Raw genomic sequence first — 224,111 nt, 5'->3', positions numbered from 1 at the left:
GAGGCGTAGGTCGGCTTAGTCTTCTTGCGCGGCGGCGGCGGCGGCTTGGCCGCCTCACGGAGCAACTCCAGGAGCCGCTCGACCGCGTCCTGCCGGTTCAGCTCCTGCGAGCGCCGGTTCTGGGCCACCAGCACCAGCACGCCCTCCTGGGTCAGCCGGCTGCCGGCCAGCCGGTAGAGCCGCGCGCGCACGGGCTCCGGCAACGACGGCGAGCCGCGCACGTCGAACCGCAGCTCCACGGCCGTGGACGTCTTGTTCACGTGCTGCCCGCCGGGACCGGACGCGCGCACCGCCTTCCAGACGACCTCGTCGTCCTGCAGCGCGATGGAAGGCGTGACCTCGATCATGTCCCTGCTTTGCCAAGCTTCGAGGCCTGCGTTAAGCTCCTGCCATGCGCAGCGGCTTCGCCTCGTTCGTAAATCTTACCTCCTGCACCGCCTCCGGCGGCTCGGGACGGGAACGCGCGCGCAGCTGACACCACCTCGCGAAGTCACCCACACCAGCCCCGCCGGAGCCCGGACGGGGCTTTTTCGTGGGCCCTGTCCGTCTCCGGCCTTCAGGAGACCGACCATGACAGAGCCGCCTTCGCCCATCCGGGTCGGCGCCATGGAGAGCACGGACATCCCCGCCATCACCGAGGTCATGAACCAGCCGCGTGCGGTCTGGGGCACCCTGCAGACCCCCTACATGCCCGTGGAGATGCGCCAGAAGCGCTTCGACGCCACGGACCACAACAACCGGGCCCTCGTGGCCGAGGTGGACGGCCGGGTGGTGGGCTCCATCGGCCTGCACCGCGAGCCGTGGCACCGGCGGATCCATACCGCGAGCCTCGGCATGGCGGTGCACGACGACTTCGCCGGGCGCGGCGTCGGCTCGGCCCTGATGACCGCGGTGGTCGAGCTGGCCGACCGCTGGTGGAACATCAAGCGGCTGGAGCTCAGCGTCTATGCCGACAATGGTCGCGCCATCGCCCTCTACGAGCGCTTCGGCTTCGAGCGCGAGGGGCTGATGCGGGCCTACGCCTGGCGCGACGGCGAGTACGTGGACTCCATCGGCATGGCGCGGCTGCGGCTTTGACGCACTGCAATAGCCCGTCCTTCCCTTGACCTCGGCGCAAAAAACCGCTGGAAAGCGCCGGCTTTGCTGCGCCTGCGTTGCGCGCAGGGGCGACTTTCGACTGTCCTAGGAGAACAATCATGCGCGTCTACTATGACCGCGACGCCGACCTTTCCCGCATCCTGGACAAGAAGATCGCCATCGTAGGCTATGGCTCCCAGGGCCGCGCGCACGCGCTCAACCTGTTCGAGTCCGGCGTGAAGAACGTCGCCGTGGCGCTGCGCCCCGGCTCGTCCACCGCCAAGAAGGTGGAAGCCGACGGCCTGAAGGTGATGACCGTCCCCGAGGCCGCGGCCTGGGCCGACGCGATCATGATCCTGGCGCCGGACGAGCTGCAGCGCGACATCTACCGCGAGGAGATCGCGCCCCACATCCGTGACGGCGCGGCCCTGATGTTCGCCCACGGCCTCAACGTGCACTTCGGCCTGATCGAGCCCAAGGGCAGCGTGGACGTGCTGATGGTCGCCCCCAAGGGCCCCGGCCACACCGTGCGCGGCGAGTACCAGAAGGGCGGCGGCGTGCCGTGCCTGATCGCCATCCATCAGGACGCCACCGGCGGCGCCATGGACCTCGGCCTGGCCTATGCCTCGGCGATCGGCGGCGGCCGTTCGGGGATCATCGAGACCAACTTCCGCGAGGAGTGCGAGACCGACCTGTTCGGCGAACAGGCCGTGCTCTGCGGCGGCCTCGTGGAGCTGATCCGCGCCGGCTTCGAGACCCTGGTGGAAGCCGGCTATGCGCCGGAGATGGCCTATTTTGAGTGCCTGCACGAGGTGAAGCTGATCGTCGACCTCATCTACGAGGGCGGCATCGCCAACATGAACTACTCGATCTCCAACACGGCGGAGTACGGCGAGTACGTCACCGGCCCGCGGATCGTGACGCCCGAGACCAAGGCCGAGATGAAGCGCGTGCTGGAAGACATCCAGTCCGGCCGCTTCGTGCGCGACTTCATGGCCGAGAACGCCGTGGGCCAGCCGAGCTTCAAGGCCACGCGTCGCCGCGCCGCCGAGCACCAGATCGAGGAGGTCGGCCAGCGGCTGCGCGCCATGATGCCCTGGATCACCAAGAACAAGCTGGTGGACACCGCGCGGAACTGAGCGAGCGGCGAAGCCGCCCCCTCACCCCGGCGAAGGTCGGGGTCCGGACGCAAGCTCAGGGCCCGGGGATCGCTCCCCGGGCCCTTCTGCTGTCCGCCTACTCCCATCCGTCGCGCTTGGCGCGCGTGCGCGCCCGGCCGGCCTTGTGGATCCCCGCCCAGCGCCTGCGCTCGGCCTCCCGGGCGAGCGGGTCCTCGCGCCGCCGTTCGTGGGCCAGCTCGCGCTGCAGCTTGCGCCAGCTGGCCAGCCGCTGCGCCGGCAGCTCGCCCATCTCCACCGCCGCGCCGACGGCGCAGCCCGGCTCGCCGGCATGGCCGCAGTCGCGGAAACGGCAGCCGGCGGCCAGGGCCTCGAGGTCGGCGAAGGTGGCCGACAGCCCCGCTTCGGCGTCCACCAGCCCCAGCTCCCGCATCCCCGGGGTGTCGAGGATCAGCCCGCCGGAAGGCAGCCGGACCAGCTCGCGGTGGGTGGTGGTGTGCCGTCCCCGCGCGCCCGCCTCGATGATCCCGCGGGTGGCCATCCGCTCGGCGCCGGCCAGGGCGTTCACCAGGGTCGACTTGCCGACGCCGGAGGAGCGCAGCAGGACCGCGGTGCGCCCGGGCGCCAGCCAGCCGGCAAGAGCGTCGAGACCTGTGCCTGTGACGGCGGAGACCGGCAGCACCGGGACGCCGAAGGCGATCGCCTCCACCTCGGCGACGGCGGCCGCCACGTCCGGGCAGGCGTCGGCCTTGGTGAGCACGATCGCCGGTTCGGCTCCGCTCTCGTAGGCCAAGGCCAGGTAGCGCTCCAGGCGCCGCAGGCTGAGGTCGGCGTTGAGCGAAGCGGCGAGGAAGGCGACGTCGGCGTTGGCCGCCACCACCTGCCGCCCGCCGGCCGGGCCGGCGGCCCAGCGTACGAAGGCCGTTCGGCGCGGCAGCACCGCCCGGATCAGGGCCGGTCCCTCGGCCGCCGGCAGCTCGGCCGCCACCCAGTCCCCGGTCACCGGCGGGCAGTCGGGGGCGTCGCGCAGGCGCCCGGCGAGGACGGCGGTGCGCTCCCCCGCCGCGGTCACCAGCCGCCACAGGCCGCGCTGCTGGACGACGACGCGGGCAGGGGAGAGCCCTTCGGCGGCGAAGGGCGCGAAGTCACGCTGGAGCGCATCGCTCCAGCCATATTGTTCGATCAATGGAGGACATCCTGAAGAAGGTCGCAGAGCCGTTCAGGCGCCGACCGCGGAAGTCCCTGGCTGTGTGGAGATCCGGTCCCGCCTTAGGCGGGCTGCACGTCGGCGCGGCGAAGGGCTGTGCGGACAATGGGCGTCGACATCGCTTCCTCCTGCGCTCGTGTGGACGTGACGCTGCAGAGCTTGGCGGACGGCGCGCACGGCGTCAAGAATGGGCGAAAGTTCAGGAGTTCCCATGTCCGAAGCCGCCCCCATCGACGTCGTGATGAACGAGGACACCCGCCGGTTCGAGGCGAAGCTGGAGGACGAGATCGCCTTCGCCGAGTACCGCCTGGTCGATCACGGCGTCATCCTGCCGCACACCGTGGTCCCCGAGGTCTTCGAAGGCCGCGGCGTCGGCTCCGCCCTGGCCAAGGCGGCTCTGGGCTATGCGCGTCAGCAGGGCCTCAAGGTGATCCCGCTCTGCCCGTTCATCGCCGCCTACATCACCAAGCACCCGGAATGGCACGACCTGGTGCACGAGACCTACCGGGAGCGTCTCGGCATCGACTGAGGAGGAGGGCGCGCATGGTCCAGTCCGAGGCGGCGAGCGTAGAGGCCTGGCTCGCCGAGGCCGACCCGAAGCGCGCGCCCTACCTGCAAAAGATCCGGGAAAGCGCGCTCCGGAACCTGCCGGGCTTCGTGGAGGAGATGCGCTACGGCATGCCGACCTATTCGGCGGGCGGCGAGGCGACCTTCGCCTTCAACGCCCAGAAGCAGTACATCTCGCTCTACGTGCCGCCCGAGGTGCACGCCCGCAACGCCGAGGCGCTGAACGGGCTGGACGCCGGCAAGAGCTGCATCCGCTTCCGCAAGCCCGAGGCCATCGACTTCGTCCTGCTGGACAAGCTCCTGCAGGACACCGCCGCCAGCCGCAGCAAGGTGTGCGGCTGACGACCCTCGGACCTGGGGTCACTTCGGCTGCTGCAGCTTCGGACGATCGGGCTGCCACTCCATGAAATCCGAGGAAGACACGTAGCGCGCGTCGAGGCCCAAGTTGGGCGACGCCTCCCCCGTGTCCCAATGGTTGAGAAGCTCTTCGAAGCGCTTCATTGCCCGGCGCACGGTCGTGGAGATCGGCCATAGGCCGCCGAAGCATCCCCCGTACAGCGTGCGCCCCATGAACCTTAGCCGCCACGGCCGAAGGTAGAATCTCGGCATATGGCGCCCCCCAACCAACTTGCTGTCATCCCACCACTCGATCGAGAACCTCGGTGCGGTGTAGTTCGCCCAGACGAGGGCAAGACACTGGCGCTCGTCGCCGACCCAGCGGTACCAGTGATCCACGCGCGGGTACTGATTGGTGTAGCTGTATGCCGTCTTCGGGGGGTGATCGAAGCCATGCGCGCGCATGAACGGCGCCATGGCTTCCCGCACGGCGGCGGCGAGGCGCACGCGCTTGGTCGGCTGTGTGCGCTTCACCTTCCGGGCCACAGCCTCGCCTCCTCGTTCTCCCAGATCCCGCCGAGCGGCGCGCCGACGATCCCGGCCGCCCTTCCAACGTCCCGGAACTGCCAGGCGTCGATGATAAGCTCTTTGCCCTCACGGTTGAGTTTCGCCCTATGGAGTCGCTGGTTCTTGGTCAAGTCGGCGGAAGGCCCCATCTTGGCCTCCAGGAAATCGTCGCCAATCTGCTGATCGGGAATGCTGTACTTGCTATTCCCGACCTTTACTCTGCCTGGCTTCACGTTCGGGACCTTCCCCCGCGCCAGCGTTTTGCCATACGAGAGCGCCTCGCCCACCTTGCCCTTCAGGTGAGCGGGTAACGTCGCTGTCCGGTAGGTTCCCACCACGTCACCCACCTTGCCCAGCATGGCGGCGCCGTGGGCCGAGCCGATAGCCCGGTCTGCAGAGGGGAGGCGTCCCGCCGCAAGATCGCTCGCCGCCGCCTCGCTGGCCCCGCCGATCGCCCCGCCATGCATCGGTCCGTACCGCAGGGTCGCCACCCCGCCGGTCGCACCACCGAGGGCAGAGGCGGCATACTGCCCTGGAGAGCTCAGGCGTCCCGAGACCGAGTCTTCGACGACCTGCGCCCCCACTCCGCCCACGGCGCCGCCGCCGGCCGCAAGTTGCGGAAGACCGCGGGGATCGACGCCCATCCTGAGCTTGGGCGCCTTGGCCACTGCAGCCATAACCTTCGCAGTCTGTGGAAGGCCGGCGAGCGCGCGGGCGCCCACGGTCGCTGCCCCGCCGGTGGCCGCTAGACCTCCCACGAGGCCGACAGCCCGCCCGGCTGTGCGCGCGGCGCCGTAGTGTTGGCTGTCGTAGGCGTCGTCAGCCCGCCTTTGGCGCATCTCCGCTGCGTAACGGTCCCGGAAGCCTTGCACGCCTCCGCCGAGCACCGCCTCACCAGCAGACAGGACGTGGTCGGCGGCCCCGAGCGTGAATTCGTCTACCGCGCCGCTGATCCCCGCGCGGACCTGCTCGCGGACAACATTCTTCCCCGGACGCGGCTTAGCGGGTTGCTGGGCGGTGGAAGTCGACCTTTTCGTTGGCGAAGCAAGCGGCGCGGCCTTCTTTGGAGCTGCGCCGCTCAAGGCTTGTGGAAGTCGGCCCTCAACCGCCGCCAGGCCCAGTTGTCGGACCTGCGTTGGCGTCTTGGCGACAACCTCCTGCCCCGCTCGGATCGCCCGCTTCACGACCTGGTGGCCGAGCGCCTCCAGTTCTCGCGCGTCATGGCTGACCTCCCGCATCCGTTGCCTGATTGCGCGTTCGGCTTCGCGCGTCTTCTCCTGAGCTTTCTCGATGAACCTCACGCTCCGCACCCCCTCTTCTCGTGGTGGGGAGCGGGCCCGGGCACAGCTTCCCCAAGCGTCACATCATCGCCGAAATGCACCGATAAAGCAAGAACAAAACGCGAACGAATTGACCCACAGCTCAGCTCCAGCTGATCGCCGCTTCACCTCGGAGGATCGCCTCCACCGGCGTCAGGTGGCCGGTCTCGCCGCGGGCGTGCAGGACCAGGGGCGGCAGCAGCCTCAGCGGGGCGCGGCCGGTCTTCACCGCCCGGACCAGGACGCGCTTGGCCGGCGCGTCGGCGAAGGGGAGCACGGGCAGGATCTGCACCGAGCCCGCCTTGGGCGCGAGAAGGTCCAGGATGTCGGCCAGCCGGTCGGCGCGGTGGATGAGGGTGATGGTCCCGCGCTCGCGCACCGCCTTCAGCAGGAAGCCGACCCAGGCGGCGAGACCCTCGTCGGCGATCCAGGCGGCCCGACGGGCGGGGGCGGGGGCGCGCAGGCTGTCGGGATCGTCGAAGAACGGCGGGTTGGCCAGGGCCGCGTCGAACGGCGCCAGCTGCAGGCGGGGAAAGGGCTGGCTTACGTCGCCGGCCACCGCCGCGACTCGGCCGTCGAGGCCGTTCAAGGCGATGTTCGCCTGCGCCAGGCCCAGGGCCTGCGCGTCGCGCTCCACGCCGACGAAGCTGGCCTCGGCGCGCCGCACCGCCGCCTGCAGGAGCGCGGCGCCGGGTCCGCAGCCGGCCTCGATGACCCGCGCGCCGGCGGGTGCGTCGCACGCCGCGGCGAGCAGGGCGGCGTCCATCCCCGCACGGTAGCCGCGCGCGGACTGGCGCAGGCGCACGCGGCCGTTGAGCAGCTCGTCCTCGGTGGTGTCGTCCATGGGCGGGGGGCTGGCGTAAGGGTGGGCAAAAGGGCTATGGGCCGCGCTTGACCGTGCCCTAGCGCGTCACCATTGTCCCGGCAAACGGCGGCCGTCCTCCCCCTCATCGGCCGCCGCCGCCTCAGGAGTTCGAACCCGCGTGGAAGCCGCCCGTACGGCCGTCGCCGAAAAGCCGCCGTCCCTGGACGCGCTGCTCGAGCTCGCGCGGCCCGACATGCTGGCGGTGGACGCCCTGATCCGCGAGCACATGGACAGCCCGGTGCCGGTGATCCCGGCGCTCGCCGACCACCTGATCGCCGGCTCCGCCAAGCGCCTGCGCCCGCTGCTGACGGTGGCCGCCGCGCGCCTCGCCGGCGCGCGAGACGACGCCTGCCTGAAGCTGGCCGCCGCCGTGGAGTTCATCCACACCGCCACCCTGCTGCACGACGACGTGGTGGACTCGTCCGAGCTGCGCCGGGGCCGCGTCGCGGCCCACCTGATCTGGGGCGCGCCGTCCTCGGTGCTGGTCGGCGACTTCCTGTTCGCCCGCGCCTTCGAGCTGATGGTCGGCGCAGGCTCCATGCCGGCCCTGGAGATCCTGGCGCGCGCCAGCCGGGTGATCGCCGAGGGCGAGGTGCTGCAGCTGACCCGCGCCCACGACATGGACCTCTCCCAGGAGGTCTACCTGCAGATCATCGGCGCCAAGACCGCCGAGCTGTTCGCCGCCGCCGCCGAGGTGGGCGCGGTCTCCGCCGGCGCCTCGCCCGAGCGCTGCCGCGCCTTGCGCCGCTACGGGCAGGACCTGGGCCTCGCCTTCCAGCTGGTCGACGACGCCCTGGACTACTCCGGCGACGCCGGCGCCATGGGCAAGAACGCGGGCGACGACTTCCGGGAAGGCAAGGCCACCCTGCCGCTGCTGCTGGCCATGGCCCGCACCCCCAACGAGCGGGAGTTCTGGGTTCGCACGGTGGACCGCCGCGACCAGACCGACGCCGATTTCGAGCGCGCGCGCGAGCTGATGCGGCAGACCGGCGCCCTGGACGACACCCTGGCGCTCGCCGCCCAGTACGCCTCCAGCGCCAAGGCCGCGCTCGACGGATTCGGCGGCAACAGCTGGCGTCCCGCCCTGGCCGACCTGGCCGATTTCGCAGTCGCCCGCCGCGCCTAGGGCGGCCCCGGCTCGCGGGCCCGAAAGCTCCGCCCTAGGAACTAAACTACAGGTTAGGCGCTCCCTGCATCCAAAGAGGGAGTGCCCATGTTTCCAGGGACGAGATTGGCGCGCCTGGGGGTTTTCACCCCCGAGTTCCCCGACGCCGAGATGCTGCACGTCGGCCTCGCGAAGTGGAACCGGCAGCGCCTGGCCGTCGCCACGCCGCACGACGACTGGCAGGCCGAACTGGCGGTGAACACCCGCATGCTGCGGCTCGAAGGCGCGTTCGTGGAGGCGTTCCGCGCCCACGTGCAGCCGCTCGTGGCCGACGTGCCGGAAGACCCCGAGGGCTTCATCGCCTGGTTCGAGGCCCTGAAGGATACTGGCCCTGGCCAATGGGACCCGCTGTTCGCCTGGCTCGAGAACGAGGCTGACCTCGAGCAGATGAAGTGGTTCCTGACCCAGGAGGCCGCCGGCGAGGCGGGTTTCGACGACCTCGTCGCCATGACTCAGGTGAAGCTCTCGGCGCGGCCCAAGATGGAGCTGGCGCGCAACTACTGGGATGAGATGGGCCGCGGCCACATGGGCGGCATGCACGGGCCGATGCTGGATCGCACCGTCCAGGGCCTGGGCCTGAAGCCCACCATCGACGGCACCTGCTGGCAGTCGCTGTGCCTGGCCAATACGCTCACCGCCTTCGCGAGCACGCGCCGCTACGCCTACCAGTCGATCGGCGCCCTGGGCGCCGTGGAGCTCACCGCCCCCACTCGGGTGGGCGCCGTGGCCGAGGGCCTGAAGCGCCTGGGCTGCCCGCCCGAGCAGCGGAAGTACTTCGTGCTGCACGCCCAGCTCGACATCGAGCATTCCAAGGCTTGGAACGCCGAGGCCCTGATCCCGCTGGTTGAGGAAAACCCGGCCTGCGCGAAGTACATCGCAGAGGGCGCTGTCATGCGCCTGGTGGCCGGCGAGCAGTGCTTCGAGAGCTATCGCGCCCACCTGTGGGCGCACCACCACCCGCTGGTCTGCGCGGCGGAGTAGTCGGCGCGGAACTCGTGCGTCCAGGGCCGTCCAGCGACGGCCCTGAACCCGAGTTGCGTCCAGAACGAAGGCGCAAGCGTGTCGCGGGCGTTGACCGTCACCAGGGTCACGCTGTCCAGCGCCTCCTGCACCAGCGCATTGACGAGCGTGCGGCCCACGCCGCACCGGCGGGCGTCGGGGTGGACGTACAGGCGGCGGACGCGCATCGCCCGCTCGGGCCCGGGTTCCGGCTCGTGGGTCAGGCCGCCGATCGCCGACAGGCCCTCCGGAGAGGAGGCGGCAAGCAGACAGACGAACATCTCCGGGGTGGCGGCCCACTCCGCCTCCAGCCGGCGCAAGGCGTTGAACCTTTCCGCGTTGGCGGCCGCGCGAAGGGCCGCGAAGCCCTCCGGCAGCTCGCCGGCGACGCGGACCAGCTGCACCATCAGCCGGGGCTGATCATCTTCTCGGGCCGGACCACGGCGTCGAACTCCTCGTTCGTCACATAGCCGCCGCCCACCGCTTCCTCGCGCAGCGTGGTGCCGTTCTTGTGCGCCAGCTTGGCGATCTTCGCCGCGTTGTCGTAGCCGATCTTCGGCGCGAGCGCGGTCACGAGCATCAGGCTCCGCTCGAGGTTGGCCTTGATGTTGTCTTCCCGCGCCTCGATGCCGGCCACCATGTTGTCCGCGAAGCTGATGGCCGCGTCCGACAGCAGGCGGGTGGACTGCAGGAAGTTGTAGGCCATCACCGGATTGAAGACGTTCAGCTCGAAGTGGCCCTGGCTGCCGGCCACGCTCATCGCGGTCTGGTTGCCCATGATGTGGGCGCACACCATGGTCAGCGCCTCGGCCTGGGTGGGGTTCACCTTGCCCGGCATGATGGACGAGCCCGGCTCGTTTTCCGGCAGGGCCAGCTCGCCCAGGCCCGAGCGGGGCCCCGAGCCCAGGAAGCGGATGTCGTTGGCGATCTTGAACAGGGCGGCGGCGGCCGAATTGATCGCGCCATGGCTGAACACCATGGCGTCGTGGGCCGCCAGCGCCTCGAACTTGTTCGGCGCAGTGACGAACGGCAGCTTGGTGATCACCGCGATCCGCTCGGCCACCTTCTCGGCGAAGCCGATGGGTGCGTTGAGGCCGGTGCCGACGGCGGTGCCGCCCTGGGCCAGCTCATAGAGGCCGTACAGGCTCTCCTTGATCCGCCGGACCGACATGGCGACCTGATGGGCGTAGCCGCCGAACTCCTGGCCGAGCGTCAGCGGCGTGGCGTCCTGGGTGTGCGTGCGGCCGATCTTGATGATGTGCTCGAAGGCCTTGGCCTTGGCCTTCAGGGCGGCGTGCAGGTGCTCCAGCGCCGGGTTCAGGTGGCGGGCCACCTCGTCGGCGCAGGCTACGTGCATGGCGGTCGGATAGGTGTCGTTGGACGACTGGCTCATGTTGACGTGGTCGTTCGGGTGGACCGGCGACTTCGAGCCCATGGTCCCGCCCAGCATCTCGATGGCGCGGTTCGAGATCACCTCGTTGGCGTTCATGTTCGACTGGGTGCCCGAGCCGGTCTGCCAGACCACCAGCGGGAAGTGGTCGTCGAGCTTGCCGTCGATCACCTCCTGGGCGGCGGCGACGATCGCCGCGCCGATCGTGGGGTCGAGCCGGCCCAGCTCCATGTTGGCCTCGGCGGCCGCGCGCTTCACCACCCCCAGGGCGCGGACGATCGGGATGGGCTGCCGCTCCCAGCCGATCTTGAAGTTCTGGATGCTGCGCTGGGTCTGGGCGCCCCAGTAGCGGTCGGCGGGAACCTCGATGGGGCCGAAGGTGTCGGTCTCGGTGCGTGTCGCGGTCATCAAGCAGCTCCCAGTCAAACAGCCGGAGCGGTTTAGCGGGACGGCGCAGGATCGCAAGGCTAAGGGAGCCCTATGAGCGACGGCTGGACCTCACACGGCAAGGTGCGCGCCCGCGAAGAGGGGGCGGCCCTGGTCGTGGTGGTGGATGGCCTGACCAGCCAGGCCAAGTACTACAAGCCGCTGATCTACGAGTTTTTCCGCAAGGTCTGGCGTGGCGCGCGGCCGGGCTGGGGCGAGTTCTCGGTGGAGATCCGCATGGAGTACGTGGGCGAGCCGCCCTGGCTCGACCTGGACAATCTCGCCAAGGCCATCCTCGACGCCATCAAGGGCTACTGTTTCCACGACGACGCCCAGGTCGCCCGGCTGCTCGTGGAGCGCGGCGTGGGCGAGCGCGAACGCATCACCATCACGGTCCGCAAGATTTCCGACCTGGCGATGAGCCGGCCCTGACCGCCTGCGCCGCAGCGAGGCTGCCAAAAGAAAACGGCCCCGCGCTGGAGGGAGCGCGGGGCCGATACGTCGCGAACCAATCCGGGGGAGGAGAGTGGCTCAGCGATACTGTTGCAGACGCGTGGTCCGAAGGCCCGCCATGCCGTGGCGGTCGATGGACGCCTGCCACGCGGTGAACTCTTCCGAGGTCAGCCGGTAGCGCTCGAGGGCGTCCTCAAGCGAGATCAGCCCGCCGCGAACGGCGGCGACCACCTCCGCCTTGCGGCGGATCACCCAGCGGCCCGTATTCGGCGGCGGAAGATCCTTCAGCGTCAGCGGAGCCCCCGTGGGCCCGATGACATAGGCTTCGCCGCGGCTGTTCGTGCGCGTCTGCTGCTGTTGCTGCAACATGGCTTTACGCCTTTCCCACCATCACTGTTGAGGGGGACCATAAGCCGCGGCTCCTAACAGCCGCTGAATCGCAAGAGTAAAGAAGGAACTAACCATCTCCTCCCCCATGTACTAAATCGATACAGATCCAGAAGTCTCGGCCGTTAACCTTGATTAACGTTCAAGCAACTAGCGCTTAATGTTGATCAGCTCTTCAAGCATCTGGTCTGCCGTCGTGATGATCCGCGAAGACGCCGAGTATGCTTTCTGTGTCTGGATCAGGCCGGTGAACTCGGCCGACAGGTCGACGGTCGAAGCTTCGAGGCTCTGCGGCGAGATCTGGCCCGCGCCGACGCCGGGCTCCTTCAGGAGGTATCCGCCAGACTTGCCGGACGCGCGGTAGGCGTTGCCGCTCACCGCGGTCAGCCCGTCCGCGTTGGGGAAGGTGGCGATGGCGATCTTGGCGATCTTGCGCACCTGGCTGTTGTCGAACACGGCCGTGACCACGCCCTCGGCGTCCACCTGCACGCCCACCACATTGCCCACGCCCGCTCCATTCGACGTCACCTGGGTGACCGTGGAGGGCATCGACATCTGCTGGAGCTTCGCGAGGTCGAGCTCCACCGTCTGCGCGGCGATGCCCAGTCCATCAGCCCAGCGGACCGGGGTGGCGGTGCCGGAGGCGTCAAGGATGATGCGCGGGTCGGCAGGCGTCCCGAACAGGTCCGTGCCGGTCGCGCTCATGTCCAGCCTGCCGTTGTTGTCGAAGCGGACGTAGCCGTGCTTCAGCAGGCCGGGGGCGCCGACGTTGCTTTCCACGTCGGTGGCCGGGATGGCGTAGATCTCGGCGCGCCACTGGTTGGCGATCGGCGGGGTCGCGCCGCCGTCGTCGCGCAGGAAGGCCATGGCGAGCTTGCGGTTGCCGCCGGTGGAGTCCACCACGTTCAGCTCGATGGTGAAGTCGGGCCGCGTCCCGGTGCCGTCGATGGCGTACTGCGCCATGCTGTTGGTCGTGGTGTCCCAGGTGGCGGCCCCCGCGGAGACCGGCTGGTCCTTGTAGAGGTTGGCGCCGACGCTGATCTCGCTGGTGGGCGCCACGGCGGACGTCAGGCCGCGGACATTGATCGGAGCGAGCTTGCCGATGTCCGAGGGGTTGATGTCGAACGTCCCGTTGGCCTGGATCGGCCAGCCCTGGAGGAACAGGCGCGCGTCGTTCATCAGGTAGCCGTCGGCGTCCACCGTGAACGAGCCGGAGCGGGTGAACAGGCGCGCATCGCCCGAGGTCAGGTTCGTGGCCTTCTGCGTCGTCACGAAGAAGCCGTCGCCGGAGATCGCCAGGTCGGTGGGCGAGGTGGCCGCCTGCACCAGGCCCTGCTGGCTAATGAACTGGCGGGTCGAGCCCTGCACGCCGCCCGCGGAGTAGCGGCCCGCCATCTGGGCGGTGACCACGCTGCCGAAGTTCACCTGGCTGCGCTTGTAGGCCGTGGTGTTGACGTTCGCGATGTTGTCGGAGACTGCCGCCAGCGCCGAGGAGTTGGCGACCAACCCTGACACGCCTGCGAGCATTGCGGAGTTGATGCTCATGGTACGTTCCGTTCTGTTTGACTGGGGTCCGCGTGCTGCGGATGCGGAACGGCGCCTTCCGGCCGTCGCGTCCTCCGGCCTTTAGCCGGCGGGGTTGATGAGGGTGTCCCCGGACTCGTCGTCCGAGGCGGTTTGCGTGGAGCCGCCCGATCCGGTCGGCGGCGGGGTTGCGGGCTTGGGCTCGTAGATGCTGGCCACCTGGCCCCAGGGCACCTTGGCCCCGTTGATGGTGAGCATGGTCTGGCCGTCCGCCTGCTCGACGCCGGCGACGAGGCCCTGGATGTAGATCGAGACCGGCACCGCTGCGCCGGTGGTGTCCTTAGTGGTGACGCGCAGCTTGTACTGGCCGCCGTCGGGCAGGGCCCGGCCGGTGATGTCCTTGCCGTCCCAGGCGAACTTGTGCTCGCCCGCCGCGATGTCGTCGCCTCCGGTGACGGTCTTGCTGGCCACCGTCTTGCCGTTGGCGTCGATGACCTCGAACTTCACCTCGGCCGCCTCGCGGTCGAGCTCGTAGAACCACTCCGACTTGCCGCCCTTCAGGGCGGTCGTGTCGGTGACCGCGCGCACGTCCTTGCCGATCAGGCTGACGGCGGTGGAGATGCCGGAGTTGGAGTTCGCCACCAGCTTGTTGAGCAGGTCGTTGGTCAGCAGCTGCTGCTCAACCCCCGTCATCTGCACCATCTGCTGGGTGAACTGGGTGGAGTCCATCGGCGACAGCGGATCCTGGTTGCGCAGCTGGCTGGTCAGCAGCGTCAGGAAGGTGTCGAAGTTCTCGGCCAGGCGCGTGCGCGTGCCGGCGGTGGCTTCGGTCCCGGTGGCCGGGGTGTTGGCGGCGACGCCTGAAACGGACATTGCGGTTCCCCTCAGATCCGGACGTCGAGGCCGGCGTTCACGCCGCGCCGCAGGGTGAGCGGCCCGTTCGCGAGGGCGGCTACGTCCGCCTCGTTCGCGGTGTCGATCGCGGCGCGGAACGCGCGGCCGCGGAAGGCCCCGCCGTCCTGGCCGCCGTGGTCGCCCAGGAAGCCCTGGCTGGGCCGGCCCTGGTCACCGGCGACGTCGAAGCTCATGCCGCCCGAGAGGTCGAAGCCGGCCTGCTCCAGGGCGCGCTGCAGTTCGCTCGCCCGGGCCTTCAGCTCCTGGGCCGCCTGGGGGTTCTCGAAGGAGAGCGCCGCGGTCATCTTGCCGTGGGCCCCGATCTCCACCCGCACGTCGACCTTGCCGAGGCCCAGCGGGTCGAGCTGCACGTCGAAGCGGGTCGAGCGGGCGTCCAGCTTCTTCAGGATCTGGGCGCTCAGGTTGGCCACGGTCTCGGGCGAGCCGCGGACCTGGGCGGCGGCCTGGGTCGTCGCGGACTCCGCGTTCGAAGCGTGACGGGGCGCCTCGGCGGCCGGTGCGGCCTCCGCGGTCTGGAATTCGGCCGCGGCCGGCTGGGCGGCGGCGGTCTCGGGCAGGAGCGCGTCCTGCGGGCCCTGGGCCCCGGGCTTGGCCACATCGGCCTTGGCGTGAACCGGCGCGGCGCGGCCGGCGGCGGCGACGGCCTGCGCACGTTCCGGACCGCCGTCGGCGAAGGCGTCAACCCGATCGCCGGCCTTGCGCTCGACCTTGGCCTCGCCCTTGTCGCGCGGAGCCGGGCGGGCGGCCTCGGCCTGCGCCGCCCCGCTCGTCGCCTGTGTGGCCGCAGGCGCCTGGGCCTCGGCGGCGGCGTCTGCGGACGCGGCGACCTCCGGGGCGAGCGCGGCCACCGGAGCGGCGGCGTCAAGGCCTTGCAGCGCTTGGGTCGGGGCCTGCGCCGGAGCCTGCGGCGCGGCGGCGGCGATGGCCGCGGGTGAGGGGAGGGTGGAGCCGGCCGACGCCGGGCGGCCCTGCGCCTTGGGGGGCTGCGGCTCCAGCGGCGACGCGGCGTCGGCCTCGGACGGCAGGGCGGCTTCGCCCGCGTCCGCCTCGCCCGCAAGGGCCTCCTGCAGGAAGGCCGCGTTGGGGTTGGCGTGCTGCAGGGCAGGGGCGGCCGGCAGGGCCGCCGCCTTGCCGTGGCCCCATGCCGGAGCCTTCGCCCCGGCGTCCTGAGCGAGCGCCGCATCGGCGACGGCGGCGGCGGTCGGTTGGGCCTGCGGCTGGACGGGGGTCGCTTCGGCCAGGGCGGCGACCACCGCGGCGTTGATCTCCAGCGCCGGCTGGTCGGGGTTGGCGGCCGTCTCGGCCGTCTCGGCCTGTTCGCCTTCCTCGGCCGGAGCGGTCTCCGCCGCCTCCGCCGCCGCGCCCGCCTCCGGCGCCGTGATTTGCCCCAGGAACGCGGCCATCATCGCCTCGAAGGCTGCGCCCGCGTCTTGGACGCCCCCGGCCGGCGCGCCGCCGCCCGGGCCGACGCCCGGAGTCGAGAAGCTGGAGACGTTGAGCAGGGACGCGGTCACTTGAGGCCTCGGAGGGCTTGGCGTTTGAAGGCGCCTGCTGCGCCGCATCGTTCGAAGGAGGTTCAGCAACCTTCGCGCCACTGATTCCCGCCCTTGATTTCGCTGGGCTTTTCGCTCCTCCGGCTCGGCGAGCGACGGCGTCCGCGGCGGAATTTGCCGGGCCGCGGAAGGTCCGCTGGGGCGTTCCCTGCCGGTCGGATTTGGCGACTTACGGACTGGCATCGGACTTGCGCCCGTTAACCACGATCTCGCAGACGCCTGAAGGGCAGATGTTGAAAGATAAGGACTTTTCCCGGCGAGCGCGGTTTGCGTTCCTAAACGTCCCGGCAGAATCCGCCGGGGCGCGCAGCCTTTGCCGGGCGGAGGGCTAGCCCATGTCGATCAACGCCACGCTGCGGACCGCGGGCTCCGGCCTGATGGCGGCGCAGACCGGCCTGCGGGCGGTCTCCGACAACATCTCCAACGTCAACACCCCCGGCTACGTCCGCAAGGAGGTCGAGCAGCGCCCGATCGTCGTCAACGGCGTGGGCATGGGCGTCGAGGTCACCGCCATCAAGCGGGTGACCGACCAGTACCTGCAGCTCGCCAGCTACACGGCCAGCTCCGACTCCGCCCGCTGGACCAGCTATTCCGAGTACCTCGACAACGCCCAGGCGCTGTTCGGCAATCCCTCGGACGAGACCTTCTTCTTCAACCGCCTGGACACCGCCTACGCCGCCTTCGCGGCCGCCGCCGACGACCCGTCGTCCAGCCTGCTGCGCAGCAAGGCGCTGGCCGACGTGGAGGACTTCCTCAGCGAAGCCTCCCGGATCAACGCCCAGCTCAACGAGCAGGCGGCCAGCATCGACGTGCGGATCAGCAACAACGTCGAGCGGGTGAATTCCCTTCTGTTCGAGATCAACCGGCTGAACGCGGACATCAGCCGCGCCTGGCTCATCGAGCAGGATTCCTCCGGCTCCGAGAACATCCAGTCGGGCCTGGTGGACGAGCTCTCCACCCTGCTGAACGTGCAGGTGACGAAGCGCGTGGGTGGCGGGGTGGACATCCGCTCGGCGGAAGGGGTGAAGCTGGCCGGCGACGGCTCGGCGACGCTCTCCTACGAACGCACCGAGTCCACCAAGGGCTACATCAAGGCCTTCCCGGCCGGCGGCATCGGCTCGCCTCAGCCAATCAAGGTGCTCGCCGGCGAGGTGCGCGGCCTTCTAGATCTGCGTAACGACAAGCTGCCGTCCATGTCGGACCAGCTGGGCGAGTTCGTGGCCAAGGCGGTGGACCGGCTGAACGCCGCGCACAACGCCTCGTCCTCCGTTCCGGCCCCGGCGACGTTGAGCGGAAAGACCAGCGGCGTCGACCTAGCCACGGCCCTGGGCGGCTTCACCGGCCGTACGACGGTGGCGATCACCGACGCCGCCGGCGTGATCCAGCACCGGGTGGATATCGACTTCGACACCGGGAACTTCACCGTCAACGGCGCCCCGGGCGGGCCGTTCACCCCGGGCACCTTCATCGCCGATCTCAACATTGCGCTGAGCCCCGCGGGCTCTGCGGCCTTCGTCGGCGGCGCGCTGTCGATCAGCGCCGCGAGCCCGGGTCGGGGCGTGGCCATAGACGAGGGCACCTCGCTCAAGGCCGGCCGGCAGTTCTCGCACTACTTCGGCCTGAACGACCTTGTGCGCTCCAACGGCCTGTCGACCTACGAGACCGGCCTGAGCCCCAGCGACCTGCACGGTTTCACGCCGGGCGAGCAGATCAAGTTCTCGCTCACCGGCCAGGACGGCAAGCCGCTTGAGGACGTCACCGTGACGGTGCCTGCCGGCCTCTTCATGAGCAATCTGCTCGCGGCCCTGAACAATCCGACGACCGGGGTGGGCAGCTACGGTCAGTTCCAGCTCGACGCCAACGGCGCCCTGGCCTTCAAGCCGTCGGGCCCCCTGAACGCCAGCCTCTCGGTGGCCTCCGACACCACCCGCCGCGGCGTGGGCGGGCCGTCCATGAGCGTGCTGTTCGGCATCGGGGTGCTGGCGCGAACCGCCCGCGCCGAGATGTTCGTGGCCAACCCGCAGATCATCTCCGATCCGACGAAGCTGGCGCTGGGCAAGCTCGACCTCACGACGCCGGCGGGGCAACCGGCGCTACGGGCCGGCGACGGCCGCGGCGCCCTGCTGCTCTCCACCTCCGGCGACGTCAACGTGCGCTTCCAGGCCTCCGGATCCCTGGGCGACGTGAACATGACCGTCAGCCGCTACGCCTCGGAGTTCGGCGGCTCCATCGGCCGTGACGCCGCCGGCGCTGAAACCCGCAAGCAGAGCGCCGCCGCGGTGCTTACCGAGGCCACCGCCCGCCGCCAGGCGGTCGAGGGCGTCAACCTGGACGAAGAACTTGTCCGGCTCACCACCTACCAGCAGGCGTTCAACGCGTCGGCTCGGCTGATCCAGGCTGCGAACGAGCTGTTCGACACCCTGGTCCGCATGGTCTGAGGAACCGGCTAGATGGTCACCCGCGTCTCCACCCCCGGCAGCTACGGCTCCGTGCTGCAGAACCTCCTCGCCGCCCAGGCCCGCCAGGCCGAAGCTTCGGACCAGGTCGCGACCCAGAAGGTGGGCAAGAACCTCAAGGACTACGCCAAGAACGCCGAGATGCTCACGGCCATGCGGTCCACTCAGACGCGGCTGGAGCTCTACGTCGATCAGAACGTGATGATCGCCGACAAGCTGACCCTGCAGGACTCGGCGCTGAACCAGATCAAGGACGCGGCGACCAACACCCGCCAGGCGCTCCTCGACACCATCGCGTCGGGGGACGCCGGCACCCTGATGGAGGAGCTCGAGGCGCACCTGCGCAACGCCATCGAGGCGATGAACACCCGCTACGGCGGCAAGTACATCTTCGCCGGCGGCCAGGTGGAGACCCGGCCGGTCACCGCCACCAAGCTGGACGACCTGTTCGGCACGCCGCTGCCCGCCATCGCGAACTTCTTCAAGAACGACAACTACGAGGCCCAGTCGCGGCTGGACGATTCCACCGTGGTCACCACCGGCATGCTGGCCAGCGAGCTCGGCGCCGACCTGCTGGGCGCCTACCAGCAGCTGAAGGCCTTCCACGAAGGTCCCTCCGGCCCGGTGGACGGCAAGCTGACCGACACGCAGCGCCTGTTCCTGGAGAGCCAGCTCGGCACGTGGGACACCGTGCGCCAGGACCTGACGGTGCTCACCGGGCGCAACGGCCTGGTGCAGAAGCGCGTCGACGACGTGAAGGTGAACCTGCAGACCCGCACCGACACCCTGAAGGGCATGATGGGCGACATCACCGACGCCGACATGGCCAAGGCCGCCACCGAGCTGGAGGCCGCGCGCATGTCCGTCCAGGCCGCCTCGCAGGTTTACCTGGTGCTGAAGAGCACCTCCCTGCTGGACCTGCTGCAGTAGCGCCGCGTAGCGATCGTCATCGCCGGGCTTGTCCCGGGGACCCATCAACACCTTGCGTGGGCAGGGCCCGCGGCGTCCCCGCTGCGGCTTCTCGGCGCCGCCATGATCATGGGTGGCCGGCACAAGCCCGGCCATGACGTGTTGGGGGTGAGGTGAGGGGCGACCCCCGTCACTTCAGCAGGAAGGGCCCGCCCAGCCGCGCCACCAGCCGCTCTCCCTCGTACACCTCGGCCGCGTAATGGCCGGCGTAGGCGTCCTCGGCGAGCTCCAGGGCGGCGTTGTCGTTGGCGAAGCGGGCGGCGACCTCGGCGGCCACCCGCTCGTCATGGCTCAGGACATAGATCCGGTACTCGGTCATCGCACGCCGCTCCCTTGACGCCCGACAGCATGGCTCCGGTTTGCGGGATTATTGTGACGTCACCGGGGGCGCATTGTGACGCTTGCTTCGACGCGACCCGTCTTTCGCCGGGCCGCCCCTCGCAAACCCCTGACCGCACAGCTAAATAGGGCGCCATGAACGCGCCCGTCGCCATCGCCCAGGCCGCGCCGGAAGGCCTCCTCGAGGTCGTCCGCGACGCCGTGCGCCTGCCGCAAGGCGCCCGGATTGTGGCGGCCATGTCCGGCGGGGTGGACTCCACCGTCACCGCCGCCCTGCTGGCCCAGGCCGGCTACGACGTGGTGGGGGTGACGCTGCAGCTCTACGACCATGGCGCCGCGATCCAGAAGAAGGGCGCCTGCTGCGCCGGCCAGGACATCCACGACGCCCGCATGGCGGCCGACGCCATCGGCATCCCCCACTACGTCCTCGATTACGAGAGCCGTTTCCGCGAGCAGGTCATCGAGGACTTCGCCGACGCCTACCTCCGCGGCGAGACGCCGATCCCCTGCGTACGCTGCAACCAGACCGTCAAGTTCCGCGACCTGCTGGACGTGGCCCGCGACCTGGGCGCCCAGGCCATGGCCACGGGCCACTACGTGCGACGTGAGGAAGGCCCCGGCGGGCCCGAGCTGCACCGGGCGGCCGACCCGGCCCGCGACCAGAGCTATTTCCTCTTCGCCACCACGGCCGAGCAGCTGGCCTTCCTGCGCTTCCCCCTGGGCGGGCTCCCGAAGCCGGCGGTGCGGGCCGCGGCCCTCGACCTTGGCCTGTCGGTGGCGGACAAGCCGGACAGCCAGGACATCTGCTTCGTCCCGGAGGGCCGCTACACCACGGTGATCGATCGCCTGCGGCCGCACGGCGCCGAGCCCGGCGACATCGTCCACCTCGACGGCCGCGTGCTCGGCCGCCACGAAGGGGTCACCCGCTACACCATCGGCCAGCGCCGGGGGCTGAACGTCGCCGTCGGCGACCCGCTGTTCGTGGTCCGCATCGACGCCGACCGGCGCCAGGTGATCGTCGGTCCGCGCGAGGCCCTGCTGACGGGCGCTCTGACGCTCAAGGAGACCAACTGGCTGGGCGAGGCCGCGACGCTCGAGGCCGCCTGCGACGCCGGCCGGCCGGTGCTGGCCCGCGTCCGCTCCACCCGCGAGCCCGTGCCCGGGCGCCTGGCGATCGTCGACGGGCGGGCCGGCCTGCGCTTCGACGCCGCGGAGGAGGGCGTGGCTCCCGGCCAGGCCTGCGTCCTCTACGCCCCCGAGGCGCCCACCCGCGTCCTCGGCGGCGGCTTCATCGACGGCACGATCCGGGCTCACTAGTTCCGCTCATCCCGGCGCAAGCCGGGACCCAAGCGGCATTCGCGTTTTCACCACCAAGACCACCAAGCGCGCCAAGGGTCCCGCGCTGAACCGCGCCCGTCCTGCGACGCCGTTCCGATGGCGTGCGCCCCGGCGCGCAATAGGCTTTGGCTCTGCTTCTCCTCGGCAGAACCCCTTGGTGTCCTTGGCGCTCTTGGTGGTCCCGAACGACCTCCAAATGCGTCCCCGCTTTCGCCGCGATGAGCGGATGAATATATCGACGGGATGAGCACCAACGTCTCCGATCCCGTCGTCATCGCTGCCTACGCCCGCACGCCCATGGGCGGCTTCCAGGGCGTCTTCTCGGGCGTCAAGGCCACCGACCTTGGGGCCGCCGCCGTTCGCGCCGCCGTCGAGCGCGCCGGCGCTCCGGCCGAGGCCGTCGAGCAGATCTTCATGGGCTGCGTCCTGCCCGCGGGGCTTGGCCAGGCGCCCGCCCGCCAGGCGGCGATCGGGGCGGGCCTGCCCACCTCGGTGGAGGCGACCACCGTCAACAAGATGTGCGGCTCGGGCATGCAGGCGGCCATCATGGCGCACGACGCCCTGGCCGCCGGATCGGCCGACGTGATCGTGGCGGGCGGCATGGAGAGCATGACCGGCGCGCCCTACATCATGGCGCAGCACCGCGGCGGCGCCCGCATCGGCCACGACCGCATGTTCGACCACATGTACCTGGATGGCCTGGAGGACGCCTACGAGCCCGGCCGGCTGATGGGCTCCTTCGCCGAGGAGACGGCCAAGCAGTACCAGTTCACCCGCGAGGCCATGGACGACTACGCCATTACCTCCCTGACCCGCGCCCGCAAGGCGGTGGAGGGCGGCGCCTTCGCCCGCGAGATCGTTCCCTTCGAAGTGGTCACCCGCAAGGGCGCCGTGCTGGTGGAGCAGGACGAGCAGCCGCTGAAGGCTGACCCCGCCAAGATCCCGACCCTGAAGCCGGCCTTCGCCAAGGACGGGGCGATCACCGCCGCCAACGCCAGCTCGATCAGCGACGGCGCCGCGGCCCTGGTGATGACCCGCGAGAGCGTCGCCCGGAAGCTCGGCATGAAGGTGGTGGCCCGCGTGGTCTCCCACGCCGCCCACGCCCACGAGCCCGGCCTCTTCACCACCGCCCCGGTGCCGGCCGTCCAGAAGGCGCTGAAGAAGGCCGGCTGGAGCGTCGACGACGTGGACCTCTTCGAGATCAACGAGGCCTTCGCCGTGGTGGCCATGATCGCCGAGCGCGACCTCGGCCTCGACCGCGAGAAGATGAACGTCAACGGCGGCGCCTGCGCGCTCGGCCACCCGATCGGCGCGTCGGGCGCGCGCATCCTCGCCACCCTGCTCAGCGCCCTGGAAGCCCGCGGCGGCAAGAAGGGCGTCGCCAGCCTTTGCATCGGCGGCGGCGAGGCCACCGCCATGGCCGTGGAGCTCGTCTAGCCGTTTCCTTTCCCACGCAGTGGGAGAGGGGGACCACCCGCCGTAGAGCTGGTGGTGGAGAGGGCAAGCCGTACGCGCGGCGCGCGCCGCTTGCCCTTCCCACCATCGGCTCTCCGCCTGCGGCTCGGCCGACGGTCCCCCCTTCCCACGCTGTGGGAAGGGAAAGGGATCAATCTCCACCGCAGAGCGGTTTGAGAAGGCGAGGAGACCCGACGATGACCGGACTTCGCAACGACACCGAAAACCGCCGCTACGAGCTGGACGAGCAGGGGATGACCTCCTGGGCCGACTACCAGCTGCGCGACGGCCGGCTTTACATCCTGCACGTGGAGAGCCCGCCGGCGCTCCGCGGCACGGGCGCGGCCGGCCGGCTGATGGCCGCCATGAGCGCCGACATCAAGGCCCAGGGCCTGAAGGTCACGCCCATCTGCGGCTACGCCGCCGCCTGGCTGCGCCGCAGCCACGACTATCGCGACCTGCTGAACTGAGCCGGCGCTCACCGCGTCGCTCCCGCACCCATCGTCATCCTCGGGCTTGTCCCGAGGACCCATGATCTCCGACCTTGAAGATCCGGCGCGGCGTCGCCCCGCCACCTCCCGGAACGCGGTGATCATGGGTGGCCGGGACAAGCTCGGCCGTGACGATCAGAGGAAAGGGCAGGGAGGAGCTGCACCCGACAGCTCCACAAACGCAAGCGGCCCGCAGCGTCCCCGCAGCGGGCCGTTAATACTTAGGAAAGCTGGTTAACCCGGCGGCCTGTGCTTGCACGTCCTCGACCGAAGCGGGGGATCAGCGCTTGGTCGGAGCCGTGGCCGCAGGCCGGCCGGTCAGTCCAGGACCCGGAATGGCACGGGCCAAACCGGGAGACCCGCCGAACCCGCGCCGGCCGGACCCCGCCCCATTGAAGTGCTCAGGGCCCGGCCGTTTTCCACGCGGGTATCGGTCGGGGAAAACTCTAAGGGTCGCGCCCGCTCAGGTGCGGGCGACGATCGCTTCCAGGGTCTGGACGCGCATCTCGCAGTCCTCCACGAGACGGCGCGCCATGTCGCGCACGCCCGGCGGGTAGGCGTCGCCGCCTTCGGCGATTTCCGCCGCCAGCTGCTCCACGTCCACCAGCGCCTGGTTCAGCGCCTTGATGTGGTCCTTGGCCAGGGCCTTGGCTTCCTGCTGCAGGCGGCGAACGCGCTGCGCGACGGATTCGGCCTTCGGCGCACTGGTCTTGAGATCGTTGTCAGCAACAACACTGAGAGACGGTGACATTCTATAGTACCTCAAATCCCCAACCCAGGTTCTTGAGAGCCCGCCGTTCCCCTATGGACCGGCTCTGGAAGGCTCCTGCCCTGCTGTCCCGTTAAAGAACGAAGACAGCACAGGTTCCCTGACGCTGGCATGAACGGCGCCAGCACCGGAGAGGTGGGGATTTGGCGCCACGCTGTACAGTTAAGGCGCGGCCCCCGATGCGCCGAGATTTTGCCCGGGTGGGGTTTAGCGCGGCTGATTTGCTGGGCGGGGCGGGCGGTCGACTTCCCGACAACGGACAGCTGGGCGCTGGCGCGGCCTTCGCCCGCAGAAGGTTGCCAAGGTCAAGGTTGTGACCTGGGGCACAGCTGCACGGCGCAGCTTGCTCCATCCTTCTCCTCGCATCTGGGGAGGTGCGTTGAATGTCGGGGCGACTACACGCCGCCGGCCGCCTGGCGGCCGCGAGCGGCGATTTCGGTGATCTTGCGCGCTATCTGCACGCCTGCGAGCAGGCGGGCGAGCCGCCCAACTACTCGCCGCAGGCCATCCTTCAGCTGGTCCAGCTTGTCCAGGTCCGCGCCGCCCAGGTGGGCGGCGGGCGGCCGCGCGGCGGCCGTCCGGCCGAGATCTGGTGGCGCTATCGGGCGCTCCGCGCCGGGCCGCCAGGCGCGCCCGGGCTGAGCCAGGCCCGGGTGCAGAACCGGGCTGACGAACTCGCGTCGCGGGGCTCGCCCACGCGGCTGTGGCTCGCCCGCTTCATCAGCCACGTACGGGCGAACGCGCCCGCCGCTGCGCCGCACCTGTCGGCCCTGCTCAGCCGGACGCGCGAGCCGCCGCCGGGCGCCGCGGCCGCCGTGCTCTGCGCCCTGGGGGCTTTGGGGGCGCCGGAGCGGGCGCCGTTGCGCACAGCGGCGCGGCACCCCTCCCAGCGGCGGCAGGGGGCGCTCGGACGCCTGCTCTCGCCCATGGGGCTCGTGGGGCTCGCCGTGGCGGTGCTGCTGACCGGGCTCGCCTGGCAGCTGGCGCACGCGGGGGCGGCGGACACCTTGTCCCCGCGCCGCGCGCTGCCCCTGACGGGGGCGGCTGAGTAGGGCGGCCTCCTCGCGAACGACGGGATTTGTCGCGCCGCATTGACGCCGGGGCCGGGCCTTGCTCCCTTCCGCCGCCAGTTCGGGGACGAATCCGCATGAGCGATCGGGACGTGGAGCGCGGCGGGCCGCCGCCGCTCAGGGGCGTGCATCTGGCCGCCGGCGCCTGGCGGGCGCTGCAGGCCAACTGGCGCGCGCTCTGGCCGGTGGGCCTCGGCTATGCGGTGTTCACCGTGGCGAGCGAGCAGGTCGCCCGCGCCGCGGAGCTCACCACGCCAGCCCCGACCGCCGCCTTCCTGGCCTATGGCTTCATCACGGGCCTCGTGGGGGCGCTGCTCTCGGGGCTCACCCTGCGCATCGTGCTCACGCCGGGCGGCCGCCGGGGCCGGCTGGACGGGCCGCTGGTCGCCTACGTGCTGCTGGTGACGGTCGTCGGCCTCACGGCGAACCTCGCCATGGGCCTGACGACCCAGGCCATGCCGGGCGACGCGGCCGCCGCGGCCGATCCCGGCGCGGCCGCCGGCCAGACCTTCCTGGTCCTGCTGGCGATGATCGCCGGCCTCTGGATCTGGCTGCGCCTGACGCTTTGGCCGGTGGGCATGGTGCTGGGCGATCGGGCGATGAAGCCCAGCCGATCCTTCCGGCTGATGCGCCGCGGCGTCTGGGGCGTGATCATGGGCTCGCTGATCCTCGGCTTCGGCCCGCTCCTGGTCTACCTGACGCTTGCCATTCAGGCGCGCGAGCACGGGCCCATCGCCCTGGTCATCGCCGCCCCGTTCCTCGCCTTCTTCGCCATGGCCACCGCCGCCGTACAGGCCGAGGCCTACCGCGCGCGGGTGGGCTGAGCCTGCGGCCATATGGCAAGCGGCCGGATTCCGGGGGCGAGGCGCGAGGCCGTGCCTCGCCTCGCCGCCCCGTTCTCGACGTGAATCCCTATCCATAGCCGGCGGGCCGCGCCATCCGCGGCCACCGCCCAATGCCGCGTCCACAGAAGCCGGGTCCATGTTGACGTCGAAAAGCGCCTAGCGCCGCTTCTTGCGGAACCGCTCCTGCGCCTCGGCGCGGGCCTCGGCCCGCACCTGCTTCACGGCCGCCTTGTCGCCCGACTGGCCGTCGCCGGCCAGGGCGTCGGCGGCGAACTCCAGGTCCAGCAGCTTCAGGCGCTTGATCTCGTCGCGCAGGCGCGCGGCGGTCTCGAACTCCAGGTTGGCGGCGGCCTCGCGCATCTTGTTCTCGAGGTCGCGCAGGGTGGTCTTGAAGTTGTCGCCCATGAACGGCTTGCCGTCCTCGGCGACGCCCACAGGCACGGTGACGTGGTCGCGCTCGTAGGCCGAGGCCAGGATGTCCTTGATCTGGCTCTTCACCGTCGCCGGCGTGATGCCATGCTCGAGGTTGTACTGCTCCTGCTTCTCGCGCCGCCGGCGGGTCTCCGCCATCGCCCGCTCCATGGAGCCGGTCACATGATCGGCGTAGAGGATCACCCGGCCCTCCACGTTCCGCGCGGCGCGGCCGATGGTCTGGATGAGCGACGTCTCCGACCGCAGGAAGCCTTCCTTGTCGGCGTCCAGGATGGCCACCAGGCCGCACTCCGGGATGTCGAGCCCTTCGCGCAGCAGGTTGATGCCCACCAGCACGTCGAAGGCGCCGAGCCTGAGGTCGCGGATGATCTCGATCCGCTCCAGGGTGTCCACGTCGGAGTGCATGTAGCGGACCCGGATGCCCTGCTCGTGCATGAACTCCGTGAGGTCCTCGGCCATCTTCTTGGTGAGCACGGTGATCAGGCTGCGGTACCCGCGCGCCGTGGTCTGCCGCACCTGGTCGATGACGTCGTCCACCTGGCTGAAGCCATCCTTGGAGACGGGCTTCACCTCCACCGGCGGGTCGATCAGGCCGGTCGGCCGGATGACCTGCTCCACGAAAACCCCGCCCGAGCGCTCCATCTCCCAGGGACCGGGGGTGGCGGACACGTGCACCGTGTCGGGCCGCATGGCGTCCCACTCCTCGAACTTCAGCGGTCGGTTGTCGATCGCCGAGGGCAGGCGGAAGCCATACTCCGCCAGGGTGAACTTCCGGCGGTAGTCGCCCCGGTACATGCCGCCGATCTGCGGCACGGTCTGGTGGCTCTCGTCGATGAAGAGCAGGGCGTTTTCGGGGATGTACTCGAAGAACGTCGGCGGCGGCTCGCCGGGCCGGCGGCCGGCCAGGTAGCGCGAGTAGTTCTCGATCCCGGCGCAGGAGCCGGTGGCCTCGATCATCTCGATGTCAAAGGTGGTCCGCTGCTCCAGCCGCTGAGCCTCCAGCAGCTTGCCGTTGGCCACCAGCCAGTCGAGACGCTCCTTGAGGTCCACCTTGATCTCGTTGATCGCCTGGCGAAGCGTCGGCCTGGGCGTCACGTAGTGGCTGTTGGCGTAGATCTTCACGCCCTTCAGGTCGGCGGTCTTCTTGCCCGTCAGCGGGTCGAACTCGCTGATCGCCTCGATCTCGTCGCCAAACAGGCTGATCCGCCAGGCCCGGTCCTCATAGTGGGCCGGGAAGATCTCGATGGTGTCGCCCCGGCGCCGGAAGGTCCCGCGTTCGAACGCCTGGTCGTTGCGCTTGTACTGCAGGGCCACGAGGTCGCCCATGAGCTTCTTCTCGTCCACCCGCTGGCCGGGCTCGAGGGTGAAGGTCATGGCCGTGTAGGTCTCGACCGAGCCGATGCCGTAGATGCACGAGACCGAGGCCACGACGATCACGTCGTCCCGCTCCAGGATCGCCCGGGTGGCCGAGTGGCGCATCCGGTCGATCTGCTCGTTGATGGACGAGTCCTTCTCGATATAGGTGTCGGTCCGCGGCACATAGGCCTCGGGCTGGTAGTAGTCGTAGTAGGAGACGAAGAACTCCACCGCGTTCTCGGGGAAGAAGCTCTTGAACTCCGAGTAGAGCTGGGCGGCGAGGGTCTTGTTGGGCGCCAGGATCAGGGCCGGGCGCTGGGTCTCCTCGATGACCTTGGCCATGGTGAAGGTCTTGCCGGAGCCGGTGACCCCGAGCAGCACCTGGTCGTGCTCGGCGGCCTGCACGCCGGCCACCAGCTCCTTGATGGCGTTCGGCTGGTCGCCGGCCGGCTGGTAGTCGGAGACGAGCTTGAAGCTCCGCCCGCCTTCGGACTTCTCCGGGCGGGTCGGCCTGTGGGGCTTCCACAGGAGCGGCATGGTGTTTTCGTCGTAGTCGAACGTCGCGGTCATGTCGGCGACGCCGCCGGCGGAGGCTCTAGGCATCCGCAGAAAATAGGACTCCGGGCCGTGTTCTTCCACCCGCCCTGCTGCCAACATGCTGGCAGCAATCACCAGGAGGCCAGATGTCCGTCCACCCGCACGCGCAAGCCATCGCCGCAGCCCAGAAGGTCCTCGACGACTTCATGGCTGCGTTCAACGCGCGCGACGTCGAGGCCTGGGACCGGACCTTCAACTTCCCGTCCGTCCGCCTCGCATCCGGCAAGCTGGTGATCATTCAGCCCGGCGATCACAAGCCAGGCATGTTCGACCAGGGCGCGCTCGCTGAGTGGGACCACTCGGCCTGGGAGCGCCGGGAGGTGATCCACGCCGGAGCGGACAAGGTGCACATCGACACCCGCTTCACCCGCTACCGCAAGGACGGCTCGGTGATCGGCGGCTTCGACAGCGTCTACGTGGTCTCGCTCGAGGACGGCCACTGGGGCGTGAAGATCCGCTCCAGCTACGCGCCGTAGGCCGGCTCAGGACCAAGCGCGCGCGCGATCAGGGCCGGGCCTTCAGCCAATCGACGATGGTGCGGTTGACCTCAGCCTTGGCGTCCCACTGCACGAAGTGGCCGGCCTGCGGGAACATGACGAGGGTGGTGTCGGCGTCGACGTGGTCCCATGTGCCGGAATGACCCGCCGCGTTCAGGGCGGTGTCCTTCATGCCGTGGATCACCAAGGTCGGCGCCTTGATCCGGCCCTGGGCGGCCATGCCGGCCGGGATCGTGGTCTCCGTCCTCGCGCCGCGGGGGTAGTTGGCGCGGTAGTAGTTGAGCATGGCGCCGAAGTCGGAGCGCTTCAGGGCCGCCAGGTAGGCGGCGTGCTCGGCCGGGTCCTTCTGCCAGGCGGCCAAGCCCTCGGCGGTGAGGTTCTTCTCGAAGCCGGGCTGCTGGAAGTTGCGGGCGTAGGCGCTGTTCTTCTGCTGCTCGGGGTTGGAGGCCATCTCGCGGGCGAAGCCGGCGGGGTGGGGGACGCTCAGGATCACCAGCCGGCGCACCAGATCGGGACGGTCCATGGCCACCCGCCAGGCGATGGCCGCGCCCCAGTCGTGGCCGATCACGACCGCGTCCTTGCGGCCCTCGGCGGCGACGACGGCGGCCACGTCGCCGACGAGGTTCGGCATGGCGTAGGCTTCGACGCCCGCCGGCTTGTCCGAGAGGTTGTAGCCGCGCAGGTCGAGGGCCGCGGTCCGGAAGCCCGCGCGGTTCAGCTCCGCGGTGAGTGGTTTCCAGGTGCCCGAATAGTCCGGGAAGCCGTGCAGCAGCACGACGAGCGGTCCCTTGCCGTCGGCCACATAGTGGATCTTCACGTCGGCGTTGGCGGCGTAGCGGTCCTGCGGCGCAGCGGCGGCGGCGCCCGCCAGGGCCAGCATCGCCAAGGCGGCTATCCAGGCGCGGATCATCGTTCCCTCCCTCGTCTGGCGGGAGTGTAGGCGAAACGACGGCGCCGCTAAGGGTGTGTGTCACACAGTATGTGGTAGACAGTGTGTGCCGCACAGTATATGCCGCGGAGCATGGGTGGTGAGGTCGAGATCTTCGAGGGGCTGAGGCTGGAGCTGCGGCGGGGATCGCTGATCCTGGCGGTGCTCGGCCAGCTGCGCGGCGAGCACTACGGCTACACCCTGCGCAAGGCGCTCGGGGAGGCGGGCGTCGAAATTGACGAGGGCGCCCTCTACCCGATGCTGCGCCGGCTCGAGGCCCAGGGCCTGCTGACCAGCCAATGGCGCGAGGAGGAGAAGCGCAACAAGCGCTTCTACCGGCTCTCGCCGCAGGGGCGGGCCGTGCTCGACCGCCTGATCGGCGAATGGCGGGGGCTGAACGCCGCCGTCGACCACATCCTGAAGGGAGAGGCGTGATGAACCTCGTAGAGCGTTACCTCGCCGCGGTGGGCCGCGAGCTTCCGGAGGACCAGCGGGCCGACATCGTCGCCGAACTCCGCGACGAGCTGATGTCCAAGATCGAGGAGCGGGAGGGCGGCCTGGGCCGGCTGCTCGACCGGCGCGAACAGGAGGCCCTGCTGGTCGAGCACGGCCATCCGCTGGTGGTCGCGCACCGCTACCGGCGCTTCCAGGCCCTGGTCGGCCCCTCGGTCTATCCGTTCTGGTGGGCCGGGCTGAAGGCGGCCCTGGTGGTGGGCGCGGGCGTCTACCTGGTGGTTGTCGCAGTGAACGTCTTCGCGACGGGCGAGGTCCAGCGCGCGGTCGTCCGGGCGGTCCCCGCGCTTTGGGAGGCGTTCCTGATGATCTTCGCGGTCTCGACCCTGATCGCGGTAGCGGTGGAACGCAGCGGCGGCGTGGCGCGCCTCGCCCGCTGGCGGCCCTCGCAGCTGCCGCCAGCTCGCTTCAAGACGCGCTCGCGGTTCGACCTCGTGGTGGAGATCGGCCTGGGCGTGGTGTTCATCCTGTGGTGGATCGGCGCCCTGCGGTTCCGCGACCTCGCGCCCGCCGGCTACGGGGCGCCGATCGCCATGGCCCCGACCTGGGCGGCTTGGCGGACGCCGGTGCTGGCCTATCTGCTGTTCGAACTGGCGACCAACCTGGTGGCTCTGGCGCGGCCGAGCTGGAGCGGGACCAACGCCGCCCTTCGCCTGGCGCGCAACATGGCGGGGGCCGGGCTGCTGTTCGGGATCCTGCAGACCAGCCCGTGGTTCCTGCTGCCCGATCCAGGCCGGCATTCGGTGACCGAGGCCAGCCTGAACCGGGGAGTTGAGATCGGCCTGACTTGCGCGGCGCTGACGATGCTGGCCTTGGGAGTCGTCTCGGCTTGGCGGCTCTATCAGGCGCTCTGTCGCCCGGGCGGCGTGGACGGGTCGCTGAGGGCCGCGTCCTGACACGCTGAAGGCCGCGCGGGAGCCTGGCTCCCGCGCGGCCGAGAGGCGCCCGGCGTCAGTCGATCAGTTCTTCCCGTCTGTGGCCTTGCCCACGGCGGTGCCGGCCGCGCCGCCGACCGCCGCGCCCACAGGACCGCCCACGACCGCACCGGCCACGGCGCCCGTCGCGGCCTTCTGCTCGGTCGTGTGACCGCAGGCGGCGAGGGTGGTGAGCAGGCCGGCGGCGGCGAGCAGGCTGAACGTCTTGCGCATGGGGTCTCTCCAGTTCCGAGATGTTGGCCAGCAAACGAAGGTTGTGCGGCTAAGGTTCCGGGGAGCCGCAAGTTGGCCTGGGTCTTGCGACGTCAGCGGCCGAGTGGATCAGAACGGGATTTAACCAAGCTCTGCCCTAAATCTCATGCTGCATTGCAATATCGACTTGCCAAGCGGTCGATATGCATTCATAAACCCTTCACCATTTGCCGTCGCTTGCCCCACGTGACCCGGGCAGGCCTGCCGGCGGATCGCTGCCAGCATGAGCAGGGGCGTCCGCGGCGACAATTGTCGGGGGGCGCTTTTGCCCTCGCCGTGCAGGACACGAAATCCCTTGAGTATTGGAACGCAGGCAAGCGCCGAATGGCGCGTGCTGTTGAGCGCCGCTTTGATCGGTTCCGGCGTCGGCCTGGCGCTCGGAGCGGGTTATATGGCCGGGGGTATGGCCCAGGCTGCGGCGGACCACGCGCGCGCCGAACGGGTGGCCCAGGCCGCCGCGGGAGACCTGTCGGAGACTGTGCTGCACCGCAACGCCGCCGGCATGGACGCTGGCGTGCTGGCGGTCGCCCGTAACCATGATCCCTTCGCCGCCCGGCTGCAGGACGGCCCGGCCCAGCGTCTGGCGCAGGGTCTCGACGCCAAGCAGGAAGCCAGCCTGGAGCTGCGGGACAGGCTGACGGCCGCGGGCGCCAGGCCGCGTTCTGGCCACGACGCCCAGCGTGAACTCGATTGTCTGACCCAGGCGGTCTATTTCGAAGCCAGGGGCGAGACCGCGCGCGGGCAGGCTGCGGTCGCTCAGGTCGTCATGAACCGGGTGAAGCACCCGGCTTTCCCGAAGACCGTCTGCGGGGTGGTGTTCCAGGGCTCCCATCGCCGCACGGGGTGCCAATTCAGTTTCGCGTGCGACGGCTCGATGCGCGGCCGCCGCGAGTCCAGCGCCTGGGAACGGGCGCGGAAGGTGGCGGCGCGGACGCTCTCCGGCCGGATGCTCGGTGACGTCGGGGCGGCCACCCACTTCCACACCACCGCCGTTGCGCCGGCCTGGGGGCCGCAGATGCGCCGGGTGGCCCAAGTGGGCATGCACGTCTTCTATCGCTTCAACCCGCGCGGCATGCGGCCTGCGGCGCCGCAGGCGGCGCCGGGGCTTTCCGACGGGGTAAGGCTGGCCTCGAACGTCGCCCCCGCAGGCGTCGAACTGCGGCTTGCGGCGGCTGTCGCCGAGAAGGCGGCGGACGCGGCGGCCGCCGCGGCTCCGGCCGCTCCGGCCACGGAGGCGCCGCCGTCGGCGGCGACGCCAAACGTCCCGAGCAAGGCAGTGGACGTGGCCCCGGCGGCCGCGGACGCCTCGGCGACGACCGCGTCCTAGGTGCAGGCTGGGGCTGTCGCCCGCCGGTGGCTGGCGAGCACAAGACCCACGGCCCGGCTGAGCTCCGCCAGCTGGTAAGGCTTGGTGAGGATGGGGAACTCGCCGCCCATGGCCTCCGCCGCCTGGCTGTAGCCGGTGGCTAGGAGGATCGGCAGCTCCGGGCGCTCGGCGCGCAGACGCCGCGCCAGCGCCAGACCGTCCATTTCGCCGGCCATGACGATGTCGCTGAACACGAGGTCGGGCTCCTCGCCGGCGTCCAGGGCGTTCAACGCGGCTTCCGCGCTGCTCACGACGTGCGGCCGGTTGCCGAGCTGCTCCAGCAGGCCGGCGACGACCTCCGCGACCTCGGGGTTATCCTCCACCACGAGGATCCGCGCGCCTTTTGGAGCCTGGTGCGCCACATCGGGCGCTTGGCGGGCAGGCACGCCCTCCGAGCGGGGCAGGTAGAGGGTCACCGTGGTGCCCTCGCCGAGCCGGCTGTCGACGACGACCCGCCCACCCGACTGCTGGGCGAAGCCGTAGACCTGGCTGAGGCCGAGGCCGGTGCCCTTGTTGACGTCCTTGGTGGTGAAGAAGGGCTCGAAGACCCGGGCCAGGATGTCCGGCGGGATACCCACCCCTGTGTCACGGACCATGACCGCCACGAAGTCGCCGGCGAACTCGGTATCGATCTCGCCCCCGGCGAGCGTCTTGTTGCGGGCGATCACCGACAGGGCGCCGCCGTTGGGCATGGCGTCCCGGGCGTTCACGGCCAGGTTCAGCAGGGCGAGCTCCAGCTCGCTCGGGTCGACCTCCACGGCCCAGAGATCGTCAGGCAGGTCGAAGTGCAGGCTCACGGACGAGCCCAGGCTCGTGCCGAGCAGCTCGTGGAGTCCGTCGGCGCGCTCCACAAGCGAAACGGGCATCGGCTGTAGTCGCTGGCGCCGGGCGAAGGTGAGGAGGTGCCGGGTAAGGTCCTGCCCGCGTTTCGAGGCCGCGTCGATGGCGTCCAGCGCGCGCTCCGCCCGCGGATCCTCGCCGATGCGCTTGCGCAGCAACTGGGCCTGGCCGCTCACCACCATCAGCAGGTTGTTGAAGTCGTGCGCCACACCGCCCGTGAGCTGGCCGAGGGCCTCCATCTTCTGGGCCTGGGCGAGCCGCTCATGGGCGCGCTGCAGTTCCAGCTGGGCGTTCCGGCGCTCGGTGATGTCACGGGTGATCTTGGCGAAGCCGATCAACTGGCCGTCTTCGTCGCGGATCGTGTCGATGACGACGCTCGCCCAGAACAGGGTGCCATCCTTGCGGACCCGCCACCCTTCGGCCTCGTAGCGTCCCTGCTCGCGGGCGGTCTCAAGGGCGCGCACCGGCACGCCGGCGGCGCGATCGGGCTCGGTGTAGAAGCGGGAGAAGTGCTGGCCGACGATCTCCTCGGCCTTGTAACCCTTGATGTGCTGGGCGCCGGCGTTCCAGTTGGTGACGATGCCGTTCGGATCGAGCAGGTAGAGGGCGTAATCCACCACCCCGGCCACGAGCAGCCGGAACTCCCGCTCGCTGCGCGCCAGGGCCTCCTGGGCGGCGCGCTTTTCGGAGATGTCGCGGGTGATCTTCGCGAAGCCGATGTGCCGGCCTTCCTCGTCCCGGATCGGGTCGATCACCACGCTTGCCCAGAAACGACCGCCGTCCTTGCGGACCCGCCAGCCCTCGGCCTCGAAACGCCCCTCCTCCAGCGCGGTGCGCAGGGCGCGCACCGGCACGCCGGCGGCGCGGTCTTCGGAAGTGTAGAAGGTGGAAAAGTGCCGGCCGACGATCTCGGAGACCGTGTAGCCCTTGATCCGTTCGGCTCCGGCGTTCCAGTTGGACACCATGCCGTTCACGTCGAGCATGTAGATGGCGTAGTCGGTGATCCCCTCCACGAGGTACCGGAAGCGGCGCTCGCTCTCCAGCAGGGCCTGCTGGGCGACCCGCCGTTCGGTCATGTCGCGGGTGATCTTCGCGTAGCCGATCAGCGCGCCGTCTTCGCCGCGGATGGCGTGCACTGTCGCCAGCGCCCAGAACCGGGTGCCATCCTTGCGGACGCGCCAGCCCTCGCTCTCCACCCGGCCGATATCGCGCGCCTGCGCGAGGATGCGCTCCGGCAGGCCGGCGCCTTGGTCCTCGGAGGTGAAGAAGCGTCGGAAGTGCTGGCCCTCGATCTCCTCGCGACTGTAGCCCTTGATGCGTGTGGCCGCCGGGTTCCAGCTGGCGACCCGCCCCGCCGGGTCGATCATGTAGATGGCGTAGTCGCTGACGGACTCCACCAGGAGCTGGAACCGGGGATCGGCGGGAACCGGAGAAGGCTTGGGTCTCACAGGAGGCACTATCCGCCGGACGGAAGCCGGATCAAGGCCGGGCGCCCGGAATGGGCCGGATGTTCATGCAATGTCGTTCCCCCGGCGCTTGGCTCAACTCAGCTAAACTTCACCGTAGGCGAAAGGTTCCCCGCCGGTCGTCATGTCCGCGCAGCCCGCCGAAGCGCCTGGGGCGGCTGGCCGTAGGCGCGCAGGAAGGCGCGCCGCATCCGCTCCGGATCGCTGAACCCTGAGGCCTCGGCCACGCGCTCGATAGGTTCGCGGCCGCCCTCGACCCGCGCGCGTGCCGCCTCCAGGCGGAGCCGCTCCACGGCCTTGGCCGGGGTCATGCCAGTCTCAGCGCGGAACGCGCGAGCGAAGTTGCGCGGGCTCATGGCGGCCTGACCGGCGAGCCGCTCGACCGTGAGCGGTTCCTCGAGGTGCTCGCGGATCCAGTCCATCAGCTCAGCGAAGCGGCCGTTGACGCCGCCGCTGTCCAGCAGGGCCGAAAACTGCGACTGGCCGCCGGGGCGCCGCTGATGGACGACGAGTTGCTGTGCGGTGCGGCGGGCGGGGCCAGCGCCGAGGTCGTCCTCGATGAGCGCAAGGGCCAGGTCGATCCCGGCGGTGATGCCGGCCGAACTCCAGACCTCGCCGTCACGGACGTAGATGCGGTCGGCGTCGAGCCGGACCTTCGGGTAGCGGCGGGCGAAGTCGTCGGAGCGGCCCCAGTGCGTGGTGGCGCGGCGGCCGTCCAGCAGGCCGGCCTCGGCCAACAGGTAGGCGCCGGAGCAGATGCTGGCCAGGCGGCGCACGCTGGGCGCGCGGCGGCGCAGCCAGGCCACGATGCGGCGCAGCTCCGGCAGCGATCGGGTGCCGTCGCCGCCGGCGATCATGATGGTGTCGTAGGGCCGCTCGTCGAGGGCGTCGGACGCCAAGCTGACGCCGGAGGAGCTCTCCACCTCGCCGCCCTCGGCGCTCAGCACCCACAGCTCGTAGGCGCCCGGCACATAGCGCTCCGCGATCTCGAAGGCGGCGATCGGCCCGGCGGCGTCCAGCAACTGGAAACCAGGGAAGATGACCACGGCGATGCGACGGCTCATGGCAGGATTAGAGGGACCAATGTCGTTTCAGCCAAGCTCCAGTCTTGGCAGGATTTGCGTGAACCCGCAAGGAGAGCCCCCCATGAACACTTTTCACGTTGTCTTCCCGCTGTACCCCGGTGTCACCCACCTGGACTTCACCGGCCCGCATCAGGTGCTGAGCCGGCTGCCCGGCGCGCGGGTGCACGTGGCGTCCATCGGCGGACAGGACATCGAGGCCGAGGGGCTGGTGTTCACGCGCCTGGAGGACCTCGCCAAGGTCGAGCGCTGCGACCTGATCTGCGTGCCCGGGGGGCTGGGGACCACTGAGGTGATGCTTGATGAGGTCTTCGTGGCGCAGATCCGGCGCCTGGCGGCGCAGGCGACCTATGTGACCTCCGTGTGCACGGGGTCGCTGCTGCTGGCGGCGGCGGGGCTGCTGAACGGCCGGCGCGCGGCGACCCATTGGGCCTGGCGCGAGCTGCTGAAGCCGTTCGGGGCGATCGTCGACGAGAGCCGGGTGGTCCGTTGCGGCAACGTCTTCACCGGCGGCGGCGTCACCGCCGGCATCGACCTGGCGCTCACCGTGGCCGCCGAGGTGGCGGGCAAGGACGTCGCCCAGGCGATCCAACTCGGCATCGAGTACGCGCCTGCCCCGCCGTTCGACAGCGGCCGGCCCGAGACCGCGCCCGAGGCGGTGCTCGACCTGATGCTGGAACGGATGGGTCCGCTGGCGAAGGGCCGGATGGCTGCGGCTGAGGAGGCCGCCGCCCGGCTGCAGCCCGCCTAGGGCGTCGCCTGCGGGACGTAGGCGATCATCTGGATCTCCACGACCCCGGTGTCGGAGAGCAGGCCTGTCGTGCCGACGGCGGTCCAGGCCGGGTGGGGCGCGGTCATGAACTCGTCCTTCACCGCGCCGAAGGCGGCGAACTGCTCGTCGCGCGTGCCCTGGAAGCCCGGGCCGTCCCACACGTGGAAGGTGTTGATCATCACCACGTCGGCGAAGCTGGCCCCGCCGGCCTCCAGCGTCCGCCGGAGATGGGCGAAGGCGCGGCGCGCCTGGGCCTTGAACGCCTCGGCGTCGCGCTTCTCGTCGGGGGCGGGGCCGGCGATGACCCCGGAGACGTAGAGGTAGTCGCCCGCCCGCCGGGCGGGGGCGTAGTGCAGCTGGTCGTAGGCGCGCTGCGCGCCGGCGGTGGGAATGACCACCGCGCCGCCGGGCGCAGGGACGGTCTTCGGATAGCCCGTGACCGCCGGCGCGGATGCGGGCTGGGCGGCGGCGGGCGCAGCCAGGGCGAGCAGGACGAGGGCGGCGAGGCGGAGCTTCATGCGACGCGGTTTAGAGCCGCGGGCCCGACGGGCGCACGTGAACTTTCAGACACGAACGGCCAGGGTCGCCAGACCCTGGCCGTCGTCGAGCGTGGTCAGCCGGTAGGCTCCTGCGCCACTTGGGCGGAGCCTAGGGCTTCGCCCGTTGTTCGCTGTTCTCCTGGTGGTCGCGCTTGGCGGCCGGATCGTGGCTGTGGCGCTTGTCACGCTCGCCGCCGCCGCCCGACTGGTGGCTATAGGCGGTATTGGTCGCCTCACCGGGCGCGCGAGGATCGCCCTTGTCCGGCTGTGGCTTGCTGCGGTCCTCGTGGCTGGCGCCGGGGCCGCCCCAGCGTTCGGTGTTGGGGTGCTTGTCCGGCATCTCAGCGGTCCTGCTGGTAACCCTGGTGGTGGGTGTTCTGGTTGATGTTGCCGTGCCGGCCCTGCTCGGACAGGTTGGTGTCGTCGTCGCCCGGCTGGCTGGACTGCAGGTCGGTGACCTCGTCACGCCGACCCTGGGTCGATCCTTCGATGTGCGGCTTCTCGCCGGGGTGCGAGCGCTGTTCCGGCGGGATCGGGGGAGCTTTCGAAGCCATGGGTTCGTCTCCTTTGGTTGCAGGAGTGAACCCGGCGGGCAGGGGAGGGTTCCGAACTCAGACGGCGTCGAGGCCGATGTCGAGCACGCCGACCGAGTGCGTGAGCGCCCCCACGCTGATCACGTCCACCCCGGTCTCGGCGATGGCGCGGACGGTCTGCAAGCTGACCCCACCAGACGCTTCGAGAACCACGTGGCCGTCCACACGACGCACGGCCTCGCGAAGGTCGTCCAGGCTGAAGTTGTCCAGCATGATCACGTCCGGCCGATGCGGGAGGGCCTCGTCCAACTGCTCCAGGGTGTCGACCTCGACCTCGACCTTCATGAGATGGCCGGCGAAGGTCTTCGCCCGGCGGACCGCCTCGCCCACCGATCCGCAGGCCGCCACGTGGTTGTCCTTGATCAGGATGGCGTCATCCAGGCCAAAGCGGTGGTTCACGCCCCCGCCACAGCGGACGGCGTACTTCTCGAGCGCGCGGAGGCCAGGCGTCGTTTTGCGGGTGTCGACGATGCGCGCCTTCGTGCCGGACACCGCGTCCACGTAGGCGCGCGTCAGGGTGGCGATGCCGGACATCCGGCCGAGCAGGTTGAGGCCGGTGCGCTCCGCGGAGAGCAAAGCCCGAGCGTTGGCCGAAACACGGGCCAGGACGGCGCCGGCCGCCACCGACGCGCCGTCCGCCACCAGCGGTTCGAAGCGTGCCTCCGGGTCGAGCTCGGCGATGGCGAGCCGCGCGCAGGCGAGGCCGGAGATCACCCCGGGCTTGCGGACGGCGAACACCGCGGCCATGCGCGCCTCCGCCGGGATGCAAGCCTGGGCGGTGACGTCGCCGGCGCGACCGAGGTCCTCCGTCAGCGCGCCACGGACGACCGGCTGGATCATCAGGTCGGGAAGGGCCTCGATCATTCGGCGGCGAACTTCAGGGCCGGCTGCAGGTCGGCGAGGGTGACGAAGGTCCGCGCGGGCTCGGCGGCGCCCGTCGCGTCGGCCCGGAAGTGGCCGCCACGGCTCTCGCCGCGGGCCAGGGCGCAGGCCGCCACCAGCCGGGCGGCGACCAGGGCCGGCGCCTGGCCGTGCTTGGCCTCGAGCTCCTCGATCAGCTGCAGCAGGCGCGTTAGGCCCGCGGCGTCGCGGATCACGCCGGCGTCGCGGCTCATGGCCTGGCGCAGGACCTGCAGCGCCGGCTTCGGCAGCTGCGGGCCGGTGACGAGGGCGAGCGGCGGCTCACAGAGGCCCTCCGCCTCGCGCGCCGCGGCGCCGGCGCGTGCGCCGAAGACCGCGGCTTCCAGCAGCGAGTTGGAGGCCAGGCGGTTCGCCCCGTGGACGCCGGTCGAGGCGCATTCGCCCGCGGCGAAGAGGCCCGGCAGACTGGTGCGGCCATCGGCGTCCGTGACGATGCCGCCCATGTGGTAGTGGCAGGCGGGCGCGACCGGGATCAGTTGGCGCCGCGGGTCGATGCCGCCCGCCAGGCAGGCTGCGAAGACCGCCGGGAACTCGTCCGGAAAGTGGTCGCCGATCGCGTCGCGGGCGTCGAGGAAGGCGCCGCGGCCGGCTTCCCGCTCAGCATGGATGGCGCGAGCCACCACGTCGCGGGGCGCCAACTCGGCGTCGGGATGGTAGCGTCCCATGAACCGCTCGCCCGCCGCATCGACCAGCACCGCGCCTTCGCCGCGCAGCGCCTCGGTCGCGAGCGGGGCCGGGTCGCGGGCCACGTCGATGGCCGTGGGGTGGAACTGCACGAACTCCGGATCGGCGACGGCGGCGCCCGCCAGGGCGGCGAGGCCGAGGCCGTCGCCGGTCAGCTCGGCCGGGGTGGTGGTGACGGCGTAAAGGCCGCCGATCCCGCCGGTGGCTAGCACAACGGCGCGCGCCAGGATCTGCACCATCCTGCCGTCCTGCTCGGCGAGGACGCCGCGCACGGCGCCTTGGACGTCCTGCAGCAGGCCGCGAAGGGCGGCGCCGGCGCGGACCTCCACGTGAGGCGCGGCGAGCACGGCTGCGGTGACCGCCTCCATGATCGCCCGTCCGGCTTGGTCGCCTTTCACCCGGGCCACCCGGGCGCGGGAGTGGGCGGCCTCCAGGCTCTGGGCGAAGTCGCCGTCGGCCGTGCGGTCGAAGGGCGCGCCGAGATCGGCCAGGGCGCGGACGGCGGCCGGGCCTTCCTCGGCCAGCAGCCGGGCCATGACGGGATCGACCAGGCCCGCGCCGGCCGCCACGGTGTCGGCGGCGTGCAGCGCGGGCGTGTCGTCGGCTGACAGGGCCGCGGCCATGCCGCCCTGGGCCCAGGCGGAGGAGCAGCCCTGGTTCAGCGGCGCCCCGGTGAGGAGCAGAACCTTGGCAGGGGCGGCGGCGAGGGCGGCGGTAAGTCCCGCAAGGCCCGCGCCGACCACCACCACGCCGTCGTGGCGGATGCGCTTCATCAGATCAGCTCCACGTCCACATGGTGGCGCGCCTTGACGAGGTCGTAGCGGGCCGGCGCGGCCGGCGGGGGCAGGTCGACCATCCGCTGCACGGCCAGCCGCGCGCGCTCGGCGATGGCTGGATCGACCGTCACTTCGTAGCGGTCGTGCAACAGGGCCTCGTAGATGTTCTGCAGACTGATCCGCTTCATGTGCGGGCACAGGTTGCAGGGCCGGACGAACTCGGTGCCGACGGCGTCGGCGGCCACATTGTCGGCCATGGAGCACTCGGTGATCAGCACCACCCGCTTCGGACGCTTCTGCAGGACGTAGTCGTTCATCGCGGCGGTGGAGCCGGCGAAGTCCGACACTTCGAGGATCTCGGCCGGGCATTCCGGGTGGGCCAGGACCTCAGCATCGGGATAGGCCTCGCGAAGGTCGAGGATGTCCTGGCGATTGAAGCGGACGTGGACCTCGCAGTGGCCCCGCCACGCGATGATGCCGACCTTGGTCTGCCGGGCGACGTTGCGGGCCAGGAATTCGTCGGGGATCAGGATCACCCGGTCGACGCCCCATTGACGCGCGGCCTCTTCCACCACCTGCACGGCGTTGGCGCTGGTGCAGCAGATGTCGGTCTCTGCCTTCACGTCGGCGGTGGTGTTCACGTAGGTGACCACCGGCAGGCCGGGGTAGCGCTGCTTGATCAGGCGCACGTCGGCGCCGGTGATCGAACTTGCCAGGGAGCAGCCGGCCAGCGGATCGGGGATCAGCACCTTCTTCTCGGGGCTGAGCACCTTCGACGTCTCGGCCATGAAGTGCACCCCGGCCTGGACGATGACCTTGGCGTCCGAGCGCGCGGCTTCCTTGGCCAGGGCCAGGCTGTCACCCACGAAATCGCCCACGCCGTGGAAGATCTCCGGGGTCATATAGTTGTGGGCCAGGATGACGGCGTCCTTCTCCCGCTTCAGCCGGTTTATCTCGGCGATCAGGGGGGCGTGGAGCCGCCACTCCATGGGAGTCACATGACCTTTCACCTTTTCCCAGGCAGGCCGGGTCGCCGCGTCCACGGCGGGGGTGAAGTCGAGGGTGAAACCGTCGGCGGCCATTCCGAACCTCCCTTATGCTCTAACTGAGCATATTCCGGGCCCAAAAATACGCCTCGGGCCCCGGGCCGTCGGCGTCAGTTATGCTCATTGAGAGCAAAACTAATCCCAATATAGCGCGGCCTCGGGCGACCGCAAGGACGTTTCCCGAATCCGGGTGGGGGCGCCCGAGCCCGAGCCAAGGTTCCCACAAACGCAGCGGTTGCCCGGCGGTTGAGCAGCTATATGACAGTTGACATACGTTCGCGCCGCTTTAATATGTCACCTGTCATATAGCTTGGGACGCTCACGATGCCGCTTTGGACGATCTACCACCCGCCCGGTGCTTTCTCGGACGTCGACAAGGCGGAGCTGGCCGAGAAGATCACCGACGTCTACGGCGCCGTGATGCCGCGCTTCTACGTGGGTGTCGTGTTCCAGCCCCTGGAGCCGCGGAACTTCTACGTGGGCGGAAAGCCGGCAGACCGGTTCGTGCGGATCGTGATGGAGCATATCGCCCGCTCGTTCCCCAGCCTGGAGGCGAGCCGGCGCTTCATCGACCGGATCAACGCCGTGCTTGCCCCCTACATCGCCGACCGGGGGTACGACTGGGAGCTCCACGTTGACGAGACGCCGTTCGACTACTGGTCGATCAACGGCCACTACCCGCCGCGGCCGGACACCGACGACGAGAAGCGGTGGCGCGCCGAGAACCGTCCGTCCGCCCGCACGCACGCCTAGGCCGCGCCATGTCCAACAAGGCTGTCGCCGTGGTGACCGGCGCTTCCTCTGGGATCGGCGCTGTCTATGCGGAGCGGCTGGCCGCCAGGGGCTACGACCTATTGCTGGTGGCTCGGCGGGCCGACCGGCTGGCGCAGCTGGGCGAACGGCTGGGGCGGGAACATGGGGTGGCGGTGGAGACCTGGGCGCTGGACCTGGCCGACCCGGACGAGCTTCGGCCGTTGGAGGCGCGGCTGGAGGCGCAGCCCGCCGCGGTGCTGATCAACAACGCCGGCACCGGCGGGCTGGGGCCGACCGCGCGAACCGGCGCCGACGCCCAGGAGGCGCTGATCCGGCTGAACGTGGTGGCGCTGACGCGGCTGTCGCTCGCCGCCCTGACGGGCTTCCGTCAGTCGAACGCCGGCGACCTCGTGAACATCGCCTCGGTCGTGGCCTTCAGCCCCTCGGCCGGCGGCGCTTCCTACAGCGGGTCCAAGGCCTTCGTGCTGAACTTCACCCGGTCGCTGCAGCAGGAGTACGCGGGCAGCGGGATCCGCATCCAGGCGGTCCTGCCGGGGCCGATCCGCACGGAGTTCTTCAGTTCGCAGGGGCTGCCGGACACGGTATTCCCCGACACCGCCTATATCTCGGCCGAGGACCTGGTGGACGCCGCCTTGGCCGGCCTGGGGGCGGGCGAGGCGATCACCGTCCCCACACTGCTGACGCCTGGTCGCTGGGACGAGATGGAGGCGGCGCGGAAGGCCTTCCTGGCGGAAGTGGTCGGCGGGCAGGTCGCTGAGCGTTACAATCCGGCCTAGCGCGCGGGAGAGGAAGCGGCGGCGGAGCGGATGGCGAGGCACAAGGACGACCGGAAGCAGGCTTCGCGCGAGGCGATCCTGAAGCGGGCCGCCGAGCGATTCCGCCGCGAGGGGATCGCCGCGGTGGGGGTGCGCCCGCTCATGGCGGATGCGGGCCTCACGCACGGCGGATTCTACGCCCACTTCGCCTCACGCGACGACCTGGTGGCGGCCACCCTGGAGTACGCGTCCGAGGCCACCCTCGGCTACTTCCGCGAGGCGCTCGCCACCGCGCCCGAGGGGCAGAAGCTGGAGCGGCTGATCTCCACCTACCTGCGCCCGCTTCATCGGGAGCACATGGGGCTCGGTTGCGCCGTGTCGGCGCTCGGGCCCGAGATCGCGCGGCAGGACCCCGAGACGCGTCAGCGCTTCGACGTCCGGCGGCGCGGCCTGGTGGCGCTGCTCGCTGAGCACCTGCCCGAGGGCGGCCAGCCCGAGGCTCGACTGGACCGCGCGAGCATCGTCTTCGCCACCATGATGGGAACGCTGCAACTGATGCGGATCGAGACGGATCCGGCGGTGGTCGAGCGACTGGTGGCGGCAGGCCGGCAGGCGGCGCTGCGGCTCGCCACCCAGCCGTGGCCGGCGGCCTGAGAGGCGACGCGAGAAAGGCTAGTGGCTATGGCCGCGCTGGTGTTTGCCGGTCGGAGACCCTAGATACGCGGGCCGCCCGGATGGACGACCTTTCGCCGAATTAAGGACCCATCTCCCCGCGTTGGTGCGACAAACCCGTCGCCGAAGACCGAGAGAACCTGAGCCCTGACCCGTGTCACCGACATCCTGAGCCGCGCCATTCCGGCGGCGGCGGTCGCGGCCCTCGCCGTCGCAGCCTGCGCCCCACAGCCCGAGCGCGCGCTGAGCCACGAGCAGCGCCGCTGGGCCGCCGCCGGCCTCTCGCCGGACGGCCTGAGGCTGCTGGCCAGCCGGATGGACCCGTCGGCGCGCGCCCTGGCGCTGCGCCACGACCCCTTCGTGCGCCAGGCGGACACCTGGAACCGGCCGGAAGGGTGGCAGAGCCTCGACATTGATCAGGTGCCTGACCTCGGCCTTCCGCAAACGGGCCGGACGGCTCAGGAAGTGAACGCCCTGCAGCCGTTCGCCGACCTTCCGATCCGGCCGATGAAGCCGTTCGTCCTGAAGACCACCGGCAAGGATCGCCAGCGCGCCCTCGAGTGCCTGACCCAGGCTGTCTATTATGAAGCCGCCCGGGAGCCCGGGCTGGGCCAGGAGGCGGTCGCCCAGGTGGTGCTGAACCGGATGCGCCACCCGGCCTATCCAAAGTCGATCTGCGCCGTGGTCTACCAGGGCGCGGCGCGCGCCACAGGGTGCCAGTTCACCTTCACCTGCGACGGGTCGCTGCGCTGGGCGCCGGAGCCGGCGCTGTGGAGCCGCGCACGGCGGGTGGCCGAGCAGGCCCTGAACGGTCATGTGGCCAAGCAGGTGGGATCGGCGACGCACTACCACGCCGAGTATGTGGCGCCTTACTGGGCCCCAAGCCTGGTCAAGATGACCAAGGTCGGTGCGCACATCTTCTACCGCTGGACGGGCCCCTGGGGCGAGCCGCCGGCCTTCACCGGCCGTTACGCCGGGCGCGAGGCCGACCTGACGCGGGCGGTCCTGACGGGGCTGGACGCCCGCACCCAGGGCGTGCTGGCGCCCGAGGCGCAGGGCGTGCCCGCCGCCCGGACGGTGAAGCTCGATGTGGCCGGCGAGGTGCGCACCTATACGGTGGCTGACGCGACCGCGGTGGACGGCGAGCGGACCCGGGTGCGCGGCACGCTGCTGACCACGCGCCGACAGCCCACGGCCGACGAGGTCCGTCGCATCAACGAAAGCCTCGCCGCCGTCGAGCGGGATTTAGACGCTCCGAAGGCGATGGATGCGGCCCAGGCGGCGCGGCCCGTAGTCGATGCAGGCGCCAAGGGCGGCGAGTAGCTCAGCCGGCAAAAGCATCCGGGTAGGCGATGGTCACCGGGGCGTCGAAGGCGCCCGGCTCCAGCGCGAGCGCCATGAAGGCGGGCGAGCCGGCATACGGCGCGCTGATCTGGCGGGCCGCCTCGGCCGAGAAGCCAAAGCGCCGATAGTAGGCCGGATGGCCCAGCACCAGCACCCCGTGGGCGCCGAACTCCTTGGCGCTCTCCAGGCCCGCGCGGACCAAGGCCGAGCCATGGCCTGAATTCTGGAGGCCAGGGGCGACGGCGACCGGCGCCAGGGCGGCGTACATCTCGTAGCGGTCGGCCCAGAGGCGGCTGAACAGGATGTGGCCGACCACCGCCTGGGCTTCCACGGCCACCAATTCGAACAGCACGTCGCCGTCGCTGCGCAGCCGCTCCACCAGGCGGGCCTCGTCGGGCTGGCCGAAGGCGGCCTCCACCACCTGGCCGATGGCGGCGTGGTCGCCGGGCCGGGCGTAGCGGATCATGGAGCGAGTTTAGCGCCTGGGGCGCAGGCCGCCTACTCGCGGGCGTCGTAGCTCCGCGGCTCGCCAGCCAGGTCCACGTCCTGCCGCTCATTCCGGGACGCCTCGGTGGCGAGCTTGCGCCATCCCTCGGCGATGCTCAGGTAGACCTCGCGTTCCGCGGGGCTGTCGGCCCGTGCGGCGAGGCGGGCCACCGCTTCCGCCTGGGCCAGGTATCGGTCACTGTCTCGCATCAACTCAGCACACTCTTACGCGGACCCAACCTTGCAAAAGGTGGGCGAGTTGCGTGCTGGGCGGCCGATCAGGCGAAAATTTGACGTCCGCGCCTGGTGAAGCTCACCAGGCTCCGATCTTTTCGGCCTCGGCGTGGGATATCGGCTTGTGCGCCTTGGCGTGGTCCTCTTCGGCGAGGAAGCGCACCGCCTCGAGGGCCGCCATGCAGCCCATCCCGGCGGCCGTGACCGCCTGGCGATAGACGTCGTCCGTCACGTCGCCGGCCGCGTAGACGCCCGGAATGGCCGTGGAGGCCGAGCCTGGCCTAACCTTGAGATAGCCGCTCGAGTCCATCTCCAGCTGCCCCTGGAACAGCTGCGAGGCCGGTGCGTGGCCGATCGCGATGAACACGCCATCGCAGGGGAGGGTGGTGGTCTCGGCGGTCTTTACGTTCTTCAGCCGCACGCCGGTGACGCCCATCGGATCGGTCTCGCCGATCACCTCGTCGATGGCGTTGTCCCAGACCACCTCGATCTTCTCGTGGGCGAACAGGCGCTCCTGCAGGATGCGCTCGGCGCGCAGCTCGTCGCGTCGGTGAACCAGAGTGACCTTGGCGGCGAAGTTGGTGAGGAACAGCGCCTCCTCCACCGCGGTGTTGCCGCCGCCGACCACGACCACGTTCTTGCCCCGGTAGAAGAAGCCGTCGCAGGTGGCGCAGGCGGAGACGCCGAAGCCCTGGAAGCGCTGCTCGCTCTCGATGCCCAGCCATTTGGCCTGGGCGCCCGTGGCGATGATCAGGGTCTCGGCCAGCCAGACCTGGCCGCTGTCGGTCTCCAGCCGAAATGGCCGCTTGGAGAGGTCCGCCTTGGTGACGATGTCGTTGACGATCTCCGTCCCCACGTGCTCGGCCTGCGCCTGCATCTGCTCCATCAGCCAGGGGCCCTGGATGACGTCGGCGAAGCCTGGGTAGTTCTCGACGTCGGTGGTGATGGTCAGCTGGCCGCCTGGCTGGATGCCCTGGATGAGCACCGGCTTGAGCAGCGCGCGGGCGGCATAGATGGCGGCGGTGTAGCCGGCGGGGCCGGAGCCCACGATCAGGCAGCGGACGGAGCGGGGATCGGACATGGCTGCAATGTAGTGACGATTCCGGGACGGTGCGACCCGCCGGTCGTGCTCAGGGGCCGCGTGCGGCGATCAGCTTCAGGAAGGCCTCGGCCGTGCGGGTGGCGCCCTGGCCGTCGCAAAGTTCGGCGCTCGCCTCGGCAAGCCGGCGGCGGAGATCGGCGTCCTTCTGCAGCCGCAGGATAGCGCGGTCGAATTGAGGCTCGAAGTCGGCGGCGGCGGCGTCCACCACGAGCGCCGCGCCGCGCGCGGCCAGCGCGGCTGCCGCAGGCTTCTGGTTGTCGGCCAGGACGATCATCAGGGAGGGAAGCCCGAGCGTGCAGCGCTCCCAGGTGGCCGAGCCCGCCGCGCCCACCCCCACATCGGCCTCGGCGGTGAGGCGGGCCATGTGCGGCGTGTCCACGTGGAGGGCGAGGCGCGCGTCGCGACGCGCAACCTTGGTCAGCCCAGGCAGGCTGGGGGCGGCGCCGCCCAGCACCACGTCGATCCCGGCGTCGCCCACTCGCAGCCGCAGGCGCTCGACGATGCGGGCCGTGATCCCGTCCACATCGGTGAGGCCCATGGAGACCAGAAAGCGCTGCACAGGCTCGCCCCGCCAGGCGAGCGCCGTCTGCCGCAGGGCCGCAAACTCAGGCCGGACCGGGGCGTAGCTGGGGCCGAGCAGCAGCCGCGCGTGCTCCGGAACCAGGCCTTCGTAGTCCTGGGCGCGGCGCTCGGGGCCGGAGTCGACCACGAGGTCGGCCCCGAGCGTCCGGTTCGCGAGATCGTCGACCACAAGCACAGGCCGGCCCTGGCCCATGGCGCGGTGGTCCCGCTCTGACAGGCCGTAGTGGTCGAAGACGATCGCATCGAAGGCCTCGGCCCCGATGGCCGAGGCAAGGTCGCGGGGCTCGGTGGAGGCGGCGGCGAGCTGGCGGGCATCGGGGGCGAAAGCTTCCAGGACGGCGCTGACGGCCGGCGGTCCCATGAAGGCGCAACTGGCGCCCTGGGCGGCGAGCGCCCGGGCCAAGGTCAGGCAGCGCATGACATGGCCGCCGCCGACCTTCTGGCCGGCGTCCACCACGAAGAGGATCCGGGGACCGCTCATGCCTGCCGATCACCCGCGATTGCGGCGTCAGCGGGGCGGGGGTCAATGGGGCGTGTCATGGCGGCGCAAGAAAGCCTGACCGCGGCCAAAAGCAAAGGGCCGCTCCGAAGAGCGGCCCCCGCGAGGTGTGGATTTGAACTCGGACTAGATGAAGTCCGCGAAGCTGAGGTCGGAGAGCTGCTTACCGACCAGGATGATTGCGCCGTCCGTGTTGGTGATCGTGTCGCTGTTATCCGAGTCGATGAACACGACCACGTCCGAGCCCACCTGGATGGCGGCCAAAACGTCGCCGGGGTTGCCGGAGATCAGACCGTTGGCGACCGACAGCGCCGCATCAAACGTCGCCGCCGTGTCGGTCCTGAGCGCAGTGCCCAGGCCTCCCGCAGGCGTCACATCGAGGAAGTCGTCCGAACCCCAGTCTAGGATCCGGTCGGCCGCGCCGCCGCCAGCGGTGGCGAGCGAGTCGGTGGTGCCAATCTGGTACGTGTCGACCCCGCCGCCGCCGGTCATCCGGTCCGCGCCGGTGCCGCCGTTGATGGTGTCGGCGCCCGCGCCGGACACGATGGTGTCGGCGTCGGCGCCCGCGGTGATCCGATTGGCCCCGCCGCCGGCGTTGATCGAGTCCGCGCCGGCGTTGCTGGTGATGGTGTTGCCGCCAGCCCCCGCGGTGATGGTGTCGGCGCCGGTGCCCGTGGTGATGGTGTTGGCGCCGCCGCTGCCGCCGACGGTGTTGTCACCGTCGCCAGCGTCGATGTCGTCCGCGCCCGCGCCGCCCCAGATGGTGTCAGCGCCGGTCCCCGCAACGAGGCTGTTGGCCCCGTCGCCGCCTTCGATGGAGTTCGCGCCAGCGCCACCGTCGATGGTGTCGTTGCCGTCCCCACCGAAGATGGTGTCCGCGCCGCCCAGCATCGTGATCCGGTCGTCGCCCGCGTTGCCTTCGACCACGGAGCCGATCGACCCGCCGGTGATCACGTCAGCGTCGTCACCGCCCTGCACCGCGCCACGGCCGGTGAAGTTGATGGTGTCGGCGCCCGCGCCCCCGGTGATGATGTCGCCGCTCGAGTCGCCGGCGTAACCGGCGGTGTCGATGGTGTCGGCTCCGGCCCCACCGCTGACCGTGTCGTTGAAGGAACCGGTGGTGGTGATGGTGTCCGCGCCGCCGCCGCCGAAGATCCAGTTCGCGCCGTCGCCGCCCGCGATCACGTCAGCGCCGTCGCCGGTGGTCAGCGTGTCGCTGCCGTTGCCGGCGCTCACGGTGTTGTTGCCGCCGGAGTCCGTCAGGCGATTGGCGCCGCCGTTCAGCACGATGGTGTCCGCGCCCGCGCCCGTGGTGACCACGTCCGCGGCCGAGCCGCCGGTGATGCTGTTGTCGCCCGCGCCGCCGAAGATGGTGGTCGCCAGCGAGCCGCTGGTGATGGTGTCGTTGCCGTCGCCGGCAGTGATGGCGCCGCCGCTGGCGCCGGTGAGATCGATCCGGTTGGCGCCGCTGCCGGCGTCGAGGGTGACGACGGAGGAGAGGCCGGTCACCGTGTCGTCGCCCGTCCCGCCGTAGAAGGTGTCCGTGCCGCCGCCGAGATCCGCGGAGTCGTTGCCGGCGCCTGCATCGATGTAGTCGTTGCCAGCCCCCGACTTGATGGTGTCGTTGCCATCGCCGCCGCTCAGGCTGTCAGCGCCGTTCGTGGTGTTGATGGAGTCGTCGCCCGTGCCGCCGAAGATGGTGTTTGCGCCGTCGTCGCCGTCGACCGCGTCGTTGCCGGCGCCCGCGTCGATGCTGTCGTTGCCATCAAGCGCCGTAATCAGGTCGTCGCCGCCGCCCGCCGAGATGATGTTCGAAGCCGCGCCACCCATGATGACGTCGTTGCCGACGCCCGAGTCGATGGTGTCGGCGCCGATGCCGCCGTCGACGGTATTGTCGCCGTCGCCGCCCGAGAGCACGTCATTGCCCGCGGCGCCGATTATGTTGTCGTTGCCTTCCTGGCCGCCGAGGGTGTCGGCGCCGTTCTCACCCTGCAGGGTGTCGTCGCCGAGGTTGCCCAGCACGTAGTCGTCGCCGTCGCCGGCGAGGATGCTGTCGTTGCCCTGGCCGCCCAGCAGCAGGTCGTACTCGACGCCGCCGACGATGGTGTCGTCGCCCCTGTTGCCTTGGGCGAAGTTGCTGCCGTCCCCGACGGTGATGCTGTCGTTGTCCTGGCCGCCGTAGATCACGTCGTTGCCGGCGTCGCCCACCAGGCTGTCGTGGCCCTGGTTCCCCTGCAGCACGTCGGCGCCCCCGAGGCCGTGGAGGGTGTCGTTGCCTTCCCCGCCATAGAGGCCGTCCGACGCCGCGGTGCCGGCGAAGGTCGGGTCGTTGGTGGCGTCGCCCGCAAACAGCACGGAGGCGTCGGGGAAGAGCAGGTCGGTGGCCGCGCCGTTGACGCCGCGCAGCACGAGGTCGTCGAACACCAGGCTCTTGTTGGGGGCCACCAGGGTGACGGTGGCGGGACCGCCGACGCCGAAGGGCGTGAACACGACGGAGACCTGGGAGGCCGTACCCGAGGTGAAGACGATGCGGTCGCTGGTGGTGAGGGCGCTGGCCTGCGCCTGAGTCATGTCATCCCAGAAGTACGTCGCCACGTGAGGGCCCCCGACTCGAAATCCAAAAAGAGAGCGACACCCTAGGGAAAGGGTGTTGCGATTTTCTTGCCAAGGTTGAACGGCGTTAACCCAGTCGGCAACCTCGCCTCAGGGGCGAAGGCGACGCTTATCGCGCGTCATAACGGCGCAGCAGCTCAGCTGCCGCCCGGTCGGTTTCCCGCAATGGCGGGTAGCTCCATCGCTCCAGTCGGCCGTCGAACCGGCGCGCGATCCCCCGCGCGGCCAGGGCGTCATGGAAGCGGCGGAACTTGGGGCTGCCGCGTCCCGCCATCGGCAGCACGTGCACCGGCCGGCCGGTGGCGGCCGCGTCGGTGGCGAGGTTGGTGGAGTCCTCGGTGACCAGCACGGCGTCGGCCAGGGCCAGGAAGCCGAAGTAGGGGTTGTCTCCCCGATCGTCCCAGATCAGGCCGGGCAGGCCGGAAAGCAGCTGGCGCATGGCCGCGCGCGCGGGGGCCGGCGTGCGGCGCGTGAAGCTCAGCAGCAAGGCGCCCCGTTCGGCCTCCACCGCCTGCCGGATCTGGGCCGCCATGCCACGGGCGTGCGTCTCGGGAAGCTCGAACGCCTTCGAGCGGCCGCCGATGATCGCCGCGACGCGCGGGGAGGGCAGGGGGACAAGCCGCTCGGCCCAGAGGGCGCCCTCCGCCGCCAGCCGTTCCGGCGTCAGCCGGTTGGGCGCGCCGAGGATCGGGAAGACGTTCGGGCCGGCGAGGCCATCATGTTCGGGCGGCACCACAAGGTCGAAGGCGTCGAGCGGCCCGCGCGGATCCTGGGTCTGAACGACGAAGGTCCGGCCGCCTGACCACTGGCGGATGCGGCGCGAGAGCGGCAGGGTGGCGCGGCCGGCGGCGATCCAAATGTCGGGCCACGGCGGCGCGATCCCGCTGTCGGCGGTGAGGGCGCCGGGGCGGGCCGGGTTCAGGGAGGCGGGCAGCCGGCCGAGACCCCAGCGCCAGCCGATCCTCTTGATCGTCACCTCGGCGGGCGTGAGGCGCGCGACCGCCTGCGCCAGACCCTCGGCCTGGGCTTCGATGCCGGCGCGGCCGTCGGAGACGGCCCAGATGTTCAGGGGTGGCCGGTGCGGCGCGCCCATGGGGAGCCGGTCAGACCCACTCCACCTTGAGGATCTCGTAGGCCTTCACGCCGCCCGGGGTGTTCACCTCGACCACGTCGCCGGTCTCCTTGCCGATCATGGCGCGCGCGATCGGCGAGGTGATCGACACCTTGCCGCGCTTCACGTCCGCCTCGTGCTCGCCGACGATCTGGTAGCGGGCCTCTTCCTCGGTGTCCTCGTCCACGACCGAGACCGTGGCGCCGAACTTCACCTGGGTGCCCGAGAGCTTCGAGACGTCGATCACCTGGGCGCGGGCCATCTTGTCCTCGATCTCGGCGATCTGGCCTTCGATCCAGCCCTGGCGCTCCTTGGCGGCATGGTACTCGGCGTTCTCGGAGAGATCGCCATGCGCCCGCGCCTCGGCGATGGCGGCGATCACCGCCGGCCGCTCGATGGTCTTCAAACGCTTCAGTTCATCGTCGAGGGCCTGATAGCCCTCGGCGGTCATCGGGACTTTTTCCATAGAGGTGATGACTCGGGTCCGCCCTAAGTGAGTGTCCGTCCTGGGTCCGGCCGCGGGCGCAGGCGTCCGGGGGGAGAGAAACTAGGATTGTGCGGCGCAAAACTCAAGAGCAGCGGTATCGAGGCCTCAATTGTTAGCCGCAGCACCGCGCTCAGGCGCTCTCGCTGATCACCGCCCCTTCCAGTTCTGCGGGTTCCGGCGTCTCGAAGACGCCTTCCACGAAGTCGAACATGTCCGGGGTGACTTCGATGGCGAAGTTCTCGCCGCGGACCACGTTGCGCTCCGCGACCCGCGCCCGGCGCGTCTCGGCCGAGGCGGTGACGTAGTGGAACTGGAGGGGGAGGCCGGTGGCCTCGGCGATCTCGCGGACCCGGGCGCGGTCGGCGCGGCGCATCAGCCCGATGTCGAGGATCACCGACGTGCCGGCGGCCAGCACCCCGGCGGCCGTGGACCAGATCTGCGCCTCGCAGCGGGCGACCCGCTCCACCATCCAGTCGTATTCGATCTTCTCCGGCATGTCGGGGGCGAAGAGGCGGGCCATCCATTCGTCGAGGATGAAGCTCACCGCGCCCTCGCGGCGGGCGAAGGCCTGGGCGTAGGTCGTCTTGCCGGCCCCCGAGGGGCCGAAGATCACGTGAAGGGTGGCGGGCATGGGGCGGCCGTCTAGCGGACCGAGAGGCCCCCGTCGATCACCAGTTCGGCGCCGGTCACATAGCGGCTCTCGTCGGAGGCCAGCCAGAGCACGCCGTTGGCGATGTCCGCAGGGACGCCCTTCACCCCCAGCGGCACGGCCAGCTCGCTCATGGCGTCGAGGTCGGGCGGGGCGTTCACGCCCGGCTGGCCGCCCATGACGGTCGTCCAGATCGGCGTCTCGATGATGCCCGGGTGGACCGAGTTCACCCGGATCCCGTCCTTCGCCGTGGCGCATTCCATGGCCACGGCCTTGGTGAACAGCCGCACGCCGCCCTTGGTGGCGCAGTAGCCGGCCAGGGTCGGGGCGCCCTTGAGGCCCGCCACCGACGACATGTTGATGATCGAGCCGCCGCCGCCTTCGCGCATGGCCGGGATGGCGTGCTTCACGCCCAGGAACACGCCGTCGAGGTTGACGGCCGTCTGCCTGCGCCAGGTTTCGAGCGTCATCTCCAGGATCGAGCCGCCGAGCCCGATGCCGGCGTTGTTCACCAGAATGTCGAGGCGGCCGAAGCGCTGGCGGGTCTCGGCGATGGCGTCGATCCAGGCCTGCTCGTCGGTGACGTCGTGGTGGATGTAGTGCGCCTGCCCGCCGGCCGCGACGATCCCGGCGACGACCTCCTCGCCCAGGTGGTCCTGCAGGTCGGTGACCACCACCGCCGCGCCCTCCTGCGCCAGCCGCTCGGCGCAGCCGCGACCGATGCCGCTCGCGCCCCCGGTGACCAGGGCCACCTTGCCCGCCACACGTCCCGCCATCGCCGCCTCCCTCGCTTTGAAGGCACGATAGCGCCGGCCGCGGGCTGGGGGCCATAGCGACCCTACGGAAGCTTCCGTGCTAGAGCCTGGCCATGGAGATCCTTATCCGGCCCTGCGTCGCGGACGACGCCGCCGCGCTCGCCCTCGTGGGCCAGGCGACGTTCCTGGAAACCTACGCCGGCATGCTGCCGCTGTCGGACATCCTCCACCACTGCCGCCATGAGCACGGGGAGGTGCGCTACGCCGGCTGGCTGGGCAGGCCGGGGTACCGGTTCTGGATCGCCGAGATGGCCGTGGGCGGCGCGCCCGTGGCCTACGCCATGACCTGCCCGCCCGACTTGCCGGTGCAGACCGGGCCCGGCGACGTGGAGCTCAAGCGCATCTACGCCCTGCACCGCTTCCATGGCTCGGGCCTCGGCCCCCGCCTGATGGCGGCGGCGATCGAAGGCGCGCAGGCGGCCGGCGCGTCAAGGCTGCTGCTCGGCGCCAACCGGGACAACGGTCGTGCGCTGGCCTTCTACGCCCGCCGGGGTTTCGTCCAGGTGGGCGAGCGGCGGTTCAAGGTGGGCGCGAACGAGTACGACGACGTCGTCCTCGCCCGCAGCCTCTAGGGGACGGGCGCCGGGCTACTGCAGGTAGCTCGGGGTGTCGCCGTTCATGAGGCCCCAGATCAGGAAGACGCCGAGGATGGCCGCGGCGATGACCATCAGGATGGGGATCAAGGCTTCGGTCTTCTCGGCGATGTGATGGTTCTTGTGGTGGCGAACGTCGCCGTGCTCAGTCGACATGCCAGTATCCTCACAATCTGTCGGGACGGGTGTCCCGATTGACCAGACTGCGGCAGACGCCAAGGACGCCCGATCCGGCTGTCACGAGTGGGCCGCCGGAGCGCGCCCGAGACGCCTGTCTCAGTCAGGCGATGAACGACTGTGCGCCCGGCCCGAACGTCGGTCAACGAACGCCCTGATCAACACGGGGTTGTGAGGAGAGGGACTTCGGGCGGGCAGCCCCTCTCCCGCCGGCGGGAGAGGGGGCGCGCCGTCAGGCGTAGCTCTGCAGGGGACGCACCTCGAGCGGGGCCTCGGCGGTGGCGACGATGGCCTGGGCCGCGGCGAGCGCCCCGGCGGCGGTGGTGAAGTAGGGGATCTTGCCCATCAGCGCGGTGCGGCGGATCTCGAAGCTGTCCACCAGCGACTGCTTGCCCTCGGTGGTGTTGAAGACGAGCTGGACGTCGCCGTTCTTCATGGCGTCGACGATGTGCGGCCGGCCTTCCAGCACCTTCTTCACGTGCTCGACGGCCAGGCCCTGCTCCTTGAGGAAGGTCTCGGTGCCCCCGGTGGCGAGCACGCGGAAGCCGTGCTCGAGCAGCAGGCGGGTGGGCTCGACGATCCAGGGCTTGTCGCTGTCCTTCACCGAGACGAAGACGCAGCCCTTCTTGGGCAGGATGGTGCCCCCCCCCAGCTGGCTCTTGGCGAAGGCCCGGGCGAAGGCGGGGCCGCGGCCCTCGCCGGGACGCACCCAGTCGAGGCCCATGACCTCGCCGGTGGAGCGCATCTCGGGGCCCAGCACCGTGTCCACCCCGGCGAAGCGGGCGAACGGGAAGACCGCCTCCTTGACCGCGATGTGGTCGTAGGGCCGGTCAACCAGGTCGAACTCGGCCAGTCGCTTGCCCGCCATGACCTTGGCGGCGATCGAGGCCAGCGGCCGGCCGATGGTCTTGGCGACGAAGGGCACGGTGCGGCTGGCGCGCGGATTGACCTCGAGGACGTAGATGCGGGGGCTCTCCGACTGCGGCTCCTCGATGGCGAACTGAACGTTCATCAGGCCGCGCACCTGCAGGGCGCGGGCCATCTCGACGGTCTGGCGCTTCAGCTCGGCGATGGTCTCGTCCTTCAGCGAGAAGGGCGGCAGCGAGCAGGCGCTGTCGCCGGAGTGCACCCCGGCCTCCTCGATGTGCTCCATCACGCCGGCGACGAAGACCTGGCCGGCGTCGTCGCAGAGCGCGTCCACGTCCACCTCGGTGGCGCGCGACAGGTACTGGTCGATGAGGACGGGAGAGTCCCCCGAGACCTGGACGGCGGTGCGGATGTAGCGATCCAGCTGCTCGTCGTCGCGGACGATCTCCATGGCCCGGCCGCCCAGCACGTAGGAGGGGCGGATGACCACCGGGTAGCCGACCTTGTGGGCCGCCTCGAAGGCCTCGTCGCGGGAGCGGGCGATGGCGTTCACCGGCTGGGCGATCTCGAGCTTGTGGAGCAGCTGCTGGAAGCGCTCGCGGTCCTCGGCCAGGTCGATGGCGTCGGGCGAGGTGCCGAGGATCGGGATGCCGGCGTCCTCGAGCGGCTTGGCCAGCTTCAGCGGGGTCTGGCCGCCGAACTGGACGATCACGCCCAGGAGCTCGCCCTTCGAGCGCTCGACCTCGATCAGCTCGAGCACGTCCTCGGCGGTCAGCGGCTCGAAGTAGAGGCGGTCGGAGGTGTCGTAGTCGGTGGAGACCGTCTCGGGGTTGCAGTTGACCATGATCGACTCCACGCCGATCTCGTCGAGGGCGAAGGCCGCGTGGCAGCAGCAGTAGTCGAACTCGATCCCCTGGCCGATGCGGTTGGGGCCCATGCCCAGGATCACCGCCTTCTTGCGGTCGGAGGGGTCGCTCTCGCAGTCGGGGACCTGGCCGAGCGCGCCGGTCTCGTAGGTCGAGTACATGTACGGCGTCTCCGCGCGGAACTCGCCGGCGCAGGTGTCGATGCGCTTGAACACCGGCCGCACGTCCAGCGCGCGCCGGGCCTGGCGGACCTCGGCCTCGGTCTGGCCGGTGAGGGCGGCCAGGCGGGCGTCGGAGAAACCCAGGGCCTTCAGGCGGCGGAAGGCGTGCGCCTCGCGCGGCAGGCCATTGGCGCGAACGCGCGCCTCCTCGGCCACCAGGTCCTGCAGCTGGCGCAGGAACCAGGGCTCGTAGGAGCAGGCGGTGTGGATCTCGTCGCAGGTCAGGCCGTGGCGGAAGGCCTGGGCGATCACCCGCAGCCGGTCGGGCGTGGGCGTGCCGAGCGCCCGCAGCACGGCGGCGTGGCCGGTCTCGGGGTCGTCGGCGCCTTCGATGGCGACCTCGTCCAGGCCGGTGAGACCGGTCTCCAGGCCGCGGAGCGCCTTCTGCAGGCTCTCGGCGAAGGTGCGGCCGATGGCCATCACCTCGCCCACCGACTTCATGGAGGTGGTCAGGTAGGGCTCGGACCCCGGGTACTTCTCGAAGGCGAAGCGCGGGATCTTGGTGACCACGTAGTCGATGCTGGGCTCGAACGAGGCCGGGGTGGCCCCGGTGATGTCGTTCATCAGCTCGTCGAGGGTGTAGCCCACGGCCAGGCGGGCGGCGACCTTGGCGATCGGGAAGCCGGTGGCCTTGGACGCGAGCGCCGAGGAGCGGCTGACCCGCGGGTTCATCTCGATGACCACCATGCGGCCGTCGGCGGGGTTCACCGCGAACTGCACGTTGGAGCCGCCGGTCTCGACGCCGATCTCGCGCAGGACGTCGATCGAGGCCTTGCGCATCCGCTGGTATTCCTTGTCGGTCAGCGTCAGCGCGGGCGCGACGGTGATCGAGTCACCGGTGTGCACGCCCATGGGGTCGATGTTCTCGATGGAGCAGACGATGATGCAGTTGTCCGCCCGGTCGCGGACCACCTCCATCTCGTACTCCTTCCAGCCCAGAACGCTCTCCTCGATGAGGACTTCGGTGGTGGGGGAGAGGTCGAGGCCGCGCTCGACGATCTCGCGGAACTCCTCGACGTTGTAGGCGATGCCGCCGCCGGTGCCGGCGAGGGTGAAGGACGGGCGGATGATCGCCGGCAGGCCCACGAAGTCGAGGCCGGCCATCGCCTCTTCCAGGGTATGCGCCACCTGCGACTTGGGGCTCTCCAGGCCGATGGCGTCCATGGCGTCGCGGAATTTCTGCCGGTCCTCGGCCTTGTCGATGACCTCGGCGCGGGCGCCGATCATCTCGACGCCGTACTTTTCGAGCACGCCCATGCGCTCGAGGGCGAGCGCGGTGTTGAGCGCGGTCTGGCCGCCCATGGTGGGGAGCAGGGCGTCGGGCCGCTCCTTGGCGATGATCTTCTCGACCATCTCGGGGGTGATCGGCTCGATGTAGGTGGCGTCGGCGACGTTCGGATCGGTCATGATCGTCGCCGGGTTCGAGTTCACCAGGATGATCCGGTAGCCCTCGGCGCGCAGGGCCTTGCAGGCCTGGACGCCCGAGTAGTCGAACTCGCACGCCTGGCCGATGACGATGGGGCCGGCGCCGATGATCAGGATCGAGGAGATGTCGGTGCGTTTGGGCATCTTCTTTTCGCGCGCAAGGGCGGCCGCGCTGCGAGGCGCGCCGACACGGGTTCGGACTGCAGGTTAAGCGCGCGATGTAGAGGCGGCAGCCCGGCTTCGCAAGCGGTGAGAGGGCCGCATGGTACGGATCGCGCGTGGAAGCGCGCGGGAGGGGGTCGGAGGGGACCACTAAGGACACCAAGATCACGAAGGGCGCATAGGGGCACCGTTGTCCCCCTGACTGTCATCCCGGTTTCGGCGCAGCCGAAGACCGGGACCTCTCGACGCGGCGGGTGGAGGTAGGGTGCGGCGGGGACGGTGGCGCGAAGGCGGTGGGGGCGGAGCTGGAGGTCCCGGTCTTCGCGTGCCGCGAAACCGGGATGACAGGTGGGGGGAGCGCGCAGGCGTGATGAGGCGCGGCCTGTGAGGGGGCCCGCCATCTGTGTGGGTCTGTGTGGGTCTGTGGTTGTTCGCGCGACAGCGCGGTTGCTGAGTCGGCTTGGGTGACGGCTTTCGCCGGGATGAGCGGAAAGGGGGCTAGCTGGAGTCCGTGGGTTCGGGCTCGGGCTCCGGGTCCGCGGCCTCTGAGCGGGTGCGGATCTCGTAGAGGAGGTTGGGGTCGAGGCCGATGGTTTCGCAGGCCTCGATGACCATGATGTCGAAGTCGCGGGTCAGGAAGTCGGGCTCGGCCTCGGCGGCGTCGATGAACTCCGTGAGCTTCGTCCAGAAGGGATCGCCGGGCCGCGGGCGCGGGGGCGGCTCCGGCGCGTTCTCGGGTCGCACGAACCAGTCGGGGCCCTCGTCCTCGGACCAGAAGGCCTCGTCGATGCGGCTGCGGAGCGCCCGGCGGCGTTCGGCGCGCTCGGCCTCGCGCTTGCGGACCGCCTCCTGGGCTTCCTTGAGCAGCGCGTAGTCGGCGCTGGCGGCTTCCTTGGCCAGCTCGGCCTTGAAGCGGATGACCTTCATCTCGAGCGCCATGAACAAAAGGAGAACATAGGCATGCGCCGGAGTCAAGAAATATCGGCGCTTGCCCGGGTGGGGGGCGACAGCGAGTAATGGCGAAGGTCAGCTGTCGGAGGTGTCGTTTGTACCGGGGCCGGTTCGGGATCATCGCCGCTGTTCGTCGGGCGCTTGCGCCGGCAGGGCCGCGGCCGTCGGCGGCGGCGCGACCGGCGGCCGTGCGAACCGAGGCGCTCCCGGATCCAGCTGAGCCCGAGACCAATCATGCCCCCGAGCCTGAGCCCGCGGCGGCCGCAGCGGCTGCGCCGCCTGCCCCGGTGGTGGACCATCGGCCCTTCGTCCGGAGCCTCTACCGGCGGCTGATGAAGCGCCACCCGGAGGGCTTCGAGGTGGAGCACTGGGCGGAGGTGACCGCCACGCTGGGCCCGGCGGAGGTGGTGGAGCGGTTCTTCGATTCCGACGAATACGCGGCCAAGCACCGGGTGAACGACCGCTCGGAGTTCCCGCCCGGGCACTACTACTCGCCCGTGGTCGATCCCGACGCCCTGCGCGACGCGGGCTTCACCGTGGAGCGAGAGCTGGACGAGGCCCGTCTGGCCGGGATCGACCTGCGGCCGGAAGCCATGGTCGCGTTCTGGCATCGGAACCTGGAGATGATCCGCCAGGCGCCGTTTCCGGCCCGGGAGACGCCCCCGCGGCGCTACTATGCGGAGAATGACGTCTATTCGTGGGGCGACGCCCTGATCCTGCGGGCCATGCTGCACGAGCATCGGCCGAAGCGGGTGCTGGAGGTGGGGTCGGGCTTCTCCTCGGCCTGCATGCTCGACACCTGCGACGACCTGGGGCTGCCTACTCGGTTCACCTTCGTGGAGCCCTATCCGGACCGGCTTCATTCGCGGCTGACAGACGCCGACCGGGAGCGCTGCCGCATCCTGCCCATTCCGGTGCAGGCGCTGCCACCGCAGCCCTACGAGGCCCTGGAGGCGGGCGACATCCTGTTCATCGACTCGACCCACGTCAGCAAGACCGGCAGCGACGTAAACTTCGAGCTGTTCGAGATCCTGCCCAGGCTGAAGCCGGGCGTGGTGGTCCACTTCCACGACACCTTCTACCCGTTCGAATACCCGGAAAGCTGGATCTTCGAGGCGCGGCGCTCGTGGAACGAGCTGTACATCCTGCGCGCCTTCCTGATGGACAACCCGCGCTACGAAGTCCTGTTCTTCAACGACTATTTCGCCGCCAAACACCCGCGGGAAGCGGCGCTGGCGCCCAGGTTCAAGCTGAACGCCGGCGGCGGGCTGTGGCTCAGGAAGACGGGCTGAGCCTTGGCAGGCTGATCAAAAAAAGTGCTGATTCGGCGAAACTTATTCCCGCCTTAGCCATATTGGACAGGGACGGCCCACGTGTCCTGCGGCCGCCTTCCGGTACGGAGAGCTAGCGTCCATGTCCCTGATCGAGAAGATCCCCACGATGAGCGACGAGGAGGTCGTCAACCTGCTCGCCAACGCCCGTCGCCTGCAGGCGCAGGGGGATGAGAAGCAACAGGCCGCCGCGGCCGAACTGCTGCCGCGCCTGGAAGAAGAGGCCGCCGAGCGCCACGCCGCGCGCCAGCAGCGCATCCAGGCCAAGCGCGCCGCCTCCCGCCGGCCGAAGAAGGCCGCCGCCTGATCGGGCCAGTTCCGGGCGGCCGTTACCGTCAAGCTTAAGTCCAGTCGCGGCCGACTGCATTTGGGTTATTTGTGGCGCGCCTGCGCCACATCTTGCAGATAACGTCGATACCAGAGATGTCGCAGCCTCTTCATTGACTTGACTTGGCTGTGACATCGAGAAACATCGCGGCACAACCATGTGTTGCGAGTTCTTAGGGCGCCACTCACGACGCTGATGAGCTCGTCGTCAGAGGGGCTCCCGAACATGCGATCCGCCAAGACCCGGCTTCTGGCCGGAACCCTGCTGTCCGGCGCCATGGCGCTGGCCTTCGCTGCGCCGGCGCTCGCCCAGACCGCCGCCAATGATGTGGACGAAGTCGTGGTCACCGGCTCGCGCATCGCGCGACCGAACCTCGAGCTGGCCACGCCGGTGACCACGATCACCACCGAGGGCATCCGCAACGCGGGCACCCAGAACCTGGGCGACATCCTGGCCCAGCTGCCGGCGCTGTCCTCGTCGGGCACGGTGCGGGCCAATTCGGACTCCGGCTCGAACCTGGGCGGCCTGAGCTTCCCTGACCTGCGCAACCTGGGCACCGCCCGGACCCTGACCCTGATCAATGGCCAAAGGCACGTGTCGGGCGACGCGGGCGACACCGCGGTCGACCTGAACACGATCCCCGCCGCCCTAGTGGAGCGGGTGGACGTGATCACCGGGGGCGCCTCGGCCATCTACGGCTCGGACGCGGTCACCGGGGTGATCAACATCATCCTGCGCGACGACTTCGAGGGCTTCGAGTTCAACGTCCAGGGCGGCGCGCCGCTGAACGGCAAGTACGGCCAGAACTACTCGGCGTACGCAACCGGCGGGTGGAACTTCGCCGACGGGCGCGGCAACGTCACGCTGACCGCGTTCGGCGACAAGCAGGAGCGGGTGCGCGGGCCCGACATCGAGGGCCTGGCCGACTGGGGCACGATCGAGAACCCTGCCGACACCGGCCCCAACGACGGGATTCCGGACCGGCTTTACCGGCCCTACGTCCAGACCGAGTTCTTCCACCGCTACGGCTCGCTGGCCACCTTGGGCCTGACGCCGGTCAGCGGCTTCAACGCCGCGGGCCAGCCGGTGGCGATCCCGCCCCGCACGGGCGACAACAACCTGTTCTTCGGCTCGTTCGCCGAGCCTTGCGACGTCTGCGACTCCACCGACTTCGGCGTCACTGCGATCCCGCGCCAGACCCGCTGGGGGCTGGCCTCCACCTTCCGCTACCAGGTGACGCCGGCGATCCGCTTCCGGGGCGACGTGAAGTACGTCCAGACCAAGACGCTGGACACCTTCAGCCCGTCCTTCACCATCCTCGAGTACGAGCTGGACCCCGACAACGCCTTCATCACGCCGGCCATCCAAGCGGTGCTGAACCAGTACCCCAACCAGGGCTTCCTGCTCAGCCGGCTGAACTACGACATCGGAGGGCGCAACGACGACACCGACCGTCGCACCTTCCGCACCGTGCTGCAGCTGGACGGCGACTTCGACGCCGGCTTCTCGGACCTGCGTTGGGACCTGACGTACAATTTCGGGCGGACGCGCAACAAGTTCCACGGCACCAACGGCCTGATCCCGGGCAACTTCAACTCGGCGATCGACGCGGTGCGCGATCCGGCCACCGGGCAGATCCGCTGCCGACGCGACGTACCCAGCACCTGGTATGAGGGCTATTCGCCGATCCCGTCCGACCAGCTGACGAACGAGACCTGCGTGCCGTTCAACCTGTTCGGGGAGCAGAACAGCCGCGAGGCCATCGAGTACGTCACCTTCGAGGCCGACCGGAAGCACACCATCACCCAGCAGGTGGCCACCGCCACGGTGGCCTTCGACAGCCAGCGGTTCTTCAATCTGCCGGGCGGCGCCGTGGAGATCGCCGGCGGGGTGGAATGGCGCCGCGAGCAGAGCCGCAACATCAACGACCCGTTCGTCCAGACGGGCATCACCGAGACGGCCGCGCAGCCGAACGCAACCGGCGGGTTCGAGGTGAAGGAGGCCTTCCTGGAGGTGGAGGCGCCGATCCTGCGCGACGCCCCGTTCGCCCGGGAGCTGACGCTGAACGCCGCCATCCGCGGAGCCGACTACAGCCACGCCGGCAAGGCCACGGCCTATATGGTGCGCGGCGCCTGGGCGCCGGTGTCCGACATCACGCTGCGCGGCACCTATTCCAAGGCCACCCGCGCGCCGAACATCACCGAGGCCTTCCTGCCGGCGACGCCGGGTTTCAACGGCATCTTCGACCCCTGCGAGGCGGGCTCGCTGGGCGAGGACCCGGACCGGCCGGCCAACTGCGCGGCGCTGGGCGTGACGTTCGAGGACGCCACGGACAACCAGTTCCCGGGCGTCACCAGCGGCAACGCGGACCTGGAGTCGGAGCGGGCGGAGACCTACACCGTGGGCTTCATCCTGCGCCCGCGGTTCGCACCCGACCTGTCGGTGACGGTCGACTACTACAATATCAAGATCAAGGACGCGATCAGCTTCCTGGATCCTCAGGACGCCGCCGACAAGTGCGTGGATGGTCCTGAACTGGCGGTCGAATACTGCAACCTGATCGTCCGGGATCCGACCACGCGGCAGATCACCTCCTACCGCTCCACCTACCTGAACCAGGCCTCGCTGGAGACGGCCGGCTGGGACATCCAGGCGACCTACGGGCGGGACATCGCGAACTGGACGGCCGGCCTGGGCCCGCTGGCCAGGCTCGACGGGCGGGTGAACCTGTCGCTGAACGCCAACTACATCGAGAAGCTTCGCCAGTTCGCGTTCCAGGACTTCCCCGACACCGTCGACCGGGAGGAAGGCGAGATCGGCGACCCGCGCTGGTCGTTCATCTCGAGCGTGAGCTACGTGCAGGGGCCGCTGACGCTGACCTGGGAGAGCCAGTTCATCGACAAGGTCCGCCGCAACAAGGACCTGGCGCTGGAGCGGACCGACCGGCCCTACGTCGAGAGCGTCTGGTACCACGACCTGATCGCCCGCTACCGCGTCGACCTGTTCGGTTCGCAGGGCAGCGAGGTGTTCGTGGGCGTGAACAACATCTTCGGCAAGACCATCCCCGTGGGCCTGACCGGCAACAACGTGGTCCCGGGCGACGCCTCGTACGACATCTTCGGCCGCTGGCTGTTCGCGGGCGTGCGCGCCCGCTTCTAGGCGACAGCGCGCCGTCGAGGCTTGGCTGTGGAGGGGGCGTGGCGCATCCTGCCGGGATGCGCCACGCCCTCTTCGTTTCCGCCCTGCTCGCGACGCCTGCAGTGGCGGCCGCCCAGCCGGCTCCGCCGATCGCCACGATCACCGAGACCCTGTCCGGCCAGCCGATCAGCGCCCCGGCGGGGCGCCTGACGGTGACGATCTCCGAGACCCGGCTCGCGCCCGGCGGGACGCTGCCCGTGCACAAGCATCCCTATGCGCGGATCGTGCAGGTGCTGGAGGGGCGGCTGCGGGTGGCGAACCTCGACACCGGCCAGGCCCGCGAAGTGGCGGCAGGGGACTGGCTCGTCGACGCCATCGACCAGTGGCACGAGGCGGCGGTGGTGGGCGACGCGCCGGTCCGGCTGCTGGTGATCGACCAGGCGCCGCCGGGCGCGGCGGTGACGGTGCTGCGCGCGCCCTGAGCGCGGGCGAGGCGGCTTGGCGGGGCGGCGGCCCCGTGCTGAAACGGCGGCCATGAGCAAGCTCCAGCTGACCCGCCGTGCGCTGACCGCCGCCGGCTTCGCCCTTCTGGCCACGCCGGCCGCGGCAGCCACGGCCGCGGACGCCCGGTTCGCGAGGCTGGCGGCCCGCTACATCGACGAGCTGGCGCGTGGCGGTCCGATCGCGGCGACAACCCTGGGCGACCACCGGTTCGATGACCAGATTGACGACCTGTCGGCGGCGGGGCGGGCGAGGCGGCGGGCGGCCACGCAGGCGCTGCTTCGCGAGGCCGAGGCGCTCAGGGCGGGCGAGCTGTCGCGCGAGAACCAGGTGGACCTGGCGCTGCTGAAGAACCAGCTGCGCTACGAGCTCTGGAGCGACGCGGTGCTGCAGCCGTGGGCGTGGGACCCGCTGACCTATTCGGGCGCGGCGGGGAGCGCGCTCTACGGCCTCATGGCCCGCGAGTTCGCGCCGCGGCCGCAGCGGCTGCGCTCGGCCATCGCGCGGATGGAGAAGCTGCCCGGCCTGTTCGCTCAGGCGCGGGCGGAACTCGCGCCGGCGCGCGTGCCGCTGATCCACGCCGAGACCTATGCACGCCAGCATCCGGGCGTGCTGTCGATCGTCGATACGATGATCGGCAATGACCTGGCGGGGCTGACCCCGGCCGAGCAGGCGCGGTTCAAGGCGGCGGAGGCCGGGCTGCGCACGGCGGTGGCGGAGCACCAGACCTGGATCGACCGGACGCTGGTCCCGCAGGCCAAGGGCGACTTCCGGCTGGGGGCCAAGCTCTACGACCAGAAGCTGGCGTTCGCCCTGATGTCGCCGATGTCGCGCGCCGAGATCCGGACGGCGGCGGAGGCGGCCCTGAAGGCCGCGCGGGCCGAGATGTTCCAGCTGTCCAGGCAGATCCTGGGCGACAAGGCGCCGGCCGGGGGCGAGCAGGCGGTGATCGAGGCGGCGCTGGAGCTGTCCTACCGCGACCACGCGCCCCGCGAGGGGATCGTCGACCAGGCGCGCGGCTCCATCGACCAGGCCACGCGCTTCGTGCGGGAGAAGGACCTGATCACCCTGCCGGACGCGCCCGTGGACATCATCCTGATGCCGGAGTTCCAGCAGGGCGTGGCGGTGGCCTACTGCGACAGCCCAGGCCCGCTGGAGCGTCACCTGAAGACCTTCTACGCCATCTCGCCGATCCCCAAGGACTGGAGCGAGGAGCGGGCCGAGAGCTTCCTGCGGGAATACAACCGCCGCATGGTCCACGAGCTGAACATCCACGAGGCCATGCCGGGCCACTTCGTGCAGATCTGGCACTCGAACCGCCACCCCTCGACGCTGCGGGCGGTGCTGGGGTCCGGGCCGTTCGTGGAGGGCTGGGGGGTCTATGCCGAGGACCTGATGGCCACCCAGGGCTACCTGGCCGACGACCCGCTGTTCCGGCTGACCCAGCTGAAGATGCGGGTGCGCTCGATCACCAACGCCATCCTCGACCAGATGGTGCACGTGGACGGGGCCGGCGAGGCCGAGGTGATGAAGTTCCTGACCGTCACCGCCTTCCAGCAGGAGCGCGAGGCGGCGGGCAAGTGGACGCGGGCGCGGGTCAGCTCGGCGCAGCTGCCGAGCTATTTCGTGGGCGTCGCCGAGCACGACGCGCTGAAGGCCGAGGCCGAGCGGCGGGCGGGCGCCGGGTTCAACCTCAAGCGCTACCACGACCAGGTGCTGAGCTACGGCTCGCCGCCGGTGCGCTACGCCCGGGCCCTGATGTTCAACGAGCCCATCGCCGAGGCTTAAAGGGGGACAGCCGACGACGGCGGTTCGGCGAAGGCCTGCTGGATGTCGACCACGAACCACACGAACCACACGAACGGCGCGGCGCTGAGCTGCGCGATCAGGCGAAGCTGCATGAGCTGATCGCCCGCCTATCGGCGGGCAAGCACGACCAAGGCGCGGCGTGCGACGTCCCGTTCGTGTGGTTCGTGTGGTTCGTGGTCGATTGCGGCGGGCCGGCTTGCGCCGCCGAGGGGTCAGGCCTTCGCGGCGTCCATGTTCTGGGCGAAGCGTTCGAAGAGGTAGAGGCTGTCGGTGGGGCCGGGGGAGGCCTCGGGGTGGTGCTGGACGCTGAACACCGGGCGGTCCTTCAGCGCGATGCCGGCGTTGGTGCCGTCGAACAGGCTGACGTGGGTCTCGACCACGGGCTCGGGCAGGGTCTCGCGGTCGACGGTGAAGCCGTGGTTCATGGAGACGATCTCCACCTTGCCGGTGGTGAGGTCCTTCACCGGGTGGTTCGCCCCGTGGTGGCCCTGATCCATCTTCACCGTCTGGGCGCCCAGCGCCAGGGACAGCATCTGGTGGCCGAGGCAGATGCCGAACACCGGGGTGCCGCTGTCGACGATCTTGCGGATCTCGGGCACCGCGTAGGCGCCGGTGGCGGCCGGGTCGCCCGGGCCGTTGGAGAGCAGCACGCCGTCGGGATTGCGGGCCAGGATCGACTCCGCGCTGGTGTCGGCCGGCACCACGGTGATCCGCGCGCCCACCGAGCTCAGCGCCCGCAGGATGTTGCGCTTCACGCCGTAGTCGATGACCACCACGTCGTACTTGGGATCAGTCGGCGGCTTGGCGTAGCCGTCGCCCCAGCTCCACAGGCCCTCCTCATAGGTGAAGGGCTGCAGGCAGGTGGCTTCCTTGGCGAGGTCGAGGCCGACCAGGCCGTTCCAGGCGCGCGCCCGCTCGACCAGGGCGTCGAGGTCGAAGAGGCCGGTGGGGCTGTGGGCGATGACGCCGTGCGGCATGCCCGTCTCGCGAATCTTGCGGGTGAGCGCGCGGGTGTCGACCCCGGCCAGGCCCACCACGCCGCGGCGGCTCATCCAGGTGTCGAGGTCGGTGTCGGCGCGCCAGTTGGCCGGACGGGTGGGGATGTCGCGGAAGATCGCGCCGCGGGCGGCGGTCTCGGCCGCGCCCGACATCTGCTCGATGTCCTCGACGTTCGTGCCCACGTTGCCCACGTGCGGGAAGGTGAAGGCGACGATCTGGGCCATGTAGGAAGGATCGGTGAGGATCTCCTGGTAGCCGGTCATGGCGGTGTTGAAGCACACCTCGCCGACCGCTTCGCCCACGGCGCCGACGCCGATCCCCTGGAGGATGGTCCCGTCGGCGAGGGCGAGCACGCCGGTGGCGCCGGGCAGCAGGTCACGGCTCATGGGCGTGTGGCTCCTTGGGATCGGGGGACGCGGCGGGCGAGGTCCCGCGCAAACGGTCGCGTAGGTAGTGAGTCCCGGAGGTGCGGTCAATGCGGGGTGACCGCGCTTTGCGCCAGCGCTATGCGATAGCGCGTCTGCCACGGAGGGTAAGGGACATGACCGCCGGCCATATCGATCCGGACCGCGAGGCCTGGGAGGCCTTCAAGGGCCTGCCGCGGGACCAGCCGATCCACATGCTGAACCTGATCCGGCTGAAGCCGAAGGCCGAGTACCCGGACGGGCACCCGGACCACGGCAAGGACCTCACCGGGCTCGACGCCTACCGCGCCTACGGCCGGACCACGGCGGCGATCTTCAAGCGCCTGGGCGGGCGGCAGGTCTGGGCCGGCAAGCCGCAGGTGATGCTGACCGGGCCGCAGTCCGAGGCCTGGGACCTGGCCTTCATCGCCGAGTACCCGAACGCCGAGGCGTTCATCGCCATGGTGCGCGATCCGGAGTACCGCGAGCACGTGCAGCACCGGACCGCCGCGGTGGCGGACTCGCGGCTGCTGCGGCTTTCGCCGGTGCAACCGGGCGAGGGCTTCGGCGAGTAGGCGCAAAACGAGGGAAGCTCGTCCTTTCGGCCGGCGCGGGGCGAGGGCATGCTCAAGGCCATGCTCCAGATGCGACCCAACTGCGAATGCTGCGACCGCGACCTCCCCCCGGAGGCGCCGGCGCGCATCTGCAGCTTCGAATGCACCTTCTGCCCGGACTGCGCCGAGGGCCGGTTCGGCGGGGCCTGCCCGAACTGCGGCGGGGAGCTGGCGGCCCGGCCGGTGCGGGCGTCGCGCCTGCTGGCCAAGTATCCGCCCTCGGCGGAGCGGGTGCTGAAGCCTCACGCACCCTGCGCGGCCTAGGGAAGAACCACGGAAGGCGCGGAAGACGCGGACCGGGCTCAGGCGGCGCGCCTCGGTGTGGTCCGTGTAATCCGTGGTTCCTTCTGCTAAGCGCGCGGCATGCGCATCACCACGGTCGGCCTCGATGCCGACGACACGCTCTGGCACAACGAGACGCTGTTCCGGCTGACCCAGGACCGCTTCCGGGAGCTGATGGCCGATGTGGCCGCGCCGGCAGTGCTGGACGCCCGGCTGGCGGAGATCGAGAAGCGGAACCTGCGGCTCTACGGCTACGGGGTGAAGGGCTTCACGCTCTCCATGCTGGAGACGGTGATGGAGCTCACCGGCGGCGAGCCGCCCGGGCGGATCATCGCCGACATCCTGGCCGCGGGGCGCGAGATGCTGAGCGAGCCGGTGGAGCCGCTGCCCGGGGTGGACCAGGCGCTGGCCGAGCTCTCCGGGCGCTACCGCCTGGTGCTGATCACCAAGGGCGACCTGCTGCACCAGGAGCAGAAGCTGGCCGCGTCGGGCCTGGGAGACCTGTTCGCCGCCGTGGAGATCGTCTCCGAGAAGGACGCGGCCACCTACGAGCGGGTGTTCGCGCGGCACGGCACCGGGGCGGCGGAGGCGGTGATGTGCGGCAACTCGGTGCGCTCGGACATCCTGCCCGCCCTCGAGGCCGGGGCGTACGCCGCCCACGTGCCCTATCCGCTGACCTGGGCGCACGAGATGGCCGACGCGCCGGTGGGCCATCCGCGCTTCGTGGAGCTGGAGTCCATCCGGCAGCTGCCGGGCTGGATCGCGGGGCTGCAGGGGTAGGGAACCACGGAATACACGGACGACACGGAAGGGCGTCTCGGGCGCCGCGAGCGCCCGAAGTCGCTGGCTGATCCTGCGCGCCGAGAGCGCGCGAATCCTTGGCGCGATTTCGGGCCAGTCGCCGGCGCTTCCGTGTCGTCCGTGTTTTCCGTGGTTCTATCTATGTCACAAGCCTGAGCGCTGCCGCGTCCTTGTGCCGAGACGGCTCAGGAGGGCGGCATGGGGCGGGTGATTGCGGGCGGGCTGGCGGGGGTGTTCGGGCTGAACGCCCTGGCCATGCTGTTCGCGGGGTACTGGTGGTACGGGCAGGTTCCGGGCGTGCCGCAGACCGGGCCCTACAATCCGCACTTCGTCATGGACATCGGGGCGGCCTACCTGGTCGCGGCGGCGGGGCTGGGCTGGTTCGCGTGGCGGCCGGGGCAGGGGTGGCCGGCGGCGGCCATGGCGGCCGGCTTCCTGGCGCTGCATGCCGCCGTGCACGTCTATGACGCCACCTGCGGGACGACGCCGCTGTCCGATGTGCTGCGCGATCTCGCCGGCGTCTACCTGCCCGCGCTGCTGGCGCTGGCGATCACCCTCATCCCCCGAAAGGAGACCGTGTGATGCTGCGAAGGATCCTGTCGCGCCAGGTGGACGCGTTCGAAAAGGCGTGGGGCTATGACGCGAGCTACATGCGCTTCCTGCTGCAGGCCTCGCCGGCGAGCTTCCTGAAGTTCGGCTTCGTGACCCGCATGGTGGACCGCCGGGCGGCGCCGGCCGAGGCGCTGGCGGCGGCCGGGATCGTGGGGACGCTGCACGAGGACTGCGGGCCCTGCACCCAGATCAGCGTCGACATCGCCGCGGCCGAGGGCGCCCGGCCGCACGTGCTGCGGGCCATCCTGGCGGGCGACGAGGCGGCCATGGGCGAGGACGCGCGGCTGGCCTGGCGCTTCGCCCGAGCGAGCCTGGCCAGGGACCTGGAGGCCGTGGAGCCGCTGCGCGAGGAGGTGGTCCGGCGCTGGGGCGACCGGGGGTTGGCCGCTGTGAGCCTGGCGCTCACCACCGCGCGCATGTACCCGACCCTGAAATACGCCCTGGGCTACGGTAAGGCGTGCTCGAAGGTGGTGGTGGACGGGGTGGCCGCGCCGATCGCGCCGCTCGCCAAGGCGGCGTAGGGTGACGCTCATGGAGGCCACGCTCGCTCCGCTCACCGACGCCTTCGAGGCGAACCGGCCGCGGCTGAAGCGGCTGGCTTATCGCATGCTGGGCTCGGTGGCCGAGGCCGAGGATGCGGTGCAGGACGCCTGGATGCGGTGGACGCGGGCGGGCGAGGGGGTGAACGACCCCGCCGCCTGGCTGGTGCGCACCACCACGCGGCTGTGCATCGACCGGCTGCGCGCCGCCAAGGCCGAGCGGGCCGCCTACAAGGGCCCCTGGCTGCCCGAGCCGCTGATCGAGCCCCTGACGCCGGACCCCGTTGAGCGGGCCGAGGACGTCTCGGTGGCCTTCCTGCTGGCGCTGGAGCGGCTGTCGCCGCTGGAGCGGGCCGTGTTCCTGCTGCACGACGTCTTCGACGAGGACTATGCCGCCGTGGCCGAGGCGCTCGGGCGGACAGAGGCCGCGGTGCGCCAGCTGGCCAGCCGGGCCCGCGAGCACGTGCGCCAGGCCCGGCCCCGCTTCGAGGTCGACCAGGCCAAGGCCCTGCAGCTGGCCCAGGCCTTCGTGGCCGCCGCCGCCGGGCAGGACTTCAAGAGCCTGGCCAACCTGCTCGCCCAGGACGCGGTGATGGTCACCGACGGCGGCGGCAAGCGGAAGGCGGCGCTCAGGGTCATGGCCGGCCGCGACGACATCATCCGCCTGCTGGAGGGCATAGCCTGGCGCACCGGCGGCCTGCCGGGCGTGGAGCGGTTCGAGCTGGTGCGGGTGAACGGCCTGCCGGGCATGGTGCTGCACCTCTCGGACGGCCCCGAGACCCTGGCCTTCGAGCCGGGCGAGGACGGGCTGATTGCGGCGGTCTACGCGGTGCGCAACCCCGAAAAGCTGGCGCACCTGGCCGGCTAGGGCGCTTCGGCCGCCGCCTCAGATCGCAAAACGGATCGGGATACGCACCTTGCCGCCGGAGACCGGGCGACCGTCGCGGGTCATCGGGCGCATCCGGAACTTGTCGGTCAGCTTGAGCGCCGCCTCGCCGAAGCCAAAGCCCGCGGGCGTCTCTTCGATGACCGTGCAGCCCGTCAGCGCGCCTTGCGCCGTCACGCCACATTCGAGGATGGCGCGGCCGCCGACTTCCGCCCGGTTGGCGGGCTCCGGGTAGACCTTCATCATCTCCTCGAACGTCGGCCGCTGCTGCCAATCCGGCATGGTGATCACCGAAATCCTGGCGCCTGGCGGCAACGGCGGCGGGCGACCCTGGGCGGCCGCGGAGGCTGCCGTGAGACCAAGCACGGCGGTGACGGTCAACAGGACGCGTTTCGGGTTGGGCATAGGCGCTCCGTCGAGGTTCGCCGTAGAACGCCGTTTGCCGATGGAAGCTCCACCGCAGAGGGTTACGAGAGTGCGTTCGGCGACGGCCGGCGACCGAAGCCCATGTCGCGCGGATCGCCGCGCGTCCGGCGTTCCGGACGGCGGAGGCTGGAGCCCGCTTCAATCGCGCAGCCGGGCTCCTGGCTCCGGGGGCAGCGGCCGGCTCGCAGAGCCGGCCGTCGAGCCTAGCCGAGGGCCCAGCCGCTTTCGAAGCCGCTCGCGTTGGCGAAGGCTCGCAGCTGGTGCGCCGAACCGGCTTCCGTGAGTTCGCCGCTGGCGACCGGAAGGACGAGCTTGTAGCCGGCCGTCCCGTCGACTTCGCCCGGGGTGCCGGCGCCCGCGCCGGCCCCCACCGTCATGCCGTGCAGGACGATCTCGCGCAGCGCCAGCATTGGATCGGCGCCGAGCATGTCGCGCGGCAGTTGGTAGCTTTCGACGAACATGATCTCGCCGCCCGGCGCGGTGGGGAACCCCTCCAGCCCGCTTTCGTGGGAGTGGCCGTTCTCCATACCGCTGCCGTTGTCGTGGACGGTGGTGAGGTTCAACAGCACCGGACCGTAGGCCGGCACCCCTTCAGCGAGCTCGATGAACCCGTCCCTGTCGCTGTCGAGGGCCCGCGTCGGGGTCATAGCGTCCTGGCCGTCGAGGAAGCCGTGGATATGCTGGACGTGCGGCTGATCCGGCTCGAGGCCGCGTGCAGAGATCGCCACCGTGATGGTGTCGGTCTCGTCGTCGAAGGCAACGATCGCCCCGCCCTGCACGCCGGAGCCGTTCAGGGCGGTGAACCGGGTGAAGTAGAAACTGTCAGCCGCCAGGAAGTCGTCTTCGCCGGTCAGTCGGAACGCGAGCTCGCGCTGGTCGTCGAGCCTCGCCTCATGGCGTCGTTCTTCCGCGCGGTCCCGGGCCTCTTCCGCACGCGCCTGGCCCTCCGCTCTCGCCTCAGCGCCCCGGGCCTGACCGGCCTCTCGGGCCGCCTCCGCCTTCGCCTGAGCCTCTTCGCGGGCCGCCGCGCCGCGGTCCTGGTGAATGTTTGCTGCCGATCTGGCCATCTGTGGTCTCCTTACTGAGCCCCACAACCCGACCTCACCCCCAATCTGTTCGGCGCACCGTTCCGTGATGGTGGTGACGCTTCGTTCAAGAGAGGGCAGTGTGCGAGTGCAGCATTCGCGCTGCGCTGCAGCAACGATCAAGGGCCCGGCGCGTTGAACAAGCTCACCTACAAGGAGACGGCTGATGCCCCGCGCCAAGGACACCACCCCGGCTGACGCCATGCCGGAGATCGAGAACGGCTTCGCGGCTCTGGAAGCCAAGGTGGAGGAGATGCAGGTGGAAGCCGCCATCGAGGCGGAGCTGAACGCCGAAGACGCCGCCGCGGCGGCGTCCACGATCGCGCTCGAGGAGATCCCGCAGGCGCGCCTCGTCGCCCCCGAACCTGAGGCGCCTGCCGCGGCCGAGACGCCGACCGCCGCGCCCGCCGCCGAGGCTCTGGCGGCCCCCGGCCCGACGGCAGCCGTGCAGGCCATGCTCGCGGCCCTGCAGGACTGCGCGCAGTCCACCTACCGCTTCCAGGCCGACAGCCTGGCGAGCTTCGCCCAGGTGCGCGGCCCGCACGACCTGCTGGCCGCGCAGGTGGCCTACAGCCAGCGCGCCGTCAGCCTGTGCAGGGAGAACCTGGCGCGGACGATGCAGGCGCTTCCGGTGTTCGCGACCCGGTGAGGTGACCCGCGCCCCCGCGCGGTGCATCGGCCTCTATCGCACGGCCGTCGACAGCCGGGCCAGCCGTTCGCGCCGGGCGGCGTAGCGGTCGCCGAGCGCCGGGGTCGTGAGGAAGGCGGCGAGGATCTGTTCCGCGGCGGCCGCGTCGGTGACGTCGGCGCCGAGGACCAGCATGTTGGCGTCGCCGTGCTGGCGGGCGGGAACGCTCTCCTCGACGGTGTGGAGGAGCGTGGCGCGAATGAAGGGGAAGCGGTTGGCGGTGATGGCCATCATCTGGCCGCTGCCGCAGATGCCGACGGCGAAATCCGAACGGCCGGCCTCGAGCTCGGCGACCAGGCGCAGCGCGTAGTCCAGGGCGTCGACGCGTTCGTCGGCGCTATCGGTCCCGCAGTCGCGTACGGCGTAGCCGGCCGCTTCGAGCCATGCGCCGAGGCGGGCCTTGAGGGCGACGCCGCGATGGTCGGCGGCGAGGGCGATCGGCTTGTCGGTCAGACTTGCGGCCATGCGGCGGCCTACCGCGAGGTGGGCGCGGGGGCAACCGGCCGGCCCAGCACACGTGCAGGCGGGCGCCGCGCCCGCCGGGTGAGGTATGCTGCGCGCACGGCCGGGCGGGAACAGGGGCTGTGAGATGGGCGAGCTGATCATCTGGACATACGACTGGGTTCCGGAAGGGCCGCGCGGCTTCGTGCGGGACCTGCGGCTGAGGTGGGCGTGCGAGGAGGCCGGCCTGGCCTACGAGGTGCGCACGGTCCCGTTCGAGGGACGTGGCGCCGATCACTTTGCACGCCAGCCGTTCGGCCAGGTTCCGTTCCTGAGCGACGGGCCGCTGGAGATCTTCGAGAGCGGGGCAGGGCTGCTGCACCTGGCGCGCAAGAGCGAGGCCCTGATGCCGCGCGATCCCGCCGGCGAGGCGGAAACCCTGCAGTGGACGATCGCGGCGCTGAACTCGATCGAGATGGTGTCGGTGCCGTGGTGGTTCCTGAAGATCAGCGGCGAGCCGGACAACAAGCTCACCGGCTGGCTGGGCCAGCGCCTGGACCATGTGGAAGCGGTGCTGCGCGAGCGCGAATGGCTGGCGGCCGGGCGCTTCACCGTGGCGGACCTGCTGATGGCCGACGTGCTGCGCGTGCCGGACGTCCGCGCCTTTGGCGAGCGGCCGGCGAGCGAGGCCTATGTGGCGCGGATCACCGCGCGGCCGGCGTTCCGGAAAGCGCGGGCGGAGCAGGTGGCGGGGTTCGACGCGGCGGATGCGGCGCGGGCGGGGTAGGGGCGGGTAGCCGAACGTCAGCTGACGACCCGCAGCGGCCTCTTACCTCCCCCGCGGAGCGGCGGGAGGGGGACCGCCCGCCGACGCCCGCGCCAGCGGGCGGAAGAGCGGGGGGTGGAGGGGGCGAGCCTCAGGCTGAGCGTACGGGCGTGGTGGCAGGCGCGGCGCGTGGGGCTTGCCCCCTCCACCCCCGGCTCTTCGGCTTCGCCTCGGCCGGCGGTCCCCCTCCCGCCATCGCTGCCGCGATGGGGGAGGTAGGATCCAGAGATGTTCGCTGCGCCGCCGCGACTTTCCGCCCGGGAGTTTGCTAAAAGGCCCGGGTGCGCTTCGACGAACGCTTCCTCGACGAGATCAAGTCCCGCCTTCGGCCGTCCGATGTGATCGGCAAGACGGTGAAGCTGCGCAAGCAGGGGCGGGAGTACGTCGGGCTGTCACCGTTCACCAAGGAGAAGACGCCGTCGTTCTACGTGAACGACGACAAGGGCCAGTTCTTCGACTTCTCGTCGGGCAAGTCGGGCGACCTGATCACCTTCCTGCAGGAGACCGAGCGGCTGACCTTCACCGAGGCGGTGGAGCGTCTGGCGGCCGAGGCGGGGCTGGTGTTGCCGGTGGCGGATCCCCAGACCGCGGCGGTGGAGAAGAAGCGCCAGGGGCTTTCGGACTGGCTGGAGCTGGCCGCCCAGTGGTTTGAGGCGGAGCTGCGGCGTCCCGCTGGGCGTGACGCGCGGGCCTATCTGGAGAAGCGCGGCCTGCCGGAGACGGAGTGGTCCAGGTTCCGGCTGGGGTTCTCGCCCTCGGGCCGCACGGCGCTGAAGGACTACCTGATCGCCAAGGGGGCCCGGCCGGCGGAGCTGGTGGAGGCGGGGCTGCTCATCGCGCCGGAGGACGGCGGGGCCCCGTATGACCGGTTTCGGGACAGGATCATCTTCCCGATTGCGGACGGGCGGGGGCGGATTGTCTCGTTCGGCGGCCGGGCGATGGATCCGCAGGCCCGCGCCAAGTACCTGAACGGACCCGAGACCAGCGTCTTCCACAAGGGCGCCAACCTCTACGGCCTGCACGAGGCGCGGAAGATCCTGGCGGCCGCGCCGAGCGGCGAGCACCCGCCGCTGCTGGTGGTGGAAGGCTACATGGACGTGATCGCCTGCCAGCGGGCGGGGATCCCCGCGGTGGCCCCCATGGGCACGGCGCTGGGCGAGGACCAGATGGAGCTGCTCTGGCGCCACCACCCGGAGCCGACCCTGTGCTTCGACGGCGACCGGGCCGGTAGGCAGGCGGCGGCGCGCTCAATGGACCGGGCGCTGCCGCTGCTGAAGCCGGGCAAGAGCTTCAAGTTCGCCATCGTGGAAGGCGGCAAGGACCCGGACGAGGTGCTGCGCGAGCAGGGGCCGGCGGCGCTGAAGGCTCAGGTGGCCGAGACCACGCCCTTCGTCGAGGCCCTGTTCGTGCGCGAGCGGGACCTGGAGCCGCTGGACACGCCGGAACGGCGGGCGGGGTTCAAGGCCAGGCTGCGGCAGGCGGCTCAGGCGATCGCCGACAAGGACCTGCAGCAGGCCTATCGCGACGCCCTGCTGGAGAAGTACGACGCCCTGTTCGCCAAGCCGCCACGCGACGGCGGCGGCGGCGGGGACGGGGGGCGCGAATGGCCGCGCGAGGGAAGGCGGCCCTGGCGGCCGGGGGGCCGCGAGCAGGTCCCGCTCGCCCCCACGCCGGAAGGCAAGGCTGCGGCGAAACGTCTCGCCGAGCGGATCGAGGCCGTGCCGGCCGCCCTGGCCCGCTTCGCCATCGAGGAGCCGACGGTCCTCGACGACCACCTGGAGGACGCCTTCACGGCCGGTGGGTTCGGAAATCCCGCCCTGGCCAAATTGACAAAGGAAATCATCCGGCTGCGACTCGAGTCGGACCACCTTGACTCCCACGCCGTGCAACGCCATCTGGCGGCGTGCGGATTTAGCGCGCTGTTGACAGACATCGATCGGGCCGCTGCGACTTCGGGCGCGCCCATACTCAAAGATGATGTCTCCCTCGATGCGCGGAGATCCCAGTGGTCGCGTGGCTTCGCCGCCCTGGCACGGGCGGCGGCGCTGGATGACGCCATCGGGGCTGCGAAGGGAAACCTCCGCGGGCGAGCCGACATGGCGGCGTTCGAGCGTCTCAAAGGAGAGCGCGACGCACTGAAGCGCGCCATCAGAACGGGAACGATTTGGACGGAAGACGGGTCGTAAGGTCGCACGCGACTTCACGGACCGACCGCCAAGACCATTTTTCGGCCCGCGCCTTGCAGGCGGCGCGGCAGCCGATTTCGGAGATTTAGATGAGCACCAATACGGCCGAAGCGGAAACGCCCGAAACGACTGGCGGAGACGGCCCGCTGCTCGACCTGACGGACGCCGCGGTCAAGAAGTTCATCAAGCAGGCCAAGGCCCGCGGCTACGTCACCATGGACGAGCTGAACAAGGTGCTCCCGTCCGAGGAGGTCACCTCCGAGGCGATCGAGGACACGCTGGCGATGCTGTCCGAGATGGGCGTCAACGTCGTCGAGGCGGAAGAGGACGCCGAGGGCGGCGAGGTGGCGGTCCGCGAGGAAAGCGCGGTGGTGGAGACGGCCAAGGAGCCGGCCTACGACCGCACCGACGATCCCGTTCGCATGTACCTGCGCGAGATGGGCTCGGTCGAGCTGCTGAGCCGCGAGGGCGAAATCGCCATCGCCAAGCGCATCGAGGCCGGCCGCGACACCATGATCCGCGGGCTGTGCGAGTCCGCGCTGACCTTCGAAGCCATCATGGTGTGGCGCGAGGAGCTGGGTTCGGGCCGCATCCTGCTCCGGGAGGTGATCGACCTCGAGCAGACCTACGGCGGCCAGAACGCCGGCGCCGACGCCCTGCCGGCCGAGGCGCAGGCCGACGGCGAGGAAGAGGAAGCCGACGAGGCCGCCGAAGCCGGGTCCGCCGAAGGCGAGAGCGACGACGACTTCGACGACGGCGCGGGCCCGACCATCAGCGCCATGGAAGCCGAGCTGCGCGAAGGCGTGATGGCCACCCTGGACGCCATCGCCGCCGAGTTCGAGAGCTTCCGCCTGCTGCAGGAGAAGCTGGTCAACGCCCGCCTGAAGGGCGAGGACCTGTCGGACGCCGACCGCAAGGCCTACCAGGCGGCGACGACCACCATCGTCCAGCACCTCAAGACCCTGAAGCTGAACAACAACCGCATCGAGGCGCTGGTCGAGCAGCTCTATGCGATCAACAAGCGCCTGATGGGGCTGGAAGGCCGGCTGCTGCGCCTGGCCGACAGCTACGGCATCAGCCGCGGCGAGTTCCTGAAGGCCTACTTCGGCCAGGAGATGCGTCCGGACTGGAGCGACCAGGTGAAGGCGCTGGGCGTGCGCTGGACCAAGTTCGCCGAGAACGACGCCAGCCAGATCGGCGAGATCCGCCAGGAGATCGCCGCGCTGGCCATGGAAACCGGCGTGCCGATCGACGACTACCGCCGCATCGTCCAGACCGTGCAGAAGGGCGAGCGCGAGGCCCGGCAGGCCAAAAAGGAGATGGTCGAGGCCAACCTGCGCCTCGTGATCTCCATCGCCAAGAAGTACACCAACCGCGGCCTGCAGTTCCTGGACCTGATCCAGGAGGGCAACATCGGCCTGATGAAGGCGGTGGACAAGTTCGAGTACCGTCGCGGCTACAAGTTCTCCACCTACGCCACCTGGTGGATCCGGCAGGCGATCACCCGCTCGATCGCCGACCAGGCTCGGACCATCCGCATCCCGGTGCACATGATCGAGACGATCAACAAGATCGTCCGCACCAGCCGCCAGATGCTGCACGAGATCGGCCGCGAGCCGACCCCGGAGGAACTGGCCGAGAAGCTGGCCATGCCGCTGGAGAAGGTCCGCAAGGTCCTGAAGATCGCCAAGGAGCCGATCTCCCTCGAGACCCCGATCGGGGACGAGGAGGACAGCCACCTGGGCGACTTCATCGAGGACAAGAACGCCATCCTGCCGATCGACGCGGCCATCCAGTCGAACCTGCGCGAGACCACCACCCGCGTTCTGGCGTCGCTGACGCCGCGCGAGGAGCGCGTCCTGCGGATGCGCTTCGGCATCGGCATGAACACCGACCACACCCTGGAAGAGGTGGGCCAGCAGTTCAGCGTGACCCGCGAGCGGATCCGCCAGATCGAGGCCAAGGCGCTGCGCAAGCTGAAGCACCCGAGCCGCTCGCGGAAGCTGCGGAGCTTCCTCGACAGTTGACGTGAGCCGCCGTCGGACGGAGCCTCTCAGCCATGGCCGACGGCGAGCTGACCCTGAAACTGGATGACGCTACGGCCCGTCGGCTCAAGGAGGTGGCGGACGCCGTCGGCGTGCCCGTGGAGACCCTGGCGGCTGACACCCTGACGCAGGCCTTCGGCGACGCGGACGTGGCCGAGGACCTGCGCCGTTACGCCGAATACCGCCGCACAGGGGAGAGCCTGTCGGTCCAGGAGGCCCTGCAGGCCTTCGACGCGGAAATCGAAAGGCGTCCGGCGGCGCGCCCTTGAGCCACCGCGTCTTGCTCTCCGTCCATGCCAGGGGCGACCTTCGCAGGCTCGTGGAGCATCTGGGCGGTGTCAGTCCGGACGCCGCCGCGCGGGCGCGACAGAGCCTGCTGGACGCGCTGGCCTCCCTGGAAACCCTGCCCGAACGTGCGCGCCGCCTGCCGGGCGGAGTGCGCGAGCTGCCGGTGAGGTTCGGCGCCTACGGCTATGCGATCAGGTTCGTTGGCGAGGGCGAGGTGGTGTTCGTCACCCGCATCCGGCATGGCCGTGAGCCGGACTGAGGCTTCAGCCGCCAACCGCTGAAACCGCGGGTCAAGCGAATGGCCCTGCCGGTCATGGGTGTTCGGCGGCGGGCCGCTAGTCTCCGGCCATGCCCGCCCTAGCGCCAGCCGTAGTTGAAGCTGACCGAGATGCGTTCGGTCTTCGCCTGGTTGGCGGGGACTTCGTGGCGCAGCCAGCTCTCCCAGAGGATCACCGTGCCCGGCTGCGGGGCGAGGTAGACGAAGGCGCGCTGCGGCTCGGGGGCGTCCGGGAGCCTCGGCGGCGCGGCCATCATCAGGGGCAGCCGAGGGTCCTCCAGCTTCAGGGCGCTGGCGCCGGGCGGGGTGCGGACATAGACGGTCCCGGAGATCACGCTGTGCGGGTGGATGTGGCCCGTGTGGCCGGCGCCCGGCTTCAGGATGTTGACCCACAGGCTGTCGAGCCTGAGCTTCCCGCGCCCGAGGTCGTAGGCGAGTTCGCCGGCGAAGGCGGCCACGTGCCGGTCGAGCTTCTTCTTCAGGTCGCCGAAGATGCTGGCCCTGAGCGGCAGGTCGTCCAGCGAGGCGTAGGAGGTGTAGCCGCCGTAGGCGTTGGCCTTGCACCACGCCCGGCCGGCCCGGTCCTCGTCGGCCAGCATGCGGCAGGCGGCTTCCAATTCGGCATTGAAATTTTCGAAGGTTCGGTCTGTGCTAAGCGTCGCTTCATAGACCGGAGTCGGGAAGAGGAGGCGCAGGGTCATGGGCCGGCGCTAGTCGTCCCGAGGCCGAAAGTCAAAGCCCCGCCCGGCTGGACGGTCCGCCGCAGGCGCGGTTAGAGTTGTTGGAAATGAGGGTCCCGCAACGATCGGGCCCCTGGGGGAGCGAGACGAATGATCAGGACTGTGGCGGCTCTGGCGCTGGCCAGCGTGGTGATTGCGGGCCAGGCGGAAGCCCAGCCGCGGCGCGGCGGCGCGCCGGCGGCGGCGACCTACAAGGCGCCCCGGCTGCCCGGAGCCAAGGTCCCGGACCTGAACGGCGTCTGGCAGGTGATGAACACCGCGAACTGGGACATCGAGCCCCACGCGGCGCGCGCCGCCCTGCAGTTCCGCCCCGGCCCGGTGACGCCGGTGCCCGCCAAGGAAGTGGTGGCGCTGGGCGCGGTCGGCGCGGTTCCGGCAGGTCCGGGGGTCGTCGAAGGCGGCGAGATCCCTTACACACCCGAGGCCAGGAAGATCCGCGACGAGAACCGCGCCGACTACCTGAAGCGCGACCCCGAGGTGAAGTGCTACCTGCCGGGCGTCCCGCGCGCCAACTACATGCACCTGCCGTTCCAGATCTTCCAGTCGGACAAGGCGATGCTGATCGCCTACGAATATGCCGGCGCGGTGCGCAACGTCCTGTTCAACGACCCCGGCCCGCCGCCGGTGGACAGCTGGATGGGCCAGTCGGTGGCCAAGTGGGAAGGCGACACCCTGGTGGTGACCGTCACCGGCCAGCTTGACCGCACCTGGTTTGACCGCGCGGGCAACCACCACTCCGGCGAGATGGTCGTGGTGGAGCGCTGGACGCCGACCAGCCCGACGACCATGCGCTACGAGGCGACGATCACCGATCCGTCGACCTTCACCCGCCCGTGGAAGATGAGCATGAACCTGTACAAGCGGGTGGGCGAGGACGCCCGGCTGCAGCAGTTCAAGTGCGTCGAGTTCGTCGAGGAGCTGATGTACGGCCACCTCCGGAAAGAACCGCTGAAGTGATTTTCAGGGGGCCGGCCGGTGGTCGCGCCCCCATTCATGCCCCGGTCATCGGGCCGCCCGGATAAGGGAAACCTTGTTATCCAGGCGTCTTGCGAGCAGGGCGTGAGGCGAAGATATTGCAGTCACCATCTGGCGCTGGAGGCGCGTAAATGAATTTCCGTCGGTTCGTTGTTCCCACCATCCTTGCGGCGTCGGTCGCTGCGGCGGGCGCCGTCGGCGTCCAGCAGGCCCAGGCCCACCACGCCTTCGCCGCCGAGTTCGACGGCAAGGCCCCCGTGCTGCTGCGCGGCAAGGTGACCAAGGTGGAGTGGATCAACCCGCACGCCTGGGTGCACCTCGCCGCGGTGATGCCGAACGGCCAGACCCAGGCTTGGATGGTCGAGGGCGGCACGCCCAACACCCTGCTGCGCTCGGGCATCAACCGCAATTCGCTGAAGCCCGGCACCGAGATCGTGGTCCGCGGCTACCAGTCCAAGGACAAGGCCTGCACGCCGGTCTGCAAGGCCAACGGCCGTGACGTGACCTTCCCGGACGGCCGCAAGCTGTTCATGGGCTCCTCGGGCACCGGCGCGCCGAAGGATGGCTCGGACCCGACCGAGAAGCGCTGATCCGGGCCTGACGGCCAAACCAAGAAGGCCCCGGAGGCGACTCCGGGGCCTTTCTGTTGGGCGCTGGATGAAGGCCGCTCAGCCCTTGGGCAGGGGCGCCTCGGCGTCCTGCGGTCCGACGACGAACTTCTCGTGGCAGGCGACGCAGGTCTCGTAGAGCCGGCCGCCGGTGTCGAACACCGCCTGCCTGTCCATCTTCATGGCCGCCTGCTTGGCCTCGAGCGCGCGGGCGGTCATGTCGCGTGCGTAGCGGTTCCATTCGGCGACCGGCTCGCGCGGGCGGCCGGGCAGCATGAGCAGGTTGCCGGCTTCGGCGACGGTGGAGGCGCCGTCCTCCACCACCTTCCAGCCCTCGGGGGTGGTTGGCGACAAGTCCCGCTCGCCCTGTTCGGTGAGCTCGGTCCCCGAGCCGCGCCAGAAGGCGAAGGCGGCCGGATCGATCACGTGGATCATCAGCTCGGCCATGTCCTGGTCGGTGTTGTAGGCGGGCGGCTCGGCTTTCGGCGAGCAGGCGGCGAGCGCCAGCACGCAGGCGGCGGCGAAGAGGCGGCGCATCATCGGTGTTTCCCCCCTGGCGCGGCTTGGCGGTGCGCGCCGTCGATCGGAGGATTTAGCGCCGCCGCGGGCCCGCGGTCCAGCCTAGCGGTCGTCCGGCCGTACCTGAATTTCGAGAAGCGAACGCCACATCTCGTCGGCGAACTTCACCACCTCCACATTGGCGCGGAAGGCGTGCTTGGCCTCGATCATCTCGACCGTCTCACGGGAGAGGTCGACCGCGGGATCGAAGCCGGCTCGGGCGACGCGGCCGGCCGAGGCGGCGAAACGGCCGCCAGCGGCCACGAGGCCGGTGCGGGCGGTGGAGAGCACGTCCATGGCGCCATCCTGACGCGCGCGCAGTTAAGGCTTCGCGCTTAACCGTGGTAAATGGCGAGGCGGGGAGAGATCGTCAGTCTGGGGGCCGAAGGAGACATCCATGAAGACCCTGTTCCCCCTTGCCGCCGCAGCCGGCCTCGCCATGGCTCTGGCCGCGGGCGCCGTCCAGGCGCAGGCGCCGTCCCGGGAGACGGCCACCACCATCCTGTGCCTGGAAGCCAACGGGCGCTCCGTGCCGCCCGTCTGCACCGTGCCGGCCAGCCGGCTCGATCCGAGGGAGTTCATCTGCCTCTGCAGCGAAGGCGGCATGCGCACGGTGGCCCCGCTCTGCCCGGCCGGGGTGGCCCCGCCGCCGGAGAGCGCCGCCCTGCAGCGCGCCAGGCGTGAAGCCATGAAGGGCGGCACCCTCGTGGGCGGCACCTTCCAGGGCAAGCCGATGTGCGTGGCGCCGCGGACGCCGACCCGCTAGGCGCGGTCGGCGTGGCTGGTCTCGCCCCGGCCCCGGCCGCCCGGCGAGGCCTTCTCGCGATGGACGGTGGTGTTGCCGGCCACCTCGTCATCGACGTGGCTGGCCGCCCCCTTGCCGCCGCCGGCGCCGGCGCTCTTGGAATTGCCGCCGCCCGTCTGGTCAGCCGACTTCGAACCGCCCTTGGTGGGGGTGTTTGGCGAGTCCTTGCGTTGGGCCATGGCCGGTCTCCGGATTGATCCTTGGTCGCGGGACCAACCCGGCAGGTGTGGGCTGCGTTCCGCCCTATTGGCCGAGCGCGGCGTAGACCAGCTTCTGGAACATCGGCAAGGCGAGGCGGCCCCCGGGACGCTCGCTGTTGGCCATCTGGGTGACCGCCTCGGGCCCGAGCGGCATGGAGTCCTGGATCAGGTAGATGGCGACCAGCTCGTTCTTCGGGTCCGCCTGCCACCAAGTGCCGAAGGCGCCCGGCCAGCCGAACGACCCCTCGGGACCCGCGCCCAGGAAGCCGATGTTTGCCGGATCGAGGATCATCGAGACGCCAAGGCCGAAGCCCTGGGCGGTCCAGAACGGCATGCCAAGGAAGAGGTGCGAGCGCTGCTCGTCGGTCAGCCGGTTGGCGGTCATCAGCTCGACCGTCTCGGGCTTCAGCAGCCGCACCCCGTCCACCTCGCCCTTGCCCAGCAGCATGCGGGCGAACTTCAGGTAGTCGTCGGCGGTGGACACCAGGCCGCCGCCGCCCGCCTCGAAAGCGATCGGCGCATCGGTGTGCGGGAAGGAGACGTCGGTCAGCCCCGCCGGGTCGAGCCGGTAGAGGTGCGCCAGGCGGTCGCGATCCTGCGGCGCCACCCAGAAGCCGGTGTCGGTCATGCCGAGCGGACCGAAGATCCGCTGCTGCAGCACTTCGCCGAGCGGCTTGCCTTCGATCCGCGCCACCAGGAAGCCCAGCACCTCGGTGGCGTGGCTGTAGTGGAAGCGTTCGCCCGGCGCATAGGTGAGGGGAAGCGTGGCGAGCTTGGCCAGCCACTGGTCCGGGGTCAGCGGCGTCCCCAGCGGCGGGCCCAGGGTCTTCTCGTAGGCGTAGGCGATCGGGCCTTGCGAGGTGAAGCCGTAGGCGAGGCCCGAGCGGTGGGTGAAGAGGTCCTCCACGGTGATGTGCCGCGGGGCCGGGTAGGTGTCCTCCACGGGGCCGGTGGGGTCCTTCAGCACCCGCATGTCCGCGAACTCGGGCATCCACTTGGTGATCGGGTCCTGCAGCCGGAGCTTGCCCTCTTCCACCAGCATAAGCGCGGCGGCGGAGGTGACCGGCTTGGTCATGGAGGCGATGCGGAAGAGGGTGTCGCGGGTCATTGGCGCGCCGGTGGCGAGGTCGCGCTGGCCGATGGTGTTGACCTGGACGACCTCTCCCTGCCGCCAGAGCAGGGTGACCACGCCGGAGAGCGAGCCCTGGTCGACGAAGCCCTGCAGGGTCGCCGGGATCTGCGCCAGTCCTTGGGGTGAAAACCCGCCGGGAGCCTGATCGCCGTACATCGCATCCTCCTGACCGTCGTTCAGGATCAGGATGCGCAGGGGTGACGCGGCGGCGTCAAGCGCCCCGCGCCCGTCTCACTGCGCGGCGGGCGCCTCGTAGGTGGCCATCATCTCGCCCTTGGCGAGGGTGCGGGCCTTGAGCGCGTTGAGGATCTCCTCGAGCGAGGACTCAGGCCCCATCTCGATCCGGTCGCTCAGGGCGAAGACCTGGAAATAGTAACGGTGCACGCCGTGCCCCTGCGGCGGGCGCGGACCGAACCAGCCGTAGCCGCCCATGTCGTTGCGGCCCTGGACCGCGCCCTGGGGCGTGACCGGGTCCGGGACGTTGCCGATCGCCTCGGGAAGGGCCGTCAGCCCGCCCTCGATGTTCCAGATCATCCAATGGACGAAGGGCAGCTCGCGCGGCGCGTCGGGATCCTCGACGATGATCGCCCAGGCCTTGGCGTCGGGCACGCTCGTCCACTGCAGGGGCGGGGAGATGTTGTCGTGGTAGGCCGAGTGCCGGTCGGCTAGCTTGCCGCCGGGCTCCTGCGCGGTGGACGTGACCACGATCCCGGTGTCGTAGATCGGCTCGACGCGCATGACGGTGATGGACTCGCCGGAATGCTCCGGCTGGTGGGACTGCTCGCTCATTGCTGGTCTCCCTCTGTCACCGGGAAACCGGCGCGCGGGCCGGCCGGTTGCGGGGCCCGAGGCTTTCCCGCAGGGTCAACCTTGCTGCGCCGCGGCATTGTACCGCCGCCTTTGCATGCGTATATGGCGGCTCTGCGGGGCAGGGGCTGGCGATGGCTGGCGCCGCAACGCAGTAACGCGTGATGCAAAGGACGCCTGCGCCCATGCTCGTCACCCTGATGAAGGCCAAGCTTCACCGCGCGACGGTGACCCAGGCCGACCTGGACTACGAGGGCTCCATCGCCATCGACCGGGACCTGCTCGACGCCTCCGGCATCCTGCCGCACGAGCAGGTGGACGTGCTGAACATCACCACCGGCGCCCGCTTCACTACCTACGCCATCGAGGCGCCGCGCGGTTCGCGGGTGATCGGCGTCAACGGCGCCGCCGCGCGCCTGGTCCAGAAGGGCGACAAGGTCATCGTCGTGACCTATGGGATGCTGCCGGCCGAAGAGGCCCGCAACTATGCGCCCACTATCGTGTTGCTGGACGATGCCAACGAGATCAAGAAGGCCGCCTGACCTGAGGAGGGCCGCGCTCGCCGCGGCCCTTGCGCTCGGCGTCGGGGCGCTCGCCGCCTGCGCCCCTGGCGCCCCCGAGGGTACGGACAAGGCCACCCTGGACGAAGCCGTGTCCCGCGCCATCGGCGACCCCAACACCTGCGTGCTGATCGCCCGTCGGGACGACGGCAAGGTGGTCTACCGCTACAACACCGCCACCACCTGCGACCGGTCGCTGCCGGCCTGCGACGGGGCGGCACAGCGCAAGCTGAAGGATCTGCTCCAGCAGGCTGTGGCGGACGGCCAGGCGCGCAACCTGTCCTGCAACACCGCCGCCGACGGCTCGCGCGGGGTCAGCTGGGCCGCCGGGCCGATCCCCGGCCGTCCGTTGGTCTACGCCGCGGTCATGGAGGGGAACCGGGTGTTTCCGGGGCTGATGATGCGCGACCGGCTCTCGCGCGCCTGGACGAGAGCCGGCCTCAGCCCAGAGCGGCCGTGACGCCTAGCGGGCCGCCTCGTAGAGGCCGGTGACGTCCACCCGCACCTTCAGCTCGCCCGGCGCGACGGAGGTGTCGGCCATCTCCTTGCGGAAGCTGGTGGCCTGGACCATCAGCGGCATGGGCGGCGGAACCGGATAGGAGCCCGCGCCCTCGCTGAGCGTCACCAGCCGCACGAGGCGGTGCCCGGTGGCGCGCGCGTAGAGGTCGGCCTTGGCCGCCAGCGCCTTCACGGCGGCTTCCCGCGCCGCGTTCTCGGCGGCGGTCGGATCGCTCAGGCCGAAGCTGATCCCGTGCACCTGGTTGGCGCCGGCGTTCACCGTGGCGTCCACCGCCTGGCCCAACCGCGCGAGGTCGCGGACGGTGACCGTCACCTGGTTCGAGGCCTGATAGCCGGTGAGCCGCGGCGGCTGGTTCTCCGCGTAGCGGTACTGCGGGTTGAGGCTGAGGTTCGAGGTCTGGATGTCGCGCTCGGCCAGCCCGCCGCGGCGCAAAGCCTCCATCACCTGGCGCATCTTCAGCGCATTGGCCTGCATCGCCGCCTGCGCGGTGGGGCTCTCGGTCATCACGCCCAGGGTGATGGTCGCCATGTCCGGGGCGACCTTCGTCTCCCCGTAGGCCGACAGGTTGAAGGTGGTGGCGCGGAACATGCTCTCGGCCGCCGGGGGGGCGGCCTGGGCCAGGGCGGCAGGCGCGGCGGCCGTGGCCAGCAGGGCGGCGAGGGCGGTGGCGCGGAGGAGGGTCTTCATCGGGAGCTCCGAGGGTTTGACTGCGGCCACGCTGCCAAGCGCCACCTGAACGCAGCCTTTAAGCGCCGTGCAGCCCGTGGTAACCGCAGGCCCTGCCGCTGCAGGGGGCCTGTAGCTCAATGGTTAGAGCCGGCCGCTCATAACGGTCTGGTTGCAGGTTCGAGTCCTGCCGGGCCCACCAGCGTTCCGTGGGGGAGCGTCTGACTGAGAGCCGCTGAGGGGCGCTGTCGATCCAGGCCGGCGAAAACGGTGGGCCTTGAGAAGTGGCGCTGGCGGAGCCATCAGGTGATCTCGCCGTGCGTTCCCTCCGGTGAGCCCAGCGCGAGGTGCGCCGGGCGGGAGCCGCACACGACCCAGGAACGAGGACCAGCGGTGTCGGGCGCCATCGATGAACGCGTAGAGCGTTTCGACAGCATAGAGGCGATGGCGACGGCGGCGAGCTGCCGGGTCGTGGACCATATCCGCGCGGGATTTCGCCGGCGGGGGAGGGCTTCCCTGGCGCTGGCGGGCGGGCGCACGCCCTTGCGCATCTACGAGGAGCTCTCCCGCTGGCCCCTGCGCTGGGAATGGGTGGACATCGTGCCGACCAGCGAACGCTGGGTCAGCCGCCTGTCGCTCGAACGGAACGGCGCCGTCATCCGCGCGAAGCTCCTGAAGAACGAGGCCGCGGCGGCCAACTACCACCCGCTGATCGAGCCATGGGAGACGGATCCCGGCCACAACGCGCTGATGTGGGCCACCGCCAAGGCGGAGGAAACGGTCAGCCGTCTCGGCCGGCTGGATCTGGCGCTGCTCGGCATGGGCGCGGACGGCCATGTGGCCTCCCTGTTCGCCGCCAACCCGGCCGCCAGGGCGCTTCTCGATCCGGACGGGCCGCGCAGCTGCCTGTTGACCCCGCCCGCCCCGCCCGGGCCGCGCCAGCCGAGGATCACGCTCACCTTCGCCAAGATCGCCGCGGCGCGTCACGTGGTGGTGGTGATCCGTGGCGAACAGAAGCTCGAGGCCCTGCGGCGGGCCTGGTCGGGGGCGGGGCCGCCCTCCGCGATCGGTGCGCTCCTGCAGCAGCATCGAACACCGGTGGAGGTCCTATGGGCCCCTTAGGTCTCTTGGTCGGGATCCGCCGGCCCGCCCAGGACGGCGGCTGAGGCTCCGGTCCGGGCAGGCTTGAGCCCTGCGCCGGATAGGGCCACGGTCAGGCTCGATTCCGCCGGGGAGGGGCCTGTCTTGCCGATGTTGCGTGGGGCGCGCGCCGGACCCGGCCTGGTCGTCGTCATCTGCTTCTTGATCGCCGCGCTGGAGGGCTACGACATCCAGGCGTTCGGGGTGTCGGCGCCGAAGCTCGCGCCTGAGCTGGGGCTGAACCCGGGGCAGGTCGGCTGGGCCGCGAGCGCCGCCATGATCGGCCTGGTGTTCGGCGCCTTCGGCGGCGGCTGGCTGTCCGACCGGATCGGGCGCCGGCCGGTGCTGACGGTTTCGGTGGCGCTGTTCGGGGTGTTCTCCGTCGTCAGCGCCTATGCGCCCAACTACGAGATGCTGCTGCTGGCCAGGCTGGCGACCGGCGTCGGCTTCGGCGGAGCCATGCCGAATCTGATGGCCGTGGCCACCGAGATCAGCCCGCCGCACCGCCGGGCTGCGACCGTGACCACCATGTTCTGCGGCCTGCCCGCCGGAGGGGCCGCGGTGGCGCTGATCGCCCGGTTTGCGCCGGATCTCGACTGGCGAACCCTGTTCCTGATCGGCGGGGTGGCGCCGATCCTGCTGGCCCCCGTGATCCATCTGTTGCTGCCAGAGACGCGCCCGGCGCATGACCCGGCCGCCGACCACCGGCTGGGCGCCGCGCTGTTCGGCGAAGGACGGCTCGCCGCCACCCTGCTGCTTTGGCTGGTTTTCATGCTGACGCTGGTGGTGCTCTACCTGATGCTCAACTGGCTCCCGAGCCTGGTGATCGCCAAGGGGCTGACGCCACAGGACGGGTCGGCCGCGTCACTGTCGTTCAACCTCGCCAGCATCGTGGGCGCCCTGCTGCTGGGCTTCGTGGTCGACCGCGCAGGTTACCGCTGGCCGCTGACCGTCACCTACGCCCTGCTGGCCGGGGTGATGCTGCTCCTGGCGCAGGCCACCGGGCTCGGCCCGGTCCTGCTGCTCGCCGGCCTTGCCGGCTTCCTGGTGCTGGGGGCGCAGTATGCGCTCTACGCGGTGGCCCCGGTCCTTTATCCGCCGCACGTGCGCGCGGCGGGCGGAGGGGCGGCGATCGGAGTGGGGCGGTTCGGCTCGATCGCCGGGCCGCTGCTGGCCGGGGAGCTGCGGCAGATCGGCTGGAGCGCAGGGGAGGTGTTCGCCCTCATGGCGCCGGTGGTGCTCGCCGCAGGAGCGGCCTGCCTGGCGCTGGGCTTTCTCGGGCGCACGCGCGACGACTGACGTGCCCGGCTGCACGAAGAGAAACGGCCGGAGACGCGCTCGCGCCTCCGGCCGCCTTGCACAGCAGGTCTGCCGCCGTGGGTATCAGCGGCGCCAGCGCTCGTATCGATCGTCGTAGCGGCTGTAGCGCTGCGAGCGGTCCAGGACGTTCTCAATCCGGTTCATCGTCCGGTACACGCGGTCACGTTCCCAGGCGCTGGCCCGGCCCGTCTCGACCCGCCAGGCCAGGGGCTGGTTCACCCGCCACTGCTCGAGCAGGGCGTTGGCCTGGCCCCAGGGAATGCGGCCCTCGTCGGCCGCCCGGCGCAGCTGCCACTCGAGGGCGTCGTAGCGGCCGGTGAACCGCTCGCCTTCGTAGGCGTCGCGCCAGGGTTGGGCCGCCGCTGTCGCGGGCGCCATCGCGGCGCCCATCAGGCCCGCGGCCGCCAGCCCCGCCACTCCGATCGTCTTCAGCGTCTTCATCACAGGTTCCTCGCTTCGGTCCTCGTCCCTCTGCATCGGTCCCTCTGTCTGCGGCGGCCTAAACCCCGCACCCCGCCGCCGTGTTCCAGCCTTGACCGGACGCGAGGCGGCCCTGCTCTCTCCGTACGCCGTGCGGTTTTCTGCGCCCGGGCGCAGGATTTCTCCGGATGCGGATGTCCGGCGGGCGCCTACCTGAGCTGCAGTGTTTCCAAGGAACTTCCGATGCCCACGCTGTTCGATCCGATCCAGGTCGGCGACCTCACCCTGCCAAACCGCATCGTCATGGCGCCGCTGACCCGGGCGCGGTCCGGCCCGGAGCGCGTGCCGGGCCCGCTGGTGGTGGAGTACTACGCCCAGCGCGCCTCGGCGGGCCTGATCCTCAGCGAAGCGACGGCCGTGACGCCGATGGGCGTGGGCTATGCCGACACGCCGGGCATCTGGTCGGACGAGCAGGTGGAGGCCTGGAAGCGGGTGACCGACGCCGTCCATGCCAAGGGCGGCGTGATCTTCATGCAGCTGTGGCACGTCGGCCGGATCTCGGACCCGAGCTTCCTGGGCGGCGAGGCGCCGGTCTCCGCGAGCGCGATCGCGGCGAAGGGGGACGTGAGCCTGCTGAGGCCGAAGCGGCCGTACCCCACGCCGCGGGAGCTCTCCCTCGCCGAGATCGGCGAGGTGGTGGAGGCCTACCGGAAGGGTGCGCAGAACGCCAAGCGGGCCGGGTTCGACGGCGTCGAGCTGCACGGCGCCAATGGCTACCTGCTGGACCAGTTCCTGCAGGACAGCACCAACCGGCGCACCGACGCCTACGGCGGCCCGGTCGAGAACCGCGCGCGGCTGATGCTGGAGGCGGTCGACGCGGCGATCTCGGTGTTTGGCCCGAAGCGGGTCGGCCTGCACATCGCCCCGCGGGGTGACTCGCACGACATGGGCGACAGCGACCCTCTCGCGACGTTCGGCTATGTGGCCCGGGCCATGCGCGAGCGCGGGATCGCCTTCATCTTCGCCCGCGAGCACCTGGGCGAGGGCCGTATCGGGCCGCAGCTGAAGGCCGAGTTCGGCGGCGTCTGGATCGCCAACGAGAAGCTGGACGCCGACAGCGCCCAGGCTCTTCTGGATCGCGGCGAAGCCGACGCGGTGAGCTTCGGCAAGCTGTTCATCTCGAACCCGGACCTGCCGGAGCGGCTGCGCCTGGGCGCGCCGCTGAACGAGTGGCGGATGGAGACCTTCTACGCGCCGGGCCCCGCGGGGTACGTCGACTACCCGGCCCTGCAGCCGGAGCCCGCCTGAGCGCGCCTAGTCCTCGTCCGGCGCGCGGCGGCGGTTTCGCCGGACCAGGAAGACGGCGGCCGCCGTGACGCCGAGGGCCACCGCGACGGCGGTGGTCCGGGCCGTGGGCCCCTGGACGCGGAAGCGGTGGAACCAACCGTCCTCGACGCCCCACCACGAGCGCGACGGCTTGTGGAAGCCGCGCTTGCGGAAGGCGGCGGCGGCCTCGCGCGCGAGGTCGGCCGCGTCGGCCGCCGTGCGGCGGGAGGCGACGATGGCCACGTCCGGCGGCGTGCTGCGCGGATCCTCGTCGATGCGCCAGGTCTCGCGGCGGACGCTGAACACCCGCCCGAGCGGAGCGCGATCGAAGGTGTCGCCGCCGTGCGGCCTGCGGCTCTTGGGTCGTCTGGGCATGGCTTCCGGTTTTCCCCTCGGCAGACAACGCATCGGCGTGCGAAACGGCTCGACCTTCCGGGCGCCATGAAATAACCCGCATGCCCCGCTGTTTGGAGCCGGCATGAACGACTTTGTGGATCTCGTCGGCGCGTCGGGCGCGCCTTACCGCTTCCGGCGGCTGCCGGAGGGCCAGGACCATCTGCGAATCGCGGGAAACTACGCCTGGCTCAGGCCCAAGGGCGAGGCCTTCTCGGTGGCCTTGCTGGGCGTCACGGACGACCTGTCGCAGGCGCGGGCGCAGACGCCGCAGGCGGCCCGGCGGGGCGCGGCGCTCTACACGCGGCTGAACGTGGCCCGCGCGGTGCGCGAGGCGGAGCACGAGGATCTGGTGGCGCGCTACGGCCGCGCCGCTGCGGAGCCGCCCCCCGAATAGGCGGGGCTTGCGCCGCCTGACCGGCGCCTTAGCCTCGCGCGAGCGCAGCGGCCGCCCGCGGGGAAGCCTTGGCCTCGGTCACCATCCATCACGTCGCAGAGCGCGCGGGGGTCTCCATCAAGACCGTCTCGCGGGTGCTCAACAAGGAGCCGAACGTGAAGCCGGCGACGCGGGAGCGCGTGCTCGCCGCGGCCGAGACCTTGCGCTACCGGCCCAGCGTCTCGGCGCGCAGCCTGGCGGGCTCGCGCAGCTACCTGATCGCGCTGTTCTCGGACAACCCGAGCTCCAACTACATCGGCGACATCCAGCGCGGCGCGGTCAGCCGCTGCCGGGAGGACGGCTACCATCTGGTGCTGGAGCCGCTGGACTCCGCCGCGCCGGGCGCGCCGGAGCTGATCCGGGGGACGGTGACCACGCTCAGGGCCGACGGGGCCATCCTGACGCCGCCGGTGTCGGACCGCGCGGCGGTGCTGCAGGCGCTGGACGAGGCGGGCACCCCTTATGTGAGAATCGCGCCGGATCGGGCTCCGGAGCGGGCGGCGCACGTCCGGATCGACGACCGGCAGGCGGCCTACGACATGACCGTCCACCTGATCGAACTGGGGCATCGGGCGGTCGGGTTCATCGTCGGCCACCCGGACCACGGGGCCAGCCACCAGCGGCGGGAGGGTTTCCTGCAGGCCATGGCCGACCACGGCCTGGACGTGCCGGCCAGCCGGGTGGGGCAGGGGTTCTTCTCGTTCAGCTCGGGCTTCGCCTGCGCCGAGGCGATGCTGGACGGCGAGGACCGGCCGACGGCGATCTTTGCGAGCAATGACGACATGGCGCTGGGGGTGCTGGCGGCGGCGCACCGCAGGCGCCTGGGCGTGCCGGCCGACCTGTCGGTGGCGGGGTTCGACGACACCCCGGCGGCGATGACCTCCGTGCCGCCGCTGACGACCGTGCGGCAGCCGATCTTCCAGATGGCGGAGGCGGCGGCCGAGATGCTGATCAACGGGGAGTGGGACCCGGCCGCGGAGGCGGAGCCGCCGTCCAGGCTGCTGCCCTTCGAGCTGGTGGTGCGGGAGTCGACGGCGCGGCCGAGGAGCTAGCGGACTCGGCGTCATACTCACGCAGGACCTCGTCAGACGGGAGATGTTACCGGTATCGGTTTTTTCGTTGACAGCGTTGTCAAGGCTGCGCAGTCTGGTTGGCAGAACAGGGGTCGCGCACGAACGACGACCGGGAGGAGACCGCAAGATGAGCCTGCCTTTCGGCCGCCCGGACGCGCGCGCCTCTGGCGTTGCGACATCCCTCAGCTTTCCGACTTCCCCCGACTGGCGCGGCGGCTCCAACGCCGCGCCGTTCTTTCCGCGGGCGTAGCGGCATGCGGTCGCGACCCTCGAGGACCCGGGCGCTGGCCGGCGCGGCTGCGGCGGCGTTGCTGGCGCTGCCGGCGCAGGGGCAGCCGCAGGGCGTCACCCACCCCGAGCTGTGGCCGAAGGCCCGCAGCACCGGGCTGGTGGACCCGGCCACGGAGGCGCAGGTCGAGGCGCTGCTGAAGCGCATGACCGTGGAGGAGAAGGTCGGCCAGCTGATCCAGGGCGACATCGGCAATGTGAAGCCGGAGGACCTGGCGACCTATCCGCTGGGCTCGGTCCTGGCGGGCGGCGACAGCCCGCCCCTCGGCGCGCCGGACCGCTCGGGCCCGCAGCCGTGGCTGGAAACCGCGCGCGCGTTCCGCGCCGCGGCGGCGGCGCGCCCCGGGGCCAAGGTGCCGCTGATCTTCGGCGTCGACGCGGTGCACGGGAACAACAACGTCATCGGGGCGGTGGTCTTCCCGCACAACATCGGCCTGGGCGCGGCGCGCAATCCGGCGCTGATCCGGCGGATCGGCGAGGTGACCGCGAAGGAGACGGCGGCGGTCGGCGTCGACTGGGCGTTCGGACCGACGGTGGCCACGGTCCGCGACGACCGCTGGGGCCGCACCTACGAAGGCTATTCCGAGGATCCGGAGATCGTCGCGAGCTACGCCCGCGAGCTGGTCCGCGGCCTGCAGGGGCCGCCGGGCGGACCGGCGCTGGCCCGGGGCGGCGTTGCGGGGTCGGCCAAGCACTTCATCGGCGACGGCGGCACGGAGAACGGCAAGGACCAGGGCGACAACAAGGAGCCAGAAGCCGAACTCGCCCGCGTCCATGCCCCGGGCTACGTCTCGGCCATCGACGCCGGGGTGATGACGGTGATGGCGTCGTTCTCCAGCTGGCAGGGCGTCAAGAACCACGGCAACCGCAGCCTGCTGACGGACGTGCTGAAGGACCGGATGGGCTTCGACGGCTTCGTCGTGTCGGACTGGAACGCGCATGGCCAGGTGACCGGCTGCACCAACGAGAGCTGCCCGCAGGCGGTGAACGCCGGCATCGACATGCTGATGGCCCCCGACAGCTGGAAGGGCCTGTACCGCAACACCCTGGCCCAGGCGCGTTCGGGCGAGATCCCGATGGCCCGGCTGGATGACGCGGTGCGCCGCATCCTGCGGGTGAAGTTCAAGGCCGGCGTGTTCGGGCCCCGGCCGCTGGAAGGCCGCCTGGAGCTTATCGGCGCGGCCGAGCACCGGGCGATCGCGCGCCAGGCGGTTCGCGAATCCCTGGTGCTGCTGAAGAACAATGGCGGCGTGCTGCCGATCCGCGCCAACGCGCGGGTCCTGGTGGCGGGCGACGGGGCCGACAACATCGCCAAACAGGCCGGCGGCTGGACGCTGTCGTGGCAGGGGACCGGGAACAAGCCGAGCGACTTCCCCAACGCCCAGTCGATCTGGGGCGGTATCCGCGAGGCGGTCACCGCGGCCGGCGGCCAGGCGGAGCTGAGCCCAGAGGGGCGGTTCACCACGCGCCCGGATGTGGCCATCGTGGTGTTCGGCGAGGAGCCGTATGCCGAGTTCCTCGGCGACCGGCCGACTCTGGAGTACCAGCCCGGCGGCAAGACCGACTTGGAGCTGCTGCGGCGCCTGAAGGCGCAGGGCATCCCGGTGGTCGCGGTGTTCCTGTCCGGGCGGCCGCTCTGGGTGAACCCGGAGCTGAACGCCGCCGACGCCTTCGTGGCCGCCTGGCTGCCCGGCACCGAGGGCGGCGGCGTGGCCGACGTGCTGGTGGGCGACGCCCGCGGCTGGGCCCGCCACGACTTCAAGGGCAAGCTTTCCTTCTCCTGGCCCAAGCTGGCCAGCCAGTACCGGCTGAACCGGGGCGACGCCGGCTACGACCCGCTGTTCGCCTATGGCTACGGCCTGAGCTACCGCGACAAGCGGACGGTCGCCGCCCTACCGGAGGTCTCCGGAGTGACCGGCGTGGCCGCCAATCCCGATCGCTACCTGGTGGGCGGCAAGATCGCCGAGCCGTGGCGGCTGGTGCTGCGCGACGGCGGCGGCGAGGCGCCGGGCGCCGGCGCAGGTTCGGCCAGCCCGCGCGGCGCCGTGACCCTGTCGCTGCCGGACGCCGGCGGCGTTCAGGGCGCTGGCCGCGGCTTCAACTGGAGCGGCCCCGGCGAGGCGGCGATCGTCGGTCCGGCCGCGGACCTGAGCCGCCAGGCGAACGGCGACATGGCGCTGTCGATCACCTACCGCGTCGACCAGCCGGCCACCGGCCCCGTGCGGCTGAGGCTCGGCAAGTCCGCCATCGCGCTATCGCCGCTGCTCGCGGGCCCGACCGGCGAGTGGCGGACGGTGAAGGTGAAGCTCGCCTGCTTCCGCAAGGACGGCGAGGACCTGAGCGCCGTGCAAAGTCCCGTTGCGTTCGAGAGCGCCGGCCGGTTCGGCCTCTCGGTGTCCGAGTTGCGTCTATCGCCCAACCAGAACGACGCCGTCTGCCCCTAGGGGCGAACGGCGGGCGACGGACGCGGGAGTCCATCCGAAGCGTCGCAAATGCCAGCGCTGTCAAAAAACCGCGTTGGCCAACTTGACTGATCAGGAGCCAGAATGATATCGCTACCATAGTCAGAGATAGAGCAGTTCCGGGGCTCCGAATCAGTAATCGGGCGTCGGCTCTGTTGCAGTGCAAAACAAGCCAAAGTCCATCTCGCGCCCGAATCCTTAGGGGGGATCACCCATGAAGCGGCGTCACCGCCTACGCACGTCTGCGTCTTTTGTCGCCCTCTCCGCCGCATTCCTGAGCGCCGGCCCCGTGGCCGCCCAGGAGGTGGAGGAGGTGATCGTCACCGGCATCCGCGCCTCCATCGAGCAGGCGCTCGACATCAAGCGCAGCAACAGCGGCGTGGTCGACGCCATCGCCGCCGAGGATATCGGCCGCTTCCCGGACACCAACCTGGCGGAATCACTGCAGCGCATCCCCGGCGTGGCCATCGACCGGACCAACGGCGAAGGCTCGCAGGTGACGGTCCGCGGCTTCGGCGGCGGCTTCAACCTGGTCACCCTGAACGGCCGCACCATGCCCACGGCCGACGTGCAGACCGTCGGCGGCGACCAGTCGGCCGACACCCAGCAGGGCACCAGCCGGTCCTTCGACTTCTCGAACCTGGCCTCGGAAGGGGTGAACGCGCTGGAGGTCTACAAGACCGGCCGCGCGGCCATCCCGTCGGGCGGCATCGGGGCGACGATCAACGTCCGCACGCGCCGGCCGCTGGACGCCGAACCCGGCCTCTCGGGCAGCATCGGGGCCAAGGCGCTCTACGACACCGGCGTCGAGAAGAGCCTCGAGGACGCCGACAAGATCACCCCCGAGCTGTCGGGCCTGGTGACCTACGCCGACCCCAGCGACCGTTTCGGCGTGACCCTGTTCGGCAGCTACCAGGAGCGGAACTTCACCAGCCGCAGCGCCACGGCGAACGACTGGAACATCCGCACCTACGCCCAGTTCCTGGACCCCACCAACGGCTTCGTCCGCAACAACGGCTCGACCCAGATCACCGGCGCGCCGTCGAGCCCGAGCACGCTGGTGGCGATCCCCAATGACAGCCGCTATCACTTCTCGGAAGGCTCCCGGGAGCGGATGAACGGTCAGCTGACGCTGCAATTCCGGCCGACCGACACCATCACCCTGACCGGCGACGTGCTCTACGCCCGCAACAAGGCCCACGAGCGGCGCAACGACAGCACCAACTGGTTCAACCGGCCGTTCGACCGTGTGACCTTCGACGGCAATCCCACGGTGGCCACCGCGGTCTTCCTGCAGGAGACCCTGAGCGGCACCAAGGACATGGGCTTCGAGCAGCAGTACCGGGCCAACACCGACAGCCTGGAAAGCTACGCCCTGAACGGCACCTGGCAGGCCACGGAGCGGATGACCGTCTCGGTGGACGGCCACATCTCCAAGGCGCGCAGCAAGCCCGGCGGGCGGAACGGGGCGAGCGCGACCCTGGTGGCCATCGGGGCGCCGATCGTCAGCGCCCACTCCGTGGACTTCTCCGGCCAGATCCCGGTGCAAAGCATCACGATCAACGACGCGGCGCCGCGCGGCAACGGCAACGGCCGGCTGGACGTGGGCGACCTGGGCAGCCAGGTGGCGCGCACCTCTTCGCAACGCCAGAGCCAGGAGGTCAAGGAGCTGCGGGTCGATGTCGGCTGGGAGCTGGACGATGGCGGCAGCCGCCTGGACTTCGGCGCCGACGTGCGCAGCTCGCGGATGCGCCAGGCCAACATCAACACCCAGCAGGACCTGGGCAGCTGGGGCATCTCCAATCCGCGGGACGTGTCGCAGTACGCCGGCAACCTGGTCCGCGAGTTCTGCCTGGCCTGCAAGTTCGACGACTTCGATCCGAACCAGACGGGGGCGGGGCTGGTCTCGTTCCGAGCCGACGCCATCGACCTCTACAACGCCCTGTCGCCAGTCTACGCCCAGCGCGGCAACGCGGTCGGGATCATCGAGCAGAACAACAACAAGGTCGACGAGGACATCTGGTCGGTCTACGGCCAGCTGACCTGGAAGGCCGAGCTGGTCGGCCGGCCGGCGAGCGTGGTGGCCGGCGTCCGCTACGAGCGGACCGAGGTGGAGTCCATCTCGCAGATCCGCACCCCGCAGGCCGTGGTCTGGACCGCCGACAACGACTTCCGGATCGACACCTCGGATAACTTCCAGCCGATCTCGGGGGAGGGCAAGTACAACAACCTGCTGCCGTCGCTCGACTTCCAGATGGAGCTGATGGAGGACCTGATCGGGCGGGTGTCGTTCAGCCGCACAATCGCCCGGCCGGACTATGGCGACCTGTTCGCCTCGGTGACCATCGAGGCGCCGAACCGGCCGGTGGCCAACGGCGCGATCCCGATCGGCCGGCGCGGCAACCCGAACCTCCAGCCGCTGATCTCGGACAACTTCGACGTCGCTCTCGAGTGGTACTACAAGCCCGGCAGCTTCCTTTCGGCCGGCGTGTTCGAGAAGCGGGTCAACAACTTCGTCGGCACCGGCACCTTCAACCAGAACCTGTTCGACCTGCGCGACCCGAGCTCGGGCGCTCCGGGCACCCGCTCGGGCCAGGCCCGCGCGCTGCTCACCTCGGTGGGCGCCGACCAGACGGACGTGAACCTGTTCACGGCGACCGCCCTGATCATCCAGACGGGCTCGGTGGCCACGGCCACCACCCAGTTCCAGGCCAACCGGCGAGTGAACCCGAACGGAACCCTGGGCGACCTGAACCAGGCCTTCGTGGACCAGATCCTGGCGTCCATCGACATCCCGGCGAACGCCAGCGATCCGCTGCTGACCTACCAGGTCTCCCAGCCGATCAACACGCGCTCGGCGAAGATCTGGGGCTTCGAGATCGCCGGCACCCACTTCTTCGGCGAGACCGGCTTCGGGGTGGCGGGCGCCTACACCTTCGTGGACGGCGACATCGGCTTCAACGTCGCCTCGGACCCCGGCCAGGACCAGTTCGCGCTGCTGGGCCTCAGCGACACGGCCAACGTGACGCTGATCTACGAGAAGCACGGCATCTCGGCCCGGCTGACCTGGAACTGGCGCGACAAGTTCCTCACCGACATCAATCGCGGCGGCAACCGCAACCCGGTGTTCGTGGCGCCCTTCGAGCAGGTGGACTTCAACGTCAGCTACGACATCAACGAGCGGATGGCGGTGTCCTTCGAAGGGATCAACATCCTGGAGGAGAGCCTCCGGACCTATGCCCGCGACGAGAACCAGCTCTGGTTCGCCCAGGAGCTCGACACGAGGTACCTTCTCGGCCTGCGGTACCGGTTCTAGCCTCCCCTGAGGGCTGGTCCGGAGGACGGGGAGAGGCCGCTGACCCCAGCGGCCTCTTTCGTCCCGTCTGGGGAGTGGAAGGCGCGTATGGCGAACCGGGTGCTGCTGAACAACGTCGACCACGCGGACCTGCGGGTGATCGCCCGCCACGGCCCCGAATTCGGCGACGCGGTGAACCAGGTGCTGGTGCTGCCCACCGAGTTCGAGGCGGTGCAGCGGGAGTATCCGATCTTCTTCCGCCGGGACGCCAACGGCGAGCTGCAGGCGGTCGCCTTGCTGGGTCTCGACCGCGACGAGAACCTGTTCCTGGACGGCGGCGGCTGGAACGCCCGCTACGTGCCCGCGGTGCAGCAGCGGGGGCCGTTCTCCATCGCGCTGGACGGCGGCGGCGAGGGCGGGCCGATGATCCATGTGGACCTGGACCACCCGCGGGTCAGCCGGACGGAGGGCGAGCCCCTGTTCCTACCCGCCGGCGGGCACGCGCCCTACCTGCAGCAGGTGAGCCGGGTGCTGGGGACCATCTACGAGGGCCTGGAGGTGAGCCGGCCGTTCTTCCAGGCGCTGCAGCAACTGGACCTGATCGCCCCGGTGTCCGTCGACGCCGAGCTGGGCGACGGGCGCAGCTACGAGCTGCCCGGCCTGCACACCATCGACCACGAGCGGCTGTCGGCGGTGCGCGGGGCGGACCTCGAGCGGCTGCATGCGTCCGGCCTGCTGCGGGCGGCGCACATGGTGCTGGCGTCCATGGGGGCCATGCCCGGCCTCATCGAGGCCAAGCGGCGGCGGCTGGCGGCCGCATGAGCCCGGCGCCGCGACCAGTGGCGGCCGTCAGCGGGGTCCGGCCGCAGGATCTGGCGCTGGACGAAATCCTGACGTCGCAGACGCCGACAGTGTTCAGGGCCATGGCCGCGGACTGGCCGCTGGTGCGCCAGGGCCGCCAGTCGCCGGGCGCCGCGATCGCGTGCCTGAAGAGCTACGACGCCGGCCAGCCGGTGGTGGGCTACACGGGCGCGCCGGAGATCGGCGGGCGGTTCTTCTACGACGAGGGCATGACCCGGCTAAACTTCAAGGCCGAGTGGGTGGCGCTGGGCGCCTTCCTCGACCGCCTGGCCGCGAGCCTGGATGAGGCCGAGCCGCCGTCGCTCTACATCGGCTCCACGGACGTGGACGCCTACCTGCCCGGGCTGCGGGCCGAGAACGACCTGGGGCTGCCGGCGTCGGCGTTCGGGGACCAGCCGCCGCTGGTCAGCATCTGGATCGGCAACCGCACGACGGCGGCGGCGCACTACGACATGTCGAACAACATCGCCGTCTGCGTGGCCGGTCGGCGGCGCTTCACGCTGTTCCCGCCGGACCAAGTGGCGAACCTGTATCCCGGCCCGCTGGAGCCGACGCCGGGCGGCCAGGTGGTCAGCCTGGTGGACTTCCGCAGGCCCGATTTCGAGCGGTTCCCGCGGTTCCGCACGGCCCTGGAGAACGCCCAGGCAGCCGAGCTCGAGCCCGGCGACGTGCTCGTCTATCCCGCGCTCTGGTGGCACCAGGTGGAGGCGCTGGAGCCGTTCAACATCTTGGTGAACTACTGGTGGAATGCGGGGCCGGCGTTCCTCGACAGCCCGCAGGTCACCCTGCTGCACGCCCTGCTGAGCCTCCGCGACCGGCCCGAGCACGAGAAGGCCGGCTGGAAGGCCCTGTTCGACCACTATGTGTTCGGCCCGGCGGACGCCGCCGGGGCGCAGATCCCGCAGGCCGCGCAGGGGCCGCTTGGCCCGCTGGACGAGATGCAGGCCCGGCGGCTGCGGGCCCAGATCCTCAATCGCCTGAACAGATAGGACGGCCGCACGGCCGGGGAGACGCCCATGCAAGGTCAGGTCGTGAAGAAGGTGGTGGTGGCCGGCGGCGGGACCGCAGGCTGGATGGCGGCGGCGGCGCTGGCTCGTCACCTGGGCCGGCTGGTCGAGATCACCCTGGTGGAGTCCGACGAGATCGGCACGGTGGGGGTGGGGGAGTCGACCATCCCCACGGCGCGGACCTTCAACCAGCTGCTGGGCATCGACGAACGCGAGTTCATGCGGGCCACCATGGCCAGCTTCAAGCTGGGCATCCTGTTCGACGACTGGTCGAGGCTGGGTGACCGCTACATCCACTCCTTCGGCCAGGTGGGGAAGGGGACCTGGCTCGCCGGCTTCCACCACATGTGGCTGGAGGCCCGGGCGCAGGGCTTCGGCGGCGAGCTGGGGGACTACTGCTACGAGCTCAAGGCCATGGAGGCGCGGAAGTTCGCCACGGGCGAGGGCCACACGCTGAACTACGCCTATCACCTGGACGCCACCCTCTACGGCAAGTTCCTGCGGGCCATGGCGGAGAAGGACGGGGTCCGCCGGGTGGAGGGCAAGATCGCCCGGGTCGAGCAGGACCCGGAGAGCGGGTACGTCCGGGCGCTGGTGCTGGAGCGGGGCGAGCGCGTGGACGGCGACCTGTTCATCGACTGCACCGGCTTCCGAGGCCTCCTGATCGAGCAGACGCTGAAGGCGGGCTACGAGGACTGGAGCCGCTGGCTGCCGACCAACAGCGCCATCCCCCTGCAGACGGTCTCCGTGGGCCCGGCCGTCCCCTACACCCGCGCCATGGCGCACACCGCCGGCTGGCAATGGCGGATCCCCCTGCAGCACCGGGTGGGCAACGGCCTGGTCTACTGCAGCGAGTTCATGAGCGACGACGAGGCGAGCGCCTTCCTGCTGAGCCAGGTGGAGGGCGAGGCGCTGATGACGCCGCGGGTGATCCGCTACGTGACGGGCAAGCGCCGGACGAGCTGGGACAAGAACGTGGTGGCCCTGGGCCTGGCCAGCGGCTTCGTGGAGCCCCTGGAGTCCACCTCGATCCACATGATCATGATCGGGGTGCTGCGGCTGATGCAGCTGTTCCCCTTCCAGGGGATCAGCCCGGCGCTGGCCGAGCGCTTCAACCGGCTGCAGGACGCGGAGCTGGAGGCGATCCGCGACTTCATCGTCCTGCACTACAAGCTGACCGAGCGGGACGACGCGCCCTTCTGGCGGCATGTGCGCGACATGCCGGTCCCGGACTCGCTGGCGCACCGCATCGAACTGTTCCGGGAAGGCGCCCAGGCCTACCAGGCGGCGGGCGAGCTGTTCCAGGTGGACTCCTGGCTGCAGGTGATGCTGGGCCAGCGGCTGGAGCCCGAAGGCTGGCACCTGGCAGGCCGGCTGATGCCGCCCGCGCAGCTGAAGCAGGCCCTGTCCGACCTGAAGGGCAATATCGCCCGGGCGGTGGAGCGGCTGCCGAGCCACCAGCAGTTCCTCGACGGCTATGTGGGCGCGCGGACGGCCGAGCCCGCCTGAGGCCTAGGGCAGGGCGGGGGCTTCGGAGGCCCTTCCCGGGAACTGCGGCGGCCGCTTCTCGAGGAAGGCGGCGACACCCTCCCGGACGTCGGGGCCGGCGCCCAGCTGCATGGCGAGCGCGCCGTCGACCTTCAGCAGGTCGAACGGGTCCGGCTGGCCGGCGTAGCGCCAGAGCATCTGGCGGGTGAGCGCAATGGACACCGGGGCGGTGGTCTCGGCGATCTCCAGGGCGATCTCGCGGGCGCGGGCGAGCAGCCGGTCCTGCGGGACCACCTCGCTGACCAGGCCGCCGTCCCGGGCTTCATCGGCGGGGAACAGGCGGCCCGACAGGCACCAGCGCAGCGCCTGGGGCAGGCCGACCAGGCGAGGCAGGAACCAGGCGCTGCCGGCCTCGGGCACCAGGCCGCGGCGGGCGAAGACGAAGCCGAACTTCGCCGCCTCGGCGCAGATCCGGATGTCCATGGGCAGGGTCAGGGTGACCCCGACGCCTACGGCGGGGCCGTTGATGGCGGCGATGGACGGCTTGCGGCAGTGAAAGATGGCGCCCACGAAACCCGCGCCGCCGCCGCCGCCGCTGCGCGGCCGGTCCGGGGTGGCGAAGGCCACCGAGCCCTCGGCCTGGCTGTCGAACGCGCCTGCGCCCCCTGAGATGTCCGCGCCGGCGCAGAAGCCGCGGCCGGCGCCGGTGACGATGATCACGCGGACCGCGTCGTCGGTGTCGGCCCGGCGGAAGGCGTCCTCGAGCTCCGCGCCCATGACGGCGGTGTAGGCGTTGAGCTTGTCCGGCCGGTTCAGGGTGAGGGTGAGGATCGGGCCTTCGATCTCGTAGAGCAGGGTCTCGTAGCTCATGGGCGGCTCCGCTGCGGCCGGTTTGCCCGAACCGTCCGCCGCCGGACGCCACGTCAGTCCAGCGCCCTAGGACCACGCCTTCCGCCCAGGGCGCCCTATCAGTTTCGAGAGCTTGGCGACGTGGCGGAGCTGGGGGACGGTCGCTTGAAAAGCCCGGCGCGACACGCCGGCGGCCGTTCCCGGGAGGCGGCATGGTCACTTCGGTCACGCGGGCGGCGGTCGCCCCGCTCGGCGAGCTGGAGCCGCGCAAGCGGCCCAGGCAGGCGCGCTCGCAGGCCACCTTCGCCGCCATCGTCGACGCCTGCGCCCAGATGCTGGCCCACGGCCGCTACGAGGCGCTGACCACCAACGCCATATCCGAGCGGGCGGGGGTGAGCATCGGCACGCTCTACGAGTACTTCCCGAACCGGGAGTCGATCGTCGCCGCCCTGGCGGCGGAGTCCTGCCGCCGGCTCGTCGTGCGGATGGCGCAGGCGGTGGAGGAGACGGTGGGCCTGGCGCCCTTCGCGGGCGTGGAGCACCTGATCCGAGCCGGCGTGGGGGCGCTGCGGGCGCCGGAGAACGTGTTCACCGTGCTGCTGAAAGAGGCGCCCTTCGTGCTGCGGCTGCCGGCCTTCCAGGAGGCGCGGGCGGCCCTGACCGAGCTTTGCCAGGATATCCGGGTGCGCTCGCCCACCCGGCTGGAGCTGCCCGAGCCGCAGGCCGACACCTGGCTGATCTCGCAGATGCTGTTCAGCGCCATGCTGGAGATCGCCTTCCTCGAGGGGCCGCCCGGCCGCCGGGCGGTGCTGGAGCACGAGCTCGCCCGGCTCACCTTCCGCATGGCGCTCGGGCGCGATCCCGTCGCCGGCGAGATGGCGTCCGTTTCCGAGTGATCCGCCCGCGGCAGGCGCGGGAGAACCCGAGTAGGCCGCTCGGGTAATCGGCCGGACACTTCCTCCGGGAGGGGGCCTCCGCCACGCGGGCGCCGCCCTGCTGCAGGCCCGAGGAACGCGACCACAAGCGTCCCGGCCAGGGAGGAAGTCGATGCAACACACGCCGTCCATGCGGCGGAGGCTGGCGCTTGGCGTCTCGGCCGCCGTCCTGATCACCGCCGCGCCCGCGCTGGCCCAGCCAAGGCCGGCCGCCGCCCAGCCCCGCACGATCGAGGAGCTCGTCGTCACCGCCCAGCGGCGCGAGCAGAGCATCCAGGACGTGCCCATCGCGGTCTCCGCCTTCTCGGAGGAGACCCTGCGCAACCAGAAGATCGAGGGCGGGCGCGACCTCCTGCTGGCCGTGCCCAACGTGACCTTCAGCCGGGCCAACTTCGGCGGCTACAACTTCCAGATCCGCGGCATCGGCACCAAGCTGGTGGCGACCAGCGCCGACGCGGCGATCGGCGTGCACCAGAACAACGTGCCGCTGCAGGCCAATACGCTCGCCGACGCCAACTTCTACGACGTGGAGCGCGTGGAAGTGCTGCGCGGCCCGCAGGGGACGCAGTACGGCCGCAACACGACCGGCGGGCTGATCAACATCATCACCGCCAAGCCCGGCGACGAGTTCTCGGCGCGGATCACCGCCGAGGCGGGCGCCTTCGGCTCCAGGCTGGCCAACGGCTACGTCAACGTGCCGATCGGCGACCGCCTCGCCGTGCGGGCGGCGGGCAGCTACGTGAAGCGGGACGGCTATGGCCGAAACCTGATCACCGGCCACCACATCGACGGCCGCGACCTGTGGTCCGGGCGGCTGAGCGTGCGCTGGACGCCCGTGGAGGCGATCACCGCCGACATCATGTGGGAGCACTTCCAGGAGGACGACAACCGCGCCCGGCTCGCCAAGCAGCTGTGCATCAAGGACCCGGGCCCGACCAGCGTGGGCGGGGTGCCCACCAACCTGCCGGGCCGCTCCACCCAGTTCTACATGAGCCAGGGCTGCCGGCAGGGCGACCTCTCCTCGCCCGAGGCGCTGGGGGCGGTGAACAGCGCCGCCACGCTCGGCGGGGGCCTGGGCGTCCTGACGGGGCTGATCACCGGGGACGCCTACGCCGGCAAGGTGCAGGACCCGAACCTGCGTAACATCGAGTCCGCCTTCGACCCCATGTACCGGTCGGAGGCCGACGTGGTGATCGCCGCGCTCACCTGGAACCTGTCGGAGCACCTGACCCTGACAGCCACCGGCAGCTACGCCGAGAACCACGGCTTCACCCAGGCCGACTACAACCGCACGACGCCCACCCAGACCTTCAACGTGACGCCCCTGTCCCCGGGCGGGGTGTTCACCGACCCGCAGGTGGGCGCGTCGAACCAGTTCCGCACGATCGACTTCAGCCGCGGGGACAGCGTGCAGCGCACGATCGAGCTTCGGCTGCAGTCGGCCTACGAGGGCCCGTTCAACTTCAGCCTGGGCGCCAGCTACCAGCGGTTCAAGACGGTCAGCGACTACTACGTCACCAGCAACACCCTGACGGCCGTCAGCATGGCGCTGTTCAACGCGGCCACGCCGGGCTGTCCACTGACCGGCGGGCTGAACCTGCCGCAGTGCCAGTACGTGGACCCCAGCCCGATCCCAGACGGCTCGGGCCACAACTACTTCGACAACCGGACCCGCTACCAGATCGGCTCCTATGCGGCGTTCGGCGAGGCGACCTACGCCCTGTCCGACGAGCTGCGGGTGACGGCGGGGCTGCGCTACACAGACGACCGCAAGCGCGCCCAGCCCTTCGAGCCCGGCCTGTTCACCCCTAGCGTCGGCCTGCGCCCCCTGCCGGTGCAGTCGGTGAAGTTCCAGGAGGTGACCGGCCGGCTGAACCTGGAGTGGTCGCCCGACGTCGGCTTCACCGACGACACCCTGGTCTATGCGTCCTACGCACGGGGCTACAAGGGCGGCGGCTTCAACCCGCCGCAGTCGGCGGGCCAGCACCTGTTCCCTGACGCCTACGAGCCGGAGTTCATCGACGCCTTGGAGGTGGGGGCGAAGAACACCCTGTTCGGCGGGCGGCTGGTGCTGAACGCCGCCGCCTTCCACTACGACTACAAGGGCTACCAGGTCTCGCAAATCATCCAGCGGACTTCGGTCAACGTGAACATCGACGCCAAGATCTGGGGCGCGGAGCTGGAGGGGATCTGGGAGCCCGCGCCGGGCCTGCGGTTCAACGGCGCCCTGGGCTACCTGGACACAAAGCTGGCGCGGACCAGCGCGCTCGACCTGATCAACCTGACGCAGGGCGATCCGGGCTACGTCACGGTCAAGAACGGCGGCAGCTTCTCGAACTGCATCGCCCCGGTGGCGCAGGTGGCGCAGCTGCAGGCGGCGATCAACGCCGGGCTCGTGCCGGCCCTCGCCTTCACGGGCGTGCCTGGCCGGACTGACCTGGGGATCTGCCAGGGGGCTTTCGCCACCGGCGGGCCGCTGTCCACGCTGGTGACGATCAACCCGCTGCCGGGCATCCCCGCGCAGCTGGAGGGCAACGAGCTGCCCAACTCGCCCCACTGGACGCTGTCGCTGGGCGCTCAGTACCGCTGGGAACTCGGCGGCGGCTGGACGCTGACGCCCCGGGCCGACTTCTACTACCAGGCCAGGTCCTTCGCCCGGATCTACAACGCCATCAACGACCGGCTGGACAGCTACACCAACACCAACGCCTCGCTGATCCTCGACAACCCGTCGCGGGGCTGGACCGTCCAGGCCTACGTGAAGAACCTCGAGGACAAGACCGTCATCACCGACCAGTACCTGACGGACGACACCTCGGGCCTGTTCACCAACATCTTTCTGACCGAGCCGCGCACCTACGGGATTTCGGTCACGAAGCAGTTCTGACGCGGCCGGCGTCAGAGGGCCCGCTCGGATCTACGGGCCCAGGATCGGGCGCGGCGCCTCCCAACCCGCGTCGCACTGCCGTCCGGCGGATCCGAGCCCGCCGGACGGAATCTTCACGGCCTCCGGACCATTCGGCCGCAGCAGCTTGATTTCGCTGGCCAAAGCTCGCGGGGCGCGGACAGCTGCACGTGGCGGCAATCCGAGTTTTCCGAGCCTCGCTCGGATCTACGATGAAGCGCCCGAGTTCGGAGATCGCCATGACCACCCTCGACACGCCCGCCCCCGCCGACCGCGCCGCCAGGCTGCTGGACAGGACGCTCGCCGGGCCGGGCGCCGGCCGCACCAACTACCTGGAGCCCAAGGGAGACCCTGGCTTCTTCGGGCCGGATTCCATGGCCTGGAAGGTGCACGCCAATCCCATCGCGCTCGCCATCGGGGGTGTCGCGGCGGTCATCCTGGAGCTCGCGGAGCCGCGTGTGCGCAGCGGCGTCTGGGACCACTCCATCTTCCGCACCGATCCCCTGACCCGCATGCAGCGGACCGGCGAGGCGACGCTGATCACCACCTACGGGCCGACGAAGGCCGCTCAGGCGCGGGTGGACATGGTGACCCGCATGCACGCGCGGGTGTCCGGCGTGACGCCCGAGGGACAGGCCTACACCGCGCTCGAGCCCGAGCTGATGACCTGGGTACACATCACCGCAGGCTGGGGATTCCTGAACGCCTACCGCCGCTATGTGGAGCCGGGAATGAGCCTGGCCGACCAGGACCGCTACCACGCCGAGGGCGGGCGGCTGGGCCGGGCCTTCGGCGCGGTGGACCCGCCGGGGTCGGTGGCCGAGGTGGACGCCTGGTTCGACCGGATGCGGCCCAAGCTCGTGCCGCACCCGATCATCGGCGAGTTCCTGCACATCGTGTCCACGACCTCGCCCCTGGGCCTGGCCGGCCGTGCGCTGCAGCCGCTCGTGGTGCAGGCCGCGATTGACCTCTTGCCGCGAGACCTGGTCCGCAAGCTGGAGCTGCCGGCCAACGGGCTCGGCCTGGCCGCGGCGAAGCCGCTGCTTCGGGGCCTTGCGCTGGCCGCCGGCCGCGCGCCGGGCGAGGTGGTGCGCCAGGCGCATGCGCGGGTGGGGCGCAGGCTTGCCTGACGTGACGGCGGCCGGGCCAGATCGCCCCATGACCGAGACTTCCGCCGTCGACTTCGACCAGATGCCCACCCTGGGCGACATCGCCCGCTACCACGCCCGCGAGCGGCCGAGCGCCGTGGCCCTGACCTTCGAGAGGCGGGAGACCACTTTCGCCACCTTCGACCGGCGCGCGAACCAGGTCGCCAACGCCTTGGTCGCGGCGGGGCTGAAGGTCGGACAGCGGATCGCCTATGTGGGCAAGAACAGCGACCACTACTTCGAGCTGCTGATCGGGGCCGCCAAGGCCGGGGTGGTGATGACGCCGATCGGCTGGCGCCTGGCGCCGCCGGAAGTGGCCTACATCGTCCAGGACAGCGAGGCGCCCATCGTCTTCGTCGGGCCGGAGGTGATCGGCCAGTCCCCGGAGGTCGCGGGCCTGCTGGAGCGCCGGCCCACAGTGGTGGCCATGGAACCCGGCGCCGGGGACTATCCGACGTACGAAGCCTGGCGCGACGCCCAGGCCGACAGCGACCCTGGCGTGGCGATCTCGCCCAAGGACATCGCGGTCCAGCTCTACACCTCCGGCACGACGGGAAAGCCCAAGGGCGTGATGCTGAACCACGACAACATCCTCGCCGGCCGGCGTCGCGCGGCCGAGGCGGAGATGGCCTGGAACAGCTGGGCGCCCGACGACATCAGCCTTGTGGCCATGCCTGTGGCGCACATCGGCGGCACCGGCTGGGGCATCGTCGGGCTCTACAACGGGGCCAAGGGCGTGGTCGCCCGCGAGTTCGACCCGCTGAAGGTGCTGGACTACATCGAGCAGGATCGGGTCTCGAAGATGTTCATGGTGCCGGCCGCCATGCAGATCGTGGTGCGCCAGCCCCGCGCCCGGCAGGTGGACTACAGCCGGCTGAAGTACATCCTCTACGGCGCCTCGCCGATCCCGCTGGACCTGCTGCGCGAGTGCATGGAGGTGTTCGGCTGCGGCTTCGTCCAGCAGTACGGCATGACCGAGACCTGCGGGACCATCGTCTACCTGCCGCCGGAGGACCACACGCCGGCCGGCAGTCCCCGCATGCGCGCGGCGGGCGTCCCGATGCCAGGCGTGGAGATCAAGGTTATCGACGCCGACGGCAATCCGCTGCCCCCGCACACCGTGGGCGAGGTGGCCACGCGTTCGGTCTCCAACATGGCCGGCTACTGGAAGCTGCCCGAGGCGACCGCCGCGACCGTGGACCGCGACGGCTGGCTGCGCACGGGCGACGCCGGCTATCTCGACGAGGACGGCTACCTCTATATCCACGACCGGGTGAAGGACATGATCATCTCCGGCGCGGAGAACATCTATCCGGCCGAGGTGGAGAACGCGATCTACGGCCACCCGGACGTGGCGGAGGTGGCGGTGATCGGCGTCCCGGACGAGAAATGGGGCGAAGCGGTGAAGGCGGTGGTGGCGCCGAAGCCCGGCCACCGACCCGACCCGGAGGAGATCATCGCCTTCGCCCGCACCCGCATCGCCGGCTTCAAGGCGCCGAAGAGCGTCGACTTCGTCGACGCCCTGCCGCGCAACGCCTCGGGCAAGATCCTGCGGCGCGAACTGCGCGACCCCTACTGGAAGGGCCGCACGCGGCAGGTGAACTAGGCCAGGCCGGTCAGGCGGCGGTCGGCCTCGGCCGCTCGGCGCCGATGTAGCCAAGGGCGCCCGCGTGGTGGATGGCCTGGGTGCGGCCGTTCACGCCCATCTTGCGCGATGCGTTGGTGATGTGGAAGCGGACGGTCGGCAGGCTGATGCCGACGATCTGGCCGATCTCCACGTCCGTCTTTCCTGCGGCAGCCCACTTCAGGCACTGGATCTCGCGCCGCGTGAGCCGCACCGCCGGCGGATGGGCCCCACCGGCCGCCTCGTCGTAGGCGGCGACGAAGCGCAGCGCCTTGGACTGCAGCTCGCCCGCGCGGGCGTCGAACACCGGCTGGACGTCGAAGTCAGCGTCGGGCGTGGCCCAGACCACAGCGCCGATCACGCCGCCAGGCAGGTAGGTGGGCGTCACGATGGCGGCGCCCACCCCGAACGTCTCGATCGGCCCCTCGTGGCTGAGCGCGTCCAGCACGGCGTTGGGCCGCCACGAGCCGAAGGTGCCGTCCCGGAACCAGAAGGGTTCGGCGCACTGGCGCGCGGCGTGGATGAAGGCGGCGCGCAGCGCGAAGCCCCGGTCCTCCCAGTAGCGGAGGTCGGGGTCCACCCAGCGGAAGATGGTCTCCGCCAACGGACGGCCATCGACGCCAACCGGCGGGCGCGGGCTGGAGATGTCCGCCGCGGCGGCGAGGTAGGGCAGGCCGATCTCGGCCGCGAGCGACGCCAGCTGGCGTGCGAAACCCTCGGCAAGGGCCAATCCGGGGGCTGGCTGCGCGGCGACCATGGCCGAAGCGGTCCTCCCTATCACTTCCGCTAGCTTGTTCCCGCGCGGCCCCGTCCGCAAGCTCCGAGCATGGCTCGCCTTTCGGCGTGACGGATCAAGAGACAAGCCGCCCGGGCAAGGGCGGACGGGGAGGACGGATGAAGCTCTACAAGTACGCCGCGTCTGCGGCGGTCATCGCTTTTGCGTGCAGCGCCCACCAGGCGCAGGCCCAGGCGCCGGCGTCGGCGGGCGCCGAGGTCGAGGCGGTGATCGTCACGGCCCAGAAGCGCGAGCAGAACCTGCAGGACGTGCCGATCGTGGTCACGGTCGTGTCGGGCCAGCAGCTGCAGGACGCCGGCGTGCGCGACGTGAAGGACCTGCAGGTCCTGACGCCCGGCCTCAGCGTCACGTCCTCCACCGGCGGGGCGCAGACCTCGATCCGGATCCGCGGCGTCGGCACCATCGGCGACAACCCGGGCCTGGAGTCCTCGGTGGGGACGGTGATCGACGGCGTCTACCGGGCGCGCAGCGGCGTCGCCTTCAACGATCTCGGCGAGCTGGAGCGCATCGAGGTGCTGAAGGGGCCGCAGGGCACCGTCTTCGGCAAGAACACCTCCGCCGGCGTGATCAACGTGATCACGAAGGCGCCGGAATTCGACTTCAGCGCGGCCGCCGAGCTCAGCGCCGGCAACTACGACCACCGCAGCGCCTCGGTCTCGGTGACCGGGCCCATCAGCGAGACCGTGGCGGGCCGGCTGTTCGCCGCGCGGCGAGTGCGCGACGGGTTCTACCACGTCAGCAACGGGGCGGGGCCGAGCACCCAGGACCGCAACGACGACCAGGACGTCAGCACCGTCCGCGGCCAGCTGCTGTGGCTGCCCACCGACACCGTGTCGCTGCGCTTCCTGGCGGACTGGACCAAGCGCGACGAGCACTGCTGCCTCAACGTCACCACCCTTGTCGGCCCGACGGGCGCGATCATCGATGCGCTGTCGGCCGACGCCGGCACCCTGCGGCCTGCCGACCCGTTCCGGCGCCTGGCCTACGCGAACCGCGAGTCCAACCAGAAGATCGAAGACCGCGGCGTGTCGCTGCAGGCCGACTGGGAGCTGAACGACGAGGTGACGCTCACCTCGATCACGGCGTGGCGCGACTGGGACAACCGGCAGGCCAACGACATCGACTTCTCGTCGGCCGACATCTGGTACCGACCGGACGACGGCCGGACCTTCGCCAAGTTCGAGACCTTCTCGCAGGAAGTCCGGCTGGCCGGCTCCAGCGGTCCGATCGACTGGCTGGTGGGCGGCTTCTATTCGGACGAGCAGCTCGATACGAGCGCCTTCACGCCCTACGGCACGGCCTACGAGACCTACTTCGGCCTGCTGCTGTCGGGCGGGGCGAACCCGAACACGGTGTCGGCCCTCACGGGCATCCCGGCGGGGCAGAACTACATCCCTGGCCAAGGCTCGCTGGACGCCTATGACCACTCCACCAAGGGCTGGGCGGTGTTCACGAACAACACGTGGCACATCACCGACGCCCTCGAGCTGACCTTCGGCCTGCGCTACACCGAGGAGACCAAGAAGGTCACCTCCCGCTACAGCAACACGGCGCCCGCCAATGCCTGCGCGGCGGCCATCGCCCGGCCGATCCCCGCGGCGGCCCGCTCGGCGCTCTGCGCGCCCGGCTCGGACCCGGCGTTCAACAACATCACCACCCGCCAGGAGCGCAGCGAGGATCGCCTCGGCGGCACCGTGAAGCTGAGCTACCGCTTCAACCCGTCGCTGATGACCTATGTGTCCTACGCCTCGAGCCACAAGAGCGGCGGCTTCAACCTGGACCGCGCCCGCTTCGCGCCCGGCCAGATCAACCCGGACACCAGCTTCGCGGCGGAGACCGTCGAGAGCTTTGAGGCGGGCTTCAAGAGCAACCTGGGCTCGTCGCTGGTGCTGAACGCCGCGGCGTTCGACCAGACGTTCAAGGACTTCCAGCTGAACACCTTCACCGGCATCAGCTTCGTGGTCGCCTCCATCCCGAAGGTGACCTCGAAGGGGATCGACCTGGACTTCGTCTACCGCACGCCGGTGGAGGGCCTGACCTTCAACGGCGGGGTGACCTACGCCGTCACCCAGTACGGCAATTTCGTCCCCGGCCCCGGGGTCGGGCCGCGGCTGCCCACCTCGCGGCTGTCGTACGCGCCCCTGTGGTCCACCTCATGGTCGGCGGCCTACGAGACCGACCTGAGCGACACCATGAAGCTGCGGGCCAGCCTCTCGAGCCGCTACACCTCGCGGTACAACACGGGCTCGAACCTCGACCCGCTGAAGAACCAGAAGCCGCTGACGATCTACAACGCCCGAGTGGGCGTGGGCGCGGCGGACGAGCGTTGGACCCTGGAGCTCTTCGCCCAGAACCTGACCAACGAAGACTACTACCAGGTGGTGGTGGACCAGCCGCTGCAGTCGGGCACCTACGCAGCCTTCCTGGGCGCGCCGCGCACCGTCGGCGTGACCCTGCGCTCGCGGTTCTAGGAGGCGGCGCGTGGACCTCGACCTCACCCCAGAAGACCGGGCGTTCCGGGACGAGGTCCGCGCCTTCCTCGCCGACAATCTGACACCTGAGCTTCAGGCGGCCGGACGGCTGACCACCAGCGTGTTCTGCGATCCCAAGCACACCTTGCCGTGGCAGCGGATCCTGAACGCGCGGGGCTGGGCGGCCCCCAGCTGGCCGAAGGAATACGGCGGGCCCGGCTGGACGGAGATGCAGCGCTACATCTTCGCCGCCGAATGCGCCCGGGCCGGCGCGCCGCCGCTGGCCCCCATGGGCCTGCGGATGGTCGGGCCGGTGATCATGGGCTTCGGCACGCCGGAGCAGAAGGCGCACTACCTGCCCCGGATCCTGTCGGGCGAGGACTACTGGTGTCAGGGCTATTCCGAGCCCGGCGCCGGCTCGGACCTGGCGTCGCTGCAGCTCAGGGCCGAGAGCGACGGCGAAGACTATATTCTATCCGGGTCAAAAATCTGGACGACCCACGCCCAGTGGGCCAACCGGATGTTCTGCCTGGTGCGCACGAGCAACCAGGGCAAGCCGCAGGCGGGGATCACCTTCCTGCTGCTGGACATGCAAAGTCCCGGGATCAGCGTGAAGCCGATCATCACCCTGGCCGGCGAGCACGAGGTGAACCAGGTCTTCTTCGACGCCGTGCGCGTGCCCAAGGCCAACCGCATCGGCGAGGAGAACCAGGGCTGGACGGTGGCCAAGCACCTGCTGGAGTTCGAGCGGGGCGGGGGCTCGGCGCCGGGCCTGCACCTGGCTCTGGAGCGGGCCCGGACCATTGCGAACGCCGAGGGGGCGGACAGCCCGCACTACCGGCGAAGGCTGGCCGAGGCCGAGATCGCCACCCTGGCCATCGACATCTCCGAGCGGCGCGTGCTCTCGGCCCTGGCCAGCGGCAAGAACCCGGGGCCGGCCTCGTCGATGCTGAAGATCAACGGCACCGAGGCCATGCAGCGGATCGACGAGCTGACCATCGAGGCGGCGGGAGCCTACGCCGAGGTGGACCAGCCTCATGCCCGGGAACCGGGGTCGAACGTCGAGCCGGTGGGGCCGGCCTACAGCCTCACCGCCATGCCGCGCTACCTGAACAACCGCGCCGCCTCGATCTACGGCGGCTCGAACGAGATCCAGCGGGACATCATCGCCCGCCTGGTGTTGGGGCTCTGAGGAGGAATTCATGCGACCCAACCTTCGCCGTCCGCCGTACCGGACCTATTCCATCACCCAGCTGTGCCGCGAGTTCGGGGTCACCGCCCGGGCGCTGCGGTTCTACGAGGAGCAGGGGCTGGTCTTCCCGGGCCGCCGGGACCTGCAGCGGGTCTACTCTTACAAGGACCGCGCACGCCTGGCGCTGATCGTCCGCGGTCGCCGCGTAGGCCTGTCGCTGGCGCAGATCCGCGACATCCTCGACGCCTACGAGGAGCAGGGGGAGGCGGCCCAGAACGCCAAGGCGCTGGGCGTCTTCCGGCAGCGGATCGCCGAGCTGGAGGCCCAGCGGCGCGAGGTGGACGAGGCCATCGAGGCGCTGACCCAGGCCTCGCGACGGCTGAACCCGGCCATGGGCGTCGCCGCCGAATAAAGCCCGGTGCGCCCGCACGCCGCGGCGCGCGGGCGCTGGACTGACGTTGCGGCGGGTGTCTAGCCTCTTCCCCGACAACCGCGGGACAAGCGCCGCGGGAAGGGAGTTGAGATGGCGGATTTCGGCGGCGACGTGGACCTGGAAGCCTTCCGCGCCGAGGCGCGTGGCTGGCTGAAGGAGAACTTCCCCGAGAGCCTCGCGGGGAAGGCGGGCCTCGCCATGGCCATGATGGAAGGCCTGAAGCCCGAGGGCGACCTGAAGCTCTGGAAGGAGCGGATCGGCGCGAAGGGATGGGGCACCCCCACCTGGCCGACCGAGTACGGCGGCGGCGGGCTCTCTAACGCCCAGGCCCGCGTGCTGCAGCAGGAGATGGCCAGGGCCGGGGCCTTCAACCCCCTGACCTTCGGCATGGGCGTGACGATGATCGGGCCCACCATCCTCGACTACGGCACCGAAGAGCAGAAGCGGAAGCACATCCCGCCCATCGTGAAGGGCGAGGTGCGCTGGTGCGTGGGCTACTCGGAGCCCAACGCCGGCTCGGACCTGGCCAGCCTGCAGATGCGCTGCGAGGACGCCGGAGACCACTGGAAAATCAACGGCCAGAAGACGTGGACGAGCGGGGCCCAGTGGTCGGACTGGTGCGGGGCGCTGGTGCGCACCGACCCGACGGCCAAGAAGCATGAGGGCATCACCTTCATGCTCATCGACATGCATCAGCCGGGCATCGAACCCCGGCCGATCTCGCTGATCAGCGGCGCCTCGCCGTTCTGCGAGACCTTCTTCACCGACGCGGTGGCGCCGAAGGATGCGGTGCTCGGCAAGCTCAACGAGGGCTGGACCGTGGGCAAGCGCCTGCTGCAGCACGAGCGGGCGAGCCAGACGGGCGCGCCGAGCGGCGGCAAGGCGACGCCGCTGCAGGAGCTCGCCAAGCGCTACGTGGGCGTGGACGCCAAGGGGCGGATCGCCGACGCCGAGCTGCGCGTGCGGATCAACAAGCACCTGATGGACGCGCGCGTGCACGGCCTGACCCTCGCCCGGGCGGCGGCGGAGTCGAAGGGCAACGGGGCGACCAACGCCGCCTCGGTGCTGAAGAACTCGGCCACCAGCGTGGCCCAGACCCGGGCCGAGCTGCTGCTCGAACTGATGGGCCACCAGGGGCTCGGCTGGGAGGGCGAGGCTTTCTCGGAAGAGGAGATCGAGGCGGTCCGCAGCTGGCTGTGGGGGAAGGCGATGTCGATCTACGGCGGCTCGTCCGAGATCCAGAACAACATCATCTCCAAGCGCATCCTGGGCCTGCCCGACAGCACCCACTCCGCCTGACATGAAAAAGGCTGCGCCCGAGGGCGCAGCCGGTCAGCCGTCCAGCACGATCTGAAGGCGTCGCCGGGGGCTAGGCCAGCATCGGCGCGCGCTCGACCGGTTCGGCCGGGAGGCGCAGCTGTTCGGGGAGCAGGGCGCGGTACACCACCAGCAGCAGACGGTCTTCGCTCCACACAGCCACCGAGGCGCAGCTGCGGTGCTGCGCCAGCAGCAGTTCGGCGCACACCATGGCCCCGGCCTCGCCGTCGAGATCACGCGCCTCGAAGGTCAGGATCGAGCCGTTCGGTGTGGCGGGATAGAAGGTGTACTGGGGCATAGTCGAGCTCCGGCGAAGGCGGGAGCTTTGGACCGCGGAAGTCCGTCTCTCAGCCGTCGGCGCCCACGAAAGTGCATCTGCCGACGATGCCCAAGGGTACGATGCGGGCTCGCCAAAGTCACGCCCTATGCCTTGTGTCGGCGATGCGACACAGTATTTGCCCCGAAAAACAAAGGATTGCGCCACGTTCGACCCTTCGGCTAGCCTTGCCACCGGTGTCAGGTTTCTCAGCGGAGATTCTGACACCGGTGTCATAATAAGGTTTGGGGGAGGCCCAGGTGTCCAGGATTTCCACGCGCGCCGTGGCGCGCACGGGTGTTTCGCTTGCGGCGCTGACGGCCGCGCTTGCGGTTTCCGCCCCGGCGCTCGCCCAGGAGCGCGAGGTCGAGGAGCTGGTGGTCACCGGGTTCCGGGCGAGCCTGGCCGGCGCGGTCGAGGTGAAGCGGGCCGAAACCGCGATCGTCGACGTCATCAAGGCCGAGGACATTGCGGACTTCCCCGACAACAACCTTGCGGAATCCATCCAGCGCATCCCCGGCGTCGCCATCGACCGGGAGGCCGGGGAAGGGCGCTCGATCAGCGTCCGCGGCCTTGGTCCCGACTTCACCCGCGTGCGGCTGAACGGCATCGAGGCCCTGGCCACGACCGGCGGGCCGGATTCGGGCGCCGGCACGAACCGCGGCCGGGGTTTCGACTTCAACATCTTCGCCTCGGAGCTCTTCCAGAGCATCACGGTGCGCAAGACCCAAGCGGCGGAAGTGGAGGAAGGCAGCCTCGGCGCGACCGTGGACCTGCAGACCTCGCGCCCCTTCGACTACAAGGACTTCACCTTCGCCGCCTCGGCCCAGATGGGCTACAACGAGCTGGCCAAGGAATACGACCCGCGCGTCGCCTTCCTGGTCAGCGACACCTGGCTGGACGGCCGCCTGGGCGCGCTGGTTTCGGTGGCCTACACCAAGCGCAACGTGCGCGAAGAGGGCTACAACTCCACGCGCTGGGACAACGGGCCATCTGTGCAGGGCTTCTGCAGCCCGGTGGGGGTGACCCCGCAGAACCGCCCGAACTCCACCGCCATCGGAGCCACGGCCGCGAACTGCGCCACGGGCGTCCCGCGGCCGGCCGCCACGCCTGAGAACATCGCCGCCTACCAGCTGGCCAGCGCGGCCACCACCTTCCACCCGCGGCTGCCGGCCTACAGCCGCAACGACTATGAGAACGACCGGCTGGGCGTCACGGCCGCGATCCAGTTCAAGCCCACCGACCGGACGAACGTGAACCTGGACATCCTGCTGGCCAAGCTGGACACCGTGCGCCAGGACACCGGCCTGTCGGCGATCTCCTTCAGCCGCGACTCCACGGTGGGCGGCAAGCCGCAGACCCACGTGCTGGCCGCCGAAGTCGACGAGAACGGGCAACTGGTCTACGGCCGCTTCGACAACGTCGACTTCCGCACCTCGTCCACCTACTCGGACATCTCCACCGAGTTCACCCAGTGGACCCTGTCGGTGGATCACGAGTTCAACGACCGCTTCCGGGTGAGCCTGGTGGCCGGCCGCGCCTTCTCCGACTTCGACAACCCGATCCAGACCCACGTCACCTTCGAGCGTCAGAACGTCGACGGCTTCTCGTTCGACTACCGCGACAACGCCCGCATGCCCGAGATGGTGCTGGGCTTCGACCCGGCCGACCCGGCGCAGTGGGCGGTGACTCCGGCGGGCACGGCCAACGCCCTGCTGACCGAGGTGCGCCTGCGCCCGCAGGGCGTGGAGAACGTGCTGGAGACCGGCCGCGTGGACTTCGCCTTCGACGCGTTCGACGGCCTGACCTTCAAGTGGGGCGCGGCGCTGAAGAAGTACGACTTCTTCACCTACGAACAGCGCCGGCAGAACCAGACCGACAGCGTCACCTCCCTGCCGGCCGGCGTGACGCTGGCGAGCCTCTCGTCGACGCTGTCGGGCTTCGGCTCGGGCTTGCCGGCCGGGGCGCCCGGCCGCTGGATCGTGCCGAACGTGGAGGCCTTCGCTCAGGCCTACAACATCTACTGCAACTGCAACGGCCCCGCGCCGGGCGGGGCGGCGGACGACCCGGACGACTTCCGCCTGACGGGGCCGACCAACGGCGATGCGCGGCGCCTGAACCAGGTGATCAACGAGGACGACCTCAGCCTCTACGGCCAGGCGAGCTTCCGCTTCGACAACCTGTTCGGCCGCACCCTGCGGGGCGATCTGGGCGCGCGCTACGTCGAGACCGAGCTGATGGCCCAAGGCTACCAGTCGCGCAACAGCGGCACCCTGGTGACGGTGGTCAACAAGTACAACGACCTGCTGCCGTCGGTGAACCTGGCCTATGACGTGCGCGACGACCTGGTGCTGCGCTTCGGCGCCGCCAAGGTGATGGCGCGCCCGACGCTGACCTCGCTGAACCCCGGCGGCTCCACCACCACGTCCAACCGCTCGAACCCCTCGGCGAACCTGGGCAACCCGTTCCTGAAGCCGTTCCGGGCGACCACCTACGACGTCAGCGCCGAGTGGTACTTCGCGCCGGAGTCGCTGCTGTCCTTCGCCTTCTTCTACAAGGACATCTCGACCTACATCCAGAACCTGCGGATCGACGACATCCCGTTCAGCCAGGGTCCGCTGGCGGGCCAGGAAGCCACCATCGTGCCCTCCAACTACGACGGCACGGAGCTGTGGGACTTCACCACCTTCATCAACACGCCCGGCGGGCCGCTGAAGGGCTTCGAGATCGCCTACCAGCAGCCGTTCACCTTCCTGCCCGAGCGCTTCGGCCTGCCCGAGTGGACCGGCAACTTCGGGGCCTTGCTGAACTACACGCGGGTGAAGTCCGAGATCAGCTACGCCACGAGCACGGCGGGCACGGCCTATGTGAAGAACGACCTGCTGAACCTCTCGAAGAGCTCGTACAACGCGACGCTGTACTACGAGGACGAGCGGCTCTCGGCGCGCGTCTCGGCGGCCTATCGCGACGGCTACCTGACCCGCATCCCGGGCCAGAACAACAACGACGTGGAAGGCAAGAACGAGACGTTCAACGTCGACGTGTCGGTGTCCTACGCCATCAACGACAACTTCAGCCTCACCTTCGAAGGCCTGAACCTCACGGACGAGTACAACGACCGTTATGTGGACAGCGTGCGCAACAGCCCGTCGACCTACATCCACAGCGGCCGGCAGTACTACGCGGGCGTGCGCTACCGGTTCTAGGGCGGTGGGCGCAGTGCGGCGCATGGCTCTCGTGGCGCTCGGCCTTGCGGCGAGCGCCTGCGCCTCCGTGCCGCCGCCGCCGCCGGGGGAGCTTGTGGCCTTTCCCGGCGCCGAGGGGGCCGGGCGGCTGTCGCTGGGCGGCCGCGGGGGGACGGTGATCAAGGTCACCAACCTGGAGGACTCCGGGGCGGGCAGCCTGCGGGCCGCGGTGGAGGCCAAGGGTCCGCGCACGGTGGTGTTCGAGACCGGCGGGACCATCCGGCTGAAGACGCCGCTGCGCATCCGCGAAGGCCGGATCACCATCGCCGGGCAGACGGCGCCCGGCGGCGGGATCACGCTCCGCGACCAGCCCCTGGTGGTGGCCGCCGACGACGTGGTGATCCGCTACATCCGCTCGAGGCTCGGCGACGAGACCGGCGTGCAGGCCGACGCCATCGACATCGTGCGGGGGCGGCGGATCATCCTGGACCACGTCTCGGCCAGCTGGTCGGTGGACGAGACCCTGTCGGCGGGCTCGCGCTACGATCCTCCGGAAGCCGGCGTCTATGACGTCACGGTGCAGTGGTCGATCATCGCCGAGAGCCTGAACAAGTCGGCTCACGCCAAGGGGGAGCACGGCTACGGCTCGCTGATCCGCGGCGGTCACGGAGCCCGGATGAGCTTCCACCACAACCTCTGGGCCAACCACAACGCGCGCATGCCGCGGCCCGGGAACTACAACGGGCCGGACAAGGACCCGATCGGACCGCTCCTCGAGTTCCGCTCGAACGTCTTCTACAACTGGGGGCGGGAGCGTGCGGGCTACAACGCCGACACGGCGGCGAAGGCCACGTACAGCTTCGTCGACAACGCCTATGTGCGGGGGCCCGACTCGAAGGGGGCCTACGCCTTCGAGGAGAAGAACAGCCTCGCCCGGGCCTGGTTCGCCGGCAACAGCATGGACGGAAAGGTCCCTGCCGATCCCTGGAGCCTGGTGATCGGGACACCGCCGCCGGAGTACCGGCTGACGGCCGCCCCGGACGTGGCGCCGGTGCGCGCCCACGGCGCGGCGGCGGCCTATGAGGCGGTGCTCGCTCGCGCGGGCGCCACGAAACCGCGCGACGCGGTGGACACGCGGGTGGTGGACGGCGTTCGACGCCGCACCGGCCGGATCATCGACACGGAGGCGAGCGTGGGCGGCTGGCCCACGCTGGCGTCGGGCGCCCCGCGCCCGGACCGCGACGGCGACGGCATGCCCGACGCCTGGGAACGCGCCCGTGGGCTGGATCCCGCGCGCCCGGACGATGCGGCGGACGGCGACCGGGACGGCTGGACCAACCTCGAGGAATGGCTGGCGGAGCTGGCGGCCTGAGCCGGAAAAAGCTGCGGATTTGATCGAGCGCAAAGCTGGGCCGTCGCGGATGCGCGAAAAGGGATCCGTCGAGACCCAGTCGCCGCGCCCGTCCCCCGGAGCAAAGCAGGCTGGTTGAGCGCCCCCGGGACCCGCCCGGGGGCGCTCTTCATTTCGGCCTCGCGCTCAGGCGGGCTGCGGGGCGAGGTCCAGGCGCTTGACCACCTTTACGCGGGCGACGTCCTCGCCAGCCCGGCGGCCGAAACCGAGGTTGTCGGCGAGCTCCAGCATGCGGTCGTTGTGGCGGGCCACGTCGCCCCAGACCTCCTTCACGCCCCTGGCGCGGGCATGGTCGAGGACAGCGCGCAGCAGCAGACCGCCCAGGCCGCGGTGCTGGCGATCGCTGCGCACCATGAGGGCGAACTCCGCGGTTTCCCCCTCGGGGTCGCCGACGATGCGGCTGACGCCCAGGATCTCGCCGTCGGCGTTCTGCGCTACCAGGGCCATCTCCCTGTCGTAGTCGATCTGCGACAGGCGGGCGGCCCAGCCGGGGGGCAGGTGACGGAAGCCGGAGGCGAACCGCAGGCGCACGTCCTCGGGCGTGGAGCGGTCGATCAGGTCCTCTATGCGCGGCGCATCTTCGGGCCGGATCGGGCGGACCAGGAGGCCCCCGCCGCCGTCGAGGGCTACGGTGCGCTCCAGCGCCTGGGGATAGGGCAAGATGGCCGGCCGGGAGGGCGCGGCGCCCGGCGGGCGCAGGCGGATGCGCGCGTCCAGGCACAGCACGCCGCGGGCGTCGGCCAGCAGCGGGTTGATGTCCAGCTCGGCCAGCTCGGGCACGCTGCTGGCGATCTCGCCAAGCGTGATCAGGACGTCGGCCACCGCGTCCACGTCGGCCGCAGGCTGGTCGCGGAAGCCGGAGAGCAGGCGGCAGACCTGGGTGCGGCGGATCATGTCCCCGGCGAGGACGTCGTTCAGGGGCGGCAGGCCGATGCTGCGGTCGGCCAGCACCTCGGTGGCCACGCCGCCGTGGCCGAACAGGACCACCGGGCCGAACGTGGGATCCTGCGTGATCCCGCAGAGCAGCTCGTGGGCGCCGGGACGGTTCACCATCGGCTGGACCACGAAGCCGTCGATCTGCGCCTCAGGACGGACGCCGCGGACACGAGCCAGCATGGCCTCGGCCGCCTCGAGCACGTCGGCGGGGCCCTGCAGGTCGAGGGCCACGCCGCCCACGTCCGACTTGTGGCTGATGTCCGGCGACAGGATCTTCAGCGCCAGGGCGCCGCCGAGCTCCCGGGCGGCGGCGGCGGCCTCGGCCGGGCTGCGCGCCGTGCGGTCCTCCACCACCGGCAGCCCGTAGGCCTTGAGCACGGCGCGGGCCTCCGGGTCGGTCAAGGTCAGGCGGCCTTCGGCGACGGCGGCGTCGACGATGCCGCGCACGGCCGCGGCGTCGGCGGCGCGGGGCGGACGGTCCGCCGGGGTCTGCATCAGCAGCTCCTGGTTCCGGCGGTGGTCGACCAGGTGCATGAAGGCGCGCACCGCCTCGTCCGGCGTCTCGTGGGTGGGCAGGCCGGCCGCGACGAAGAGCCGGCGCCCCTCTGTCACCGCCTGGTCGCCGAGCCAGCAGGTGAGGATGGGGCGTCCGAACGGGCGCGTCGGCGCCGCGGCGACCACGGCGCGGGCGGCGTCCGTGGAGGAGGCCACCGCGGTCGGGCAGTTCATCACCAGGATCGCGTCGTTCTGGCGGTCCGCGAGCAGGGCCTCGAGAGCCCGGCCATAGAGAGCTGGGCGGGCGTCGCCGATGATGTCCACCGGATTTCCGTGCGACCAGGTCTTCGGCGCCGCGGCGTTGATGGCGGCCACCGTCTCCGGCTGCAGCTCGGCCACGCGGCCGCCGCGGTCGGCCAGGGCGTCAGCGGCCATGACGCCGGCGCCGCCGCCGTTGGTCAGGATCGCCAGGCGGTCCCCATGCACCCGGAGGCCGGCGGAAAGCGTGGTGACCGCATCGAACAGCTCCCGCAGGCCGCCGACCCGCAGCATGCCGGCCCGCCGGAAGGCGGCGTCGTAGACCGCATCGGCGCCGGCCAGCGCCCCTGTGTGGGAGAAGGCCGCCGCGGCCCCGGCGTTGGTGCGGCCCGCCTTGATGACCACGACGGGCTTGGCGCGGGCGGCGATGCGGCCGGCGGTCATGAACTTCCGCGCGTCGGAGATGCTCTCCAGGTAGACCAGGATGCCCTTGGTGTCGGGATCCAAGGCCAGGAAGTCGAGGAGGTCGCCGAAGTCCACGTCGGCGGCGTCGCCGATGCTGATCACGTGGCTGAAGCCGATCCCGCGAGGCTTGGCCCAGTCGAGCGCCGCGGCGCAGATGGCGCCTGACTGCGCCACGAGCGCCAGGCCGCCGGGCTCGGGCGTCACGTGGGCGAAGCTGGCGTTGATCCCGACGCGCGGGGAGATGAAGCCCAGGCAGTTGGGACCGACCACCCGCAGGAGGTGCGGCCGCGCCGCGTCGAGCATGGCCTGGCGCAGGTCAGGGGTCACCCCGGCGCTGATTACCACGGCGGCGCGGCAGCCGTGGGCGCCCAGCTCCGCGACCACGCCAGGCACGGTCTCGGCCGGGGTGGCGACCACCGCCAGGTCGACCTGACGCGGCAGGGCCGAGACGGTGGGATAGGCGAGCGACGAGCCTAAGGAAGCGGCGCGCGGGTTCACCGGCAGGACGGGTCCGGCGAAGCCGGCGTTCAGCAGGTTGCGGGCGATCACCTGGCCGACGGAGCCCGGCGTGTTGCTGGCGCCCACCAGGGCGATGGCCTGCGGATGGAAGAGGGCGTCGAGGTTGCGCGTAGTCATGGCGGATCTCGTGCCTTGCGGGTGGCGATGGGGCCCTGATCCCCGTCAAGGCGGGACCCGGGGGCAGGGGTAGAGGTTCCCCGCCCACCGGGCAAATCGCGGTCTCGCGAGGCGGTGGAGCCTGGCGACGTCAGCCACTCACCCGAACGGTCCGGCGCAACTTGCCGGACTCAGACCCGCCGACGGGCGGCGCGCAGGGACGGCTGCAGGGCTGCGGCGAAGCTCGTGAAGCCGGCCAGGCCGAGCGCCACGGCGGCCGCGCACCAGCCGCAGTGCGCGGCCTGCGCGGCCTGCGCGGCGTCGCCACAGACGCCGCCCAGCAGGGTCATGTGCTCGAAGGCGAGCTTGCCGGACAGGGCGGCCGAGGCGAGCAGGGCCGCGCCCGCGCTGGCCAGGCCGCCGCGGACGAGGGCGTCGCTGGACGTATCGGGCGTACGGCGCATGGGGAGGGCCTTTCGAGGTTGCCGCCCCAGATCACCCGAGCGGGCGCGGCGATGCCTTGACGTGGATCAAGGCGACTCCGCGGCCCCTGCGGCAAACCCGGTCCACCTCCAAGCCACCCAGAAAAACGGGCTCATGAAGCAGTTAGCGGCCAGGCCGGACGAAGCGCCGTTCAACGTCCTCATCCTCTACGTCTTGATGGGCGCGGCGGCCCTGGGCTCGGTCCTGATGACCGCGTTCAGCCCCGACCCGCTGTTCCGCCTGCACGGCTGGACCTTCACCGCCGCCTTCACCCTGGCGTTCCTGGTGATGTCCGCCGGCCTCGGCCACGATCGCTTCCGCCAGGATCCGGACCGCTACGAAGACGGCGTCGTCCGGGCGGGCGTCATCGCCACCATGTTCTGGGCGGTCGTCGGCCTGAGCGTGGGCGTGGTGATCGCCGCCCAGCTGTCCTGGCCAAACCAGCTCTACTTCCCCGAGTTCGGCTTCCTGAACTTCGGACGCCTACGGCCCCTGCACACCTCGGGGGTCATCTTCGCGTTCGGGGGCAACGCCCTGATCGCCACGTCCTTCTACGTCGTCCAGCGGACCTGCAAGGCCCGCCTGGCCGGCGGCATTTGGCCGTGGTTCGTGTTCTGGGGCTACCAGCTGTTCATCGTGCTGGCCGCCACCGGCTACGTGGCCGGGATCACGCAGAGCCGCGAGTACGCGGAGCCCGAGTGGTACGTGGACCTGTGGCTGACGGTGGTCTGGGTCGCCTACCTGCTGGTTTTCCTGGGCACGATCTGGAAGCGCAAGGAACCCCACATCTACGTGGCCAACTGGTTCTACCTGGCCTTCATCGTCACCATCGCCCTGCTGCACGTGGTCAACAACCTGGCCATGCCGATCGGGCCGCTGGACAGCCACAGCTACTCGGCCTTCTCGGGCGTGCAGGATGCGCTGACCCAGTGGTGGTACGGCCACAACGCGGTGGGCTTCTTCCTGACCGCCGGCTTCCTGGCGATGATGTACTACTTCGTCCCGAAGCGCGTCGGCCGGCCGGTCTATTCCTACCGTCTGTCGATCGTCCACTTCTGGTCGCTGATCTTCATCTACATCTGGGCGGGCCCGCACCACCTTCACTACACCGCCCTGCCGCAGTGGGCGCAGACCCTCGGGATGACCTTCTCGGTCATGCTGTGGATGCCGTCCTGGGGCGGCATGATCAACGGCCTGATGACCCTGTCGGGCGCCTGGGACAAGCTGCGCACCGACCCGGTGGTGCGGATGATGGTGGTGGCCATGGCCTTCTACGGCATGGCGACCTTCGAAGGCCCGCTGATGTCGGTCCGCGCGGTCAACTCGCTCAGCCACTACACCGACTGGACCATCGGCCACGTGCACTCCGGCGCGCTCGGCTGGAACGGCCTGATCACCTTCGCCGCCGTCTACTGCATGGTCCCGTGGCTGTGGAAGAAGGAGCGCCTGTACTCGAACAAGCTGGTCGAGTGGCACTTCTGGATCGCGACCTCGGGGATCCTTCTCTACATCGCCTCGATGTGGGTCTCCGGGATCATGGAAGGCCTGATGTGGCGCGAGTACACGCCGCAGGGCTTCCTGGCCAACTCCTTCGTGGAAACGGTCGCGGCCAAGCACATCGAGAACGTCATCCGCACGATCGGGGGGCTCATGTTCCTCTCCGGCGCGGTGATCATGTCCTACAACCTGTGGCGCACGATCCGCATGCCCAGCTCGGCGCAGGCCGAACTGCCGGCGACGCCGGTCGCCGCGCCCGCCGCCGCCCTCGCGGCCGAGTAAGGCGCAACGCCCATGTGGAACCGTCACCAAAAGTTCGAGCGTCATTCGCTCTGGCTCACCATCGGCATCCTGATCGTCGTCTCGATCGGCGGGCTGGTGGAGATCTCGCCGCTGTTCTTCCTGGAGAGCACGATCGAGAAGGTGGAGGGCGTTCGCCCCTACACCCCGCTCGAGCAGGCGGGCCGCGACATCTACGTGCGGGAAGGCTGCTACGTCTGCCACTCGCAGATGATCCGCCCGCTTCGCGACGAGGTGGAGCGCTACGGCCACTACAGCCTGGCCGCCGAGAGCATGTACGACCACCCCTTCCAGTGGGGCTCCAAGCGCACCGGGCCTGACCTGGCGCGGGTCGGCGAGAAGTACTCCGACAGCTGGCACGTGGACCACCTGACCAACCCGCGCTCGGTGGTGCCGGAGTCGAACATGCCCCCCTACGCCTTCCTGGCGAAGAAGGAGCTCGACTACCGCGCCATCGAGGCCAAGCTGACGGCGCTGCGCAAGGTCGGCGTGCCCTACACGGACGCGCAGATCCAGAACGCCAAGGCCGACCTCGAAGCCCAGACCGACAGCTTCGCCGGCCCCACCTCGGACCTGCGGAAGCGGTACGGCGAGAAGGTCGCCCAGCGGGACTTCGACGGCGATCCCGAGCGCCTGTCCGAGATGGATGCGCTGATCGCCTACCTGCAGGTCCTGGGGACCATGGTCGACTTCAAGACCTACAAGGCCGAAAGCCCGGAGAACCTGCGATGAGCGGCCTCGACTACGAGACGGTGGCCCGCTTCGCCCAGCAGGGCGGGACCCTCTACTTCGCCGCCATCTTCGCCGCCGGCGTGGCCTACGCCCTGTGGCCGAAGCACAAGGAGGCGTTCCAGCGCCTCGCCCAACTGCCGCTCGAGAAGGACGAGAGCGACAATGTCTGACGACAAGCGCGAAATGGACGAACACTCGGGCGTCGAGACGACCGGCCACGAGTGGGACGGCATCAAGGAACTGGACAACCCGCTGCCGCGCTGGTGGCTGTGGATCTGGTACGCCACGATCGCCGCCTCGGCGGTCTACTGGGTGCTCATGCCGGCCTGGCCGGGGATCACCGGCTACACCAAGGGCCTGCTGGGCCAGTCCGACCGGGCCGAGGTCAGCCGCGAGCTCGCGGCGCTGAAAGCCCAGCGCGGCGCGGGCGAGGTGAAGCTGCGCAACGCCTCCCTCGAACAGATCGAGCAGGATCCCGAGCTGCAGGCCTACGCCATGCAGGTCGGCCAGTCGGTGTTCGGCGACAACTGCGCCACCTGCCACGGGGCCGGCGGCGCCGGGCGGGTTGGCTATCCCAGCCTGCGCGACGACGTGTGGCTCTGGGGCGGCAGCCTAGCGGACATCCAGCACACCATCCAGGTGGGCGTCCGCTCGCAGAACTCGCACACCCGCGGCGAGACCCTGATGCCGGCTTTCGGCCGGGACCAGATGCTCGAGGAGCCGGCGGTGGCGGACGTCACCGAGTTCGTGGTGGCGCTGTCCGGCCGCAAGGCCGACGGCGCGGCGGTGGAACGCGGCCGGCAGACCTTCGCCGACCAGTGCGCCGCCTGCCACGCGGCTGACGGGACCGGGGACGTGAGCCGCGGGATCCCGAACCTGGCCGATGCGGAATGGCTGTACGGCTCGGACCGCAAGGCGATCCACGACCAGATCTGGAACGGCCGCAACGGCGTGATGCCCACCTGGGAAGCGCGCTTCAGCCCCGAGACCATCAAGGCGCTCGCGGTCTACATCCACGCCAACGCCGGCGGCGGCGAGGAGCCCGCCGTGGCGGCGGCCCCGCCGACCGCCCAACCCGCCGCCGGGGGCGCCGGGAGATGACCGTCGTCATCGACCGCGTCTCGAGGCCGGACCCCGCCAGGCGCGAGGCTCCGGTCTCGGCGGCTGAGCGCGTCCGGAAGAAGGACGCGGCCGGTGGGCTCTACAAGCCGCGGACGCCGATCTATCCGAAACTGGTCCACGGCAAGTGGCGCGCCATCAAGTGGGCGCTGCTGGCCGCCATGCTGACCATCTACTACGTCACGCCCTGGATACGCTGGGACCGGCCGGGCAAGCTGCCGGACCAGGCCGTGCTGGTCGATTTCGCCGGACGCCGGTTCTATTTCTTCGACATCCAGCTGTGGCCGCAGGAAGTCCACTTCATCACCGGCCTGCTGGTGATCGCCGCGTTGAGCCTGTTCCTGGTGACGGCCCTGTTCGGCCGCCTGTGGTGCGGCTACGCCTGCCCGCAGACGGTCTGGACGGACCTGTTCATCTATGTGGAGCGCCTGTTCGAGGGGGACCGCAACGCGCGCATGCGGCTGGACGCGGCGCCCTGGTCCTTCGACAAGCTGTGGCGCAAGACGGGCAAGCACCTCGTCTGGCTGGGCATCGGCTTCGGCACCGGGGGCGCCTGGATCTTCTACTTCCACGACGCGCCGCAGCTGCTGGCCGACTTCTGGGTCGGGCAGGCGCCGGCCACGGCCTACATCTTCTGCTTCCTGCTGACGGCGACGACCTACGGCTTCGCCGGCTTCATGCGCGAGCAGGTCTGCTTCTACATGTGCCCCTGGCCGCGCATCCAAGGCGCCATGCTCGACCACCACTCGCTGCAGGTCACCTACCGCTACGACCGCGGCGAGCCGCGCGGGGCGCACAAGAAGGGCCAGGCCTGGACCGGCCGCGGCGACTGCATCGACTGCCGCCAGTGCGTCGTGGCCTGCCCCATGGGCATCGACATCCGCAACGGCCCGCAGATGGAGTGCATCAACTGCGGCCTGTGCATCGACGCCTGCGACGAAATCATGGTCAAGGTCGGCCGGCCGAAGGCCCTGATCGCCTACGACACCGACAGCGCCGTGGCCGAGCGCCAGCGGGGCAACACGCCGCGCTACAAGTTCGTGCGCCCCCGGACCGTCTACTACACGGTGGGCCTGCTCATCGTCTGCGGCCTGATGGTCTGGGGCCTGGTCACGCGCCCGCATTACGACGTCCACGCGCTGCGTGACCGCAACCCCACCTTCGTGCGCCTGCACGACGGGGCGATCCGCAACGGCTACACGCTCAAGGTCGCCAACCGCACCTTCTCGCCGCAGACCGTCGAGATCGGCTTCGAGGGCGTGCCGAACGCCCGCCTGCGCAGCCCGGGCCGCCCGGCAAGCCGGGTGCTGACCATCCGGGCCGAGCCGAACGAGGTCACCTCGGTGCGGGTGTTCGTCACCGCCGAGCCGGACGACCTGGCGAGCGCCAACATGCCGGCCGCCTTCGAGATCCGCGCCCCGGGCGAGACCCGGCGCACCAAGACCACCTTCCTTTCGGGAGCCGCCAACCCATGAGCGCCACCCATTCCCCCGCCGGCGCGCAGACCGGCTTTCGCGTCCGTGGCTGGCACGTCCTGGCCGGCGTCAGCGCCTTCTTCGCCCTGGTGATCGGGGTGGACGCTTGGTTCACGGTGCTGGCGCTGAAGACCTATCCCGGCCAGGTGTCGGTGACGCCCTACGAGGATGGGCTGCTCTACAACAAGAAGATCGCCCAGCTGGAGGCGCAGGCGAAGCTGGGCTGGCGCGCCGCCGCCGAGGCCCAGCCGGGGGTCGTCGTCCTGCTGGTGCAGGATCGCGAGGGCCAGCCGGTCGCCGGCCTGAGCGTCACCGGCAAGCTGGAACGCCCGGCCACCGAGGCCGGCCGGCGGATGCTGACCTTCCAGCGCGTCGCGCCGGGCCGCTACGAGGCGACCACAGGGGCGATCGACGGCGCCTGGGACCTGACGGCGGACGCCCGCGACGGGCAGGGCCGCACCTTCATAGCCGAGCGGAGGCTCACGTGGCGCTGACCTACGAGGCGGCTGCGGGGGCGGACTTCTCCGCCTTCCTCGGCCGGGGGACGGACGGCAAGGCGAGCCTGGACCTGCTGGTCCGCGGCGCGCGCTGCGCGGGCTGCCTGGCCAAGATCGAGGCGGCGGTAGCCGGCCTGCCGGGCGTGGAGGGCGCCCGGCTCAACCTGACCAGCGGCAAGCTCACCGTGGGCTTCCGCACCGCGTCGGGCGATCCGGCGGCCGTGATCGCGGCCTTGGACAAGCTCGGCTACCCGGCGACACCGTACGATCCCGGCCAGGCGCAGGTCGCCCATGACAAGGAAGGCCGCCGGCTGATCTTGGCGCTGGCGGTGGCCGCCTTCGGGGCCATGAACACCATGATGTTCTCGGTGCCCCTGTGGGCCGGCCTGTTCGGGCAGGAGCTCGGCCCGGCCACCAAGCAGGTGATGATGTGGTTCTCGGGCGCGGTGGGCGCGCCGTCCGCCATCTACGCCGGCCTGCCGTTCTTCCAGTCCGCGTGGCGCTCGCTGAAGGCCCGCCGGGCCAACATGGACGTGCCGATCTCGATCGGCGTGCTGCTGACGCTGGTCATCAGCTTCTCCGAGACGGTGCTGAACGGCCGCGACGCCTATTTCGACGCCGCGGTGAGCCTGCTGTTCCTGCTGCTGATCGGCCGCTGGCTGGACCACCAGCTGCGGGCCCGGGCGCGCAGCGCCGCCGGCGACCTCCTGGCCATGCAGGCCCCCGCCGCCGCCGTGCTGGACCGGGACGGCCAGGCGCACATGAAGCCGTTGGCCGAGGTGCAGCCCGGCGACCTGGTGCTGGTCCGCGCCGGCGAGCGGATCCCGGTGGATGGCCGCATCGAAGCGGGGATGTCAGAGCTCGACAACGCCCTGCTGACCGGCGAGACCGCCCCGGTGGCCGTGGCCCAGGGGGCGGTCTGCCGCGCCGGGTCGATGAACCTGTCCGGGGTGCTGCGGCTGCGGGCGCTGGCGCGGTCGGAGGACTCCGCCCTGGCGGCGATCGCGCGTCTGGTGGAGATCGGCGCCCAGTCGAAGTCCAGGTACGTGCAGCTCGCCGACAAGGCGGCCGCCATCTACGTCCCGGTGGTGCACACCGCCGCGGCCCTCACTTTCGCTGGCGGCTGGCTTGTCGGCCTGGGGCCGCGCGAGGCGCTGATCCGGGCGGTGGCGGTGCTGATCATCACCTGCCCATGCGCCCTGGGGCTGGCCGTGCCGGCGGTGCAGATCATGGCCTCGTCGCGGCTGTTCCGACGTGGCGTGCTGGTGAAGTCGGGCGCCGCCCTGGAGCGGCTCTCCGAGATCGATCACGTGGTGTTCGACAAGACCGGCGTGCTGACCGAGGGCCGGCCGCGCCTGATCGACCCCGCGCCGGCCGCGGTGACCCTCGCCGCGCCGCTCGCCCGCGCCTCGCGCCATCCGCTGGCCCGGACCTTGGCCGAGGAGGCGGGGGAGGGGCCTCTCGCCAGCCAGGTGACGGAGCACGCCGGCCAGGGCGTCGAGGGGCTGATCGACGGCCGGCGGGCCAGGCTGGGCCGCGCCTCGTTCGTGGGCGTGGAGAGCCGAGGCGGCAGCGAAACCGAGCTCTGGTTCGGCTTCGACGGCGACACCAAGGTGCGCTTCCGCTTCTCCGACCGGCTGCGCCAAGACGCCGCCGAGACGGTGGCGGCGCTCAAGGCCCGCGGGCTGACGGTGGAGGTGCTTTCCGGCGACGTGGCCGGGCCCGTGGCCGCCGCGGCGGAGGCCGCCGGGATCGACGCGTGGCGCGCCGGCCTCACCCCCCAGCAGAAGGCCGCCGCGGTGGACGCCCTGGCGGCCGACGGTCGCCGCGTGCTGATGGTGGGCGACGGCCTCAACGACGCCGCAGCCCTGGCCAAGGCGCACGCCGCCATGGCCCCCGGGACCGCCCTGGAAGCCAGCCAGAACGCCGCGGACCTGGTCTTCTCGGGCGAGGGCCTGTCGTCCGTGGCCGCCGCCTACGACGTGTCGCGCGTCGCCCGGCGGCGAGCGATGGAGAACTTCGGCTTCGCCGCGCTCTACAACCTGGTGGCCGGGCCGGCGGCCATGCTGGGCCTGGTGAACCCCTTCGTCGCCGCCCTGGCCATGTCGGGCTCGTCGCTCGCGGTGACCCTCAACGCCCTCCGGATGGGACGCAAGCCGTGACGATCCTGCTCTTCCTCGCGCCGTTCTCCCTCGGCCTCGGGTTGCTCGCTGTGGCCGCCTTCTGGTGGACCCTCAAGGCCGGCCAGTACGAGGACCCGGCGGGCGACGCGGCGCGCATCCTGCTGGACGATCCCGCCGACCGGCCCGGCGCTTGATCGCGGTCAAGGCGGCCGGCGCGTCGCCCAGGCATGCTCAGGACGCTGCCGGGAGGAGACCATGACCGCCGCCAACCTTGCCTACCTGCTGATGATCCTGGGCGCCTACGCGCTGTTCGTGTTGGTGCTGGGCGCCTACTGGGTGAGGTCGGCCTTCGCGGCCAGGAAGCCGGCGGAGAAGATCGTGATCACCCGGGCCAAGGAGCCGGCGCCCGCTGAGCCGGCGCGCAAGCGCGCGGCCTGAGCCCGCACTCAGCCGCGCAAGGCCGCACGGATCCAGCCCGACAGGGCGTCCCCCACCAGCGGCTTCTCGACAATCGGCACCCCGGCCGCGGCGGCCGCCTGACGCACCGCGCGCTTGGGATTGCTGGTGATCAGCAGGGCGGGCAAGGCGACTTGGCGGCCCCGCAGCCGGGCGAGCGCCGCCAGTCCCCCGATGCCGGGCATCCGCTCGTCCAGAACAAGGCAGGCGTCCCGTTCCGGCAGGTCACGGGTCAGCAGGGCCTCGCCGCAGTCCAGCGTCTCGACGGCGAAGCCCTCCAGCTCGAGCGCGAACTGCAGCGAGCTGCGCACCGCCGGATCGTCGTCGACTACGATGACGAGCGGCAGCTCCGGGGAGGGCGTCGAGCGGGCGGGCATCGGTCCAGCATGACGCCAGCCGCAGGCCCCGGCCTTGACCTAAAGCAAGCCGTCAGAAGCCGGCGAGCAGGGCCATCCGGACCAGCTCCGACAGCCCCGAGGCGCCGGTCTTGGTCATCACATTGGCGCGGTACACCTCGACGGTGCGCGGGCTGATCCCGAGGTCGTAGGCGATCACCTTGTTCGGCTTGCCGGCGATGACGCCCCGCAGCACCTCCTGCTCACGAGGCGAGAGGCCCTCGAGCATGGCTTCAAAGCGGCGTTTCTCGCCGTGCTGCTGGTCCTCGCGTTCGCGCGCGTCGAGAGCGGATCGTACGGCCTGCAGGAGCGCCTCGTCGTCGAACGGCTTCTCGAGGAAGTCGATCACCCCCGCCTTCATGGCCTCGACGGCGAGCGGCACGTCGCCGTGGCCGGTGATCACGATCACCGGCTGTTGCACGCCGCGCTCCTTCAATCGGCGCACCAGTTCGAGCCCGTTCATCTCAGGCATGCGCACGTCGGTGACGATGCAGCCGGGCTCCAGGCCGTCCAGCTGCTGCAGGAAGGCGACGGCGGACTCGTAGGTCCGCGCCCTGATGCCGGCGCTGTCGAGGAGGAAGCTCAGCGACTCGCGCATGGCCTCGTCGTCGTCGATCACATGAACAAGGGTGTCACTCAACGTCCGTAAGCTCCCCTTCGGGCGCCGCCATGAGGGTGAAGCGGAAGATAGCGCCGCCGGCGGGATTCGGCTCAACCCAGATGTGGCCGCCGTGCGCCTCCACGATGGTCCGCGAGATCGACAGCCCCACGCCCATGCCCTGCTGTTTGGTGGTGATGAACGGCTGGAACAGCTGGTCGGCGATCTCGGCGCTGATGCCTGGGCCGGTATCCGTGACGGAGACCTCGACCATGTCCTCGGGCGCCGGCCTCGCGGCCACGAGGAGGTCGCGCCTCGTGCTGTCCTCCATGGCGTCGATGGCGTTGCGCATCAGGTTCAGCACCACCTGCTGGATCTGCACCTTGTCGGCCAGCACGAGGTCGACCTTGCGATCAATCGCGAACCGCAGCCGCACGCCGCGTTCCTTGGCGCCGACCATGGCCAGGGCGCCGGCCTCTTCCAGCAGCTGGGGCAGGCTCTCGATCCGGCGCTCGGCCTCGCCCTTGCCCACGAAGTCGCGCAGCCGCCGGATGATCTGGCCGGCGCGGAGGGCCTGCTCGCCGGCCTGGGTGAGGGCGTGCCTGACCTTGGCCTTGTCGACGGGATCCTGGTCGAGCAGCCGCACGCTGCCCTTCACATAGTTGGCGACGGCCGAGAGCGGCTGGTTCAGCTCGTGGGCGAGGGCGGAGGCCATCTCGCCCATGGCCGTTAGCCGGCCCACATGGACCAGCTCGGACTGCACATCCTGCAGCCGGCGCTCGGTGGCCTGGCGCTCGGTGAGGTCGCGCACGAAGCCGGTGAAGAACCGCCGCTCGCCCAGCCGCATCTCGCCGACGGCCAGCTCCATGGGGAAGGTCGAGCCGTCGCGTCGCAGGCCGACCACCACCCGGCCGATCCCGATGATCCGCCGCTCGCCGGTCGTCATGTAGCGGTCGAGGTAGGAGTCGTGCGCGTCGCGGTACGGGTTGGGCATCAGGACGGAGACGTTCTGCCCGATCGCCTCGGCGGCGCTCAGCCCGAACAGCCGTTCGGCGGCCGCGCTGAACGACTGCATCACGCCACGCTCGTCGATCAGGATCATGGCGTCCGGCACGGTGTCGAGGATCGACTGCAGGTGCGCCTCGCGCTGCTCCAGGTGTTCCAGGGCTGCGGTGGTGTCGCGTGAGGCGCGCGCCATCTTGCCGCCGGCGAGGCCGCTGGCGATCCCCAGCAGGGCGAAGACGATGGCGCTGACCAGGTTGGCGGGATCGCTGAGCAGGGCCTGGCCGCTGAACAGCACCGAGACGGCGAGGCTCAGCGCCGTCGCCAGGAGGGCCGCGCCGAAGCCCCCCACGCCAGCGCTGATCATCAAGGCGGGGACGAACAGCAGGAAGCTGGAGCGCTGATGGAAGAACGGCTCCAGCGCGAGCCGCACCAGAGCACAGCCGGCCGTGGCAAGAACCGCGACCCCAAAGGTGGCGGGGCGGGAGAAAGGCGCGGTGCGGACGCGGGGCATCGCCGCACGCCTACGGCCGAACCGGCCCCCGCGCAACCTTGCGGCGGTCTCCTGGGCGGCTAGTCGGCGAGCTCTTCAAGCCGCTCCCACTTGCACACCTTGAAGCGGCGGGTGGAGGGGAACTCCACGATCGCCTGCGACTGCAGCTGGGTCAGCATGCGCGAGACGGTCTCGATGGTCAGGCCAAGGTAGTCGGCCATGTCCTGGCGGCCCATGGCCAGCTCGACGGCGCCGGCGTCGCTGCTTTCGGCCTGGGCGAGCAGGAAGGCGGCGACCTTTTCCTGGGCGGTCTTGCGGCCGAGCAGCAGGAGGTGCGCCTGGGTGCGTTCCAGCTCGCGGTGGGTGGCTTCCAGGATCGCCCGGTCGAGGGCGGCGTCGCCGGCCGTGGCCCGCACGGTGGCGCGCTTCACCACCAGCACCACGCAGTCGCTCAGCGCCTCCGCCGAGAAGCGATGGTCTGGACCGGTCTCCAGCCCCAGCAGGTCGCCGGGGTAATAGAAGTCTCCGACCTGCCGGCGGCCGTCGCTGGTCAGCCGGATCGTGCGGACCGAACCGGAGACGACGCGGTAGAGGAATTCCACCTGGTCGTCCTGGGCGTAGATCTCTTCGTTGCGGGCGAAGGTCATCCGAACGCCGACACGATCCATCAGCTCGGTGATGGCGGCTTCCGGGCGAGCGCCGCGGTGGTCGTCGAGGGGGTAGGCCAGGGTCATCGCTCGCTCCGTTTCGATGACCAAGAGGTGCCATGCGCCCCCCTGAGCCGAAATTCGGGGCGTTCCCCTAAGTAATTCTACGGAAGAGCTGCGCAGGCGCCGCGGCGAGGGCTTCACAAGCTCATCGAACTGCGCCAAGATTACATCTGTAACACGGAGAGGCGGCCTTGAGCGACTACGATGTGAGGCGCGGGCGGCGACGGGTACGCCCCGTGGTCGCCCTGGGGATCGGAGCGCTGGCCGTGGGGGTGGCGGCGTTCGCGGCCTGGGAGATCCGGGACCTGCTGGCCCGGCGCTCGGCGGCGATCTCGGCGGCCCGCGAGTGGACCATCAAGGGCCCGCCCTGTGCTTCGCTGAACGCCGCAGAGTTCCGGGCTCGCGGGCTCTCGGCGCCCAAAGCCTTCGAATATGAGGGCGTGGTGATGGCCCGGCGGTACGGCCACGTGGACTGCAGGATGCTCCGCACGAACGGCGGCAGGGGTTTCTCGTCCTTCGCGCTCTGCCAATTCACCGGCCCGGGCGCCCTGCACGTGAAGACCGGCAAGACGGAGGCCTGGTTCGAGACCGGCGCAGGCCAGCCGGCCACGGTCTCCACCGAAGGCGGCGTGCCTCGCTGCGTGCTGAATTCGAAATTCCGCTTGCAGGGCGGGCGTTTGACCTACGGTTAACCTGCTAACGGCATTCTCCCGAAAAAAGACAACGATGTTACGGGAGAGCTCTCTGTTGGAGACGTCCAGGAGCGCCGGTTCGCCAGCCGCCGAGGCCGGAGTGGAGCGGGGGGCCAGCGGGCTCAGCCTGTACGCCGCCTCCGCCCGCAATGTCGTGCCTCGCGTGATCAGCAGCATCGCCGTGGTCGCGGTGGCGGCGTTCTACGTCTCGCCGCTCTGGACGGGGCTTTGGGTGATCGCGGTCTGGGCCAGCCTCTTCGCCAGCATCGTCCTGACGAGCGCCATCGATCGGCACGGCGACGGTCCCTGGGCGCGTCGGCTGTGGCTTGCCTTGAACTCCAACAGCGTGCTCAGCGGCGCGATCCAATGCGTGATGATCATCGCGCTCTGGGAGTCCGGCTACGCGGTGGCGGGCACGTTCGCCCTGACGATCGCCTTCCTGGGCGCCACCTACGTCCTGCTGCAGTATTACGCGAGCCCAACGCTCTTCCGGCTGCTGCTGACGCCCTATGTCGGCGTGCTGGTTTGGATCGCCGTCGACCTGGCTTGGACCGCGCGGACGCCCATGGCCACGATCGCCGCCCTGGCGGCAGCGGTCAGCTGCGCCAATTTCTTCTTCCTCTCGCGCCGGATGCTGGACCGGTCGCGCAACGCCCTGCGTCAGGCGCGTGCCCGGGCCGAGGCGGGCGAGCTCGCGGCCGAGGCGGCCAACGCGGCCAAGAGCACCTTCCTGGCCACCATGTCACACGAGATCCGCACCCCGCTCAACGGCGTGCTCGGCATGGCGCAGGCCATGTCGGCCGACGAGCTCACGCCGCTGCAGCGCGACCGGCTGTCGGTGATCCAGCAGTCGGGGGAGGCGCTGCTGGCGATCCTCAACGATGTGCTCGACCTTTCCAAGATCGAGGCTGGGAAGCTGGAGCTGGAGACGATCGAGTTCGAACTGGCGGAGGTGGTCCGCGGCGCCCATTCGGCGTTCACCGCCCTCGCCAACAAGAAGGGCCTGTCGTTCGCGGTCGACGTGGAGCCGGCGCGCGGCCGCTACCTGGGCGATCCGACGCGGATCCGGCAGATCCTCTACAACCTGATCTCCAACGCCCTGAAGTTCACCGAAGCCGGCGAGGTGCGGGTGACCGCCCGGCGCAACGGCGACCTGCTGGAGATCGCCGTCGCCGACACCGGGCTCGGCATCTCGGAAGAGGGCCTGCAGCGGCTGTTCGCCAAGTTCGACCAGCTGGATTCGTCCACCACCCGCAAGTTCGGCGGCACGGGCCTGGGCCTCGCCATCTGCCATGAGCTGGCCGTGCTGATGGGCGGCGGCATGCACGTGGAGAGCGAGCTTGGCCGCGGCTCACGGTTCATCCTGCGCGTGCCGCTGGAGCGGGTCGGCGAGGAGCGGCTGGTGGCGGAATACGCCCCCCCGCCGCCGGCCCAGCGCGCCTCTCTGGGCCTGCGCGTGCTGGCCGCCGAGGACAACACGGTCAACCAGCTGGTCCTCAAGACCCTGCTGCACCAGCTGGGGGTCGAGCCGGTGGTGGTCGACTGCGGCCGCGCCGCCCTGGAGGCCTGGGAGACCGAGGCCTGGGACGTGATCCTGATGGACATCCAGATGCCGGACATGGACGGGGTCACCGCCGCCGAGCACATCCGGCGGCGGGAACGCGAGACGGGACGAACCCGCACCCCCATCGTGGCCCTGACCGCCAACGCCATGAGCCACCAGGTGGCCCAGTACCTGGCCGTCGGCATGGACGGGCACGTCGCCAAGCCGATCCAGGCCATGGCCCTGTTCCAGGCCATCGTCGATGTCACGGACGAGGAGCCCGCGGCCGACCAGGCGCCGGCCGCGGACGTGGCCTGAGCCTTACTTGTAGCGGTCGAACCAGGCGAGGATCGCCTCGGCCTTGGCCGCCGACTGCGAGGGACGGGCCGTGAGCCCGTGGCCGGCGCCCGGCACCCGCACCAGGGCGGTTGGTACGCCACGATACTGCAGCGCCTGGAAGTACTGCTCCGACTCCGAAGGCGGGGTCCGGTAGTCCTCCTCGCCCACCACGACCAGGGTCGGCGTCTTCACATTGCCCACAAGCGAGAGCGGCGAACGGGCCCAGTACCCCTGCGGGTCCTCCCACGGCATCTTCCCGAACCAGTAGGGGCCGAAGAAGGTGTAGAGGTCGGCCGTCAGGACGTGGCTGGTCCAGTTGATCACCGGCTTCTGCGTGGCTGCGGCCTTGAAGCGGTCGGTCTTGCCGACGATCCAGGACGTCAGGGTGCCGCCGCCGGAGCCGCCGGTGACGTAGAGCCGGTTCTGGTCGACGTAGCCCTTGGCGATCGCCGCATCCACCACGCTCATCAGGTCGTCGTAGTCGTGGCTCGGGTAGTTGTGGTGGATCTCGTTGGCGAAGGCCTCGCCGTAGGACGTGGAGCCGCGCGGGTTGGCGTAGACCACCACATAGCCGGCGCGGGCGTAGAGTTGCACGTCCGTGGAGAAGTAGGGTCCGTAGGCCTGGAACGGCCCGCCATGGATCTCGAGGATCAGCGGGTACTTGCGCGACGGGTCGAAGTTTGGCGGGAGCGCGATCCAGGCGTCGATCGGCTTCTTGTCGTAGCTGGAGACGGTGGGCAGGTGCTCCACCCGCGCCAGGCTCTTGCCAGCGAACAGGTCGTCGTTCAGGCGGGTCAGGCGCTGAACCCTGCCGCCGCGGGCGATCGCGATGTCGGACGGATGCTCCGGCGTATTGAGCGTGAAGGCCACCACCCCGTTCCGCCCCACAGAGAACTGGCCGCCGCTGTAGGGGCGGTCTAGCGAGCTGCCGCCCAGGCCCTGGGCTACCGTCTCCAACCGTCCGTCGAGGCTGACCCGCGCGACCTTGGTGATCCCCTTGTCGTCATAGTCGACATAGAGGCTGCGGCCGTCCGCCGACCACTCGGGATTGCCCACGCTGCGGTCAAGGGCGCCGGTCAAGACCCGGACGTTCCGGCCGTCGCGATCCATCACGTAGAGCCGCTGGTTCTCGTACCCGCGGCGGCGCTGGTCGTCGTAGCCCACGTAGGCGATCTTGGAACCGTCCGGCGAGACGGCCGGGGCGAGGTCGGGCCCGACCCGATTGGTCAGCCGGGTCAGCGCGCCGTCGGCGACAGTGACCTGGTAGATCTCGCTTTCCTGGGGATCACGCCGCCAGTTCTCGGCGCGATTGGACGCGAAGAGCACGGCGCGGCCGTCGCGGCTGAAGCTGATCGGTCCGGAGTTGTCGAATTTGCCGAAGGTCAGCTGCCGCGGCGAGCCGCCGTCAGCGGAGACGGCGAAGATGTGCCTGTGACCGGGCTTGAGATAGCCCGCGCCGTCCGCCCGGTAGATGATCTGGTCGATGACCTTCAGGGGCTCCGCCCACTTCGCGCCCTCCGGCTTCTTCATCGGAGCGCCGAGCGAAGCGCCGTCGTCCAGCACCAGCATGGTGAAGGCCAGCATCTTGCCGTCGGGGGACCAGGCGATGTCGTTGGGCGCCTGTTCCAGGGTGGCCACCCGAGCCGAGCGGCCGTTGGCCAGCCACTTCACATAGAGCTGAGGCGGCCCGCCCGGCGCGGCGGACACATAGGCCAGCCGCGTCCCGTCCGGCGACCAGCGTGGGGTCGAGCTTGAGGTCTCCTCGGCGACAAGCGGCGACTGCGCCCCGTTGGCGGGGTCGACGAGCCAGATCGAGCGGCGGCCGGCATCCGTCATGATGTCGTAGGTGGTCCGCACATAGGCGACGGCGCCGCCGTCCGGCCGCACCTGTGGATCCGAGGCGGTGCGCAGGCCGAAGAGGTCCCGAGGCGTGAAGGTGCGCGAGGGGCCGTCCGCGGCCTTCGAGGCAGCCGCGGGGGCGGGCGCGTCCGCCACCTGGGCCGCAACCGGCGCGTACGCCACCGCAACCGCTGCGAGCGCAGCGGACACCATCAAGCCCAGACGCATGGCGACACCCCACCTGCCTTCAGAGAATCCGAGCCGGAATAAACGGCCCGCTAACCGCGATGCGTCAATCTCCGCCGTTGAACTTCGCGAGTTCTCCGGATGCCCCGTCGAACCCTTCCCAACGCACACATGCGGCCCGACGACCTGGCGTCGCTGAAGGTGCTGATCGTGGACGACAACCCGAACGTGCAGCGCCTGATCGGCGACGTGCTGCGCGCGGGCGGCGTGGGCTTCGTCGATTTCGCCGAGGACGGCCAGCGCGCACGGCAGATGCTGGCCCGCTGGGACCCGGACATCATCTTCTGCGACTGGAACATGCCCGTGATGAGCGGGCTCGAGCTCACCCACTCGATCCGCCGCGCCGCAGTCAACCCGGATCGCCGCGTGCCCAATCCCGAGGTGCCGGTGGTGATTGTCACCGCCCATCGGTCGCAGCGCGAGGTGGAAGAGGCCCGCAAGGCGGGCGTCAACGAGTTCGTCATCAAGCCGTTCACGCCGGCGGCCCTGCTGTCCCGCATCGAGCTGGTGCTCACCAAGCCCCGGCCATTCATCGTCAGCGAGGCCTACATCGGCCCCGACCGGCGGCGACGCGTCGAGCTCAGCTACTCCGGCCCGCTGCGGCGCATGAGCGACCCCGACGAGGTGGTGGACACCGTCGAGCGCTCGGCCACTCGGGAGACCATCAGCGTCGAACTGGAGGCGCTGCGCCGGCTGATCCAGGTGCGTGGCGGGGTCGACCGCGACACGCTGAAGATGACCTACCGGGTGATGCAGCACACCAGCTTCCGGGCGCGCCAGGTGCGCGACAACATGGTGGACCGCGCCTCCAAGCTGCTGATGGATTACGTGGAGGCCATGGGCGGCCACGACGCCTGCGATCCCAAGGTTCTCGACATCCACTTCAAGGCCATCGGCAACCTGCTGGACATGGGGCCGGAAGACGCTCGCGAAGCGGCCAAGCTGGTCAGCCACCTCGCGGCGGTGGTGAAGCAGAAGGTGGCGCGGGCGCAGAAGGCGGCGTGACCGCGCGGCCGTGGGCCGCTAAACCCGCGCGATGGCCGAAGCCTTCAACGACAAGATCCTGCCGGCCGCCAAGGCCGAGCGTTATGCCGCCGTCGCCGAGGAGATCGCCTCGGTGCTCGAGGGCGAGAAGAACCTCACCGCCCGTATGGCGACTGTCGCCTCGATGCTGGCCAACAGCTTCGAGGACTATTTCTGGACCGGCTTCTACGTGGTCGATCCCGACAAGCCGGACGAGCTGGTGGTCGGGCCCTACCAGGGAACCCTCGGCTGTCTGCGCATCGCCTTCGGCCGCGGCGTCTGCGGCGCGGCGGCGCGGAGCCGGCAGACCCAGGTGGTGCCGGATGTGCACGCCTTTCCGGGTCACATCGCCTGCGACAGCCGCTCGGCGAGTGAGATCGTCGTGCCGGTGGTGGACAGCCAGGGCCAGCTGATCGCCGTCTTCGACGTGGACTCGGAACGACCGGACGCCTTCGACGAGGTCGACGCCGAGTGGCTGGAGCGGATCCTGCTGCGCACCTTCGCCCACTGATCCCGCGAAGTTGACGCGCACGTCACGGCAGGGCGTTGGCTTACGCAGCGTCGGCCTCATACATTTGTTCGCGACGCGCGGGAGACCGCGCCCGAACCTCTTCAGGGAGCTTGAGAGACATGGCTGAGGCCTACATCGTCGCCGCAACCCGCACCGCCGGTGGCCGCAAGGGCGGCCGCCTCCGCGAATGGCACCCGGCCGACCTGGGCGCGGTGGTGCTGAACGAGCTGGTCGATCGCACCGGGGTCGATCCCGCCGCCGTCGAGGACGTGGTCATGGGCTGCGTCATGCAGGTGGGCGAGCAGTCGACCAACATCGCGCGCAACGCGGTGCTCGCCTCGCGGCTGCCGGAAAGCGTGCCGGCCACCTCGGTGGACCGCCAGTGCGGCTCCTCGCAGCAGGCCCTGCAGTTCGCCGCCCAGGCGGTGATGAGCGGCACCCAGGACATCGTCATCGCCTCGGGCGTCGAGAGCATGACCCGCGTGCCCATGGGCCTGTCCGTGGCCCTGCCGGCCAAGAACGGCTTCGGCGTGCCGAAGAGCCCGCGGATGGAGGAGCGCTACCCGAACATCCAGTTCAGCCAGTTCATGGGCGCCGAGATGGTCGCCGAGAAGTACAAGCTGACCAAGGACCAGCTGGACGAGTACGGCTACCTGTCCCACCAGCGCGCCATCGCCGCGACCCAGGGCGGAGCCTTCAAGGACGAGATCATCGCCGTCGACGGCAAGGACGCCGAGGGCAACGCGGTGCGTCACGACAGCGACGAGGGCATTCGCTACGACGTCTCCATCGACGGCATGCGCGGCGTGAAGCTGCTGCAGGAAGGCGGCCGCATCACCGCGGCGACCTCCAGCCAGATCTGCGACGGCGCGTCCGGCGTGATGATCGTGTCCGAGAAGGCGCTGAAGGAGCACAACCTCACGCCGATGGCCCGCATCCACCACCTGTCGATCATGGGCCACGACCCGGTGATCATGCTGGAGGCGCCGATCCCGGCGACCGAGCGCGCGCTGAAGAAGGCCGGAATGTCGATCGACGAGATCGACCTGTTCGAGGTGAACGAGGCCTTCGCCTCGGTGCCGGTGGCCTGGCTGAACACCACGGGCGCCGACCCGGACCGGCTGAACGTCAACGGCGGCGCCATCGCGCTCGGCCACCCGCTCGGCGCCTCGGGCACCAAGCTGATGACGACCCTGCTCTACGCCCTGAAGAACCGCGGCAAGCGCTACGGCCTGCAGACCATGTGCGAAGGCGGCGGCATGGCCAACGTCACCATCGTCGAGCGGCTCTAGCCCGCCAGGGCCTTGCGGCCCGACGAGGGATCGGCAATCCACGCATGGCCGGGCGCAAGCCCGGCCATGTTCGTTTTCGGGAGGGCCAGATGGCGGGACGGGTGTTGGCGATCACCGGCGCGTTCGGGGTGCTGGGCCAGGCGGTGGCGAAGGCCGCGGCCGCGCAGGGCTGTCGGCTGGCGCTGATCGATTACGCCAAGGACGCGCCGGGCGGCCTGCCTGCGGGCGAGGACGTGTTCGTGCAAGGGGGCGTCGACCTGACGGACGCGGTCGCCGCCGGCGCGGCCATCGACGCGGCCGCCGACCGGTTCGGGGCGCTGGACGCCTTGCTGAACATCGCCGGCGGTTTCCGCTGGGAGACCGTCGAGGGCGGCTCCATGGAGAGCTGGCATGGCCTCTACCGCATGAACGTGCTGACCGCCTCCAACGCCAGCCGGTCCGCCATCCCGCACCTGAAGCGGAGCGCCGCGGGGCGCATCGTCAACGTCGGCTCCAACGCCGCCCTCAAGGCCTCGGTGGGCATGGGCGCCTACGCCGCGGCCAAGGCCGGCGTCCACAGCCTGACCCAGGCGCTCGCCGAGGAGCTGAAGGCCGACGGGGTCACCGTCAACGCCGTGCTGCCCTCGATCATCGACACGCCCGCCAATCGCGCCGACATGCCGAAGGCGGACTTCGCCGCCTGGGTTGCGCCGGACGACTTGGCCGCCGTGATCCTGTTCCTGGCGAGCGAGGAGGCCCGGGCCGTGACCGGGGCGTTGCTCCCGGTCACCGGGCGGGTCTAGCGATCCTGTTACGCGAAAGCCGCACCGGTTCTTCGAAATCACGCTGTACGCCGAACGTCGCTAGTCGGCCCGACTGAACCCCTCCACAAATGCAACAGGGGAGGGGGGCCGTCCAATGAGCTCCTGGATCATGATTGCCGCAGCGGCGCAGCCTGCGACGGCGCAGGAAGTTGTGGCGCCGCAGCCGCCGGCTGCGCCGGAGCGCGGGGTGATCGCCTATCCCCCCAGCTTCTTCGCCGAAGCCGCGCCGACCAGCGCCTACGACATGGTGATCCGCCTGCCGGGCTTCACCTTCGACAAGGGCCAGACGGTGCGCGGCCTGGCGGGGTCGGGCGGCAACGTGCTGATCGACGGGGCGCCGCCGGTCTCCAAGAACGACGCTTTGGACGAGACGCTGAAGCGGATCCCCGCCGCCACCGTGGAGCGCATCGAGCTGATCCGCGGCGGCGCGCCCGGCGTCGACATGGAGGGCCGCAGCATCATGGCCAACGTGGTGCGCCGGCAGGGGTCCGGCTTCCGCGGCGCGGTGATGCCCGGCAGCTACTTCATCTACGACGGCCGAACCCTGCTGGGGCTGAGGGGCGAATTCCAGTGGCGCTGGCCCGGCGGCCGCTCGGCGGAGCTGGCCCAGGTCTATGGCAAAGGCCCGAGCGACGACCTCGGCGACGGCCATCGCACCCGCTATGGCCCCACTGGTGCTGTGATCCTGCGCTCGGACGTGGACGCCGACGGCCAGGGGCTTCGCCAGTGGACCACCGGCGCCTACGAGACGCCGTTCGCCGGCGGCCGGGCGCGGATCAACGGCGCCTTCATGCTGACCCCCGCCAGTGTGGAGATCTACGACCGCATCCAGGGCGGCGGGCTGGAGTACGAGTACAACAAGATCGACCGGCTGCAGGCCGAGCTCGGCGGGCGGTTCACCCGCCCCCTGACCGAGCGGCTGTCCATGGAGGCGGTGGCCTTCCAGCAGTGGAACAACAACAAGACCTATGTGCGCTTCGAGGCGCCGGGCCTGGTCCGCCGCTTCGTGCTGGACCGCGAGACCACCGAGAGCGTCGGGCGGCTGCACCTGCGCCACCGCTTCAGCCCGCGGGTCTCTCTCGAGGCCGGCGTCGAGGGCGCCCTGAACCAGCTCGACAGCGAGACGGAGCTCAACATCAACGGCGCCGCCGTCTTCCTGCCCGCCGCCAATGTGCAGGTGGAGGAGACCCGCGGCGAGGTCTTCGCCCGGGGCACCTGGCGCCCCAGCCCACGCCTGACCGTCGAAGGCGGGGTGCGCCAGGAGGGCTCCACCGTCACGTCCGAAGGCGATGTGGTGCTCGAGAAGACGCTCACCTACACCAAGCCGCGGCTCGCGCTCACCTGGGCCCCGGACGCGGCCACCCAGGTGCGCCTGCGCCTGGAGCGGGAGGTGGGCCAGCTCAATTTCGACGACTTCGTCGCCTCGCAGAGCGTCGGCTCGCTGGGGGTGATCGTGGTCGGCAACCCCGACCTCGTGCCGCAGCAGGCCTGGGTGGCCGAGGCGGCGGTGGAGCGCCGCTTCTGGGGCAGCGCCGCGGTGGTGCTGACGGCCCGCCACTTCGAGATCAAGGACACCGTCGATCGGGGCCCGGCGCGCACCGCCGCGGGCGAGATCATCCGCGATCCCGTCACCGGCCTGCCGCTGGCGGACCGTCCGGAGAACATCGGCAAGGGGACCAAGGACGAGCTGCAGGCCAGCGTCTCGTTCCCCTTGGACAGGTTCCGCATCCGCGCAGCCCAGCTGAAGGCGCAGTCCACCTGGCGGCGCACGGAGGTCACCGATCCGCTGACCGGCGAAAAGCGCGAGATCAGCCTCGTCCACCCGGTCGACTGGACGCTCAACTTCAGCCAGGACCTGCCGGCCCTGAAGGCCACCTGGGGGATCGACGTGTCCGGCGCCTTCCGGGAGCGGGCCTACCGCCTGACCGAGGTGGAAACCAAGAAGCAGTCGGCCTGGACGGTTGTCTACGGCGAGTACAAGCCAAGGCCCGACTGGATCATCCGCCTGGAGGCCCAGGGCGCCACGTTGCGTAACGTGAAGCGCATTCGCGAGGTCTACCGCGGCGCCCGCGATCCCTCGCGCCTCGCCTTCACCGACGTTCGCGACCTGGAATGGGGCGGCAGCCTGTACCTGCGGATCCGCAAGATCCTCGGCTAGCGAGGCGTCAGGCTGATCACCGCCTCGGTATCCCCCTCCACGGCTGGCCGCGTGAAGCGCAGGGGGAAATAGGTCCCTGCGGCCCAGAGCGGGAACAGGTCGCGGTAGTGCGGGCTGAACGGGTCCCCCGACTGCCCTGGCGTGTTCACGGCCATGGAGTTGTCCCAGGCGCCCACGTCCAGCACCAGCCGCACCGAGGCGCCGGCGGTCTGACGGAAATCGCTGCCGCGCCAGCTGGCCGCGCGCGGAGTCGAGGCGGAGCCCGCCACCTGCAGCGGGCCGACGCTCATCTGGGCGGCGAGCTGCGGGTCGGCCAGCACCGCCGCGGCGGGCTCGAAGCGCGCCTGGTGCAGCCGGCCCCAGCTCCAGGCGGCCATGTCCGGGCCGAGGCGGCCCTTCAGCTCGTCCAGGGCGGCGCGCAGGCTGCCCAGCAGGATCGGGTCGCGTACGCGGCGCGGCTGGCGCTCATGCCAGAGCAGGACGGGATCGGGCGAGCTCGCGCCGACCAGCGCGTGAGCGGCGGGCGGGGTGGCGGCGCGGACGGTGGCGGGTCCCAGGTGCTTCACGGCCCAGGTCTCGTAGATCGCGGCGGCCGCACTGTCGGTCCGTTCGTCGGCGTCCCAGGATTTCAGGAGGGCGAGCGCCCGGGCGAGTTCTGGGTCGTCGCTGGCCAGCGGCGCGAGCAGGGCCTGCCCGCGTCGGGCCTGGGCGCTGACGCTGTCGCCCTGCAGGGCCATGGAGTCGGCGAGCGTCGCCTTCGGCGTGGCGGAAAGCACCTCCTTGATCCGCACCGATCGCGTGCGGTCGGCCCATTCGAAGCCGAGCTGCCGGGCCTGGCGCGGGTAGGCCGGATCGGCCGGGATGTTCATCTCGTTGGCGGTGGCGAAGAAGCCTTCCGTGGGGTTGCGCACCGCGGGAAGCCCGCCATCGGCCAGAAAGCCGCGCCACTCATAGCGACCGTCGCCGGGCACGGGCGTCAGGCCGTCCCAGTTCGGCCGCACGGGCGTGCGGCCCGCCGCGGACCAGCCGATCTCGCCCGAGGTGTCGGCGTAGACAAGGTTCAGCGGCGGCGCGCCCCAGCGGTCGCGCGCGGTCTGGAAATCCGCCCAGCCCGCGGCGCGCCACATCCGCGACGAGCCGAAGTAGCCGGCCAGGCCCGGCTCGTTCCAGACGGTGCGCAGGGCGAAGGCCCGGTTCTTGGCGGGATCGACCTTCAGCACCGGCCCGTGGCGCGTGAAGCGCAGCTCCACCTCGCGTGGCGCCTCGCCCTTCACCTCGATGGTCTCCCTGACCACCCGCATGGGCTCGAAGCCGCCCTTGTAGCGATAGGCGTCGCCCCGGGTCTCGTAGACGTAGAGGTCCTCCTGATCGATGTAGAAGATGGTGATGCCGAAGGCCGTCTTGCCGTTATGCCCAAAGGAGACGCCGGGCAGGGCGGGCTCGCCGGCCCCGATGATCGACAGCCCCGGCGCCTCCAGGTGAGCGATGTAGCGCAGGGAAGGGACGCCCACCGGCCGGTGTGGGTCGTTGGCTAGGATCGGGCGGCCGGTGGCGGTGCGCGGGGGCGCGATCACCCAGTTGTTGGAGCCCTCCGCCGCCTGCGATTCCAGGAACTGCGCGAGCTCCACGGCGCCGGGCGCGCGGCCCTGCTTGTGACCGGCCAGCGGGGCGAAGCTCACCGGTGCGGTGCCGAGGGTGTAGTCCTTCAGCACGTCCTCGGGGACCTCGCAGGGGTCGAGTCCGGGCGGGATCTTCGGGGTGTGCTCCGGCTCGAGGCGGCGGCGCAGCGCATCCGCCGCCAGGCCGCCGGCGCAGACCGTGCGGGCGCGGGCGACCTCCGAGGCGGCGTTGGACACCAGGGCGTGACTGCGGATGCGCAGGATGTCCTCCGCGGCCCACGGCTCCGGGCGGCTGTCTGTCAGCCGGAACTCCGGCGGCAGCGGTCGGGCGCCGGCGTTCACCTCGGCCACGTAGGCGTTCACACCCGAAGCGAAGGCCTCGACCGCCTCCCGGCCGCCCGGATCGTAGGCCGCCCATTCGGCGGCCATGTCGCCGCGGTAGAGGAAGAGGCGCGCCGCCCGGTCCTGCTCCACATAGGCGGGGCCGAAGCTGGCCGACAGCCGGCCCAGCCCCCGTTTTCGCCACAGGTCGATCTGCCAGAGCCGGTCGCGCGCGGCGTTCCAGCCTTGCAGGAAGAAGGCGTCCCGGGCGCTCTTGGCATAGATGTGCGGGACGCCCCAGCGGTCGACCAGGATCTCGGCCGGCTGCTGCAGCCCGGCCACCGACTGGGCCTCCCGCCGGACCGCCGTGGTGAGCTCGGCGTTGGCCGGTCCGGCCAGCACGGCAAGCAGCGCCGCAGCGCCTGTGATCCTGCCCAGCATCCCGTCTCCTTCGCTCCGCCGCCTGAGTTTGCGGCGCGGGGTGCGCCGAGCGCAAGGCCGTGGGCTCAGGCGTCGGCCGCCGCCTCGGTCGAAAGCGGCAGTTCCAGCTCGCAGACCACGCCTTCGGGGCGCCAGTCCATGCGGGTGCGCCCGCGCAGCGGCCCCTCAAGCGCCCGCTGCAGCATGTTCGTGCCCAGGCCGCGGCGGCGGGGTGGGCTGACCGGCGGGCCCCCGATCTCCTCCCACCGGATGACCAGCGGGCCAGCCTCCCGGGTCCAGCCCACGCGGACGCGCCCGGTTGGGACGGAGAGCGCGCCATACTTCGCGGCGTTGGTGGCCAGCTCGTGCAGGGCCATGGCGATGGCCTGCGCGGCCGCGGGCGGCAGGGCCACATCCTGCCCTTGGATGGCGACGCGCCCGGCCTCGCCAAGGCTGAAGGCGAGCAGCTCTTCCTCCACCAGGGTGCGCAGGTCGGCCCCCTCCCAGCGGGCGTCGGCCAGCAGCTGGTGGGCGCGCGCCAGGGCGTTGATCCGGCCGACGATCACCTCCTTCAGCGCCTTAGTGTCGTCCGCCCGGCTAAGGCTGACCGTGCCCTGCACAACGGCCAGCAGGTTGTTGGCCCGATGGTCGACCTCGCGAGCCAGCAGCTTCAGGCGCTCCTCGCCATGCTTGCGCTCGGTGACGTCCAGAACCACGCCGATCGCCGTGCGCGGCTGCCCATTGGGCCCCAGCAGGAATTCGGCCCGGATCAGCAGCCAGCGGATCTCGCCGTTTGGCCACCGGTACTGGAACTCGGCCTCGATGAAGCGTTCCCCGCGACCGAGCGCGGCTTGGGCCAAGCCCCGAACCCGATCGAGCTCCCCAGGCGCATAGCGTCCGTTGACCTCCTCCAGCGTCGGCTGCGCATCTTCCGGCAGGCCGAGGATGCGGTTGAGTTCGGGGCTGTTGGTGAGGGCGCCGGTGGCGGCGTCGGCCTGCCACACCGCCATCCGTCCGGCCTCCACCGCCAGCCGTAAGCGCGCTTCCGAGGCGGCCAGGGCCGCTTCGGCCTGCTTGCGTGAGGTGATGTCCTGCAAGGTGCCGACGTACCGTGTGGCGACCGGCTTGCCGTCCCGCTCCTGGAACACGGCGCGGCCGCGAGCGAGCACCCAGCGCTCGTCACAGGCAGGGGTGATGATGCGGTACTCATAGGGGGAATCGTCGCGGATCTCCGGATCCAGGGCCCGCTGGCTCTGCGGGCCCGTCCAGAGGAGGTCGTCCGGATGGGTGATGCCCCGGACCTTCTCGAAGGTGACCGGTTCGTCCGCGGTGAACCCGCAGATCGCCCGGGCCTCCGGGGAATAGACCATCTCGTTCGTGGCCAGACGCCAATCCCAGACGCCCACCTGGCCCGCCGAAGTGGCGAGGTCCAGCCGCGCCTGCGACTCGCGCAAGGCCGCCAGCAGGCCCTCCCGCTCGCGCATCTGGGCGTCGCTCTCGGCGGCGAAACGCAGCGCCGAGCCGCGGTAGGCGTCGGCCACGACGATGATCAGCATCGAGGAGGCGACGAAGAGCGCCAGGTTCACCGGCTGCGCGGGACTGTCGAAGCCGAAGCTCATTTTCGGCTCGACGAAGAAGTACCAGGTGCCGAGTCCCCCAAGCACCATGGTGGCCACGCCGGCGCGTCCCCCGGCCAGCATGGTGGCGACGAGGACCGCCGGGAAGGACAGGGCGAACGGCACGATGCCGGGGGTGACGGTCTCGAGCGCCGCCCGCACGGCGAGCGCCACCGTCGCGGCGACCGCGGCGAGGCCGAGTTCGACGGCCAGCCGCGGCGCCGACGTCTCGACGCGGCCCGGCAGGTCGAATTCGGTGAGGCGGCGGATCAAGTGCAAGGCCCAGCGCGAGTCGACCCGGGCGGCCACGCGCCCCGGCCGTGCTCTTCGCGCGTGTTGGTTGTGTCGGTCAAGCCGCGGCCGCGGGGGCCACCCGCCAGACGATGTCGCCCACGTCGTCGGCGACCAGCAGGCCGCCGCGGCTGTCGACGGCCACCCCTACCGGCCGTCCCAGGATCTGGTTCTTCTCGTTCAGGAAGCCCGTGAGGAAGGCCTGCGGCGAGGTCTGGGGCACGCCGCCTGAGAAGGGCACGAAGACCACGCGATAGCCGTTCAGCGGCCGCCGGTTCCAGGAGCCGTGCTGGCCGATGAAGGCGCCGCCGCCGTACTGCGGCGGGAAGGCCTGGGCGGTGTAGAAGGCGAGACCCAGGGAGGCGGTGTGCGGGCCGAGCCCGTAGTCGGGCTTGATGGCGCGGGCCACGAGGTCCGGCCTTTGCGGCTGCACGCGCGCGTCGACGTTCTGGCCGAAATAGCTGTAGGGCCAGCCGTAGAAGCCGCCGTCCTTCACCGAGGTCATGTAGTCGGGAACCAGGTCGTTGCCGAGCTCGTCCCGCTCGTTGACCGCGGTCCAGAGCTGGCCGGTGACCGGCTCCCAGCCCAGCCCGTTGGGGTTGCGAAGGCCGGTGGCGAACAGGCGCAGGCCCCGTCCGTCGAGGTTGTACTCCCAGATCGCCGCACGGCCCTCCTCGATCTCCAGGCCGTTTTCCCCGACGTTCGAATTGGAGCCCACGGTGGCGTAGAGGCGGCCGCCGTCCGGGCTCGCGATCAGGCTTTTGGTCCAGTGGTGGTTGCGCGGCTCGCCCGGCAGGTCGAACACCCGCTCGCCGGTCCCGGCGACCTGCGTCTGCCCGTCCTGGTACGGGAAGCGGACCACGCCGTCGTCGTTGGCTACGTAGAGGTGGCCGCGCGCCAGCGCCATGCCGAAGGGCCGTTTCAGGCCCTGGGCGAAGGTGGTCTTCAGCTCGGCGACGCCGTCGCCATCCGCGTCCCGCAGCAGGGTGATGGTGTTGGGGCTCTTCTGAAGCGAGCCCACGCGCTTCATCAGGGCCTGCATGATCTGGTCTCGCAGCCCCTTGGGCGGCTTGGCCTCGGACGACGACTGGGCGACCAGCACGTCGCCGTTGGGCAGGACCAGGAGCCACCGCGGGTGCTCGATCCCCGCGCCGAACCGGGTGACGACAAAGCCCGGCGGGGCCTTCGGCGTGGCGCCGGCCGGCCAGCCCACCGCCTTGGGCGTGCCGACGACCGGCAGCAGGGCTTTCTGCGGCGCCGGCAGCGGCGGGTTGGGCCCGAAGCCGACGAAGGGATCGGACGAGCCGCTGGAGCAGGCCGCCATGGCGACGCCCGCAAGGGCGAGGACGGCGACGAGGGCAGGGCGCATCTTTGGAGACCTCCGTTGTCGCTGCACCATAGTGCAGGCGCGGCCGGCGCGGGAGTGACGTCGCGGCGCCGTTGCGAACCTCTCCCGATCCGGCCCAAGCTGTCCCCCGGAGGACACCATGGACCTGAGGCTCACGCCGGAGATGGCGGCGTTCCGCGACGAGGTGCGCGGCTTCCTCACCGCCCACGCCGACGCCTACGAGGCGGGGCAGGCGAAGGACCCAATGGCCTGGCAGCGCCTGCTGATCGAGCACGGCTACGCGGCGCGCACCATCCCGCGGGAATACGGCGGCTACGGCGCCGAACCTGACGTGCTCAAGGCGCGCATCATCGCCGAGGCGTTCATCGCCGCCGGCGCGCCGCGCGGGATCGCCAACCAGGGGGTTTCCATGCTGGTCCCCACGCTGCTGGAGGTCGGTTCGGAGGGGCAGAAGCGGCGCTGGATCGGACCGACCCTGCGGGGGGAGGTGGTCTGGTGCCAGGGCTACTCCGAACCGGGGGCGGGCTCAGACCTCGCCAGCCTGCAAACGAAGGCTCTCGAGGACGGCGACGACTTCGTCATCTCCGGAAGCAAGATTTGGACGAGCACCGCCCAGCACGCGCAGATGATGTTCTGCCTGGTGCGGACCGAGCCGGACGCCCCCAAGCACGAGGGCATCAGCTACGTTCTAATCCCCATGGACACGCCGGGGATCGAGGTCCGCCCGCTGAAGACCATGACCGGCCATGCCGAGTTCAACGAGGTCTTCTTCACCGACGTGCGCGTCCCGCAGGCGAATGTGGTCGGCGGGCGTGGCCGGGGCTGGTTCGTGGCCAACACCACCCTGAAGCACGAACGCGGGATGCTGGGCGACCCGAACGCCACAGAGGCCCGGCTGAACGCCCTGATCCAGCTGATGCGCGAGGAGACGGTGGACGGCGAGCGGATCGTCGACAACCCCGTCTTCCGCGACCGGCTGATGCAGCTGCAGGCGCGGGTGATGGCCATGAAGTTCAACGGCCTGCGGGTGATGACCGACGAGACGGCGGGACTGGCCCGGCTGATCGTGAAGCTGCAGGGCTGCGAGCTGAACCACCAGGTGGCCGCGCTCGCCATCGATGCACTGGGCGAGCTCGGGATCCTTTACCACGACGGGCCGCACCTGCGGGCCAGGGGCGGCTGGCAGCGCAACTACATGTTCGATCTCGGCCTGATCATCGGCGGCGGCACCGCCCAGATCCAGAAGAACATCATCGCCGAGCGCGGCCTCGGCCTGCCGCGCGAGCCCAGCGCCAAGGTGACCGCATGAGGTTCGCGCTCTCGGAAGACCAGCGTCTGCTGCAGGACAGTGTGGTGCGCGCGCTCGCGGCCTTCGCCCCGCTGGAGCGGGTTCGCCGGTTCGCGGACCAGGAGGAGTCCAGCGCGCCCGACATCTGGCAGGGGCTGGCTGAGATGGGACTGCCCGGCCTGCTCATCCCCGAGGAGCACGGCGGCCTGGGGCTCAGCCTGCTGGACGCGGCGCTGGCGGCCGAGGCCCTCGGCGCGGCCGTCGCGCCGACGCCCTTCCTCGGGTCAGCGGTGCTGGCGCCCCTGGCGCTGCGCGGCGGGACGCCCGAACAGCAGGCGCGCTGGCTCCCGAGGCTGGCGAGCGGCGAGACGACGGCCGGCGTGGCGATCTCGGAGGCGGTCGCAGGCGCCCGCGACGGCGCGGGCCTGACGGCGGACGGCGGGCGGCTGAGCGGCCGTGCGCTGTTCGTGATCGACGCGCCGGGCGCGGACCTGCTGATCGTCGCCGACCGCACGGGGGCCCTGCACCTGGTGGAAGCGCCGCCGGCTCCGCAGGCGATGCGAACCATCGACGACACCCGCCGGCTTTCCGAGGTGGTGTTCGAGCAGGTGGCCGCCGAGCCGCTGGGCGGGAACGAGGGGCTCGACCGGCTGCGCGACGCGGCCTGGGTGATGCTCGCGGCCGACACCCTGGGCGCCGGCCAGGCCATGCTGGACAAGGCGGTGGCCTACGCCAAGGAGCGCAGGCAGTTCGGCCGCGTGATCGGCTCGTTCCAGGCGGTGAAGCACCTCTGCGCCGAGATGGCCGCCGAGCTGGAGCCCGCCCGGGCGCTGGTGTGGTACGCCGCCTACGCGTTCGACCACGCGCCGGAGGAATCCACGGTCACCGCCGCCCACGCCAAGGCGCACCTGTCGGAGATCGGCCGGTTCGTGGCGCGGACCTCCACAGAGGTGCACGGCGGCATCGGCATCACCGACCTGCTTGGGCTGCACTACTGGTTCAAGCGCATCGGCCTGAACCGCCAGCTGCTGGGCGGGCCTGAGCGGGTGCGCGAGGCCGCCGCCCGCGCCCAGGGGCTGGTCGCCGCCTAGCGTTTGACGTGCTCGGGCTTGTCCTTGCGCTTGGTGGACGCCAGGTCCTCCAGCTCCTTCTCGCTCATGGAGTCGGCCATCTGCCGCGAGGCGCCCTTCAGCTTCGACTTGGGCGTGTCGCCGCGTTTGGCCGACAGCGCCGCGCCGGCGGCCTTCTGCTGGGCGGCGGATTTGGCGGGCATGGCTTGTCCTCCTGCTGACGCCGCGCGATGACTGCGCAGCTTCCGCCGGGAAACTCGCGCGCGCGGCCCAGGGTTCATGGTTCAAGGAGCCAGTCGCTTGACCATCCCCGACGCCGCACCGACCCAGACCCACGGCGGCCTGGCGAAGCTTCGCGCCCGACTGCGCGAGCTCTATCTCGGCGAGAGCCGCGAGGCGGTGCGCTTCCGCTACGCCGTGATCGTGGTCGACCTGCTGCTCATCGGCTTTTTCGTCGCCGCGCCGTTCCTGCGCGAGTTCCCGGCCTTCCTGATCGTCGACTACGCCATCGCCCTGGTGCTGGCGCTGGACATCGCCGCCCGGGTGCTGGCCTCCCCCAGCGTCCGGGCCTCGCTGATGCGGCCGATCCTGTGGGTGGACCTCTTCGTCCTGCTGACCCTGCTCTTCCCGCTCTGGCTGTTCAACTTCGCCTTCCTGCGGGTGCTCAGGCTGTGGTCCCTGTTCCACTCCGAATTTTTCTGGGACACGGTGGGACGCCGATACGATGACACCCGGTGGGAAGAGACGGCGAAGGCGCTGGCCACCCTGGTCACCTTCATCTTCGTGGTCACCGGCTTCGTCTACGCCACCTTCGCCCGGACCCACCCGGGCATTGCGGGCTATGTGGACGCGCTCTACTTCACGGTCACCACCCTGACGACCACCGGCTACGGCGACATCACCCTGCCAGGGACCTGGGGCAAGCTGCTGGCCATCGGCATCATGATCAGCGGCATCACCCTGTTCGTGCGGCTCGCCCAAACCCTGATCCGGCCGAACAAGGTGCGCTTCACCTGCCCGGCCTGCGGCCTCATGCGGCACGACCCCGACGCGGTGCACTGCAAGGCCTGCGGCGTGCTGCTCAACATACCCAACGACGAAGTGTGACGCTTACACGTCGCCGCGGGCTGCGGTTTCACAGGACTGTCACACGGCGGTGTTAGCGCCCCCGTCGACAACCGGAGCCTGCCCCATGCGACTCACTCTCCTCCTCACCGCCGCGGCGGTCGCGCTCACGGCCTGCGGCCAGCAGCAGACGGCTCAGAAGGGCCAGGTCAGCGGCGGCGGCGGCGCGCGGACCCAGGTGTGGGCGGCGGGCTCCTCCACCGTCTTCCCGTTCGCCACGCGCGTGGCCGAAACCGTGGCGCGGACCACCGGCGGGAGCGCCGCCAAAGTCGAGAGCCTGGGCACCGGCGGCGGCATCAAGCTGTTCTGCTCCGGCACGGGCGCAGGCTACCCGGACATCGCCACCGCCTCGCGCGCGATGAAGAAGTCTGAGTTCGAAGCCTGCCAGGCGAACGGCGTCACCGAGATCGTCGAGCTGAAGATCGGCTTCGACGGCATCGTGCTGGCCAACGCCAAGGCCTCTCCGACCTTCGACATCTCCCGCGAGCAGATCTACCGCGCCCTGGCGGCCGAGGTTCCGCAGGGCTCGGGCTTCGCCCCGAACACCGCCGCGACCTGGAGCGCCGTCGCGCCGGGTCTGCCGAACACGCGCATCCTCGCGTACGGCCCGCCGCCGACCTCCGGCACCCGCGACGCCTTCGTGGAGCTCGCCATGGAGAAGGGCGCCGAGAAGGTCGAGGCCATGGCCGCGCTCAAGAAGAGCAACGAGGACGAGTTCAAGGCCAAGGCCCACACCCTGCGCCGTGACGGCGCCTGGGTGGATTCCGGCGAGAACGACAACGCCATCGTCCAGACGCTGGAGAAGACCCCCAACGCCGTTGGCGTGTTCGGCTACTCCTTCCTCGAGAACAACATGGACAAGGTGAAGGCCGCCGCCGTCGAGGGCGTCGCCCCCACCTTCGAGACCATCTCGAGCGGCCAGTACCCGCTGTCGCGTTCCCTCTACATCTACGTGAAGAAGGCCAATGTGGGCGTGACCCCGGGCCTGCGCGAATACGTCAACGCCTTCGTCTCCGACGCGGCCGCCGGGAAGGGCGGCTACCTCCAGCAGCGCGGCCTGATCTCGCTGCCGGCGGCAGAGCACGACCAGGTGAAGGCCGCCGCCCAGGCGCTTACGCCCATGGCGGCCCCGGCCAAGTAAGCGGGTCTGGCAGGCCGCCCAGGGAAACTGGCTGGCCGGGTTCTCATATTCCTACAAAGCTGGTGGAGATTACCGCTCCGGCCTTGTAGGGATCCGGCCATGGCTCCTCCGTCCGAACCCGCCGTCGTCGCCGTCATCGGGGGCGGCTTCAGCGGCCTGCTCACCGCCGTGCACCTGTTGCGGCGCGACCCGGACGTGGTGGTGCGGCTGGTGGAGCGGGCGCCCCGCTTCGGCCGCGGCCGCGCCTACCAGACCCGGCATCCCGACCACCTGCTGAACGTCCGGGCCTCGAACATGAGCGCCTTCCCGGACGATCCCGACCACTTCCGCCGCTGGCTGGCGCAGGCGGGGGAGGGCGGCCAGGACGGCTTCGTCAGCCGCGGCCGCTATGGCGACTACCTGCAGGGCCTGCTTCGCGACGAGGTCAGCGACCCCACGCGCGCCGGGCGGTTCCTGCTCGAGGCCGACGAGGCCGTGGCGGTGGAGCCCGCGGACGGACGCCTGCGGGTGACGCTCAGCCTCGGCCGGGCCTTCGACGCCGACGCGGTGGTGCTGGCGCTGGGGCTGCTCCCCCCGGCGCCGCCGCCCGGCGCCTCGCCCGCCGTGCTGGCCCACCCGGCCTATGTGGCCGATCCCTGGCGGCTCGATCCGGAGGCGGCTCCGGCCGGCGACATCCTGCTGATCGGCTCGGGCCTGACCATGGTCGATGTGGCGCTCAGCCTTTCGGGCGAGGGCCGACGGCTGACGGCGCTGTCGCGCCACGGCCTCATCTCGCGCAGCCACGCGCCCACGGCGGCCGCGCCGCCGCCGGAGGGGGCGCTCAGCACGCCGCGCGTGGCGCTGCGCACCCTGCGCGCCCAGGCCGAGAAGGTGGGCTGGCGCGAGGCCGTCGACGGAATCCGTCCGCTGACGGCGGAGATCTGGCGCAGCTGGCCGCTGACCCAGCGCCGCCGGTTCCTGCGCCACGCGCGGCCGTGGTGGGACGTCCACCGCCACCGCATGGCCCCGGTGATCGCCGCCCGCCTCTCAGGCTTGGTGATCGCCGCCGAGCTGGAGGTGCTGGCGGGCCGGCTGGAGGCGGTGCAGGCCGACGGTGACGGGTTCTCGGTCCGCTACCGCCCCCGCGGCGAGCGCGACGTGGTGCAGCGCAGCTTCGCGGCTGTGGTCAACTGCACGGGTCCGCGCGGCGACCCCGAGGCCGCCACTGCCGGCCTGTTGGCGCAGCTGAGGCGGGCGGCCCTGCTGCGCCGCGATCCCCTGGGGCTCGGCCTCGAGGTCGACGACCAGCTGCGGGTGCTGGGGGCGCAAGGCCGCCCGACACCCGGGCTCTATGCCGTCGGGCCGCTCACGCGGGCGGCGGTCTGGGAAGCCCTGGCCGTTCCCGACCTGCGCAGCCAGACCGCCGAAGTGGCCGCCACCGTGGTGGCGGGCCTCAGGCTTCGGACGCCTGCTTGAGGGCGGCCAGCCCCTTCTCGGCCGGCGGCCGCGAGGCCAAGGACCTTCAGCATCGTCGCCTCCTCAGCCCTTCGGCTGGTTCATTGCCCAGGTGACGCCGAACGGGTCGACCAGCTCGCCGTAGGTGTCGCCCCAGAACATGACCTGCGGCTCCACCTTGCCGGTGCAGCCGGCGTCGATCGCCCGCCGCCACCAGGCGTGGATGTCGTCGGCGATCATCAGCATCACGGTGAAGCCGGACGGCGGGACGGGCGGGTGGCCGTGCTCCGGGTAGAAGTCGCTGATCATCAGCGAGCCGCCGTTCACATAGAGGTGGGCGTGCATGGTGCGGCCCTTCTCGTCCGGCGGGACCATCGCGGCGATCTCGCCGCCGAAGGCCTTCACGTAGAACTCGGCGGCGGCGACGGCCCCGTCGATGTTGAGGTAGGTGACGACGCCGCCCTTCACGGGCGCCTGAGCTGCGGCTTCGGCTTGCGGGTCCAGGGTCTCGCTCATGGGGAACTCCCTATCTGCGGTGCGCCCCCGGTCAGGGGCTCGTCCCAAGGACGTGCGACGCGCGGCTACGCCGACACGGCGTCGTCAGTTTTTCGTCCACTCCGTCTCCAGGGCGATCTCCACCTTGTCGGCCACGCCGATATTGGAGCCGGGCGCCGGCACGCCGTAGCTCATGCCGTAGTCCGAACGGTTGATCGTGGCGCGGCCGGAGAAGCCGATGCGGTTCGCGGCGGGGTCCATTTGTCCCTTGGCGTAGCCGTTGTTGTAGGTGACCTCGAGCACCGCGGGCTTCGTGACGCCGCGGAGGGTCAGGTCGCCGGTGACCCGCGCCGTGCGGGGGCCGGTGGGCTCCACCTTGGTCGAGCGGAAGGTCATCTGCGGGTGGCGCTTGGCGTCGAACCACGCCTCGCCCATCAGCTGGTCGTGGAAGCCGGCCGGCGGCGCCGGCAGGTCGAGCGAGGCGACGTCGATGGTCGCCTCCACCCGCATGGCGCGGGGATTGGCGGGATCGAAGGTGAGCTGTCCGCTGACCTTGTCGAATCCGGCGGCGAAGGCGGAGAGGCCCACGTGCCCGACCCGGAAGGCCACGGTCGAGTGGGCGGGGTCCAGGGCATAGACGCCGGCCGGCGCGCTGTCGGCCTTGGGCGCGGCAGGCTGAGCCGTTCCCGTCGCCGCGGCGGCGCAGGCGGCCGCCACGGCCATGGCGGCGAGCGTCATCGTGCGTGTCATCTTTATCTCCCTCGGTCTCGATGTCAGCCCGCGGCGCGGACGCCGGCGGCGCGGCTGTCCTGGATCAGGCGGTCCAGGTGCTTTCGGATGTGGGTCGCCTCGGCGGTGGTGTTGGCGAGCGCGATGGCCTGGTCGAAGGCGGCCTTGGCCTCGGCCTCACGGCCCAGCTGAAGCAGCAGGGCGCCCTTCACCCCGAAGAAGTGGAAGTAGCCGGCCAGCCGTCCGGCCAGGGGCTCGATCATCTCCAGGGCGACCTGCGGCCCCTTCACCTTCATCACCGCGACGGCGCGGTTCAGGGTCACCACGGGCGAGGGCTGCATCCGCTCCAGCGCGGCGTAGAGCAGGTCGATCTGGGCCCAGTCGGTGTCCTCCGGGCGCGCGGCCCGGGCGTGCAGGGCGGCGATGGCGGCCTGCGCCTGGTAGGGGCCGGGGCGGCCGTGGCGCATGGCCTTGTCCATCAGCGCCAGGCCCTCGGCGATCGGCTGGCGCGCCCAGAGCGCCCGGTCCTGGTCCTCCAGCAGGATGATCTCGCCCTCGGCGTCGAAACGGGCCGGCGTGCGGGCGTGCTGAAGCAGCATCAGCGCCAGCAGCCCCATGATCTCGGGCTCCGTCTGGAAGAGCCTGAGCAGCAACCGAGCCAGCCGGATCGCCTCGTCGCACAGCTGGGCCCTGGCCGAGTTGTCGCCCGCCGAATAGCCCTCGTTGAAGACCAGGTAGATCATCGCGGCCACCGCCCCGACGCGCTCGCTGCGCTCGATCGCCCCGGGCGTCTCGAAGGGCACGTCCGCTGCGGCGACCACCCGCTTGGCCCGGGTGATCCGCTGCTCCATGGCCGCTTCCGAGACCAGGAAGGCGCGTGCGATCTGCTTCACCGTCAGCCCCGAGACGATCCGCAGGGCCAGCGCGATCTGCTGCGTGGCGGGCAGATCCGGATGGCAGCAGATGAACAGCAGCCGGAGCACATCGTCGCGATAGTCCGAGCCGTCCAGCCGTTCGGCCATGGGGGTCTCGACGTCGTCGAGGTCGGACAGCCGTTCTTCGTCGGGCAGGGCTTCGTTACGCGACCGCTTGCGCACCCCGTCCAGGGCGGCGTTGCGGCCGACCATGATCAGCCACGCGGCGGGGTCGCGCGGCGGCCCGTTCTTCGGCCACGCCTTCAGCGCCCGCAGGCAGGCGTCCTGGAAAGCCTCCTCGGCGGTGTCCAGGTCGCGGAAATAGCGCAGCAGGGCGCCCACGGCCTGGGGACGGGCGGCCGTGATGGCGGCGTCGATCCAGGCCAGGTCGGTGGTCATGCGGTCTCCAGGCCGTCGGCGGTGACGGGATTGAGCAGGCCCACCGGGCGGATCTCGTACGAACCCTTGGACGGCTTGGCGCGGCCGAGTTCGCGGGCGATCTCCAGCGCCTCGTCCAGGCCGGCCACATCGACGATATAGAAGCCCAGCAGTTGCTCCTTGGTCTCCGCGTAGGGGCCGTCGATCACCAGGTCCTCGCGGCTCTTGCGCAGGGTGGTGGCCGCTGTGGTCGGAAGCAGGCGGGCCACCGGCCCGAGCTTGCCTTCACGGGCGAGACGCTGCTGGACGACGGCGAGGCGGCTCATGACCGCATCGTCCTCTTCCTTGGTCCAGGAACAGACGCTGGCCTCGTCGTCGTAGCAGAGGATGGCGTAGAGCATGTTGGGCCTCGTTCGAGCTAAGGACGGTCGAGTATGCCGCGCCCCGACACGGACGCGGCGGAAAAATCACGCTATCAGCGCGCCATGGCCGACGAGAGCCAACCCGACGACGTGTTCCGCCGCGCCGTCCAGCTGCAGCGCGAGGGGCGGCTGGAGGACGCCGCCGCCGCCTATGGCGAGGTCGCCCGGCGCCAGCCCGACCGTGCGGCGGCGCACGCCAACCTTGGCACGGTGCTCTGGCGTCTGGGACGCCTCGAGGCGGCGCTGCAGGCCCTCGACGCGGCCGTGCGCCTCGCGCCCATGGAGGCCGGCGTCCATGTCGTCCGCGGGGTGGTGTTGCGCGCGCTCGGCCGCCCGGAAGCCGCCGCCGAGAGCCACCGGCGCGCGCTGGCGCTTCGCCCCGACGACGCGGACGCGCTTGGCAAGCTCGGCAACGCCCTGCGCGACCTCGGCCGCCCCGACGAGGCCCTTGGCGCCTTCGACCGCGCCGTGACCTTGAAGCCGGATGACCCCGCCCTGCACAACAACCGCGCGGGCGCCCTGGTCGAGCTCGGGCGGCTGGGGGATGCGCTTGCGGCGCACGACCGCGCGCTGGCGCTGAAACCGGATTTCGCCGAGGCGCACAACGACCGCGGCATCGCACTGGCGGGTCTGGACCGGCTTGAGGAAGCCGTGGAGGCCTATCGGCAGGCGGTGGCGCTCCGCCCCGCCTTCGCCATGGCCTGGAACAACCTGGGCGCGGCGCTGCGCCGGCTCCGCCGCTATGAGGCGGCCATCTCAGCCTTTGACCAGGCGCTGGCCGCCCGGCCCGACTACCCGGAGGCCGCGGCCAACCGGAGCTACTGCCTGCTCACCCTTGGTCGCTTCGCGGAAGGCTGGGCGGGCTACGAGCGCCGCTGGGGCGCGCCCGACTTCCGCGCCGAATGCTCAGCCCACGTCTCGCCGGCCTTGCAGGCGCGCCTGGAGCCCGAGGTCACGGGGGCCGACCTGGCGGGCGCCGAGGTGCTGGTGGTGGGCGAGCAGGGCGTCGGCGACGTCATCATGTTCGCCAGCGCGCTTCCGGACCTGCTGCGGATCGCGGGCCGGGTGAGCCTGATCGCCGACCCCCGTCTCGCGCGTCTCTTCGCCTACGCCTTTCCGGAGCTGGAGATCCTGCCGCACGGCGCCGACCCGGGCGCCCGGCGCGTGGTCGCCATCGGCAGCCTGGGACGCCTGTTCCGCCATAAGTGGCAGGACTTCCCGGGTACGCCATACCTGCAGGCGCCGCCTGAGGCGCGGGCGCGCTGGGCCGATCGCCGCGGTCCGCGCGGGGGCGTCCGGCGCATCGGTATCTCCTGGCGCGGCGGCACGCCTAAGACCGGAGGCGCGGCCCGCTCGGTGGCGCTCGAAGCCCTTTCGCCCGTGCTCGATCTCCCGGGCTGCGAGATTGTCAGCCTGCAGTACGGCGACGTGCCCGCCGAGGTCGCCGCGGCGGCCGAGCGGCTCGGCCGCTCGATCCGCCTGTTCCCCAGGGCGGAGATCGACGACTTCGCCGAGCTGGCCGCCCTGATCGCCCACATGGACCTCGTGGTGTCGGTGCAGAACACGACGGTTCATCTGGCGGGCGCCCTGGGCGCCCCGTGCCTGGGCCTCGTCCCGGCCAGTCCGGAATGGCGCTACCTTGACGCCGGCGAACGCATGCCCTGGTACGGCTCGGTCCAGCTGATCCGCCAGGAGGTCCCAGGCGAGTGGGCGCGGGCCATCGCCGAAGCCGCACGGGTCGCACGGGAGCGGCTCGCAGAGGCTTGAGCGGTGGGCGATGGTCTATGACGGGTGGGCTGTGGCGGCTATGTCCGCCTGATCTGAGCTTCTGGGGGGCAGGCCCTCGGCGGCGGCGACCTCCACCTGCGAGAAGACCTAAATGCGTTGGCCGGCCCTGGCCCGTAACCTCCACAAGTGGCTGGCCCTCGTGGTCGCGGTCCAGGCGGTCTTCTGGACCCTCAGCGGCGTCTACATGACCGTCGTGCACATCGACATCATCCGTGGTGACCGCCTGGTGAAGGCCACGCCCCCTCCGCCGATCGCGCTCGCCGGCCTGGTCGAACCCGCCCGCCTGACGCACCTGGCGCCGGGCCTCAGGAGCGCCAGGCTGGAGACCCAGCTCGGCCTGCCGGTCTATGTGGTCCAGGCCCGGGACGGGCCGGCGCTGTTCGACGCGCGAACCGGACGCAAGCTTTCTCCGCTGAGCGCAGAGCAAGCCGAGGCGCGGGCCAAGGCGCTGTTCGCCGGGGAGGGGGCGGTGGTTCGCACCGAGCACCTCACCAGGGCGCCGGCCGAGATCCGGGGGCGGCCCGCGCCGGTCTGGCGGGTGGAGTTCGAAGGCGCCTGGCGGCCCACCTTCTACATCTCGCCCTTCACCGGCGAGTTGGTGTCGCGGCGGCACGACCTGTGGCGCGCCTACGACTTCGTCTGGATGCTCCACATCATGGACTACGAGGCGCGGGAGGACGTGAATAGCCCGCTGGTCCGCGCGTTCACCTGGCTGGCGGTGGGGACGACGGTCAGCGGGGCCTGGCTGCTGCTCTACAGCTTCCGCCGCAGGCGCCGCGGCGCGGGGGGCCGCGCATGAGCGGGTCGCCGATGTACGTGATCCGGTGGCTCCACAAGTGGTTCGGCTTGCTGATCGGCCTGCAGTTCCTGCTGTGGGCGGCCAGCGGCGCCGTCATGGCCCTGCTCGACCAGCGGCAGGTCGCGGCCGAGGACGCGCTGCTTCCAGTCGCCGAGCTCCCGCCGCCCGACGTGGCCTTGCCCCTCGCCCGCGTGTCCGAGGCGGTGGGCGGACCGGTTACGCGCCTTCAGCTGAAGCCGCTCTATGACCGCTGGGTGTACGAGGCGACCTCGCCGGCCGGCGTGAAGCTGGTCGACGCCATCTCGGGCGAGCCCGTCACCATCGACGCGGACAAGGGGCGGGAGCTCGCCGTGGCCCGTTTCAGCGGGCAGGCGCCGGTCGCGTCCGTGACCCGCGTGGCGCGCCCCACCCTGGAGACCCGCGACCTGGCCTTGCCCGTCTGGCGCGTGGCGTTCGCCGACGACGAGCAAACGACCCTGCTGGTCTCGGCCGCCACGGGCGAGGTTCTCGACGTCCGGAACGACACCTGGCGGCTCTGGGACATCGCCTGGATGCTGCACGTCATGGACTACGACGATCGGCAAAGCTTCAACCACCCGCTGATCGTCACCTTCGCCCTCGCCGGCGCCTGGCTCGCCCTGAGCGGCCTGATCCTGCTGTTCCGCAGCTTCCGCGGCTTGGGCCTTGCCTAGATCGCCTCGCCGCCCGACGCGCTGGGGCGAAGCGGAATGGGCGAGCGGCCGTTTTCACTTGGGTCCCCACCCGTCGGCGTCGTAGAGCCCGCGCGGAGCGCGATCAGTAGGATCGCGTTCGCCCACCGCCTCGAGCACAAGAAGATTGCAGCGATCTCCGCCCCATAAGCTCTCCGTCGCCCCTATGATGGACTGGGCCGAAAGGCAAGCATCGTCAATCAGTTAGGCCGGCGTGTGTGCGAATTTTGCACGCACATGTTCACGTTTCTGTTCCTCTTCGTTCGGGTGAAATAGCGCGCGTTCCTACGATCGCGCACCCCATGAGCAGGCGGAGCGGAGGAGTGGAGGTCTCCGTGCGTCATACACAAAGTGGGACGGCGCGGAGGGACGGTCGTGGCGCAGAGAGGTTCGGCAGCTGAGCCGCTGCCCCATTGGCCAACGCTGATGCCGTTGGAGATGGCAGCGAGGTATGTCTCACTGGATGAAGCCAGCTTCCTGAGCCTCTGCCGCGTGAATGCTGTAGCCGCGGTAGAGCCGGCAAAGGGCGCGTATCGCTGGCGAAGGCGCGACATTGACCGGCTCGTCAACGAGCTTCCACCTTCTGAGCCTCCCACCTGGCAGGTTCCTTCCGCGGCAACGGCCGGTGGGGCTCTCAGCGACGCTGATGTCGCGAGGATCGCGGCGCGGGTGGGTGCTGCGGGCCCGCAGACGCCGCAGGCTTACAGCGTCAAGGACGCTGCCGCCGTGAGTGGGATCGGACGCAGCACGCTCTACAAGCTTATGAAGGACGGACGTTTGACGGTGGTGCGAGTTGGCTCACGCACGTTGATTCCTCGCCAGGCGATCGAAGCGCTCCTCTCAAGCTAGTCCGCTGCGTTTGAGGCTGTCTTCCCCAGACTTCAGCTGACTTCCCAGGCCCTGTTGAGCACCTGGGCTGCGATGGCTGCCTTGTCATGGGGCAGAAAACGGCCGTAGTGCGCCGCCACCGTTTCGGGCGTGTCCTGGATGGCGTAGCTTGCCTGCTCGTATGAGCCGGTCTGCTTGAGAATGTGCGTGGCGAGAACGTCGCGGACGTTGTGAGGGCCGTGCGGGAGAAGGCCACGGATGGCGCCTCTCCCGGTCCAGGGGTTGTAGATTCCATACCGCTGGATGATCCACCGCCACGCTTCGTAGAACGTGGTCTGGTTGTAGGCCGCATCTTCACTGCTGACCTTCACGGACTTCACAAAGAACGTGCCGGGATCCCGGGCCTCGCCCAGCAGTCTACGCCGGTGGCGGGAGAGGTAGCTGTCGATCTCCGCGTAGAGGCCGGCCACGTCCGGCAGGATCAGCCGGAAAGCGCGGCCGCTGAAAAAGGAGGAACCTGCATTCTTGAACGCCACATGTGGGACGAAGACTTCCCAGCCCGCATCGCGTTCGCTCCAGCGCAGCTCTCCGCGCCGCAGCTCCGCGAGCTGGCGTTCGGGACGAGGCCTGTCGTGTGGCAAGCAGACGAGGAGCTGGCGGAGGTTTTTCTGCCGGAAGCCAAGATGCAGGCCGAGCCGGATCATGAGGAAGGATCTCGAGCCCTCCGCCGCGGCTTTGGGATACCGACTTCCGCAGGGCTGAAGTCGCACGATTTCGTCGGCGATCTTGCGGTATTCGCCCACGGGGCTGTCGGCTTCGAGAACAGGCAGTATCGCTTCGAACGAGTCTCTGTGAACCCGGCTCACACGTGCGATCTCCTTCGACCGTGCCAAGCCGATCTTCTGCATCTTCGCGCACGTTCCGGACCAGTCCTCCCGAGCGGCAGCGATCTCGCTCGCGGACACCAAGCCAGGGATCGGCACGAGACGTTCAGCCAATACTGGCGTCTGAGCAACCCAACCCGTCTCGGGGGAGGTGAGGGCGACCGCCAGGCTCAGCATGTCGACTTCCCAGTCGGTGAAGAAGCCGCGTCGGCGCTCGCGCCAGGTCACGTACCAGTCCCAGACGCGTGGGAGTGCGAGCATCCCGAAGGTGAGGTCTGTCACCGGCACCCCTCCGCCACGCACCGGGCCGAGCGGATCGGCCGCCAGCGCGCCGAATAGGAGGCTGAGCTGCTCCAGCTTCTGCGCGGCTGTCTCGCTCCCCCACACGCCGCGTCGACGATAGCCGAGCGGCGCGAGAGTGCAGGTCTTGAACTCCAGCAGCGCCTGCATCTCGCCGTGCAGTTCACTAGGAGCTAATCGCGTGCCGCGGCGCGTCCTCTTCCTGCCGCGAAGGCTCTCCTCCAGCCCGCGAAACCGAAGCGCGAACGGTTGGGTCGCGGCCAGGGCCTGGAAGCGTCGATATTCGGTGGAGCCCGACACCACCACGCGGCGCACCCAGTCGATGATCTCCTCCTGCTCAGACGGGAGGCGGCCGTCGAAGTCGTCCGGAAGATGCCAGGCGAGCCGGCGGCGCTCCGCGCGGCCGATACCGGAGACGTAGTTGCCTGAGGTGGCGCGAGAGGGGTGAGGGAGCTTCTGTTTGAAGTAGCCGGCAGGAAGCTGCCAGCGCTCCTCCAGAAGGCGCAGGATCGCCAGGCTCTCCTTGGCATGCGGAGCCTTGAGGCCGCGTCGCCACATCCTGAGGGTCGAGCCTTCGACGGAGACCCCTCGATGCGCGAGCACCAGCTGCAGCCGGCGCACCGTGTCACGGTGGCGGCGCATGTGGAGGTCGAAGGATTCCGAGAAGCTTGCCGGATCCAGCCACATAAGTTCGTCTGGCTCAGGCACGATATCGTGCCGCCCCGGGACGAGTTCTTTGCTTTGGGCTTGAGGCGCCAGCCGCTGCGCAGGGGGGGCTAAAGGAGCGAGACGGCTGCGCGAGGTCGTAGCCTGGTCGCACTTTGCGATTTCGCGCCGGAGAGCCTCAACACCCGGCCGGAGAACAGCGCGCGCGGCCGGCGAGAACTCGGCGTCCAGGCCGGCCTCTTCTGCAAGCTTGGGCCAATCAAGGCCCCGCCCGCGGGCGGGGGGCTGCTGACGTCGATGAAACAGGTCTACCAGGTACAGTCGCAGCCGCTCGACATCCCGCGGCGGAAGGACGGGGGCGGCACGAAGGTGCACAAAATCCGAGATCATGCGCGGGAACGCGGGATTTGGCGCCCCTGTGATGCGGTTCTTCGTCACGACTGAGTGCCCTCCATCAGAGTGGAAGACGCGCGAGGTGCCGTGACCCGCCGGAAGTGGTGCCGCTGAGACAGGTGCCCCGCGACGGCCAAGCGCGGGTCAGCGCATCAATAGGTCGGCCTTAGCTCGGCCTCTGGCATGTGAGGTCCCGTTCGCGCCTTGCGATTGCAGCCGAATTGGCGGGCCGCCTCGAGTTAGGCGCGGGGCTCGGGCGCGCCGGAAGCAAACTCCGGGAGCTGAGTAGGCCCGCCTAGGTAAGACCCGAGCTGAGGAGCGGGCACCAGCACGCAGCGCGAGGTAGCACCATGATGACGTAGACGCACTCGCGTCGGCGGGCGGGAGCATCAGGCTCCTCGTGCTCAGCCGAGTCCGGGCACCGATTGCAATGGCCGACTAGGCGCGTTAAAGTTCAAAAGCCAACAAACATTCAATGTACTCTACTACGTTAAGCGGGAGCCTGCATGATCAACATCAGCGATCGGCTGCGCCAACGGCGGGACGAACTCGGCATGACCCAAGAGGCTGTAGCGGCTGCAGCCGGGATGAACGTCACTCAGTACAATGGCTACGAGCGGGGCCGCAGCGCGCCTTCTGACGTCACCCTGCCACGCCTCGCCAAAGCGCTGCAGACGACGCAGGAAGCGTTGATGGGTTTGGCGGCAATTCCGACCACTCGGCGCGCCTCGGAGTCGAAGCGAGAGGCCTTAAAGCGCTTGAAGGTTGCGTTCGAGGCCCAGGTTGCTGCCGAACTCGAACTCGCGCCTGCTGACATCACCGTCCGCATTGAAATTCTCTGAGGAAAGCTCGATGACCAATATCGATCGTGCCCTGGCCAGCATCGCTACTGAAAATGACACCGAGAAACTAATGACCTTCGCCCGCAACGCGCGAGGCAAGTCTCGCCAAATTGAGCAGGCTGCAATACGCCGCCTCGCGGCTGTTTCGGCCCGTCACGCGCCTGGCACGGTGGAGCACGCTTGCTGGGCGATGGTGGAAACTATCGAGGCCACGCGGCGGCTTAACAAGGCTAAGGCTTGGCGCATGAACCGAATGCGCCGGAAGATCGAAAAGGACGGCGAGCTCGCCGCCCTTGAATACTGCGCCCTAAAGGAGACAGTGGGGTTCGCCGAAGTTCTGGAATACGGCATGCCAGAGTTCACCGCTGAGGCCATTGTCCTGCGTTATCCCGCGGCGTTTAGCGAGGCCGCCAGGGCGGCTGCCCGGCGGCGGTTGGACGCCGCTGGCGTACAGCTCGGCGCGCCGGAGTAGGCGCTGCCGTCGGACAAGCGGGGCGGCCGAGTCGCGCTGTGCGCGAGGGGCGGCCGGTCGGAGCTTCTGGAGCTACCCTAGAGCTAGGCCGCATAACCTGAGCGAGCGGGTTCGTCCTCTGAACCCGCTATTGCTCGCCGTCAGCTGCGCTCCGGCTTGCGATGTATGCCTCAACTGGTTCAGGCAGGATCTGGTCGTTCACGACTAGCAATGCCCGCAGGAGGTATTCTCGGATCGCGGACCTCGGCTTCTTCGGGCCTGCACGGCCGGCGGCTTCGTAGAGATCGGTAAGTACTTTCTCGAGCTCAACGCAAAAAGCCTGATCCGCCCGCTTGTCGTAGATAAGATCGTATATGACCCAATGCTTCCTTGCCTTCGTGCTTTTGGAGCACGGGCAGGCGCTTTCGCCCGTAGCTTGATCCAAGGGATGCGACCAGACGAAAGAAGGGTCTCCGTAGGCAACCTCGCGGTTGCCAATCGGCTCCATGACGTAATCTTCTTTGTGCGACCGCGAACCGCAATCGGCGTGGCGTGCAAGGATGTAAACCCCGAACGCCTCAGCGCCTTCGCGCGCGTGTTGATACAACCTGAATAGGTTGCTCCGTGTGAGGCGGTTGGGCCGAGTATCGTCCCAGAACAACGAGTTCCCAGCGTCTTGGACATCGCTGAGCTCCTCGCGGATCTTCGACCGCAGATCGACCAAATAGGCAAATCGGTCCACAAAGCACCCCGTCGATGCAGACAACCTGCGCTGCGGACGATGGGGGCAAGGTGCAGTCAAAGCAACCCGCCGAGACCTCGCCCGAAATGCATTGCGGTGGACGCCGGTCGCCGCCGCCTTCGAGCGGCGCCGCGCAGCCCCTTCAGGCAGCCAGAGCGACGCCAGCTGGCATCTAGTTCAGGTTGTCTGTGTGCGCTAATGACTGGGCGCTAGGGGAGGGGCGTGGTGCCAGTAATCGATACGCTTTTAAGCCAGGCCTACGGCCAGTCGGCAGCCGTGTCCGTCCCTGTCGCGGGCGGAGGTGGCGGATTCCGCGGCCGCTTCCCCGCGGGTGTAGACGACGCCATCAGCTACATCCGCCAGCTCGCGACTGAGCCGTCGGAAGGTGAGGCCCGCGTCAACTGGTTCTTCCTGGTCGGTGGGCCGGGCAACGGCAAGTCGCGAGCAATCCAGGAGCTCGCAAGCGCGATCGGGATCGCACTTCCGAGCGCAAGCTCTGAACGCCCGACCAGCCGGGCGCTACCTGAAGCTTGGCCAGCTGATACCTACTCGTTGGCGAGCGGCTTGGAACTAGTCTTCGTCAACGACGCCTCAATCGACCGCCCAGCGGTGGACGGGTTGGGCGGATTGGCGGCTGATATCGACGACGCACTCGGCGCGATTACCGGCGGCCGGCGGCTGATGCTGTTCGCGAACGTGAACCGGGGAGTGCTCGTCGAGGAGCGGGCAAACCATTTCGACCAGGCGGTTCCAACCGTCCAGGACATCCTGGATTTCCTCGCGACGTCGCACACGAAGGGCGCCAGCGCTTCGCCCTATTACGCTCAGAAGCAGGTCCTCATCCAGGGCGTCGAATTGTGCGTCCATGCTCTCAGCTTGGATGTCACCTCGCTCGTCGAGCCGCCACCCGGCCCTGAGGTGGCTATCACATTCGGCGCAGCAGAGGTCGAACCCCAGCCTTACGCTACTGTCGGAGAGCTACACAGGCCCGGGGGAAACGGCGACCGTGCACTCTCACCAGCCGGCCAGCTGCTGGCCCAGCTTGTTGATGTTGCAAACTGGCAGCATTGCGCCGGTTGCAGGGCAAGCGACGAGTGTCCCTTCAGTGCGAACGCTCGCTGGCTGAGGGACCGTGACCTTCTCGTTCACTTCCTCGACGTGTTGCGTGCGGCCGAGGTCACGACAGGATGGCGGCTCACCTACCGCGAACTGCTCGCAGAAATGGCGAACGCCATCCTCGGCGGCTTGGAAGCTGAGTGGGTGGAGGGGATGGACCCATGCGATTGGGTGAGGGCCAAGGCCGCCACTCCGGGCCTTGAGGGTGCCGCGGCCCTCGTCTCCCACCGCATTTATGCAGCGGTGTTCGGCGGCCCGGCGCTAACGCCGGCACAACACGACGTGCTCACGTCTGGCGGCCCCCTCGCTGGCCTCGCCGCGTGGCTCGCCTCGTTGGGCGCGGGGAGGCCTCCCCGCTTGAATGCCGCGTGTATCGCGATCCGCCCCTCGAGGGACACCTCTGGGTGGGGGGGCGAGGCCGGTGACGACCTTAAGCACGATTGCATCCAGGCGGTCGAGGTCATGACCGTGGAGGGCTCAGAAGCACCGAGCAGCTGGATTCGCACCAGGGCCGAAGTCCCTGCTGATGCGCACTCCGAACTTGAAGCCCGCCTTGACCGCGAGATCGCTGCCTTCATCGAAGAGGTGTACGTGGCGGGCGAGGCGGCGCGGCCAGAAGCCCTGCCGGCCGTCTTGAAGGCCAGGCTGCACCTGCTGCTGTCGCAGGTCGGCCTTGCAACCGGACGCTTGCACAAACACGCGGAAATCGAGCAGTTCCTTCGGACCCAGCAGGCGCTGCTGATGCAGCAAGAGCCGGATGCTGACGTGCGAGCGGGGCTCCAAAACCTGCTGGCAGGATCCGGGCAGGTTAACCTGTTGTCGCCGAGGGCATCAACGACGCCTGCGACGTCAGGCGTGTCGCAGGTGTCCGTGGGTGTCTCAAGCGTGCAACCCCGCATGTGGGCAGAAGGCGACCAGATGATGGTCCGCCTTTACGACGGCGACCCGGGCATGCCGATCAGCTTCGACCTGCTCCGGGAAATGCTCATCGCAGCGGACGCCGATGCGGGGTTTACAGACATCCCCGAACTCCAGCTGGCGCGCGTGGAGCGAGCCCGTGCCCGCCTCGTCTCACGCGCGCAAGCCAAGCGCCTCCCGCTGCAGGTGACACTTGCTGATGGCCGGAAGTTCCGGGTCGTAGCAGCCGCAGACCAACAGCACCTGAAGTTGATGGACGCTGGAAATTGACCCTCGACCCATTTCGCCTCCCGCGGCCCGAGTACACGCGGCAGCCAGAGAGTCTGGTCACGGACTTGATCTGGGGCAGCCTCGAGCCGGAGCTTACGGTCACGGCGCCGAATGGCTCGCGGCCGCGCCTCCTGCCGCTGCTGGACCGGGAAAACCCGAACTACGTTGGCAAAGCGGGGACATTACCCCTCGCCTTGGAAATGGTGGGGGCAGCGCCGGTATTCGCGAACCCAGGTGCGAACGAGTTGCGGGTGATGGAAGCGCTCTTCCGTGCCTTGTATGCGCCCCGTGCCAAAGCTTCGCGGTTGGGAGACGCACTGGTCCTTGTCAATCCGGACCTTGCAGCTTTGCAGAACCTCCGCGGCTTCACGAACAAGCCCCAGCCGCCAAGCTACCATCGCATTTTTGAGCAATTCGCCGCATTGGGTGGTGCGCCTGGCAGTGGCTCCGCGGCACGCGCTTATTTAGGAGCCTACGCTGGCCAAGCTGCTATCCGCGAGGGCGCAACGGGCCTCCTCGAGTCTGGCCTCTCCAAGTTCTGCTCAGAAGCATTTGAGGCATTCGGACTTGGTTCGCCATGGCCACAGCTGTCACCTTCCGGGCTGCCGCTTGAGGGAAGCCCGATGCCGCTGGCGGGCTACCTTGCAGAGACGCCCTTTGCGTGGTTTTGGTCCAAATGGTCCACGCTGCACGGGCCTGCTGGATGGCGAGACAAGTTGCCGGCCCGCCGTTTTGCTGATTGGCAGGCGAGCATTGCGCGCACAGCACTTGCGATGGGGTACCTCTACGAAGCGAGGGTCTTCCTCCTCATGAAGGAGGCTGTTGCAGCGCTTGCTGCTGGGGGGGCACCTGCAGACGCAGCAGGAACGATCGACTACTACCTGGGAGCCCACCCCCGCCCAGTGCCACTTGGGCGCATCTATGGGAGCGGGACGCCGATCTCGACCAAGGCTTGCGGGCCGTGGATCGAGGGCGTGGTCCGTCAGGGGGTGGCGTTCCGGGCGGCGGCTCGTGAAGCCAAGCTGCATGAGGCGGATTGGGATGATGGACGCCCGCCCGGCGCCGTCTTTGCGGATTGGCTCGGCAGCCTCACTGCACCCGCTGCGCAGGCCCTCCTGGAGGACTCGCAGCCGAGCCCGAGCGACGGCAAGAACTTGCACGAGTTCATCCGGCACCTCCTGAGGCCGCTGGAGGACCGTTCGGATGAGACCGGCTTCGGCGACCGCGCTGACCTATACGGGCTATTGCGGACTAGCACCGCGGGCACTTGGTTCGAGCCCGGTCCGGAGTGGCTTGTACCGGTCACGAGCCTGCTCGCGCGCCGGCCAGGGGGCGACACAACGCTCAACCTCGTCCGGCAGGACCTTGCCCGCCTCGGGCTGGACTGCGAGCGCGATGTCTTGGTCGGGCTCTTGGAAGCATCCGGCCTCACCACTGACAGCCCCGATGCGGACGATGGCCTCGTCGTGCGGTCTGGCTTCTAAGGATAAGCGCCCTTGAGCTTGCTCGGTAAGGCCATTGGTCGGCACCTGGAGAACTACTCGGGCCGGCTTTACGTCGAGTTCCCGGAGCGGATGGGAGCTGCCGCTGCAGCTGTCGCAGACACGATCAACGCGGCTATCCGCGGCGGCGCCGTATTGGTCACCGTGGACGCCGCAAATGCCGGCGAGTTCGCGGCGACCCCAGGTCAGGCGCTCGCATGGCGTACGGACCATAGCCGTGTGTTCGTTTGGGCGGGTACAGATTTCGATCCAGATACCGGTTTCCGCAGCGCGGTAGAGCCTTTCATCTCCCGGAGCTTCCCGGTCGGTTGCCGATGCGACCTCGGCTTGCTGGCGAGGCTGGGCGCGGAGGCGCTGGTGGATCCCACCGACCCCACCATTGCCCCCGCCGTGAAGCAGAACTTCGTGGAAGTGGCCGATGCAGCACTGCGCTTCCTAGAGGGGGCGCTCTCCGAAGCTCCCGACACGCCTAGTGAGCCTGGCATCTTGGGCGTCATCCGGCATTGGGACCGGGCGCTCGACGAGCTCGGGCAGGACCTCGGCGCGATCGACCGCGCGCTCAGGCCATCCGACGCCATGCAGATCTTCTTCCGCTTGGGCCTGCCCGCGCCGCCGTCCGCTTACCAAGGCGTCACGCTGCAAGGCGAACGGTTGTTCAGCTCGGAGGCCGAGGCGCGGGAGCAAGGACAGCGTTGGGCGCGGTGGTGCGCGGAAGCCCTGCCGGACCGCACAGCCCGTGAACAGTTCCAAGCGCGCCTTGAAGCGCGCGCGGGTGCAAGCGGCGGCGGAGCTTGGTCGGGGTTGTCTTGGGGTGCTGAGCATCCGTCTGCGACACCGTTCGAGGCAGTGCGGAGGACGCTCGCATCCGCGGAAGGGCTGCAAGGCTTCACGGGTTTACCAGAGCGCGGAGACGGCGATCCAAAGGCCTGGTGGACGTTGTCTGCTGCGGATGCAGTCCAGGCCGCTGGGCACCAGGCGAAATGGAACTGGCTGCCGACCGAAGGCGGCGATGCAAAGGCGTCCGCGGCGGGTTCAGTGGTGCTTTTGCTGACCGAACGCGCGGCCATTGAGGGCACCAGCCGCGGGAGGGACCTCGTACTCGAGAACGTCACCTTCGACCTCAGCGGTCCTGAGCGAGCGATCCATTTGTCGGACACCCCTCCGCCGGCTGCGGAAGATGGCGACACATGGATCCAGCCCGGAACCCTGGATGTGAAAGGCCAGCGCTTCCAAGTGCGAAGCCCAGCCTTGGTCCTGGAGCAAGGCGTCTTGCGGCTTTCCGTCGGCGTGCGCGCGCCAATCACCGGATCGCCCGGCAAGCCGCAAGTCTGGAACCCCTTTGCCAAGCTCTCCGCGAGCTTCCGCGCGAGCGAGCGCCACAACGGCAACTGGCTGCCGCCCGCCCCAGTGCAGCTGGCGGCGAAGGTGATCGTGCCGAGCCCGTTCTCGCCAACGGTCTACGTGACTGAAGGAGCGAACCAGAAGCCCGTTGAGACCTTCCCGTCGACGGACGTCGGCTTCGCTTTCGACGGCGATGGGTGGGCTCCGGCGGAAACGCGAGACCTCCAGCTGCCCACGAAGGGCGCGGGCACCTGCCTCATTTACCGCGCCACCTTGGCTGCCCCAAATGCGCCCAGCCTCTCTGCCCAGGGTGATGTCGCCGTGGGCGCCCTTCGCTTGGCGGACGGTGTTTTTGGCCCTGTCGAACAGCACCTCAACTTCGCTGAGGGTGATGCCATCGTTTGGGGTGCCTCGGAACTGGCGGTGTTCCGCGCGGCCGAAGGCGAGCTGCTGTCAAGCTCAGGCCTACTCCGGGCCATCCGCCGGGAACAAGGCGGTCGGGTCGATCCCCCAGCCGAAGCGCTGGATGAGATCCGCGGCCTTTATGAGCAGCGGCTTTGCACGCATGTCGGGCGTGTGCTGGCAGATGGCGCCGCATTGGGCCTCGGCCATCTTGTGGTGTCGGCGCGCGGCGCGCCGCCAGCCCAGGATGTCCCTGCATTCGGGGAGGCTAGCCTCGAGGTCTGGCTCGGGGGCGGTGAAGTTCCGCCCTTTAGCGGCGCCCATTTGGCAGCCGTGCAGCACTTGCCGGAGTACCAGGCCTTTGCAGATGCCGCGCAGGAGGTGGCCGGAGCCTACGGCGCCGGCGCAGCGGGGGCCAAGCTGCTATCCGCTTGGTCCTATAGCGGCCTGACGCGTCGCCAAATCGTGGCCTTTTCCGAAGCGCACCGACGCCTTGCCGAAGCCGCCTCCCGGCTCGGCGCGTGGGAGCGCATGTTGGCGCGCTTCCCCTTTTCGATCTTTGTGCTTGAGAGGATCAATCCACAGGCGTCAGCGCTTCGCGTTGCCGCCGTGCTTATGTCGCCAATGCACCCGGCACGCCTCGCATGGGCGTGGGGCGTCGCGCATGCCGCAGCAACAACGACGGAAGCCCAGCTGCCCGCCCGCTTGCTTGAGCTCGCGGAGGGGTGGAACATCCCGTGTTCTACCGGACTGCCGAACCCCGCTGAGGTTGAAGAATTGGCGGTCGCCCAGCCGCTGGAACAGGGGGCCGGCGACACCTTTGCTGCCTGGTCGGGCCTCGTGGCTGTGGTCCAAAGCCAAAGCTCGCCGCCACCGACCTCCCTGCGTGCACCTCTACCCTGGGCTGGGCAGGCCGGGGTCACAGAAGGCGCCTTGAAACGCGCACTGGCAGATTACAAGGCGGTGCACCCCTACGGAGAGACCATCGCGGTCGCGCTGGATGCCCTCCAACCGGTGCCGCGAAGTTCGGCGATCGATGACGCGGTCATCAAGCTGCTCGGCGACGAAGCCGGGGGCGGCTTCCCAGGCGGCGTGGAGGTCTGGGACTCGAAGAGTCGCCAAGGCAGCCCGCCGCGGCGGCAACAACTGCTCAAACGCCGTTCGGAGGGGCAATCCTATCCAGGCTTCACCTGGCGGAGCGTCGCCGAAGATGCACTTCCGCCGCGGGTAGATTTCCGGGTCTTTGAAGCGATCGAGACCACCACAGCGCACGAGCCTAGTCGCGGCCTTGGCGGGTGGGGCCCCTGGCCCTTGCGCCGGTTCGCGGTGACCACCTTCAACGGTGCAACGACCTGGCTTGCTCGAGATCAAGCGATAGCGCCAGGCGTGAATGACGAGTTCGGGTTAGCCGCGCTCCTCAAAGAGATCGAATTCACGCAGGACGGCACGGCCGCCGCTGTGCGGATCCGGATGCCGTCCACGCTAGGACGGGAGCAGAAGGCAAGCCGGTGGACCGTGCTGGGCGACCTCCACCTGCATCCCAGCGTGCTTGCCGAGTACGCCAGCAGGCAAGCGGGGCAACTCCTTTGGGAGTGGCGCACCGGATGGATGGGCATGGGGAGGAGTGCGAGCCCAGGTGAGCGCTCGTACTATGTAACGTCCGAAGTGCCGGCCTCCTTCCGGCGGGGCCTGGCTTCGCGCCAGGCGCTTACCGACGCCCAAGTCGATGAGCTGCTGACTGACCTCGGCCGCCGTGGCATCGGGCTAGCGTCTATGTTCAACGGCGGCCGCCCGCAGGAACGCGGGGCGATGGGCTTCTTCTACGCCTTCCGCTTGTTATTCCCGCCCTCAGGCGCGTCGCCACCAGCCGCATGGCTAAACGACGGCGAAGTGCATGCCGTGCTTCCCGTTGACGCGGTGAACCCGATCCTTGAAGGCTTGGCAGGGCCCGGGCACCACGAGGAAAGCAGGAACCGCGCAGACTTTGTGCTGCTCGTCTTGCGGCTCGCGGACGAACGCCTGGACATCACTGCGGTGCCGATCGAGGTCAAGCACCGCGGGAGCCCGTCCAAACCGTCACCACTCTCCCCAGCGGACGCCGCCCACGCAAGGACGCAGGTCCGCAAGACGCGCGAACTGCTCGAGGCCATTGGCCGGGCTTTTGGGGATCCGGACGCGCCGCCAGTTGCCGCACATGCACGCCGCAACGCGCTGGCGTTGCTGCTGGAGCTTGGCCTCGGCTTGTCTCCCAGGCCACAGCCGGCGGAGGCCACCGCCGAGCTACTGCGTCGAGTGCTTTGGTCGCAGCTTACCTTCCGTGTCGCCACAGGCGCCGTCTTCACCTTCCTGCCGGGCGCCTTCGGCACTCCGCTGCTCGGCGTCTCCGCCTACAGCATCTCGCGGGAGGACTCCGTCTTCCACGTGACGATGGACCCGAAGGCGCTGCCGGGGTTCTTCTGGGACGGCGCGCCGGTGGTGAGCGCCGACGCCCGCGACCAACTGGATGCGGCCCTCCTGCAGCTCGCCACATCTGCAGCTATAGCTGGGGAAGCCGGCACGCCCGACTTCGGCCGGGATGACGCTGGCGAGGAGGGCGGCGGCGCGCCGGCCGCTCCCTCACCGCCCGACGGAAGTGGCGGCAGTGGAGCCGCTGCTGAACTGCCGCAGGACGGTGGAAGCACGCCCGCTGCTGCGGCCGCGCCCAATCCATCAACCGCGGAGGCTGCTCCCGAGGCCAAGGGCACGGAAGCTGAGCCAGAACCTGTTCCGCCACTCCAGGAGATTGCGCCGCGCGCGGTGGCTACAGCTGCAGCGGCAGGCGAGGCGCCCCTCGACGCCACGCCCTCGATCATCGGGAGTTCCGCGGCTTCACGCCGTTGGGCAACGATTGGGAGAAATGAGCGGGGGCACCCCGTCGCCTTGGACCTCGAGCAGACCCATGCGGTCGGCGTGTTCGGGTACATGGGCTCGGGCAAAAGCTACTTCCTGAACACCCTTATTGAAGGGGCTGTCGAGCCGCTCGGGACCGTCAACGCATTGCCCCAGCCGCTCGCGGTGGTGGTGTTCAACTACCGGCAATCTGCGCATGATCGCTTCGAGTATTCATCGCTCTGCTTCCCGAATGACAATCCATCCGACGCCGACGCTTTGCGGGGGTATGGGGTTGCGCCGACCGCGCTACACAATGTCCAAGTCCTAGCGCTGCCGAACCAACTCACGGACCGTCGTCTGGCGGAGTACGGGCCTGCAAGTTCGTCTGAACTTGCCTTCAACCCAGCGAACCTCAGCCTAGAGGACTGGATGTTGTTGATGGGGGAGCCTGGGCACCAGCGCGTGTACGCCCAAACGATCACCGCTGTCCTCAGGGACCTCGAGAAGCAGCGGGTGCCAGTCACCCTCGAAGCAATCGAGGAGGCGCTCCAGGCCGATGACATCCCGGCAGCGAGCCGGAAGGCTGGTGAGCTGCGCCTGCGTTTCCTCCGCGAGTACGTGTCCCAGTCGGAACCGACTGATTTCTCCCAAATCGTGCGCCCTGGCAGCGTCACGGTGTTTGACCTGCGGGCGAACCTCTTCAACAAGCATGACGCATTGAGGTTCTTCCTCGTTTGCGCCAACCAAATTGGCAATCTTCGTGGTTTCAATAAGCTCGTCGTGTTCGATGAAGCCCATGAGTACATGTCGGCAGAGTTCGAGGAGAAGATCTCGTCCCGCATCCGCAATATGCGGCACGAGGGGGCGAGTTATGTCTTCGCGACCCAGGACGTTGAGTCCTTGCCCGACGGGATATTGAAGTTCCTCGACACCGCGTTCGTCTTCGGGATGGGCACGGCTCGGAACCAGGCCGACCTCGCGGCGGCTATTGGCCCGATGCGGGAGCTTGGGGACCGCGTCCTGCGGATCGAGAAAGGCCAATGCTATGCCTGGTGCCAGTCTTCCCAGAGCGGCCTATATGCGGTGCCGCGTAAGCTCAGCATCCGTCCCCGCGTCACCCGGCACGGCGGCGTTACCCAAACGTTCCTGGACTAGGCGGCCCGTTCCTTTTGCGCTCGTGCGAGTTCGCGCGCCACCCTGGCGAGGACGTGCCCCAGCACTTCCGCCAGGAGCGGCGGGGTGGCGTTGCCAACTTGGGTGTACCTTGGGTTCTCGACCTTGCGCAGCTCGCCGCCGGTTGTGAACTTGCCAGCGAACTCGAAGAGGTCTGGGAAGGACTGCAGCCGCGCACACTCCCGTACGCTCAAGACCCTCGGTTCCGAGTAGTGGATAACGTCGTCCGGGATGCTGGTGACGGTCGGCGCAGGCTTCCCTGCGCCGAGCACCCGCACACATTGCTTTTTGAAGCCCAGCTCCGCCTTGAGGTCCTCAGGCAGGTTCATGCCGGTCCGGCCGGTCTCCTGCGCCCAGGCAATCGCCCGGGAAAACTTTGTAACGGTTTCGTCCCGATGGTTCGGGATCCGCATGCTGTTGGGTTGCTCCCCGTCCACCATCATGCGCCGCATGAGCCGCTGGTAGCTCGTCGCAGGCTTGCGGTAGACTGGCTGGAGGAACCCCTTCGTCTCGGGGCATGGCACCATCTCGGCCCCAATGAGCTCCAGGTCGGAGATAGCCTCCTCGGCGCTCACCGCGCGGTCGACCGGCAGGCCGTAATTCTCCCGGGTACGCCGTTGTTGCTGCACGACGGCAGCCCAGAAATCGAACAGCCCGCCCTCAGGCAGTAGGTCCGCCCGGATGCCGAGCAGCAAGAAGCGGGGCCTCAGCTGCGGCACGCCGTAATCGCTTGAGAACTCCACCCGCTTTGTACAGACATAGCCTGCATCTGAGAGCGCGGAGCTGATCACTTCAGAGAAGGTGTTCGCCTCCCCCGACACCTTCACATGGCTCGGCAGGTTGAATCCGCCTCCCTTCTTCAGGAAGGGCAGCTCGATCCCTTTGACGTTCTCGATCAACACCATCTTCGGCTGGATGGCGCGTACGGCGTCCATAAAGGACCAGAACGCATTATTGCGGGGGTCAGAAGCGACGCGGCGCCCGGCAGACGAGAAGCCTTGGCAGGGGGGAGCGCCACTGAGCAGGTCTATAGTGCCGGCAAGCGCCTTCACGACCTTAGGGTTGCGCTCCAGGAAGTCCCCAATCGACATCGGCTCTACGGGGAGGCCCTCGGGCCATTCGAGGTCCCAGCCCTTGCCTGCGTCCACCATGTTCCGCGCAAGGCTGGCGAACGCAAATGCCTCACGCTCGATGCAGGCGACGCCTTCCCAGCCGGCTTGCATGAGTCCGAGCGCCAGGCCGCCGCATCCGGAGAACAAGTCGATGAAACGAGGCCTAGCCATCACACTCCGGGGGCTGCGGGGCTGCTCCAGCCACAAGGGACCCAACATTGCTTTGGGGCAGAATCAGGCGACGCGACAATGGCGTGACCTACGAACGCCCTTGCTTGGCCGTGGCCGGCCCAAGGAATTCGCGCAGCTTGCCCGGTAGGCGTTCGTCGCGGACCTCACATTCCCAAACGACGAAGCAGTCGTAACCCGCTTCACGCAGGCGTTCTTCATTCCGGGCGTCGCGTTCTCGGTTGCGCGCGAATTTGTCACGCCAATAGTCCGGCCGTGTCTTGGGCACGTGCGCCACGCCGCAACCGGGGTGCTGGTGCCAGAAGCAGCCGTGCACGAAAACGACCTTGCGGCGACCTTTGAAAACGATGTCGGGCCGCCCGGGCAGGTCCTTGCGATGCAGGCGGAAGCGGTAGCCCATGGCGAACAACAACTTCCGGAGCAGCAGCTCAGGCCCTGTGTCCCGGCCGCGTATCCGGGCCATGTGCGCACTGCGTGCTTCTGGTGTCAGCGGATCTGCCATGGAGCCCAACCCGGAACCTAGCAGCGTGCGCGCCACGATACGACCCTGAGTCCGTGCGGCCGACCGGCGCCGATCAAAACGCGTTCCATTGCTGGTGCCCGGAAGCTGGCCACGTGCAGCCCAAGCTGGAGCGCCGCTGCGACAAGCCCGGACGCCCCATTGTCGCGGGTGCTTTCTGGCGCACCGCGCCAGACGGCTCCATGGGCCACCTTGCCCGGGGTGGAGGGCACGCCCTCTACGCCGCGCCCGAAACGGCTGCCGCCGTCCTCCACTGCGTTCCGGGGCTTCGCCTGCGGGCGCGCCGCACCCCGGCCGCGAGCGGCCACGGAGCCGCGGCTGGCGCGGCCCCTGAAGAGGACGATCGCAATGGCGACAATCGGGAAGTTTCAACTGCAGGAGGACGGCAGCTTCGTAGGCGAGCTCCGAACACTCACACTGGTCTTGAACCGGGTGGTGTTCCGCCCGCACGCGTCCTCCGCTGCACCGGCGTCGGCCTTCACGGTCTTCGCAGGTCCGGTGGAGGTCGGCGTCGCTGTGCGCAAGACCGGCCTGAGCGGCGAAGAGGTGCTGGCCGTGGAGCTTGACGACCTCAGCTTCGCAGGACCGGCGTCAGCCATGCTGGTCGAACGGCCTGATGGCTGGCATCTGGTCTGGTCCCGGCAACGCGGCTGAGGCTAGGGCGACCGGCGCCTCCTTGAAGGGGCGTCGGTCGAACCGCATGGCTGACGTTTAGCTGCCTAGTTGTGCCGCCGCATCCCCGAGGCTGCGGCGGACCGCCCGTCCGGACTTACCGCCGCTGCCGTGAGGGTGGTTGAGGGCCGTGAGGTTGAGGGCAGGATAGGCTTCTAGGCAGCTTCGTATGACAGCGAAGCCGTCGGCAGTCGCTCGGGCGTGTGACCGCGCCAGGCGGTTTGCGATCGACAACGTGCCCTGCGGTTACCGCCCTGGGCTGGATGCGGGCCTTCACTTGCAAGGCATGTTGCGGCGGGCGACTCTCCCGAAATGAAGACGAGTCTTGACCACCTGCCAGAGGGCAAGCGCCGCGAGCTGTCGCGCGTGGTCCAGCTCCTGTTCGCTGAGTTCGAAGACGTCGTCGCCCACCGACAGATCGCCAGGCGCAAGATGGGGCGGATCCTGAAGATCGTCCTCTTTGGCTCCTACGCCCGTGGCGACTGGGTGGAGGATCGGGTGAGCGGTTATCGCTCCGACTACGACCTGCTGGTGGTGGTGAACCAAGACGAGCTGACCGACGTGGTAGAGTACTGGGCCAAGGCGGACGAGCACCTGCTGCGCGAGTACGAGACCACCCACGCGCTGTCTGCGCCGGCGAACTTCATCGTCCACTCCCTGGCCGACGTGAACAAGCAGCTCGCCCGGGGGCGCCCCTTCTTCACCGACATCGTGCGCGATGGGGTGGCGCTCTACCAGGCCGACCCTGAGCCGCTTGGCAAGCCGCGCGAGCTGTCCGCGGACGAAGCGCGGGTGGAGGCGAAGGCGCACTTCGACGAGTGGCTTCCCAGCGCCGAGCGACGGCTAGAGCTCGGGCTGGAAGCGATGAAGCGGGGCTATTCGAAGGAAGCTGCGTTCGACCTGCACCAGACTGCCGAGCGGCTGTACCACTGCCTGCTGCTGACGCTGACACTCTATAGCCCGAAGTCGCACAAGCTGAACTTCCTGCGCTCCCAGGCCGAGCGTCTGGCGCCGGACCTGATTGCCGCCTGGCCGCGGGGAACGAAGTTCGAGCAGCGCTCCTGGGAGCTGCTGCGCCGGGCCTATGTCGATGCGCGGTACTCACCGCATTTCCGGATCACTTCCGGTGAACTCGCATGGCTCGCCGAACGCATTGCGGTTCTGCACGATCGGGTGCGCTTGGAGTGTGAGCGCGTGCTTAGAGTCAGGTGCTGACTCTTAGTGACGTTCAGAAGGTCTGCTTGGTCGCTTCCGAGTGCTCACCTCTGCTACCCGTCCACCGGGTTTCACTAACATGCGCAAAGGTTAGCTCCTGCGAATGCAGCCGCTGCATCACTTGCGGGGCACGAGTCGCGGTTGTCGCGTGCTGGACGTGGTCCAACACGGCTGTAAGGTCACCGCATTCCTGCCGGGGGGCCGAGATGCAGACTGAGATAATCGCCGCTGCCAATGCGTTGGAGGGGCTCGCTACTGCCATCGCATCATCGTGGACTGATCAGCCCTACCACGCAGCGATGGGCAACCCGTGGACTGTGCCGCCTATCAGCCGAGACGACTTGGCGGGCCGTACACGCAAGCTGTCGGAGCGTCTCAAGTCGCTGCAAGACGATGAACTCGATGCTGATCTCCGACGGAAGCTGAAAAATCTGCCGGAGCAGGTGGCTTGGTTCCAAGGGAATGCGCTTCCGAACCTTGGGGGCAACGTCCTCCCGTTCCTTGCTAGCTTCGAGTCGCTGATGTTGAACGTCGAGCAGTCTCTGCCGACAGAGCGGTTGCCAGACTGGGAGGAGGTACAGCGCTCCAACCTCGTCCCAAGGGAACTCGCCCGCCGTATTCGCAGCCTCGAGGCGGCGCTAACGCGACTCGAGCCTCGAACTGGCGACCTTGAGGAGAAGATCCAGCGAATCGATGAGGCGCACGCTGCGGCCTTGGATCTGCCCACGGATCTGCAGACGCTGACGGAGGCTCGTGCCGAGATCGAGCGGTACGTGTCAGAGGCCAAGCAGGCGGCTGAGGCAGCTGCAGCTGACCAGAACGCAACAGCTCTGAGCAAAGCCTCGATCGCCAAAGAGGAAGAAGCCGCAAAGCAATCGATCCAGAATATCGATGCCGCTTACAGCGCCGCTACTACGGTTGGCTTGGCAGCTGCATTCTCAGAGAGAGCAGCCAGCCTCACTCTCTCCACCCGGTATTGGGTCGGCATGCTGCTCTTGGCCCTGCTCGCAGGAGCCTACCTGGGGGCGCACCGCCTCGCAGAACTACAATCGCTGGCGACCACGACCGGGGTGAAACCGCAATGGCTGTGGATGAACGCCGGCATGTCGCTCCTCGCGATTGCGGCGCCGGTTTGGTTCGCTTGGCTCGCCACGCGCCAAATCGGCCAGCGTTTCCGCCTATCCGAAGACTATGCGTTCAAGGCTTCCGTCGCCCGAGCTTACGAAGGGTATCGGCGCGAAGCTGCACGTCTGGATCCAGAGCTGGAGGCGCGGCTGTTCGCTTCTGCGCTGGACCGTCTCGACGAAGCTCCTTTGCGCTTCATCTCTACCGAGGAGCACGGCAGTCCCTACGAAGCACTGCTCGCTTCCGCGGGGTTCCAGAAGGCCCTTGAGAAGTTCCCCGACCTCCGTGCCACCGTGATTGGCCTTGCCGAAACGGCCGCCCAGCGGAGCAGAGCCGTCGTCAGTGACGGTTCGCCGGGTGCGGGCACGCCTTAGCCACTGGAGCACGCGTTCTCACATGCGGGATGGCGACCGCGTGTTCAGACGTCTCGAAGGCCGCTCGGGACAGGTGCCAAATTCAGCAGGGTTTCCGAATGCCGTACCTCGTCACTGGCGATAATGGGCTCCTTCTCGATGCCCGGCTCGATCTGGAAGGCAGCTCTGTCATCCTGCACAGCCAGGGCGGCTCGACTGGCGGTCGTCCGCCAAGAAACCCGGGGCATGGCCCAGCGCTTCTCGCGATCTGCCGCCGATCCCGCATCGACGATGGCTCGCTTCAGGCGGTGTTGATCGACAGTCAGCCGGCCAGGAAATTGCCGGAAGCCCGTCGGGTCCTCATTCAACGTGATGAGATCACCACACTGGACGGCGATCGGCTGGCCAGGATGGTTCGAAGCCGGTTGCGGCGTTTCGGTCAGGCTGAGGGCGTCCCCGGAGGCCATTCGACCAAGCAGGTGAGGTTCGACTTCAACTTGGACCAGCTCGCCATCGTGCGATTGTTGGGCCTGCGCGAGGGCGAATTCCGCCGAGGCGGTGCGACGCCCATTCCGGAGGTTGGTTTGTTGACGGCAGAGGAACTGCGTCCCGTCACAGCCCTCCAGATCCGCCGCGCCGTGGATCGTCTGCTGGCCGGCGAGGATGCCCTGAACTTCGCCCCCTCGCGAGACTACGACGTGCTACTGCCAACCGGTGAGCGGCTAGCCCCCAAGAAGGTGTTCGGCTTGGCAGTCGAGCAGGCCCTAGGCATCGAGGCGTTCCCTGGGCATTTCAAGGCTGGGTGGAGCGAGCGTTGCTTCAGTGCAATCCTGGAGGCGGGATACGACATCGTCGCCAAGGCGACCGCCTCCGCGGCCGCGCCCACGCCACCCGGGGGTAGTGAGACACCATCGGATCCCGACGAAAAACGATGGGCGGAAGGTAGTCCGCGGCTCGCCCAGCACCTTCGCAACGAGCGACAACGCAGCCGTACCGCTGTCGCAGCCAAGCGCGCCGAGGTGCGGGCTGAGAATGACGGGCGGCTTGCCTGTGAAAACCCGACCTGCACGGCCGACTGGTACGGGATCTTTCCGCTCGCGATTGCCGAAGCGGTGTTCGAAGTCCACCACACCATCCTTGTGAGTGCCATGGACCAGGATCACGAAACGTCACTAGGGGATTTGCAATGCCTCTGCGCGGCCTGCCATCGCGCCGAGCATCGGCGCCTCATGTTGGATGAGAGGGGTCGCCAGGGCCAGTGAGACGGCAGCGAAAGCCTACCTTTGTGACACACAGATGCGCTCCTGGTGCGAGGCGTCCAAAGACCAGGCGGGCTGCTGAGGTCTGCTAATAGGGCAGAAGCCAAAGTCCGCTACTGGCGCGAGGCAGAACGAGCGAGACCTCGAATAAGGAGCGGAGAGCGGCGTCTGAGCGCGGACGAACGCCGGGGACGGTCGGGGTGAAACCATGGAGTGAACATGTCGAGTCTACGCTCTACTGCGCGGGAGAAGTCCGATTGAGGAGCCGATAGGGATGCGCCGAGCGCTGATTGGATTCAGTTCTCCAGCCGGCTACAGCTACAAATGGCAGGCTGCTAAGACGGCTAACGATGGCGGCAGTTCGCCGAACCCCGTGCTGCTCGCTTCGATGGGGCTATTCGTTCTGTACGATGAGCTCTGGTTCGCTTGTGAAAGCCTATGCCCGCAATCCATGCGCACGTTGCCATACGTGCGGTTCGTCGATCGCGAGTGGCCGGGCCTCCACCCGAAAGCTCAAGGACTTGATGAGTTCGTGGAGTCTGTTCGATTTCAGGGCGACGCTTCCATCAATGAAATGTTTGTCGATGGCTATGAGGGCATGCGGCGGTTCTACAGCCCCCGTGGGCTCGTCGACAATCATACGCATGGGCTGCGCTTCTACGACACGGGCCTGAGTGGCAATTGTGGTCCGCGGCAGTTGGCTACCGACATCTGGCTCGTGGCGCACTTGCGTCACCTGAACCTCAATCTGGTGCTCAACCCGGTCACGGCTCGCTACGCGTTCGGGGGCGAGGCCTCTCCCGGTGAAGGGCTGGATCGGGCGGAGTACGACGCCCTCAGAGTCGCCGAAGCGGTTGTCTCGCTTCGGAGCCTGTACGATATTGCCGGTCGTAAGGGGCCGTATCACCCTTGTGTGGAAGAGTTGCGGGACGATCGTTCGATCGTCGCGTTCCGTCGCTGGCTGGTGGACAAGTCCGGCACCTTCAACAACCGCGAACTGCGCGATATAGAAGAAGAGATTGACGCGCGAGTTCGTGAGTTCACCGTCAACGCGCTCCAGCAACATGCCGGCCGTCGTAGCTTGAAGGCTGTCGCCGTCGATTTGATCAAGGATCAAGTGGGCTCCGCGCTTGGGATCCCGTTTCGAGTGCTGGAGTACCTTGGGGGGCTTGGCTCAGCTCGGCAAGAGGCGGCGTACGCCTTCATCGGCAAGGCCCGTCTGCGCCAGCCATAGTCTCGCTAGCTTCGCTGAGGTGCCTGGCTGAACGTCTGTCGGGCATCGAAAGTCAGGTGGAGCACATGAGTTGCGCAGGCATTCCGATGTTGTCGAGCTGGCGCAGCGACGCACAGCGAGGCAGTTATTGCGCTCGCCACGGGAAAGTGGACCAGAGAACAGCGAGCGCTCGAGACCTTCGCCGCCGCTGCTGAGCTATCAGTCCACTTCCGATTGGCTTAGATGAGCGCACAACTTCCGCGTACCCGGATTCTCCCTCTTGTTGTAGGGGAAATCAAAAAGATCCAGGAATAGTTGCTCAATGTATTTGGCAACTCGATTGCAAAGTTCCACATGAGTCACATATATGAGCATCTCTTCGTGCATTCTTTTTGTTCTCCAGTGACTGATTAGCCTCCGAAGAATCTTCCCCTTACCCACATAGAGTGCACGCATGTGGAACATCTCGTGCGTTGCGCAGTAGTCATCCTTGTGCCAAAGTATGTAAAGTCCATCGTTTTCGGTCCAACCGTCCAGGTGATGGTCGCCAAGACTCCGATCTTGATACCAGCCAATACCTGACCGAACGATGTCATTTAGGCGCATCGGCGAACGCAATTCCGACGAGGCGATCCGGTCAAACTCAGTGTCGAGTTGGCCGCAGGTGCATGTGCATTGTCCGAAGCAAGCTGGCGTCATGATTTACCGACGATCAAGGGCCTGGTCACCGTTGCGGAGCACAGCAGGGTCCGCGAGACGGGCAGGGCCAAACTCGATGACGCACGCATGCCAGCGGGCGAATGTCCGCTTCCTGAGCCCGACTGAATGACCGCTATTGGCGCAAAGCTGCGCAACTAGCCAGCATAAGCATAGGGTCTTCCAATGCTGGGAGTGGCGAGGAGGCGATCCCCAGGACGCACGGTTGACGCTGATGATCTGCACCGCAGGTAGCGGAGATTGGAGGCGAAGGGGCTGCCGGTTCGCGGCGCAGCGTAGGGTTGCGCGTGCGCTTGCGACTGCGGCGCGGCTAGGGTGGGCCAATCTACCACGAAAGGTCACCCGATGTTCGATGAGCTGCCTTTTCCGGCCCGCTTCCTCCGCACGGCGGAAGCCGGTCGCTTCCTAGGCCTGTCCGGCCGAACTCTCGAGAAGCATCGGATGTACGGGACCGGTCCTGCGTACCGGAAGATCGGCGGTCGTGTGGTCTACGGTGTGGAAGACCTGCAGGCCTGGGCGGAGCGCGCGCGCCAGACCTCCACGCACGACGTGAGGATGGTCCAGCCGGCGCTTCGGGCCGAGCCCCGGTCGTTCAGGAGTGTCCGTAACGGCCGGCGGGTCGGCCCGGCCTAGGCGACCCGTGCGGCCGCGATGGCGTGCAGCGCTTCCGGTCGCAGGTGCGTGTAGCGCCGCAGCATCTTCCAATCTTTGTGGCCGGTAACGAGTGAGACCTGCTCGATCGTGAAACCGGCCTCGAAGAGACGACTTGTTCCTTCATGGCGCAGGTCGTGGAAGTGCAGGTCCTCGATCTGCAGTTCACGGCATGCGCGGGTGAAGGCCGCCCCTGCTGACTTGTGGCAGTAGGGGAAGATCCGATCGTGTTCGTTCCCGCGGCAAGCCCGCTGCTCTTCGATCAGCGCCATGGCGTCGAAGCCCGAGACGGCGAGGAGGGGGATCCGCTGGTCGTTGCCCTTCTTGGCCCGCGGATCCTTGCGGTCGCGGATGGTGAGCATACGGGTGCGCACGTTCAGGTCCGGCCAGGTCACCTTGCAGATCTCCTCCTGACGCATCGCGGTCGCCACGGCGAAGCGGACGATCCGGCTCATGGGAATGATCTGTCGTGGATTGTCGTCGAAGTAGGTCGTCAGACGCTCGATCTCCTCGTCAGTCGGTCGGCGATCCCGTTCGTTACTCTTGCCCACCAGGCCGAGTCGCTTGAGCGCGATGCGCGCCAGCTCCACCTGCTCGACTGACACGGCAAGCCCGTGGACCGCGGCGGCGTGGGAGACCACGAGGCGGATCGCCCCGATGTCCATGCTCACGGTGACCGGACCGGCGCCTTCCGCGGCGCGCTTGCGGCCGAACTTCACCAGACGCTCGCGATCGAGCTCCTCCAGCCCGAGATCGCCCAACTCGCGACGGAGCATCGCGAGGGTGGCGTCCTTAGAACGGCCGGGCGCGCGCCCCACCTCCTTCATGTCCGCAACGTGAAGATCGATGAGTTCGCTGAACGTCCTCAGTCGCTTGACGCGCGACGGAGGCGGGATCAGCCCGCGGTCGATGCTGCGTTCCGCCTCGGTGGCCCAGGCGCGTGCGTCCTCGCGTCGGAGGAACGTCTCGCTTACATAGCGTCCCTTGCGGCGCACCTGCGCGCGCCAGGATCCGGAAGCGAGCTTTGTGAAGGTAGCCATTTTCGTGTGCGCTCCGTGTGCACCGAGAGGTCGAAAAGCCGCGAAAGACCCCGTGCGAATGCGTAAGATCGGATGCGCTCGGTGTCCGCTAACTCGTTGAGACTATAAGAAAAGTGCAGGAATTTCAAGCGCATAGGCTAGCCGTTGCACCTATGATGGACTGGACGGACCGGCATTGCCGGGCTCTGCACCGGACGCTGTCGGCGCGGGCGCTGCTCTATACCGAGATGGTGACCACCGGGGCCGTGCTGCATGGCGACCGGGAGAAGCTGCTGGGCTTGGATGCGGTGGAGCATCCGGTGGCGCTGCAGCTGGGCGGGTCCGAGCCGGCGGAGCTGGCGGTCGCGGCGCGGATCGGCGAGGCCTGGGGCTATGACGAGATCAACCTCAATGTCGGCTGTCCGTCCGACCGGGTGCAGTCGGGGCGGTTCGGCGCGTGCCTGATGCGTGAGCCGGCGCTGGTGGCCGAGTGCATGGCCGCCATCGGCGAGGCGGTGCAGGTTCCCGCCACCGTGAAGTGCCGGATCGGCGTCGACGAGCAGGAGCCCCAGGAGAGCCTCTTCGAGCTGGTGGACCGCTGCGCCGCCGTCGGCGTGCGCCACTTCGTGGTCCACGCCCGCAAGGCCTGGCTGAAGGGGCTGTCGCCGAAGGAGAACCGGGACATCCCGCGGCTCGACTATCCGCTGGTCTGGCGGCTGAAGGCCGAGCGGCCGGAGCTGACCATCGTCATCAACGGCGGCGTGGGCTCGCTGGCCGAGGCCGAGGAACACCTGCGCCACGTGGACGGGGTGATGCTGGGGCGCGCGGCCTATCACACGCCAGCCATTCTGGGCGAAGCCGACGCCCGCATCTTCGGCGAGGCGGGGGCGGCGACGGTGGACTGCTTCGAAGCGGTGCGGCGCTACCGGCCATACCTGGAGGCGCGGCTGGCCGAGGGCGTGCACCTGGCCGCCATGACCCGGCACATGCTGGGCCTGTTCCACGGCCTGCCGGGCGCCCGGGCGTGGCGGCGGATCCTGACGGTGGAGGGCGTCAAGCCAGGCGCCGGGATCGAGGTCGTCGACCGCGCGCTCGCGGCGATCTCAGGGCTGCAGGAACAGCGCCTGGCGCGTGGCCTGGAAGCTGGAGAGGCGGCCTAGGTAGGTCATCCCGAGGAGGGAGGAGTCGAGGCCCTTCTCCATCACCAGGGCGTCGACGTTCTCCACCCGGGCGCCGTCCACTGACACCGCGGCGAGCTTGATCGAGGCGGCGCGCGTCTGGCCGGCGGCGGTGCCCACGGTGTAGTCGAACTTCAGCTGATCGAGCTTGACGCCGAGCCGCTGGGCGTCGGCGGGGGTGAGCGCCACGGCGGTGGCGCCGGTGTCCACCAGGAAGCGCACCCGGGCGCCATTCACCTCGGCGTCGGCCCAGTAGTGCCCGTCGGCGGCCTTGGGGATCTCGGCGCGTGGGCCGGCGCCGGCTTCCGGCTGGGCGGCGATGACCACCGGCGCCTCGGCGCGGGCGGCGCGCAGCGCCGGCGGCTTGGGCGCGAAGGCCACCACGGCGCCGGCCGAGGCGAAGGCCGAGGCCGAGGCCACGAAGGCCACCAGGGCATACCTGACGAGGTTGGACACCCGCTCGTTCATCCGCTCCGCAGCCCGTAAGGCCAGTCCCGAGCCGCGAAGGTTAAGAACGATGCGTTGTTAAGGGATGAACGGCGCCGGTCAGCGGAACATGGCCAGCTTCTCGGGCCGGATGCGGCTGCGGCGGGACGGCAGCTCGGCCATGATCCGCTCGCGCTCGTCGTCCGGGAGCCTGGCCCAGCCGGCCACCTCGTGCAGCTGGCGATAGCAGCCCATGCACAGCCCGCTCTCGCCGTCGACCACGCAGACCTTGATGCAGGGAGTCTTGATCGCCTTGGGCGGGCCGGGCGGCTGGCTCATGAGGCGCCTTTCGGGAGGGGCAGGGCGTAGGTGACGTTGGCCTGGGCGGCGAGCCGGTCGGGGCTCTCGGTCCAGATGCGCACGTCGCAGACCGCGCTGCGGCGGCCCAGGTGCAGCAGCTCGGCCTCGGCGTGCAGGTCGCCGGGCTTGGCCCCGCGCAGGAAGTTCATGGTCAGCTGCGAGGTCACCGCCATCAGCTGCTCGCCCACGTGGGCCAGGATCAGGGCGTAGGCGCCGGTGTCAGCCAGCCCCATCAGGTTCGGGCCCGAGATCAGGCCGCCGGGCCGCAGCATGCCCTCTCCGTAGCGACGCACCAGCGTGGCGCGGCCGGGCGCCAGGTCCACCACCTTGGCCATGGCGTCGGCGTGGGCGTCGGGGAAGGCGCGCAGCATCAGCGCGTTCACCGCGTCCGCCGTCATCTGAAGCTCGAACCGGCCCATGCCCTTTCATGCCGCGGGTCTGCGAACATTACAAACTGTTTATGGTCGCAAGTAACATGGACGTATCATTGCAGAAGTTTAATCCGAATCTACTCAACATTGCGGCTTGTTCATTTGAAGTAATCGCGCCCCGGCGGCAGTTTCAGCTCAGGAAGTTTCTGAGGGAGATCTGAAATGAAAGCCGCCGCCATCGCTCTCGCCGCCCTGGGTCTGGCCGCCGCCGCGGGCGCGGCGAGCGCCGCCGAGCGCGCCACGGACCTCGATTACATGAAGGCCAGCCGCTGCAAGGGCATCGCCGAGACCATCGGCTCGGTGGACACCGCCGGCCTCGACAGCTTCCTCAAGGAACAGAAGAAGGGCCGGCAGAGCTTCGTGCTCGAGCGCGCCAACACCGAGTTCGACAAGGCCCGCCGCGAGGCCAAGAGCGCCGACCGCCGCGAGCGCCTCAGCGCCGAGCTGTCCGGCGCCTGCGTGGCCTACATGGCCGGCGCGGAAAAGGCCGTCGCCGCCCGCTGATCCCTCCGCCTGTCCCAACCAGGCATTGCGCGCCGCTTCCCCCGGAGCGGCGCGCTTTTTCTTGCGCGCCGCCGCGCCGGAACCCACCCTGCTGGCCAAGCTTTTGTTGATCTTCAAAGGCCGCAGTGCGGCGGCGGCCGCCAGGGAGCGTGATGTCGGTCCTAAGACCCGGGGATACCTGCTGGCGGACGGCGCGGGCCGACCGCGCCGCCTTCCTGATCGACAACCAGGCCTATTTCGCCGCGGTGTTCGACGCCCTGCAGAAGGCGCGCCGCTCCGTGCTGCTGCTGGGCTGGGGGTTCGACCCGCGGACCCGGCTGTTCCCTGACGGCTACGACGGGCCCGACGACCCGGACGAGGTCGGGCGCATCCTGGTGGAGCTGGCCTGCGCCCGGCCCGAGCTCGACGTCCGCCTGCTGATCTGGAAGTCGGCCCTGCCGATCAGCGCCAGCCAGGAGTTCTTCCCGCACAAGGCGCGCAAGTGGTTCGAGAACACGCCGGTGAAGTTCCGCCTGGACGACCAGGTGCCGTTCGGCGCCTGCCACCACCAGAAGGTGCTGGTGATCGACGACCGGCTGGCCTTCTGCGGCGGCGGCGACATCAGCGTGGACCGCTGGGACACGCCGCACCACCGTGACGACGATCCCCGCCGCATCATGCCGGGCCAGGACCTGCACCCGCCCCGGCACGAGGTCATGATGATGGTCGACGGAGACGCCGCGGCCGCACTCGGCGACCTGTTCCGCGAGCGCTGGCGCCGCGCGCCGAAAGGGGCGGGCAGCGACGAGCTGTCGCCGCCGCCCGACGCCGGCGGCGACCCGTGGCCGGACCATGTGCCGCCCGCCCTGACCCAGGTGGACATCGCCATCTCGCGCACCCTGCCGGCTTGGAAGGGACGGCCGCTGGTCGAGGAGATCCGCAAGCTGAACCTCGCCGCCATCGCCGAGGCCCGCGACATCATCTACCTGGAGAACCAGTACTTCACCTCGCCGCTGATCTGCGAGGCCCTGGCCGCCCGCCTGGCCGAGCCCGACGGCCCCGAGGTGGTGCTGATCTCCACCGGCAAGGCGCCCAGCTGGTTCGACCAGATGACCATGGACCGCGCGCGGGGCACCATGATCTGGCGGCTGCGCGCCGCCGACGTGTTCGGCCGCTTCCGCGCCTTCTATCCCACCACGCCGGGCGGCGACGTGATCATCGTCCACTCCAAGGTCTGCGTGATCGACGACCGCATCGCTCGCGTGGGCTCCGCCAACCTCAACAACCGCTCAGGCGGCTTCGACACCGAGTGCGAGCTGTCCCTCGAGTGCGAGGCGCCGGAGGCCCGCATGGTGATCTCGGCCTTCCGCGACCGCCTGGTCGGCCACTTCATGGGCGTCACCGGAGACGCCGTCAGCAAGGCCCGGGCCGAGTACGGCGGGCTCGGCCGGGCGATCGACACGCTCAACCGCGAGGGGCGCCTCGCGCCAATCGAGCCGCCGATGATGACCGGGGTGGGCGAGTTCATCGCCGCCTATCACATCGGCGACCCCTCCGACACCGCCGACTCCTGGCGGCTCGCCAAGCGCCGCGAGCGGCTGTTCCAGGAAGCCCGGCGCGTCGCCGAGGCGGGATCGGCCGCCGAGGCCGAGTCGGTCACCCGCGAGATCCGGCGATCGTGAAATCCATCACCAGCGGCAGGTGGTCGGAGGCCACCCGCCACGGCGGGTCGAAGGGCACGAAGACGTCCTGCACGACGATCTCCCGGCTGACGAAGATGTGGTCGATGCGCAGCACCGGCAGGGGCGAGGGGAAGGTGGCTGTGGGCGTCTTCTTCGGCGCCAGCCGCCGCGCCGGCTCGAGCTTGGCCGCCAGGGTGCGGTAGACCACCGAAGTCGCCGTGGCGTTGAAGTCGCCCAGCAGGATCCGCGGCCCGGCGAAGCGGGGATGCTCCAGCCACGACGGTCCGGCCAGGCAGGCCGCCTGCACCTGCTGCTCCTTCGGCACCAGGCCGAGGTGGGTGTTGATCACCTGCACCGGCGAGCCTTCGATCTCGGCCTCGATCCACAGGGCGCCGCGCGGCTCCAGCTGGGCGATGCGTGGATGACCGGGCAGGGGACCCGTCTGGATCAGGGTCTCGGGATAGGCGGTGAGGATGGCGTCGCCGTACAGCTCCTCCTCCACGCGCATGGCCGGGTGGAAATGGCCGACCATGCGCAGCCGCTCGGCGATCTCGTGCGCCTGGTCGACATGGTTGGTTCGCGCCCGCCCGACGTCTAGCTCCTGCAGGGCGACAATGTCCGGCTGGAGCGTGGCCAGCACGTCGGCGATCCTCGGCACGTCCAGCCGACGGTCATTCCCGACGCAGCGGTGCACATTGTAGGTCACGATCCGGGGCATGGGGCGCGGAGGTTTCGCGCGTCTCAAATGCGAAGGCAAGGCGCGGCCGTGGCCCTGGAGGGCTTCCAATCCGCCCGCGGAGGATGCGAAGCTCGCGTCTTTGCCACCGCAGGAGGCGTCGTTCATGCCCGCCGCCGCCCTCGCCCTGCTGCTTATGCAGGCCGCCCCTCCAGAGGCCGACCCCTCGTTCTGGGTGAAGCGGCCGAACTTCGACGCCCTGCGCCCTCACTTCCCGCAGCAGGCGCTGGAGGCCGGCGTGGAGGGCGGGGCGCTGGTCGCCTGCGAGGTGGCGGGCGACGGCCGGCTGCGCAAATGCGCGGTGGAGCGGGAGGACCCGCCGGGCTACGGCCTGGGCGAGGCGGCCCTGAAGGCGACGCCGTTCTTCCAGGCCAGGCCGGGGGCCGCCGGCGCCAAGGTGCGCCTGCCGATCGGCTTCCGCATCAACCCCAAGGACGCCTTCATCTCGGTCAAGGCGGAGGGCGGGTGGAAGGTGCTCCAGCAGCCCTGGGATTGGGAGCGGCTCTATCCCCTTAAGGCGCGCCAGCAGAAGGTGTCCGGGGAGGCGAGGGTGGAGTGCCGCCCGAACGAGAAGCGCCGGATCATCTGCACGGTCCTGGCGGAGACGCCCGAGGGGCAGGGCTTCGGCAAGGCCGCCCTGGACCTGCAGGGCAAGCTGCTGATGGCGCCTCCGCCGGGCGCCACCGAGAAGGTGGTTCGCATGACCGTGAAGTTCCGGCCGCCAAGGGCTGAGTGACGTTGACGTAAGCGTCATCTTCCCAAGCCGGTCCCTGCGGCGTATGGTCCGCGCCCTCGCCGAATACGCTGTAAAGCACGCCAGGGAGACGGCCCATGAACCTCGACTTCACGCCTGAAGAGAACGCCTTCCGCGAAGAGGTCCGGGCCTTCATCCGCGACAACTATCCGGCCGAGCTGCGCAAGGCGCAGGACGAGCATCGCCAGCTCACCAAGGACGAGTACCTGATGTGGCACAAGGTGCTCGCCAACAAGGGCTGGGTCGCGCCGTCCTGGCCGGTGGAGCACGGCGGCACGGGCTGGACGCCCACCCAGAAGTACATCTGGTCCGAGGAACTGGCGAAGGCCGACGCCCTGCCGGTCCTGCCGTTCGGCGTCAACATGCTGGCCCCGGTGATCTACACCTTCGGCACCGAGGAGCAGAAGAAGAAGTTCCTGCCCGGCATCTACAACGGCGAGGTCTGGTGGTGCCAGGGCTACTCCGAGCCCGGCGCCGGCTCCGACCTGGCCAGCTTGAAGACCCGCGCCGAGCGGATCACCGCCGACGACGGCAAGGAGTACTACATCGTCAACGGCCAGAAGACGTGGACGACACTGGGCCAGTTCGCCGATTGGGGCTTCTTTCTGGTCCGCACCGACCCGAACGCCAAGCCGCAGTCGGGCATCTCCTTCCTGCTGATCGACATGAAGACGCCGGGCGTCACCGTGCGCCCGATCATCACCCTGGAGGGCGGCCACGAGGTCAACGACGTCTTCCTCGACAATGTGAAGGTGCCGGTCGAGAACCGCATCTTCCACGAGAACCAGGGCTGGACCTGCGCCAAGGCCCTGCTCGCCCACGAGCGCTCGGGCATCGCGGGCGTCGCCCGCTCCAAGCGCAACCTCGAGAAGCTCCGCCAGATCGCCGGCACTGAACGCTCCGACGCCGGCGGCAGCCTGATCGGCGACGCCTTCTTCCGCCGCAAGGTGGCCGAGCTGGAGATCGACCTGACGGCCCTGGAGTTCACCGAGCTGCGCACGCTCGCGGGCGAGTCCAGCGGCAAGGGCCCTGGCCCGGAGAGCTCGATCCTTAAGATCAAGGGCACCGAGATCCAGCAGCGCCTGCAGGAGCTGGCGCTCGAGGCCGTCGGCCACTACGGGGCCCCGTTCCTGCGCGACCTCGGCGACAACTTCCAGGCGGGTCCCGACTACGCCCGCGGCCTGGCCGGGGAGTATTTCAACGGCCGCAAGACCTCGATCTACGGCGGCTCCAACGAGATCCAGCGCAACATCATCGCCAAGATGGTGCTGGGCCTCTAGGCCAGCCGCGCTTCCGCCGTCATTCTCAGATGCACAGACCCCTCCCGGCCGCCGGGAGGGGCGCTACCGGAGTAGGTCCTTCCGATGGATTTCAGCTTCACCGAAGAACAGTCGATGCTGCGCGACACGGTCGCGAGCTACCTGGCCGACACCTACGACTTCGACAAGCGCCGCGCGGCGATCGGCAAGGAGCCGGGCTGGCGGCCGGAGGTCTGGAAGGCCTTCGCCGAGGAGCTGGGCATCCTGGGCGCGCCGTTCTCCGAGGAGCTGGGCGGCCTGGGCGGCGGCCCGATCGAGAACATGGTGGTCATGGAGGAGCTGGGTAAGGCCCTGGTGGTCGAGCCCTACCTGCCGACCGTGGTGATCGGCGGCGGCTTCCTGAAGCACTCGGGCCACGCCGGCGCCGCCGACCTGATCGGCGAGATCATCGCGGGTACGGCCACCTTCGCCTTCGCCTACGCCGAGCCGCAGGGCCGCTACAACATCGCCGACCTGACCACCACCGCCCGCAAGGACGGCTCGGGCTATGTGATCAACGGCCGCAAGGCCGTGGTGGTCGGCGCGCCGTGGGCCACCCACCTGATCGTCACCGCCCGCACCGGCGGCGCCCAGCGCGACGCTCAGGGGATCTCGGTCTTCGTGGTGCCGAAGGACGCCGACGGCGTCTCCACCCGCGACTACCCGACGGTCGACGGCAGCCGCGCCTCGGAGATCACCTTCGAGAACGTCAGCGTCGGGGCCGACGCCCTGCTGGGGCCGGCCGACAACGGCCTGCCGCTGCTGGAGAAGGTGCTGGACGAGGCCATCGCCGCCACCTGCGCCGAAGGCGTCGGCGTCCTGCGCAAGCTGCACGAGGGCACGCTCGAGTACACCAAGCAGCGCAAGCAGTTCGGCGCGCCCATCTCGTCCTTCCAGGTGCTGCAGCACCGGATGGTCGACATGTTCATCAACGTCGAGCAGTCGATCTCCATGACCTACATGGCGACCATCAAGCTTGCCGACGACGCCGAGCGCTCCAAGGCCGTCTCGGCCGCCAAGGTCCAGCTCGGCAAGGCCTGCAAGTTCGTCGGCCAGAACGCCATCCAGCTGCACGGCGGCATGGGCATGACCGACGAGATGGCCATCGGCCACTACTTCAAGCGCGCGACCATGATCGAGAGCGCCTTCGGCAACACCGATCATCACCTGGCCCGCTACGAGTTCCTGAGTCTCGGCCAGGCCGCCTGATCCATGGGCAAGGAGGCGCAGGTCCGCGCCGCCTTCGCCGACGGGACGGATGAGGGGCGGCTCCAGCTGGAGCCGCCCCGTCTCGTTTTCCGGGGCGCCCAGCGCCGGGTCTGGCAGGGCGCGGCCCTGGCTGGTGTCCGGGCCGACCAGGGCGATCTCGTTCTTGCCGACGGGGCCCGGTTCAGCCTTGGAGAAAGACAGGCCATCGCCTGGGCCGAGGCGATCCTGCGGCCCAAGGGTCGGGTGGAGAAGATCGGCGTGAAGGCCGGCATGCGGGCCGCGATCCTGGGCGTCGACGATCCCGATCTTGCGGCCGAGCTGGCGGCCGCGGGCGCGATCCTGACGCACGAGCGGCGCGACCTGGACTTGCTGTTCTATGCCGCCGACAGCACCGACCAGCTGTCGCGTCTCGGCGAGATTCTCCCGGCGCTCGCCGAACGGGGCGCGCTCTGGATCGCGTCGCGGAAGGGCAAGGCGGCCACCGTGAGGGACCTCGACGTCATGGCCGCCGCCAAGGCCTGCGGCCTGGTCGACAACAAGGTGGTGGGCTTCTCCGTCACCCACACCGCGTTGCGTTTGGTGCGGCGCAGGACCTGACCCTTTCCGTACCGGCCGAGGTTGCCCCCGCCGGCGCAGCACCCTAACCGGGGCGCGATGTCTCTCCGCGACTTCGGCCTGCTGGTGATGGTCTGCCTGATCTGGGCGATCAACAACGTGCTTTCCAAGTACGTGGTCAGCGTCATGGATGTGCCGCCGCTGTTCTATGCGGCGCTCCGCTTCGCCCTGGTGCTGGTCTGCGTGCTGCCGTGGCTGTTCCCGGCGCCGCGGCCGCTCTGGCGGCTGGTGGTGGTGGCGCTGCTGATGGGCGCGGTGAACTTCGCCCTCCTGTTCGTGGGCCTGACGCTCGCAACGCCATCGTCCGCCGCCGTGGTGCTGCAGCTCGGCGTGCCGATGACCATCCTCCTGTCCATGCTCATGCTGGGCGAGCGGGTCCGCTGGCGGCGCGGCATCGGCATCGCGCTCACCTTCCTCGGCGCGGTGACGGTGATGTGGGATCCGCACGGCTTCGCCATCTCGGCGGGCCTGTTGCTGGTCGCCGCCGCCGCCTTCGCCGGCTCGGTGGGCGCCGTCCTGATGAAGCAGCTCGAGGGCGTGAAGCCGCTGCAGTACCAGGCCTGGGTGGGCTTCACCTCCGTCTGGCCCCTGGCGGCGCTGTCGGCGGTGTTGGAGCCGGGCCAGGTGGACAAGGCGCTCCACGCCGGCTGGCCGTTCCTGGCCGCGCTGGTGTTCTCGGCCCTGGTCGTCTCGCTGCTGGCCCACTCGCTCTACTACGTGCTGGTCCAGCGTTACGAGGCGAACCTGATCTCGGCGTTGACGCTGATGACGCCCCTGGCCACCATCGCGCTCGGGGTGGCGGTCATGAAGGATCCGTTCGGCCTGCGGATGGCGATCGGCAGCGCCATCGCGCTGACCGGAGTCCTGATCATCGCGATCCGCGGCAACCAGGTCTGGCCCATGCTGCTCGCCATACGGAACCGCGCGCAATGAACGTCATCGAAGCCCCGTCGCCCAACTGGGACCACCGCACCGCGCCGCCGGATGTCCTGGTGCTGCACTACACGGGCATGCAGACCGGCCAGGCCGCCCTGGACCGGCTCCGCGACCCGGAGGCCAAGGTCTCCTCGCACTACCTGGTGGAGGAGGACGGCCGCGTCTTCCGGCTGGTGCCCGAAGAACGCCGCGCCTGGCACGCGGGCGTCTCGTTCTGGAAGGGCCAGCGCGGGCTGAACGGGACCTCCATCGGCATCGAGATCGTCAATCCCGGTCACGAGTTCGGCTACCGGCCCTTTCCGGAGGCGCAGATCGCTTCGGTGATCCAGCTGGTCGCCGACATCCGCACCCGCTGGACGATCGAGGACGGCAAGATCGTCGGCCACTCGGACATCGCGCCGGACCGCAAGGAAGATCCGGGCGAGCTGTTCCCCTGGAAGCGGCTGGCCGAGGCCGGCCACGGGCTCTGGGCGGAGGCGGCCGCCGCGCCCGGCGCGCCGCTGGCCGAAGGCGAGGCCGGGGCTGGCGTCTTCGCCCTGCAGGCGGGGCTCACCCGGCTGGGCTACGACTGCGCGCCCTCCGGGACGTACGACGCCCACACCAAAACCGTGGTCCGCGCCTTCCAGCGCCACTGGCGGCCCGAGCAGGTGGACGGCGTCGCGGACGGGGAGACCCGGGCGCGGCTGATCGCGCTGCTCAGGCTCGGCGGCTGATGCATCCGGCGCCGCTGTTCCATGTGGACGACGCCGAGCGGCTGGTCGCCCAGCTGGCGGACCAGCCGTTCCTGACGCTCGCCGCGTCGCCAGACGGCCGGCCGCGCGTCGCGCACGCGCCCGCCGTGGTGCGACGCCTGGCGGACGGCCTCGCCATCGACCTGCACATCTCCCGCGGTAATGCGCTGGCGCCCTTCCTCGCCGATGGCTTCCGCGCGGTAGCGGTCAGCCTGGGCCCGGAGGCCTACGTCAGCCCCGACTGGTACGAGAGCGCCGACCAGGTGCCCACGTGGAACTATGTCTCCGTGGAGGCCGAGGGTCCGGTGACTCTGTTGGACGAGGCTGGCCTGGTCGCCCAGCTGGATGCGCTGTCCGCCCAGGAGGAGGCGCGGTTGCTGCCGAAACCGCCCTGGACCCGGGCCAAGATGACGCCGGGCGTGTTCGAGCGGATGGTCCGCGGCATCGTCGGTTGCCGGCTGACGGTGGAGCGGCTGGAGGGCATCTCCAAGCTGTCGCAGAATAAGCCGGAGGCCGACCGGCTCGGCGTGATCGCCGCCCTGGGCGACCATCCGCTCGCCCGGCTGATGGAAAATGGGCCGGAATGACACCGGCTTGACCTGACCGCACCGAGCGACCAGTTTCCGCGCGGACCAGACGGCCGGGCGGTCGCGGGCGCAAGCTCGAGGAAAGTCCGGGCTCCACGACGACATGGCGGCGGGTAACGCCCGCCGGGGGCGACCCCAGGGATAGCGCCACAGAAAGCAAACCTCCTCCCGTGCGCGGGAGGGAAGGGTGAAAGGGTGGGGTAAGAGCCCACCGCGTGCCTGGCAACAGGGACGGCATGGCAAGCCCCGCCAGGAGCAAGACCGAATAGGGACCGCGCGCACCGAGCGATCGGGGCAGGGCCGTCGTTGGCCCGAGCAGGTCCGGGTAGGTCGCGAGAACCGGCCCGCGAGGGTCGGTCCAGAGGAATGGCCGCCGCGTCCCTTCGGGGGCGGCACAGAACCCGGCTTACAGGCCGTCTGGTCCGCTAGCTCCCGCTGTTGCTCTCCTCTCCCACGCTGCAGGCGGGGGAGAGGGTAGGGTGAGGGCCGGCTGGGCTCCTTCCGCCACTCCGCATGCGACCCCGAGGGCCCTCGTCCTCTCATTCGGCGCGATCGCATCGCACGAGCCGGCCCTCACCCCACCCTCTCCCGCTCCGCGGGAGAGGCGATGCCGACCAGGTTCGCGGCCCGAGCTTAACCAGTTCTCTGTACGTTCTGTGGATAAGTAGATCCCGCCCGAAAACCTCGGCTGCGACATCATTGATTCCACGCATCTGAGTCGTGTGGAGTCATTGTATCCCAATTCGTCCCATGTTAACCCAAACACCATTCGCTAACCACGTCGGCGCGCGCCTGCTTCGCAAGTGACGCGCCGACATCCGGGGAGTGGCGGCGGGGCGACCGGGGGTGCGGTCGCAAGGGCAGGGATCGGACAGGCGGTGTTTCTCTCGACGTTCGAGAAACAGCTGGACGCCAAGCGGCGCATCGTCGTGCCGCAGGAATTCCGCGCCCTGGCGTCTGGCCCGTTCGACGGCGTGTTCTGCTTCCCCTCCATCGAGGCCGACTGCATCGAGGGCGGCGGCAAAGCCCTGTTCGACCGCTACAACGGGGTGATCGAGGAGCTGCCGTTCGGCGATCCGCTGCGCTCGGCGCTGGAGACCTCGGTGCTCGGCGGCATGGCCCGGCTCTCCTTCGACACCGCGGGCCGCATCACGCTTCCCGAGTCGCTTTGCGAGATGTTCGGCCTGACCGACTGGGTGGTGGTCGTGGGCCTCGGCGACCGCTTCCAGATCTGGCAGCGCGAGGCCTTCCAGGCCCACCGCGCCGCCCAGCGCGAGCTCGCCCGCGAAGGCCTCGCCCAGCTGCGCGCGCAGCAGCGCGCCGCCAAGCTCGGGGGCGGCCAATGACCGAGGCCCCGCACGTCTCCGTCCTGCGCGACGAGGTGGTCGAAGCCCTGGCGCCGGCGCCCGGAGAGACGCACGTGGACGGCACCTTCGGAGCGGGCGGCTACACCCGCGCCATCCTCGCGACCGGCGCGACCGTCGTGGCCTTCGATCGCGACCCCACGGCCCGCCGCTTCGCCGACGGGCTGCCCGGCGACCGGTTCCGACTGGTGGAGGCCCGCTTCTCCGAGATGGACGAGGTGGTGGGCGCCGGCGCGGTGGACGGGGTGGCGCTCGACCTCGGCGTCTCCTCCATGCAGCTCGACGAGCCCGATCGCGGGTTCTCCTTCATGCGCGACGGGCCGCTCGACATGCGCATGGGCGCAAGCGGCCAGACCGCCGCCGACCTGGTGAACACCGCCGAGCCGGCCGAGCTCGCGCGCATCCTGTTCGTCTATGGCGAGGAGCGGCAGAGCCGCCGCGTCGCCGCCGCCATCGCGCGCCGCCGCGCCGAGCAGCCGTTCACCCGCACCGTGGAGCTCGCCGAGTTCATCGAGAAGGCGCTGGGCGGCCGCCGCGGGGCCAAGGTCCACCCCGCCACCCGCTCGTTCCAGGCGATCCGGATCGCCGTCAACGAAGAGCTGGCCGAACTTGAATCCGGCCTGGTCGCCGCCGAACGGGCGCTCAAACCGGGCGGCCGCCTCTGCGTCGTCACGTTCCATTCGCTGGAAGACAGAATCGTCAAAAGCTTCCTGACGGTGCGAGCGGGTAGAACGCCGTCGGGATCGCGCCACGCGCCGCCGGTCGAGGCCAGCGGCGCGCCGAGCTTCCGGCTCCTCTTCAACGGTGCGAAGTCGCCGGGCGAAGCGGAGGTGGCGGCTAATCCCAGAGCCCGTTCGGCGAAGTTGAGAGCGGCCGTGCGCACCGAGGCGCCGGTCTGGAGTGACGCGGCATGAGCCTGCTTGACCGGAGGGTGCGTGGTTTCCGCCTGGTCGACCTGGTGGCCCTGGGGCTGCTGGTGGTGCTGATCCTGGGCGTCTACCTGTTCAAGACCGTCGCTGGGCGCGAGCGCGCCGAGATCGCCCGGATCGAGCGGCAGATCGCCGCCGAGAAGGCTCGCATCCGTCTGCTGCAGGCCGAGGTCAGCCACCTGGAGCAGCCCTCTCGCATCGAGCGGCTGTCCACCGCCTACCTGGGGCTGGTGCCCGTGTCGGTGAAGCGCGAAGCCTCGACCGAGACCCTGCTGGACGTGGCGCGCAACCCGGCCCCGCCTGTGGTCGTGATCCCGCCCCCCGCCGTCGGCGCCGCTCCGGCGGTGGCGGAAGAGACCGGCGCCGCCCTCGAGGTCGCCGCCGTCCCCGAGGAGGCCCAATGAGCCTCGTGCAGCACGGCTTCGGCGGGCCGCAGCTCTCGCGCTGGCTGACCCGCTGGATGTGGGGCCTGGAGCATGCCTTCGAGCGCGCGCGCGCCTCGGGCAAGGCCGAGGACGACACCCGCATCCGCATCTTCTTCGTCCTGGCGATCTTCGCCTTCGCCTTCCTGACCCTGGCGGTCGGGGCGACGCGGGCGGCCCTGTTCTCCGGCCTGCGGCACGGCGAGGGGCTGGCGCCGATCGGCGGGGCGGCGCGCGCCGACCTGGTCGACCGCAACGGCCAGATGCTGGCCGCCGACCTGCTGCACTACGGCCTCTACATCGATCCCCGCGAGATCTGGGAGACGGCCGAGACCCGCGCCGCTCTCGTGCGCGCGCTGCCCGAACTCGACCGCCGACGGCTGGAACGCGCGCTGCGCGGCGAGCGCCGGGTGTTCGTGCTGGGCGGCCTCACCCCGGAACAGCGGGCTCGGGTGCACAGCCTGGGCCTGCCCGGCGTCTCCTTCGAGCCCGAGGAGCGCCGCGTCTATCCACTGGGATCCACCGCCGCCCACCTGATCGGCTTCGCCGACACCGGCGGCGAGGGCCTGACCGGCGCCGAGGCTGCATTGAACGAGGACATCCGGCGCGGCGCCGGCGGCAAGGCGGCCGTGCCCCTCTCCATCGACCTGCGCGTCCAGGCCGCGCTCGAGGACGAGCTCTACAAGGCCGCCGCCGAGTTCCAGCCGAAGGGCGCCGTGGGCATCGTCACCAACGTCCACACGGGCGAGATCCTGGGGATGGCCAACTACCCCACCTTCGACCCGAACAAGCCGGGCGCCGCGAGCGACGACGCCAAGCTGAACCGCGCCGCAGCCTCGGTGTTCGAGATGGGCTCGACCTTCAAGGCCTTCACCGTCGCCATCGGGCTGGACAGCGGTGTGGCGACGCCCAGCTCGACCTTCGATGCTCGCGAGCCCTACAAGCTCGGCTACCGCACGATCAGCGACTATCACGCCGCGCGTAAGATCCTGACTTTGGTGGAGGTTTTCCAGCATTCCTCCAACATCGGCACGGCCAAGCTGGCTGTCGCGGTGGGCCCCCAGCGCCTCCAGCAGTACTTCACCAACCTCGGCCTCACGAGCCCGGCCAAGGTCGAGCTGATCGAGAGCGCCCGCCCCCTGACGCCCAAGAAGTGGGACGAGGACGCCGTCGCCTCCACCTCCTTCGGCCACGGCATGAACGTGTCGCCCCTGTCGCTGGTGATCGCCTACAACACCGTCATGAACGGCGGCGTGCTCCGGCCGTTGACCATCCGCAAGGTGGACCCGGGCCAGGTCCCGGAAGGACGGCGGGTGATGTCCGAGCGCACCTCGGCTCAGATGCTGCAGATCATGCGGGCCAACGTCACCGGCGGCTCCGGCAAGTCGGCCAACGTCCCGGGCCTGTCGGTGGGCGGCAAGACCGGCACCGGCGAGAAGTACGACCCGGCGATCCGCGGCTACTCCAAGCAGCGGCAGGTCTCCTCCTTCGCCGCCGCCTTCCCGACTGAAGGCGCGGTGGGCGAGCCCCGCTACTTCGTGCTGATCCTCATGGACGAGCCCCACCCCAGCGCCCGCACCTTTGGCTTCTCCACCGGCGGCTGGGTCGCCGCGCCGGCCGCCGGCCGCGTGATCGAGCGCATCGCCCCGTTCCTGGGCGTGAAGCGCAAGACCGACATCCTGACCCTCGCCGAGGGCCAGGCGCCGCCGCCCCCCGGGGTGCAGTGATGGCCCGCCTCTCCAATCTGGTGAAGCGTGACCTCGGCCAAGATCCCGAAATCACGGGAGTCACCGCCGACAGCCGCAAGGTGCAGCCGGGCTTCCTGTTCGCCGCCCTGCCGGGCAGCAAGGTCGACGGCGCGGCGTTCGCCGCCAGGGCGGTCGCCGCGGGCGCGGCCGCGGTGATCGCGGAGCGGGACCTCGGCCTCGCCGTGCCCACTGTGGCCACCCCGGATCCGCGCCGGGCCTACGCCCTCGCGGCCGCCAACTTCTGGAGGCACCAGCCGCAGACCTGCGTCGCGGTCACCGGCACCAACGGCAAGACCTCGGTGGCCAACTTCTGCCGGCAGGTGTTCGCCCAGGCCGGCCGCACCTCGGCCAGCATGGGCACTCTGGGTGTCACCGTCAGCCATCCGGACGGGCGGCACGATCAGGTGACCCCGCCTGGCCTCACCACTCCCGACGCCGCGGACGTCGCCGAACTGCTGGCCCGCATCACGGCCATGGGCGTGACCCACTTCGCCATGGAGGCGTCTTCCCACGGCGTCGACCAGCGTCGCCTCGACGGGGTGAAGCTGAAGGCCGCCGGCTACCTGAACCTGACCCAGGATCACCTGGACTATCACGGCACCATGGAGGCTTACCGCGCCGCCAAGCTGCGCCTGTTCGAGACCCTGCTGCCGCGCGGCGGCGTGGCGGTGCTGAACGCCGACAGCGACGACTTCCCCGCCTTCGCCGCGGCCGCCGCCTGCGCGGGCCAGACGGTGTTCAGCGTCGGCGAGGCGGGGCAGGGGCTGAAGCTCGCCTCGCGCAGCCTGCTGCCGGAAGGCCAGCGCCTGCAGATCCTGGCCGATGGGCGCACCTACGACGTCCGCCTGCCGCTCGCCGGCGGCTTCCAGGCGTCCAACGCCCTGGTGGCGGCTGGCCTGTGTCTCGCCGCCGGTCTGAGCCTCGACGAAACCTTCGCCGGCCTGGAACGCCTGGAAGGCGCCCCCGGTCGCCTGCAGCGCGTGGGGCAGGGCCCCCGCGGCGGCGAGGCCTATGTGGACTACGCCCATACCCCGGATGGGCTGGAGACCGTGCTGAAGGCGCTGCGGCCGCACGTCACCGGCAAGCTGGTCGTGGTTTTCGGGGCCGGCGGCGACCGCGACCGCACCAAGCGGCCGATCATGGGCCGGATCGCCGCCGAGCTGGCGGACGTGGCCATCGTGACCGACGACAACCCGCGCTCCGAGGATCCCGCGGCGATCCGCGCCGAGGTGCTGGCCGGGGCTGTGGGGGCCAAGGACATCGGCGACCGTCGCGAGGCGATCCGCGCCGGCGCCGCCTTGCTCAGCGAGGGCGACATCCTGGTGGTGGCCGGCAAGGGCCACGAGCAGGGCCAGACCATCGCCGGCGTCACCCATCCCTTTGACGACGTCACCGAAACGCTCGCCGCGCTGGAGCTGGTCCATGGCTGAGCCCCTCTGGACGTCCGACGAGCTCGCCGCCGCCGTGGGCGGGAAGGCGACCAGCGCCTTCGCGACCGATGGCGTCTCCATCGACACCCGCTCCATCGAGCCGGGCGACCTGTTTGTGGCGCTCGCAGGCGTGCGTGACGGTCACGAATTCGTCGCCCAGGCGCTGGCCGCCGGCGCCACGGGGGTGCTGGCGTCCAAGCCCGTGGACGCGCCCGCCGTCATGGTGGACCACACCTTCGCCGCTCTGGAAAAGCTCGGCGTCGCCGCCCGCGAGCGGGCGCCGCAGGTGCGTCGCGGCGCCGTGACCGGCTCGGTGGGCAAGACCAGCGTGACCCAGGCCATCATGGCCGGGCTCAAGCTCGCCGGACGCGCCCACTCCTCGGTCAAGTCCTACAACAACCACATCGGCGTGCCGCTGACCCTGGCGCGCATGCCCCGCGACGCCGAGCGCGCGGTGTTCGAGATCGGCATGAACCACGCCGACGAGATCCGGCCCCTGGCGAAATTCGTTCGCCCCCACGCCGTGGTGGTCACCACGGTGGGCCCGGTGCACGTGGAGAACTTCCCCGACGGTGAGGAAGGCGTCGCCCGCGCGAAGGCCGAAATCTTCGACGGGCTCGAGCCCGGCGGCGTCGCTGTCCTGAACGCCGACAACCGCTGGTTCGAGCTGCTCAAGACCGAGGCCGAGAAGGTCGGCGCCACGGTGCGCACCTTCGGGACGCGTGAGGGCTGTGACGCCCGCCTGATCGACTTCCAGGTCCCCGGGGGCCACGCGGTGGTGCAGGCCCGCCTGCACGGAAAGGCGCTGGACTTCCCGATCCTGCAAACCGGCTTCCACTGGGGCCTGAACAGCATGGCCGTCCTGCTGATGCTGGAGGCGCTGGACGTCGACCTGAACGCCAGCCTGGCGGCGCTCGGCTCGTTCGAGCCGCTGGCCGGACGCGGAGCCGAAAAGCGCCTCCGCATCCGAGGCGGCGAGGTCACCCTGATCGACGAGAGCTACAACGCCAACCCGATCTCCATGGCCTCGGCGATCGCTACCCTGGGCGCGCGTGCGACCGAGGGGCGGCGCATCGTCGCGCTGACCGACATGCTTGAGCTGGGCGCCGACGCCCCGGCCTTCCACGCGTCCCTCGCGCAGCCCTTGGAGACGGCCGGGATCGACCGCGTCTTCTGCGCCGGGCCGCTGATGAAAAGCCTCTGGGACGCCCTTCCGCCGACTCGCCGGGGCGCGTACGCCGAAAGCGCGGCCGAACTCGCGCCGCAGGTCGTCCAGGCCGTAGAGCCCGGCGATCTGGTGATGGTGAAGGGGTCGAATGGAAGCCGGGCCGGCGCGATCGCGCAGGCGCTGAGCGCGCTCGACTCCGAAGGTGGGGAGGGCGGCCGATGATCTACTGGCTTTACGAGCTGCTGGCCGCCGGCGGCTACATCCCCGGCCTCAACGTCCTGAAGTACCAGACGACCCGCACGGGCCTGGCGATCTTCACCGCCCTCATCATCGTGGTGCTGATGGGCTCGCGCTTCATCCGCTGGATGCAGGCCAAGCAGGGCAAGGGCCAGCCGATCCGCAAGGAAGGCATCGAGCGCCATATCGTCGAGAAGGCCGGCACCCCGACCATGGGCGGGGTCATGATCCTGGCCGGCCTGCTGGGCGGCACCCTGCTTTGGGGCGACCTGTCCAACCCGTACATTTGGGCGGTGATGATCGTGACCGCCGGCTACGGCGCGCTGGGCTTCCTGGACGACTACGCCAAGGTCACCAAGCAGACCACAGAGGGTGTGTCGGGCAAGGTCCGCCTGCTGCTCGAAGCGCTGATCGCCATGGCCGCGGTGGCCATCATCGTGGTCTTCGCGGCGCGTCCGCCCGAGATGCCGCAGCTGCTGACGACGGTGACCTTCCCGATCTTCAAGCAGGCCTACCTCGACCTGGGCTGGGGCTACCTGCTGTTCGGCGCCTTCATCATCGTGGGCGCAGCCAACGCGGTGAACTTCACCGACGGGCTGGACGGGCTGGCCACCGTGCCGGTGATGATCGCCGCGGCCACTTACGGCCTGATCGCCTATGTGGTCGGGAACTTCGTCTTCTCGAACTACCTGCAGCTCCACTTCGTCCCGGGCGTGGGCGAGATCTCCGTCTTCTGCGGGGCGCTGATCGGGGCCGGTCTGGGCTTCCTCTGGTACAACGCCCCGCCGGCCAAGATCTTCATGGGCGACACCGGCTCCCTGGCGCTCGGCGGCGCGGTGGGCACGATCGCGGTGGCCACGCGGCACGAGATCATCCTGGCGGTGATCGGCGGCCTGTTCGTGGCCGAGACCCTGTCGGTGATGATCCAGGTCGCCTCGTTCAAGCTCACGGGCAAGCGGGTGTTCCGGATGGCGCCGGTGCACCACCATTTCGAGAAGCTCGGCTGGTCCGAGAGCACGGTCGTGATCCGCTTCTGGATCGTCGCCGTAGTGCTCGCCCTCGTCGGCCTCGCCACGCTCAAGCTGCGGTAGGGGAGGGGAAGCGCAAGCCATGATCCCGGTCCGCGGCTTCGAAGGGAAGACGGTGGCGGTGTTCGGCCTGGCCCGCACCGGCCTGGCGGCCGCGCGCGCCCTGATGGCCGGCGGCGCCCAGGTGGCCCTGTGGGACGAGAACCCGAAGACCCGCGCCGCCGCCGAGGCCGAGGGCTTCAAGCTCGTCGACCTCTCCTCGGCCGACTGGAGCGGCTTCGCAGCCCTCATGCTGTCGCCGGGCGTGCCGCTCACCCATCCCGCGCCGCACTGGACGGTGGAGCGCGCCCGCGCCGCCGGCGTGGAGATTCTCGGGGACGTGGAGCTCTTCGCCCGGACGGTGAACGCCGCGCCGGAGCACAAGCGGCCGAAGATCGTCGCCATCACCGGCACCAACGGCAAGTCCACCACCACCGCGCTGATCGCCCACATCTGCGCCCAGGCGGGCCGGGACGTGCGCATGGGCGGCAACATCGGCTTCGGGGTGCTGGGCCTCGAGGACATGCACGGCGGCGCCGTCTACGTGCTGGAGCTGTCGTCCTACCAGCTGGACCTGACCTCCAGCCTGCACCCCGACGTTTCCATCATCCTCAACATCTCGCCCGACCACCTGGACCGCCACGGCGGCATGGAAGGCTACGTCGCCGCCAAGCGCCGCATCCTGCTGAACCAGGGCAAGGGCGACACGGCGGTCATCGGCGTCGATGATCCCTGGGGCGCGCGGATCTGCACCGAGATCACCGCCGCCAACCGCCGCACCATCGTGCCGGTTTCGGCGTCCAAGGCCATGGGGCGCGGCATCTACGCCCTGCAGGGCATGCTCTACGACGCCACGGCCGAGCGCGCCGTGGAGGTCGCCGACCTGACCCGCGCCCGCTCGCTGCCGGGCCGCCACAACTGGCAGAACGCGGCGGCCGCCTACGCCGCCGCGAAGGGCATCGGCATCGCCGCCGAGGAAGCCGCCGAGCACCTGATGACCTTCCCGGGCCTCGCCCACCGGATGGAGACCGTCGGGACCATCGGCAAGGTCCGCTTCGTCAACGACAGCAAGGCGACGAACACCGACGCCGCCCGCCAGGCCATGTCGAGCTACCCGCGCTTCTACTGGATCGCCGGCGGGCAGCCGAAGACCGGCGGGATCGAGGCGCTGGCCGATCTCTTTCCGCGCGTCGCCCGCGCCTACCTGATCGGCGAGGGTGCAGCGATGTTCGCCCAGACGCTGCAGGGCAAGGCCGAGGTCCGGGACTGCGGGACCATGGCCGCCGCCGTCCAGGCCGCCTACGCCGACGCCGCGGCCTCGGGCGAGGAGGCCATCGTTCTCCTGTCGCCCGCCGCCGCCTCGTTCGACCAGTTCAAGGACTTCGAGGAGCGTGGGGAGGCCTTCCGCGCCGCCGTCGCCGCGCTCGCCAGTCCCGCCGCCGCCAGCAAGGGCGCCGCATGACCACCGCGTCGCACGCCCACGCCTTCGCCCGCTCCGACCGCTCCCCGATCGGGGTGTGGTGGTGGACCGTCGACCGCTGGATGCTGGGCGTGGTCGCCGTGCTGATCTTCATCGGCGTTCTGATGTCGTTCGCCGCCAGCCCGGCGGCGGCGTCGCGCATGAACCTCGGCGATCCGTTCCACTTCGCGGTGCGCCAGTGCGTCTTCGCCGGCGCCTCGGCCTTCATCCTGATCACCGTCTCGATGCTGGACGTGCGCGGCGTTCGCCGGGCCGCCTTCTTCATCTGGGTGGCGGCGATCGCGGTGATGATCGCGCTCCCGTTCATCGGCCACAACGCCAAGGGCGCCACCCGCTGGCTGGAGTTCGGCGGCTTCACCTTCCAGCCGTCGGAATACATGAAGCCGGCCCTGATCATCCTGGTCGCCTGGATGTTCGCCGAGGGACAGAAGGGGCAGGGGGTGCCCGGCGTCTCCATCGCCTTCGCGCTCTACTTCGTCTCCGTCGCCCTGCTGCTGATCCAGCCCGACGTGGGCCAGACGGTGCTGATCACCGTGGCCTTCGGCGCGGCCTTCTGGATGGCGGGCGTGCCGCTCTCCTGGGTGATGCTGCTGGGCGCAACGGCCATCGCCGGCCTTTCGTCCACCTATTTCCTGTTCCCTCACGTGGCGAGCCGCGTGGACCGCTTCCTCAGTCCCGACAAGGCCGACACCCACCAGGTGGACCGCGCCGCCGAGGCCATCGCCGCCGGCGGCTTCTTCGGCCGCGGCCCGGGTGAGGGCGTCATGAAGCGCCACGTGCCCGACCTGCACACCGACTTCATCTATTCGGTGGGGGCCGAGGAATACGGCCTGGTCTTCTCGCTGCTGCTGATCTCGCTGTTCGGCTTCATCGTCATCCGCGGTCTCTACCGGGCCATGAAGCTGTCCGACCCGTTCGAGCAGGTCGCCGCCGCCGGCCTCTTCGTGCTCGTGGGCCAGCAGGCCTTCATCAATGTGGCTGTGAACCTGAACCTGATCCCCACAAAGGGCATGACCCTGCCGTTCATCAGCTACGGCGGCTCGTCCATGCTGGCCATGGGGCTGACGCTCGGCTTGGCCCTGGCCCTCACCCGGCGTCGCCCGGGCGCCTACCTGGCCAATGAAGGGCTCGCCAAGGCCGGCGCGTTCGCCTAGTGCCCCTGGCGTCATGAACAAGATCGCGGTCGTCGCCGCCGGGGGCACCGGCGGCCACCTGTTTCCGGCCCAGGCGCTGGCGGAGGCTCTGATCGCCCGCGGCTGGCGCATCGTCCTGGCTTCGGACGAGCGGGTGGCGGGCCTGGCCCAGGACTTCCCCGCCGAGGACCGCATCGGCCTGTCGGCCGCCACCTACAAGCCCGGCGATCCAATCGGCATGGCCAGGGCGGGCCTGGCGGTGATGGCCGGGGCGATGAAGGCGCGCCGCGAGTTCCGCAAGCTTGACCCCCGCGTCGTGGTGGGCTTCGGCGGCTATCCCTCGGCGCCGGCCCTGGTCGCCGCCCTGCTCGACCGCCGCCCGACGGTGATCCACGAGCAGAACGCCGTTATGGGCCGCACCAACCGGATGCTGGCCAGCCGGGTGACCACTGTGGCCTGCGCCTTCCCCACCCTGCAGAAGGCCCCGCCCAAGGTGGCCGGCCGCGCCGTGGTGGTCGGCAATCCGGTGCGCCCGCCGATCCGCGCCCTGGCCGAGCTGCCGTACGAGGCGCCGGAGCCCGGCGGCCTGGTGCGCCTGCTGGTGACGGGCGGCAGCCAGGGCGCGCGCCTGCTCTCCGAGCTGGTGCCCGAGGCCATTAAGATCCTGCCCGAGGACCTGCGCCAGCGGCTTGTCGTGCAGCAGCAGACCCGCGCGGAATCCATGAACGTCGCCCGGCGCGCCTATCGCGACGCCATGGTCGAGGCCGAGATCGCGCCCTTCTTCCGCGACCTCGCCAGCCGGCTGGCCGCCGCGCACCTGGTGGTTGGCCGCTCGGGGGCCGGCACGGTTTGCGAGCTCGCCGTGGCCGGGAAGCCCTCCATCCTCGTCCCCCTGGCCATCGCCATCGACGATGACCAGGGCCAGAACGCCCGTCTGCTGGCCGAGGCCGGCGGCGCGGAGGTCGCGCGCGAGCACCAGCTCACCGTCGACAGCTTGGCCGGCGCCCTCGAGAAGCTGCTCAACAACCCCGCCCGCCTCACCCGCATGGCCGCGGCCGCCCGCTCCGTCGCCATTCCGGACGCCGCCGAGCGCCTGGCCGATGTGGTCGAGCGCACCGCGCGCGGCAGCTGAAGGCGGCTCCCCGATGTCCGAGCCGCACGAAGGCCGCGAGCGCCGCAAGCGGTTCCTCACGCGCCTGCTGATCGTCCTGCTGGGCCTGCTCGTGCTGGCCTACGCCGTGCCCACGGTCCTGAACGCGCGCTGAGCCCTCACGGCGCTTGCGGTCCGAACCCCTTCCACCCTCGGGCCTTTGCGCCTATTCGGCTTCCATGACTCGCCGCCCCGTCCCCTTCGAGATCGGTCCCGTGCACTTCGTCGGCATCGGGGGGATCGGCATGAGCGGCATCGCCGAGATCATGCTGCGGACCGGCTATCAGGTGCAGGGTTCCGACGCCAAGGCGAGCGCCAACACCGAGCGGCTGGAGAAGCTGGGCGCGAAGGTGTTCATCGGCCACGACGCAGCCAATGTGGAAGGCGCCTACGCCGTCGTCTATTCCACCGCCGTAAAGCCCGACAATCCGGAGATGGTGGCCGCGCGGGAGCGCCGCCTGCCGCTGGTCCGCAGGGCCGAGATGCTGGCCGAGATCATGCGCCTGCAGTTCTCGGTGGCGGTCGGCGGCACGCACGGCAAGACGACCACCACCTCCCTGGTCGCCGCCCTGCTCGACGCCGGCGGCCTCGATCCGACCGTGGTCAACGGCGGGATCATCAACGCCTACGGGACCAACGCCAAGGTCGGCTCGGGCGACTGGATCGTGGTCGAGGCGGACGAGAGCGACGGCACCTTCCTGAAGCTCAAGTCCACGGCCGCCATCGTCACCAATATCGACCCCGAGCACCTCGACCACTACGGCGACTTCGATGCGGTGAAGAAGGCCTTCCGCGACTTCGTCGAGAATATCCCGTTCTACGGCTTCGCTGCGGTCTGCATCGACCATCCCGAGGTGCAGTCCATGGCCGCCCGGGTGGAAAATCGGCGCCTGGTCACCTACGGGGTCAATCCGCAGGCGGAGGTCCGCGCCCACAACGTCTCCATGGGGCCGGACGGCGCGCGCTTCTCGGTGATGATCCAGGACCGCGCGGGCGGCATGGTCACCCTCGACGACCTGCGCCTGCCGATGACCGGCCAGCACAATGTCCTGAATTCGCTCGCCGCCATCGCTGTCGCCCGCGAGCTGGGCGTGGGCGCCGACGCGATCCGCAAGGGCCTGGCCGGCTTCGGCGGCGTGAAGCGGCGCTTCACCACGACAGGCGTGGCCAACGGCGTTCGCGTGGTCGACGACTATGGCCACCATCCGGTGGAGATCGCCTCCGTGCTCAAGGCGGCCCGCGCGGTCACCGAGGGCAAGGTGGTGGCTGTGGTCCAGCCGCACCGCTACACCCGGCTGCGGGACCTGTTCGACGACTTCTGCGCCTGCTTCAACGACGCCGACACGGTCATCGTCGCCGACGTCTACGCCGCCGGGGAACAGCCCATCGAGGGCGTCGACCGCGACGCCCTGGTTTCGGGCCTGCGCCGCTACGGCCACCGCCGGGCCTTGCCGCTGGAGAGCCCGAAAGCGCTTGCGGAGCTGGTCCGCGCCGAGGCGAGGTCCGGCGACGTGGTCGTCCTGCTGGGCGCCGGCGATATCACCAGCTGGTCCTACGCCCTGCCAGGCGAGCTCACCGCGCTGGGGGAAGCCGCCGAATGAGCTGGAGGGACACGCTCCCCGCCGTCCGCGGTAAGCTGCTGAAGGACGAGCCGCTCGGCCCCTTCACCTGGTTCCGGGTCGGCGGGCCCGCCGAACTGATCTTCCTGCCGGAGGACGAGGCGGACCTCGCCGCCTTCCTGCAGGCGCTGCCGCCGGAGGTCCCGGTGACGGTGCTCGGCGTAGGCTCGAACACCCTGGTGCGAGATGGCGGCGTCGACGGAGTGGTGGTGCGTCTGGGCAAGGCCTTCGCCAGGGTCGAGCCGCGCGGGGACAATCGCATCTTCGCCGGCGCGGCCGTGCTCGACGCCACCCTGGCTCGCGAGGCTGGGAAGGCGGGGATCGCCGGCCTGGAGTTCTACCGCGGCGTGCCGGGCTCGGTCGGTGGCGCCCTGGTGATGAACGCTGGCTGCTACGGCTCCGAGACCAAGGACGTTCTGGTCGAGGCCTACGCGCTCACCCGTGCGGGACGTCGCCTGACGCTGTCGAACGCCGAGCTGGAGTACAGCTATCGCAAGTCCGCCCGGGCGGCCGCCGAGCCGCTGATCTTCACCGGCGCCCTGTTCGAGGGCCGGCCCGACGATCCCGCCGCCATTCAGCAGCGCATGGACGAGATCACCGAGCGGCGCGAGAAGACCCAGCCGATACGCGAGAAGACCGGCGGCTCCACCTTCAAAAATCCACCGGGCCACTCCTCCTGGAAGCTGGTCGACGAGGCGGGCTGGCGCGGCAAGCCGTTCAGCGTAAGCGGCGCCGGCGGCGGGGCGATGTTCTCGCCGCTGCACGCCAACTTCCTGATCAACACGGGTGAGGCCACCGCGGCCGACCTCGAGGGCCTTGGCGAAGCCGTCCGCGCCGACGTGAAGGCCAAGTTCGGCGTCGACCTCGACTGGGAAATCAAGCGCATCGGCAAGCCGGCCTGACCACCTTCTTTTCCCACCAACTGGGAGAGGGGGACCGCCCGCCGAGGAGCGGGTGGTGGAGAGGGCAGGCCTCACCTCGGGCGGGCAGCCGCGGCCCTGCTCACCCCAGCGCCTTCGCCGCCTCCACCAGCCGACAGCTGGCGGTGGCCCGAGCCACCACCGTGCCGTCCTCGGTCATCAACCGGCCCTCGATGAAGCCGATGCTCTTGCCGAGTTGGACGACCTGGCCCTCGCCGTACAGGCGGCCGGCCTTCGCCGGGGCCAGGAAGCTCACGTGCAGGTCGATCGTCGGCGTGTAGAGGCGCCCATCCGTGTGGGCGAACACCGCCGGCCCCATGGTGTCGTCCAGCATGGCGGCCAGGAAGCCGCCCTGGATGAAGCCGGCCGGGTTGGTGAACTCACGACGGGCGTCGAACCCGATGCGGATCCAGCCCTCCGCCGGCCGGGCGTCCACCACCTCCCAACCCAGCAGCTCCGCGCATGGGGGGCGGGGCAGGGCGTCGAGGGCGGTGGTTGGGCGAGCAGGGGCCTGCACGGAAGTCATGGGCGGTCTCCTTCGAACCCGCTCAGCCTATGGACCGCCTGCTGACACCGCCGTGGCAGCAGTGCGCCTTGACGGGAATCTTCCAGGGGCGCACGCGAACTTCATGCGCATGACAACCATCTTCGCCGCGGCCGCCTTGGCCGTGCTCGCCGCTCCGGCCTTTGCCCAGGACCTTGTCGCCGGCGCCGCGCAGGTGCGCGACCGGGCCCTGACCGACGGAACGGCCTGGGCGGTCGCGGAGTCCCTGACCACCGAGGTGGGCCCGCGGATGACGGGCTCCCCGGCGATGGAGCGCGGCCGCGACTGGGCGGTGGCCAAGTTCCGTGAACTGGGCTTCACCAATGTGCGGGTCGAGCGCTTCACGACCCCCGCCTGGTTCCGCGGCCCCGAGTCGGCCGAGGTCGTCGGGCCCGCGCCGCACAAGCTGCACATCCTGGGCCTCGGGAACTCGGCCTCTACGCCGAAGGGCGGCCTGACCGCCGAAATCGCGCTCTTCCGGTCATACCAGGAGCTCCTCGACCAGCCCGAGGGCAGCCTGAAGGGCAAGATCGCGGTGGTCACCCAGCGCATGCCCCGCACCCAGGACGGCTCCAGCTACGGCTTCGTCAACGCGCAGCGCACGCAAGGGCCGCGCGAGGCCGCCCGGCGTGGCGCGGTAGGCTACCTGGTCCGTTCGCTGTCCACGGACGACACCCGCCTGCCGCACACGGGCGGGGCCCAGGCCGCGGGCATCCCCGCCGCGGCGCTCTCGCCCCCCGACGCGGAGCTGCTCGAGAACCTCGCCCGTCGCGGTGCCGTCCGCGTGAAGCTCGACATGCAATCGCGCAGCGATCCCAAGGCCCCGGCCTACAACATCGTGGGCGAGATCCGCGGGACCGAGCGGCCCGACGAAGTCATCGTGCTGGGCGGCCACCTGGACAGCTGGGATCCAGGCACGGGCGCCGTGGACGACGCCGCTGGGATCGCCATCACAACGGCCGCCGCCAAGCTCGCCGCCAGCGCGGGCCCGCTGAAGCGCACCATCCGCGTTGTGATGTGGGGCTCGGAGGAGCAGGGCGGCTCGTCGGGCGCTTATCTGGCGGCCAACCGCGCCGAGGTCCCGAAGATGATCGTCGCCGGCGAGAGCGACAGCGGCGCAGGCCGGGTCTACAGCATCGCCCTGCCGGCCGGCAGCCGGTCGCATCCCGCCATGAAGGCCTTTGAGGCCGCGCTGGTCCCGCTGAAGGTCGTGGTGCGCCGGGAAGCGCCGCAGTCAGGCGGCGCAGATATCGCGGGCCTGATCTCGGCGGGGACGCCCTTCGTCGACTTCAACCAGGACATGAGCCGCTACTTCGACCTGCACCACGCAGCCGACGACACCCTCGACAAGATCGATCCGGCCGAGCTGTCCCAGAACGTCGCGGTGTGGGCGGCCTTCCTCTACACGGTCGCCAACAGCGACATCGATTTCCGCCAGCTTGCCAAGGAGGCGAAGTGAGCCTTCCCCCTACCGCCAGCCCCCTCGCAGGGCGTCACGTCGCTGTCCTCATGGGCGGCCCTTCCTCCGAACGGGAGGTCAGCCTCGTCTCCGGGCGCGAGTGCGCCGACGCGCTCGAGCGGCTGGGCGCCCGGGTCAGCCGCGTCGACGCCGGTCGCGATATCGCGCAGGTGCTCACCCGGTTGAACCCGGACGTCTGCTTCAACGCCCTCCATGGGGAGTGGGGCGAGGACGGCTGCGTGCAGGGCGTTCTGGAGACGCTGCGCATCCCCTACACCCACTGCGGGGTGCTGAGCTCGGCCCTGGCCATGGATAAGGCCAAGGCCAAGGCGGTGCTGGCCGCCGCGGGGGTCGCGGTGCCGGGCGGCGGCCTCTTCAACCGCTTCGATGTGGCGGCCCGCCACGTGATCGAGCCGCCCTATGTGGTGAAGCCGAACGCGGAAGGCTCCTCTGTCGGGGTCTTCATCGTCCACGAGGGCGCCAACACCCCGCCCCAGGAGGTCGTCGCCCCCTCCTGGACCTATGGCGAGGAGGTCATGGTCGAGCCCTACATCCGCGGGCTGGAGCTGGCGGTGGGCGTGATGGACGGCAAGGCGATGACCGTTACCGAAATCGTGCCGAAAACGGCCTTTTACGATTACGAAGCCAAGTACGGCGAAGGCGGCTCCGAGCATGTGGTGCCGGCCAGGATTCCGCCGCAAGCGATTGAAAAAGCCAAGGAACTTTCCGAGCGAGCGCACGCAGCCCTTGGTTGTCGCGGGGTTACCCGGTCGGACCTCCGTTATGACGACATTAACGACATTATGGTCCTTTTGGAGGTCAACACTCAGCCCGGCATGACGCCCACCTCGCTCGTTCCTGAGCAGGCGGCGGCGCAGGGCGTGGGATTCGACGACCTGGTTTTGTGGATCACGGAGGACGCCTATGCCCGCAGCGGTGCGGGGAGGATCGCAGGCTCAAGCGACCCCTCGGGGCAAGACGCCCCCTAGCGCATCGAAACGTCCGACGGCCAAGCGGCCGGCGGCGGCGGCTGGCCCGCGTTCGGAGGGCGCCGGCATCTCTCCGAAGACCGCGCTCGTGGCCTCGGCCGGCGTGCTCGTCCTGGCCGTGGTGGCCACGCTCGGCACGGGCGGCCGCGGTGAGCGTCTAGCGCAGGCGGTGACGAGCGGGATCGATGATCGTTTCGGCCAGGCGGGCTTCCGCCTGCAGTCTGTCCATGTGGAAGGCGCCTCGGCGATGGCGACCCCCGACATCGTCGCCGCCACGGGCGTCTACAAGGACCAGCCGGTCCTCGGCCTCGACCTCGAGGCGGTGCGTCAGTCGGTGGAGAGGGTCGGCTGGGTAAAGGAGGCGCGGGTCGTGCGCCTGCTGCCCGACACCCTGGTGATCGCCGTGGTCGAGCGCAGGCAGCTGGCGGTGTGGCAGCACGGCGGGCGCACCATGGTGATCGACGAGCGCGGCCAGCCAATCCCCGAGGCCGATCCCGGCCGCTTCCCCACCCTGCCGCTGGTCGTCGGCCTGGGCGCCGCCGAGATGGCGCCGGGCATCCTACCGACGCTGGCCCAACGGCCGCGGCTGATGGAGCGGCTGGAGGCGCTGGTGCGCGTCGACAACCGCCGCTGGGACCTGAGGATGAAGGACGGCTCGATCGTCCAACTGCCCGCCGTGGGCGAGGAGGAGGCGCTGATGCAGCTCGAGCAGCTCGATCAGCGCAGCCACATCCTCGAGCTCGGTTTCGAACGGATAGACCTGCGTAACCCCGATGTCGTGGCCGTCAGGCCCCGCCAGGCGGCTCCGGCCGGCCAGCTCGTCGCAGAAGGCGCGTGAGGGACAACGAAGAGATGCTGAAGGTCGCGCAACGCGCCGAACAGAAGAAGGAAGGCCGCGAAGGCCTCCGCGCCGCCATCGCGCGGCCCCAGGTCGTGGCCGCCGTGGATCTCGGCGCCTCGAAGGTTACCTGCTTCATTATGAAGCCTGAAGGTGTTCGCCGTGGCGACCGCACCCTGACCACGGCGGGCGTCGGCTATGTCCAGTCCCGCGGCATCCGTGGGGGGTCGATCGTCAACCTCGACGAGGCCTCGGAAGCCATCGCCCAGGCCGTGGAGCGTGCGGAAAACGTGGCCGGCGTCAGCGTCCAGGGCGTCACGGTCGCAACCGCGGGCGGCCAGCTTACCTCCACCCGCGTCGCCGGGCGCGTCTCCCTCGGCGCTCGCCCGATCAGCGACCATGACCTGGTGCGCGCCATCAGCCACGCCCTGGCCCAGATCAAGCTTCCCGGCCGCCGCGCCGCCCACATCCTGCCCATCGCCTGGGCTGTGGACGGGCAGGGCGGCGTCCGCGATCCGCGGGCCATGTTCGGGCGCACGCTAGGCGTCGAACTGCTGGTGGTGTCGGTTTCCGAGGCGGTGTTCCAGACCCTGGGCGCCTGTGTGGAGCGCGCCCACCTGCAGTTCGAGGGCGTGGTGGCCGCGCCGTTCGTCTCGGCGCTCGCGGCGCTGGAAGAGGACGAGATGGACCTGGGCGCCGTCTGCATCGACATGGGCGGCGGCTCCACCTCGGCGGCGGTGTTCAACGCCGGCAGCCTGGTGCACGTCGAAACCGTCCCGGTCGGTGGTCAGCACGTCACCCAGGACATCGCCCGCGGGCTCTCGACCTCCATCGCCGGCGCCGAGCGGATCAAGACCCTGCATGGCTCGGCGATCGCCTCGGCCAACGAGGACCGCGAAATGATCGAGGCGCCGCCGCGCGGCGACGATCCCGGCGCAGGTCCGGTGGTCGCCCCGCGCAGCCTGCTGAAGGGGATCATCGCGCCGCGGGTGGAGGAGACGCTCGAGCTGCTGCGCGACCGCCTCAAGGCGTCCGGCGCGCCCGTGGAGCCGGGCGCCGGCCTGGTGATCACCGGCGGCGCCAGCCAGCTGGCGGGCGTCCGCGAGGTCGCCGTGCGGGTGTTCGACCGGCCGGTGCGTCTCGGGCGTCCCCGGCGCGTGCCGCACCTGGCCGACGCGGCTTCCGGCCCAGCCTTCACCGCCGCCGCCGGCATCCTGCACCGCGCCGCGTTCGGTCCGCGCGAAGCCGTCTCGGCCAAGGCCCTGGCCTCGGCCAAGCTGCGCCGCGAACCGCTGGATCCCCGAGCGAACCCGGTGGCGAAGGCCGCCGCCTGGCTTCGCGAGAATCTCTAGCCGCTACTTCTCGCCGCGGACGGTCTTGGCCACGCCCTCGGCGGTCTGGGCGATCAGGCTGCCCTTCTGGTTCATCACCGCGCCGACGCCCATGGTGTTGGCGCTCCGCGTCACGGTGAATTGGCGCAGGGTGGCGCCGGAGGGGCTCTTCACCGTCACGTCGACGGTCAGGCGGTTGCTTCCGGCCAGGGCGCCGACCATGAACCGGGTGGCCTTGCTCACAACCCGGTAGTCCGAGATCACGAAGGTGACGTCCGCCGGCTGGCCGCCGGCCACCCCGCCGCCCAGCTGCGAACGGATCGCCTCGGTGAGCGCAGCCACGATCTCCGGCGTCACGTTGGCGGCCGTCGTCGAGCCGCTGACGTTGCGGATCGCCAGGTTACGGACCGCCGCGGCCGCTGCCGGCCCAGCACCGGACGGCGCTTCCTTCACGGTCGTCGAGCACGCCACGAGCGCGGCGGCCGAGGCCGCCACGAGCAGTATCCTGAGCATCTGTCCCTCCAGCTTCACCAGCCATCGCGGCAACGGGCGTTCACAGATCCGGTTCCTCGCCGCTCTTTACGGCCAAGCTTCGGCTTGCGAGACAGGGCGTCGCACCGGCCCGAGTCGCGCCGCGGCTCCTGTGGAACAACCCCATTTTTCCAGCCTGTCGCAGGTCGAACCCCCGACGACTCACGCTATGCCCTTAACCCTCGCTTAAGGATGACGGCGCAAATTTTCACCCATCCTTAAGGAGCGCTGGCCGGGCGGGTCGACCAGCGGTGAGGCCGGCTTATTGGAAGGACGCAGGGTCCGATGGCGATTTCTCTCTCAGCTCCGCAGGCGACAGAATTGAAGCCTCGGATCGTCGTGTTCGGCGTGGGCGGCGCGGGCGGCAACGCCGTGAACAACATGATCGAGGCGGGGCTCGAAGGCGTCGAGTTCGTCGTCGCCAACACCGACGCCCAGCAGCTGCAGTTCGCCAAGACGGACCGCCGCATCCAGCTCGGCGTGCAGGCGACGCAGGGCCTCGGCGCCGGCGCGCATCCGGAAGTCGGCATGCACGCGGCCGAGGAGTCGATCCCCGAGATCGGCGAGCACCTCGACGGCGCCCACATGGTGTTCATCACCGCCGGCATGGGCGGCGGCACCGGCACCGGGGCCGCCCCGATCATCGCCAAGTGCGCCCGCGAGCGCGGCATCCTGACGGTGGGCGTGGTCACCAAGCCCTTCCACTTCGAAGGCCGCCACCGCATGCGCCTGGCCGACGCCGGCATCGGCGAGCTGCAGCGCTACGTCGACACCCTGATCGTCATCCCGAACCAGAACCTGTTCCGGGTGGCCAACGAGCGCACGACCTTCGCCGAAGCCTTCGGCATGGCCGACCAGGTCCTGCACTCCGGCGTCCGCTCGATCACCGACCTGATGGTCCTGCCGGGCCTGATCAACCTCGACTTCGCCGACGTGCGTACGGTGATGACCGAGATGGGCAAGGCGATGATGGGCACCGGCGAAGCCACCGGCGACGACCGCGCCCTGATGGCCGCCCAGAACGCCATCCAGAACCCGCTGCTCGACGAAGTGTCGCTGAAGGGCGCCAAGGCCGTGCTGGTGAACGTCACCGGCGGCCTCGACATGACCCTGCTGGAAGTGGACGAGGCGGCCAACGCCATCGCCGAGCAGGTCGATCCAGAAGCCAACATCATCTTCGGCGCCGCCTTCGACCCGGCGCTGGAGGGCAAGATCCGCGTCTCCGTCGTCGCCACGGGCATGGACGGCGTCTCGATCGCCGCCATCGAGCCGCGCCTGGAGCGCCGGGCCAACACCACCGCCCAGCCGCTGCGCGTCGACACCACGCCGGCCCCGGCCCCCGCGCCGGAGCCCGCCGTGGCGGTCGCTCCCGAGCCCGTGGTCTACGAGGCCCCGATGGTCGAGGAGGAGCAGGCCGACCTCTACGCCGCGCCTGCGGCGCCCGAGCCAGCGCGCGCGCCCACCGTGTCGCGCATCGTCGATCCGGCCGTCGAGGAGTCCGTCGCCGACGAGCCGCTGTTCGCCGAGCCCTATGAGCAGCGCCGTCCGCGCGGCGGGTTCCTCAGCCTGTTCGGCGGCCGCCCGCGTTACGACGCCCAGCCGCAGCAGGCCGCTCCGCCTCCGGCGCCGCGCGCCACCGCCAGCCGCGGCGGCGCCCTGCCGGTGGAGACCCCGCAGACGCTCGAGCAGCCCGAGGCGGGCGAGGACCTGGAGATCCCCTCCTTCCTCCGCCGCCTGGCCAACTGACCGACCGCTCCCTCAAACGTGAATGCCGGGCGACCGGCGTTCGATCTAGCATCCTCCCTGCGGCGCGAGCTGTGGGGAGGTTGTCATGTCGGAGCACAGGATCTCGGTCACCCCGGTGGACGGCGGATGGTCGCTGGCCTGCGAGGGCGAGACCCAGCCGCAGCTGTTCCTCTCGGGTCGCTGCGCGGAGGCGCAGGCGAGGGCGCTGGCCCTAGCGCTCAGCCGGGCCGGAGACGAGGCTTTCGTCTACATCCATGACCGCACGGACGCCCTGATCGGCGCCACCCGCTACAGCGCCGCGGACGCCCGGAAGCTCGCCTCGGCCTGAGGCCGCGCCCACCTGTCCCGAAGCGAAACAAAGCGAAACAGCAAGTGTTTTGCTGCAGCGCGGCAAACACCTTAGCCAGACGTTGGGACAACAGGCGCCGCGAGGCGCCGGTGCGAAATCTTCAGGTACCCCTTTGGCCGCAGACCTCTTCCAGGACCGTGCGTTCCAGCACACGCTCCGCGCGCCGGCCCTGTTCGCCGGCGTGGGCGTGCACACGGGCGCCTACACCCGGGTCGACGTGCGGCCGGCCCCGGCCGACCACGGCGTCGTCTTCGTGCGCACCGACATCACGGACGCCGACAACCGCGTCCCAGCGACAGGCGAGGCGGTCTGCAAGACGCAGCTCGGCACCGTCATCGGCAACGCCGCCGGCGTCACCGTCTCCACGATCGAGCACCTGATGGCGGCCTTCGCCATGCTGGGCATCGACAATGCAGTGGTCGAGCTCGACGGCCCCGAGATGCCGATCATGGACGGCTCGTCCGAGCCCTTCGTGCGCATCCTCGACCGCGCCGGCCGTCGCGCCCAGCAGGCGCCGCGCCGCTACATCGAGATCCTCCACGCCGTCGAGGTGGTCGACGGCGACAAGCGGGCGGCGCTGAAGCCCGCCGGCCGCTTCGAGGTGGCCTTCGAGATCCGCTTCCCCACCGCCGCCATCGGCGTGCAGCGCATCGACATGCCGATGGATGGCCCGGCCTTCCGCCGCGAGCTCGCCGACTGCCGCACCTTCGGCTTCCTGCACGAGGTGGAGGCCCTTCGCGCCATGGGCCTCGCCCGCGGCGGCAGCATGGACAATGTGGTGGTCATCGAGGGTGACCGCATCCTCAACCCGGAAGGCCTGCGCCGCCCCGACGAATTCGTGCGTCACAAGGCGCTCGACGCCATCGGCGACCTCTACGTCCTGGGCGCGCCGATCCTCGGCCGCTTCGAGGGCGAGCTCGCCGGCCACGCCATCAACAACCAGCTGGTGCGCGCCCTGTTGGCCCGTCCCGAGTCCTGGCGCATCCGCACCTTCGTCGAGGATCTCGCTCAGGCCGTCTGAGGGCGGGGCGATCTCGCCGCCGTTCCACGCGCTCGCCGCTTGCGAACGGTTCGCAACCCGTGTTCCCTGAGCCTCCGCCGCAGGAGGGCGCGTCATGTCCGAAGAACCCATGCAGGACGCGCTGGCGCGGCTCTACAAGCCGCCGCACCAGTTCACGGTGGCCAAGGCCATCGACCACGTCGACGCCCACGGGCGGAAGTTCATCGGCCTCTCGCCCTTCGTGGTGATCGGCACCGGCGGTGCGCGGGGCCTCGACGTGTCCCCCCGCGGCGGCGGCCCGGGGTTCGTGAAGGTGGACGAGGCTGGCAAGACCCTGTTCATGCCCGACCGCCCCGGCAACAACCGCATCGACAGCCTGAAGAACATCGCCGAGACCGGTGAGATCGGCCTGCTGTTCCTGATCCCCGGCATGGATGACGTCTACCGGGTGAACGGCCGCGCCGAGCTGGCCTACGACGACAGCCTCCTCCAGGCCTTCGTGGAATTCGGCAAGCCGCCACGCTCCGTGCTGCGCATCGCCGTGCGGGAAGCCTTCCTGCACTGCCCCAAGGCGCTGATGCGCGCCGACCTGTGGGGCGACAGCCATCGCATCGAGCGCAGCGCCTTTCCGTCGCTCGCCGAGATGGTCAGCGACCAGATCGGCCTGCCAAAGCCCCAGGCCACGCACGAGGAACAGGTGGCGCAGCTGAAGGAAACCCTGTAGCCGCCCAACCTC

At 69.9% G+C, this 224,111-nt stretch carries 210 protein-coding genes, 1 tRNA gene and 1 other RNA gene (1 of these 212 running past the window's edge); 134 read left to right on the top strand and 78 right to left on the bottom strand.

Going from position 1 to position 224,111, the window contains the following annotated elements; translation table 11 throughout:
* Positions 1–347, bottom strand: partial view of an alternative ribosome rescue aminoacyl-tRNA hydrolase ArfB gene (arfB, locus tag VIL67_RS09500; protein ID WP_332048637.1) — the 5' portion only. The gene continues 79 nt to the left of window position 1, outside the view; 347 of the gene's 426 nt are visible here — the first part of the coding sequence; the start codon lies at positions 345–347; its stop codon lies off the left edge, out of view.
* Between the two features lie 223 nt (positions 348–570).
* Here arfB and VIL67_RS09495 point away from each other — a divergent pair, with 223 nt between their 5' ends.
* Together VIL67_RS09495 and ilvC are read left to right on the top strand one after the other, a co-directional pair.
* Positions 571–1,077 carry a GNAT family N-acetyltransferase gene (locus VIL67_RS09495; RefSeq protein ID WP_332048636.1) on the top strand — a complete coding sequence of 169 codons (507 nt, stop codon included), beginning with the start codon at positions 571–573 and terminating at the stop codon, positions 1,075–1,077.
* A 119-nt stretch (positions 1,078–1,196) separates the two neighbouring features.
* On the top strand, positions 1,197–2,216 hold the full coding sequence (ilvC, locus tag VIL67_RS09490) for a ketol-acid reductoisomerase (protein ID WP_332048635.1): 1,020 nt from the start codon (positions 1,197–1,199) through the stop codon (positions 2,214–2,216).
* Between the two features lie 97 nt (positions 2,217–2,313).
* Here the strand turns inward: ilvC and rsgA are convergent, their stop codons facing one another.
* Entirely contained in the window at positions 2,314–3,381 is a 1,068-nt protein-coding gene (gene rsgA, locus VIL67_RS09485; RefSeq protein ID WP_332048634.1) for a ribosome small subunit-dependent GTPase A, read from the bottom strand.
* Between the two features lie 232 nt (positions 3,382–3,613).
* Here rsgA and VIL67_RS09480 point away from each other — a divergent pair, with 232 nt between their 5' ends.
* Positions 3,614–3,931 (top strand): GNAT family N-acetyltransferase, encoded by a 318-nt coding sequence (locus tag VIL67_RS09480; protein WP_332048633.1) that lies wholly within the window; start codon positions 3,614–3,616, stop codon positions 3,929–3,931.
* A gap of 14 nt (positions 3,932–3,945) precedes the next feature.
* Entirely contained in the window at positions 3,946–4,311 is a 366-nt protein-coding gene (locus VIL67_RS09475) for an iron chaperone (RefSeq protein ID WP_332048632.1), read from the top strand.
* Positions 4,312–4,329: 18 nt separating this feature from the next.
* Here VIL67_RS09475 and VIL67_RS09470 read toward each other — a convergent pair whose 3' ends face one another.
* The 3 genes from VIL67_RS09470 to VIL67_RS09460 form a co-directional block, all read right to left on the bottom strand.
* Positions 4,330–4,851 carry a hypothetical protein gene (locus VIL67_RS09470; protein ID WP_332048631.1) on the bottom strand — a complete coding sequence of 174 codons (522 nt, stop codon included), beginning with the start codon at positions 4,849–4,851 and terminating at the stop codon, positions 4,330–4,332.
* Complete coding sequence (locus VIL67_RS09465; RefSeq protein ID WP_332048630.1) at positions 4,836–6,173, bottom strand: hypothetical protein; 1,338 nt, start codon at positions 6,171–6,173, stop codon at positions 4,836–4,838. The genes VIL67_RS09470 and VIL67_RS09465 overlap by 16 nt, the downstream gene beginning before the upstream one ends.
* 121 nt (positions 6,174–6,294) lie before the next feature.
* On the bottom strand, positions 6,295–7,035 hold the full coding sequence (locus VIL67_RS09460; RefSeq protein ID WP_332048629.1) for a tRNA1(Val) (adenine(37)-N6)-methyltransferase: 741 nt from the start codon (positions 7,033–7,035) through the stop codon (positions 6,295–6,297).
* Between the two features lie 181 nt (positions 7,036–7,216).
* Here VIL67_RS09460 and VIL67_RS09455 point away from each other — a divergent pair, with 181 nt between their 5' ends.
* Together VIL67_RS09455 and VIL67_RS09450 are read left to right on the top strand one after the other, a co-directional pair.
* Positions 7,217–8,182 carry a polyprenyl synthetase family protein gene (locus VIL67_RS09455; protein WP_332048969.1) on the top strand — a complete coding sequence of 322 codons (966 nt, stop codon included), beginning with the start codon at positions 7,217–7,219 and terminating at the stop codon, positions 8,180–8,182.
* Positions 8,183–8,269: 87 nt separating this feature from the next.
* The gene (locus VIL67_RS09450) at positions 8,270–9,202 is read left to right on the top strand and encodes an iron-containing redox enzyme family protein (protein ID WP_332048628.1); all 933 of its coding nucleotides are present in this window, start codon (positions 8,270–8,272) and stop codon (positions 9,200–9,202) included.
* Here the strand turns inward: VIL67_RS09450 and VIL67_RS09445 are convergent.
* Together VIL67_RS09445 and fumC are read right to left on the bottom strand one after the other, a co-directional pair.
* Entirely contained in the window at positions 9,148–9,627 is a 480-nt protein-coding gene (locus VIL67_RS09445) for a GNAT family N-acetyltransferase (RefSeq protein WP_332048627.1), read from the bottom strand. The genes VIL67_RS09450 and VIL67_RS09445 overlap by 55 nt on opposite strands.
* On the bottom strand, positions 9,627–11,018 hold the full coding sequence (gene fumC, locus VIL67_RS09440; protein WP_332048626.1) for a class II fumarate hydratase: 1,392 nt from the start codon (positions 11,016–11,018) through the stop codon (positions 9,627–9,629). Before fumC ends, VIL67_RS09445 begins: the two co-directional genes overlap by 1 nt.
* 72 nt (positions 11,019–11,090) lie before the next feature.
* Here fumC and VIL67_RS09435 point away from each other — a divergent pair, with 72 nt between their 5' ends.
* Entirely contained in the window at positions 11,091–11,468 is a 378-nt protein-coding gene (locus VIL67_RS09435) for a RusA family crossover junction endodeoxyribonuclease (RefSeq protein WP_332048625.1), read from the top strand.
* Positions 11,469–11,567: 99 nt separating this feature from the next.
* Here the strand turns inward: VIL67_RS09435 and sciP are convergent, their stop codons facing one another.
* From sciP to VIL67_RS09415, 4 genes are all read right to left on the bottom strand, one after another.
* Positions 11,568–11,858 (bottom strand): CtrA inhibitor SciP, encoded by a 291-nt coding sequence (gene sciP / locus VIL67_RS09430; RefSeq protein WP_332048624.1) that lies wholly within the window; start codon positions 11,856–11,858, stop codon positions 11,568–11,570.
* 168 nt (positions 11,859–12,026) lie between these two features.
* On the bottom strand, positions 12,027–13,421 hold the full coding sequence (locus tag VIL67_RS09425; protein WP_332048623.1) for a flagellar hook protein FlgE: 1,395 nt from the start codon (positions 13,419–13,421) through the stop codon (positions 12,027–12,029).
* An 81-nt stretch (positions 13,422–13,502) separates the two neighbouring features.
* A complete protein-coding gene (locus VIL67_RS09420; protein WP_332048622.1) occupies positions 13,503–14,273 on the bottom strand; it encodes a flagellar hook assembly protein FlgD in 771 nt (256 codons plus the stop codon).
* Between the two features lie 11 nt (positions 14,274–14,284).
* Positions 14,285–15,829, bottom strand: a complete 1,545-nt coding sequence (locus VIL67_RS09415; RefSeq protein WP_332048621.1) for a flagellar hook-length control protein FliK — start codon at positions 15,827–15,829, stop codon at positions 14,285–14,287.
* 374 nt (positions 15,830–16,203) lie between these two features.
* On the opposite strand from VIL67_RS09415, the gene flgK reads away from it, so the two are divergent.
* Complete coding sequence (gene flgK / locus VIL67_RS09410) at positions 16,204–18,306, top strand: flagellar hook-associated protein FlgK (protein WP_332048620.1); 2,103 nt, start codon at positions 16,204–16,206, stop codon at positions 18,304–18,306.
* 12 nt (positions 18,307–18,318) lie between these two features.
* Positions 18,319–19,254, top strand: a complete 936-nt coding sequence (locus VIL67_RS09405) for a flagellin (RefSeq protein WP_332048619.1) — start codon at positions 18,319–18,321, stop codon at positions 19,252–19,254.
* Positions 19,255–19,423: 169 nt separating this feature from the next.
* Here the strand turns inward: VIL67_RS09405 and VIL67_RS09400 are convergent, their stop codons facing one another.
* The gene (locus VIL67_RS09400; RefSeq protein ID WP_332048618.1) at positions 19,424–19,612 is read right to left on the bottom strand and encodes a hypothetical protein; all 189 of its coding nucleotides are present in this window, start codon (positions 19,610–19,612) and stop codon (positions 19,424–19,426) included.
* A 155-nt stretch (positions 19,613–19,767) separates the two neighbouring features.
* Here VIL67_RS09400 and mnmA point away from each other — a divergent pair, with 155 nt between their 5' ends.
* The 3 genes from mnmA to VIL67_RS09385 all read left to right on the top strand — a co-directional run bounded on the left by mnmA (position 19,768) and on the right by VIL67_RS09385 (position 22,895).
* Positions 19,768–20,949 (top strand): tRNA 2-thiouridine(34) synthase MnmA, encoded by a 1,182-nt coding sequence (gene mnmA / locus VIL67_RS09395; protein WP_332048617.1) that lies wholly within the window; start codon positions 19,768–19,770, stop codon positions 20,947–20,949.
* A 264-nt stretch (positions 20,950–21,213) separates the two neighbouring features.
* A complete protein-coding gene (locus tag VIL67_RS09390) occupies positions 21,214–22,407 on the top strand; it encodes an acetyl-CoA C-acyltransferase (protein ID WP_332048616.1) in 1,194 nt (397 codons plus the stop codon).
* Between the two features lie 215 nt (positions 22,408–22,622).
* Positions 22,623–22,895: a GNAT family N-acetyltransferase gene (locus tag VIL67_RS09385; protein WP_332048615.1), complete on the top strand. Its 273-nt coding sequence runs from the start codon at positions 22,623–22,625 to the stop codon at positions 22,893–22,895.
* A gap of 484 nt (positions 22,896–23,379) precedes the next feature.
* Here the strand turns inward: VIL67_RS09385 and VIL67_RS09380 are convergent, their stop codons facing one another.
* Positions 23,380–23,667 (bottom strand): hypothetical protein, encoded by a 288-nt coding sequence (locus VIL67_RS09380; RefSeq protein ID WP_332048614.1) that lies wholly within the window; start codon positions 23,665–23,667, stop codon positions 23,380–23,382.
* A gap of 401 nt (positions 23,668–24,068) precedes the next feature.
* Here VIL67_RS09380 and VIL67_RS09375 point away from each other — a divergent pair, with 401 nt between their 5' ends.
* Both VIL67_RS09375 and VIL67_RS09370 read left to right on the top strand, forming a co-directional pair.
* Positions 24,069–24,737 (top strand): hypothetical protein, encoded by a 669-nt coding sequence (locus VIL67_RS09375; RefSeq protein WP_332048613.1) that lies wholly within the window; start codon positions 24,069–24,071, stop codon positions 24,735–24,737.
* Positions 24,738–24,832: 95 nt separating this feature from the next.
* On the top strand, positions 24,833–25,579 hold the full coding sequence (locus VIL67_RS09370) for a hypothetical protein (RefSeq protein WP_332048612.1): 747 nt from the start codon (positions 24,833–24,835) through the stop codon (positions 25,577–25,579).
* 177 nt (positions 25,580–25,756) lie between these two features.
* Here VIL67_RS09370 and uvrB read toward each other — a convergent pair whose 3' ends face one another.
* A complete protein-coding gene (uvrB, locus tag VIL67_RS09365; RefSeq protein ID WP_414696195.1) occupies positions 25,757–27,991 on the bottom strand; it encodes an excinuclease ABC subunit UvrB in 2,235 nt (744 codons plus the stop codon).
* Positions 27,992–28,071: 80 nt separating this feature from the next.
* Between uvrB and VIL67_RS09360 the strand changes: the two genes are divergently transcribed.
* Positions 28,072–28,461, top strand: a complete 390-nt coding sequence (locus VIL67_RS09360; RefSeq protein ID WP_332048611.1) for a hypothetical protein — start codon at positions 28,072–28,074, stop codon at positions 28,459–28,461.
* Positions 28,462–28,489: 28 nt separating this feature from the next.
* On the opposite strand, the gene VIL67_RS09355 is transcribed toward VIL67_RS09360, so the two are convergent.
* A complete protein-coding gene (locus VIL67_RS09355) occupies positions 28,490–29,392 on the bottom strand; it encodes an alpha/beta fold hydrolase (protein ID WP_332048610.1) in 903 nt (300 codons plus the stop codon).
* Between the two features lie 111 nt (positions 29,393–29,503).
* On the opposite strand from VIL67_RS09355, the gene VIL67_RS09350 reads away from it, so the two are divergent.
* Both VIL67_RS09350 and VIL67_RS09345 read left to right on the top strand, forming a co-directional pair.
* Entirely contained in the window at positions 29,504–29,845 is a 342-nt protein-coding gene (locus tag VIL67_RS09350) for a PadR family transcriptional regulator (RefSeq protein ID WP_332048609.1), read from the top strand.
* Positions 29,845–30,819, top strand: coding sequence for a hypothetical protein (locus VIL67_RS09345; RefSeq protein WP_332048608.1), 975 nt, complete (start codon positions 29,845–29,847; stop codon positions 30,817–30,819). Before VIL67_RS09350 ends, VIL67_RS09345 begins: the two co-directional genes overlap by 1 nt.
* Positions 30,820–30,882: 63 nt before the next feature.
* On the opposite strand, the gene VIL67_RS09340 is transcribed toward VIL67_RS09345, so the two are convergent.
* The gene (locus VIL67_RS09340) at positions 30,883–31,071 is read right to left on the bottom strand and encodes a hypothetical protein (RefSeq protein ID WP_332048607.1); all 189 of its coding nucleotides are present in this window, start codon (positions 31,069–31,071) and stop codon (positions 30,883–30,885) included.
* 430 nt (positions 31,072–31,501) lie between these two features.
* Between VIL67_RS09340 and VIL67_RS09335 the strand changes: the two genes are divergently transcribed.
* Complete coding sequence (locus VIL67_RS09335) at positions 31,502–32,437, top strand: cell wall hydrolase (protein WP_332048606.1); 936 nt, start codon at positions 31,502–31,504, stop codon at positions 32,435–32,437.
* Here VIL67_RS09335 and VIL67_RS09330 read toward each other — a convergent pair.
* Both VIL67_RS09330 and VIL67_RS09325 read right to left on the bottom strand, forming a co-directional pair.
* The gene (locus VIL67_RS09330) at positions 32,434–34,764 is read right to left on the bottom strand and encodes a PAS domain S-box protein (protein WP_332048605.1); all 2,331 of its coding nucleotides are present in this window, start codon (positions 34,762–34,764) and stop codon (positions 32,434–32,436) included. The two genes, VIL67_RS09335 and VIL67_RS09330, sit on opposite strands and share 4 nt — an antisense overlap.
* A gap of 140 nt (positions 34,765–34,904) precedes the next feature.
* Positions 34,905–35,846 (bottom strand): GlxA family transcriptional regulator, encoded by a 942-nt coding sequence (locus tag VIL67_RS09325; protein WP_332048604.1) that lies wholly within the window; start codon positions 35,844–35,846, stop codon positions 34,905–34,907.
* A gap of 82 nt (positions 35,847–35,928) precedes the next feature.
* Here VIL67_RS09325 and VIL67_RS09320 point away from each other — a divergent pair, with 82 nt between their 5' ends.
* Entirely contained in the window at positions 35,929–36,615 is a 687-nt protein-coding gene (locus VIL67_RS09320) for a DJ-1/PfpI family protein (RefSeq protein WP_332048603.1), read from the top strand.
* Here the strand turns inward: VIL67_RS09320 and VIL67_RS09315 are convergent.
* The 6 genes from VIL67_RS09315 to nadA form a co-directional block, all read right to left on the bottom strand.
* Positions 36,612–37,154 carry a RidA family protein gene (locus VIL67_RS09315; RefSeq protein WP_332048602.1) on the bottom strand — a complete coding sequence of 181 codons (543 nt, stop codon included), beginning with the start codon at positions 37,152–37,154 and terminating at the stop codon, positions 36,612–36,614. The two genes, VIL67_RS09320 and VIL67_RS09315, sit on opposite strands and share 4 nt — an antisense overlap.
* 130 nt (positions 37,155–37,284) lie before the next feature.
* Positions 37,285–37,515 (bottom strand): hypothetical protein, encoded by a 231-nt coding sequence (locus tag VIL67_RS09310; protein WP_332048601.1) that lies wholly within the window; start codon positions 37,513–37,515, stop codon positions 37,285–37,287.
* Position 37,516: 1 nt separating this feature from the next.
* A complete protein-coding gene (locus VIL67_RS09305; RefSeq protein ID WP_332048600.1) occupies positions 37,517–37,729 on the bottom strand; it encodes a hypothetical protein in 213 nt (70 codons plus the stop codon).
* Between the two features lie 57 nt (positions 37,730–37,786).
* Entirely contained in the window at positions 37,787–38,632 is an 846-nt protein-coding gene (gene nadC, locus VIL67_RS09300; protein WP_332048599.1) for a carboxylating nicotinate-nucleotide diphosphorylase, read from the bottom strand.
* Positions 38,629–40,146, bottom strand: a complete 1,518-nt coding sequence (locus VIL67_RS09295; RefSeq protein ID WP_332048598.1) for an L-aspartate oxidase — start codon at positions 40,144–40,146, stop codon at positions 38,629–38,631. Before VIL67_RS09295 ends, nadC begins: the two co-directional genes overlap by 4 nt.
* On the bottom strand, positions 40,146–41,231 hold the full coding sequence (gene nadA, locus VIL67_RS09290) for a quinolinate synthase NadA (protein WP_332048597.1): 1,086 nt from the start codon (positions 41,229–41,231) through the stop codon (positions 40,146–40,148). The genes VIL67_RS09295 and nadA overlap by 1 nt, the downstream gene beginning before the upstream one ends.
* A 288-nt stretch (positions 41,232–41,519) precedes the next feature.
* Between nadA and VIL67_RS09285 the strand changes: the two genes are divergently transcribed.
* From VIL67_RS09285 to VIL67_RS09270, 4 genes are all read left to right on the top strand, one after another.
* The gene (locus VIL67_RS09285; RefSeq protein ID WP_332048596.1) at positions 41,520–41,948 is read left to right on the top strand and encodes a tautomerase family protein; all 429 of its coding nucleotides are present in this window, start codon (positions 41,520–41,522) and stop codon (positions 41,946–41,948) included.
* An 8-nt stretch (positions 41,949–41,956) separates the two neighbouring features.
* On the top strand, positions 41,957–42,745 hold the full coding sequence (locus VIL67_RS09280; protein WP_332048595.1) for an SDR family NAD(P)-dependent oxidoreductase: 789 nt from the start codon (positions 41,957–41,959) through the stop codon (positions 42,743–42,745).
* Positions 42,746–42,775: 30 nt separating this feature from the next.
* Positions 42,776–43,378 (top strand): TetR/AcrR family transcriptional regulator, encoded by a 603-nt coding sequence (locus tag VIL67_RS09275; protein WP_332048594.1) that lies wholly within the window; start codon positions 42,776–42,778, stop codon positions 43,376–43,378.
* A 333-nt stretch (positions 43,379–43,711) separates the two neighbouring features.
* The gene (locus VIL67_RS09270; protein ID WP_332048593.1) at positions 43,712–44,719 is read left to right on the top strand and encodes a cell wall hydrolase; all 1,008 of its coding nucleotides are present in this window, start codon (positions 43,712–43,714) and stop codon (positions 44,717–44,719) included.
* 1 nt (position 44,720) lies between these two features.
* Here VIL67_RS09270 and VIL67_RS09265 read toward each other — a convergent pair whose 3' ends face one another.
* From VIL67_RS09265 to VIL67_RS09225, 9 genes are all read right to left on the bottom strand, one after another.
* Positions 44,721–45,206, bottom strand: a complete 486-nt coding sequence (locus VIL67_RS09265; RefSeq protein WP_332048592.1) for a GNAT family N-acetyltransferase — start codon at positions 45,204–45,206, stop codon at positions 44,721–44,723.
* A gap of 32 nt (positions 45,207–45,238) precedes the next feature.
* Positions 45,239–45,436, bottom strand: coding sequence for a hypothetical protein (locus VIL67_RS09260; RefSeq protein ID WP_332048591.1), 198 nt, complete (start codon positions 45,434–45,436; stop codon positions 45,239–45,241).
* Between the two features lie 103 nt (positions 45,437–45,539).
* Positions 45,540–46,541, bottom strand: coding sequence for a thioredoxin-disulfide reductase (trxB, locus tag VIL67_RS09255; protein WP_332048590.1), 1,002 nt, complete (start codon positions 46,539–46,541; stop codon positions 45,540–45,542).
* A 49-nt stretch (positions 46,542–46,590) separates the two neighbouring features.
* A complete protein-coding gene (pseG, locus tag VIL67_RS09250; protein ID WP_332048589.1) occupies positions 46,591–47,625 on the bottom strand; it encodes a UDP-2,4-diacetamido-2,4,6-trideoxy-beta-L-altropyranose hydrolase in 1,035 nt (344 codons plus the stop codon).
* A 144-nt stretch (positions 47,626–47,769) separates the two neighbouring features.
* Entirely contained in the window at positions 47,770–50,238 is a 2,469-nt protein-coding gene (locus VIL67_RS09245; RefSeq protein WP_332048588.1) for a calcium-binding protein, read from the bottom strand.
* Positions 50,239–50,365: 127 nt separating this feature from the next.
* Positions 50,366–51,349, bottom strand: coding sequence for a mitochondrial fission ELM1 family protein (locus VIL67_RS09240; protein WP_332048587.1), 984 nt, complete (start codon positions 51,347–51,349; stop codon positions 50,366–50,368).
* A gap of 10 nt (positions 51,350–51,359) precedes the next feature.
* A complete protein-coding gene (gene greA, locus VIL67_RS09235) occupies positions 51,360–51,833 on the bottom strand; it encodes a transcription elongation factor GreA (RefSeq protein ID WP_332048586.1) in 474 nt (157 codons plus the stop codon).
* 151 nt (positions 51,834–51,984) lie between these two features.
* Positions 51,985–52,485, bottom strand: a complete 501-nt coding sequence (locus VIL67_RS09230; RefSeq protein WP_332048585.1) for a P-loop nucleotide/nucleoside kinase family protein — start codon at positions 52,483–52,485, stop codon at positions 51,985–51,987.
* A gap of 11 nt (positions 52,486–52,496) precedes the next feature.
* Positions 52,497–53,279: a glucose 1-dehydrogenase gene (locus tag VIL67_RS09225; RefSeq protein ID WP_332048584.1), complete on the bottom strand. Its 783-nt coding sequence runs from the start codon at positions 53,277–53,279 to the stop codon at positions 52,497–52,499.
* A 92-nt stretch (positions 53,280–53,371) separates the two neighbouring features.
* On the opposite strand from VIL67_RS09225, the gene VIL67_RS09220 reads away from it, so the two are divergent.
* Entirely contained in the window at positions 53,372–53,890 is a 519-nt protein-coding gene (locus VIL67_RS09220) for a GNAT family N-acetyltransferase (protein ID WP_332048583.1), read from the top strand.
* A gap of 15 nt (positions 53,891–53,905) precedes the next feature.
* On the opposite strand, the gene VIL67_RS09215 is transcribed toward VIL67_RS09220, so the two are convergent.
* From VIL67_RS09215 to VIL67_RS09205, 3 genes are all read right to left on the bottom strand, one after another.
* Entirely contained in the window at positions 53,906–54,067 is a 162-nt protein-coding gene (locus tag VIL67_RS09215) for a hypothetical protein (protein ID WP_332048582.1), read from the bottom strand.
* A gap of 253 nt (positions 54,068–54,320) precedes the next feature.
* A complete protein-coding gene (carB, locus tag VIL67_RS09210) occupies positions 54,321–57,611 on the bottom strand; it encodes a carbamoyl-phosphate synthase large subunit (RefSeq protein ID WP_332048581.1) in 3,291 nt (1,096 codons plus the stop codon).
* A gap of 516 nt (positions 57,612–58,127) precedes the next feature.
* The gene (locus tag VIL67_RS09205; RefSeq protein WP_332048580.1) at positions 58,128–58,556 is read right to left on the bottom strand and encodes a hypothetical protein; all 429 of its coding nucleotides are present in this window, start codon (positions 58,554–58,556) and stop codon (positions 58,128–58,130) included.
* Positions 58,557–58,768: 212 nt separating this feature from the next.
* Here VIL67_RS09205 and VIL67_RS09200 point away from each other — a divergent pair, with 212 nt between their 5' ends.
* From VIL67_RS09200 to VIL67_RS09180, 5 genes are all read left to right on the top strand, one after another.
* Positions 58,769–59,872: a class I SAM-dependent methyltransferase gene (locus VIL67_RS09200; protein ID WP_332048579.1), complete on the top strand. Its 1,104-nt coding sequence runs from the start codon at positions 58,769–58,771 to the stop codon at positions 59,870–59,872.
* Positions 59,873–59,993: 121 nt separating this feature from the next.
* Positions 59,994–60,218: a hypothetical protein gene (locus VIL67_RS09195; RefSeq protein ID WP_332048578.1), complete on the top strand. Its 225-nt coding sequence runs from the start codon at positions 59,994–59,996 to the stop codon at positions 60,216–60,218.
* A 246-nt stretch (positions 60,219–60,464) separates the two neighbouring features.
* Positions 60,465–63,398, top strand: coding sequence for a TonB-dependent receptor plug domain-containing protein (locus VIL67_RS09190; RefSeq protein WP_332048577.1), 2,934 nt, complete (start codon positions 60,465–60,467; stop codon positions 63,396–63,398).
* A gap of 38 nt (positions 63,399–63,436) precedes the next feature.
* A complete protein-coding gene (locus VIL67_RS09185) occupies positions 63,437–63,859 on the top strand; it encodes a cupin domain-containing protein (RefSeq protein WP_332048576.1) in 423 nt (140 codons plus the stop codon).
* Between the two features lie 52 nt (positions 63,860–63,911).
* Complete coding sequence (locus tag VIL67_RS09180; protein WP_332048575.1) at positions 63,912–65,666, top strand: DUF885 domain-containing protein; 1,755 nt, start codon at positions 63,912–63,914, stop codon at positions 65,664–65,666.
* Positions 65,667–65,899: 233 nt separating this feature from the next.
* On the opposite strand, the gene carA is transcribed toward VIL67_RS09180, so the two are convergent.
* Positions 65,900–67,072 (bottom strand): glutamine-hydrolyzing carbamoyl-phosphate synthase small subunit, encoded by a 1,173-nt coding sequence (gene carA, locus VIL67_RS09175; RefSeq protein ID WP_332048574.1) that lies wholly within the window; start codon positions 67,070–67,072, stop codon positions 65,900–65,902.
* Positions 67,073–67,227: 155 nt separating this feature from the next.
* Here carA and VIL67_RS09170 point away from each other — a divergent pair, with 155 nt between their 5' ends.
* The 6 genes from VIL67_RS09170 to sigJ all read left to right on the top strand — a co-directional run bounded on the left by VIL67_RS09170 (position 67,228) and on the right by sigJ (position 70,806).
* Positions 67,228–67,665: a DUF1330 domain-containing protein gene (locus VIL67_RS09170; RefSeq protein ID WP_332048573.1), complete on the top strand. Its 438-nt coding sequence runs from the start codon at positions 67,228–67,230 to the stop codon at positions 67,663–67,665.
* Between the two features lie 60 nt (positions 67,666–67,725).
* A complete protein-coding gene (locus VIL67_RS09165; RefSeq protein ID WP_332048967.1) occupies positions 67,726–67,968 on the top strand; it encodes a DUF1272 domain-containing protein in 243 nt (80 codons plus the stop codon).
* 99 nt (positions 67,969–68,067) lie between these two features.
* On the top strand, positions 68,068–68,766 hold the full coding sequence (locus tag VIL67_RS09160) for an HAD family hydrolase (protein WP_332048572.1): 699 nt from the start codon (positions 68,068–68,070) through the stop codon (positions 68,764–68,766).
* Between the two features lie 219 nt (positions 68,767–68,985).
* Positions 68,986–69,369, top strand: a complete 384-nt coding sequence (locus tag VIL67_RS09155) for a hypothetical protein (protein ID WP_332048571.1) — start codon at positions 68,986–68,988, stop codon at positions 69,367–69,369.
* Positions 69,369–69,920: a hypothetical protein gene (locus VIL67_RS09150; protein WP_332048570.1), complete on the top strand. Its 552-nt coding sequence runs from the start codon at positions 69,369–69,371 to the stop codon at positions 69,918–69,920. The genes VIL67_RS09155 and VIL67_RS09150 overlap by 1 nt, the downstream gene beginning before the upstream one ends.
* Before the next feature lie 10 nt (positions 69,921–69,930).
* Positions 69,931–70,806: an RNA polymerase sigma factor SigJ gene (gene sigJ / locus VIL67_RS09145; protein ID WP_332048569.1), complete on the top strand. Its 876-nt coding sequence runs from the start codon at positions 69,931–69,933 to the stop codon at positions 70,804–70,806.
* An 18-nt stretch (positions 70,807–70,824) separates the two neighbouring features.
* Here sigJ and VIL67_RS09140 read toward each other — a convergent pair whose 3' ends face one another.
* Together VIL67_RS09140 and VIL67_RS09135 are read right to left on the bottom strand one after the other, a co-directional pair.
* Entirely contained in the window at positions 70,825–71,229 is a 405-nt protein-coding gene (locus tag VIL67_RS09140) for an energy transducer TonB (RefSeq protein ID WP_332048568.1), read from the bottom strand.
* A gap of 224 nt (positions 71,230–71,453) precedes the next feature.
* Positions 71,454–72,317 carry a hypothetical protein gene (locus VIL67_RS09135; protein WP_332048567.1) on the bottom strand — a complete coding sequence of 288 codons (864 nt, stop codon included), beginning with the start codon at positions 72,315–72,317 and terminating at the stop codon, positions 71,454–71,456.
* A gap of 184 nt (positions 72,318–72,501) precedes the next feature.
* On the opposite strand from VIL67_RS09135, the gene VIL67_RS09130 reads away from it, so the two are divergent.
* The gene (locus VIL67_RS09130; RefSeq protein WP_332048566.1) at positions 72,502–72,984 is read left to right on the top strand and encodes a hypothetical protein; all 483 of its coding nucleotides are present in this window, start codon (positions 72,502–72,504) and stop codon (positions 72,982–72,984) included.
* A gap of 33 nt (positions 72,985–73,017) precedes the next feature.
* Here the strand turns inward: VIL67_RS09130 and VIL67_RS09125 are convergent, their stop codons facing one another.
* The gene (locus VIL67_RS09125) at positions 73,018–73,488 is read right to left on the bottom strand and encodes an RpiB/LacA/LacB family sugar-phosphate isomerase (RefSeq protein ID WP_332048565.1); all 471 of its coding nucleotides are present in this window, start codon (positions 73,486–73,488) and stop codon (positions 73,018–73,020) included.
* Positions 73,489–73,612: 124 nt separating this feature from the next.
* Here VIL67_RS09125 and VIL67_RS09120 point away from each other — a divergent pair, with 124 nt between their 5' ends.
* From VIL67_RS09120 to VIL67_RS09100, 5 genes are all read left to right on the top strand, one after another.
* Entirely contained in the window at positions 73,613–74,251 is a 639-nt protein-coding gene (locus VIL67_RS09120) for a glutathione S-transferase family protein (RefSeq protein ID WP_332048564.1), read from the top strand.
* A gap of 320 nt (positions 74,252–74,571) precedes the next feature.
* A complete protein-coding gene (gene dnaG / locus VIL67_RS09115; RefSeq protein ID WP_332048563.1) occupies positions 74,572–76,476 on the top strand; it encodes a DNA primase in 1,905 nt (634 codons plus the stop codon).
* Positions 76,477–76,565: 89 nt separating this feature from the next.
* Positions 76,566–78,503 (top strand): RNA polymerase sigma factor RpoD, encoded by a 1,938-nt coding sequence (gene rpoD, locus VIL67_RS09110; protein WP_332048562.1) that lies wholly within the window; start codon positions 76,566–76,568, stop codon positions 78,501–78,503.
* A gap of 32 nt (positions 78,504–78,535) precedes the next feature.
* A complete protein-coding gene (locus VIL67_RS09105) occupies positions 78,536–78,790 on the top strand; it encodes a hypothetical protein (protein ID WP_332048561.1) in 255 nt (84 codons plus the stop codon).
* Entirely contained in the window at positions 78,787–79,068 is a 282-nt protein-coding gene (locus tag VIL67_RS09100) for a type II toxin-antitoxin system RelE/ParE family toxin (protein ID WP_332048560.1), read from the top strand. Before VIL67_RS09105 ends, VIL67_RS09100 begins: the two co-directional genes overlap by 4 nt.
* A 98-nt stretch (positions 79,069–79,166) precedes the next feature.
* On the opposite strand, the gene VIL67_RS09095 is transcribed toward VIL67_RS09100, so the two are convergent.
* Positions 79,167–79,787: a TIGR02466 family protein gene (locus VIL67_RS09095; protein ID WP_332048559.1), complete on the bottom strand. Its 621-nt coding sequence runs from the start codon at positions 79,785–79,787 to the stop codon at positions 79,167–79,169.
* Between the two features lie 129 nt (positions 79,788–79,916).
* On the opposite strand from VIL67_RS09095, the gene VIL67_RS09090 reads away from it, so the two are divergent.
* Positions 79,917–80,783 (top strand): hypothetical protein, encoded by an 867-nt coding sequence (locus VIL67_RS09090; RefSeq protein WP_332048558.1) that lies wholly within the window; start codon positions 79,917–79,919, stop codon positions 80,781–80,783.
* Positions 80,784–80,932: 149 nt separating this feature from the next.
* Positions 80,933–81,391: a DUF6152 family protein gene (locus VIL67_RS09085; protein ID WP_332048557.1), complete on the top strand. Its 459-nt coding sequence runs from the start codon at positions 80,933–80,935 to the stop codon at positions 81,389–81,391.
* Positions 81,392–81,469: 78 nt separating this feature from the next.
* On the opposite strand, the gene VIL67_RS09080 is transcribed toward VIL67_RS09085, so the two are convergent.
* Entirely contained in the window at positions 81,470–81,949 is a 480-nt protein-coding gene (locus VIL67_RS09080) for a hypothetical protein (RefSeq protein WP_332048556.1), read from the bottom strand.
* 81 nt (positions 81,950–82,030) lie between these two features.
* Entirely contained in the window at positions 82,031–82,264 is a 234-nt protein-coding gene (locus tag VIL67_RS09075) for a flagellar basal body rod C-terminal domain-containing protein (RefSeq protein ID WP_332048555.1), read from the bottom strand.
* Between the two features lie 100 nt (positions 82,265–82,364).
* Here VIL67_RS09075 and VIL67_RS09070 point away from each other — a divergent pair, with 100 nt between their 5' ends.
* Entirely contained in the window at positions 82,365–82,733 is a 369-nt protein-coding gene (locus VIL67_RS09070; protein WP_332048554.1) for a hypothetical protein, read from the top strand.
* On the opposite strand, the gene VIL67_RS09065 is transcribed toward VIL67_RS09070, so the two are convergent.
* The 3 genes from VIL67_RS09065 to VIL67_RS09055 all read right to left on the bottom strand — a co-directional run bounded on the left by VIL67_RS09065 (position 82,730) and on the right by VIL67_RS09055 (position 84,893).
* A complete protein-coding gene (locus VIL67_RS09065) occupies positions 82,730–82,951 on the bottom strand; it encodes a hypothetical protein (RefSeq protein WP_332048553.1) in 222 nt (73 codons plus the stop codon). The genes VIL67_RS09070 and VIL67_RS09065 overlap by 4 nt on opposite strands.
* 64 nt (positions 82,952–83,015) lie before the next feature.
* The gene (locus tag VIL67_RS09060; RefSeq protein WP_332048552.1) at positions 83,016–84,260 is read right to left on the bottom strand and encodes a serine hydrolase domain-containing protein; all 1,245 of its coding nucleotides are present in this window, start codon (positions 84,258–84,260) and stop codon (positions 83,016–83,018) included.
* A gap of 75 nt (positions 84,261–84,335) precedes the next feature.
* Complete coding sequence (locus VIL67_RS09055; protein ID WP_332048551.1) at positions 84,336–84,893, bottom strand: YbhB/YbcL family Raf kinase inhibitor-like protein; 558 nt, start codon at positions 84,891–84,893, stop codon at positions 84,336–84,338.
* A 203-nt stretch (positions 84,894–85,096) separates the two neighbouring features.
* Here VIL67_RS09055 and panD point away from each other — a divergent pair, with 203 nt between their 5' ends.
* Entirely contained in the window at positions 85,097–85,453 is a 357-nt protein-coding gene (gene panD, locus VIL67_RS09050; protein WP_332048550.1) for an aspartate 1-decarboxylase, read from the top strand.
* A gap of 109 nt (positions 85,454–85,562) precedes the next feature.
* Positions 85,563–85,931, top strand: coding sequence for a hypothetical protein (locus VIL67_RS09045; protein WP_332048549.1), 369 nt, complete (start codon positions 85,563–85,565; stop codon positions 85,929–85,931).
* 3 nt (positions 85,932–85,934) lie between these two features.
* On the opposite strand, the gene VIL67_RS09040 is transcribed toward VIL67_RS09045, so the two are convergent.
* Entirely contained in the window at positions 85,935–86,678 is a 744-nt protein-coding gene (locus VIL67_RS09040; RefSeq protein WP_332048548.1) for an SIMPL domain-containing protein, read from the bottom strand.
* A 105-nt stretch (positions 86,679–86,783) separates the two neighbouring features.
* On the opposite strand from VIL67_RS09040, the gene VIL67_RS09035 reads away from it, so the two are divergent.
* From VIL67_RS09035 to VIL67_RS09025, 3 genes are all read left to right on the top strand, one after another.
* Positions 86,784–86,859 (top strand) — tRNA-Ile (locus VIL67_RS09035).
* Positions 86,860–87,101: 242 nt separating this feature from the next.
* On the top strand, positions 87,102–87,779 hold the full coding sequence (gene pgl / locus VIL67_RS09030) for a 6-phosphogluconolactonase (RefSeq protein ID WP_332048547.1): 678 nt from the start codon (positions 87,102–87,104) through the stop codon (positions 87,777–87,779).
* Between the two features lie 129 nt (positions 87,780–87,908).
* Positions 87,909–89,096, top strand: a complete 1,188-nt coding sequence (locus VIL67_RS09025; protein WP_332048966.1) for an MFS transporter — start codon at positions 87,909–87,911, stop codon at positions 89,094–89,096.
* Between the two features lie 84 nt (positions 89,097–89,180).
* On the opposite strand, the gene VIL67_RS09020 is transcribed toward VIL67_RS09025, so the two are convergent.
* Positions 89,181–89,558 (bottom strand): hypothetical protein, encoded by a 378-nt coding sequence (locus tag VIL67_RS09020; protein WP_332048546.1) that lies wholly within the window; start codon positions 89,556–89,558, stop codon positions 89,181–89,183.
* 222 nt (positions 89,559–89,780) lie between these two features.
* Between VIL67_RS09020 and VIL67_RS09015 the strand changes: the two genes are divergently transcribed.
* Positions 89,781–90,845, top strand: a complete 1,065-nt coding sequence (locus VIL67_RS09015) for an alkene reductase (protein WP_332048545.1) — start codon at positions 89,781–89,783, stop codon at positions 90,843–90,845.
* Positions 90,846–90,851: 6 nt separating this feature from the next.
* Here VIL67_RS09015 and VIL67_RS09010 read toward each other — a convergent pair whose 3' ends face one another.
* Positions 90,852–91,238 (bottom strand): hypothetical protein, encoded by a 387-nt coding sequence (locus VIL67_RS09010; protein ID WP_332048544.1) that lies wholly within the window; start codon positions 91,236–91,238, stop codon positions 90,852–90,854.
* A 103-nt stretch (positions 91,239–91,341) separates the two neighbouring features.
* Here VIL67_RS09010 and VIL67_RS09005 point away from each other — a divergent pair, with 103 nt between their 5' ends.
* The 7 genes from VIL67_RS09005 (at position 91,342) to VIL67_RS08975 (ending at position 102,187) form a co-directional block, all read left to right on the top strand.
* Positions 91,342–91,653 carry a hypothetical protein gene (locus tag VIL67_RS09005; RefSeq protein WP_332048543.1) on the top strand — a complete coding sequence of 104 codons (312 nt, stop codon included), beginning with the start codon at positions 91,342–91,344 and terminating at the stop codon, positions 91,651–91,653.
* A gap of 68 nt (positions 91,654–91,721) precedes the next feature.
* Entirely contained in the window at positions 91,722–92,744 is a 1,023-nt protein-coding gene (locus VIL67_RS09000; RefSeq protein WP_332048542.1) for a LacI family DNA-binding transcriptional regulator, read from the top strand.
* 275 nt (positions 92,745–93,019) lie between these two features.
* On the top strand, positions 93,020–95,497 hold the full coding sequence (locus VIL67_RS08995; protein WP_332048541.1) for a glycoside hydrolase family 3 protein: 2,478 nt from the start codon (positions 93,020–93,022) through the stop codon (positions 95,495–95,497).
* Positions 95,498–95,729: 232 nt separating this feature from the next.
* Positions 95,730–98,831, top strand: a complete 3,102-nt coding sequence (locus tag VIL67_RS08990; RefSeq protein ID WP_332048540.1) for a TonB-dependent receptor — start codon at positions 95,730–95,732, stop codon at positions 98,829–98,831.
* Positions 98,832–98,918: 87 nt separating this feature from the next.
* A complete protein-coding gene (locus tag VIL67_RS08985) occupies positions 98,919–99,632 on the top strand; it encodes a SapC family protein (protein ID WP_332048539.1) in 714 nt (237 codons plus the stop codon).
* Positions 99,629–100,660 carry a cupin-like domain-containing protein gene (locus VIL67_RS08980; RefSeq protein ID WP_332048538.1) on the top strand — a complete coding sequence of 344 codons (1,032 nt, stop codon included), beginning with the start codon at positions 99,629–99,631 and terminating at the stop codon, positions 100,658–100,660. The genes VIL67_RS08985 and VIL67_RS08980 overlap by 4 nt, the downstream gene beginning before the upstream one ends.
* A 27-nt stretch (positions 100,661–100,687) precedes the next feature.
* A complete protein-coding gene (locus tag VIL67_RS08975) occupies positions 100,688–102,187 on the top strand; it encodes a tryptophan halogenase family protein (RefSeq protein WP_332048537.1) in 1,500 nt (499 codons plus the stop codon).
* 3 nt (positions 102,188–102,190) lie between these two features.
* Here VIL67_RS08975 and VIL67_RS08970 read toward each other — a convergent pair whose 3' ends face one another.
* Positions 102,191–103,036 carry an enoyl-CoA hydratase-related protein gene (locus tag VIL67_RS08970; protein WP_332048536.1) on the bottom strand — a complete coding sequence of 282 codons (846 nt, stop codon included), beginning with the start codon at positions 103,034–103,036 and terminating at the stop codon, positions 102,191–102,193.
* Positions 103,037–103,227: 191 nt separating this feature from the next.
* Here VIL67_RS08970 and VIL67_RS08965 point away from each other — a divergent pair, with 191 nt between their 5' ends.
* The 4 genes from VIL67_RS08965 (at position 103,228) to VIL67_RS08950 (ending at position 109,609) form a co-directional block, all read left to right on the top strand.
* Positions 103,228–103,911, top strand: coding sequence for a TetR/AcrR family transcriptional regulator (locus VIL67_RS08965; RefSeq protein ID WP_332048535.1), 684 nt, complete (start codon positions 103,228–103,230; stop codon positions 103,909–103,911).
* Between the two features lie 151 nt (positions 103,912–104,062).
* A complete protein-coding gene (locus tag VIL67_RS08960; protein ID WP_332048534.1) occupies positions 104,063–106,837 on the top strand; it encodes a TonB-dependent receptor in 2,775 nt (924 codons plus the stop codon).
* Positions 106,838–107,094: 257 nt separating this feature from the next.
* Positions 107,095–107,985, top strand: a complete 891-nt coding sequence (locus VIL67_RS08955; protein WP_332048533.1) for an oxygenase MpaB family protein — start codon at positions 107,095–107,097, stop codon at positions 107,983–107,985.
* 28 nt (positions 107,986–108,013) lie between these two features.
* Entirely contained in the window at positions 108,014–109,609 is a 1,596-nt protein-coding gene (locus tag VIL67_RS08950; protein WP_332048532.1) for a fatty acid--CoA ligase, read from the top strand.
* Positions 109,610–109,619: 10 nt separating this feature from the next.
* On the opposite strand, the gene VIL67_RS08945 is transcribed toward VIL67_RS08950, so the two are convergent.
* Entirely contained in the window at positions 109,620–110,384 is a 765-nt protein-coding gene (locus VIL67_RS08945) for a helix-turn-helix transcriptional regulator (protein WP_332048531.1), read from the bottom strand.
* Positions 110,385–110,521: 137 nt separating this feature from the next.
* On the opposite strand from VIL67_RS08945, the gene VIL67_RS08940 reads away from it, so the two are divergent.
* From VIL67_RS08940 to VIL67_RS08925, 4 genes are all read left to right on the top strand, one after another.
* Positions 110,522–112,894 (top strand): TonB-dependent receptor, encoded by a 2,373-nt coding sequence (locus VIL67_RS08940; protein ID WP_332048530.1) that lies wholly within the window; start codon positions 110,522–110,524, stop codon positions 112,892–112,894.
* Positions 112,895–112,904: 10 nt separating this feature from the next.
* Entirely contained in the window at positions 112,905–114,086 is a 1,182-nt protein-coding gene (locus VIL67_RS08935) for an acyl-CoA dehydrogenase family protein (RefSeq protein ID WP_332048529.1), read from the top strand.
* A 10-nt stretch (positions 114,087–114,096) separates the two neighbouring features.
* Positions 114,097–114,498 (top strand): MerR family transcriptional regulator, encoded by a 402-nt coding sequence (locus VIL67_RS08930; RefSeq protein WP_332048528.1) that lies wholly within the window; start codon positions 114,097–114,099, stop codon positions 114,496–114,498.
* Positions 114,499–114,609: 111 nt separating this feature from the next.
* Positions 114,610–115,818, top strand: coding sequence for an acyl-CoA dehydrogenase family protein (locus VIL67_RS08925; protein ID WP_332048527.1), 1,209 nt, complete (start codon positions 114,610–114,612; stop codon positions 115,816–115,818).
* 70 nt (positions 115,819–115,888) lie between these two features.
* Here VIL67_RS08925 and VIL67_RS08920 read toward each other — a convergent pair whose 3' ends face one another.
* Positions 115,889–116,134 (bottom strand): hypothetical protein, encoded by a 246-nt coding sequence (locus VIL67_RS08920; RefSeq protein WP_332048526.1) that lies wholly within the window; start codon positions 116,132–116,134, stop codon positions 115,889–115,891.
* Positions 116,135–116,412: 278 nt separating this feature from the next.
* On the opposite strand from VIL67_RS08920, the gene VIL67_RS08915 reads away from it, so the two are divergent.
* Positions 116,413–119,358, top strand: coding sequence for a TonB-dependent receptor (locus tag VIL67_RS08915; RefSeq protein WP_332048525.1), 2,946 nt, complete (start codon positions 116,413–116,415; stop codon positions 119,356–119,358).
* 22 nt (positions 119,359–119,380) lie between these two features.
* Complete coding sequence (locus VIL67_RS08910; protein WP_332048524.1) at positions 119,381–120,709, top strand: pectate lyase family protein; 1,329 nt, start codon at positions 119,381–119,383, stop codon at positions 120,707–120,709.
* 165 nt (positions 120,710–120,874) lie between these two features.
* Here the strand turns inward: VIL67_RS08910 and VIL67_RS08905 are convergent, their stop codons facing one another.
* Both VIL67_RS08905 and VIL67_RS08900 read right to left on the bottom strand, forming a co-directional pair.
* A complete protein-coding gene (locus VIL67_RS08905) occupies positions 120,875–123,538 on the bottom strand; it encodes a bifunctional acetate--CoA ligase family protein/GNAT family N-acetyltransferase (protein ID WP_332048523.1) in 2,664 nt (887 codons plus the stop codon).
* A gap of 170 nt (positions 123,539–123,708) precedes the next feature.
* Positions 123,709–123,981 carry a hypothetical protein gene (locus VIL67_RS08900; RefSeq protein WP_332048522.1) on the bottom strand — a complete coding sequence of 91 codons (273 nt, stop codon included), beginning with the start codon at positions 123,979–123,981 and terminating at the stop codon, positions 123,709–123,711.
* A gap of 307 nt (positions 123,982–124,288) precedes the next feature.
* On the opposite strand from VIL67_RS08900, the gene ccoN reads away from it, so the two are divergent.
* The 9 genes from ccoN (at position 124,289) to VIL67_RS08855 (ending at position 132,181) form a co-directional block, all read left to right on the top strand.
* On the top strand, positions 124,289–125,779 hold the full coding sequence (ccoN, locus tag VIL67_RS08895; RefSeq protein ID WP_414696204.1) for a cytochrome-c oxidase, cbb3-type subunit I: 1,491 nt from the start codon (positions 124,289–124,291) through the stop codon (positions 125,777–125,779).
* Positions 125,780–125,791: 12 nt separating this feature from the next.
* Positions 125,792–126,529, top strand: coding sequence for a cytochrome-c oxidase, cbb3-type subunit II (ccoO, locus tag VIL67_RS08890; protein ID WP_332048521.1), 738 nt, complete (start codon positions 125,792–125,794; stop codon positions 126,527–126,529).
* Entirely contained in the window at positions 126,526–126,699 is a 174-nt protein-coding gene (locus tag VIL67_RS08885) for a cbb3-type cytochrome c oxidase subunit 3 (RefSeq protein ID WP_332048520.1), read from the top strand. Before ccoO ends, VIL67_RS08885 begins: the two co-directional genes overlap by 4 nt.
* A complete protein-coding gene (gene ccoP / locus VIL67_RS08880) occupies positions 126,692–127,630 on the top strand; it encodes a cytochrome-c oxidase, cbb3-type subunit III (RefSeq protein WP_332048519.1) in 939 nt (312 codons plus the stop codon). The genes VIL67_RS08885 and ccoP overlap by 8 nt, the downstream gene beginning before the upstream one ends.
* Positions 127,627–129,123 (top strand): cytochrome c oxidase accessory protein CcoG, encoded by a 1,497-nt coding sequence (ccoG, locus tag VIL67_RS08875; RefSeq protein WP_332048518.1) that lies wholly within the window; start codon positions 127,627–127,629, stop codon positions 129,121–129,123. The genes ccoP and ccoG overlap by 4 nt, the downstream gene beginning before the upstream one ends.
* Entirely contained in the window at positions 129,120–129,617 is a 498-nt protein-coding gene (locus tag VIL67_RS08870) for a FixH family protein (protein ID WP_332048517.1), read from the top strand. The genes ccoG and VIL67_RS08870 overlap by 4 nt, the downstream gene beginning before the upstream one ends.
* Positions 129,614–131,782, top strand: a complete 2,169-nt coding sequence (locus tag VIL67_RS08865; RefSeq protein ID WP_414696203.1) for a heavy metal translocating P-type ATPase — start codon at positions 129,614–129,616, stop codon at positions 131,780–131,782. Before VIL67_RS08870 ends, VIL67_RS08865 begins: the two co-directional genes overlap by 4 nt.
* On the top strand, positions 131,779–131,937 hold the full coding sequence (ccoS, locus tag VIL67_RS08860; RefSeq protein WP_332048515.1) for a cbb3-type cytochrome oxidase assembly protein CcoS: 159 nt from the start codon (positions 131,779–131,781) through the stop codon (positions 131,935–131,937). The genes VIL67_RS08865 and ccoS overlap by 4 nt, the downstream gene beginning before the upstream one ends.
* A gap of 61 nt (positions 131,938–131,998) precedes the next feature.
* Positions 131,999–132,181, top strand: coding sequence for a hypothetical protein (locus VIL67_RS08855; protein WP_332048514.1), 183 nt, complete (start codon positions 131,999–132,001; stop codon positions 132,179–132,181).
* 8 nt (positions 132,182–132,189) lie between these two features.
* Here the strand turns inward: VIL67_RS08855 and VIL67_RS08850 are convergent, their stop codons facing one another.
* The 4 genes from VIL67_RS08850 to VIL67_RS08835 all read right to left on the bottom strand — a co-directional run bounded on the left by VIL67_RS08850 (position 132,190) and on the right by VIL67_RS08835 (position 135,421).
* Positions 132,190–132,576, bottom strand: a complete 387-nt coding sequence (locus VIL67_RS08850; protein WP_332048513.1) for a response regulator transcription factor — start codon at positions 132,574–132,576, stop codon at positions 132,190–132,192.
* 52 nt (positions 132,577–132,628) lie between these two features.
* On the bottom strand, positions 132,629–133,234 hold the full coding sequence (fixJ, locus tag VIL67_RS08845) for a response regulator FixJ (protein ID WP_332048512.1): 606 nt from the start codon (positions 133,232–133,234) through the stop codon (positions 132,629–132,631).
* Positions 133,227–134,627 (bottom strand): sensor histidine kinase, encoded by a 1,401-nt coding sequence (locus VIL67_RS08840; RefSeq protein WP_414696194.1) that lies wholly within the window; start codon positions 134,625–134,627, stop codon positions 133,227–133,229. The genes fixJ and VIL67_RS08840 overlap by 8 nt, the downstream gene beginning before the upstream one ends.
* Positions 134,628–134,767: 140 nt before the next feature.
* The gene (locus VIL67_RS08835) at positions 134,768–135,421 is read right to left on the bottom strand and encodes a helix-turn-helix domain-containing protein (RefSeq protein ID WP_332048510.1); all 654 of its coding nucleotides are present in this window, start codon (positions 135,419–135,421) and stop codon (positions 134,768–134,770) included.
* A gap of 167 nt (positions 135,422–135,588) precedes the next feature.
* Between VIL67_RS08835 and VIL67_RS08830 the strand changes: the two genes are divergently transcribed.
* Positions 135,589–136,089: a hypothetical protein gene (locus tag VIL67_RS08830; RefSeq protein WP_332048509.1), complete on the top strand. Its 501-nt coding sequence runs from the start codon at positions 135,589–135,591 to the stop codon at positions 136,087–136,089.
* Positions 136,090–136,144: 55 nt separating this feature from the next.
* Positions 136,145–137,950, top strand: coding sequence for an ATP-binding protein (locus tag VIL67_RS08825; protein ID WP_332048508.1), 1,806 nt, complete (start codon positions 136,145–136,147; stop codon positions 137,948–137,950).
* Positions 137,951–137,953: 3 nt separating this feature from the next.
* On the opposite strand, the gene VIL67_RS08820 is transcribed toward VIL67_RS08825, so the two are convergent.
* On the bottom strand, positions 137,954–140,038 hold the full coding sequence (locus VIL67_RS08820; protein WP_332048507.1) for a S9 family peptidase: 2,085 nt from the start codon (positions 140,036–140,038) through the stop codon (positions 137,954–137,956).
* A gap of 129 nt (positions 140,039–140,167) precedes the next feature.
* On the opposite strand from VIL67_RS08820, the gene VIL67_RS08815 reads away from it, so the two are divergent.
* The 5 genes from VIL67_RS08815 to VIL67_RS08795 all read left to right on the top strand — a co-directional run bounded on the left by VIL67_RS08815 (position 140,168) and on the right by VIL67_RS08795 (position 145,843).
* The gene (locus VIL67_RS08815) at positions 140,168–141,061 is read left to right on the top strand and encodes a response regulator (protein ID WP_332048506.1); all 894 of its coding nucleotides are present in this window, start codon (positions 140,168–140,170) and stop codon (positions 141,059–141,061) included.
* Positions 141,062–141,092: 31 nt separating this feature from the next.
* Complete coding sequence (locus tag VIL67_RS08810) at positions 141,093–141,590, top strand: GAF domain-containing protein (RefSeq protein ID WP_332048505.1); 498 nt, start codon at positions 141,093–141,095, stop codon at positions 141,588–141,590.
* A gap of 119 nt (positions 141,591–141,709) precedes the next feature.
* Positions 141,710–142,882, top strand: coding sequence for an acetyl-CoA C-acetyltransferase (locus VIL67_RS08805; protein ID WP_332048504.1), 1,173 nt, complete (start codon positions 141,710–141,712; stop codon positions 142,880–142,882).
* 89 nt (positions 142,883–142,971) lie between these two features.
* Complete coding sequence (locus tag VIL67_RS08800; protein ID WP_332048503.1) at positions 142,972–143,664, top strand: SDR family NAD(P)-dependent oxidoreductase; 693 nt, start codon at positions 142,972–142,974, stop codon at positions 143,662–143,664.
* Positions 143,665–143,779: 115 nt separating this feature from the next.
* Positions 143,780–145,843 (top strand): TonB-dependent receptor plug domain-containing protein, encoded by a 2,064-nt coding sequence (locus VIL67_RS08795; RefSeq protein ID WP_332048502.1) that lies wholly within the window; start codon positions 143,780–143,782, stop codon positions 145,841–145,843.
* Here the strand turns inward: VIL67_RS08795 and VIL67_RS08790 are convergent.
* The 3 genes from VIL67_RS08790 to VIL67_RS08780 all read right to left on the bottom strand — a co-directional run bounded on the left by VIL67_RS08790 (position 145,840) and on the right by VIL67_RS08780 (position 151,479).
* On the bottom strand, positions 145,840–148,224 hold the full coding sequence (locus tag VIL67_RS08790) for a penicillin acylase family protein (RefSeq protein WP_332048501.1): 2,385 nt from the start codon (positions 148,222–148,224) through the stop codon (positions 145,840–145,842). The two genes, VIL67_RS08795 and VIL67_RS08790, sit on opposite strands and share 4 nt — an antisense overlap.
* 65 nt (positions 148,225–148,289) lie before the next feature.
* On the bottom strand, positions 148,290–150,092 hold the full coding sequence (locus VIL67_RS08785; RefSeq protein WP_332048500.1) for a PAS domain-containing protein: 1,803 nt from the start codon (positions 150,090–150,092) through the stop codon (positions 148,290–148,292).
* A 76-nt stretch (positions 150,093–150,168) separates the two neighbouring features.
* Positions 150,169–151,479 carry a PQQ-dependent sugar dehydrogenase gene (locus VIL67_RS08780; RefSeq protein WP_332048499.1) on the bottom strand — a complete coding sequence of 437 codons (1,311 nt, stop codon included), beginning with the start codon at positions 151,477–151,479 and terminating at the stop codon, positions 150,169–150,171.
* Positions 151,480–151,597: 118 nt separating this feature from the next.
* Here VIL67_RS08780 and VIL67_RS08775 point away from each other — a divergent pair, with 118 nt between their 5' ends.
* Positions 151,598–152,767, top strand: coding sequence for an acyl-CoA dehydrogenase family protein (locus VIL67_RS08775; RefSeq protein ID WP_332048498.1), 1,170 nt, complete (start codon positions 151,598–151,600; stop codon positions 152,765–152,767).
* Positions 152,764–153,837, top strand: a complete 1,074-nt coding sequence (locus VIL67_RS08770) for an acyl-CoA dehydrogenase family protein (RefSeq protein WP_332048497.1) — start codon at positions 152,764–152,766, stop codon at positions 153,835–153,837. The genes VIL67_RS08775 and VIL67_RS08770 overlap by 4 nt, the downstream gene beginning before the upstream one ends.
* Here VIL67_RS08770 and VIL67_RS08765 read toward each other — a convergent pair.
* Entirely contained in the window at positions 153,834–154,019 is a 186-nt protein-coding gene (locus tag VIL67_RS08765; protein ID WP_332048496.1) for a DUF3008 family protein, read from the bottom strand. The genes VIL67_RS08770 and VIL67_RS08765 overlap by 4 nt on opposite strands.
* Before the next feature lie 97 nt (positions 154,020–154,116).
* On the opposite strand from VIL67_RS08765, the gene VIL67_RS08760 reads away from it, so the two are divergent.
* The 3 genes from VIL67_RS08760 (at position 154,117) to VIL67_RS08750 (ending at position 157,537) form a co-directional block, all read left to right on the top strand.
* On the top strand, positions 154,117–154,923 hold the full coding sequence (locus VIL67_RS08760; protein ID WP_332048495.1) for an ion channel: 807 nt from the start codon (positions 154,117–154,119) through the stop codon (positions 154,921–154,923).
* A gap of 85 nt (positions 154,924–155,008) precedes the next feature.
* Positions 155,009–156,082, top strand: coding sequence for a substrate-binding domain-containing protein (locus VIL67_RS08755; protein ID WP_332048494.1), 1,074 nt, complete (start codon positions 155,009–155,011; stop codon positions 156,080–156,082).
* Between the two features lie 99 nt (positions 156,083–156,181).
* Entirely contained in the window at positions 156,182–157,537 is a 1,356-nt protein-coding gene (locus VIL67_RS08750; RefSeq protein ID WP_332048493.1) for an FAD/NAD(P)-binding protein, read from the top strand.
* Positions 157,538–157,600: 63 nt separating this feature from the next.
* Here VIL67_RS08750 and VIL67_RS08745 read toward each other — a convergent pair whose 3' ends face one another.
* The 4 genes from VIL67_RS08745 to VIL67_RS08730 form a co-directional block, all read right to left on the bottom strand.
* Positions 157,601–158,032 carry a VOC family protein gene (locus VIL67_RS08745; RefSeq protein WP_332048492.1) on the bottom strand — a complete coding sequence of 144 codons (432 nt, stop codon included), beginning with the start codon at positions 158,030–158,032 and terminating at the stop codon, positions 157,601–157,603.
* An 84-nt stretch (positions 158,033–158,116) separates the two neighbouring features.
* Positions 158,117–158,761, bottom strand: a complete 645-nt coding sequence (locus VIL67_RS08740) for a YceI family protein (RefSeq protein ID WP_332048491.1) — start codon at positions 158,759–158,761, stop codon at positions 158,117–158,119.
* A gap of 23 nt (positions 158,762–158,784) precedes the next feature.
* Complete coding sequence (locus VIL67_RS08735; RefSeq protein WP_332048490.1) at positions 158,785–160,053, bottom strand: RNA polymerase sigma factor; 1,269 nt, start codon at positions 160,051–160,053, stop codon at positions 158,785–158,787.
* A complete protein-coding gene (locus VIL67_RS08730) occupies positions 160,050–160,433 on the bottom strand; it encodes a YciI family protein (protein WP_332048489.1) in 384 nt (127 codons plus the stop codon). Before VIL67_RS08730 ends, VIL67_RS08735 begins: the two co-directional genes overlap by 4 nt.
* Before the next feature lie 33 nt (positions 160,434–160,466).
* Here VIL67_RS08730 and VIL67_RS08725 point away from each other — a divergent pair, with 33 nt between their 5' ends.
* The 4 genes from VIL67_RS08725 to VIL67_RS08710 all read left to right on the top strand — a co-directional run bounded on the left by VIL67_RS08725 (position 160,467) and on the right by VIL67_RS08710 (position 164,600).
* Complete coding sequence (locus tag VIL67_RS08725) at positions 160,467–162,221, top strand: tetratricopeptide repeat protein (protein WP_332048488.1); 1,755 nt, start codon at positions 160,467–160,469, stop codon at positions 162,219–162,221.
* Positions 162,222–162,333: 112 nt separating this feature from the next.
* Positions 162,334–163,041, top strand: coding sequence for a PepSY domain-containing protein (locus VIL67_RS08720; protein WP_332048487.1), 708 nt, complete (start codon positions 162,334–162,336; stop codon positions 163,039–163,041).
* Positions 163,038–163,733 carry a PepSY domain-containing protein gene (locus tag VIL67_RS08715; RefSeq protein ID WP_332048486.1) on the top strand — a complete coding sequence of 232 codons (696 nt, stop codon included), beginning with the start codon at positions 163,038–163,040 and terminating at the stop codon, positions 163,731–163,733. The genes VIL67_RS08720 and VIL67_RS08715 overlap by 4 nt, the downstream gene beginning before the upstream one ends.
* Positions 163,734–164,177: 444 nt before the next feature.
* On the top strand, positions 164,178–164,600 hold the full coding sequence (locus VIL67_RS08710; protein ID WP_332048485.1) for a helix-turn-helix domain-containing protein: 423 nt from the start codon (positions 164,178–164,180) through the stop codon (positions 164,598–164,600).
* 32 nt (positions 164,601–164,632) lie between these two features.
* On the opposite strand, the gene VIL67_RS08705 is transcribed toward VIL67_RS08710, so the two are convergent.
* Positions 164,633–166,867, bottom strand: a complete 2,235-nt coding sequence (locus VIL67_RS08705; RefSeq protein WP_332048484.1) for a hypothetical protein — start codon at positions 166,865–166,867, stop codon at positions 164,633–164,635.
* A 461-nt stretch (positions 166,868–167,328) separates the two neighbouring features.
* Here VIL67_RS08705 and VIL67_RS08700 point away from each other — a divergent pair, with 461 nt between their 5' ends.
* Together VIL67_RS08700 and VIL67_RS08695 are read left to right on the top strand one after the other, a co-directional pair.
* Positions 167,329–167,664, top strand: coding sequence for a helix-turn-helix domain-containing protein (locus tag VIL67_RS08700; protein WP_332048483.1), 336 nt, complete (start codon positions 167,329–167,331; stop codon positions 167,662–167,664).
* Between the two features lie 10 nt (positions 167,665–167,674).
* On the top strand, positions 167,675–168,136 hold the full coding sequence (locus VIL67_RS08695) for a hypothetical protein (RefSeq protein ID WP_332048482.1): 462 nt from the start codon (positions 167,675–167,677) through the stop codon (positions 168,134–168,136).
* A 127-nt stretch (positions 168,137–168,263) separates the two neighbouring features.
* On the opposite strand, the gene VIL67_RS08690 is transcribed toward VIL67_RS08695, so the two are convergent.
* Entirely contained in the window at positions 168,264–168,857 is a 594-nt protein-coding gene (locus VIL67_RS08690; RefSeq protein WP_332048481.1) for a hypothetical protein, read from the bottom strand.
* 225 nt (positions 168,858–169,082) lie between these two features.
* On the opposite strand from VIL67_RS08690, the gene VIL67_RS08685 reads away from it, so the two are divergent.
* The 3 genes from VIL67_RS08685 to VIL67_RS08675 all read left to right on the top strand — a co-directional run bounded on the left by VIL67_RS08685 (position 169,083) and on the right by VIL67_RS08675 (position 178,432).
* On the top strand, positions 169,083–171,161 hold the full coding sequence (locus tag VIL67_RS08685; RefSeq protein ID WP_332048480.1) for a hypothetical protein: 2,079 nt from the start codon (positions 169,083–169,085) through the stop codon (positions 171,159–171,161).
* A gap of 65 nt (positions 171,162–171,226) precedes the next feature.
* On the top strand, positions 171,227–172,645 hold the full coding sequence (locus VIL67_RS08680; protein ID WP_332048479.1) for a hypothetical protein: 1,419 nt from the start codon (positions 171,227–171,229) through the stop codon (positions 172,643–172,645).
* Between the two features lie 12 nt (positions 172,646–172,657).
* The gene (locus VIL67_RS08675) at positions 172,658–178,432 is read left to right on the top strand and encodes a helicase HerA domain-containing protein (RefSeq protein WP_332048478.1); all 5,775 of its coding nucleotides are present in this window, start codon (positions 172,658–172,660) and stop codon (positions 178,430–178,432) included.
* On the opposite strand, the gene VIL67_RS08670 is transcribed toward VIL67_RS08675, so the two are convergent.
* Both VIL67_RS08670 and VIL67_RS08665 read right to left on the bottom strand, forming a co-directional pair.
* Complete coding sequence (locus tag VIL67_RS08670; protein WP_332048477.1) at positions 178,429–179,733, bottom strand: DNA cytosine methyltransferase; 1,305 nt, start codon at positions 179,731–179,733, stop codon at positions 178,429–178,431. The two genes, VIL67_RS08675 and VIL67_RS08670, sit on opposite strands and share 4 nt — an antisense overlap.
* Before the next feature lie 88 nt (positions 179,734–179,821).
* Positions 179,822–180,289, bottom strand: coding sequence for a very short patch repair endonuclease (locus VIL67_RS08665; RefSeq protein WP_332048476.1), 468 nt, complete (start codon positions 180,287–180,289; stop codon positions 179,822–179,824).
* Positions 180,290–180,619: 330 nt separating this feature from the next.
* Here VIL67_RS08665 and VIL67_RS08660 point away from each other — a divergent pair, with 330 nt between their 5' ends.
* The 6 genes from VIL67_RS08660 (at position 180,620) to VIL67_RS08635 (ending at position 187,458) form a co-directional block, all read left to right on the top strand.
* Positions 180,620–180,925 (top strand): DUF736 domain-containing protein, encoded by a 306-nt coding sequence (locus tag VIL67_RS08660; protein WP_332048475.1) that lies wholly within the window; start codon positions 180,620–180,622, stop codon positions 180,923–180,925.
* A 330-nt stretch (positions 180,926–181,255) separates the two neighbouring features.
* Positions 181,256–182,158, top strand: a complete 903-nt coding sequence (locus VIL67_RS08655; RefSeq protein ID WP_332048474.1) for a HEPN domain-containing protein — start codon at positions 181,256–181,258, stop codon at positions 182,156–182,158.
* 206 nt (positions 182,159–182,364) lie between these two features.
* Positions 182,365–183,657 carry a hypothetical protein gene (locus VIL67_RS08650; protein ID WP_332048473.1) on the top strand — a complete coding sequence of 431 codons (1,293 nt, stop codon included), beginning with the start codon at positions 182,365–182,367 and terminating at the stop codon, positions 183,655–183,657.
* Positions 183,658–183,755: 98 nt separating this feature from the next.
* Positions 183,756–184,898, top strand: coding sequence for an HNH endonuclease (locus VIL67_RS08645; RefSeq protein ID WP_332048472.1), 1,143 nt, complete (start codon positions 183,756–183,758; stop codon positions 184,896–184,898).
* Positions 184,899–185,169: 271 nt separating this feature from the next.
* On the top strand, positions 185,170–186,129 hold the full coding sequence (locus tag VIL67_RS08640) for a hypothetical protein (protein WP_332048471.1): 960 nt from the start codon (positions 185,170–185,172) through the stop codon (positions 186,127–186,129).
* 1,137 nt (positions 186,130–187,266) lie between these two features.
* Positions 187,267–187,458: a hypothetical protein gene (locus VIL67_RS08635; RefSeq protein ID WP_473964807.1), complete on the top strand. Its 192-nt coding sequence runs from the start codon at positions 187,267–187,269 to the stop codon at positions 187,456–187,458.
* Here the strand turns inward: VIL67_RS08635 and VIL67_RS08630 are convergent.
* On the bottom strand, positions 187,455–188,516 hold the full coding sequence (locus VIL67_RS08630; RefSeq protein ID WP_332048469.1) for a tyrosine-type recombinase/integrase: 1,062 nt from the start codon (positions 188,514–188,516) through the stop codon (positions 187,455–187,457). The two genes, VIL67_RS08635 and VIL67_RS08630, sit on opposite strands and share 4 nt — an antisense overlap.
* Positions 188,517–188,620: 104 nt before the next feature.
* On the opposite strand from VIL67_RS08630, the gene dusA reads away from it, so the two are divergent.
* On the top strand, positions 188,621–189,655 hold the full coding sequence (gene dusA / locus VIL67_RS08625; protein WP_332048964.1) for a tRNA dihydrouridine(20/20a) synthase DusA: 1,035 nt from the start codon (positions 188,621–188,623) through the stop codon (positions 189,653–189,655).
* Here the strand turns inward: dusA and VIL67_RS08620 are convergent.
* From VIL67_RS08620 to VIL67_RS08610, 3 genes are all read right to left on the bottom strand, one after another.
* A complete protein-coding gene (locus VIL67_RS08620; protein WP_332048468.1) occupies positions 189,599–190,141 on the bottom strand; it encodes a TIGR02281 family clan AA aspartic protease in 543 nt (180 codons plus the stop codon). The two genes, dusA and VIL67_RS08620, sit on opposite strands and share 57 nt — an antisense overlap.
* Positions 190,142–190,219: 78 nt before the next feature.
* Entirely contained in the window at positions 190,220–190,438 is a 219-nt protein-coding gene (locus VIL67_RS08615; protein WP_332048467.1) for a DUF1289 domain-containing protein, read from the bottom strand.
* The gene (locus VIL67_RS08610) at positions 190,435–190,878 is read right to left on the bottom strand and encodes a PaaI family thioesterase (protein ID WP_332048466.1); all 444 of its coding nucleotides are present in this window, start codon (positions 190,876–190,878) and stop codon (positions 190,435–190,437) included. The genes VIL67_RS08615 and VIL67_RS08610 overlap by 4 nt, the downstream gene beginning before the upstream one ends.
* Before the next feature lie 174 nt (positions 190,879–191,052).
* Here VIL67_RS08610 and VIL67_RS08605 point away from each other — a divergent pair, with 174 nt between their 5' ends.
* Both VIL67_RS08605 and VIL67_RS08600 read left to right on the top strand, forming a co-directional pair.
* Positions 191,053–191,394, top strand: coding sequence for a hypothetical protein (locus VIL67_RS08605; RefSeq protein ID WP_332048465.1), 342 nt, complete (start codon positions 191,053–191,055; stop codon positions 191,392–191,394).
* 152 nt (positions 191,395–191,546) lie between these two features.
* A complete protein-coding gene (locus VIL67_RS08600) occupies positions 191,547–193,055 on the top strand; it encodes a phospholipase D-like domain-containing protein (protein ID WP_332048464.1) in 1,509 nt (502 codons plus the stop codon).
* Here the strand turns inward: VIL67_RS08600 and VIL67_RS08595 are convergent.
* Positions 193,030–193,773 (bottom strand): endonuclease/exonuclease/phosphatase family protein, encoded by a 744-nt coding sequence (locus tag VIL67_RS08595; protein ID WP_332048463.1) that lies wholly within the window; start codon positions 193,771–193,773, stop codon positions 193,030–193,032. The two genes, VIL67_RS08600 and VIL67_RS08595, sit on opposite strands and share 26 nt — an antisense overlap.
* Before the next feature lie 124 nt (positions 193,774–193,897).
* Here VIL67_RS08595 and VIL67_RS08590 point away from each other — a divergent pair, with 124 nt between their 5' ends.
* The 20 genes from VIL67_RS08590 (at position 193,898) to murB (ending at position 214,570) form a co-directional block, all read left to right on the top strand.
* A complete protein-coding gene (locus tag VIL67_RS08590) occupies positions 193,898–194,527 on the top strand; it encodes an energy transducer TonB family protein (RefSeq protein WP_332048462.1) in 630 nt (209 codons plus the stop codon).
* Positions 194,528–194,622: 95 nt separating this feature from the next.
* Positions 194,623–195,825: an acyl-CoA dehydrogenase family protein gene (locus tag VIL67_RS08585; RefSeq protein ID WP_332048461.1), complete on the top strand. Its 1,203-nt coding sequence runs from the start codon at positions 194,623–194,625 to the stop codon at positions 195,823–195,825.
* Positions 195,826–195,909: 84 nt separating this feature from the next.
* Entirely contained in the window at positions 195,910–197,052 is a 1,143-nt protein-coding gene (locus VIL67_RS08580) for an acyl-CoA dehydrogenase family protein (RefSeq protein WP_332048460.1), read from the top strand.
* Between the two features lie 3 nt (positions 197,053–197,055).
* Positions 197,056–197,649: a DUF3052 family protein gene (locus VIL67_RS08575; RefSeq protein WP_332048459.1), complete on the top strand. Its 594-nt coding sequence runs from the start codon at positions 197,056–197,058 to the stop codon at positions 197,647–197,649.
* A 57-nt stretch (positions 197,650–197,706) separates the two neighbouring features.
* Positions 197,707–198,600: a DMT family transporter gene (locus VIL67_RS08570; protein WP_332048458.1), complete on the top strand. Its 894-nt coding sequence runs from the start codon at positions 197,707–197,709 to the stop codon at positions 198,598–198,600.
* The gene (locus tag VIL67_RS08565; RefSeq protein ID WP_332048457.1) at positions 198,597–199,316 is read left to right on the top strand and encodes an N-acetylmuramoyl-L-alanine amidase; all 720 of its coding nucleotides are present in this window, start codon (positions 198,597–198,599) and stop codon (positions 199,314–199,316) included. Before VIL67_RS08570 ends, VIL67_RS08565 begins: the two co-directional genes overlap by 4 nt.
* Positions 199,316–199,921, top strand: coding sequence for an FMN-binding negative transcriptional regulator (locus VIL67_RS08560; RefSeq protein WP_332048456.1), 606 nt, complete (start codon positions 199,316–199,318; stop codon positions 199,919–199,921). Before VIL67_RS08565 ends, VIL67_RS08560 begins: the two co-directional genes overlap by 1 nt.
* A gap of 45 nt (positions 199,922–199,966) precedes the next feature.
* Positions 199,967–200,346, top strand: an RNA gene (gene rnpB, locus VIL67_RS08555) — RNase P RNA component class A.
* A 453-nt stretch (positions 200,347–200,799) separates the two neighbouring features.
* Entirely contained in the window at positions 200,800–201,267 is a 468-nt protein-coding gene (locus VIL67_RS08550; protein ID WP_332048455.1) for a division/cell wall cluster transcriptional repressor MraZ, read from the top strand.
* Positions 201,264–202,199: a 16S rRNA (cytosine(1402)-N(4))-methyltransferase RsmH gene (gene rsmH, locus VIL67_RS08545; protein WP_332048454.1), complete on the top strand. Its 936-nt coding sequence runs from the start codon at positions 201,264–201,266 to the stop codon at positions 202,197–202,199. The genes VIL67_RS08550 and rsmH overlap by 4 nt, the downstream gene beginning before the upstream one ends.
* Positions 202,196–202,618: a cell division protein FtsL gene (gene ftsL / locus VIL67_RS08540; RefSeq protein WP_332048453.1), complete on the top strand. Its 423-nt coding sequence runs from the start codon at positions 202,196–202,198 to the stop codon at positions 202,616–202,618. Before rsmH ends, ftsL begins: the two co-directional genes overlap by 4 nt.
* Complete coding sequence (locus VIL67_RS08535) at positions 202,615–204,363, top strand: peptidoglycan D,D-transpeptidase FtsI family protein (RefSeq protein WP_332048452.1); 1,749 nt, start codon at positions 202,615–202,617, stop codon at positions 204,361–204,363. The genes ftsL and VIL67_RS08535 overlap by 4 nt, the downstream gene beginning before the upstream one ends.
* Positions 204,363–205,814: a UDP-N-acetylmuramoyl-L-alanyl-D-glutamate--2,6-diaminopimelate ligase gene (locus VIL67_RS08530; protein ID WP_332048451.1), complete on the top strand. Its 1,452-nt coding sequence runs from the start codon at positions 204,363–204,365 to the stop codon at positions 205,812–205,814. The genes VIL67_RS08535 and VIL67_RS08530 overlap by 1 nt, the downstream gene beginning before the upstream one ends.
* Positions 205,807–207,204: a UDP-N-acetylmuramoyl-tripeptide--D-alanyl-D-alanine ligase gene (locus VIL67_RS08525; protein ID WP_332048450.1), complete on the top strand. Its 1,398-nt coding sequence runs from the start codon at positions 205,807–205,809 to the stop codon at positions 207,202–207,204. The genes VIL67_RS08530 and VIL67_RS08525 overlap by 8 nt, the downstream gene beginning before the upstream one ends.
* Entirely contained in the window at positions 207,201–208,310 is a 1,110-nt protein-coding gene (gene mraY, locus VIL67_RS08520) for a phospho-N-acetylmuramoyl-pentapeptide-transferase (protein ID WP_332048449.1), read from the top strand. The genes VIL67_RS08525 and mraY overlap by 4 nt, the downstream gene beginning before the upstream one ends.
* Positions 208,311–208,329: 19 nt before the next feature.
* The gene (murD, locus tag VIL67_RS08515) at positions 208,330–209,748 is read left to right on the top strand and encodes a UDP-N-acetylmuramoyl-L-alanine--D-glutamate ligase (RefSeq protein ID WP_332048448.1); all 1,419 of its coding nucleotides are present in this window, start codon (positions 208,330–208,332) and stop codon (positions 209,746–209,748) included.
* A complete protein-coding gene (ftsW, locus tag VIL67_RS08510) occupies positions 209,745–210,920 on the top strand; it encodes a putative lipid II flippase FtsW (protein ID WP_332048446.1) in 1,176 nt (391 codons plus the stop codon). The genes murD and ftsW overlap by 4 nt, the downstream gene beginning before the upstream one ends.
* Before the next feature lie 13 nt (positions 210,921–210,933).
* Positions 210,934–212,031 (top strand): undecaprenyldiphospho-muramoylpentapeptide beta-N-acetylglucosaminyltransferase, encoded by a 1,098-nt coding sequence (gene murG / locus VIL67_RS08505; protein WP_332048445.1) that lies wholly within the window; start codon positions 210,934–210,936, stop codon positions 212,029–212,031.
* Positions 212,032–212,228: 197 nt separating this feature from the next.
* The gene (murC, locus tag VIL67_RS08500) at positions 212,229–213,650 is read left to right on the top strand and encodes a UDP-N-acetylmuramate--L-alanine ligase (protein ID WP_332048444.1); all 1,422 of its coding nucleotides are present in this window, start codon (positions 212,229–212,231) and stop codon (positions 213,648–213,650) included.
* Positions 213,647–214,570 (top strand): UDP-N-acetylmuramate dehydrogenase, encoded by a 924-nt coding sequence (gene murB / locus VIL67_RS08495; RefSeq protein ID WP_332048443.1) that lies wholly within the window; start codon positions 213,647–213,649, stop codon positions 214,568–214,570. Before murC ends, murB begins: the two co-directional genes overlap by 4 nt.
* A gap of 100 nt (positions 214,571–214,670) precedes the next feature.
* Here the strand turns inward: murB and VIL67_RS08490 are convergent, their stop codons facing one another.
* On the bottom strand, positions 214,671–215,114 hold the full coding sequence (locus VIL67_RS08490; protein ID WP_332048442.1) for a PaaI family thioesterase: 444 nt from the start codon (positions 215,112–215,114) through the stop codon (positions 214,671–214,673).
* Positions 215,115–215,217: 103 nt separating this feature from the next.
* Here VIL67_RS08490 and VIL67_RS08485 point away from each other — a divergent pair, with 103 nt between their 5' ends.
* From VIL67_RS08485 to ftsA, 4 genes are read left to right on the top strand one after another with little or no spacing between them, the layout of a single operon-like run.
* Positions 215,218–216,591: a M20/M25/M40 family metallo-hydrolase gene (locus VIL67_RS08485; RefSeq protein WP_332048441.1), complete on the top strand. Its 1,374-nt coding sequence runs from the start codon at positions 215,218–215,220 to the stop codon at positions 216,589–216,591.
* Positions 216,588–217,580 (top strand): D-alanine--D-alanine ligase, encoded by a 993-nt coding sequence (locus VIL67_RS08480; protein ID WP_332048440.1) that lies wholly within the window; start codon positions 216,588–216,590, stop codon positions 217,578–217,580. The genes VIL67_RS08485 and VIL67_RS08480 overlap by 4 nt, the downstream gene beginning before the upstream one ends.
* On the top strand, positions 217,516–218,418 hold the full coding sequence (locus VIL67_RS08475) for a cell division protein FtsQ/DivIB (RefSeq protein WP_414696193.1): 903 nt from the start codon (positions 217,516–217,518) through the stop codon (positions 218,416–218,418). Before VIL67_RS08480 ends, VIL67_RS08475 begins: the two co-directional genes overlap by 65 nt.
* Before the next feature lie 14 nt (positions 218,419–218,432).
* Complete coding sequence (ftsA, locus tag VIL67_RS08470) at positions 218,433–219,770, top strand: cell division protein FtsA (protein ID WP_332048963.1); 1,338 nt, start codon at positions 218,433–218,435, stop codon at positions 219,768–219,770.
* A gap of 3 nt (positions 219,771–219,773) precedes the next feature.
* On the opposite strand, the gene VIL67_RS08465 is transcribed toward ftsA, so the two are convergent.
* Entirely contained in the window at positions 219,774–220,262 is a 489-nt protein-coding gene (locus VIL67_RS08465) for a hypothetical protein (RefSeq protein WP_332048438.1), read from the bottom strand.
* A 303-nt stretch (positions 220,263–220,565) separates the two neighbouring features.
* Between VIL67_RS08465 and ftsZ the strand changes: the two genes are divergently transcribed.
* The 4 genes from ftsZ (at position 220,566) to VIL67_RS08445 (ending at position 224,099) form a co-directional block, all read left to right on the top strand.
* Positions 220,566–222,026 (top strand): cell division protein FtsZ, encoded by a 1,461-nt coding sequence (gene ftsZ, locus VIL67_RS08460; protein WP_332048437.1) that lies wholly within the window; start codon positions 220,566–220,568, stop codon positions 222,024–222,026.
* A gap of 85 nt (positions 222,027–222,111) precedes the next feature.
* Positions 222,112–222,354: a hypothetical protein gene (locus tag VIL67_RS08455; RefSeq protein WP_332048436.1), complete on the top strand. Its 243-nt coding sequence runs from the start codon at positions 222,112–222,114 to the stop codon at positions 222,352–222,354.
* Positions 222,355–222,487: 133 nt separating this feature from the next.
* Positions 222,488–223,396, top strand: a complete 909-nt coding sequence (lpxC, locus tag VIL67_RS08450) for a UDP-3-O-acyl-N-acetylglucosamine deacetylase (protein ID WP_332048435.1) — start codon at positions 222,488–222,490, stop codon at positions 223,394–223,396.
* Positions 223,397–223,490: 94 nt separating this feature from the next.
* Entirely contained in the window at positions 223,491–224,099 is a 609-nt protein-coding gene (locus VIL67_RS08445) for an MSMEG_1061 family FMN-dependent PPOX-type flavoprotein (protein WP_332048434.1), read from the top strand.
* Positions 224,100–224,111 lie beyond the last annotated feature (12 nt).

This window comes from Phenylobacterium sp., assembly GCF_036563385.1.
Taxonomy (GTDB): Bacteria; Pseudomonadota; Alphaproteobacteria; order Caulobacterales; family Caulobacteraceae; genus Phenylobacterium.
This window is presented reverse-complemented; position numbering and strand designations above follow the sequence as displayed.

Bases quoted from the DNA above. Each gene is read 5' to 3' on its own strand.
- VIL67_RS09205 (WP_332048580.1), bottom strand. From the start codon at position 58,556: ATGAAGGTCATCCGCTTCAAGGCCGAGCTGGCCAAGGAAGCCGCCAGC.
- VIL67_RS08525 (WP_332048450.1), top strand. From the start codon at position 205,807: ATGGCTGAGCCCCTCTGGACGTCCGACGAGCTCGCCGCCGCCGTGGGC.
- VIL67_RS08965 (WP_332048535.1), top strand. From the start codon at position 103,228: ATGGTCACTTCGGTCACGCGGGCGGCGGTCGCCCCGCTCGGCGAGCTG.
- VIL67_RS09195 (WP_332048578.1), top strand. From the start codon at position 59,994: ATGTCCCTGATCGAGAAGATCCCCACGATGAGCGACGAGGAGGTCGTC.
- VIL67_RS09025 (WP_332048966.1), top strand. From the start codon at position 87,909: ATGTTGCGTGGGGCGCGCGCCGGACCCGGCCTGGTCGTCGTCATCTGC.
- VIL67_RS09335 (WP_332048606.1), top strand. From the start codon at position 31,502: ATGGCCGGGGGTATGGCCCAGGCTGCGGCGGACCACGCGCGCGCCGAA.
- VIL67_RS09285 (WP_332048596.1), top strand. From the start codon at position 41,520: ATGCCGCTTTGGACGATCTACCACCCGCCCGGTGCTTTCTCGGACGTC.
- trxB (WP_332048590.1), bottom strand. From the start codon at position 46,541: ATGTCCGATCCCCGCTCCGTCCGCTGCCTGATCGTGGGCTCCGGCCCC.
- VIL67_RS08995 (WP_332048541.1), top strand. From the start codon at position 93,020: ATGCGGTCGCGACCCTCGAGGACCCGGGCGCTGGCCGGCGCGGCTGCG.
- ccoP (WP_332048519.1), top strand. From the start codon at position 126,692: ATGTCTGACGACAAGCGCGAAATGGACGAACACTCGGGCGTCGAGACG.
- VIL67_RS09420 (WP_332048622.1), bottom strand. From the start codon at position 14,273: ATGTCCGTTTCAGGCGTCGCCGCCAACACCCCGGCCACCGGGACCGAA.
- VIL67_RS09370 (WP_332048612.1), top strand. From the start codon at position 24,833: ATGAGCGATCGGGACGTGGAGCGCGGCGGGCCGCCGCCGCTCAGGGGC.
- VIL67_RS08790 (WP_332048501.1), bottom strand. From the start codon at position 148,224: ATGCTGGGCAGGATCACAGGCGCTGCGGCGCTGCTTGCCGTGCTGGCC.
- carA (WP_332048574.1), bottom strand. From the start codon at position 67,072: ATGAGCCGTGACCTGCTGCCCGGCGCCACCGGCGTGCTCGCCCTCGCC.
- VIL67_RS08985 (WP_332048539.1), top strand. From the start codon at position 98,919: ATGGCGAACCGGGTGCTGCTGAACAACGTCGACCACGCGGACCTGCGG.
- VIL67_RS09230 (WP_332048585.1), bottom strand. From the start codon at position 52,485: ATGCCCGCCACCCTTCACGTGATCTTCGGCCCCTCGGGGGCCGGCAAG.
- VIL67_RS08755 (WP_332048494.1), top strand. From the start codon at position 155,009: ATGCGACTCACTCTCCTCCTCACCGCCGCGGCGGTCGCGCTCACGGCC.
- VIL67_RS08600 (WP_332048464.1), top strand. From the start codon at position 191,547: ATGTCGGTCCTAAGACCCGGGGATACCTGCTGGCGGACGGCGCGGGCC.
- VIL67_RS09080 (WP_332048556.1), bottom strand. From the start codon at position 81,949: ATGATGCGCCGCCTCTTCGCCGCCGCCTGCGTGCTGGCGCTCGCCGCC.
- VIL67_RS09260 (WP_332048591.1), bottom strand. From the start codon at position 45,436: ATGCGAGACAGTGACCGATACCTGGCCCAGGCGGAAGCGGTGGCCCGC.
- VIL67_RS08715 (WP_332048486.1), top strand. From the start codon at position 163,038: ATGAGCGGGTCGCCGATGTACGTGATCCGGTGGCTCCACAAGTGGTTC.
- VIL67_RS09475 (WP_332048632.1), top strand. From the start codon at position 3,946: ATGGTCCAGTCCGAGGCGGCGAGCGTAGAGGCCTGGCTCGCCGAGGCC.
- VIL67_RS09265 (WP_332048592.1), bottom strand. From the start codon at position 45,206: ATGATCCGCTACGCCCGGCCCGGCGACCACGCCGCCATCGGCCAGGTG.
- fumC (WP_332048626.1), bottom strand. From the start codon at position 11,018: ATGACCGCGACACGCACCGAGACCGACACCTTCGGCCCCATCGAGGTT.
- VIL67_RS08870 (WP_332048517.1), top strand. From the start codon at position 129,120: ATGAGCGCCACCCATTCCCCCGCCGGCGCGCAGACCGGCTTTCGCGTC.
- VIL67_RS09460 (WP_332048629.1), bottom strand. From the start codon at position 7,035: ATGGACGACACCACCGAGGACGAGCTGCTCAACGGCCGCGTGCGCCTG.
- VIL67_RS09135 (WP_332048567.1), bottom strand. From the start codon at position 72,317: ATGGCCAGATCGGCAGCAAACATTCACCAGGACCGCGGCGCGGCGGCC.
- VIL67_RS08770 (WP_332048497.1), top strand. From the start codon at position 152,764: ATGAGGTTCGCGCTCTCGGAAGACCAGCGTCTGCTGCAGGACAGTGTG.
- VIL67_RS08945 (WP_332048531.1), bottom strand. From the start codon at position 110,384: ATGGTCGCCGCGCAGCCAGCCCCCGGATTGGCCCTTGCCGAGGGTTTC.
- VIL67_RS08970 (WP_332048536.1), bottom strand. From the start codon at position 103,036: ATGAGCTACGAGACCCTGCTCTACGAGATCGAAGGCCCGATCCTCACC.
- VIL67_RS08580 (WP_332048460.1), top strand. From the start codon at position 195,910: ATGGATTTCAGCTTCACCGAAGAACAGTCGATGCTGCGCGACACGGTC.
- VIL67_RS09120 (WP_332048564.1), top strand. From the start codon at position 73,613: ATGGGCGAGCTGATCATCTGGACATACGACTGGGTTCCGGAAGGGCCG.
- ftsZ (WP_332048437.1), top strand. From the start codon at position 220,566: ATGGCGATTTCTCTCTCAGCTCCGCAGGCGACAGAATTGAAGCCTCGG.
- VIL67_RS09435 (WP_332048625.1), top strand. From the start codon at position 11,091: ATGAGCGACGGCTGGACCTCACACGGCAAGGTGCGCGCCCGCGAAGAG.
- ccoN (WP_414696204.1), top strand. From the start codon at position 124,289: ATGTCCGCCGGCCTCGGCCACGATCGCTTCCGCCAGGATCCGGACCGC.
- murC (WP_332048444.1), top strand. From the start codon at position 212,229: ATGACTCGCCGCCCCGTCCCCTTCGAGATCGGTCCCGTGCACTTCGTC.
- VIL67_RS09315 (WP_332048602.1), bottom strand. From the start codon at position 37,154: ATGAAGCTCCGCCTCGCCGCCCTCGTCCTGCTCGCCCTGGCTGCGCCC.
- VIL67_RS08810 (WP_332048505.1), top strand. From the start codon at position 141,093: ATGGCCGAAGCCTTCAACGACAAGATCCTGCCGGCCGCCAAGGCCGAG.
- VIL67_RS09240 (WP_332048587.1), bottom strand. From the start codon at position 51,349: ATGGGCGCGCCGCACCGGCCACCCCTGAACATCTGGGCCGTCTCCGAC.
- VIL67_RS08800 (WP_332048503.1), top strand. From the start codon at position 142,972: ATGGCGGGACGGGTGTTGGCGATCACCGGCGCGTTCGGGGTGCTGGGC.
- greA (WP_332048586.1), bottom strand. From the start codon at position 51,833: ATGGAAAAAGTCCCGATGACCGCCGAGGGCTATCAGGCCCTCGACGAT.
- VIL67_RS08650 (WP_332048473.1), top strand. From the start codon at position 182,365: ATGCAGACTGAGATAATCGCCGCTGCCAATGCGTTGGAGGGGCTCGCT.
- VIL67_RS09445 (WP_332048627.1), bottom strand. From the start codon at position 9,627: ATGGTGCAGCTGGTCCGCGTCGCCGGCGAGCTGCCGGAGGGCTTCGCG.
- ilvC (WP_332048635.1), top strand. From the start codon at position 1,197: ATGCGCGTCTACTATGACCGCGACGCCGACCTTTCCCGCATCCTGGAC.
- VIL67_RS08530 (WP_332048451.1), top strand. From the start codon at position 204,363: ATGGCCCGCCTCTCCAATCTGGTGAAGCGTGACCTCGGCCAAGATCCC.
- VIL67_RS08990 (WP_332048540.1), top strand. From the start codon at position 95,730: ATGAAGCGGCGTCACCGCCTACGCACGTCTGCGTCTTTTGTCGCCCTC.
- VIL67_RS08885 (WP_332048520.1), top strand. From the start codon at position 126,526: ATGAGCGGCCTCGACTACGAGACGGTGGCCCGCTTCGCCCAGCAGGGC.
- VIL67_RS08445 (WP_332048434.1), top strand. From the start codon at position 223,491: ATGTCCGAAGAACCCATGCAGGACGCGCTGGCGCGGCTCTACAAGCCG.
- VIL67_RS09105 (WP_332048561.1), top strand. From the start codon at position 78,536: ATGGCCGACGGCGAGCTGACCCTGAAACTGGATGACGCTACGGCCCGT.
- VIL67_RS08585 (WP_332048461.1), top strand. From the start codon at position 194,623: ATGAACCTCGACTTCACGCCTGAAGAGAACGCCTTCCGCGAAGAGGTC.
- VIL67_RS09405 (WP_332048619.1), top strand. From the start codon at position 18,319: ATGGTCACCCGCGTCTCCACCCCCGGCAGCTACGGCTCCGTGCTGCAG.
- VIL67_RS08730 (WP_332048489.1), bottom strand. From the start codon at position 160,433: ATGCTCTACGCCATCCTCTGCTACGACGACGAGGCCAGCGTCTGTTCC.
- VIL67_RS08455 (WP_332048436.1), top strand. From the start codon at position 222,112: ATGTCGGAGCACAGGATCTCGGTCACCCCGGTGGACGGCGGATGGTCG.
- VIL67_RS08820 (WP_332048507.1), bottom strand. From the start codon at position 140,038: ATGCGTCTGGGCTTGATGGTGTCCGCTGCGCTCGCAGCGGTTGCGGTG.
- VIL67_RS09320 (WP_332048603.1), top strand. From the start codon at position 35,929: ATGAACACTTTTCACGTTGTCTTCCCGCTGTACCCCGGTGTCACCCAC.
- VIL67_RS08920 (WP_332048526.1), bottom strand. From the start codon at position 116,134: ATGCCCCAGTACACCTTCTATCCCGCCACACCGAACGGCTCGATCCTG.
- VIL67_RS09220 (WP_332048583.1), top strand. From the start codon at position 53,372: ATGGAGATCCTTATCCGGCCCTGCGTCGCGGACGACGCCGCCGCGCTC.
- VIL67_RS08670 (WP_332048477.1), bottom strand. From the start codon at position 179,733: ATGGCTAGGCCTCGTTTCATCGACTTGTTCTCCGGATGCGGCGGCCTG.
- VIL67_RS08465 (WP_332048438.1), bottom strand. From the start codon at position 220,262: ATGCTCAGGATACTGCTCGTGGCGGCCTCGGCCGCCGCGCTCGTGGCG.
- VIL67_RS08735 (WP_332048490.1), bottom strand. From the start codon at position 160,053: ATGACCACCGACCTGGCCTGGATCGACGCCGCCATCACGGCCGCCCGT.
- nadC (WP_332048599.1), bottom strand. From the start codon at position 38,632: ATGATCGAGGCCCTTCCCGACCTGATGATCCAGCCGGTCGTCCGTGGC.
- VIL67_RS08905 (WP_332048523.1), bottom strand. From the start codon at position 123,538: ATGACTACGCGCAACCTCGACGCCCTCTTCCATCCGCAGGCCATCGCC.
- carB (WP_332048581.1), bottom strand. From the start codon at position 57,611: ATGCCCAAACGCACCGACATCTCCTCGATCCTGATCATCGGCGCCGGC.
- VIL67_RS09450 (WP_332048628.1), top strand. From the start codon at position 8,270: ATGTTTCCAGGGACGAGATTGGCGCGCCTGGGGGTTTTCACCCCCGAG.
- pseG (WP_332048589.1), bottom strand. From the start codon at position 47,625: ATGAGCGGTCCCCGGATCCTCTTCGTGGTGGACGCCGGCCAGAAGGTC.
- VIL67_RS08700 (WP_332048483.1), top strand. From the start codon at position 167,329: ATGATCAACATCAGCGATCGGCTGCGCCAACGGCGGGACGAACTCGGC.
- VIL67_RS08855 (WP_332048514.1), top strand. From the start codon at position 131,999: ATGACCGCCGCCAACCTTGCCTACCTGCTGATGATCCTGGGCGCCTAC.
- VIL67_RS09060 (WP_332048552.1), bottom strand. From the start codon at position 84,260: ATGTACGGCGATCAGGCTCCCGGCGGGTTTTCACCCCAAGGACTGGCG.
- VIL67_RS08980 (WP_332048538.1), top strand. From the start codon at position 99,629: ATGAGCCCGGCGCCGCGACCAGTGGCGGCCGTCAGCGGGGTCCGGCCG.
- VIL67_RS09070 (WP_332048554.1), top strand. From the start codon at position 82,365: ATGAAGACCCTGTTCCCCCTTGCCGCCGCAGCCGGCCTCGCCATGGCT.
- VIL67_RS09180 (WP_332048575.1), top strand. From the start codon at position 63,912: ATGAGCAAGCTCCAGCTGACCCGCCGTGCGCTGACCGCCGCCGGCTTC.
- VIL67_RS08605 (WP_332048465.1), top strand. From the start codon at position 191,053: ATGAAAGCCGCCGCCATCGCTCTCGCCGCCCTGGGTCTGGCCGCCGCC.
- VIL67_RS08720 (WP_332048487.1), top strand. From the start codon at position 162,334: ATGCGTTGGCCGGCCCTGGCCCGTAACCTCCACAAGTGGCTGGCCCTC.
- VIL67_RS09155 (WP_332048571.1), top strand. From the start codon at position 68,986: ATGGGGCGGGTGATTGCGGGCGGGCTGGCGGGGGTGTTCGGGCTGAAC.
- mnmA (WP_332048617.1), top strand. From the start codon at position 19,768: ATGAACGCGCCCGTCGCCATCGCCCAGGCCGCGCCGGAAGGCCTCCTC.
- VIL67_RS08975 (WP_332048537.1), top strand. From the start codon at position 100,688: ATGCAAGGTCAGGTCGTGAAGAAGGTGGTGGTGGCCGGCGGCGGGACC.
- VIL67_RS09345 (WP_332048608.1), top strand. From the start codon at position 29,845: ATGAACCTCGTAGAGCGTTACCTCGCCGCGGTGGGCCGCGAGCTTCCG.
- VIL67_RS09140 (WP_332048568.1), bottom strand. From the start codon at position 71,229: ATGCCCAACCCGAAACGCGTCCTGTTGACCGTCACCGCCGTGCTTGGT.
- VIL67_RS08485 (WP_332048441.1), top strand. From the start codon at position 215,218: ATGCGCATGACAACCATCTTCGCCGCGGCCGCCTTGGCCGTGCTCGCC.
- VIL67_RS08570 (WP_332048458.1), top strand. From the start codon at position 197,707: ATGTCTCTCCGCGACTTCGGCCTGCTGGTGATGGTCTGCCTGATCTGG.
- VIL67_RS08780 (WP_332048499.1), bottom strand. From the start codon at position 151,479: ATGCGCCCTGCCCTCGTCGCCGTCCTCGCCCTTGCGGGCGTCGCCATG.
- VIL67_RS08815 (WP_332048506.1), top strand. From the start codon at position 140,168: ATGCGGCCCGACGACCTGGCGTCGCTGAAGGTGCTGATCGTGGACGAC.
- VIL67_RS09305 (WP_332048600.1), bottom strand. From the start codon at position 37,729: ATGGCTTCGAAAGCTCCCCCGATCCCGCCGGAACAGCGCTCGCACCCC.
- pgl (WP_332048547.1), top strand. From the start codon at position 87,102: ATGGCGACGGCGGCGAGCTGCCGGGTCGTGGACCATATCCGCGCGGGA.
- VIL67_RS09090 (WP_332048558.1), top strand. From the start codon at position 79,917: ATGATCAGGACTGTGGCGGCTCTGGCGCTGGCCAGCGTGGTGATTGCG.
- VIL67_RS09360 (WP_332048611.1), top strand. From the start codon at position 28,072: ATGTCCGTCCACCCGCACGCGCAAGCCATCGCCGCAGCCCAGAAGGTC.
- uvrB (WP_414696195.1), bottom strand. From the start codon at position 27,991: ATGCCTAGAGCCTCCGCCGGCGGCGTCGCCGACATGACCGCGACGTTC.
- VIL67_RS09270 (WP_332048593.1), top strand. From the start codon at position 43,712: ATGGACCCGTCGGCGCGCGCCCTGGCGCTGCGCCACGACCCCTTCGTG.
- VIL67_RS08595 (WP_332048463.1), bottom strand. From the start codon at position 193,773: ATGCCCCGGATCGTGACCTACAATGTGCACCGCTGCGTCGGGAATGAC.
- VIL67_RS08775 (WP_332048498.1), top strand. From the start codon at position 151,598: ATGGACCTGAGGCTCACGCCGGAGATGGCGGCGTTCCGCGACGAGGTG.
- ccoG (WP_332048518.1), top strand. From the start codon at position 127,627: ATGACCGTCGTCATCGACCGCGTCTCGAGGCCGGACCCCGCCAGGCGC.
- VIL67_RS08590 (WP_332048462.1), top strand. From the start codon at position 193,898: ATGCCCGCCGCCGCCCTCGCCCTGCTGCTTATGCAGGCCGCCCCTCCA.
- VIL67_RS08750 (WP_332048493.1), top strand. From the start codon at position 156,182: ATGGCTCCTCCGTCCGAACCCGCCGTCGTCGCCGTCATCGGGGGCGGC.
- VIL67_RS08490 (WP_332048442.1), bottom strand. From the start codon at position 215,114: ATGACTTCCGTGCAGGCCCCTGCTCGCCCAACCACCGCCCTCGACGCC.
- VIL67_RS09390 (WP_332048616.1), top strand. From the start codon at position 21,214: ATGAGCACCAACGTCTCCGATCCCGTCGTCATCGCTGCCTACGCCCGC.
- VIL67_RS09020 (WP_332048546.1), bottom strand. From the start codon at position 89,558: ATGAAGACGCTGAAGACGATCGGAGTGGCGGGGCTGGCGGCCGCGGGC.
- ftsA (WP_332048963.1), top strand. From the start codon at position 218,433: ATGCTGAAGGTCGCGCAACGCGCCGAACAGAAGAAGGAAGGCCGCGAA.
- VIL67_RS09425 (WP_332048623.1), bottom strand. From the start codon at position 13,421: ATGAGCATCAACTCCGCAATGCTCGCAGGCGTGTCAGGGTTGGTCGCC.
- VIL67_RS08850 (WP_332048513.1), bottom strand. From the start codon at position 132,576: ATGCCCGCCCGCTCGACGCCCTCCCCGGAGCTGCCGCTCGTCATCGTA.
- mraY (WP_332048449.1), top strand. From the start codon at position 207,201: ATGATCTACTGGCTTTACGAGCTGCTGGCCGCCGGCGGCTACATCCCC.
- VIL67_RS08835 (WP_332048510.1), bottom strand. From the start codon at position 135,421: ATGACCCTGGCCTACCCCCTCGACGACCACCGCGGCGCTCGCCCGGAA.
- VIL67_RS09010 (WP_332048544.1), bottom strand. From the start codon at position 91,238: ATGCCCAGACGACCCAAGAGCCGCAGGCCGCACGGCGGCGACACCTTC.
- sciP (WP_332048624.1), bottom strand. From the start codon at position 11,858: ATGTTGCAGCAACAGCAGCAGACGCGCACGAACAGCCGCGGCGAAGCC.
- VIL67_RS09075 (WP_332048555.1), bottom strand. From the start codon at position 82,264: ATGGACGTGCTCTCCACCGCCCGCACCGGCCTCGTGGCCGCTGGCGGC.
- flgK (WP_332048620.1), top strand. From the start codon at position 16,204: ATGTCGATCAACGCCACGCTGCGGACCGCGGGCTCCGGCCTGATGGCG.
- VIL67_RS09400 (WP_332048618.1), bottom strand. From the start codon at position 19,612: ATGACCGAGTACCGGATCTATGTCCTGAGCCATGACGAGCGGGTGGCC.
- murB (WP_332048443.1), top strand. From the start codon at position 213,647: ATGAGCTGGAGGGACACGCTCCCCGCCGTCCGCGGTAAGCTGCTGAAG.
- VIL67_RS08695 (WP_332048482.1), top strand. From the start codon at position 167,675: ATGACCAATATCGATCGTGCCCTGGCCAGCATCGCTACTGAAAATGAC.
- VIL67_RS09150 (WP_332048570.1), top strand. From the start codon at position 69,369: ATGCTGCGAAGGATCCTGTCGCGCCAGGTGGACGCGTTCGAAAAGGCG.
- VIL67_RS08560 (WP_332048456.1), top strand. From the start codon at position 199,316: ATGCATCCGGCGCCGCTGTTCCATGTGGACGACGCCGAGCGGCTGGTC.
- VIL67_RS08765 (WP_332048496.1), bottom strand. From the start codon at position 154,019: ATGCCCGCCAAATCCGCCGCCCAGCAGAAGGCCGCCGGCGCGGCGCTG.
- VIL67_RS08475 (WP_414696193.1), top strand. From the start codon at position 217,516: ATGCCCGCAGCGGTGCGGGGAGGATCGCAGGCTCAAGCGACCCCTCGG.
- nadA (WP_332048597.1), bottom strand. From the start codon at position 41,231: ATGGCCGCCGACGGTTTCACCCTCGACTTCACCCCCGCCGTGGACGCG.
- VIL67_RS09170 (WP_332048573.1), top strand. From the start codon at position 67,228: ATGACCGCCGGCCATATCGATCCGGACCGCGAGGCCTGGGAGGCCTTC.
- VIL67_RS09355 (WP_332048610.1), bottom strand. From the start codon at position 29,392: ATGATCCGCGCCTGGATAGCCGCCTTGGCGATGCTGGCCCTGGCGGGC.
- VIL67_RS09125 (WP_332048565.1), bottom strand. From the start codon at position 73,488: ATGGCCGCAAGTCTGACCGACAAGCCGATCGCCCTCGCCGCCGACCAT.
- ccoO (WP_332048521.1), top strand. From the start codon at position 125,792: ATGTGGAACCGTCACCAAAAGTTCGAGCGTCATTCGCTCTGGCTCACC.
- VIL67_RS08630 (WP_332048469.1), bottom strand. From the start codon at position 188,516: ATGGCTACCTTCACAAAGCTCGCTTCCGGATCCTGGCGCGCGCAGGTG.
- VIL67_RS08615 (WP_332048467.1), bottom strand. From the start codon at position 190,438: ATGAGCCAGCCGCCCGGCCCGCCCAAGGCGATCAAGACTCCCTGCATC.
- murG (WP_332048445.1), top strand. From the start codon at position 210,934: ATGAACAAGATCGCGGTCGTCGCCGCCGGGGGCACCGGCGGCCACCTG.
- VIL67_RS08535 (WP_332048452.1), top strand. From the start codon at position 202,615: ATGAGCCTCGTGCAGCACGGCTTCGGCGGGCCGCAGCTCTCGCGCTGG.
- murD (WP_332048448.1), top strand. From the start codon at position 208,330: ATGATCCCGGTCCGCGGCTTCGAAGGGAAGACGGTGGCGGTGTTCGGC.
- VIL67_RS08910 (WP_332048524.1), top strand. From the start codon at position 119,381: ATGGCTCTCGTGGCGCTCGGCCTTGCGGCGAGCGCCTGCGCCTCCGTG.
- sigJ (WP_332048569.1), top strand. From the start codon at position 69,931: ATGGAGGCCACGCTCGCTCCGCTCACCGACGCCTTCGAGGCGAACCGG.
- VIL67_RS08955 (WP_332048533.1), top strand. From the start codon at position 107,095: ATGACCACCCTCGACACGCCCGCCCCCGCCGACCGCGCCGCCAGGCTG.
- VIL67_RS08640 (WP_332048471.1), top strand. From the start codon at position 185,170: ATGCGCCGAGCGCTGATTGGATTCAGTTCTCCAGCCGGCTACAGCTAC.
- ftsL (WP_332048453.1), top strand. From the start codon at position 202,196: ATGAGCCTGCTTGACCGGAGGGTGCGTGGTTTCCGCCTGGTCGACCTG.
- ftsW (WP_332048446.1), top strand. From the start codon at position 209,745: ATGACCACCGCGTCGCACGCCCACGCCTTCGCCCGCTCCGACCGCTCC.
- VIL67_RS09375 (WP_332048613.1), top strand. From the start codon at position 24,069: ATGTCGGGGCGACTACACGCCGCCGGCCGCCTGGCGGCCGCGAGCGGC.
- VIL67_RS09165 (WP_332048967.1), top strand. From the start codon at position 67,726: ATGCTCCAGATGCGACCCAACTGCGAATGCTGCGACCGCGACCTCCCC.
- rpoD (WP_332048562.1), top strand. From the start codon at position 76,566: ATGAGCACCAATACGGCCGAAGCGGAAACGCCCGAAACGACTGGCGGA.
- VIL67_RS09480 (WP_332048633.1), top strand. From the start codon at position 3,614: ATGTCCGAAGCCGCCCCCATCGACGTCGTGATGAACGAGGACACCCGC.
- VIL67_RS08925 (WP_332048527.1), top strand. From the start codon at position 114,610: ATGGCGGATTTCGGCGGCGACGTGGACCTGGAAGCCTTCCGCGCCGAG.
- VIL67_RS08635 (WP_473964807.1), top strand. From the start codon at position 187,267: ATGTACGGGACCGGTCCTGCGTACCGGAAGATCGGCGGTCGTGTGGTC.
- VIL67_RS09225 (WP_332048584.1), bottom strand. From the start codon at position 53,279: ATGGCGGGACGTGTGGCGGGCAAGGTGGCCCTGGTCACCGGGGGCGCG.
- VIL67_RS09215 (WP_332048582.1), bottom strand. From the start codon at position 54,067: ATGTCGACTGAGCACGGCGACGTTCGCCACCACAAGAACCATCACATC.
- VIL67_RS09065 (WP_332048553.1), bottom strand. From the start codon at position 82,951: ATGGCCCAACGCAAGGACTCGCCAAACACCCCCACCAAGGGCGGTTCG.
- VIL67_RS08660 (WP_332048475.1), top strand. From the start codon at position 180,620: ATGGCGACAATCGGGAAGTTTCAACTGCAGGAGGACGGCAGCTTCGTA.
- VIL67_RS09310 (WP_332048601.1), bottom strand. From the start codon at position 37,515: ATGCCGGACAAGCACCCCAACACCGAACGCTGGGGCGGCCCCGGCGCC.
- VIL67_RS08795 (WP_332048502.1), top strand. From the start codon at position 143,780: ATGAGCTCCTGGATCATGATTGCCGCAGCGGCGCAGCCTGCGACGGCG.
- VIL67_RS09015 (WP_332048545.1), top strand. From the start codon at position 89,781: ATGCCCACGCTGTTCGATCCGATCCAGGTCGGCGACCTCACCCTGCCA.
- VIL67_RS09325 (WP_332048604.1), bottom strand. From the start codon at position 35,846: ATGAGCCGTCGCATCGCCGTGGTCATCTTCCCTGGTTTCCAGTTGCTG.
- panD (WP_332048550.1), top strand. From the start codon at position 85,097: ATGCTCGTCACCCTGATGAAGGCCAAGCTTCACCGCGCGACGGTGACC.
- VIL67_RS09275 (WP_332048594.1), top strand. From the start codon at position 42,776: ATGGCGAGGCACAAGGACGACCGGAAGCAGGCTTCGCGCGAGGCGATC.
- VIL67_RS09095 (WP_332048559.1), bottom strand. From the start codon at position 79,787: ATGACCCTGCGCCTCCTCTTCCCGACTCCGGTCTATGAAGCGACGCTT.
- VIL67_RS09005 (WP_332048543.1), top strand. From the start codon at position 91,342: ATGAACGACTTTGTGGATCTCGTCGGCGCGTCGGGCGCGCCTTACCGC.
- VIL67_RS08645 (WP_332048472.1), top strand. From the start codon at position 183,756: ATGCCGTACCTCGTCACTGGCGATAATGGGCTCCTTCTCGATGCCCGG.
- VIL67_RS09295 (WP_332048598.1), bottom strand. From the start codon at position 40,146: ATGAAGCGCATCCGCCACGACGGCGTGGTGGTGGTCGGCGCGGGCCTT.
- VIL67_RS09380 (WP_332048614.1), bottom strand. From the start codon at position 23,667: ATGTCACCGTCTCTCAGTGTTGTTGCTGACAACGATCTCAAGACCAGT.
- VIL67_RS09340 (WP_332048607.1), bottom strand. From the start codon at position 31,071: ATGCGCAAGACGTTCAGCCTGCTCGCCGCCGCCGGCCTGCTCACCACC.
- VIL67_RS08900 (WP_332048522.1), bottom strand. From the start codon at position 123,981: ATGCGCCGTACGCCCGATACGTCCAGCGACGCCCTCGTCCGCGGCGGC.
- VIL67_RS09055 (WP_332048551.1), bottom strand. From the start codon at position 84,893: ATGAGCGAGCAGTCCCACCAGCCGGAGCATTCCGGCGAGTCCATCACC.
- VIL67_RS09130 (WP_332048566.1), top strand. From the start codon at position 72,502: ATGCCCCGCGCCAAGGACACCACCCCGGCTGACGCCATGCCGGAGATC.
- VIL67_RS08565 (WP_332048457.1), top strand. From the start codon at position 198,597: ATGAACGTCATCGAAGCCCCGTCGCCCAACTGGGACCACCGCACCGCG.
- VIL67_RS09495 (WP_332048636.1), top strand. From the start codon at position 571: ATGACAGAGCCGCCTTCGCCCATCCGGGTCGGCGCCATGGAGAGCACG.
- VIL67_RS09040 (WP_332048548.1), bottom strand. From the start codon at position 86,678: ATGAAGACCCTCCTCCGCGCCACCGCCCTCGCCGCCCTGCTGGCCACG.
- VIL67_RS08960 (WP_332048534.1), top strand. From the start codon at position 104,063: ATGCAACACACGCCGTCCATGCGGCGGAGGCTGGCGCTTGGCGTCTCG.
- rsmH (WP_332048454.1), top strand. From the start codon at position 201,264: ATGACCGAGGCCCCGCACGTCTCCGTCCTGCGCGACGAGGTGGTCGAA.
- VIL67_RS09085 (WP_332048557.1), top strand. From the start codon at position 80,933: ATGAATTTCCGTCGGTTCGTTGTTCCCACCATCCTTGCGGCGTCGGTC.
- VIL67_RS09160 (WP_332048572.1), top strand. From the start codon at position 68,068: ATGCGCATCACCACGGTCGGCCTCGATGCCGACGACACGCTCTGGCAC.
- VIL67_RS08710 (WP_332048485.1), top strand. From the start codon at position 164,178: ATGCCGTTGGAGATGGCAGCGAGGTATGTCTCACTGGATGAAGCCAGC.
- VIL67_RS08620 (WP_332048468.1), bottom strand. From the start codon at position 190,141: ATGAACGAGCGGGTGTCCAACCTCGTCAGGTATGCCCTGGTGGCCTTC.
- VIL67_RS08655 (WP_332048474.1), top strand. From the start codon at position 181,256: ATGAAGACGAGTCTTGACCACCTGCCAGAGGGCAAGCGCCGCGAGCTG.
- VIL67_RS08610 (WP_332048466.1), bottom strand. From the start codon at position 190,878: ATGGGCCGGTTCGAGCTTCAGATGACGGCGGACGCGGTGAACGCGCTG.
- VIL67_RS08940 (WP_332048530.1), top strand. From the start codon at position 110,522: ATGAAGCTCTACAAGTACGCCGCGTCTGCGGCGGTCATCGCTTTTGCG.
- VIL67_RS09385 (WP_332048615.1), top strand. From the start codon at position 22,623: ATGACCGGACTTCGCAACGACACCGAAAACCGCCGCTACGAGCTGGAC.
- VIL67_RS08745 (WP_332048492.1), bottom strand. From the start codon at position 158,032: ATGAGCGAGACCCTGGACCCGCAAGCCGAAGCCGCAGCTCAGGCGCCC.
- VIL67_RS09190 (WP_332048577.1), top strand. From the start codon at position 60,465: ATGCGATCCGCCAAGACCCGGCTTCTGGCCGGAACCCTGCTGTCCGGC.
- VIL67_RS08575 (WP_332048459.1), top strand. From the start codon at position 197,056: ATGGGCAAGGAGGCGCAGGTCCGCGCCGCCTTCGCCGACGGGACGGAT.
- VIL67_RS08805 (WP_332048504.1), top strand. From the start codon at position 141,710: ATGGCTGAGGCCTACATCGTCGCCGCAACCCGCACCGCCGGTGGCCGC.
- VIL67_RS09280 (WP_332048595.1), top strand. From the start codon at position 41,957: ATGTCCAACAAGGCTGTCGCCGTGGTGACCGGCGCTTCCTCTGGGATC.
- VIL67_RS08725 (WP_332048488.1), top strand. From the start codon at position 160,467: ATGCCGCGCCCCGACACGGACGCGGCGGAAAAATCACGCTATCAGCGC.
- VIL67_RS08930 (WP_332048528.1), top strand. From the start codon at position 114,097: ATGCGACCCAACCTTCGCCGTCCGCCGTACCGGACCTATTCCATCACC.
- VIL67_RS09350 (WP_332048609.1), top strand. From the start codon at position 29,504: ATGGGTGGTGAGGTCGAGATCTTCGAGGGGCTGAGGCTGGAGCTGCGG.
- VIL67_RS08740 (WP_332048491.1), bottom strand. From the start codon at position 158,761: ATGACACGCACGATGACGCTCGCCGCCATGGCCGTGGCGGCCGCCTGC.
- VIL67_RS08950 (WP_332048532.1), top strand. From the start codon at position 108,014: ATGACCGAGACTTCCGCCGTCGACTTCGACCAGATGCCCACCCTGGGC.